The organism is Klebsiella sp. F11, assembly GCF_056712265.1.
In genome coordinates this window covers 1871883-2102568 of sequence record NZ_CM160060.1, presented here as the reverse complement: position 1 = coordinate 2102568, position 230686 = coordinate 1871883, and the positions used below count along the sequence as shown (strand labels likewise).

The following is a 230686-nucleotide window of genomic DNA, read 5'->3' as shown; positions in this document are numbered from 1 at the left end:
CAGCGGTTTGAAATAGCTCTTCAGCGAGATACGCAGCGCGGGGTTAAAGCCGACGGCTAATACCCACACGATCGCCACCGCCCCGATGTAACGGGCGATGGTCAGCCCCAGCCCTGCGCCGACAAAACCGAGCCCCGGCCACGAAAAGACGCCGTAAATCAGGATACTGCTGATAATAATATTGATGATGTTCATCCCGCCGTTAATCAGTAGCGGAATTTTTGTATTGCCCGCGCCGCGCAGCGCGCCGCTGCCGATCAGCGCAATCGCCGCCGCCGGATAGCTCAGCACCGTCAGCTCCAGGTAGGTTAAGGCCATATCCTTCACCTGGGCCGAGGCGTCGCCGGCGACAATATTGATAATCTCTTTGCCGAAGGCGTGGATCAACGCCGCCAGCAGAATGGAGAACAGCGTCATTATCGCCAGCGATTGCCTTGCCGCCGCCCTCGCGCGTCGCGGATCGCGCTTGCCGAGGCTAAAGGCCACCACCACCGTCGTCCCGAGATCGATGGCGGCAAAGAACGACATGATTACCATATTAAAGCTGTCGGCCAGCCCTACCCCGGCCATCGCCTCTTTTCCCAGCCAGCTCACCAGGAACGTACTGACGACGCCCATCAGCAAAACGCAGCTATTTTCCAGGAAGATAGGTACTGCCAGCGGACTGATTTCACGCCAGTAAAGTACGCGATAACTCTTACGTTTTTTGAACCAGGATGTTCGTTCTACAACCCTGCGTGCTGCGGATGTGACGTTCAAGGGAGACCTTAGTGAGAAAAGTTGAAACTACATTTCAAATGATGATCGAGAAACGCTAATCCTGCAAAGCATTTTTCCTTCTAAATTGTCGGTAATTACAACAAATTGTTGATAGAAGCGGCGGTTGATCGGCAAGAGCAGAATAGATGTTTGACAAAATATTTTTCGCCGCTAAGATACGACCCCACACGATTCCTCTGTAGTTCAGTCGGTAGAACGGCGGACTGTTAATCCGTATGTCACTGGTTCGAGTCCAGTCAGAGGAGCCAATTTATCGCTTTCATACATCCTTGCGAATCCTTATCTGATGTTGATTCAACAGGTTAGTGTGAAAACTCTTCCCGGTGCATTTTGATTTTACCCTCCGCATCGGGAAAAATTGGTGGTCAAATCTGGGGTCAGGTTAGTTCGATAATGGAGTGACCCCCATATGTCCCTTAGCGACGCGAAAATCCGCACTCTCAAGCCCACTGATAAACCCTTTAAAGTCTTCGATTCTCACGGTCTGTATCTGCTGGTCAAACCAGGCGGCTCACGTCACTGGTATCTCAAGTACCGAATTAACGGTAAAGAATCGCGCATTACGCTGGGTGCCTATCCTGCCGTCTCCCTGTCTGATGCACGACAGCAGCGTGAAGGTATCCGTAAGATGCTGGCACTGAATATCAACCCGGCAAAGCAGCGGGCCACTGAACGTGGTTCACGCACACCGGAGACAGTGTTTAAAACCGTGGCACTGGCATGGCATAAAAGCAATAAAAAATGGTCGCAGAACACCGCCGACCGCCTGCTTGCCAGCCTGAACAATCATGTCTTTCCGGTTATCGGGCACCTGTCAGTATCAGAACTTAAACCCCGTCATTTCATTGACCTGCTGAAAAGCATTGAGGGAAAAGGCCTGCTTGAAGTTGCGTCCCGCACGCGGCAGCACCTCAGTAACATCATGCGTCATGCGGTTCACCAGGGGTTAATCGACAGTAACCCAGCGGCAAACCTTGAAGGCGTGACGACACCTCCCGTCAGACGGCATTATCCTGCCCTGCCACTGGAGCGCCTTCCTGAACTGCTTGAACGGATTGACGGTTATCACCAGGGACGGGAACTCACCCGGCTTGCAGTCCTGCTGACGTTGCATGTGTTCATTCGCTCCAGTGAACTGCGCTTTGCCCGCTGGTCAGAGATTGATTTCAGAAACCGGGTCTGGACGATACCCGCCACACGGGAACCCATTGCGGGGGTGCGTTATTCAGGGCGCGGGGCCAAAATGTGCACCCCACATATCGTGCCCCTCTCGGAACAGGCTGTCGCCATTCTGGAACGGATTAAAGAAATATCCGGCGGGTATGAACTGGTGTTTCCCGGCGACCACAATCCGTATAAACCAATGTGCGAAAACACGGTCAACAAGGCACTGCACCTGATGGGATACGACACGAAACAGGATATCTGCGGGCACGGTTTCCGGACAATGGCATGCAGTGCCCTGATGGAATCCGGTTTATGGTCACAGGATGCGGTGGAGCGCCAGATGAGCCATCAGGAGCGCAACACCGTGCGTCTGGCTTACATTCATAAGGCTGAGCATCTTGAAGCCCGCAAGGCGATGATGCAGTGGTGGTCAGATTATCTGGATACGTGCCGTAAATCTTACGTCCCGCCCTATATTCAGGGCCGGGAAAAGCGCGATACCGCCGCCTGACCTGTCAATTACCCGTTCAGAACATTTACTCCGTATCAGTGTAAGCGTTCAGCGAGTGCCGTATTGACGGCTATTTATTGGTGAGATCCACGTTCCAGGGCAGAAGTTCAGCCACTTTGTTGCTGGGCCACTCCGGCAGAACGCTCAGGATATGGCGTAGGTAAGCCTCCGGGTCGATGCCATTCAGCCTGCACGTACCGATCAGACCGTACAGCAGGGCTCCACGCTCACCACCGTGATCGCTCCCGAAGAAGATATAATTTTTCTTGCCAAGGCAGACAGCTCGCAGCGCGCGTTCTGCCACGTTGTTATCAGGCTCTGCCAGGCCATCATCGCAGTAGTAGCACAGCGCATCCCACTGGTTCAGGGCATATGCGAACGCCTCCCCCAACCGGGATTTTTTCGACAGCGTTGCGCTTTTCTCCTCCAACCACACATGCAGGGATGCCAGCAGCGGCTTACTCCGGGACTGCCTGGCTGCCAGCCGCTCAGTTGCCGGGAGGCCGCGTATTTCCTCTTCTACCGCGTACAGTTCACCGATACGTTTCAGGGCTTCCTCTGCTGTGACCGTCTGAGTACTTATATAGACGTCGTGGATTTTTCGGCGCGCGTGGGCCCAGCAGGCTGCTTCTGTTAGCGGGCCGCCGTCACGCTCTGCACTGAACAACCTGTCGTAACCAGCGAAGGCATCGGCCTGCAGAACGCCATGGTAATGGCGAAGATGTTGTTGAGGATGTTTCCCCTGCCGATCCGGCGAGAAGGCGAACCACGCTGCGGGCGGGTCTGACGACCCCGCGTTCCGGTCATTGCGAACGTACGTCCAGATGCGCCCGGTTTTCGTCTTCTTTCTGCCCGGTGCCAGTACCGGCACCGGAGTGTCATCCGTATGCAGTTTGCGGCAGTCCATCACGTAGCGGTAAAGAGCCTCATCCAGCGGGATCATCAACCGGCAACAGGCATCCACCCAGTTGGAGAGCAGAGCCCGGCTCAGATCCACGCCCTGACGGGCAAAGATTTCGCACTGGCGATATAGCGGCAGGTGTTCACAGTATTTGGCCGTTAACACCCGGGCCAGCAGACCCGGACCGGCGATACCCCGATCGATAGGGCGTGATGGCGCAGGCGCTTCAACGATGCAGTCGCATCGGGTGCAGGCCTTTTTCACCCTGACCGTGCGGATCACTTTCAGAGCGCTGGAGACCAGCTCCAGTTGCTCTGCGCTGACTTCTCTGAGGTATGCCATATCGCTGCCGCAGTCCGGACAGCAGGTTTCGGCGGGCTCCAGCCTGTTTATTTCGCGTGGAAGATGGTCAGGCAGAGGACGGCGATGGCGCGACTGTCGAAGCTGACGCGGAACCTGCTGATCGTTATCCCGGCCGTTGTAACGATCGCTTTGCTGCTCCTGCTGTTTCAGCAGGGCTTCGGCGTCTTCAACCTGTCGGCGAAGTTTTTCGGAGCGGGTACCGAACAGCATCCGCCGTAGTTTTTCTATCTGTGCCCGCAGATGCTCTATTTCGCGCTCTTCGTTCTCTATTTTCTCTTCTGCGCGGGCCAGCGCAGAACGCAGGAACGACTCAGTCTCTGCAACGAGGCTGAGCCGACTGTCTTTCTGGCGAAGCGCGTCTTCCAGCGCGGCGATACGGGCGATATAGTCCTGACTCATGACCTCATTTATAATGCGGTCATGCTCTTTTTACAACATTGTCAGTGAGTTAAGTCGGGCTGTTTTTGGCTGACGCCAGTCCAGCTTATCGAGGAGCATGGCGAGTTGTGAGCGGGTGATGGCGATTTTACCCTCGCGTACAGCAGGCCAGATGAACTGGCCTTCCTCCAGCCGTTTGGTAAACAGGCACAGACCGTCAGCATCAGCCCAGAGGATCTTCACGGTGTCACCTTTGCGGCCACGGAAGATAAACAGGTGCCCGGAGAACGGATTTTCATCAAGTGCATGCTGTACCAGCTCGCCCAGTCCATTGAACGATTTACGCATATCCGTGACGCCAGCAACCAGCCAGATACGGGTGCCTGACGGGAGGGATATCATTGGCTTCTCCCGGTCAGCTCGCGGAGCAGCACGGCCAGCAACTCCGGTGACGGGTTCTCAAGCGTCATTTTGCCGTGGCGGAACTCGACGCAACAGGAGGAGGCGTTCAGCGCTGAGAACTGAGCTGGCTCAGTGTTCATCCTGCCAGATGGAGTCGGATCAGGTACAACCTCAACAGGTAGTATCGTTGGTAGTGATGAAGTCACTACGGTAGCCGGAAGGCGGCGCGATATGCGGCCTTCATTCTGCCAGAGCCGCAGCCATTTGAAGATGACGTTATCATTAACGCCGTTTTCACGGGCAATCTGAGCAACGCAGGCGCCGGGACGGGAAGCCAGTTCAACCATACGGAGCTTGAAGTCATTCGAATAATTCTTGCGGGGTTCTTTTCGCCAGTATTGGGATTCCATACTTAGATGTCCGTCTGTAACAAGTGGGCGTCTAAGTTACCAGTACTGGTTTAATGGCTACATACGGCACTGGGTTTACGCTTACGTATCAGTGTGTGCTGATACGGCTTTTCTATTTTGTACAGCAATGCAGAAAGGCCGAGCGCTCCTTTAAACGTTCCGAAGACCTAAATAGGTGATCCTAATACCGCTACACTTTTGTCAGTCCATGTTTTCCACCTGGGAACGGACTGACAGTATCCATAAAGTGACGGACTTTCTTCAACAACTGCCACATTGAGCGGCACTGGTGATTACGGGTAATAGTTTCGTGCAATGCCAGCCACGGATAATCCGACCCGCTACAGATACGTTCGCACGGAATCTTATTTATTCAGTAACGTCGCGGGGAACTCACATTGACAGAACGGCTTTGAACACTTGCGGTGAACCAACCGACTCAGGTTTCAGAGCACGTATTGTGTCAGGCGTTGAAGTACTGACCAGGGTGTTGCCGACAGGTGTCGAAGTATGCTGTGGTCGAATAATCAGGACACTAAACTTACATCCAAAATGGAGGTGTTTAGTGAATCAGAAGCGAAAGTTTACGCCAGAATTTAAGAAGGAAACGGTGGCCCTGGTGCTGACGCAAAATTACTCCATTGCGCGTGCCGCAACTTCTTTGGGGATCAGCGCCAAAACATTGCGCAGTTGGGTCGCCGCCGCGCGCCAGCGCCATGAAAGTCCGCTTAGTGAAGATGAACAAGCTGAACTCCGAAGGCTACGTCTAGAAAACAAAGAGTTACGCATTGAGAAGGAAATATTAAAAAAGGCGAGCGCCTTCTTTGCGAAGCACATGTCGTGAGATACCAGTTTATCCTCGATAACGCAGGTAATTACAGGCTACGGACGCTTTGTCGCGTGATGCGCATTAGCCCGTCCGCATGGTATGCCTGGCGAAAAAAGCCGATAGCCTGCCCGTCGAAAGATACCGCAGTCAGGGTGATGCTCAAGGCGTTATTCTCTGCCAGTCGGGAAAGTGCCGGGAGCCGAACGCTGGTTAAAAAGCTCCGTGAAGAAGGCGTCACCATAAGTCGTTGGCGCGTTAGAAAAATCATGAGCGAAGAGGGACTTCTCTGCCGGCAACGCCGTGCCTGGAAGGTCACAACGAAACCGAAGAAAGGGGCTGATTTTGCACCAAATCTGTTGAATCAGAACTTCAATCCTCCCGGACCGGACCAGATATGGGTGAGTGATATTACGTATCTGAAAACGGGTGAAGGCTGGTTGTACCTGGCTGCGATCATGGATTTATATTCCCGCCGGATCGTCGGTTGGCACATTGACAAGAGAATGACATCGTCGCTGGTTTGCCGGGCTCTCATGCAGGCTTACAACCTGCGCAATCCACCGACAGGGCTGGTCGTCCATACCGATCGTGGAGCGCAGTATACCAGCAAGCGCTTCCAAACGCTGTTAACCAGTTACGGACTCAGAAGCAGCATGGGAGATGTTGGCGCCTGCTGGGATAACGCGGTAATGGAGCGTTTTTGGGGCAGTTTGAAACATGAATGGGTGCTGTTGATCCCGCAGCAGACGCGGGCAGGTATGAAACGTGATGTTGCAGACTATATGCGTTATTACAATCTTGACAGAAACCATGCTTCGAATGGGTATTTATCGCCAGTGCGATATGAACAGATGGCTGAGAAAAAAGTGTCCTGTTTAACTTGACCAGATCAGTACTGACTGCGGTAATGGCAGCAGAGGCGCGCAAGTTCTGACTCCGCCGTAAGGCCCGTGGTTACTGGTCTGTTCCGTTTTTCGCTGTCAGGCTCTCAACTCCCGACATCAGGTGTCGCGGCCCGTGAGTCAGCTTATGACGCGGGTATTGCCATCCGGGCACGTCACTCTGAGAAGGTGAAGCCATTCAACGGTAACAGCTCATGCCGCCGTTCTTCCGGCCAGGACGGCAGACGTTTCAGCACATCCGTTAACCACGCATGTGGCTCCAGACCGTTCATTTTTGCCGTCTCCAGCAGCCCCATGATTTGAGCGGCCCTTTCTCCGGCGGCCAGAGACCCTGCGAACAGCCAGTTTGCGCGTCCCATGGCCACCGGCCTTATGGCGCGTTCGGCACGGTTATTTTCCACGGGAACCCTGCCATCTTCCAGGAAGCGAACCAGTGACGGCCACGTTTTAGCCTTTAGCGGATAATTTATCGCTTTATACAGCGCAGATCCTTTCGGGCAGGCGTCCAGTTGCTCTGTCAGCCAGGCATGCAGTTTATCCAGCAGAGGTTTGATATACCGTCGTCGCCACCGCACCTTATTCTTCGGTGAGCGTGAGCGGATACGCTCCTCCAGGCTGAACATCCGGGCCAGCACTTTCAGAACGAACCCTGCCCGCGGATCACCGCTGGCCTTATATAACTCAGCGAACCGTCTGCGGGCATGGCTCCAGCATCCGACGTTGGTTAGAGCCTATCCCAATAGGATTTTGTTCCAGACAATGATGCCGCAGGCAAAATGCAACATGGCCTCGTAATTTTCGGCCTTCTTTTCCCATCGGGTCAGAACCCGGCGAAAGCGATTCATCCAGCTATGAGTCCTCTCGACAACCCAGCGATGGGCTTTGAAGTCGGTGTTTTTACCTGCATCAGACTCCTCTTTACGGGACTGGATATGCGGCTCGTAGCGGCGGCTCTGTAGATACGTTTTCAGCCAGCCAGCTTCGTAACCTTTGTCCAGGCAGAGTCTGAGTTTTTGCCCCGGACGCCCCGTCTGAAGTGCATCGAGCGTATCTGCAACCAGTTTGATATCGTGCGTGTTCGCTGCTGCAACAACCAGCGACAGAGGAAGCCCGTTGGCGTCTGTCAGCAGGCTACGCTTTACGCCTTGTTTCCCTCTGTCCGTGGGATTACGGCCTGTTTTTTTGTTCCTGACAATGGCGATTTGGTCATACAGCCGTCCATCGACAGCCAGGACCAGTCAATGCCGTCCAGATGTTCGCAGGCAAGCAAACCGTTCTGCCAGAAGCGTTCGAAGACTCCCGCATCGCGCCATTCCTGGAAGCGTCGGTGTGCAGAACTCGATGAACATATCCCGGTGGCGTTCAGGGCGTTCCACTGGCAACCGGTCCTGAGGACGAAGAATATGGCATCCATGGCAGCACGGTTATCAACGCGTCTACGATGAGTCCCCAGTGGGTGGCTGGTTTTATGCTCCGGGATGAGTGGAGCCATTTTTTCCCATAGTTCGTCGCTGATCTGCCACTTGCTACCCGCCATACATTCCCCCTCAGAAATTACCGTAACGTATTATACGATAATTCCTTTTGGGATAGGCTCTTATTCGGCCGTTTTCTTTCGCCACCGACTTGTAGGCATCATAGTCATCGGTGACCAGATACCCGCCGGTCCATTCGGACAGGAACGCCAGCGGATATTTAGCGCCACGACCCGCATGGCATTCGAAGACAACGACAGGATTGCCGGTATGCCCGCCGCTGACGTAGCTCCAGAGGTAACCCTGTCTGGATGTGCCGCCTTTTCGGGTATCCAGGATGCGCATCGGTGTCTCATCGGCATGCACCACGCTGCGGGTCAGCAGCTCACGGTACAGGAGTTCAGCCAGTGGCGTCAGAGCCACGCTGACAGCACCAACCCACCCGGCCATTGTGCTGACCGACAGGTCGACATCAGCCCGGGCAAAGATGTGCTGCTGGCGATAAAGTGGCAGATAGTCCCGGTACTTGCTGACCACCACCTGGGCGGCCAGACAGGCTTCCGCATTCCCTTTCGGGATGATATGCGCGGGCATTTCGCCACTGACCACCCGCTGGCAACAGGTGCAACCATATTGCGGGCGAACATACTGATTAACGACGAAGTGAGCCGGGATATAGTCCAGCTTTTCACTCACTTCGTCGCGGATGTGGCGCAGTGTCCCCGGGCATTCAGGGTCGGGACAGTCTGCCGTTGACGCGGGTTCAATGGTTTTTACGACTCGCGGCAGATGGGCCGGAAGGGGTTTACGAACTGGCCGGGATGCAGGCTGAGTTTCACCGGCATTATCGGGCTGTAACAGCTTTCTCAGCCGGACTTCCGTCGCAGCGATATCCGTGTCCACATCTTCTTCGAAGAGCTGACGCTGTAACCCGGACAATACTTCGCTTTTTCGCCCGAAGCGAAGCTGGCGGGCCAGCATCAGCGCCTCTTCCAGCAGGCGGATGCGTTGTTCTTTTTCAGCATTCTCAGACACCGCTTTTTGCACCATGGCAAGCGCCAGGGTGCGAAGCTGTTCGATGTCATTTGTGGTGCTGAGAAGTGAGATATCCATACCTTTAATACTACCATAATGAGCATGGATATTCATTGTTTTTCACAGGGTTACACCCTGTTTTACAGATGATGTGCAGACGGAAGATTTTCTTTCCGGAAGACCCAGTTCGCCAGGTTATGTCCGTCCATTTGTTGCCAGTCGATGCCGGTTATCAACCATCCGAACTGCTCAGGCGTCAGAGACCATGCGGCATCATTTGCACGCGGCCAGTGAAAGTGGCCTTTATGCAGGCGCCGGGTGCATAACCATACCCCGTGTTTGTCCCAGCGCAGCACTTTGATGCGCGTCCGGGCTTTATTGGCAAACACGAAGGCGGCACCTTCGTGCCATGAAGATTTCAGTGTGTCCTGTACATATTGCGTCAGGGTGTCGATCCCCCGGCGCATGTCCACGGGTTTCACTGCCAGAAAGACGTTTTCAGGCGTCAGCATAGCGAAGCGCCCGGAACACATCAGTTAACTGAGACGGCTGATAACACATACGGATCCCGCCGGGAAGGAATAACGTGACAGGCTCACTGGCGGCGTGCTGCTGAATGTTGCCGGAATTCAACGACTCGGAAGAAACGCTGACGGGGATGACTTCCGGCGCTTTTGTGAGTTTTTCAGCCTTTGCCACATCCTGCGGCCACTGCCGCATTGATTTAAAGGGGATGTCGTAAAGGTCGCAGTATTGTTCACGGGTCAGGCCACTGGTACGCCAGGCGGCGACGTGGTGTTTTTTCTGGTCAAGAGTCCATCGTATTTTTGGCATTGTGTGCCCTCCACAGGAGTTGAACGAATGCCAGTAATGCTAATTGCCTGAAAATTTATGTGAAGATGAGTTCGCCGCAACGTTACTTTATTCAACAAAGCCCCTCCGGTGTTACGATGTTGACCCCGGACAAAATCAGCCTTCGATAATCCAGGGGTGGATTTGTTGCTGCTGGTTTGTCCGGGGACTTGCTTCCTCGATAAACAGGATGTCATTGAGGGAGCAGGATAATAAAATTATACTGGCCGTCAAACCAGTACAGATAACACCTTGTTGCTATGAATATTTTCACCTTTTGATACAGGCCGAATTTGCGGCCTTCTCTATGTGTTTCTGACTTCTATCCTCAGGTAAGGTTTACTGTACCTCCTGATATAAGGTTCAGTATTTTCGGATAAATTTAAAACTCCGCCACGGTACCGTTATATCTATACCTGACTCTGATCGCTGTGACGGGATACTGAATGTATAAGTTTACGTTGTTTGCCCAGTACTTTGACACCAACCAGCGTAATAATCCATGCAATAACTCCCATGACCAGATAGGTATCAGCAAAACCGTGCTTATCATAAAAATATCCGGCAACTGGATTGATCGCAGTGATCCCTAAATAGTTAAAACATCCCAGTACCATATAGATGGTGCCCGTCAGCCTTTTATCGAAATATGAGGCCAGATATTTGAAAATTGAGACCAGCAGCAGCGACATTTCCAGGCCATAAATCGGTTTGATCACAATAATCATCCAGGGCTGCGTCGCAAATGCAGACAACACAAGACGTAATCCGATGATAAAGCCAGCAAGCAGCAAACCATTACGCGCGCCAATACGATTAATAAGGAAGGGTATCGTACACATTAACGCAAACTCACAGGCAGACTGTATGAATCCCATATATCCCAGGGCTGCATTGCCTGTCTGGTGATCGGCAAAAAAGGTGACAAAATAGCGTGGAAACTGCTGTTCTGCACTCTGCATCATCCAGATAATACCACCATAGAAAAGCATCAGTACCCAGAAACCAGCATCACGAAAAAGTAAGCCGAGATCCTGTTTATTAACCTTTTCTTTTTTGGCCGCATTGACGGCTTGCCAGTCAATTCCCTCACCGTGGGTCTTCAGGGAAAGTAAAACCAGAAAGACCAGTACCGTTCCCGCTGACGTCACGATAAAGTTGATGTGCGGATTAATATTAAATAACTGACCGGCAAAAACAGAGGCCACTGCCCAGCCTGCCGATCCCCACATCCGCACCCGGCCAAACTCAAATCCCCAGGCCCGACTGTAGCGGTCAGCATACGATTCAAAAACTAACACACCCGCCAGATAAGCTGTCCCCAGATAAAGTCCGCCAATAAGCATGCCAGCGATCAGATTAGTCTGCAAAAGCGTCTGATAAATAAAAATGAAAAAAGGAGCAGCAAAAATGGAAAATACAGCCACACAGATAAGTAAATTTTTCTTAAGCCCCAGCTTATCCATAATATAACCGAAAACGGGCTTTATAATCAGGGCGAAAAGAGCATTGACGGAAAGGACATATCCTATTTTGACGCTACTAAGCCCTATGCTGTCACCTAACCAGATAGCCAAAAATGACCAGGTTGCAGACCAGGAAAAGTAAAACAAAAATAAGCACAGGCTTATGCGTAAATATGCATTTCTGTTAGACACAGCCATCTTCATAATTTACTCCTGAATGCTGATAAGGCAAAGGGCAGAAGCTGGAATATTTTCCCCTGATGCAATATCCCGCTGAATGGGCAGAGCTTCCCACCTGAGAAAATGAGTCGGTTGAGCCTGATATAACTCCGGCAGAATCTGGACTTCTGCTGAAGGATGAAGGCATTGTTCTGCTACGTAATATTTCCTGGGCAGTGGTGTGACATCACAGTAGCAGGTGTCAATGATGGTAAGATCGTTTTCATCTACCCACCACTCACCGCTGACTCCATTGTACAGGGAAAATGTCACGACAATATGGTGACCATCATATCGTGGTGCAGAAATAATCACATCGGGTGGAATAGATCCCGTCCCTTTGAAATCCCAGCGGAAATTCCAGTCACTTAATTGTTTTATCAGCCATCTGCCGTTTTCCGGACGCGCTATCCAGGCCTGCGAATTGCCATTTCGATCATAGCGATGCCAGGTTATTAATACATTCCCTGCGTTGTCGAAGCCAATATTCTGGCTCATATTGATTAATCCATTTTCCACTGGAGCGGGGTCAATAATATCACCGAGGTCCCATGTGACTGGCAGTGCTATGGGTTTTCCATCATGTGTGAACCAGTGCAACAAATCCGGGCTACGCGCATAGGACAGGTCATGGCATGTCTCACAGTGTGGTGTGTCACGCCACATCCAGACCATATGCCACAGATTATCCGGACCAAATACAGGCAGACGAGAATAAGCATTCATTAACCCCAGTCCACTTAACAGCGGTTGTTCAATGAGTCGTTCCCAGAAATGGCCTGACTCATTCCAGCGGTTATAAATATCATCACCATTACCGCTTTCCCCGTCGCGATAGCGAAACAGTAATTCGCCATTACGCCCGTTAAAAAACAGCGGATAAGTGGTGCTTTCTTCCCGAAAACCTGTCATTGTTTGTTGAACGAGTGTATGAATGTCATGACTCTTTTCTGAACGGAACCATACCAGTTTGTCCTTATGCATGTTCCCCGACAGATGAATATATCCTTCTTTATCCATCGCCAGCGTCAGATAATTATGACTGTCAAATTCTGTCTGGTGCATAAAACGGTTTTTATCCGGGAGCCATTCTCCCTGAGGTTTACTGTGCGTCCATTCACCGCCTTCCTGCTCCCGGCTGGCAACCGTGATAAAATGTTCCGGATCATAGTAAGCGACATAAATTTTATCTTTAACCAGAAGAGCGTACTCCACTGTAAAATCTGAACAACACAGCCCTATTTCTGAATGTGTTATATACTCATTTTTGCTATTCACGTATCTGACTCCTGAGTTTAAATTTTCAAATCATTTCTTGATGAAATTTATTACTCCAGGTACTTTAAAAACCTGTAGCGATATTTACTCTTCACATTTTTTACGAAAAACATATCCTTTGAAACGGCAACCATCATGCTCATATACACGGCTATCGGGACATGAAAATAGTGCATAATCCCACTGTCCATGAACGTTATGGCAAGAACGCCTTCTTCACTGATATAGTCGACAGCCTTGATATGGTTTCTGTCAGGTACGCCAGTTTTCGGTGTAAACATGGCTTACTCCCTCAGTTGGCCGCCGTCGGGATGAAATAAATATGCTCAGCCTGCTCCCTGGTCCCATCGGAGGTCCCGGTCATCATCTCTGCAATGGCAAAAGCGAATTCAAAGGACACTCCCAGTCCTTTACCTGTAATAAGATTACCGTCAATCACAACATTCTCTCCGGTATATATTCCGTCAGTACAGCTTTCCCACAAGCTACCGGAGCAGGTATATTTTCGCCCTTTCAGAAGATGATTCGTACCCAGTACCCGTACCGGCGCAGAACACAATGCACATATCCATCGTCCGAATACGTCATGTTGCCGGATAAAACGAATCACATGCGGGTTCCCTGATATCGATACCGTGGAGTCAGGCCCACCCGGTATAATAACAGCGTCATAAACAAACTCCGTAATCTCTTCAATACGTTTATCCGCATTTACCGACAGAGAAAAATACGCGCTGGTCGTTATCAACCCGGAGCAGGATACGATATCCACATCAATACTCAGCCTTCGCAAAATATCATAAACAATGACCGTTTCGGCCTCTTCAAAACCTGTGTCGATCAGTATAGCGGCTTTCATGTATCCTCCGCAGCAGACGTTACTGCTGTATGATAAATTTCGGCTAATTATTTATTTGTGGGCAATACCTGGAGATACAGCCCACAAGATTCTTTGTAATACATCACATCAAAAATAGTAGCGGATCCCGACGCGGAAACGATACTGCTCTTTATCATATTGAACCGAACGATCTAACCACGAAGCTTCAACATAAGGTTTCCAGTGTTGGTTATATGTATAGACTAATTTATTATTGAGTTCCCAGCTATGATCTTTTCCGTTAGCTCTGTGGTAATCATTAATATTCATAAAATAATCAGGCTCAAACGTATATGCCCAGGTGTCATTGATTTTATAGTTCCAGTACATGACAAGCTGGTGCGTACTGTCTTTGTCATTATTGCCATTGAGGTCTGGCGTTTCATAGTTCTTATGATTGTAACGGTAGCGGAATGTGACATTAAAATCCGGTGTAAATTTGTAATTCATATCAACGTAAGGTGATACCGTGGAGCCATCAGTGTTATCAGTGATAATCAGCGCCGGAGAAACAGTAAATTCCTGCGTGGGTTTAAAAAACGGATACCACCCTTCTATTTCATTATAACTGTGCTTTAGCTCATCATACTTGTTTGTATTATAAGCATTAGTCAGCATAATCCCGGCCCCATTGGCAAAGTTATATGCGCCGCGTAAGACAAACTCATGCTTTTTAGATGCGGTATTATAAGCCTCCCTGACTTCAATCCAGGGACCTGCCGAAAAAGAATGAACAGAATAAAGGGCACTCAGAGATAAAACCACTGCTTTTATGGCTTTCATATTTATACCTTCTAGATTCACGTTTTAGCAGAAAAGGAACTGCATGGCCATATATTTATATGTAACCAGCGCAGTTTCAAAGTTCAGACACAACATTATTTTTATATCAGCGTCTTATGTATCACTCCTCCAGTTGTACAGTAAAAAAGACATAACACAACTACAATCATCCCCGCACCATTATTTTCCGGAAAAGAAACACCGCCCGGAACAGTGAATTTCCTTGTAAAGGATATGCATATATCCCCATTATACATAGGTATTTATTATCAGAATCAGCCCGCGATTTATTTCTGTATGCCCATGCACCCCGTGTATTCATATGTTCCCGGATACGGTTTAACATTCCAGATTAATACAGGGTTGTAGTTTTCATTTATCCAGAAAATGGAGCTTCCTTGCTCCGGGATTTCTGCATGGCTCGTCAATGAAATATCTCATGTACCATGCTGGTCCCCTCATCTTGTGTCACCAGTATGTTTTCCATGACTGGGTCATACGTACCAGGGCCTCGACATAAAAATAATCCCCCCAGCTTGCACACTCATCCACCCCTTTATTACTGGCAAGGTGATAGACAGAATGTTTAAGCAGCCCGTTACAGGGATCATTTTTATCGGCCAGATAGCTCCGGGTCAGAGAAGACATAATCTTTCTGGATGCATTCAGATAATGGCTCCGTTCCGGATCCGTCACCGGTAAATGTTTGCACAGCTCCAGCAGTCCGCAGACCGCAATGGCTGCAGATGACGAGTCGCGAAGGGCGTCCGTCCCCACCAGAGCGAGGTCCCAGTGACAGACATAGTCTTCCGGCAGGCGATTAAGAAAATAATTCGCCAGTCGTTTCGTCAGCTCAAGCAATTCTCTGTCACCGGTATAGAGATAACTGAGTGTGAAACCGTAAATCCCCCACGCCTGTCCCCGCGACCAGCAGGAATCATCCGCATAACCCTGCTGGGTATTACCATACCGGGGCTCTCCGGTCACGATATCCATATAGTAGGTGTGAAATGTCGATGCATCCTCACGGATAAGATAACGTGCAGCCTGGCAGACATGCTCGTACGCGGCCTGCGCAAACCGCAGATCACCGGTCTGTTCACTGGCCCAGTACAACAGCGGGAGGTTCATATTACAGTCAATAATAATCCTGCCAGCCTGCTCAGGATCAGAAAGGTCTCCCCAGGCCTGAATAATGCGGGCTTTCTCATGGAAGCGCTCCAGCAGGGCCTCTGCTGCCAGCAGTGAAAAACCTCGGGCATCCCTGTTCCCTGTCAGCCGCCAGGCCGCCACACATGAGAGAGTGTAGAGAAAGCCGAGGTCATGGGTATTAGTGTCGTGGCGACCGGCAATACGCAGCCCGAAGGAGCGGACATTTTTTTCAGCCATTGAGCGGTATTTCTCATCCCCGCTCATCTCCCAGGCAAGCCATAACTGGCCGGTCCAGAAACTCGTTGTCCATTCCATGTTATCTGTCAGCGGATAATAGCCACCAACGCAGGTCTCTGCGGGAAAGCGCTCACCGAAATCCGTTAAATTACGGCTGATCAGTTCAAGAACCAGCAGACGTGCCTGAGTTAACTCATCATAAAACTGACGGTCTTCCGGCGATTCATCCGTCATGTCACGTAACGGCTCTTTCACGACATTATTTAACATATTTCGATTCCTTAACGGCCAGGTTGCATTTAACCTGTTTATTGATGGATTTTTTCGGGTGTATTCGGGTTGCTGACACTGGCCGGACGGTCTCTGTTGCTCCGGCAGGCAGAGAGTGTCAGGGACGAAATCAGCGTGAAGGCGAGTGCAATGCATCCCATGATGATGTAAGTCTTTTCAAAGCCGATTTTGTCATAGAGCTGACCGGCAGGTGCCGATACTACAACGTTCCCCACATACAGCATGGCCTGATAGCCCAGCAGGTACATGGTTGCATTCACACGTTTGTCAAAATGTTCGGCAATGTATTTGAAAATGGACACCAGCAACAGGCAGATTTCCAGCCCGTAAAGAGGCTTGAGTACGGAAATCAACAGATGCGAATCGCACATACCTGAGATAATGAGACGTGCACCCACCACCAGGCCGACAATCAGCAGACCCTTTTTAGCCCCGACATAATTCACAAAGGCCGGAATAATCATATACATGATAAATTCCATACCTGACTGCACGGTGCCCAGGTAACCAAATACCGCATTCCCCTGATGCACGTCGTCAAAGAAGGTCACAAAATAACGGGAGAATTGCTGTTCCGCGATGAACATCATCCAGGCCACACCGGCGATATACATGCAGAACGCCCAGAATTTACCGCTTTTCAGCAACGCGTACACATCAGCCGGAACAATTTTTTCCTTCGAAAGCACCTCACTGGCATGCGAGGTATGTGTGTTGACTTTCAGACTGAACAGGACAAACAGCATGATGACGGAGGTAACGCTGCCAAGGATAAAGTTGTAAGCCGGAGAAAGATTAAAGAGAATACCGGAAAAAGAGGAGGCCACGGCCCAGCCCAGTGAGCCCCACATCCTTATCTGTCCGAATTCCATCCCGTTAAGGCGGCTGTAGCGGTCCGTATAGGATTCACAGGCAGCCACACCGGCATACCAGGCAAAGCTCAGGTACACTGCGCCGACAATAATTCCCAGCATTGTACTGGAAATAAGCAGGGGCTGGTAAACATAAATAAAGAACGGTGCCATCAGGGCTGACATGGCAACCACAAAATAAAGCAGGTATTTATTCATTCCCAGCTTATCGAGAATATACCCGTAGATGGGCTTCAGGATAACGGAAAAAATACCATTTACGGCAAAGACAGTACCGATGACAGTACCGCTGAGGTTTGTTTTTTGCCCCAGCCAGATAGCCAGCAAACCAATACTTGCAGACCAGGTAAAGAAATACATGAAAATAAAGGAGCTGATTTTATAATATTCAGACCGGTTTGCTGATGTTATATTTTTCATAAACGCCTCGTTAAAATGCAGCCATTCATTGCGGGGTTAGAGACTGACAGAGATATTTTTTTCTGTACCGGCATGTCGGATACACAGGGTATTATCACGAATACTCAGTTGAGGTCTGGTAGTGTATTTTCTGTTTACCTCACCTTCAGCAGCAACAGCGCTGACAAGCCAGCTGACTCCCTGCGGAACCAGCCCCGACAAGGTGGGAATTGCTGCGCACTCAGCAAACATAATGCTGCTGTTGGGCGGGGTGATAACATAACCCGGTACCCGGCGGGTATAAGGCGATAAGTCACGGATAACGCTGGTACCGTTTCCTGCGCAAAGCCGACTTTCCCGGTCATCATCAGGCGTGAATATGTCAGTACCGTTCATCACAGCGAAACCGCCTTCCACCGATTTCAGGTTTCGAGCACTGTCAACACGGTGAACACGGACATGCCATTCCCCGCAGGGGATAAGCCAGGTGTCTGTATGGACATCGTGCCATGGTGACCATCGGGACCAGATATAGTCATCATGAACAGAAACGAGCTCACAGTCCCTTCTTCCACGCCAGTAATCATCATTTTCACTCAGAAGCAGCATGGAATCACAGGCGGCATGTTTAATGCCGTAACGTCCCCGTTCAATGGTAAACCCGAACAGACTGGAATAAGCAAATTTAGTGTATTTGGCTTCGGTATTGACGTAATTGTTCAGTTCCAGTTGTCCGGATGTCAGCATATAAACGTGTTCACTGTCTGCCGGATGTAGAATTAACTGTGAAGCCTGTGGAATGGCATGTTTCTCTTTCAGAGTCGGTAGCGGCTGTTCAGCAGACAACCAGAATTCATCATCCTCTGGTATTGCCAGGATCAGGAAGTTTTTCAATGACCAGTAGGGTGAACCCGGTGAATTATAATCTTCACAGAATGCCAGGTTGGGATAGGCATAACCGAGCGTCATAATACCGTCCCGATCAAGGAAAGGTTTATTCTGCCACCATCGTAAATTGCGTAGAATAATCCCCTTCACCTGTCCAGGGCTGAGAACGTCCAGCCTGGAGAAAGCCACGGCACACCAGAACGCGACGGTGGCAAACCGGTAGGTCAGGCTCCGGCCGAAAGGAATGGAAGAACCATCTGATGCGGACATATAGACAAAGTCATTTGCAAAGAGGCGTGCCCGGTGACGCAACTCTTCAGCCCGTAGCGGATCGTCGTCTTCATTCAGCGTGGCATAAATCAGCCCATAAAAGTGGAATGCCATGGAAATGTAATAATCACGCGGACGGCCATTACCGTCTGAATACCATCCGGCCCCCAGATAATAGGCTTCCATCATTTCGAAACGCTGATTAATGACGTCATTATCCCAGGGTAACCCAGCCCGTTTAAAGCCCAGCTGAACCATAATGGCAAAATAATTCCAGTTACTGTCCGGCATAAGGGATGTCGAGATCTGGTTCAGCCAGTGATATAAATTCGACAGTTCTTTTTCAGAGAATTGCTCTGTCAGTCTGTCCTGTAACAGTGCCAGCCCCAGACCATAGACAGCCATTTCAACAAGACGCTGGTCGTACGGACCGGTGTCTCCCCAATACACGCGCGACAGCGGATCTGTTCCGGCTTTCATCGCCTCAATGTAGTGCTTGCTGAAATGCTCTTCCTCCCCGGAGGCCATGAGGGGAAATACTCCCCACAGGGCCCGTGAAAGTCCTTCCATTCGGGCGACTTCCGGTCCGTAGTGTGCGCAGGTATCCCCGAGCGAAAACCCGGCATCGTCCGGAGAAAAATGGTTATTCAGCGGCTCAAGAAGTGTGGAAAGAAACTGAATGACCTCCAATCTGGAGGACAAGGGATTTGATTTGATTTTCCCGCAACTCATGGTGTTACCTCTGGGGTCTGGTCTCTTTTTCCGTCTGCGCCAGTAAGGAAATATCCGTTCTGAACGCAGATTCGGTGGATGCACAGAGGATAGGGAGGACTTATTGCTCAAAATGTTATGAATATCACATATCGAACACGGTTATGACACGCCGTTATTGAAAATTTAAAAATATGTTTTATTAATGGAGGTATCTGTCCAAAAACTTGAAAAAATTGCACTGTGCATACGACTCCCATTGCCGACAGGCTTGAACATATCCCTCTCAGGGACAGTATCATTTCTTTCAGCCGACTGAATGCAAATCCGGTCCGATACCATCACTGGCATCAGTGCCTTGAAGTCCTGTATGTGGAGGAAGGGTATGGGGTCGTCATTGCTGATAACCGGCATTATACTTTACGTCCGGGAAGACTTTTTATATTCCCGCCCTTCACCTTGCATAAAATTATGGTGGAGGAAAGCGCAGCCAGGATTTATCGCCGGACAATAATCCATGTTGACCAGAGTGCAGTGTTTCATTACTTTGACGCTTTTCCACATTATCAACAGAAGTTCTGCCAGTTGTCCGCACGAGGGAGTGAGGCATTTGTTGCGGACCTGACAGATTTGCACGTCTGGCTTAATACACTGTTCACACATTACAGTATGCTGGCGGAAGAGCATGAACTGGACAGAGAAAATGTTGCCACTTTACTTCTTTCCTTATTCAGTATGCTTCCGGCACCAGGACGATGCCTTCAGGTGGATGAATACCGGCTTTCTGCTCAGGTGATGTTGTGGGTAGAGGAAAATTATATGAAAAAAATTAGTCTGGATAATATGACTTCAGATTTGAAAAAGTCAAAAAGCTATATCTCCCGACGATTTCATGCTGAAACAGGAGAGAAATTAAGTGAATATATTACCACCTACAGATTAAGAAAGGCTTGCGAATTTCTGTTACGAAGCCAGAAAAGCATCAATGATATAGGAAATATGGTTGGATATTCAGATACAACATATTTTATCACTGCCTTTAAAAAAGGGATAGGGGAATCACCTCTACAATACCGTAAACATCACCAGAAATGAGTGTAGGTTAACTATTATCGACCCGATACTTACTGTAATGAACCGGTATTCGGGGAATCGGAGATCGATTCAGGCACCACTTTTCCCCCCGCATCGAAATAACTGCCATCACCTTGATTTCAAAGGCGAATAAATGCGTAAACTGGTGCAAATCGATCAGGCCGAGTTAAAAACTAAAGTAAGAAATAACCAGCGAGAGAAGCATGATCGAAATCGCCGTAATCTCTGAACGGAATAATCGGAATATGCAGTATGTACGGAAAAATGATGGGTAAGCGTTCAGCGAGTGCCGTATTGACGGCTATTTATTGGTGAGATCCACGTTCCAGGGCAGAAGTTCAGCCACTTTGTTGCTGGGCCACTCCGGCAGAACGCTCAGGATATGGCGTAGGTAAGCCTCCGGGTCGATGCCATTCAGCCTGCACGTACCGATCAGACCGTACAGCAGGGCTCCACGCTCACCACCGTGATCGCTCCCGAAGAAGATATAATTTTTCTTGCCAAGGCAGACAGCTCGCAGCGCGCGTTCTGCCACCTTGTTATCAGGCTCTGCCAGGCCATCATCGCAGTAGTAGCACAGCGCATCCCACTGGTTCAGGGCATATGCGAACGCCTCCCCCAGCCGGGATTTTTTCGACAGCGTTGCGCTTTTCTCCTCCAACCACACATGCAGGGATGCCAGCAGCGGCTTACTCCGGGACTGCCTGGCTGCCAGCCGCTCAGTTGCCGGGAGGCCGCGTATTTCCTCTTCTACCGCGTACAGTTCACCGATACGTTTCAGGGCTTCCTCTGCTGTGACCGTCTGAGTACTTATATAGACGTCGTGGATTTTTCGGCGCGCGTGAGCCCAGCAGGCTGCTTCTGTTAGCGGGCCGCCGTCACGCTCTGCACTGAACAACCTGTCGTAACCAGCGAAGGCATCGGCCTGCAGAACGCTATGGTAATGGCGAAGATGTTGTTGAGGATGTTTCCCCTGCCGATCCGGCGAGAAGGCGAACCACGCTGCGGGCGGGTCTGACGACCCCGCGTTCCGGTCATTGCGAACGTACGTCCAGATGCGCCCGGTTTTCGTCTTCTTTCTGCCCGGTGCCAGTACCGGCACCGGAGTGTCATCCGTATGCAGTTTGCGGCAGTCCATCACGTAGCGGTAAAGAGCCTCATCCAGCGGGACCATCAACCGGCAACAGGCATCCACCCAGTTGGAGAGCAGAGCCCGGCTCAGATCCACGCCCTGACGGGCAAAGATTTCGCACTGGCGATATAGCGGCAGGTGTTCACAGTATTTGGCCGTTAACACCCGGGCCAGCAGACCCGGACCGGCGATACCCCGATCGATAGGGCGTGATGGCGCAGGCGCTTCAACGATGCAGTCGCATCGGGTGCAGGCCTTTTTCACCCTGACCGTGCGGATCACTTTCAGAGCGCTGGAGACCAGCTCCAGTTGCTCTGCGCTGACTTCTCTGAGGTATGCCATATCGCTGCCGCAGTCCGGACAGCAGGTTTCGGCGGGCTCCAGCCTGTTTATTTCGCGTGGAAGATGGTCAGGCAGAGGACGGCGATGGCGCGACTGTCGAAGCTGACGCGGAACCTGCTGATCGTTATCCCGGCCGTTGTAACGATCGCTTTGCTGCTCCTGCTGTTTCAGCAGGGCTTCGGCGTCTTCAACCTGTCGGCGAAGTTTTTCGGAGCGGGTACCGAACAGCATCCGCCGTAGTTTTTCTATCTGTGCCCGCAGATGCTCTATTTCGCGCTCTTCGTTCTCTATTTTCTCTTCTGCGCGGGCCAGCGCAGAACGCAGGAACAACTCAGTCTCTGCAACGAGGCTGAGCCGACTGTCTTTCTGGCGAAGCGCGTCTTCCAGCGCGGCGATACGGGCGATATAGTCCTGACTCATGACCTCATTTATAATGCGGTCATGCTCTTTTTACAACATTGTCAGTGAGTTAAGTCGGGCTGTTTTTGGCTGACGCCAGTCCAGCTTATCGAGGAGCATGGCGAGTTGTGAGCGGGTGATGGCGATTTTACCCTCGCGTACAGCAGGCCAGATGAACTGGCCTTCCTCCAGCCGTTTGGTAAACAGGCACAGACCGTCAGCATCAGCCCAGAGGATCTTCACGGTGTCACCTTTGCGGCCACGGAAGATAAACAGGTGCCCGGAGAACGGATTTTCATCAAGTGCATGCTGTACCAGCTCGCCCAGTCCATTGAACGATTTACGCATATCCGTGACGCCAGCAACCAGCCAGATACGGGTGCCTGACGGGAGGGATATCATTGGCTTCTCCCGGTCAGCTCGCGGAGCAGCACGGCCAGCAACTCCGGTGACGGGTTCTCAAGCGTCATTTTGCCGTGGCGGAACTCGACGCAACAGGAGGAGGCGTTCAGCGCTGAGAACTGAGCTGGCTCAGTGTTCATCCTGCCAGATGGAGTCGGATCAGGTACAACCTCAACAGGTAGTATCGTTGGTAGTGATGAAGTCACTACGGTAGCCGGAAGGCGGCGCGATATGCGGCCTTCATTCTGCCAGAGCCGCAGCCATTTGAAGATGACGTTATCATTAACGCCGTTTTCACGGGCAATCTGAGCAACGCAGGCGCCGGGACGGGAAGCCAGTTCAACCATACGGAGCTTGAAGTCATTCGAATAATTCTTGCGGGGTTCTTTTCGCCAGTATTGGAATTCCATACTTAGATGTCCGTCTGTAACAGGTGGGCGTCTAAGTTACCAGTACTGGTTTAATGGCTACATACGGCACTGGGTTTACGCTTACAATGATGGGGGGCAACGGAGGGAGTGAATCAAATTCTGTCCATATTTCCCTGGGGCACATTGATTTATTTCGACATCATTTTTCACGCTCAATGATCCGGATGCAGGTAAACCCAGGTGATATGTGCAAGCCAGAGAGCTAAAGGTGATGATAAAATATACCGTGAGTCATTAAACTGAACGGGAATGCCGAACTGAAGTATTTCGAGAGCAAATGTAAACCACAGACAATGAAAATGTATCGTACACCGGCACAGACCGACAGACAACAGGGTTTCAGGCTTGCTTATTTTGTGGTTCAATTTCGAAGAAATTGTTAAGCTTTAAAATAAACAAGTGGAGCGCGGACAGAAAATTCAATTCCGGAGGAATTGTTAATTTTCAGGCACCGCGCCTCACCTGCAAACAGCCGAGCCCACGCGGATTTTGCAGGCCGGGGGGAGCCAAATAAATTTCGCCGCCCCAGCGAGCGAAAAGCTGTCGCCCACGACAGCGGTTTATTTGGGGGGCTTGCCCCGCACACCGTCAAGCCAGGTCATATTGTCCGCCCCAGCGGGGAATATGGCCGATCAGGCGCGACCAACCCCTTTAAAGCAGCGTTCCCGTTTTTTCGCTCCGAGCTCGCGAGGAAAAGAAAAAACAGGCGAAACGCGCGTCTTAAAGGGGTTGGTCGCGCGTAGCGCGTGACGGTGTGCCGCCTTTGACCCTGGGGGTTTTGACGCAGCGTTCAGCGGAGTCATTACCCCCATGTGACAGGCAGTAAGGGCGTCCAGACCGAACGTCATGGCACACGCCGTTGCCTGTGATTCGGGCGTTTCAGGTGTCAGACGACCACTGGTAGGCTGTCATCAGAAAGCGCGGATAACGGGCATGCCCGCAGAATGCGGGCAACCGGTTTATGGACGTCATCTGTGGGCGTCTCCGGTGGGCGTGGGGTCTGACGTCCATCCGTGACGCCCATAGCCAGCGCCTGTGTCAGCATGAAAACAGGTATCCGTGGCGTGTCCATTTTCATGGAAAAAACACCACCGGGATTTTATACGGTCGCTCCGTCCATTCGCCCCATATCATGGCCCGAATGAGCGGGGCAATGTCATGGGGCGAACGGCCACGGGAGAGATTTACGGGATGCGCGGGCTCTTTACCGCCCGCGCCCGCAGACTGTGAATTTATCCGGGTATAAGATGCCAGGATAAATTCACAGGGAAATAAATATATCCTGGAATATCTCTCATCCTGTCAGCCCCGATTTAAGGCTAAAGCTGCATTCCCTTGCGACACCTTATTTTACACTCATTGCTTATCCATCAGATAACGGTGCGCTTTTGAGGCCGCGCTGGCTGCCCTGAAAATATAACGTTTGTCGTTTTTAAGTGCTTTTAGCCACGACGCAATATAGCTTTCGTGCTGAACCTCGCCTTCAATGCCTAAATCGGCCATCAGAAACGCGCTGCCGAGTTCCGCGCACAGTTCCTCGAAAGCGTAACTTTCACTGCCAAATTTGCCTTTCATTTCACGGTTAAGGCGGGCTTTTGCCCCGGTCCAGTGAACCAGCTCATGCAGGCCGGTGGCATAGAAGTTCGCCGCATCGTTAAACAGATGGCGCTCAGGCAGCCATATTTCATCCGTAGCGGGCATGAAGAATGCATTCTGCCCTTTCTCGATGATTTTCGCACCGCTGCGGCTGAAAAGTGCTTCCGCCTGCGGTAGCGGGTCAAACGTGGCTGCCGGTGCTTCTGCACCAGTTTCGTCCGTCGCAGGCAGACCGTCAATCTGTGATCTGGTCAAGTTAAACAGGACACTTTTTTCTCAGCCATCTGTTCATATCGCACTGGCGATAAATACCCATTCGAAGCATGGTTTCTGTCAAGATTGTAATAACGCATATAGTCTGCAACATCACGTTTCATACCTGCCCGCGTCTGCTGCGGGATCAACAGCACCCATTCATGTTTCAAACTGCCCCAAAAACGCTCCATTACCGCGTTATCCCAGCAGGCGCCAACATCTCCCATGCTGCTTCTGAGTCCGTAACTGGTTAACAGCGTTTGGAAGCGCTTGCTGGTATACTGCGCTCCACGATCGGTATGGACGACCAGCCCTGTCGGTGGATTGCGCAGGTTGTAAGCCTGCATGAGAGCCCGGCAAACCAGCGACGATGTCATTCTCTTGTCAATGTGCCAACCGACGATCCGGCGGGAATATAAATCCATGATCGCAGCCAGGTACAACCAGCCTTCACCCGTTTTCAGATACGTAATATCACTCACCCATATCTGGTCCGGTCCGGGAGGATTGAAGTTCTGATTCAACAGATTTGGTGCAAAATCAGCCCCTTTCTTCGGTTTCGTTGTGACCTTCCAGGCGCGGCGTTGCCGGCAGAGAAGTCCCTCTTCGCTCATGATTTTTCTAACGCGCCAACGACTTATGGTGACGCCTTCTTCACGGAGCTTTTTAACCAGCGTTCGGCTCCCGGCACTTTCCCGACTGGCAGAGAATAACGCCTTGAGCATCACCCTGACTGCGGTATCTTTCGGCGGGCAGGCTATCGGCTTTTTTCGCCAGGCATACCATGCGGACGGGCTAATGCGCATCACGCGACAAAGCGTCCGTAGCCTGTAATTACCTGCGTTATCGAGGATAAACTGGTATCTCACGACATGTGCTTCGCAAAGAAGGCGCTCGCCTTTTTTAATATTTCCTTCTCAATGCGTAACTCTTTGTTTTCTAGACGTAGCCTTCGGAGTTCAGCTTGTTCATCTTCACTAAGCGGACTTTCATGGCGCTGGCGCGCGGCGGCGACCCAACTGCGCAATGTTTTGGCGCTGATCCCCAAAGAAGTTGCGGCACGCGCAATGGAGTAATTTTGCGTCAGCACCAGGGCCACCGTTTCCTTCTTAAATTCTGGCGTAAATTTTCGCTTCTGATTCACTAAACACCTCCATTTTGGATGTAAGTTTAGTGTCCTGATTATTCGACCACAGCACGTCGCGCTGGGCGGCTCCTGGGGTTAACGAGCGCATATATCCCGCGGTACCGCCGTGCTTTTCGGGAGAAAAAAAACGGGCAAATAAAATGGCCTGGCGGGCCATATTTTCATCATATTTTTTGCCGAGAATAACCTTTTGCGCGATTTAGCGAGAGAGCGATGACGAAGCTACCTGTTGACGAAAATGCACCGCCTGTTTTGATCGTGGAAGATGAACTAAAACTGGGACAACTCCTCAGCGATTATTTGCTGGAGGCGGGATTTGCCCCTGTGTTGATCCATCGGGGCGATATGGTGCTGCCCTATGTTCTTGCTACTCCCCCTCACCTGATTTTGCTGGACCTGATGTTGCCCGGTATGGACGGTCTGTCGCTTTGTCGGGAAATTCGTCGTATTTCCGAGGTTCCGATCGTCATGGTTACGGCCAGAACTGAGGAAATCGATCGGCTGCTGGGGCTGGGGATCGGCGCAGATGATTACATCAGTAAACCGTACAGCCCGCGAGAGGTGGTCTCGCGAGTCAACGCTATCCTGCGGCGCTGCAAAGCCTCGAGCGAACGACAGACGGCGCCCAATACCAACAGTGCGCTGATCATTGATGAAGAACGTTTTCAGGCATCATGGCAGGATAAACGACTTGATCTGACGGTCGCGGAATTCCGCCTGCTGAAAACGCTCTCTCAAGGAGCAGGAAAAGTCTTTTCACGCGAGCAGCTGTTGAATCATCTTTATGATGATTATCGCGTGGTAACCGATCGTACCATTGATACCCATATCAAAAATCTGCGCCGTAAACTACAGATGCTGGATGCCAGTCGGACATTTATCCGCGCAGTATACGGCGTTGGTTACCGCTGGGAAGCCGATGGTTGCCATCTGGCGTGACGACTAAATCCGAACCATATTCCCACGCCATAAAATAGCTGCACCTGCTTTCGGCTGCGCCCTCTTTGCCGGTATCGGTCACATCCCGCTATGAGTGATAATCGGGCGGCACATCATTCGCGTTTTCCGGCTCGTCCCAGGCATATGCCTGTGGGATCTTATTCCCTTTCGCATACATACACTGTACATAAATGACATTATACTGATCCTGCAATGAGCTGCGGGCACCGCCGCTGTTATTACCGGCAATAGCGCTACCGACCAATAATCCACTGGCCGCGCCAACGGCTACGCCCCCCGCGGCGCCTCGGGGTCCCCCGGCGCTACCAATAAGAGCCCCGGCGGCGGCGCCAATTGCCGTGCCAGCCGCCGCCGTCGCGACACCATTATTATTGACATTATTCGTTTCGCCGTCCACCGCGCGGGAGGCGGCGTTACGGCATATCACATCGTCATGTTGAAAGCTTTCATACGTTTTGCCGCTCCCGGGCAGGACCATTACGGTCGGTACCCGGGGAGGTGAAACACAGCCCGCCAGGGCGATCGCGGATAAAATCGCCATGCTCAATACAACACATTTTTTCATCGCAATACCTTCTAATTCGGTTCGACTACTTTCATCCATCCCTTAGGACACCGCGGTACTTGTGGATAAAATCCCTGCGATTCCAGGCAGTAATACCTAAAGTGATGTTTTTTCTCCACCCAGACCTGCACCTGCGGAGCCGGAACAGCAGGTACAGGCGGTGGGTAAATAACAGGTTCTGGTGAGAGCACAATGACCGGGCCGAACGGTCCTGGCCACCACGGTTCGCCCGGGTGCCAGCCTGGACCCGGCCCAGGACCTGGCCACGCCATAGCCGATGAACAAAAAACTATAGCAACTGCAGCGCCTGCGATAAATGGAGTCCAGCGTCTCATAAGTCTTACCTTCTATTTTCTTTTCACTGAAAGCCCGCAATGATAACGGTAGGCACTAGGCACCTTGGTTCCGGGCGGTCACCAGGACAAAAAAGGTGCTGGAATCATGTTGTTACTTTACCTTCATCTCGCCAGAAGGTTTGCCGTTGCCGGATGGTGGTTGCAGTGGTTGGTAATGCCTCTAATTAGTTGAATGATGTATAATACCCGCTTTTGAGGTTTTCTCATGGCCAGCGTTAACGTTCATTGTCCCCGTTGTCAGTCTGCTCAGGTTTATCGCCATGGTCAGAACCCTAAAGGCCGTGACAGATTTCGCTGTCGTGACTGCCACCGCGTGTTTTTACTCACCTATACCTATGAAGCCCGTAAGCCGGGTGTCAAAGAGAAAATTACCGAAATGGCCTTCAACGGTGCCGGTGTCCGGGATACGGCAAGAACGCTAAAAATCGGCATTAACACCGTCATCCGCACTTTAAAAAACTCGCGCCGAAGCGAATAACATCCTCTCCGGTTGCCCATGCAGATGTGGCTCTTATCTGTGAACTCGATGAGCAATGGGGCTTTGTCGGCAGTAAAGCCCGGCAGCACTGGCTCTGGTATGCCTACAACACCAAAACAGGGGGCGTTCTGGCTTATACGTCCGGCCCCCGTAATGATGAGACATGTCAGGCGCTGCTGGCGTTATTGACCCCCTTCAGCATTGGCATGATAACGAGCGACGATTGGGGAAGCTACGCCAGAGAGGTGCCGAAGGAGATACATCTGACGGGTAAAATTTTCACACAGCGCATTGAGCGAAACAATCTGACGCTGCGAACCCGTATCAAGCGGCTGGCACGCAAAACAATATGTTTTTCACGTTCCATCGAATTGCACGAAAAAGTCATCGGCGCATTCATCGAGAAATACATGTTCTACTAACTGGATGCATTACCCAGTGGTTTTTACAGGCAGACTGGCAATAAAACAGACAATACGGTGACAAGAGGCAGAAATGATTTTGTTCTCTCTTGCTCCGTCGACTTTTCATTGAAAGTAGCGCTAAATAGCAGATTTTTTTTGTATATATTGCGGTTTAAATCGACATGGTTATTTCAATTTATGACATTAATTTTTATGGTAATGCCTTCAATCGATAGAAAACCATGATATGCTACTGGTATTTAGGGCTTTCTATGGCTACCGTTACTGTTCATTGTCCTCGTTGCCATTCCGATTCTGTTTATCGCCATGGGCACAGCTGTTCCGGGCACGAGCGCTTTCGTTGCCGGTCATGTCGCCGCGTTTTTCAGCTGGCTTATACCTATGAAGCCAGAAAACCCGGTGTAAAAGAACAGATAGTTGAACTGGCACACAACGGTGCCGGCGTCCGCGATACCGCCAGAGTTCTTAAGGTCGGTATCAATACCGTCATACGGACATTAAAAAGCTCTCGCCGTCCCGGATAACCGCTTCTCCTGTCGCTCATGCCGATGTGGCACTCATCTGCGAGCTTGATGAGCAGTGGGGCTTTGTTGGCAGTAAAGCCCGGCAGCACTGGCTCTGGTATGCTTACAATACCAAAACGGGTGGCGTACTGGCTTATACTTTCGGCCCACGTACCGATGAGACATGTCGGGAACTGTTGGCCCTGTTGACGCCCTTTAGCATCGGCATGATTACCAGCGATAACTGAGGCAGTTATGCCAGAGAGGTGCCGAAGGAGATACATCTGACTGGTAAAATTTTCACACAGCGCATTGAGCGAAACAATCTGACGCTGCGAACCCGTATCAAGCGGCTGGCACGCAAAACAATATGTTTTTCACGTTCCATCGAATTGCACGAAAAGGTCATCGGTGCCTTCATCGAAAAGTACATGTTCTACTGATTGGAGGCATTACCATTTTTATCTTCGCCAGTCAGGCAAAAATACCTTCCGGCCGGTTTATCGTTAAACGCTTGTCGAGAGATCTATAGATAGCCGCAGGGCGGTAGACCCGGTAAGCACAACACCACCGGGCAAGTTCCCGGCATGCAGCGTAAACGTCTCAGCCGGGCTGTGGGGTTGGTCGCTGCGAACGGGGTCGTTAACGGACGTCAGGGCCACCGCCGCCGGGACCGCCACCACCAGGTCCCTGCACTGGCCCACCTCCGCCGCCAGGTCCCCACCATGGCCATACACAACCGGATAATGTTGATGACGTAAATACTACGATCATCAGGAAAATAATTTTTTTCATCTCTATCTAACTCCCATTCAAATAAAATGTGCTGGTTCATATTCCCAGCTGTAGCCCAGGCCGTAGGTACTCTTAATAAACTGAATATCAGGATCAAAGGCCGATAATTTCGCACGCAAGTTTTTGATATGGCTATCAACCGTCCTTAAAGAGACCCGCTTTTCTTTATACAGGCATAGACACAGCTGTTCGCGTTTAAAAACGCGTCCTGGCCTGGACGAAAGCATGAACAAAATCCGGTATTCACAACGGGTAATGTCCAGCACGATACCTCCGATAGACACTTGCTGAGTATCTTTGTTAATCAGAAAAGCATTCTGCAGGTTTACCAATGCCTTTACTGTCGGACAACGGCGCAGGATTGCTTTTAATCGCCATGCGATTTCTTTTGGATTCAATACCCCAGTGATATAGTCATCGACCCCCGACTCAAAAGCGGCCAGTCGAGTTGTTTCTTTCGACTTTTCCGCAATCATCACGATCGGCAGATCGTAAACACTACGGATTTCCTTGCATAAGCCGACCTCTTTCTGAGAAGTATCTCGGCATTGAATCAAAACAAACGCCGGGGACTTTTTGAGGATGTTTGCAAGCGTACGTTTATTATCACAGAATAGAACACCACAGTTAATATACCGAATAGCTTCGTCGATAAGCGCTTTAAAATCATCGCTAATGTTTACAGCTAATATGGTCGGTAGATTCGCTGCTTTATTCATTAACTCTTCATCCTTTCCTGACCAGTTCAACGCTGAAGCTATTGATTTCATATCTGGTACCATTAACAATAATTATCAGATATACTGGCACAGGATATCAAGACCCTGCCGCAAGAATTCACAATCCCCTCACATTCACATAAGCCAAAAGTGCCATTTACGCTCTTCTTTAGAGCCTATACTCAATAAACTTCAAAATGCAGGTTGCCCCAGAGAGGCTATGTTAAGTCCGGTAGATGAAAATATTTATTCCGGACTCTATTAAGAGCCTATCCCGGTAGGTAACAGATGCTGGTTCCAACCGGTGTTCTGGCTGCGGGCAGATCACTGGATTACATGGGCCGGAGCATTAAAACTTACTGTTTTAAGACCAGTTCTTGGTAAGCGTTAAGTGAGCGCCGTATTGACGACTATTTATTGGTGAGACTACGTTCCATGGCAGAAGTTCTGCCACTTTATTGGAAGGCCACTCCGGTAGTATGCTCAGGATATGGTGAAGGTAAGCCTCCGGACCGATGCCATTCAGCCTGCACGTACCGATCAGACCGTACAGCAGTGCTCCACGCTCACCACCGTGATCGCTCCCGAAGAAGATATAATTAAGTCCGGTAAACCCCCGGCTTTGCCGGGGGACTCCGAAAGGTTTGACCTTTAAGTCAGTCGCGCGAATCCGAAATCTCCGCCAGGAGATGAGGATTCGTGATGAGAGACTATCAGAGCTTAAGCCATACGAAATGGGACTGTAAATATCACGTGGTTTATATCCCCAAACGCCGGAAGCAACGGTTATATGGTGCGCTGCGGCGTGAGTTGGGCAAAATATTCCATGAGCTTGCGAGCCAGAAGGGCTGTCAGATTCTGGAGGGGCATCTGATGCACATGTGTATCAGCATTCCGCCAAAGTACTCAGTATCAACAATTGTCGGCTATCTGAAGGGGAAAAGTGCGATAGCAATAGCCCGGCATTTCGGCAGAGGTAAAAACGTCACCGGCGAGGTGTTCTGGGCCCGGGGATATTTTGTGTCAACCGTTGGTCTGGATGAGGCCATGGCCAGGGCTTACATACGCAATCAGGAACGAGAAGACGAACGATACGACCAGATGAAACTGAACGTATAGCAGCCGCCCTGGGCGGCTCATGGTTTGTCAGCGCCTTTGAGGCGCTCACCCTAAAGCCTCCGGCTCTGTCGGAGGATACTTACTTTATGACATTAATCTTCATAATTCACCCATCAATGTAAATGATAATCATTCACATCGCTGAAACCAAGATTACATAAAGCAAGAGTTAATCAAAACCATGATAAAAAACAAGTATAAAATCTCACTCCTGAGTTCACTAATCGCGGGCTTTCTCGCTATACCTTCAGCCATGGCAGATGAAGTCACGCCAGTTCAGAACCTCAAGTCGTCCCAAGGAGCTGATGCAGTCAGAATAAAATGTGGTTTTACGGCAAACAGAACCGGCATAACCGCAGGGCTGAGAGGTTAGAAGTGGCACGTCTGGTGTTACCCCAAACGAGCCAGTGCTGGGTAATGAAGGAGCTTGCACGCGATCTGTGGCAGCGCCGTTATGACGACCATAGTCGTAAGCTGTGGCAGGAATGGATGGCGATGGCCAAAGACACAGGCATACCGCTGATGGCCAGCGTTGCGCGCATGGTGGCAAAGCGCCTTTACGGCATCCTGAATGCAATGAAAAACCGGTTATCAAATGGGAATGCGGAGTCTCTGAACAGCAAAATACGGCTGCTCAGGATCAAGTCACGAGGCTTCAGAAATAAAGAGCGATTCAAGCTGGGTGTGCTGTTCGACTACGGTAAGTTGGACATGAGCTGGTGACTATCGTTCAAAAAAATAATGAGAGGTTTTAAATGGAAGAAATCAGAATAGATGTATCAGAAAGCATTACAGCAGAACATTTGATGCCAATCGAAGAGGGGCTGAATGAATTTAACGACTACATGACTGGTATCAGCGATCGTAAACCTTTGTCTGTAGTAATCAGGGACATTAACAGTGGGAAAGTCCTCGGAGGAATGTTGGGTCGTTCATCTCTGGGATTATTGTTCATAGATCTTCTTTATCTGCCCCCTGAACTCAGATCAATGGGACTCGGGAATGAGCTTTTAGAACGATTTGAAGAGGAAGGACGGCAAAGAAGCTGTGTAGCAGCATTCCTTTATACAATCAGTTTTCAATCCCCAGATGATGTAGCCCCCTGAAACACCGGACAGTAGCTGTATCTCCAGATAAGAGATAGGCTTAAATATATGTCTAACAACCATGTTAATTTTGAGATGACCGGGATCCTGTTAGGGCAAGAAGCCCGTAAGCGTAAGACTCCGCAAGAGAAAATTGCCATCATCCAGCAAACAATGGAGCCGGGTATGAATGTCTCCCACGTTGCTCGTCTGCACGGTATTCAGCCCAGTCTGCTGTTTAAATGGAAGAAGCAATATCAGGAAGGTAGCCTCACCGCCGTTGCGGCCGGAGAGGAAGTGGTTCCGGCTTCGGAGCTGGCGACTGCACTCAAACAGGTCCGGGAACTACAGCGTCTCCTGGGTAAGAAGACGATGGAAGTTGAGATCCTCAAAGAAGCGGTGGAGTACGGCCAGTCGCGAAAATGGATAGCGCACGCGCCCTTGTTGCCAAAGGACGGGGAATAGCTCTGGTTAGTCGCACCATGAGCGTGTCGCGTGCGCAGTTATCACTGCGGGTGAGCCGCTCTGCCGACTGGCAGGACAGGCGCAGCAACCGGCGTAATGACGAAGCTGATGCAGAGATACTGTCGGAGATCCTCGGCATCATCAGCGACATGCCCAGCTACGGTTACCGGCGGGTGTGGGGTATCCTGCGTAAGCAACGCCGTGTAGAGGGACTTCCACCGGTGAACGCCAAACGGCTTTACAGGATAATGAGCGAACATAATCTGCTGTTGTTGCGTGATAAACCAGAGCGTCCGAAGCGGGAGCATAAAGGCAAAATCGCGGTAGCGGAAAGCGATATGCGCTGGTGTTCAGACGGCTTCGAGTTCGGTTGTGACAACGGCGAGAAGCTTCGGGTGACGTTCGCACTGGACTGTTGCGACCGGGAGGCCATAGACTGGGCAGCGAGCACGGGAGGCTACGACAGTTCAACGGTACAGGATGTGATGCTGAGGTCAGTGGAAAGGCGCTTCGGTAGCACGCTGCCGGGTAAACCAGTGCAGTGGCTGACAGATAACGGTTCAGCGTACACCGCGCATGAAACGAAGAAGTTCGCGCGAGAACTGAATCTGGAGCCGTGTACAACAGCGGTGAGCAGCCCACAAAGTAACGGCATGGCCGAACGGTTCGTGAAAACGATGAAGGAAGATTACATCGCGTTCATGCCAAAACCAGATGTGGGAACAGCGCTACAGAACCTTGCAGCGGCGTTCAATCACTACAATGAAAATCACCCGCACAGTGCGCTGGGATATCACTCTCCGAGAGAGTACCGGCGGCAGCGGGCATCGTTAACTTAAGATACAAAAGCTGTCCGGAGATGGCGGGTCAAGATCAGTTTTCAATCCCCAGATTTTTACAGGAAAAATGGTTGGGAGGAATTCGGAAGGATTGATTGTTAACCTGATGGAACCAGCCGCATATTCATGAAGAAAACACTCTGAGTCATACAGTAATTTACTGTTAAGTGGGATGCTGTTCTGAACTGTGAGGGTAGAGTCCACGGACGTGGTGTAAATTCGGCAGGATGGTGAGCGCCATCGGCTTATCCGGTAAGGTAATGGTTATGAAGACAATTATCTTAAAAGGAACAACCCGATGGCTGACAACAGCATGACATTCAGCAATACCCTGATGCAACCCGGCGGTGAGGACTTTCTGCGTGAACTCACCGAATTTATGCTCAACCGCATCATGGAAGCCGATGTCACCCAGCGTATCAACGCGGAACCTCATGAGCGAACTGATGAGCGTGAGACTTACCGTAACGGCTACCGCGACCGTCAGTACAACACCCGCCTCGGCACGCTGGACCTGCGTATCCCGAAGTTGCGGGAAGGCTCATACTTCCCGTCCTTCCTCGAGGCCCGCAGGCTGTCGGAGAAGGCGCTCAACGCCGTTATCCAGGAGGCGTGGATAAACGGCGTCTCAACCCGCAAGGTCGACGCCCTGGTGCAGTCGATGGGAATGACCGGCATCTCCCGCAGCCAGGTGTCGTCCATCTGCCGCGGCATCGATGAGCGTGTGCAGGCATTCCTGCAGCGACCGCTGGAAGGCGAATGGCCTTACCTGTGGCTGGATGCGACATACGTGAAGGTGCGCAAGAACGGCCGGGTGGTCAGCGTGGCGGTCATAATCGCCTGCGCGGTTAACCTGGACGGTCGCCGGGAAATCATCGGGATGGGCATCGGCGAGTCAGAAGCGAAAGCGTTCTGGCTGGCCTTCCTGTTGGGTCTGAAAGAGCGCGGCCTTGAGGGCGTGATCTGGTCAAGTTAAACAGGACACTTTTTTCTCAGCCATCTGTTCATATCGCACTGGCGATAAATACCCATTCGAAGCATGGTTTCTGTCAAGATTGTAATAACGCATATAGTCTGCAACATCACGTTTCATACCTGCCCGCGTCTGCTGCGGGATCAACAGCACCCATTCATGTTTCAAACTGCCCCAAAAACGCTCCATTACCGCGTTATCCCAGCAGGCGCCAACATCTCCCATGCTGCTTCTGAGTCCGTAACTGGTTAACTGCGTTTGGAAGCGCTTGCTGGTATACTGCGCTCCACGATCGGTATGGACGACCAGCCCTGTCGGTGGATTGCGCAGGTTGTAAGCCTGCATGAGAGCCCGGCAAACCAGCGACGATGTCATTCTCTTGTCAATGTGCCAACCGACGATCCGGCGGGAATATAAATCCATGATCGCAGCCAGGTACAACCAGCCTTCACCCGTTTTCAGATACGTAATATCACTCACCCATATCTGGTCCGGTCCGGGAGGATTGAAGTTCTGATTCAACAGATTTGGTGCAAAATCAGCCCCTTTCTTCGGTTTCGTTGTGACCTTCCAGGCACGGCGTTGCCGGCAGAGAAGTCCCTCTTCGCTCATGATTTTTCTAACGCGCCAACGACTTATGGTGACGCCTTCTTCACGGAGCTTTTTAACCAGCGTTCGGCTCCCGGCACTTTCCCGACTGGCAGAGAATAACGCCTTGAGCATCACCCTGACTGCGGTATCTTTCGGCGGGCAGGCTATCGGCTTTTTTCGCCAGACATACCATGCGGACGGGCTAATGCGCATCACGCGACAAAGCGTCCGTAGCCTGTAATTACCTGCGTTATCGAGGATAAACTGGTATCTCACGACATGTGCTTCGCAAAGAAGGCGCTCGCCTTTTTTAATATTTCCTTCTCAATGCGTAACTCTTTGTTTTCTAGACGTAGCCTTCGGAGTTCAGCTTGTTCATCTTCACTAAGCGGACTTTCATGGCGCTGGCGCGCGGCGGCGACCCAACTGCGCAATGTTTTGGCGCTGATCCCCAAAGAAGTTGCGGCACGCGCAATGGAGTAATTTTGCGTCAGCACCAGGGCCACCGTTTCCTTCTTAAATTCTGGCGTAAACTTTCGCTTCTGATTCACTAAACACCTCCATTTTGGATGTAAGTTTAGTGTCCTGATTATTCGACCACAGCAGGCGTGAGGTGGCAGGCCAGCTGGAAAAGAGCTTCCCGGCGGTCACGGAGATGATGGACGAGGCGGAAGCAGACGTGCTGGCGTACTTCGCCTTCCCGAAAGCGCACCGGGTGAAAATCCACTCCACGAACACGCTGGAGCGTCTGAACAAAGAGGTGAAACGGCGTGCTGATGTAGTGGGCATCTTCCCCAACGAAGAGAGCATCATGCGGCTGCTGGGTGCGGTGCTGACGGAGCAGAACGAGGAATGGCTGCTGCAGAACCGCTACCTGCCACAACACAGCATGGCGGAGATAGAGCAGACCGCTGAAGAGGACGTAATCGAAGCGCTGCCAGTCAGCGCATAACAGGCCCATTACCGGACCGGAAGGCGGCAACTGAATTTACACCACCTTGACGGACTCGACCTGAAGGTAGCGAAACCGGCTCGCGCAGGCGGGCTTTGAAAGGCCTGAGCCGTATGAGGGGAAACTCTCAAGTACGGTTCTTTGGGGGGATGGGCCAGCAATGGCCTGTTCCTACCCGATGAGCTCGATTTAAACAGCTTGTGCATACGTCACCCTGCCGCGACCTACTTTTTACGCGCCAGCGGGGAAAGCATGAAAGACCTCGGTCTGTATGACGGCAACATTCTGGTGGTGGACCGGGCGGAAACCGCCGTGGACGGCGACGTGGTGATTGCGGAGGTGGACGGCGGATTTACCCTGAAGCGGCTGCGCCTGCCCCCCCCGCCCTGCCCTGGAGCCGATGAATCCCGCTTATCCGACGCTCTGGCCGGAAGAACTCACCCTGTTCGGGGTGGTGATTCACTTCATTCACCGTACCCGGGCCCGCCTGTAAGGAGTGCCAGTATGTTTGCCCTGGCTGACGTGAACAGCTTCTATGCCAGCTGCGCGAACCTGCGCGACAGGCCGGTGATAGTGCTCAGCAACAATGACGGCTGCGTCATCGCACGCAGCAGGGAGTCAAAAATGCTGAAAATCCCGATGGGCGCCCCCTGGTTTAAGGTGAAGGCGCTGGCGGAAAAGCACAACGTGGCGGTGTTCTCCAGCAATTATTCGCTGTACCACAGTATGTCAGAGCGCGTCATGCGTTGCCTTGAGGACCTGTCACCGCGCGTGGAGCAGTACAGTATTGATGAGATGTTCCTCGACATCGCCGGCATCGACAACTGCATCGCCTTTGAGGATTTCGGTCGTCAGCTGCGTGAGCATGTTCTCCGCCATACCGCACTGACCATCGGCGTCGGGATGGGCCCCACGAAAACACTGGCAAAATCGGCTCAGTGGGCGTCAAAAGAATGGCCGCAATTTGGCGGCGTACTGGCATTAACGGCAGGAAATCCCCGCCGGACGGAGAAACTGCTCTCGCTGCAGCCGGTGGAGGAAATCTGGGGCGTCGGACGCCGCATCGGGAAGAAACTGAACACAATGGGTATCACCACAGCGCTGCAGCTGGCGCGCGCGAATCCGGCCTTGATCAGAAAAAACTTTAACGTGGTGCTGGAGAGAACGGTCCGGGAGCTGAACGGAGAGGCCTGTATTTCGCTGGAAGAAGCCCCTCCCCCGAAACAGCAGATTGTCTGCAGCCGGAGTTTTGGTGAACGCATCACGGAATATGACGCGATGCGCCAGGCGGTCTGCCAGTACGCGGAGCGGGCAGCTGAAAAGCTGCGCGGTGAACGGCAGTTCTGCAGGCATATCGCCGTCTTTGTGAAAACGTCACCGTTCGCTGTGAGCGAACCGTATTATGGAAATCTGGCCAGCGAGAAGCGGCAGACCCCTGACCTGCCCCCAGGATTAGATACAACCTTCAGTTAGTAATGTCAGTTGGTTTTTCTTCATATTTCCCGTTTCGCCAGCCCGCTGCAAATTCAGCCGGCGTCAGGTAATTCAGCGATGAATGTGGTCGACACTCGTTATCATCCTGCCGCCAGTCATTAATGATTTCCCGGGCATGTAGAATATCGCTGAACCAGTGTTCATTCAGGCATTCATCCCGAAAGCGGCCATTGAAACTCTCAATAAATCCGTTCTGCGTTGGCTTGCCCGGCTGGATTAAGCGCAACTCAACACCATGTTCAAAGGCCCATTGATCCAGCGCGCGGCAGGTAAATTCCGGGCCCTGATCGGTTCTTATCGTTGCAGGATAGCCACGAAACAGCGCAATGCTGTCCAGAATACGTGTCACCTGAACGCCTGTAATCCCGAATGCCGTGGTGATCGTCAGACACTCCTTCGTAAAATCATCCACGCAGGTCAGACACTTAATCCTGCGGCCGCTGGCAAGTGCATCCATGACAAAATCCATCGACCATGTCAGGTTCGGCGCATCCGGGCGAATAAGCGGAAGCCGCTCAGTCGCCAGCCCCTTGCGGCGTCGCCTGCGCTTTACACTCAGGCCGTTAAGATGATAGATGCGGTATACCCGCTTGTGGTTGACGTGAGGGCCCTCCCGACGCAGTAGTTGCCAGATGCGCCGGTAACCAAAGCGGCGGCGCTCAAGTGCCAGCTCTGTGATGCGTAGAGACAGCTGCGCGTCAGCAGCCGGACGCTGAGCCGAATAACGGCAAGTCGACAGGGACAAACCTGCCAGCCTGCAGGCACGACGTTGCGACAGACCTGCGGCCTCACACATGACTTCCACTGCTTCCCGCTTCTGGTCTGTCGTCAGAACTTTCGGCCCAGAGCCACCTGAAGCGCCTCCTTATCCAGCATGGCTTCAGCGAGCAGCTTCTTGAGGCGGGCGTTCTCCTCTTCAAGCGACTTGAGCCGCTTCACTTCAGGGACTTCCATGCCGCCAAACTTCTTGCGCCAGGTGTAAAACGTGGCATCGGAAATGGCGTGCTTACGGCAGAGCTCACGGGCCGAAACCCCGGCTTCGGCCTCGCGGAGAATACTGATGATCTGTTCGTCGGAAAATCGCTTCTTCATGGGGATGTCCTCATGAGGCTTATGAAGACATTACTAACATCGCGGTGTGTTAATCAACGGGGAGCAGGTCAGAACAGCTGTTTAAGAAAATTATGGTAGGCAGACAGCTGCAAAAATTCGCGAAACATGGACTGGCAAAAGTGTAGCGGTATTAGGCGCAGCTATTTAGTACACCTAATACCCTAAACAAGCTATTCTGTCTACGATACTCCATCAAGATTAAATGGCACGTAAATAGGTTATTCATTAAAAAATCGTCAGAGGAAGTGGCTAATGCGATATTAATGACAACTTGTTGATACAAACCGATGTCCGTCTATGCAAAATACATGTCTAGCATACACTTTCCCAATATGAGGGATAATAAAATCAATAAATTTAGATCATTACCCAATGTCGCACATGAATTTACACAAAAACATCTTTATTATTAATAAATCACACAATAAGCAAAGCGTTGCCAAATATAACAAAATGAAAAAGATTATCATATTTCCCTGATATCACAAAATGCAAAACAAATAATTTCCATAGTGATATTTTTATCCTCGCGGATTACATTCGCTCTTAATTTCAAGAAGGATATATATCATGAAAAAACCGATTATTTATTTTTCACTGACCATTGCCATTTTAACATCTGTTGTAGGCATAGCCAATGCGGATGAAGGCGATACCAGTGCCAATATCAGTTATGCTGAGAGCCACTTCAACCACACTCATGGAAGTGATGCTAAAGGTGTGCAGCTGCAATACCGCTATGAGTTGAACAATGACTGGGGGGTAATGGCCGCTATGACTTACACTGGTAACAACTACAAAGATGGTGGTGATGGCGATCACCATTACTTTTCAACAAAAGTAGGTCCAACCTACCATATTACAGACTGGGCCAGTGTTTATGCCGACATTGGTTATGGTTATGCCAGTTCCAATTTTACCAACCATAACAGTGAAGATCAGAACCACAACGGTTCCCTGTTCATTTATGGTGCCGGACTGCAATTTAACCCTTACCAAAATATTGTGCTGGATACCGGTTATGAATACGGTACCGTAGGTCACACTGAGGTGGGAACTTGGAATGTGGGCGTAGGCTATAAATTCTAATCTCTTCCGGTTTATGCGAGTCAGTCCACTTCAGAGCACAGCGGAAGCCATCATAATTAGCTTCCGCTTTTTGGTAACACCTTCGAGGTGATGCTATCAATTTGTTGATTTGGTTATTCCGAACAGGGCAGCCTGGCGGCAGCAAATTTAAAATCCCGTCATCAGCCGGCCTCTGAGTTGCCATAACCTGATTTGAATATGTATGATCTGACGTCATATTTTCCTCAGGACCATTTCCCATGATGACCCGTAGTAAAAGTATCGATACCATCCTGCTCTCCGCTGGCGCAGATAAGCTCTCTCAGCGTGAACGGGACTGGATGAAAATTCTTAAACCCATGGACCCATCGCCTGTAATGGTCGCAAGTTCCATTCTGGAGCATCGCGGAGATACCGCCGCGCTTGCCCGTCTGCAGACGACTGACGCTTAATCTGCCCCATGCTGTCTGGTTTTACTCCCCGCCCGCTCAAAAAGCTGTTCACGGCTAACCAGTGCTGGACATCCTTCCTGGATGCTGGCGGTCTGCGCGATATCGAAGTGGAAGCCGTCACCAAAATGCTCGCCTACGGTATCCTCAGCATCATCAGCGACATGCCCAGCTACGGTTACCGGCGGGTGTGGGGTATCCGCCGTGTAGAGGGACTTCCACCGGTGAACGCCAAACGGCTTTACAGGATAATGAGCGAACATAATCTGCTGTTGTTGCGTGATAAACCAGAGCGTCCGAAGCGGGAGCATAAAGGCAAAATCGCGGTAGCGGAAAGCGATATGCGCTGGTGTTCAGACGGCTTCGAGTTCGGTTGTGACAACGGCGAGAAGCTTCGGGTGACGTTCGCACTGGACTGTTGCGACCGGGAGGCCATAGACTGGGCAGCGAGCACGGGAGGCTACGACAGTTCAACGGTACAGGATGTGATGCTGAGGTCAGTGGAAAGGCGCTTCGGTAGCACGCTGCCGGGTAAACCAGTGCAGTGGCTGACAGATAACGGTTCAGCGTACACCGCGCATGAAACGAAGAAGTTCGCGCGAGAACTGAATCTGGAGCCGTGTACAACAGCGGTGAGCAGCCCACAAAGTAACGGCATGGCCGAACGGTTCGTGAAAACGATGAAGGAAGATTACATCGCGTTCATGCCAAAACCAGATGTGGGAACAGCGCTACAGAACCTTGCAGCGGCGTTCAATCACTACAATGAAAATCACCCGCACAGTGCGCTGGGATATCACTCTCCGAGAGAGTACCGGCGGCAGCGGGCATCGTTAACTTAAGATACAAAAGCTGTCCGGAGATGGCGGGTCAAGATCACTTCTGTATAAGCGTCAATACGGTCTGGATGTGACGCTTACATCCCAGGGGGAAAAGCGAGTATTTTTAGTCATCCTGTTTACCTCTCTCAAGGAGTTTATTCTCCATGATTCCGGTGATCCTGTTCCACAAGGTTGTTCATATATTTGTTCTGCCTGATAGTGATGCTTTTTTCATCAGACTTGTCGGCATTGAGGATGGCCAACGCTGCCGTACTGGAACCACTTTTATCAATGGCTACCATTTCTGGCTCACCGTGGTGGCGAATGGCCTTACGAAAGAAACGCAGAGCGGCGGCGGCATCACGCTTCGCAGTCAGCAGGAAATCTATAGTCTGACCATCAGTATCGACCGCCCGGTACAGATATTTCCACTGCCCTCTGACCCGGGTATACGTTTCATCCATTCGCCACCGGCGACCCACAGCGCGTTTATGCCTGCGGAATTCCTTATCCAGCAAGGGCACCATGCGGATAACCCAGCGGTGAAGCGTGGAATGGTCAACAGTGATGCCACGCTCTGCCATCATTTCCTCCAGATTACGGAGGCTCAGGGAATACGCCAGATACCAGCGGACACACTGCGCAATAATATCAACGGGATAATGCAGACGTCTGAAGGATTTGCGGATCAAAGACATGGTCAGGCTACATCGTAAAAAATAGCATGTTACCTGACGACGACTTAATGCGACAGAACCGCCATTTTTATCCGAGTAAGAGCAGCGGCTTATTTGCCGTTGGCCAATTCACCGTACACTACCTGGCCGCGAAAACCGCGCCGCACCTGCTGGAACAGCTCGCGGAACGCCGGGTAATCCTGCGCCTGGCACAGCGCTTCCTTGCCGCGAATGGCATTCATCTGCAGGCGGTGATTTACGGTCACCTGCTGCCCGTCGCGCCGCCACTCGACGCGATAGTCGCCCGCCGCATTGCGGAATTGCCGATCTTTCGGAATCGCGATGATCGGCACGTTGGCCGGCAGCTGCAGACGGTAGGTTTCGTCGTAGCGCTGCGCGGTGCAGTAGAACGGGGTTTCGTTGCCCGGCGCCGCCGTGGTGGTATACAGCGTGCGGAACGATTCGCCGCCGGGCGGGTTCGGCAACGTCATGCCGCCCGCCACGCCGAAATCGACGTAGTCGTCCGCCTTAAAGCGGAAGCGATAACCGAACTGCTTTTTGAGATCTAGCGGATCGCTGTTCATCGCCACCTCGCCGTTGCCGTCGATGCCGGAAGCGGACATGATCGTCGCTTCGGCCTGCGCCCGATTCTGACGGTTGATCTGCGAGAAGTAGCCCCGCAGGTCAATTTCTTCCACTTCGCTCAGCCGGCGCTCGGTCTGCCCGCGCAGATTGCCCGCCTGGTCGAACACGAAATCGACGTTCAGCGCGCTCTTGACCCGCTGCTCATCGCTGCCCGGCGTGCGCGCCAGCCTGGCGTCGCGCGTCAGCAGCACCGGCGCGCCCAGATCGCCTTCCGGCAGTTGCCCGAAACGCGCCCAAGGATTGGTGGAATCGAGGTACAGTTTGAATTCCGGCACGTAGGTGATGGCGTGATTGAAGCGGCCAAGCAGCGGCACTTTAGGCAGTATCGGGCCTTCATCCATGCCGATCAGCACCGGTGAGCTTTCAATGCCCTTGGCGGCGAGCAGCGCCTCCAGGATCACCGCGTGATCCTTACAGTCGCCGTAATGGTTATCGAGAATGCTCTGCGCCGAATTCGGTTCCAGCCCGCCGTTGCCCAAGTACACCGCCACATAAAGAATGTTTTGCGCCACCCATCGATAGAGGGCTTCCGCCTGCTCGCGCCGATCGCTGATACCGGTGGTGATATTGTCCGCCAGCTCCTGAATGCCCGGCGTCACCTTCGCCGCCGCGCCGGCTTTCCGCTGATAGGCTTTGGCCAGCTGTTGCCACTCGCGGTAGGTGCTGGCCATAATGGTCGGGCTGAAGGTCCAGCTGTCCGCCGCCCAGTTTTGTGCCTTCATCGGCGCGCTGCGCGAATAATGCCAGCGCCAGTGCGCCTGACCGTCGCGGATCTGCGGTTGGTCCCCGCCCTCGACGCCGCGCGTGAAGACATGCATCGGCAGTTTTTCCGGCGCCTGCAGGGTCACTTCGGCGTCGTCGAACTGTTCGAAAACGCTGAAGGTCTCCCACAGGCCGAAATAGTCAGGGAAATATGGGGTGTTCTGCGTGCGGCGCAGCTGATACACCACGCGTGAGCCCGGCGCCAGATTGGAGAACACGATGACACGCACCTTGCGATCGGCATACAGCGGCGCCGTGGCGCTTGAATAGCTCTCCTGGGTGTAGATGCGGTCGGGCGCCACGTCGTGGCGCTGGCCGTCGGCGGTCAGCGTATAGGCGGCGACCACCTCCAGCGTTTCCATTTTCTCGCTGTAGCTCAGGCTGATCTGGCTGAATTTCTCGATCGCCACCTTGGTTTTCAGCAGCACTTCGTAGCTTTCCGTCTTCACGTTGGTGGCGTTGGCGTTAACGCGATAATCCGCGCGATAGCGCACGAAGCTGAAATCGTTGTTGGCCGTGTCGTTCTGGCCCTGATCCGCCGCGGCGGGCGGTGCAGCGGCTAACACGGTGGCCGCATGCGTCGCCGTCAAACCGGCGAGTAACAGTATGGAAGGAATAGCGATTTTCATCTTCGGTCCTTGAAGGGTGTTAAGCAGCGACACCGGGCCATACGCTCGTCCCGGCGTCAAAACAGGCGGGCACACTAATATAATTGAGAATCATTTTCAATAAACGAACCGTCAACGCCGTGCTAAATAGCTTCGCAAAATAGTAGATCACTTGAAGGGAACTCAGTACGGGTTAAGCGATCTGATCAATCGCCAGACATCCCAAATCACTAACCGGACTGAGCGATGCCGATCATAGCAGCAATCCCTGATGGAGAAAGACAACTGATGTGCAAAGAAGCCCAACAAACTCGTGATAAAAATTATGCCAGACGACTCATTGCCATGCTGATGTTGCATCGGGGAATGACCGTCACCGAGATTGCCAGACTGCTCTGTGCTGCACGTTCATCCGTCGGAAGATGGATACACTGGTTTACTTAACAGGGGGTTGAAGGACTCAGGCGTCTCAGGCCCGGCCGTGCACCTTGCTGGCCGGTCGACGATATCCAGCGCATACTTCCCTTGCTGGTTCAACGTTCTTCGAAGGATTTCGGCTGGCTGCGCTCTCGCTGGAGCACGGAGTTACTGACCCGTATCGTCAACCGGCTTTTTGACGTGAGGCTTCACCGCTCCCCCCTGCACCGATACCTCAAACAGGCCGGTATGGTCTGGCGCAGAGCTGCCCCGACGCTGAAAATCAGGGGCCCGCATTATGATGAAAAGCGGCTTACTATCGGGCAGGCGCTGGCTCAGGAATCAGCGGTTCATCCTGTCTTTTATCAGGATGAAGTTCATATTGACCCAAGATCCTGCTCCATTCAGAAACAGAATTCCGGCATGATGACCACTCCCCTGAGCGGAGGTGGTGCCGATGAAAAAGTCACGATTCACCGAAGAGCAGATTGTCTTTGCCCTGAAACAGGCCGAACAGGGTACGAGCGTGCCCGAAGTCTGCCGTAATCTGGGCATCTCCGATGCCACGTTTTACACCTAGCGAAAAAAATACGGCGGGATTTCCCCTTCTGAGCTGAAGCACATGCGGCAGCTTGAGGAAGAGAATCTCAGGCTGAAGAAGCTGGTTGCCGACCTCAGCCTCGACAAAGCCATGCTGCAGGATGTACTGGCAAAAAAGAACTGACGCTGGCGCACCTGCGCGAATGCTGTGGTCGAATAATCAGGACACTAAACTTACATCCAAAATGGAGGTGTTTAGTGAATCAGAAGCGAAAGTTTACGCCAGAATTTAAGAAGGAAACGGTGGCCCTGGTGCTGACGCAAAATTACTCCATTGCGCGTGCCGCAACTTCTTTGGGGATCAGCGCCAAAACATTGCGCAGTTGGGTCGCCGCCGCGCGCCAGCGCCATGAAAGTCCGCTTAGTGAAGATGAACAAGCTGAACTCCGAAGGCTACGTCTAGAAAACAAAGAGTTACGCATTGAGAAGGAAATATTAAAAAAGGCGAGCGCCTTCTTTGCGAAGCACATGTCGTGAGATACCAGTTTATCCTCGATAACGCAGGTAATTACAGGCTACGGACGCTTTGTCGCGTGATGCGCATTAGCCCGTCCGCATGGTATGCCTGGCGAAAAAAGCCGATAGCCTGCCCGTCGAAAGATACCGCAGTCAGGGTGATGCTCAAGGCGTTATTCTCTGCCAGTCGGGAAAGTGCCGGGAGCCGAACGCTGGTTAAAAAGCTCCGTGAAGAAGGCGTCACCATAAGTCGTTGGCGCGTTAGAAAAATCATGAGCGAAGAGGGACTTCTCTGCCGGCAACGCCGTGCCTGGAAGGTCACAACGAAACCGAAGAAAGGGGCTGATTTTGCACCAAATCTGTTGAATCAGAACTTCAATCCTCCCGGACCGGACCAGATATGGGTGAGTGATATTACGTATCTGAAAACGGGTGAAGGCTGGTTGTACCTGGCTGCGATCATGGATTTATATTCCCGCCGGATCGTCGGTTGGCACATTGACAAGAGAATGACATCGTCGCTGGTTTGCCGGGCTCTCATGCAGGCTTACAACCTGCGCAATCCACCGACAGGGCTGGTCGTCCATACCGATCGTGGAGCGCAGTATACCAGCAAGCGCTTCCAAACGCAGTTAACCAGTTACGGACTCAGAAGCAGCATGGGAGATGTTGGCGCCTGCTGGGATAACGCGGTAATGGAGCGTTTTTGGGGCAGTTTGAAACATGAATGGGTGCTGTTGATCCCGCAGCAGACGCGGGCAGGTATGAAACGTGATGTTGCAGACTATATGCGTTATTACAATCTTGACAGAAACCATGCTTCGAATGGGTATTTATCGCCAGTGCGATATGAACAGATGGCTGAGAAAAAAGTGTCCTGTTTAACTTGACCAGATCAGTTTACTTTGAGTCCGGATAAACGAAAGGACTTCTTCGTCCTCCATCAGGTTTATCTGCCCTGGACCACCCGGGACACAAATTACATCCAGTTCGGGACATGCGTTGAATGTGGTTGTTGGCTGTATAGCTATACCTCGTTCAGAAACCACGAGGTCCAGGTTTTTCCAGATGAGATGAACCTTTGTGTTTGGCGCTCTTACGAAAACTTCATAAGGGCCGGTAAGATCAAGCTGAGTGAGAGCTGGAAACAGGATCAGCCCGATTGATGTGCATGCAGAATCAATCATAAATGCCCTTTTCACTTAAAAGTGATATAATGTCTTTTCCTTCAACAAAGGCAACCTCTTGTTGAACGAATAGATGTGCGCCTACTGAAGACCATGCTTAATCAAGCTGTATTTCAGTAGCATTAAGAATTTTATTACCAGTCCGAACCAAGATGACTAATGGTGAAATGAACCGCCCCGGTTTTCCTCGAGAGTATTTTACCTGTGAACTCAGGCTGACAGATCCCTATTCCCGATGGAAGCATAATATGCCCGTTCCGCTTCTGCTGGCGGGATGTGACCCAGCCTTTCCAGCAAGCCGGCGGTTGTTATACCAAGCCACCCACGTCAGCGTGGCAAGCTCCACCTCTGATCGGGTCTTCCAGCTCTGCCTGTGTATGACCTCCGCTTTATAAAGCCCGTTGATGCTCTCCGCCATCGCATTGTCGTACGAGTCGCCCGTACTGCCCGTCGATGCCAGTAACTCCGCGTCCTTAAGCCGCTGCGTGTACGCCAGTGATACGTACTGAGACCCTTTATCTGAGTGATGGATGGTGCTGCTGGGGCGCCGGGACCACAGCGCCTGCTCCAGTGCGTCCAGCACGAACGTGTTTTCCATTGACGACGATACCTGCCAGCCCACGATGCGGCCTGCGAACACGTCCATAATAAACGCCACGTAAGCGAACCCCTCCAGGTGCTGACACAGGTGAAGTCTGCCACCCACAGCTGGTCGGGACGTTCAGCCACGAACTGGCGGTTTACCCTGTCATGTGCGGCCTCAGCCTTACGGCTGACCGTGGTACGCACTTTTTTACTCCGACGAACACCGGCAAGCCCCATCGCCTTAATCAGCCGAGATACCGTGCATCGGGCCACGTTGATGTTCTCCCGGAGCAACTGACGCCAGACCTTACGGACGCCATATACACTGTGGTTTTCATCGTACACGCGATGTATCTCTCCCTTCAGAAGGTCGTCACGCTGTTCCCGCTGACTGAGTTTTTCCGGGCAGCGCTGGTGCTGCTGTTGCCGGTAATACGTTGACGGGGCGATATCCAGTTCATGGCATACCGGTCCGACCCCGTGTTCACTGCGCAGGGTATCCACCAGGGGCGCTATTTTTTCCACAGGCGGTCGAACTCCGCCTTCGCAAAATACGCTGAGGCCTGGCGCAGGATGTCGTTGCTGCGCCGCAGCTCACGGTTCTCACGCTCCAGCTCTTTCAGGCGCCGGCGTTCAGCGGTGGTGAGTCCGCCGTCACCTGCACCGGCATCGCGCTCATACTGACGCAGCCAGGTACGCAGGGTCTCAGGCGTACAGCCAATCTTCGGGGCAATGGAGCTGAGTGCAGCCCACTGTGAATCGTAACTGGCCAGGCTTTCCAGAACCATGCGGACGGCCCGCTGGCGGACCTCAGGGGAAAAACGTGTATTTTTAGTCATCCTGTTTACCTCTCTCTCAAAGAGTTTAGTCTCCAAGATTCCCGGGGCGGTTCACTATTTCGACCACCGGACACAGCGGCACCGGCAGCAGACGCTGTCGCAGGAAGAGATGATTGGACGCTATATCAGCCACGTGCCGGAAAAGTATTTTAAAATGGTGCGGTATTACGGATTTTTATCCAGCTGTAAACGGGGCACGCTGGTGCTGAAGGTGTATGAGGCCCTGGAGATGGAAGCGAGGAATAAACCGGATAAGCCCGGCTTCGCCGCGCTGATGAAAGCGTTCCTGCGCACGGATCCGTACAAATGCATTCTGTGCGGCGACCGGCTGCGCTTTGTCAGCGCGCAGGCGGGAAGACAGGCACAGGTGTTAGTGACGGAAAGGCTGTATAACATCGACCGGAAACGATGGCTTCTGTCACAGGCTGCAGGATAAGTGCGTCTGAAAAACGCACTTCAGGTTAAAGATCAGTCAAAAGGTGTTTTTTTCATCATTAGTTCCCCCACCGCACGCCATTACTGCTCTCCTGACGACCCTGTTCATGGTCAGAGATGTTTTAAAACGCTTTTCCAAATCGCTAACCATCAAGGAGTAACTCTTTGATTTATTTTCGTAACAGCTTTAGTTCTGCTCGCTCATCATCGCTGAGCACCTCGTTATGCAGCTCCCGAGCCAGCGTGAACCATGTATGCAGGGTTTTAGAGCTAATCCTCAGCGAGGCAGCCGCTCTGCTCCGTCACCAGAGCAACCGCTTCTGCTGTGGTCGAATAATCAGGACACTAAACTTACATCCAAAATGGAGGTGTTTAGTGAATCAGAAGCGAAAGTTTACGCCAGAATTTAAGAAGGAAACGGTGGCCCTGGTGCTGACGCAAAATTACTCCATTGCGCGTGCCGCAACTTCTTTGGGGATCAGCGCCAAAACATTGCGCAGTTGGGTCGCCGCCGCGCGCCAGCGCCATGAAAGTCCGCTTAGTGAAGATGAACAAGCTGAACTCCGAAGGCTACGTCTAGAAAACAAAGAGTTACGCATTGAGAAGGAAATATTAAAAAAGGCGAGCGCCTTCTTTGCGAAGCACATGTCGTGAGATACCAGTTTATCCTCGATAACGCAGGTAATTACAGGCTACGGACGCTTTGTCGCGTGATGCGCATTAGCCCGTCCGCATGGTATGCCTGGCGAAAAAAGCCGATAGCCTGCCCGTCGAAAGATACCGCAGTCAGGGTGATGCTCAAGGCGTTATTCTCTGCCAGTCGGGAAAGTGCCGGGAGCCGAACGCTGGTTAAAAAGCTCCGTGAAGAAGGCGTCACCATAAGTCGTTGGCGCGTTAGAAAAATCATGAGCGAAGAGGGACTTCTCTGCCGGCAACGCCGTGCCTGGAAGGTCACAACGAAACCGAAGAAAGGGGCTGATTTTGCACCAAATCTGTTGAATCAGAACTTCAATCCTCCCGGACCGGACCAGATATGGGTGAGTGATATTACGTATCTGAAAACGGGTGAAGGCTGGTTGTACCTGGCTGCGATCATGGATTTATATTCCCGCCGGATCGTCGGTTGGCACATTGACAAGAGAATGACATCGTCGCTGGTTTGCCGGGCTCTCATGCAGGCTTACAACCTGCGCAATCCACCGACAGGGCTGGTCGTCCATACCGATCGTGGAGCGCAGTATACCAGCAAGCGCTTCCAAACGCAGTTAACCAGTTACGGACTCAGAAGCAGCATGGGAGATGTTGGCGCCTGCTGGGATAACGCGGTAATGGAGCGTTTTTGGGGCAGTTTGAAACATGAATGGGTGCTGTTGATCCCGCAGCAGACGCGGGCAGGTATGAAACGTGATGTTGCAGACTATATGCGTTATTACAATCTTGACAGAAACCATGCTTCGAATGGGTATTTATCGCCAGTGCGATATGAACAGATGGCTGAGAAAAAAGTGTCCTGTTTAACTTGACCAGATCATTCCTTTTTAAACTCAGGGGTAAATCTTCGTTTCTGGTTCAATAAACACCTCCGTTTTGGATGTAAGTTTAGTGTCCTGATTATTCAACCACTACAGTGAAGAAATGCGCGCAGTTCATGCAGGGTTGAGGGACTGAAAACATGCCCCCGTTCGATGAGGTATCGACAGAATTTTACATATGTGAACTATGTGCTATACTTTTGTTGCATTAGGTATTTCCTTATTTAATTGCTGTAATGCTCCTTCGCCCGATTCTCTGATACGGGCTTTTTTTTTGACTATACTTATCACGGTTGTAAAAATACAAGAGTCACTCCTTCCCAAAAAACCCCTTGCCAGCTCAGGCCGACAAGGTTTTTTTTATGCACATTGATTATCGGGAGGAGCACTAAATACCCAAAAAAACATAACCATTCACATTTTATGGTTAATGAATCTTCATGGGTGTAGTTAAATTTATGAGGCTGTTTGTTGTAAAAGCAAAGATTTGTCCAATTTGATTGAGCATTGTTTTAGCCTGCTCATGTAGCAGGCTTTTTTTGTCAAAAAAAGGCCCACCGGAGTGGGCCTTTTGAGTAGCGTGCGTTATGTGCGTGTGTGCCGGGTGCCTCCCGGTGAACACTGCTCAGCAACAGTGTTCCGCTGCGACTGATAATGACTATGTAGGTTTAGAACAAAGTCTGCTGATGCGCCCTCCGCTTAGGGGGATTCACCACACACAAATCATATTAATTTTTGCATTTGTATCAATCAAAATTTGACCAGTTTCTTTAGCACTGAATGCTATTTCAGGCCACTGGCCCGTCTGGGCTAAACATCACTTCGCGGAACCAACTATTGGTTAATAAAAAACCCCCTTCCTTATGGGTTGAAAGGGGGAAAAGATATTGTTAGGAATGATGCTCTCTGGGAAAACCAGGAACATGGGCAATTTACCTATAAAACTTTGGGATAAAATGAAGAAAACTTGAATAAATTATGCAGCGCGATGGAATAAGTAACCACCACAATTGGCATGTCAGCGTGCGTGTTTTCTTCATATTTTCCTAAAATTAATCTAATAGATTTTGATGGGCTTCAAAACTGGCGGGACAGGAAGGATTCGAACCTTCGACCATTCGGTTAACAGCCGAACGCACAACCGCTGTGCTTCTGACCCTGAAATGAAAAAACCCAAGGCTTTAACCTCGGGCTTTGTATTTATTCATTGGATCACTTTCTATGAAGTGAATTGATCTCTAACTCTGAAGCTCTGATGTCTTTGCAATCAACTGGTTTTGTATTGCCAAGATCGCATACTGAACCGCCCCGGGAATCCTGGAGAATAAACTCCTAGAGAGAGGTAAACAGGATGACTAAAAATACTCGCTTTTCCCCTGAGATTCGTCAGCGGGCCGTTCGTATGGTTATTGGGTAATGCCTTCAATCGCTAGAAAACCATGATATGCTACTGGTATTTAGGGTTTTCTATGTCTTCCATTACTGTTCATTGTCCTCGCTGCCATTCCGACTCTGATTATCGCCATGGGCACAGCTGTTCCGGGCACGAGCGCTTTCTTTGCCGCTCGTGTCGCCGCGTTTTCCAGCTGGCTTATACCTATGAAGCCAGAAAACCCGGCGTAAAAGAACAGATAGTTGAACTGGCACACAACGGTGGCGGAGTCCGCGATACCGCCAGAGTTCTTAAGGTCGGTATCAATACCGTCATACGGACATTAAAAAGCTCTCGCCGTCCCGGATAACCGCTTCTCCTGTCGCTTATGCCGATGTGGCACTCATCTGTGAGCTTGATGAGCAGTGGGGGTTTGTTGGCAGTAAAGCCCGCCAGCACTGGCTCTGGTATGCTTACAAAACTAGGCTGTGTCCCTTAATTGCATAACCTTTTGTAAAACAGTCGGATGCATCCCAGTTTCACCCTCGCCAGATAATTCCTCACCGTTTTATCGTAGCGTGTGGCAATGCGACGATATTCTTTCAGGCGACCAAAGCAACGTTCAACTACGTTGCGATTGCGGTAAGCATCACGGTCGAGTTGTGAGCGACCATCCGAGGCCATTTTCTCATTTGATTTGCGGGGGATGACAGTTTTTATACCCTTGCTTTTCAGCTCGTTACGTAACGCATGTCCGGAGTAGCCTTTATCAGCCAGTACGGTATGACCACGTCGCTTCAGGCTGCCGTTCTGCCGCTGAACACCAATGCCATCCAGAAGACGTTGTGCGAACTGGCTTTCATGGGCCTGGCCGGGAATCAGCACGATGTTTAATGGCAGGCCGCTTGCGTCTGTCGCCAGATGGATTTTGGTGCCAAAACCACCGCGAGAGCGACCCAGGCTGTTATCTCCGGTGATATCGGGATGTTTTTTTGTGCGCCGGCGGCACATCTGAGCGCCCGGATATTACTGCCATCCAGCGCCGTCGCTGACCAGTCAACAAGGCCACGAGCGTCAAGAGATGATAGTAACTTTGTTAATTACCCCTGACTTTGACCATCGGTTAAAACGGTTGTAAACGGTCTTCCATGAACCATATCGCTCAGGCAAATCGCGCCAGGATGCGCCTGAACACAGCACCCAGAACATGCCTTTGATGATCATACGATGTTCTGCCCATGGACGTCCGGCCCTTGGTATTGCTGGTTAAGCAGGTAATAGTGGCTGGATGAGAGCCCATGCTTCATCGGGGAGTTCGCAGCGAGCCATAGTTCAATGTGTTGTGGTAACAGACAGTTACTATAGCTCAGGAGATTAAGGGGCACAGCCTAGTCGTTGGAGTCCCGATGATTGATGTTTTAGGCCCAGAGAAGCGCAGACGGCGCAGCGTTCAGGAAAAAATCTCCATCGTTCAGCAGAGCTTTGAACCCGGAATGACCGTGTCGCTGGTCGCCCGTCAGCATGGCGTTGCTGCCAGTCAGCTGTTCCTGTGGCGTAGCAGTATCAGGAAGGCAGCCTCACTGCCGTTGCCGTTGCCGCTGGTGAACAGGTTTTACCCGCGTCGGAGCTGGCCTCTGCGATGAAGCAAATCAAAGAGCTACAGCGCCTGCTGGGCAAGAAGACAATGGAAAATGAGCTGCTGAAAGAAGCCGTTGAATATGGCCGACAAAAAAAGTGGATAGCGCACGTGCCCTTGTTGCCGGAGGATGGCGAATAAGCCTTGTCAGTCGTTGCCTCCAGGTGTCACGTGCGCAACTACATGCCATGGCCCGTCGGTCGAAGGACTGGCAGGATCGTCGAGGCAAGCGCAAGCCTGATGATACTGAAGCGCTGGACCGTATCTATACCGTTCTCAGCGATCTGCCAACGTATGGTTATCGTCGGGTGTGGGCACTGCTGCGCAGACAATCAGAAACTGACGACATGACCGTTATTAACGCCAAACGCGTATACCGCATCATGCGTCAGAATGAGCTGTTGCTTGAGCGTAAACCTGCAATACCGCCCTCGAAACGGGCCCATACAGGTAAGGTAGCCGTCGGGGAAAGTAACCAGCGGTGGTGCTCTGACGGCTTCGAGTTCAACTGTGATAATGGCGAAAAACTGCGGGTAACGTTCGCGCTGGATTGCTGCGATCGTGAAGCCCTGCACTGGGCGGCCAGTACCGGTGGATATGACAGCGAAACGGTTCAGGATGTGATGCTGGGTGCGGTGGAACGCCGCTTCGGTAGCAGTCTGCCTGCATCACCTGTTGAGTGGCTGACGGATAACGGTTCAGCCAACCGGTCTTATCAGACACATAGGTTCGCCAGAATGGTAGGACTTGAGCCTAAACATACGGCAGTACGCAGCCCGGAAAGCAATGGGATGGCAGAGAGCTTCGTCAAAACGATGAAGCGCGACTACATCAGTATCATGCCGAAACCCGATGGGTTAACAGCGGTAAAGAACCTTGCGGAGGCCTTCGAACATTACAACGAATGGCATCCGCATAGTGCACTGGGGTATCGCTCGCCTCGGGAATATCTGCGGCGGCGAACCAGTAATGGGTTAAGTGATAAAAAGTGTATGGAAATATAGGGGCCAAACCACCTGTTGCCGAAGCGCTTTTCCACCGCTCTCAGCATCACATCCTGTACGGTCGAACTGTCGTAGCCCCCACTGCTCATCAAGCTCGCAGATGAGTGCCACATCGGCATGAGCGACAGGTGAAGCGGTTATCCGGGACGGCGAGAGCTTTTTAACGTCCGTATGGCGGTATTGATACCGACCTTCAGAACTCTGGCGGTATCCCGGACTCCGGCACCGTTGTGTGCCAGTTGGGGTCAGTTTGGAGATCGGAAATTTTTGTACTATAAGGGCTTCCCCGGCATGTCAACGCCGGTGTTTACGGTTTCTGTCTGCACTACAGTTAAAAATAAAGGGGAGAGACTGCGGTACTATAAACGGTCATAATGAATCGTTATCGATTCGGACCATGATGAAAGACGCGCGTGAGGTTCTTGTTCGTTAAGCGGATACGTATATCCTGTACAATAGCCAGATAGGCCTCACGGGGTCTAACCCTTTATCATCAACGAATTGCAGAACAGATGGTTATTTTGTTTCGTGCTTTAGCTGGCTGAGTACAGCCTGAAATCATCACCGTAATGCAATGATGCCCAGCACAGCCTTGCGTTTTTGGCGGCGATCGCTACAACGGCACGCCAGTATCCTCTGCGCTCGATCAGTGAACAGACCCAACGACTGAATGAATCAGTCCTTTTCTCCGCCCCGATCAGTACCGAGCGGGCCCCCTGAACCAGAAGTGTTCTCAGATACGAATCGCCAGCTTTCGTTATCCTGCCAAGATTCGACTTTCCGCCGCTGCTGTACTGCGATGGCGTAAGGCCCAGCCAGGCTGCCAGCTGGCGCCCATTCTTAAAATCATGTGCGTTACCGATACTGGCGACCAGCGCACAGGCCGTTGTGGGGCCAACGCCCTTCAATTCCATCAGCCTTTGACTGCGATGATCTGTTTTGGCCATGCGGGACAAAATCCGATCATATTCAGCTATGTTGGCTTCGATGCGAGCAACGTGCTCCAGCAAATCATCAACACATTGCTGAACCTGAAGTGGTAAAGAATCTTTCTGTGCAGAAACCATGTGTCGCAGGGAATCTGTACTTTGTGGCGCGATGACGCCGAATTCAGATATCAATCCTCGCAGGCGATTATACGTTGCTGTTTTCTCTTCGATAAATCCCTGACGGGTGCGGTGTAGGCATTGCATCGCCTGCTGGCTCTCATCCTTCACGGGTACAAACCGCATATGCGGGCGACGAACTGCTTCACAGATAGCCTGTGCATCAGCTGCATCATTTTTGCCTGATTTACCGGCCATGCGGTAAGGAGATACAAATTTAGCAGCCATCAGACGTGGTTCATGACCATATTGCCGGAACAGTCTTGCCCAGTAGTGAGCCCCGGAGCATGCCTCCATCCCGATAACACAGGGAGGTAAACTGGCAATCAGCTCAGGAAGGGCAGCACGCGATACTTTGGGTTTAACCAGAACAGTTTTACCATGCTGGTCAACGCAGTGAACAGCGAACACATTTTTAGCAAGATCAATACCGACAGTCGTGATGGTCATAACGAATCCCTCCGGGGCTGTGTTTACCCCATGATTGCACAAGAGTTAATCAGGTGCATATCCAGGGGAAGTCCCTTCCATTCGTTAAGCCTGTTTTTTGAACAGGCTTACCTATAGCAATAGGGTGTACTCCAGCGCTATACGGCATTTTAAGAGCCTATCCCAATAGGATTTTGTTCCAGACAATGATGCCGCAGGCAAAATGCAACATGGCCTCGTAATTTTCGGCCTTCTTTTCCCATCGGGTCAGAACCCGGCGAAAGCGATTCATCCAGCTATGAGTCCTCTCGACAACCCAGCGATGGGCTTTGAAGTCGGTGTTTTTACCTGCATCAGACTCCTCTTTACGGGACTGGATATGCGGCTCGTAGCGGCGGCTCTGTAGATACGTTTTCAGCCAGCCAGCTTCGTAACCTTTGTCCAGGCAGAGTCTGAGTTTTTGCCCCGGACGCCCCGTCTGAAGTGCATCGAGCGTATCTGCAACCAGTTTGATATCGTGCGTGTTCGCTGCTGCAACAACCAGCGACAGAGGAAGCCCGTTGGCGTCTGTCAGCAGGCTACGCTTTACGCCTTGTTTCCCTCTGTCCGTGGGATTACGGCCTGTTTTTTTGTTCCTGACAATGGCGATTTGGTCATACAGCCGTCCATCGACAGCCAGGACCAGTCAATGCCGTCCAGATGTTCGCAGGCAAGCAAACCGTTCTGCCAGAAGCGTTCGAAGACTCCCGCATCGCGCCATTCCTGGAAGCGTCGGTGTGCAGAACTCGATGAACATATCCCGGTGGCGTTCAGGGCGTTCCACTGGCAACCGGTCCTGAGGACGAAGAATATGGCATCCATGGCAGCACGGTTATCAACGCGTCTACGATGAGTCCCCAGTGGGTGGCTGGTTTTATGCTCCGGGATGAGTGGAGCCATTTTTTCCCATAGTTCGTCGCTGATCTGCCACTTGCTACCCGCCATACATTCCCCCTCAGAAATTACCGTAACGTATTATACGATAATTCCTTTTGGGATAGGCTCTTAGACGCCCACCTGTTACAGACGGACATCTAAGTATGGAATCCCAATACTGGCGAAAAGAACCCCGCAAGAATTATTCGAATGACTTCAAGCTCCGTATGGTTGAACTGGCTTCCCGTCCCGGCGCCTGCGTTGCTCAGATTGCCCGTGAAAACGGCGTTAATGATAACGTCATCTTCAAATGGCTGCGGCTCTGGCAGAATGAAGGCCGCATATCGCGCCGCCTTCCGGCTACCGTAGTGACTTCATCACTACCAACGATACTACCTGTTGAGGTTGTACCTGATCCGACTCCATCTGGCAGGATGAACACTGAGCCAGCTCAGTTCTCAGCGCTGAACGCCTCCTCCTGTTGCGTCGAGTTCCGCCACGGCAAAATGACGCTTGAGAACCCGTCACCGGAGTTGCTGGCCGTGCTGCTCCGCGAGCTGACCGGGAGAAGCCAATGATATCCCTCCCGTCAGGCACCCGTATCTGGCTGGTTGCTGGCGTCACGGATATGCGTAAATCGTTCAATGGACTGGGCGAGCTGGTACAGCATGCACTTGATGAAAATCCGTTCTCCGGGCACCTGTTTATCTTCCGTGGCCGCAAAGGTGACACCGTGAAGATCCTCTGGGCTGATGCTGACGGTCTGTGCCTGTTTACCAAACGGCTGGAGGAAGGCCAGTTCATCTGGCCTGCTGTACGCGAGGGTAAAATCGCCATCACCCGCTCACAACTCGCCATGCTCCTCGATAAGCTGGACTGGCGTCAGCCAAAAACAGCCCGACTTAACTCACTGACAATGTTGTAAAAAGAGCATGACCGCATTATAAATGAGGTCATGAGTCAGGACTATATCGCCCGTATCGCCGCGCTGGAAGACGCGCTTCGCCAGAAAGACAGTCGGCTCAGCCTCGTTGCAGAGACTGAGTCGTTCCTGCGTTCTGCGCTGGCCCGCGCAGAAGAGAAAATAGAGAACGAAGAGCGCGAAATAGAGCATCTGCGGGCACAGATAGAAAAACTACGGCGGATGCTGTTCGGTACCCGCTCCGAAAAACTTCGCCGACAGGTTGAAGACGCCGAAGCCCTGCTGAAACAGCAGGAGCAGCAAAGCGATCGTTACAACGGCCGGGATAACGATCAGCAGGTTCCGCGTCAGCTTCGACAGTCGCGCCATCGCCGTCCTCTGCCTGACCATCTTCCACGCGAAATAAACAGGCTGGAGCCCGCCGAAACCTGCTGTCCGGACTGCGGCAGCGATATGGCATACCTCAGAGAAGTCAGCGCAGAGCAACTGGAGCTGGTCTCCAGCGCTCTGAAAGTGATCCGCACGGTCAGGGTGAAAAAGGCCTGCACCCGATGCGACTGCATCGTTGAAGCGCCTGCGCCATCACGCCCTATCGATCGGGGTATCGCCGGTCCGGGTCTGCTGGCCCGGGTGTTAACGGCCAAATACTGTGAACACCTGCCGCTATATCGCCAGTGCGAAATCTTTGCCCGTCAGGGCGTGGATCTGAGCCGGGCTCTGCTCTCCAACTGGGTGGATGCCTGTTGCCGGTTGATGGTCCCGCTGGATGAGGCTCTTTACCGCTACGTGATGGACTGCCGCAAACTGCATACGGATGACACTCCGGTGCCGGTACTGGCACCGGGCAGAAAGAAGACGAAAACCGGGCGCATCTGGACGTACGTTCGCAATGACCGGAACGCGGGGTCGTCAGACCCGCCCGCAGCGTGGTTCGCCTTCTCGCCGGATCGGCAGGGGAAACATCCTCAACAACATCTTCGCCATTACCATAGCGTTCTGCAGGCCGATGCCTTCGCTGGTTACGACAGGTTGTTCAGTGCAGAGCGTGACGGCGGCCCGCTAACAGAAGCAGCCTGCTGGGCTCACGCGCGCCGAAAAATCCACGACGTCTATATAAGTACTCAGACGGTCACAGCAGAGGAAGCCCTGAAACGTATCGGTGAACTGTACGCGGTAGAAGAGGAAATACGCGGCCTCCCGGCAACTGAGCGGCTGGCAGCCAGGCAGTCCCGGAGTAAGCCGCTGCTGGCATCCCTGCATGTGTGGTTGGAGGAGAAAAGCGCAACGCTGTCGAAAAAATCCCGGCTGGGGGAGGCGTTCGCATATGCCCTGAACCAGTGGGATGCGCTGTGCTACTACTGCGATGATGGCCTGGCAGAGCCTGATAACAAGGTGGCAGAACGCGCGCTGCGAGCTGTCTGCCTTGGCAAGAAAAATTATATCTTCTTCGGGAGCGATCACGGTGGTGAGCGTGGAGCCCTGCTGTACGGTCTGATCGGTACGTGCAGGCTGAATGGCATCGACCCGGAGGCTTACCTACGCCATATCCTGAGCGTTCTGCCGGAGTGGCCCAGCAACAAAGTGGCTGAACTTCTGCCCTGGAACGTGGATCTCACCAATAAATAGCCGTCAATACGGCACTCGCTGAACGCTTACGGATTGGTTAAATAATGCGCTTAACGAATGGAAGGGACTTCCCCTGGATATGCACCTGATTAACTCTTGTGCAATCATGGGGTAAACACAGCCCCGGAGGGATTCGTTATGACCATCACGACTGTCGGTATTGATCTTGCTAAAAATGTGTTCGCTGTTCACTGCGTTGACCAGCATGGTAAAACTGTTCTGGTTAAACCCAAAGTATCGCGTGCTGCCCTTCCTGAGCTGATTGCCAGTTTACCTCCCTGTGTTATCGGGATGGAGGCATGCTCCGGGGCTCACTACTGGGCAAGACTGTTCCGGCAATATGGTCATGAACCACGTCTGATGGCTGCTAAATTTGTATCTCCTTACCGCATGGCCGGTAAATCAGGCAAAAATGATGCAGCTGATGCACAGGCTATCTGTGAAGCAGTTCGTCGCCCGCATATGCGGTTTGTACCCGTGAAGGATGAGAGCCAGCAGGCGATGCAATGCCTACACCGCACCCGTCAGGGATTTATCGAAGAGAAAACAGCAACGTATAATCGCCTGCGAGGATTGATATCTGAATTCGGCGTCATCGCGCCACAAAGTACAGATTCCCTGCGACACATGGTTTCTGCACAGAAAGATTCTTTACCACTTCAGGTTCAGCAATGTGTTGATGATTTGCTGGAGCACGTTGCTCGCATCGAAGCCAACATAGCTGAATATGATCGGATTTTGTCCCGCATGGCCAAAACAGATCATCGCAGTCAAAGGCTGATGGAATTGAAGGGCGTTGGCCCCACAACGGCCTGTGCGCTGGTCGCCAGTATCGGTAACGCACATGATTTTAAGAATGGGCGCCAGCTGGCAGCCTGGCTGGGCCTTACGCCATCGCAGTACAGCAGCGGCGGAAAGTCGAATCTTGGCAGGATAACGAAAGCTGGCGATTCGTATCTGAGAACACTTCTGGTTCAGGGGGCCCGCTCGGTACTGATCGGGGCGGAGAAAAGGACTGATTCATTCAGTCGTTGGGTCTGTTCACTGATCGAGCGCAGAGGATACTGGCGTGCCGTTGTAGCGATCGCCGCCAAAAACGCAAGGCTGTGCTGGGCATCATTGCATTACGGTGATGATTTCAGGCTGTACTCAGCCAGCTAAAGCACGAAACAAAATAACCATCTGTTCTGCAATTCGTTGATGATAAAGGGTTAGACCCCGTGAGGCCTATCTGGCTATTGTACAGGATATACGTATCCGCTTAACGAACAAGAACCTCACGCGCGTCTTTCATCATGGTCCGAATCGATAACGATTCATTATGACCGTTTATAGTACCGCAGTCTCTCCCCTTTATTTTTAACTGTAGTGCAGACAGAAACCGTAAACACCGGCGTTGACATGCCGGGGAAGCCCTTATAGTACAATAATTCTCTATAGCCAAACTGACCCCTTACTGCGTAATCAGCCCGCCACCCAATTGTTCAATCAGCAGGATATTTTGATCCATGATGTCGGCTTTCATTTGTACCACGTTACGATCGGATGCCAGCAACTGAGCCTGTAACGACAGCACATCCAGCCATGGGCGAATGCCTGCTTTAAACTGTGACGACACATTGTACCAGGCACTGTGTACCAGTTTATCCGCCTCTTCAGTCTGCATAATTTGCTGCTCCAGCGACTTAATTCTAATAATCGAGGTGCTGATGTCGCCAATGGAAGAGATCAACAGGCTGTTGTAATGCGCGACAGCCAGATCCCAGTCCGCGTTACTACTGGTCAGATCTGCTCGGCGTTTACCGCCATCAAAAATCGGTAACGAGAGTGTCGGCCCAATATTGAAGAACTGACTCGGTGCGCCGACAAATGCATCACCCAGTAAGTTACGCGTACCGGCTTCCGCTACGAGGTTTATGTTTGGGTAGAATTCGGTTTTTGCCACTTTGATTTGTTTTTCCGCCGCCTCAACACGCCAGCGTGCAGCAACCACATCCGGCCTGCGCCCAACTAGTTCTGCTGGAATAGCGGAAGGCAGCGTATTGTGCGCAGAAACGGTATTTTTACTAGGTTTTAAGTGCCGCCAATAATCAGGTCCTTTACCCACCAGTGTAGATAATTTAATCCCTGCGATGGTGACATTTTCCTGCGTCTGCAATAAGGTGACCTGCCCATCATTATCATTGGCCATCGCTTGTTTATATTGATATTCCGGTGACATCCCTCCATGATAGAGTTGGTGCTGAATATCACTAATTTTTTTTAGACGTTCGGCATTGGTATTTTCGATTTTTTCTAATTTCCACGCGGTATTCAGGCTATTCCATGCACGTGCAATATTTGCCGATAGACTCAGTCCGGCAGCCTGTTTATCCAGTTCGCTGGCTCTCGCATTGCCTAATGCCGCTTCCCAGACCGCTTTTTTTCCTCCCCATAAATCTAACGCATAGCTGGTCCCCAGTGATGTAGTGCGCAGGGTGCTGTAGCGTTTACCTTCAAGCAGCGGATCATCGACCTTTGCCACGCGAGAACGCGTCACGCTGGCATGCATGTTGATGCTCGGCATCTCTGCGGCCCTGGCACTGACCACGGAAGCATTGGCTTTGTCGGCCCGAGCATTGGCTTCCTGCAAGCTCGGGCTGGAGGCCAGACCATCGCGAATGAGTTCATTCAATTGCGGATCGTTAAAACTCTCCCACCAATTACGATGCGGCCATCTGGCCGTGCTAAGCAGCACTTTCGACAACGTCTCTTTTGCCTGCAAAGCATCTGCATTAAGCATTTTGTTTGTGGTATTTAAACCTTCGGACGTTGTACAACTGCTTAATATCAGCGTGGTCAGAATAGAAAAGGTGAGCCTTTTCCCCGGATAATAAATTTTCATTATGTAATTACCTTGCGCTTTGAAAATGTCAGTCGTTTCTATGTATAACTGTAAGTATCCTCCGGCAGAGCCGGAGGCTTTAGGGTGAGCGCCTCAAAGGCGCTGACAAACCATGAGCCGCCTAGGGCGGCTGCTATACGTTCAGTTTCATCTGGTCGTATCGTTCGTCTTCTCGTTCCTGATTGCGTATGTAAGCCCTGGCCATGGCCTCATCCAGACCAACGGTTGACACAAAATATCCCCGGGCCCAGAACACCTCGCCGGTGACGTTTTTACCTCTGCCGAAATGCCGGGCTATTGCTATCGCACTTTTCCCCTTCAGATAGCCGACAATTGTTGATACTGAGTACTATAGGGCAGGATCGTCTACCGGGGTGGGGTCAGTCCAGTTAACATCGCGCCCTTTCACAGTGCAAGCCGATTCGTTAGCCGTCATTCCCCGTCGGCACAGAAGAGTTGCCGGAATAGTTTGCGGTACAAGGCTTCCAGAACTTTTTTCTCCGTCGGCGACAGTACTGACAGCTTACGGCGGAAATCGGCGCCCTCGGTCACGGTCGCTAGTAACTCGATGATCGCCGCGGCTTTCTCTGCCGCGATATGCGGGTGCCTTCTGGCGATTAAGCGCCGCCCCTCCTTTTTAAAAAGATCATCGGCTTCATTCAGCACCGACTGCAGGCGGGGGTTCCGCGACGCCTCGGCTTTGACTTCCATCAGGAAGGTGGTCACACTCAGCATTTGCTCATCAGGATTATCCATTCCGGACAGCAACGCCGCCTTACGGTCGAGGTCATGGTTCTCGGCAACCATGCCGCGCAGACGAATAGTCACAATTTTTCTGACAATGGCTTCAGTAATCTCCTCCTTGCTGGTAAAAACGCGATACAGCTGGCCCACGCTGAGGCCAACTGCCTGCGCAATATCAGCGACAGAGGCGCCATGCAACCCCTTTTCAGCAAAACAGCGTTCCGCCACGCGAATAATCATCGCACGGCGCGCCTGTTGTTTTACCCGGGCTCTGGTTCCACTGCGATACGCCTTTTCGCTCATACCGGGACTACTTCCAGCCGCCGCCCAGCACTTTATAGAGCGTGATTTTCTCCGCCAGTGAAGAGGACAGCGTGGTGACATACTCCTGTTGTGCGGAATACAGCGAGCGTTGCGCCGTCAGGACCTGTAAATAATCGTCTGCGCCGGAGTCATAGCGAAGTTTAGCCAACGCATAATATTTCTCATTGACCGCCGCGTTCTCCTCGCGCAACCTGACCTCGTTCTGATAGGTCTCCACTCCGTTCAGAGCATCCGACGCCTCTTTAAAAGCCTGCTGTATCGCTTTTTCATAGTTGGCGACTTCTATCTGTTGCGAAACTTTCGCCACATCCAGCTCCGCGCTCAGCGCCCCGGCGCTGAAGATAGGGATGCTGATCGAGGGGGCGAAGCTCCACGCCGCCGTCCCGTCTTCAAAAAGATGTCCCAGACTTGAGGACATCGTCCCGCCGGAGGCGGTCAGGCTGATGCTCGGGAAAAAGGCCGCGCGGGCCGCGCCGATACTGGCGTTAGCCGCTTTAAGCGTATGTTCGGCGGCGATAATATCGGGCCGGCGCGTGAGCACCGATGATGGTAGCCCGGAACTGAGCCCCGGGAATACCCAGGCTTTCTTCAGTGTCGCCTGCGCCGGGATCCCGGTCGGCAACGATGCGCCCAGCAACAGCTCCAGCGCGTTAATGTCCTCACGCCGCTGCCGCTCATATTTCGCCGCATCGGCTTCCGCGCTTTTCACCGAAGTTTGCGCCTGCAGCACATCCTGCTCGGTCACTGAGCCGGCGCTGAATTTCACGTGCGTTAGCTGTAGCGATTCGCGCTGACTGGCCGCGGTGGTTTCCGCCAGCCGCTGCAAATCGCTGTCGGCGCATAGCGTGATATAGGCCTGAGCGACTTCAGCAACCAGCGACAGCTGCGTCGACTGCCGAGTCGACTCCTCGGCGAGGAAAGTTTCCAGACCCTTATCGCGTAAATTACGCAGGCGGCCAAAGAAATCCAGCTCCCAAGAGGAGACCGCCAGATTGCCCTCGTACTGCTGATAGGTCACCGGCCCGGTCTCCTGCGTGGAGTAGAGGTTGCCAGGCAGGTGCGCCGCCGTCTTGCTGAAATTAGCGTTTACCGTCGGCAGCAAATCCGCTCTCGAGATGCGGTATTGCGCGCGGGCGGATTCAACGTTCAGCGCCGCCACCTTCAAATCACGGTTATTGTCGATCGCGGTGCGGATCAGTTGTTGTAACGTCGGATCGGTGAAGAAGGTGGCCCAGGTCATTTCAAGGGCCTGAGAGCCCGCTGTCGTCTCTGCATTCCAGCTGGCCGCCACCGGCGCTTTCGGCCGTTCATAATGCGGCGCCAGGTTACAACCGGACAGCATGCCCGCCATCAACGCTGGCAGTGTCGCCAGCGTCAGTATTTTGATTTTAATCATCTTGAGTCGCCTCTGGTACGGCAGTACGTCTGGTCACGCGCTGTGCGAGATTCATTACCAGCACATAGAACATAGGAACAAAAAAGATAGCGAGGAAGGTCGCGGTGAACATGCCTCCGATCACCGCGGTACCGATGGAGTGCTGGCTGCCCGCGCCGGCTCCGCTGGATATAGTCAGCGGCAGTACGCCGAAGATAAACGCCATCGAGGTCATGATGATCGGCCTGATACGCAGTTTTGCCGCGTCCAGCGCCGCGACGACGATATCTTTGCCGTCCCGCTCGTGAATATCTTTGGCGAACTCAACGATAAGAATGGCGTTCTTAGCCGCCAGCCCCACGGTGGTCAACAACCCGACCTGGAAGAAGACATCGTTTTGCAGACCGCGCAGCACCATGGCGCCGACCGTCCCCAGAACCCCCAGCGGGACGACCAGCATGACCGAAAACGGAACCGACCAGCTTTCATACAGCGCCGCCAGACACAGGAAGACCACCAGCACCGACAGCATGTACAGTTTGGTGGTCTGCGAACCCGACATCATCTCCTCATAGGAGAGGCCATGCCATTCCACTTTAAAACCGGCGGGCAGTTTTTTAGCGATCTCTTCCACCGCCTGTACCGCGTCGCCGCTGCTGTAGCCGGAGGCCGGCGAGCCCTGGATATTCACCGCCGAGATGCCGTTGAAACGTTCATAGCGCGGAGAGCCGTATGACCAGTAGCCGTGACCGAATACCGAGAACGGCACCATGCTGCCCTTATCGTTTTTCACATACCATTTATCGAGATCGTCCGGCGTAATGCGCGCGGTCGCCCGCCCCTGCAGATAAACGTCCTTAACGCGGCCGTTATACAGGAACTGATCGACGTAGCTGGCCCCCCAGGCGGTAGAAAGCATGTCATCAATATCGCTGCTGCTGACCCCCAGCGCCTGCGCTTTTTCGTCATCGATAACCAGATGGTATTCCGACTCGTCGGCCATGCCGTTATGCCGCACCATCGACAGCCGTTTATCCTGGTTAGCCAGCTGCAGGAACTGGTTCATGGCGTTCATCAGCGCTTCATGCCCCAGGCTGTTCTGGTCCTCCAGGTACATATCGAACCCGCTGCTGTTCCCCAGCTCCATCACCGCCGGCGGCACCATCGCAATCACGCTGGCGTCTTTCATCTGTGCGAAGTGGGCCATGCTTCTGCCGGCCACCGCATCGACTTTCAGGTTTGCCGACTGACGCTCTCCCCAGCTCTTCAGACGCACGAAGGAAACCGCACTGTTCTGCCCGCGTCCGGCGAAGCTGAAGCCGTTAACCGAGAAGACGGAATCTACGGCGTCTTTTTCATCCTGCAGATAATAATTGGTAATTTCATGCAATACCTGCTGCGTGCGCTCCGCCGAGGCGTTCTGCGGCAGCGTCGCCTGCACCATCAACACCGCCTGATCTTCGTCCGGCAGGAACGTGGAGGGCAGCTTCATAAACAGGTAACCGGTGAAGGCGACAATCACCACATACGCCAGCATAAACAGGCCGCGGCGCTGGATAATACCGCTGACTCCACGTGTATAACGGATGGTTTCGCTGTCGAATTTTCGGTTAAACCAGCCGGCGAATCCTCTGCCTTTTTTCTCGTGATCGACGGGCCTGAGGAGGGTCGCGCACAGCGCCGGGGTAAAGATCAGAGCCATCAGCACCGACAGCACCATCGCCGAGATGATGGTAACAGAGAACTGGCGATAAATAATGCCGGTGGAACCGCCGAAAAAGGCCATCGGCAGCAGCACCGCAGAGAGCACCATCGCGATGCCGAACAGTGCACCCTGCACCTGGCCCATCGACCTGATGGTTGCCTCTTTCGGCGGCAGATGCTCTTCCTCCATCACCCTTTCGACGTTCTCCACCACCACGATGGCGTCATCAACCAGTAGCCCGATAGCCAGCACCATCCCAAACATGGTTAGCGTGTTTATCGTATAACCGCAGGCGTAAAGCACACCGAAAGTCCCGAGCAGCACCACCGGCACCACCATGGTGGTGATAATCGTCGCCCGGAAGTTTTGCAGGAAGAGCAGCATCACGAAGAAGACCAGAACGATCGCTTCAATCAGCGTTTTTACGACTTCATGAATCGAAGCGCTAACCACCGGGGAGGTATCGTACGGCAGGATAACCTCGACATCGTCAGGCAATGAACCTTTGAGTCTGTCCACCGTTGCGCTTACGGCACTCACCGTCTCCAGGATATTGGCTCCGGTGGCAAGACGCAGGGCGATACCGGCCGACGGCTTATTATTAAAGGTGGAAGAAATACTGTAATCCGACGGGCCAAGATCCACCGAGGCGACGTCTTTCAGACGCACCTGGGAGCCGTCCTGATTAACCTTCAGCAGGACGTTCCGGAACTGTTCCGCCGTGGTGAAGCGCGTTTTACCAATAATCGATGCGCTGACCTGGGTTCCGGGTGCGGTCGGCAGACCGCCGACTTTACCGGAGGATACCTGGGTATTCTGGCTCTTGATAGCCGTACTGACGTCACTGGGGAGCAAACCATATTTATACAGTTTGGCCGGGTCCAGCCAGACTCGCATTGCATATTCTGAACCCATAACCATAAAGTCACCGACGCCCTTGGTCCTTGCAACCGGGTCCTGCAGTTTGGAGACCAGCAAATCGCCGAGGTCGGCGTCGGACAGCTTGCCGGATTTCGACACCAGGCCCAGCACCATCATAAAGTTGGTCTGATATTTGGCGACTGTCACCCCCTGCTCGGTCACTTCGTCCGGCAGTGAGGATTCCGCCACCGACACTTTGTTCTGCACCTGCACCTGGGCTATATCCGGGTCGGTACCCTGATCGAAGGTGGCGATGATCGTGGCGCTGCCGTCGCCGTTACTGGTTGATTCCAGGTAACGAAGGTTATCGATGCCGGTAAGTTGCTGTTCGATGACCTGCACCGCCGTTTCCTGCACCGTCGCCGCGCTGGCCCCGGGATAGGTAATGGTTACAGAGACCGCCGGCGGGGCAATATTCGGATACTGGTTAACCGACAGTCCGGAAATGGCCATTACCCCGCCCACCATGATCAGAATGGCGATCACCCATGCAAAAACGGGGCGTTGAATGAAAAATTTCGACATGGCGTCCTCTTACTGTGATGATGCATCCATTGTGGAGAGCGAAATAGCGGGTGTCCGGGCAGATGCCGTCGGTTTTGCTGCTTCAACCGCATTCACCACTACGCCGGGAGCGACTTTCATCTGGCCGTCGACCACCACGCGGTCGTTGGCTTTCAGCCCCCCGATGACGAGCCACTGCCCGTTGCGCATCTCTCCCGTCCTGATGTCCACCTGCTGGATCTTGCTATCGGTGCCGACGGTATAGACATAAGGCGTCCCTTTATTGGTTCTCATGACCGCCGCCTGCGGGATCATCAGCCCATCGGTCGCCAACCCCTGCTGGACGTTGGCATGGACAAACATTCCCGGCAGCAACTCCCCGTGTTGGTTCGGGAACTGCGCGCGCAGCGTCACGGTTCCCGTGCCTTCATCGACCTGAACTTCTGTGAACTCCATCCGCCCCGTCTGCGCGTATTGCGAGCCGTCCTCGAGAGTCAGCGTGACCGCCGCTTCATGCGAACTTGTTTTTTCCAGCTGGCCGCTTTCCAGCGCCCGGCGGAGCTTTAACAGACTGCTGGAAGACTGGCTGACGTCGACATAGATGGGATCGAGCTGAGTAATGGTGGCCATCGCACTGCTTTGCCCATTGCTGACCAGTGCGCCTTCGCTGACGCTGGAACGGCCGATACGCCCGCTAATCGGCGCCCGAACCATGGTGTAATCAAGGTTGATCTTCGCCGTTTTGGCGCTGGCTTTCGCCTGCCCATAATCCGAGACCGCAGAATCATAAGATTCCTTACTGATGGCGCTCGCTTTAATTAAGGTCCGATCCCGGTTGAGCACCTGCTGCGCTTTAAGCAGTTGCGCCTTGGCCTTTTCATAATCGGCCTCATAGGTGGCAGGATCGATCTGATACAGCTGCTGACCGGTCTTCACATTGGTTCCCTCTTTAAACAGCCGTTTAAGGATGATGCCGCCAACCTGCGGACGCACTTCAGCGGTACGGATAGCCGAGGTGCGCCCCGGCAATTGCGCCGACATGATGATGGGTTGCGTTTTTAGCGTCACAACAGAAACCTGAGCGTTTTGTCGCTGGTGTCTCGCATCGCCGGAGCCCGAATTATCGCAACTGGCGAGCAGCAGGCAGGCGCATAAGAGAGAAATTTTGCTTTTCATGGTGAGCCCCATTTTTTTGAGAGTAATCATTCTTATTACTTTGTAAAGAAAAATCAATTTATTTATAGTTCATTACCAATGACATTTACTTTCGGTGCTTAATCTTAACCACGAGAAAATACCATTCCAGTTAATAGTTTTCCTCAGAAATCGCATGCCATCGGCTCTAATAATCCCGCAAGTCTGTTTCAGATACGAACGATAACATTACTTCATATTAACTTCACAAAGTTAAAATAATACTTATATATCGGCAACGCGTTCTCCGTAATAACCATTGATTTACTAATGGGTTAAATTCACGAAAATTATATTGAAAAAAAATTACAACCCCTGAGGATTAAGTTGAACTGGCACACAACGGTGCCGGAGTCCGGGATACCGCCAGAGTTCTTAAGGTTGGTATCAATACCGTCATCCGGACATTAAAAAGCTCTCGCCGTCCCGGATAACCTCTTCCCCTGACGCTCATGCCTATGTGGCACTCATAGCAGTGGAGCTTTGTTGGCAGTAAAGTCCGCTGGCTCTGGTATGCTTAAAACAGCAAAACGGGTGGCGTACTGGCCTGTACCTTCGGCCCACGCACCGATGAGACATGTCGGGAATTGTTGGCCCTGCTGACGCCCTTTAGCATCGGCATGATTACCAGCGATAACTGGGGCAGTTATGCCAGAGTGGTGCCGAAGGAGATACATCTGACTGGTAAAATATTTAATCAGCTCATTCATCGAGAAATACATGTCCTACTAGTTGGAGGCACTAACGCTCACGGATATCTATCGATTGAAGGCATTACCATAAAAGTATATAACACGATTTGTCATTGGGAAATTCGCTTTTGCAGATTAATTCCGTTCCTTTCTTTCGTCAGAAATAAAAACAACAATCTTCACAATGTAACCATATTTATTTCATTATTGATCGATATCATTTTTAGTAGATTTTGGGTCTTGACACAGATTTAGTGGTAGTAATAGGTGATCGACAGGTACCAGCCGATGATCTTATCGTGCATTTCCTCTGGCTTTGAGAAGCAGATAGTCTTACGCGCAAGTCGCTTAAGATGAGTCCGCAAATTGAGGTTATGTCTCTCTATACGCTGGGTATATTTTTCGCTGATAACATGGCTTCCTAAGGCCAGTAAACTCAGGTAAACAGGCCAGGCATCCTTCATCCAGAAGGCAATATTAAACCGGCCCAGCAAAACCAGAAGACGCTTCAGAGTCAGCGCATTACGGGGATCGAATACATGGGCGAGGACCCGCCTGCGGATGCGGTCGTAAGCATAAAATAACCACCGGGGATTGCCTTTACAGCGGACATATGACCACTGTTCATCCGCTTCATAGCAGATAACAACCTCCGCGCCGGGTTCAGTGCACTGTGCTACCTGAAGGGGGGGCAGTTTTTTAGATGACGGAGAACGGTGTTGAGGCTTATCTTCAGCCCCCTTGCTGTATCGCGACATCCGGAGCCATTCATTGCCATATCAATAATGGACTGAAGAGCTTCAGGTTTAGCGCCGTTGTAGCGATAGTTGAGCTGGAAGGTTTTCAGGCATTGATTACAGCGATAGAGTTGCATGCCCGAGCTGGAGTGACCGTTTCGGATGACTCCCTGAGTTTCAGGACAAACTACATCAATCCTTGCCATCATGTACGCAAAAGACGAAGTATACTACAACACTGAATTCGCATCACGGCCCGATTTTGATGTCAATACAGCAGCCGTTTCAGTCATTCCTGCAGACCAAAATATCGAACAATTGATTAAATTAATACAACAGCGGTTATTATAAATAAAATTTGAAAATTATGATGAAACAAAATACGTCCAAATCGGCGGGTTTCCGTTGGTTTAAATGGCTGTTGCTACTCGTTGTTTTACTGATTGCCGCCGGCGTGATATGGCGTTTATTACCGCAGGGCAAAGGTCCGCAAAGCGGCGATTTTCCACCTGGCGGTGGGCCGGGCGGGCATCCCGGCCCAATGGCCGCGATGGGCGGCGCCACCCTGGTACATAGCGGTACCGTCAGCGCGGCGGACGTACCGGTATACCTCAACGCACTGGGCACCGTGATCCCCAATGCCACGGTTACCGTCACCAGCCGGGTGGATGGTCAACTGGATAAAGTGTACTTCACCGAAGGGCAAAAAGTGACTGCGGGCCAACTGCTGGCGCAGATTGACCCTCGTTCCTATCAGGCAACGCTAAAACAGTATCAGGGCGAGCTGAACGAAAATAAAGCGCTACTGCAAAGCGCGGAACTGACGCTCGCACGCTATCGTAAGCTGTATGCCCAGGATTCGCTGGCTCGCCAGGATTTGGATTCGCAAATAGCCACCGTCGGCCAGTATCGCGGCGCGGTAGCCTCCGACGAGGCGCAAATCGCCAGCGCGCAGTTGAACATCGAATATGCGCGGATTGTCGCGCCGGTCAGCGGTCGCGTCGGCCTGCGACTGGTCGACCCGGGCAATATGGTACAGAGCTCCAGCAGCACCGGGCTGGTCACCATCACCCAAATGCAGCCTGCGGCAGTCACGTTCAGCGTTCCGCAAAGCAATATCCCCGAGCTGGTCAAAGCGCTGCATAACGGTCAGACATTGCCCGCCACCGCTTTCGATCAGGACGGCAGCAGCAAGCTTGACGAGGGGGCGGTAAAATTTATCAGCAACCAGATTGATACCAGCACCGGCACCGTCACCCTGAAAGCGGAGTTCCCTAACCAGAATGAGGCGCTATACGCGAACCAGTTCGTTAATTTGCGCCTGCAGCTCCGTCTGCTGAAGCAGGCGACGGTAGCGCCTTCTCAGGCCCTGCAACTGAGCAGCGACGGCAACTTCGTCTACGTGATTAATAAAGACAATACGGTCACCCGGAAAGCGGTTACCCTCGGCCCGGTATATCAGGATAACCAACAGGTCATCTTATCCGGGGTCGCGCCGGGAGACCGGCTGGTCACCGAAGGTATCGACCGCCTGAGTAATGCGAGTAAAGTGTCGGTGGTAGACGACGGGGCAACCTCAAGCAACACGACGGCTAGCGTCAAATGAACCCGTCCAGTCTCTTTATCCAGCGACCGGTCGCCACCATCCTGCTGATGGTGGGCGTCCTGATTAGCGGTATTTTCGCCTACCGCTTTCTGTCAACCTCCGCGCTGCCGCAGGTCGACTATCCGACTATCCAGGTCACCACCCTTTACCCCGGCGCCAGTCCGGACGTGATGGCCTCATCGATCACCTCGCCGCTGGAGCGCCAGCTAGGGCAGATGGCCGGTCTAAGCCAGATGACCTCCACCAGCTCCGGCGGTTCGTCTATCATCACGCTGAAGTTCTCGCTCGATCTATCTCTGGACGTTGCCGAGCAGGAAGTGCAGGCCGCGATCAACGCCGCCGACAGCCTGTTGCCGAGCGACCTGCCGAACCCGCCGACGTATAAAAAGGTCAACCCGGCGGATAGCGCCGTCATCACCCTTGCCGCCAGCTCTGATACGCTGCCGTTGACCGACGTGCAGGATCTGGTCAATACGCGGGTGGCGCTCAAGTTATCGCAAATCTCCGGCGTCGGCATGGTGACCCTGGCGGGCGGCCATCAGCCGGCGATCCGCGTGCAGATGGATCCCAAAGCGCTGGCGGCGCACGGACTGACGCTGGAAGATGTGAACACCCTGATTAGCAACAGCAACGTCAATGGCTCGAAGGGCGGCTTCGACGGCCAGTACCATTCGGTGACTATCGATGCCAATGACCAGCTGCGCACCGCGCAAGAGTATGGCAACTTAATCCTGACGTATCAGGACGGCGCGGCGCTGCGCCTGAAGGATATCGCCCATATTGAGCAGGGACCGGAAAACAGCTTCCAGTCGGCATGGGCCAATAACAGCCCCGCGATTGTGATCAGCGTACAGCGCCAGCCTGGCGCGAACGTTATCCAGGTGGTGGATAATATTAAAGCTCGCCTGCCGCAGCTGCAGGCCGCGTTGCCGGATGGCGTGAAAATGACCATCCTTTCGGACCGCACCCAGACCATTCGCGACTCGATAAGCGATGTACAGTTCGAGCTGATGCTCTCCATCGCGCTGGTGGTGATGGTCACTTTCCTGTTTCTGCGCAGCGTGGCGGCGACGCTGATCCCCAGTATCGCCGTACCGCTGTCGCTGATCGGTACCTTCGGCGTGATGTACCTCGCCGGCTTTAGCCTGAATAACCTGTCGCTGATGGCGCTGACCATCGCCACCGGCTTCGTCATCGACGATGCCATCGTGGTAGTGGAAAATATTTCCCGCCGGCTGGAGGAAGGCGAGCCTCCGATGCAGGCGGCGCTCAAAGGTTCGCAGCAGATCGGCTTTACCATCATCTCGCTGACCTTTTCGCTGATAGCGGTGCTGATTCCGTTGCTGTTTATGGGGGATGTCGTTGGACGGCTGTTCCGCGAATTCGCCATCACCCTGGCGGTGTCGATACTGGTCTCAATGGTGGTATCGCTGACCCTGACGCCGATGCTCTGCGCCTATCTGCTGCACCATATTCCAGCGGAAAAACAGTCCCGCTTCGCCCGCAAAGGGGGCGAGATGTTTGATGCCCTAATCCGCTACTACGATCGTCTGCTGATCCAGGTACTTAACCACCGCCGGCTGACATTGCTGGTGGCGCTGGCGACCTTCGCGCTGACCGCCGTATTGTATATTTTCATCCCCAGGAGCTTTTTCCCGGTGCAGGACACCGGACTGATCCAGGGGGTGACCATCGCCTCGCAGGATGTATCGTTTAACGAAATGGCGAAGCGGCAGCAGGCGCTGGCGAAAGTCATTCTGCAAAACCCATCGGTAGAGAGTCTCTCTTCAACAATCGGCATCGACGGCAGCAACACCAGCCTGAATAGCGGCCGGCTGCAAATCAACCTGAAACCCTTCGACGAGCGCGATGATAAAGCCGCCGCGATCATTAAACAGCTCCAGCAAGCGGCGAAACAGGTGGTCGGCATTCAGCTGTACCTGCAGCCGGCGCAGGATTTAACGGTCAACGACCAGGTGACGCCAAGCCAGTATCAGTTCACCCTTGATGATGCCGACAGCGAGAGCCTGCTCACCTGGACACCACAGCTGGTCAGCGCGCTGCAAAAACGCCCGGAATTTAACGGCGTGGTGAGCAATCTACAATCGCAGGGCCGCGTGGCCTACGTCTCCCTCGATCGCGATAAAGCCGCGCGTTTCGGCATTACCGCGTCCGACGTCGACACGGCGTTGTACAACGCCTTCGGCCAACGTCTTGTCTCCACCGTCTTTACCCAGGCGAATCAGTACCGCGTGGTGCTGGAGGTGAAAACGCAATATCAACAGTCGCCGGCCTCTTTTAACGACGTTTGGCTGCAGCCGTCGACCAGCAGCGACAGTTCATCTTCGTCTTCAAGCTCATCTTCATCAGGCTCCACCAGTTCATCGAGCTCTTCCGGCAGCTCCGACAGCACCAGCGGAATGGTGAAATTAACCGCCATCGCCACCATTCATCAGCGTACCGGTTCGCTGATGCATATGCGCCTGAATCAGTTCCCGGCGGTAATGATCTCGTTCAACCTCAATAATGGCTACTCGCTGGAAGATGGACAGAAAGCGATTAGCGAAGTGAGCGAACAACTGCAGCTGCCGACCAGCATCACGCTACGCTATCAGGGGGAGACCGCCGCCTTCCAGAGCGCCACCGGCAACACCCTGTGGCTAATCCTCGCGGCGTTGCTGACAATGTATGTGGTGCTGGGGATCCTGTACGAAAGCTTTATCCACCCGGTGACTATCCTTTCCACGCTGCCCTCGGCGGCGGTGGGCGGTCTGCTGGCCCTGATGCTGGCCGGTTCCGACTTCAGCCTGATCGCCCTGATTGGGGTGATTCTGCTGATCGGTATCGTCAAAAAGAACGCCATTATGATGATCGACTTTGCGCTGAAGGCGGAATACAAACAGCGGCTCAGCCCGCGGGAGGCGATCCACCAGGCCTGCCTGCTGCGTTTCCGGCCGATCATGATGACCACCATGGCCGCGCTGCTCGGCGCGTTGCCGCTGATGCTGGCCTCCGGTTCGGGCGCCGAGCTGCGTCAGCCGCTGGGGCTGGTGATCGTCGGCGGTCTGGTCGTCAGCCAGTTGCTGACCTTGTTTACCACTCCGGTTATCTACCTGTGGTTCGATGGCATGGCCGCACGCGGCAACCGTTGGGTGAAACGTAAGCAGCAGACACAGGTTAAGTGATGAATATGACCCGGTTGTTTATTTTCCGTCCGGTGGCCACGCTGCTTATCACCCTGGCCATCCTGCTGCTGGGGGGGCTTGGCTATCGGCTGCTGCCCGTGGCGCCGCTGCCGCAGGTCGATTTCCCGACCATTATGGTCAGTGCCAATCTCTCAGGCGCCAGCCCGGCAACCATGGCGGCGACCGTCGCCACGCCGCTGGAGCGCGCTCTCGGGCAAATCGCCGGCATCACCGAGATGACCTCCAGCAGTTCGCAAGGGTCGTCGAGCATTATTTTGCAGTTCGATCTCGATCGCGATATTAACGGCGCCGCCCGTGACGTGCAGGCGGCGATCAATGCCGCCCGCAGCCTGTTGCCGAGCAGCATGGAATCGCTACCGACCTACCGTAAGGCCAACCCGTCCGATGCGCCGATCGTGATGCTGGCGCTGACGTCAGCCTCGCGTTCGCCCGGCGAACTGTACGATCTGGCGGAAAGCAAAATCGAGCAGGCCGTCGGCCAGGTGAAGGGGGTCGGCGAAGTGTCGTTAATGGGCAGCGCCTTGCCAGCGGTGCGCATCGATCTGCAGCCACAGAAGCTGACCCACTACGGTATCTCGCTTGACAGCGTGCGCAGCGCGGTGGCTAATAGCACCACCAATCTGCCGAAGGGGATGCTGCAGGGCGACAGCCAGTCATGGGTAGTGGATGGCAACGGCCAGCTCGACAAGGCCGCCCAGTACCGCAATTTGATTATCTCCTACCAGGACGGCAAGACCTTGCGACTGAGCGATGTTGCTAACGTCTATGACTCCGTTGAGGACAAATATCAGGCCGGCTATCTCAACGGCAAACCTTCGGTGATGATCGGCATTATGCGCCAGGCCGGCGCCAATATGCTGGAAACCATCGATGCGATTAAAGTGCAGCTGCCGGCGCTGGAGAAAAACCTGCCCGCCGATACCCAGCTTAAAGTGGTGGTGGACCGTTCAACTACGGTACGTGAATCGCTGTACGACACCGAAGAGACCCTGCTGATCGCGGTCCTGCTGGTGATCGCGGTGGTTTTCGTGTTCCTGCGCAACTTGCAGGCGGTGGTGATACCGGCGCTGGCATTGCCGGTATCGTTGATCGGCACCTGCGCGGTGATGTACCTCCTCGGCTATAGCCTGGATAACCTGTCGCTGATGGCGCTGATTATTTCCACCGGCTTTGTCGTCGATGACGCCATCGTCGTGCTGGAGAATATCGCCCGTCATATCGAAGAGGGGCTCAGTCCGTTGCGCGCCGCGCTGCGAGGGGCGCGCGAGGTGAGCTTCACCGTCCTGTCGATGACCGTCTCACTGGTGGCGGTGTTTATTCCGATCCTGCTGATGGGGGGTATTGTCGGGCGCCTGTTCCGCGAATTCGCCGTCACGCTTAGCGTGTCGTTATTGATCTCCATGTTTGTCTCCCTGAGCCTGACGCCAATGCTCTGTTCGCGGCTGCTGAAGAAAAAACCGCCGGTCAGCCAGCGACGGCATCCGATTTATCAACGCATCGAGAATCAGCTTAACCACCTGCTGAGCGGCTATTCGCGCGGACTGAACTGGGTGATGGAGCATCAGAAACTGGTGATGCTGGGCCTGATGCTGACCGTGATGCTGAACATTTTTCTCTATAGCGTGGTGCAGAAAGGATTCTTCCCCAATCAGGATACCGGTCTGCTGATGGGGGCGCTGCGCGCCGATCAGAATATCTCCTTCCAGGCGATGGCGCCCAAAGTGCAGGCATTCACCAAAATCATCGAAGCCGATCCGGCGGTGGATAGCGTGATGTCGTCGATGGGCAGCGGCATGTTCGGTTCGCGCAACAGCGCCAACTTCTTCGTCCGGCTGAAGGATCTCAGCGAGCGAAGCGCCACCGCAACCGAAGTCGCCAACCGGCTGAGCATGAAAACCAGCCATTTCCCCGGGGGGCAGATGTTCCTGATGGCGGCGCAGGATCTACACATCGGCGGGCGCAGCGCAAACGCCAGCTACCAGTATAGCCTGCAGGCCGACGATCTCGGTCTGCTGCGCACCTGGACGCCGAAAGTCCAGGCGGCGCTGGCGGCGATTCCGCAGCTCAATAGCGTGGACTCCGATTCGCAAACCGGGGGACAGGAGGTGGTTATCCAGATCGATCGCGACCGCGCCACCCGTCTCGGCGTTAACGTCAACATGCTCGACACCATGCTGAACAACGCTTTCAGCCAACGACAGATCGCCACCCTGTATCACACCCTCAACCAGTACCATGTGGTGATGACCCTTGCGGATAGCTACACCCGCGATCCGGCGATATTGCAGGAGCTGTATGTCGTCAACGACGATGGCGACCGGGTACCGCTTTCGGCATTCTCCAGCTTTGTCGGCGGCAATGCCCCGCTCTCGGTGGCGCACCAGGGGCAGTCGGCCACCAGCACGGTGGCGTTTAACCTTAACGACGGCGTATCGCTGGAGCAGGCGCAGGCGTTGATTAAAAATGCGATGGCCAAAATTGGCCTGCCTTCCTCAGTGCAGGCCGGGTTTCAGGGCACAGCGAAAGCCTATGAGGAGCTGACGGCGACCATGCCGTGGCTGATCGTCGCGGCGCTGGCGGCGATTTATATCGTGTTGGGGGTGCTGTATGAAAGCTATGTCCACCCGCTGACGATCCTGTCGACGCTGCCCTCGGCGGGCGTCGGCGCCCTGTTGCTATTGCTGTTGACCAATACCCAGCTTACGGTGATCGCGCTGATCGGCATTATCCTGCTGATCGGCATCGTCAAGAAAAACGCCATCATGATGATTGATTTCGCCCTTGATGCGGAAAGGCGGCTGGGAATGACGCCGCAGCAAGCGATCGTGCAGGCCTGCCTGATTCGTTTCCGGCCGATCATGATGACCACCCTCGCCGCCTTCTTTGGCGCCTTGCCCCTCGCTTTAGGCAGCGGCGGCGATGCCGATTTACGCAGCCCACTGGGGCTGGCGATCGCCGGCGGTCTGGCCCTCAGCCAGCTGCTCACCCTGTTCACCACGCCGGTAGTTTATCTCTGGCTCGATAGTCTTAGTCGCGCGACCCGCCGTCAGTGGCAGCGCTTGCGCCATGCAGGATCCTGATGAATGAAAATGTCGTTACCTATGACTTCGGTCATCTGTCTATTATTGCTTAGCGGTTGCACCGTAGGCCCGGATTATCAGCGCCCGACGATGACGATGCCGTTGCATTATAAAGAAGCCCGCGGCTGGCGCCAGGCGGCGCCGCAGGATAGCGTCGGCAAAGGCGAGTGGTGGGCGGTCTATCGCGACCCGCAGCTTGACAGCCTGCTGCGCCAGGTCAGCATCTCCAACCAGAACGTGGCCAATTATACCGCCCTGTATCGCCAGGCTCAGGCGCTGGCGGCGGGGTCGCGCGCCGACCTCTTCCCGACGCTCGGTTATGACGCCAGTTCGACCCGTAGCGGCAGCCGCAGCAGCGGGCAACGCACCACCGGCAATACTCACCAGGCAGAGCTGAGCGCCAGCTGGGAACTGGATTTGTGGGGCAAACTGCGCCGCACTCTCGAAGAGAACCGCGCCAGCGCCGAGGCCAGCGCCGCCGAGCTTGCCAACATCACCCTCAGCGCGCAGTCCGAACTGGCGCAGGACTATTTTCAACTGCGGGTGATGGATGAACAGATCGCCCTGTATCAGCGCAGCGTCGCCGCTTATGAAGGCTATCTGCGGGTGATAAACAATAAATATCAGGCGGGCAGCGAATCGCGGGCTACGCTGGCGCAGGCGCAGATGCAGCTGGAGAGCGCGCGCGCCTCCGCCCTGGATTATCAGTGGCAGCGCGCGCAGCTGGAGCATGCCATCGCGCTGCTGATCGGCAAGGCGCCGGCGCAGTTCAGCCTGCCGGCGGCGAAGCTGACCGCGACGCTGCCGGCGATCCCACAGGCGCTGCCGGCCCAGCTACTGCAACGGCGCCCGGACATTGCCGAAGCGGAACGCAATGTGGCAGCGGCAAACGCCGCGGTGGGCGTGGCGATCGCCGGTTACTACCCGGATCTGACCTTAAGCGCCAGCGGCGGCGTCAGCTCCTCGGCGTTGCACAATTTGCTGTCGTTGCCGAATCGCGTCTGGTCCCTCGGTCCGTCACTAAGCGGCACTGTGCTGGACTTCGGCGCCACCTCGGCGGAAGTCGAACAGGCCCGCGCCGCCTATGACGCGAAGGTGGCCAGCTACCGGCAAACGGTGCTGGAAGCATTGCAGGAGGTGGAAAATTACCTTGTCGAGCTGAACACCCTGCAGGGCGAGGTCGCCTCGCAGCAGCGGGCCACCGTCGCCGCGCAGGAGTCGGCGCGGGTCACCCGTAATCAGTATGACGCGGGAATGATTGATTATCTTGATGTCGCCACCACCGAGAACAGCAGACTGAGCGAACAACAAAATTTATTGTCTCTGCAAAGCACTCAATGGGTCGCGAGCGTTAAGCTGATCGTCGCGCTGGGCGGCTCCTGGGGTTAACGAGCGCATATATCCCGCGGTACCGCCCTGCTTTCGGGAGAAACAAACGGGCAAATAAAATGGCCTGGCAGGCCATATTTTCATCATATTTTTTGCTAAGAATAACCTTTTGCGCGATTTAGCGAGAGAGCGATGACGAAGCTACCCGTTGACGAAAATGCACCGCCTGTTTTGATTGTGGAAGATGAACTAAAACTGGGACAACTCCTCAGCGATTATTTGCTGGAGGAGGGATTTGCCCCAGCGTTGATCCATCGGGGCGATATGGTGCTCCCCTATGTTCTTGCTACTCCCCCTCACCTGATTTTGCTGGACCTGATGTTGCCCGGTATGGACGGTCTGTCGCTTTGTCGGGAAATTCGTCGTATTTCCGAGGTTCCGATCGTCATGGCTACGGCCAGAACTGAGGAAATCGATCGGCTGCTGGGGCTGGGGATCGGCGCAGATGATTACATCAGTAAACCATACAGCCCGCGTGAGGTGGTCTCGCGAGTCAACGCTATCCTGCGGCGCTGCAAACCCTCATGCGAACGACAGACGCCTCCCAATACCAACAGTCCGCTGATCATCGATGAAGAACGTTTTCAGGCATCATGGCAGAATAAACAACTGGATCTGACGGCCGCGGAATTCCGCCTGCTGAAAACGCTCTCTCAGGAAGCAGGAAAAGTCTTTTCACGCGAGCAGCTGTTGAATCATCTTTACGATGATTATCGCGTGGTAACCGATCGTACCATTGATAGCCATATCAAAAATCTGCGCCGTAAACTACAGATGCTGGATGCCAGGCGGACATTTATCCGCGCAGTATACGGCGTTGGTTACCGCTGGGAAGCCGATGGTTGCCATCTGGCGTGACGACTAAATCCGAACCATATTCCCACGCCATAAAATAGCGGCGGCTGCGTTCGGCAGCGCCTCTTTACCGGTATCGGTCACATCCCGCTATGAGTGATAATCGGGCGGCACATCATTCGCGTTTTCCTGCTCGTCCCAGGCATATGCCTGCGGGATCTTATTCCCTTTCGCATACATGCACTGTACATAGGTAACATTATACTGATCCTGCAATGAGCTGCGGGCACCGCCGCTGTTATTACCGGCAATAGCGCTACCGACCAATAATCCACTGGCCGCGCCAACGGCTACGCCCCCCGCGGCGCCTCGGGGTCCCCCGGCGCTACCAATAAGAGCCCCGGCGGCGGCGCCAATTGCCGTGCCAGCCGCCGCCGTCGCGACGCCATTATTATTGGCATTATTCGCTTCGCCGCCCACCGCGCGGGAGGCGGCGTTACGGCATATCACATCGTCATGTTGAAAGCTTTCATACGTTTTGCCGCTCCCGGGCAGGACCATTACCGTCGGTGCCCGGGGAGGTGAAACACAGCCCGCCAGGGCGATCGCGGATAAAATCGCCATGCTCAATACAACACATTTTTTCATCGCAATACCTTCTAATTCGGTTCGACTACTTTCATCCATCCCTTAGGACACCGCGGTACTTGTGGATAAAATCCCTGCGATTCCGGGCAGTAGTACCTAAAGTGAGGTTTTTTCTCCACCCAGACCTGCACCTGCGGAGCTGGAACGGCAGGTACAGGCGGTGGGTAAATAACAGGTTCTGGTGAGAGCACAATGACCGGGCCGAACGGTCCTGGCCACCACGGTTCACCCGGGCGCCAGCCTGGACCCGGCCCAGGGCCAGGCCACGCCATAGCCGATGAACAAAAAACTATAGCAACTGCAGCGCCTGCGATAGATGGGGTCCAGCGTCTCATAAGTCTTACCTTCTATTTTCTTTTCACTGAAAGCCAGCAATGATAGCGGTAGGCACCTTGGTTCCGGCCACTCACCAGAACATAAAAGGTGCTGGAATTCATGTTGTTACTTTACCTTCATCTCGCCAGAAGGTTTGCCGTCGCCGGGTGGTGGTTGCAGTGGTTTTTACAGGTAGACTGGCAATAAAACAGACAATACGGTGGCAACAGGCAGAAATGATTTTCGTATCTCTTGCTCCGGCGACTTTTCACTGAAAGTAGCGCTCAACAGCAGATTTTTTGTGTATATATTGCGGTTTAAATCGACATAGTTATTTCAATTTATGACATTAATTTTTATCTTCGCCAGCCAGGCAAAAATACCTTCCGGCCGGTTTATCGGTAATGCATCCAATTAGTAGAACATGTATTTCTCGATGAATGCGCCGATGACTTTTTCGTGCAATTCGATGGAACGTGAAAAACATATTGTTTTGCGTGCCAGCCGCTTGATACGGGTTCGCAGCGTCAGATTGTTTCGCTCAATGCGCTGTGTGAAAATTTTACCCGTCAGATGTATCTCCTTCGGCACCTCTCTGGCGTAGCTTCCCCAATCGTCGCTCGTTATCATGCCAATGCTGAAGGGGGTCAATAACGCCAGCAGCGCCTGACATGTCTCATCATTACGGGGGCCGGACGTATAAGCCAGAACGCCCCCTGTTTTGGTGTTGTAGGCATACCAGAGCCAGTGCTGCCGGGCTTTACTGCCGACAAAGCCCCATTGCTCATCGAGTTCACAGATAAGAGCCACATCTGCATGGGCAACCGGAGAGGATGTTATTCGCTTCGGCGCGAGTTTTTTAAAGTGCGGATGACGGTGTTAATGCCGATTTTTAGCGTTCTTGCCGTATCCCGGACACCGGCACCGTTGAAGGCCATTTCGGTAATTTTCTCTTTGACACCCGGCTTACGGGCTTCATAGGTATAGGTGAGTAAAAACACGCGGTGGCAGTCACGACAGCGAAATCTGTCACGGCCTTTAGGGTTCTGACCATGGCGATAAACCTGAGCAGACTGACAACGGGGACAATGAACGTTAACGCTGGCCATGAGAAAACCTCAAAAGCGGGTATTATACATCATTCAACTAATTAGAGGCATTACCCATCAACAATTCACGGTGTAAAAAAGCTAAATGACGGATTTCCAGGATTCATTGAAACCCTTAAGCGTTTAGGGGCTAACATTCAATGAAAATTGGAAGTATAAATATATTAGGAGAAATTATGAGTAACAGAATTGATAAAACCATAGAGCTAGTCAAGGTCTCTTTCACTTCGCGATTAAAGGGTACTTTAAATTTGCCGTCATCAAAAAGTTCATCAACAAGAGCTTTATTGACATCAGCTGTAACTACCGGAGAAAGCAAAATAGCAAACGTAGCTACTGGTTTTAATACAATCTCCATGAAAAAAAACTGCGAACGCCTTGGAGCAACATATAAAGAAAAAGACGGGATTCTCATAGTGAATGGTATCAACATACATTCAGTGAATAATCCTATTGATTTTGATCCAGGTAACTCTGGAGTAGTCCTGCGACTCTTCATGGGGATAGCAGGGTATCTACCAGAGTCAAGATTTACTACAGAGTACGAAAACTCATTAGGAGTTCGTTCTCAGACAGAAATGGTACATGCCCTACGAATGCTGAATGTGCATTGTGAGTCAATGGGCGAGGATGATCGCCTCCCTATAAAAATCAAATCAAACAGAAAGCTGGCAAACTATACCGAAGTTTCTTGTAGGAAAAGTTCTCAGTTTTTAAGTGGTTTGCTTTATCTTGGCGCAATTGGTAACGAAGACCTTACGATTCGTGTAACCGATAGTATAACAGCACCATCAATGGTCCATACGACCATAAACAACCTTAAGCGGGCTGGTGGTGAAATATCATTCGATACAGACTTCAGAACATTTTTTGTTAACGGCAAAAAGCAACTTACTGCAACTAATTTTGAAGTAGGTTCTGACCCTGCAAGCACTGCCGCAATATTAGCTCTATGTGGATCAATGAACTCCGATGTCATATTGAGTGGTTTTTTCGAGGAAGAGCTTGGAAACGGTGCTGTAATCCAATATTTACTCGACAGTGGCACAGGCATTGAGTTCCTTGCAGATAACAAAATCCGTATTTCCGGTACTCCTGATATCCGCCCTTTGGATTTTGACGGTTCGCTCGCTCCAGATGCTGTGCCAGCATTAGCTGCAAGAGCTGCATTTGCAAATGGTACCAGTACTTTCTACAACATCGAACATATTCGCTACAAGGAATCTGATCGCATTTCCGACTTTAGGCGAGAGCTCTCAAAACTCGGAGTTAAATCTGATGAAAAGCAAGATCAGCTGATCATACATGGGAATCCCGTGGGATATGATGGAGGTGTAACCCTGGACGGCCACTATGATCACGGATTGATAATGGCACTCACGACAATCGGAATGCATTGCAGAGAACCAATACTGATTAAAGAACCCTATCACGTGGGGCAAACCTATCCTGAATATTTCTCAGAGGTCAAATACCTTGGAGCAGAAATCAGTGAACTCGCAAAAAAAAATTCATGAAGATTATATTATTAATTGAAAGGAGTTATACATGTGTGGGATTGCTGCAATATATGGTACCAGCTCAAATTCAATAGTTGATATTGAAGGTCCACTTTTTTCGATGATGGAGAAGATCGCACATCGTGGCGATGCATCAAATTTTAATGAACATTTGGTTAAGAATAATTTTGGACTCGCAACAAATCGTCTGGCGATCGTTGAGAGGGATTGTGCAAGGCAGCCAGTATCAGACAATGAACGCGATATTCATGCTGTTCTTAATGGCCAAATATTTAATTATAAGCAAATTCGCGCAGATTTAGCAGAGATTGGGTATAAATTTGAAGGCGCGGGAGATACGGAAGTTCTGCTTAAAGCATATATAGAGTATGGGCCTTCTTTTGTCGAACGTCTTGATGGTATGTTTGCTTTTGTTATTGTAGATAACGATAAAAATACATTCCTTATTGGCCGAGACCATGTCGGAATCAAGCCCTTATATTATGTGCAAAAAGATAATATCTGGTATGTCGCATCTGAGATGAAGTCATTGCTGAGCCTCGCATCAGATATCAAAACGTGATGTAGCCCCCTGAAACACCGGACAGTAGCTGTATCTCCAGATAAGAGATAGGCTTAAATATATGTCTAACAACCATGTTAATTTTGAGATGACCGGGATCCTGTTAGGGCAAGAAGCCCGTAAGCGTAAGACTCCGCAAGAGAAAATTGCCATCATCCAGCAAACAATGGAGCCGGGTATGAATGTCTCCCACGTTGCTCGTCTGCACGGTATTCAGCCCAGTCTGCTGTTTAAATGGAAGAAGCAATATCAGGAAGGTAGCCTCACCGCCGTTGCGGCCGGAGAGGAAGTGGTTCCGGCTTCGGAGCTGGCGACTGCACTCAAACAGGTCCGGGAACTACAGCGTCTCCTGGGTAAGAAGACGATGGAAGTTGAGATCCTCAAAGAAGCGGTGGAGTACGGCCAGTCGCGAAAATGGATAGCGCACGCGCCCTTGTTGCCAAAGGACGGGGAATAGCTCTGGTTAGTCGCACCATGAGCGTGTCGCGTGCGCAGTTATCACTGCGGGTGAGCCGCTCTGCCGACTGGCAGGACAGGCGCAGCAACCGGCGTAATGACGAAGCTGATGCAGAGATACTGTCGGAGATCCTCGGCATCATCAGCGACATGCCCAGCTACGGTTACCGGCGGGTGTGGGGTATCCTGCGTAAGCAACGCCGTGTAGAGGGACTTCCACCGGTGAACGCCAAACGGCTTTACAGGATAATGAGCGAGCATAACCTGCTGTTGTTGCGTGATAAACCAGAGCGTCCGAAGCGGGAGCATAAAGGCAAAATCGCGGTAGCGGAAAGCGATATGCGCTGGTGTTCAGACGGCTTCGAGTTCGGTTGTGACAACGGCGAGAAGCTTCGGGTGACGTTCGCACTGGACTGTTGCGACCGGGAGGCCATAGACTGGGCAGCGAGCACGGGAGGCTACGACAGTTCAACGGTACAGGATGTGATGCTGAGGTCAGTGGAAAGGCGCTTCGGTAGCACGCTGCCGGGTAAACCAGTGCAGTGGCTGACAGATAACGGTTCAGCGTACACCGCGCATGAAACGAAGAAGTTCGCGCGAGAACTGAATCTGGAGCCGTGTACAACAGCGGTGAGCAGCCCACAAAGTAACGGCATGGCCGAACGGTTCGTGAAAACGATGAAGGAAGATTACATCGCGTTCATGCCAAAACCAGATGTGGGAACAGCGCTACAGAACCTTGCAGCGGCGTTCAATCACTACAATGAAAATCACCCGCACAGTGCGCTGGGATATCACTCTCCGAGAGAGTACCGGCGGCAGCGGGCATCGTTAACTTAAGATACAAAAGCTGTCCGGAGATGGCGGGTCAAGATCACTTGGGGCAAATACCGAGATAAAACCATCAATTAGCGGTATATCAACATAATCGCCTAATTTTTGGACGGCCATTATCAATTGTGCCAATGAAAAAGTGCAGAATCAAATCCGAAGAGAAGATCAATTGACCTTCAATCATTTTTTGCTCATGAGGTTATGTAGAAGCATAGTAACGATCGTTATGTACATCGGAATGCTTAAACAAGATTTATGTAACCCACACCTATTGGTGGTCATTCTGGTGGTCTTGACAGAGAGTGGTTTTAGGTTTAGCTTATTTTTTAGCCAGTTAATGGCTAAGGCGATCCCAGTCAGAGGAGCCATATTTAGAGAAGCCCGCTTAAGGAAACTTAAGCGGGCTTTTTCATGCCTCTTTTTGAATATTTATCTGATGCAGATTCAAAAAGTTAGCGTGAAAGGTCTTCCAGGGGCATCTTCAGTTTACCCTCCGCATCGGGAAAAGTTGGTGCTCAAATCCGGGGTCAGGTTAAATGGTTCGTTCTACCGGGATACTTACACCGTTTTTTGCGTCGATGAATTGACACTGAAACTACGGGTTTCGCTATTTTCGTCAGACATGTTTAGTGATATCCAGCCGATATACCCGCACGGCGTTCTGGTAAAACACCGCATGAGCCTCCTCGTCAGTCAGATCTTCGGTCAGTAGATCAAACGCCTGATAAAGTTCACTTAGTCCACTGTAGAGCTTGTCCACAGGGAAATTACTGGCGAACATCACCCGTCGCGTACCGAAAATCGTCAGAATTTCCTCTACCCATCCACGCACGCTGGCCAGACTCCAGTGCGGGAAGACCATACCGAGGCCGGAGATCTTCACGGTAACGTTCTCGCAGGCTGCCAGCAAACGCAGCCCGGTTTGCCATTCGCGGCGGCCGTCAGCATCTTGCTTAACCGGCATTCCGGCGTGATTGAGGATCAGCGAAATATCAGGGAAGCGTCGGGCCAGAGCCGCAGCCGCCGGTATCTGATGCGGCCAGATCTGTAAATCAAATGAAAGCCCGTAGCGGGCCAGGAGGGCGAATCCTTTCAGCCACTGGCCATCCTCCATCCAGTCGCTGCGCGAGGTAAAACGTTTTCCTGCATCCGGGTGCCAATTAAGGATATGACGCACACCGCGTAGATTCGCAAAAGCGGTTTGCGCTTCCAGCGTGGCCTGAACGTCCGGCTGTTCCAGCGCCGCCCGCGCTACTATCCCATGCGGAAAACCCCGCTTATCCGCCAGCGCCTGGAGCAAACGGGTTTCTCCGACCGGATCGTCGGGAATGTAGCCGCTATCCAGATGCACGCTTTTCACCACGCCAGCGGCACGCACGTCTGCCAGGTAATCATCAATCCAGTAATCACCGGCAATCGGCGCAAGATCAGGGAAGATATCCATCGGCCGGTCGGCGCCGGGCTGTAGCCAGGGATAGGCGTAGTGCGAAGGGAGCCACAGATGATGATGACAGTCAACGCGTTCAATATTGCGCATCAATGGGATCCCTCCCCTGGTTTTTTCGCCACCGCCAGCACGGTAACGATAATCAAGCCGGTAACCAGATAGCGCGTTCCGGGGCTAACCTGCAAAATGTTGAGCATGGTGATCGTCAGCACCAGCAGCATTGCCGCGCACCAAACCCCCAGCGATGTGGCATAGCCACCCGATACCGAGGTGCCGCCGAGGATCACGCAGGCGATCGACATCAGCTGATAGTCCTGCCCGAGATCCAGAGTTGCACCACCAACAAAGGAGGAGAGCAGCAGGCCACAGAGCGCAGCGAACAATGAAGAAGCGATATAGGCGGTAAACAGCGCACGCTTAACCGGCAGCGCCGTCAGCTGCGCCGCACGCATATTCTGTCCGGTCGCCAGCAGCGTGCGTCCTGTACGGTTTCTTTTCAACCATAGAGCAATCCCCACCGCCAGCAGCATAACTGCCACGGCCAGCAGCGGCACGCCAAGCACCCGCATACCCACCGCGTCAGCAAGCATCGACGGCGGCAGCGGGCTTGCCCCACGGGACCAGGCGATCGCCAGCGACTGCGTAACAAAGGCTGAGGCCAGAGTGGCGATCATCGGCGGTATTTTCAGCCCCTGGATCAGCAGCAGATTGAACAGGCCGCAGGCAACGCCCACCCCGACCACCGCCAGCAGCGCCAGCGGAATCGAGGCGTTACTGGCATGAGCAATGCCGAGGCCAACGTAGGCGGCCAGGGTCATCACGCCAGGCACCGAGAGGTCGATATTGCCGCTGCCGCAGGAGATAACCAGCATCTGCCCCAGCGCTACCAGCACGTAGAAGGTCGCGAACTGTAGCGAAATAAGGAGCATGCCCATCGCCCCCTGCCCGCGGGAAAACACCATTGCGACAATCCATACCGCCAGCGATCCCGCGCAGGCCCAGATCCACGGACGGCTTTGGATAAAGTTCAGCGTCTGTGTTGTTGCAGGTTTCATACTCAGCCCCCCCGCCGCGCGGTAAAGGCGCGCAAACTCAGCACCATGATCAGTAATCCCCCCTGCAGGCACAGCTGCCAGTCGGTAGAGACGTTAAGAAAAGAGAGCACAGATCCCGTCAGCAGCATAATGATCGCCCCAACCACAGCGCCAATCGGCGAGATGATCCCGCCGCTGAACTCCGCGCCGCCGATGATCGCTCCGGCAATTGCCAGCAGGGTGTACTGATTACCAACCCAGGGATCGCCGGTGGTGTTGATTCCGGTGAGCACGAGTCCGGCAACAACGCCAAGTACACCCGCCAGGCCATAAAGCAGCGCGCGGATCGTCACCAGCGACCAGCCCGCCCGGGCAATCGCCGCCTGATTACCACCCGCCCCACGCAGGATCGTCCCCATCGCGCTACGCATTAGCAGCCAATGGCCCAGCACCGCCATCACCAGCGCCACCAGCACCGGCAGCGGCACGAAGGGCGGCCGCCAGCTGGTGATCTGTGACAGCCATACCGGAGCCTGCCCGCCCGGGCTGGGTAGCACCAACAGCGCGGCGCCCAGCCAGACAAAAGCGGCACCCAAGGTCATCACTATCGAAGGCAGCTGCCGCCAATGGATCAATATCCCCATCCCGGCATATAGCAGCACGCAGAGCGCCAGCGCCAGCCAGCCCAGCAGCGGGTCTGTCTGCAACAGCGTGGCGGTGATACAGCAGACCAGCGATATAAAGGAGCCAATGCCCAGATCGACATCGCCCAGCGTCAGCACGCAGAGCTGCGCCAGGGTGGCAAAGATCAGCGGCAGGGAAAACTTCAGCAGCAGCGTCCAGCCAAAATAAGACATCACGCGTGGCTGGAGCCACAGGGTTAGCGCCAGCAACAGTACCAGCGCGACCAGCGGGATTGCCGTGCGTAGAGTAGCCAGCGGAATACGGTATGCAGCCGGTGGATTCAGTGGGTTAACGGACATTGACACCCCCCTCACGGAAAGAAGCGCGAATTAAGCGGTCCTCACTGTATTCATGCTGGGCGAAGCAGTCGGTGATCGCGCCGTCCTTAAAGACGTAGATGCGGTCGCAGATAGTCAGTTCGGCATTTTCAGTGGTAAACCAGACAAAGCTACAGCCGCCGCTCAGTCTGCCGCGAACTTCGCGATAGAGTTCATTTTTAGTGTGGACGTCCACGCCGCGCAGCGGGTCATCAAGCAGAACGACATCCGGCTCACAGGCCAACGCCCGCGCCACCAGCACCTTCTGCTGGTTGCCGCCGCTCAGTCCGCTAATAGCATCATCAACCGACGGCACGCGAATGCTGAGCTTCTCGCGCCAGGTCAAGGCCACCTGCCGCTCTGCCGCCAGATCGATCATCCCACCGCGGCTCAGCTTATCCAGCAGGCCAATCGTCAGGTTTTCGCCCACCGACCACAGCGGGAATAGCCCTTCGTTCTGACGATCTCCGGCCACGTATACCGCGCTGCCGGTAACCTGCATCTGCCGGTCTTTACCACGGGCGCCGGAGAGAATGCGCAACAGCAGCTCGCGCTGGCCCTGCCCCGCCAGCCCGGCCAGCCCCACGACTTCACCGGGGCACACGTAAAACGGCATCTCGCTGTTGCGGGTGGTCGCCAGCTCTACGCATCGCTGCCCCTGATCCTGCTGCCGCGGCGGAGGAATACTCTCCAGCACGCCAGCGGTCACCATCCCCATACGATCGATCAGGTCGGCTTCTGATAAGCCTTGCGAAGCCTCCAGTGCCGAAATGTGCCCATCGCGCATGATGACGATATCGTCGCTGTACTCGACGATTTCCCGCAGCTTATGTGAGATAAAAATACAGGCAATACCGTACTGACGAACCTTGCGGGTAAACATTAGTAGTTGCTTCGCCGCCGACGGGTCGAGCGACGAAGTGGGCTCATCGAGAATAATCACCCGCACCGGAGTCGCGGTGACGGTAAAGGCGCGGGCTATCTCCACCATCTGCCGCTGAGAAAGCGTCAGATCGCTGACCAGGCTATTCACATCAATACCGTGGCCAGGGAAGATCAGATCCAGCGCGCCTGCGCTCAGCGCCTTCGCTCGCCGGCGCCAGCCGAACCCGCCCAGATCGCCGTGCAGCACGCGGATATTCTCAAATACCCGTAGGTTCGGGCAGAGAGACAGTTCCTGAAACACGCAGCGGATGCCGCGCTGATAGGCCAGCCGCATGCTGTAGTGCGCCGAAACGTCCTCATTCGCGATAAGAATGCTGCCCGCCGACGGCAGCAGCGTACCGGCCAGAATTTTAATCAGCGTGGATTTTCCTGCCCCGTTATGACCGAGAATACTGACCATACGTCCGGCACGGATAGTCAGATCGGCTTCCGCCAGGGCAGTCACGGCGCCGAAATGCCGTGACACCTTTGCAAGAGTGATAATTTCGTGCTCGGCATGCGGTGGAGCCGGCTCGAAACTGAACATCTCTGCCATTTACTTCTTACCAGCTGGCAGCGGCGATTCAGGCAGCGGGCTGTTAGCCAGGTTGGCTTTAACCAGCTGCTCGGTCCATTCGCGGGTATAGACGGAGGTCGCTACGCTGCCGTCCGGCGTAGCAGCAATCCACTGTTCGATATCTTTCACATTGATTTTCAGCAGCGGCATATGAATAACTTTCGGGACTTCTTTACCTGACAACACCATCTGCGAGATCCAGAATGCGACGGAAGAAACGCCCGGAACGGTGGAGGAGGAAACGCTATCGTAGCCGCCGGACGTTTCATCATTCAGTTTTTTCCACAGCGCGAGCTCTTCGCTGCGACCACCAAGAGTAATCAACGGAATTTTACGTCCGGCAGATTTAAAGGCTTGATAGATCCCGTAGCTGTCGCCGCCCTGGCCCAGCACCGCGTCAACCTGTACCAGGGAAGGCAGAATGGCCGACACCTCTTTCTGCGCTACGCTTTCCGTCCAGTTGCCGTTGACCATGCCGACGACCTTGATACCCGGATAACGCTTAAACACGCTCTGTGCCCCGGCCCACTCATCGGCATCGATTGAGGTTCCCGCCAGTCCGCGCACCACCAGGACGTTACCCTTACCGTTCAGCTTGTCGACAATAAACTGCGCCGGGATCTCCCCGACTTTTTTATAGTCGTACACCACGTTGTAGGCACAGGGCGCGGTAACCTGCGCATCAAACGCCACCACCACCACGCCCTGATTACAGGCTTCCTGGATCGACCCATTCAGCGCGGTGGGCGATGCCGCATCAATCGCTACCGCCTTCCATCCTTCAAGGATCAGGTTTTCCAGCTGGCTGGCCTGCTGCGGCGCGGAGTTATCGGCGTTGACCACTTTGGTTTTTGCCACTAACCCCTGCTTGATGCCGTCTTCCGCTGCCTGGTTCCAGATAGTAATCATCTGCTGGCGCCAGGTATTTCCGGCAAACGAGTTGCTGAGAGCGATCGTGGTATCCGCCGGGCTGGTGCCCGCGAAGGCAGAAGCAGAGAGAGTAGAAAAGAGTGACAACGCTGCGATATAACGGTTTTTACGGTTCATTAGATGACCTTTTTTAATGTTATGTAGGGTACGCGTTCACTGGTGCAGGCATAGCCCACACCGGTTTTCACCGGTGTGGCATGCCCGTTACTTCAGAGTTTCTGGGTTGATAACGTAAGGTTTCAGGGCGTCTTTCTCTCCTTTCAGGTAATTAAGGATGTTGTTGATGCAACGCTCGGTGACCAGCCTTTCGGCCATGCGGTCCATACCGGAAACGTGTGGTGAAAGCAGAACATTGTCGAACTGGCGCAGCGGTGAGCTGGCCGGCAACGGTTCCACTTCGTAGACGTCCAGCCCCGCGCCGCCCAGATGGCCGCTTTTGAGCGCCTCAACCAGTGCTTCTTCATTAATCAGCGGGCCGCGAGAGGTATTCACCAGGATCGCACCGGGTTTCATCATCGCCAGGGTATCGGCGTTAATGGTATGGCGGCTTTCCGGGGTGGACGGCGCATGCACCGATACCAGATCCGCGTTACGCAGCAGGGTTTCCAAATCGACCCTCTCGGCGTTCAGACTGGCCAGCAGTTCGTCGCTGGCCCATGGATCGCACACCAGGATGCGCATCTCCGCCGCATGGCAGCGGCGCGCCATGGCATAGCCGATGCGGCCCAGGCCGATCACGCCCGCGGTACGCCCCCAAAGACCTGGGTGGAAGCCGTCAAAGAACCACTCGCCGCGCTTGACCATCGCATCACGCTGCGGCAGACGACAGGCCAGAGTCAGCGCCATCGCATAGGCGAATTCAGCCACGCTTTCATGGTTGGCGCCAAACGCCATCGCAATCGGCACTCCGGCAGCGGTAGCCGCCGGTACGTTTACCTTGTCGTAGCCAACACCCCAGCGGGCAACGATTTTCAGATTAGCGGCCTGAGCGAAGACGTTTTCGGTATAGGGTTCGCCCCCGGCAATGGTCGCCACCACGTTCTGCTGAAGTTTGCTAATCAGTTCCTGCTCGTTGGGCAGCCTGAAGGTTTCATTTACCTCAACGTCATAGCCGGCCTGACGCAGCGGATCGAAGATAGGATCGCTGTTTTTAAACTGCTCGGTTAACACTAAGATTTTTTCAGGCGTTGTTGCGTTCATAATTCTTTCCTTTGATTTCTGATGTTTTTTTCTCTGCTGAAGGCAGTAAAACGAACAGGACGACGGCAATCACGGCGGCAATCGCCAGCGCGTAGAGACCGGCAGCCGGCGTCTGGAAGTAGATTTCGGCCCAGGTACGCAGGTTCGGCGCAACGAAGCCCCCTACCGCGCCGCAGCTGTTGATCAGGGCGAAGCTTGCCGCCGCCGCCGCACCGCCGTAGTAGCGGGTAGGCCAGGTCCAGAAGATGGGCTGGGCGGTCATAATCCCCATCGTAACGAAGCTGAGTGCTGCAATGGCTAACAGCGGTGAAGCATGGGCGGAGACGACCAGACCAAACGCAATGCAGCACAGCGAGATGGCTCCAAACAGGCGGGCCCGCCCCAGACGGGCGGCCAGCCCCGGCCAGGTGGCTCCGGCAACCAACGCGCACAGCCAAGGAATCGCGGTAACCAGGCCGACCATCAGACCAATGTTTACGCCCAGCAGCGCGGCAACCTGGGTAGGCAGATAAAACGCGACGCCCAGCCCGGTGATTTGGATCAGGAAGTAGATAGCGGCAAAGTGCAGCAGTATCGGACTTTTAATCGCGTCGATGAAGCGGGTATGTCCGGCGCGAGCCTTGTCGGCTTTCTCTTCGTCGAGCGCGGCGGTCAGCGCCTGTTTCTCTTCCGCAGTCAGCCAGCTTACCTCCTGCGGCGAGTTATGCAGGAAGAACCACAGAACCACGCCCAACACAGTAGCCGCCAGACCTTCTACCGCAAACATAATCTGCCAGCCTTCCCAGCCGCCAAAGCCGTGCAGATCCAGCAACAGACCGGAAATCGGACCGCCAATAATCAGCGCAATCGGAGAACCAAAATAGAAGATTCCCATAATGTGTGCCCTAAAACGGGAAGGGAACCACTGGGCAATAAAATAGATCGCCGTAGGGAAGAATCCGGCTTCAACAATACCCAGCAGCACGCGCAGAAAATAAAAGGTCTGCTCGTTCCAGGCAAAGGACATTGCCGCGGAAACCAGTCCCCAGGTGACCATAATCCTTACCAGCCAGGCGCGGGGGCCGACGCGGTGCATCAGCAGGTTGCTGGGTAATTCAAACAGCGCGTAGGAGAGGAAGAAGATCCCGGCACCAAAGGCAAAGGCCGCATCGGAAATACCGGTAGACGCCTGATAGGCCGATTTGGCAAAGCTGACGTTCACCCGGTCAAGGTATGACATCAGGTACATCACTATCAGGCAGGGAATAATCCGCCATTTTGCTTTATTTACCGCACGGACTAATACGCTATCGTTTATGGCTTGCTTACTCATTGAATGCACCTTCATTTTTGGGCGCCAGAGAGATGCATAGCCTCTGGTGCTGGTACAGGGTAGATAAATCAGCTAATTTTATTGTTATAGAATTCTGTTCCGCTGCGGATCTGGTCGAGAATCACCCCCAGCCCCCAAAATTTTTCCAGCACATTTTCTTTATTTACCCGGCAGGCTTCGCTCTCGAAGGTGCCCAGGCGCTGATGGTAGATTTTGGCATTCTTCGGATAACCCAGAGTTTCCGACACGGCAGCAAGAGAAAGGAACGTCGCCAGCTCATTGGCCAGAGCCGGATCTTTCCCGTGGTGGTGATAAAGCCAGACGTACAGCTCAGGATGGAAATTGGTAAATACCCCGCTGAAACCTTTTGAACCGGCCTGCATGGCGGGCCAGGCAATAGCGGCGTTGGCGTTAATGATATTCAGCCGCGTCCCTTCGGCCAGCGCCACGCGGCGTTTTACCGTGTCCAGATCGCAGCTTACGTCCTTCAGCACCACGAAACGTCCGCTACGGGCGCACCATGAGAACTCATCATCCGTCAGAAGGCGGCGATAAGGCGCCGGGCACTCGTAGAGCCCCAGCGGCAGGCTTTCCGGCAGCGCGTCCAGCAGGGTTTGCAGAGTGGCGTAGAACACCTCGCTGCCTTGGTTCTTCGGATCGAGATGGTTGGTAACCAGCACTAATGCATCGGCACCGGTATCGGCCATCGCCAGCAGCTCTTCGCGCTGATCGTCTATATCATCACTGATATGCCCGGAAACAATCACCGGCACGCGACCTGCGGTTTTCTCCACGACGAAACGTCCCAGCTGTACGCGTTCTTCCAGAGCTAAAAACTGCATTTCGCTGGACTGACATACTGCGAACAGAGCGTCAACGCCCTTCTGCAGGTACCACTCAATCAGGCGCTCCAGGCCAGGCCAGTCGATATCGTTCTGCGCGTTAAATGGGGTCAGCATGACTGGTACAACACCGTTAATCTCTTTCATTTTTTCTCCTTACGGCCACAGAGTGGCCAGAAAACGATTAAATTTTGCTTTTCAGCCTGTTAAGCGCCTGCTGGCGCTCCGGCATATTCGATGCGCCTTCGCGTTCAACGGCCAGCGAGGCAAAGGCAGAGGCAAAGGTCGCCGCCTGCACCAGCGGCTGACCGTCGGCAATTGAGGCAGCCAGCGCGCCGTTAAAGGCATCTCCTGCACCTGTGGTATCAATACTCACTGCGGGGAAAGCGGGAATGTGCTGGAACTGCTGATTCTCATACAGCAGCGCGCCGCGGGAACCCATAGTGATAATGATGCAACGAGCCCCCAGTTCGGCGATGGCAGTGGCAGCACGACGGGCGCTCTCCAGATTGGTCACCTCAATTCCGGAAAGCAGCGACGCTTCCGTTTCATTAGGCGTAATAACATCCATATATTCCAGCGCTGGGATAATATCAGCGGAATAAGGGGCCGGGTTCATAATGACTTTGACTCCCAGCGCTTTTGCCAGCTTCATGGCATTCAGCGTGGCGAAAAAATTATTTTCCAGTTGTAGTAACAGAACGCTGGCATCTTCCAGCTCTTCTTTCAGTTCCGCGATTTCTTTTTCACTAATTGTTTTATTTGCACCGGAATAGATGGCGATCATGTTTTCGCCATTCTCCTGTGAAACATAAATAATCGCACTGCCCGTTGGCTCTTCTTCTGACTGATAAAGTTTAAAAGAATAAATATCAGAGGAAGAGAGATGGTCCATAGCAAACTGGCTGAACTGATCTTTCCCTACTTTAGAAACAAAATGTACTTTCGCCCCAGCACGGCTGGCTGCCTGCGCCTGGTTTGCGCCCTTCCCGCCCGGCCCAAGAGAGCTACCCAGCGCCATCAGCGACTCTCCCCCTTTCGGAAATCGTGCCACTTTCGCCACGATATCGACGTTAAAAGAGCCGAGAATACAGACTTTATTTTTCATATTATCCACTGAACCTTTCTCATATTTCCCCTGTTTGATATGTTTCAACAAAACTTCAAAATCATTGTCAGTCTCGGCAATTAATTTTGACTGCAGGCTTTTACGAATAATAATGCCCCCGCCATGACAGCGTTGAATATATCCCTGCTGTGCCAGTATTCGCAGATCGCTGCGTATGGTTTCTTTGGTTACGTTAAAATACTGAGCCAGATGCTTTACCGTTGCACTATTATGTTTATCCAGAAAATTAAGGACATTGCTCCTCCTCTCGTCCATAAACATATTCACCCCCTGTTGCTGACTGAAGCATAGGGTAGCAGCATCGGCTAAAAAGTGATGAATATCTTGTAACAATCAAAAAAACAAAAACAAACAAAAACCAAACAATAAAGAAACAATGTAACTATCGGTTAGTTATAGAGTTAATCCTGAATAGCTGCGCGGAATGGGAGAACGCTCTAAGGGAAATCAGTCCAAATTTTGTGGTCTGATCAATCGCCAACTATCCCATGTCAACACCCGGACTGAGCTATGCCAATCACAGCGCCTATCCCCCGCCTGATGCAGAAAACCATTCACAAAACGCGAGACAAGAACCTTGCCCCATGCTCAATGCCATGAACGGGTTTGACAATGTTAGTTGTGTCATCAAAAACGCTCGTTCATCTGTCTGACACTGGATTAACCGGTGTCCCTAAGATAGCCATAGTTTAATGTAGGATATGATTGAAGCATTTTATTGCCCATAATACTGAACTGTAATTATATGAATATATTGCCTTATTTATACCCCTACCTTTTCGAACTATTCATATCCCCATAGTTAATTCTGGTGGTATTGACAGAAAGAGCATTCAGATTTAGCTTACATATTAGCTAGTTACTGGCAAAGGCGATCCCAGTCAGAGGAGCCAAATTAAGAGAAGCCCGCTCAGGGAAACCTGAGCGGGCTTTTTTCGATAAAAACTTAGTTCAACTCTTATACAGAGGCAAATTGCTTCTGTACCGCGGCGGCTGTGCGACGAAATGCTACGCCCTTATCATCAAACAGATGCGCATGATTTGCTGGGATCGCTAACCCGACCTCATCACCCAGCCCCAGATCCTGCTCTTCGGAATGTCTTACCAGCAGAGGATCAAATCCATCAACGGACACATAGAAGTAAGCGGCTTCACCGAGGTGTTCGATATGCTGAATCTTTCCAACCAGATGCGCTTCCAGCTTATCGACGAGGCGTAAGTGCTCGGGGCGAATGCCCACTTTTACCCGTTCGCCTGAACGCGTGGCGGCCGTATTGACCTGCACTTCAATTTCTTTTCCGCCCCCACCCAGGCGTACTCTGGCGCTCTGGCCCGTTCCCTTAACCAGTTCCCCCGGCAGGAAATTCATTTTCGGTGAACCAATGAATCCGGCTACAAATTCATTCACCGGATGGTGATATAACTCCAGCGGATGACCGACCTGCGCGATCGAGCCCTCATTTAGCATTGCTGCCCCGCTGTTCAGTAACACAATCTTATCCGCCAGCGTCATCGCTTCAACCTGATCGTGAGTCACATAGATCATGGTGTTGCCAAGCTGATGATGCAGTTTGGCAATTTCCACCCGCGTTGCGACGCGCAGTGAAGCATCGAGGTTAGACAACGGTTCATCAAACAGGAAAACATCGGGCGCGCGAACGATAGCCCGCCCGATGGCAACACGCTGGCGCTGACCACCGGAAAGCGCCTTTGGCAGACGTTGTAGCAGCGGCTCAAGTTGCAAAATTTTCGCCGCATTCATAACGCGGCGTTCAATTTCAGCCGGTTCGGTTTTCGCTAGCTTCAGATTAAACGCCATGTTGTCATAAATAGTCATGTGCGGATAAAGCGCATAGCTCTGAAATACCATCGCCACACCACGATCGGCCGGAGCCAGACGATTTACCACCTTATTACCAATCGAGATCTCTCCAGAAGTAATGGTTTCCAGCCCGGCAATCATGCGTAACAGCGTCGATTTCCCACATCCCGATGGCCCGATAAACACACAAAACTCACCATTTTTGATTTCGAGATCGACCTGATTAATCACCTGCGTGTCATGGAAGCGCTTAAATACATTGCTCAGACGTATACCAGACATAATTTACAACTCCTCTCTTCTGAGCTACTTAACGCCGCCCATGGTTAAACCGCGTACCAAATGTTTTTGTACCATCAGACCGAGTACCAGCATCGGCAACATCACCAGCGTTCCTGCTGCCGTCAGAGGCCCCCACTCCGTCCCCTGGAAGGTCAGGAATGAAGTGATCGCGACGGGTAACGTCTGCGTAGAGTCACCAGAGAGCGTCAGGACAATCTGGAATTCATTCCAGATAAAGAACAGCGTCAGTACGCCCGATGCCGCCAGCCCGGTACGCGCCAGCGGCAGCATAACGCTAAGGAACACGCGCCACTCGCTGGCGCCGTCAACGCGGGCAGCCTCGCGGATCTCAGGCGGAATATCTTCAAAAAAGGTGGTGATCATCAGGATGGTGAAAGGCACATTCGCCACGGTGTACACCAGAATCAGCACCAGATAGCTGTCGGTCATGCCCAGCCTGGTTATCAGGTAATAGACCGGTATGACCAGCATGATCGCTGGCGCGTAACGTAAACTCATAATGAACTGCTTAGCCTGACCCTTTCGCTCGATGAAGAACACCAGACCGTAGGCAAACAGTGCGCCAAGCACCAGACACAGAAACGTCGACGCCAGCGAGATCAGCAGGCTGTTGCCAAACGCCCGGACAAAGTCGCCGTTGCTCAATACCTGTCTGTAGTTATCAAGAATCGGCGTAAACCACAGCTTTGGCGGCATGGCAAAGGCGTCGATATAGGTTTTAAACGACATCGTCACCAGCCAGTAAATCGGCAACAGGAAGAACGCCAGAATCACGGCCAGCACGAGGTAAAATCCGGCTCTCCGGCAGATAAACTTCAAGGAATCACTCATCTTTCATCACCTTTTTACTGGCAAATGACAGGACCGCGATCACCAGCAGCGTATTGATAATGGCAATCACCACCGCCGCGCTAATACGGAAATCCTGGAATCCGGTGAGATAGGCATACATGTTGGTCGTTTCCGTTGCGAGCGCCGGGCCGCCACGGGTCATCACGTAGATAAGGTCGAAAGATTTGAAGGCGTCGATCATGCGCAGGAATAGCGCCATCAGGACGATCGGCTTCATCATCGGCAGCTTAATAAACGCCAGCAGACGCCAGCCGCGAGCGCCATCCAGCTCTGCCGCCTCCAGAGGCTCATTCGGCAGCGCATCCAGACCTGCGGAGACCAGCAAAATAATGAACGGCGTCCACTGCCAGATATCTGCGAGAATCAGCGATGCCATTGCGGTACTTGTGTTGCCTAGCCAGTCAATCGGGGCGATGCCGAAAAAACCGGCCAGCCAGTTGAACAAACCGGCGTTGGGATCATAAAAAATACGCCAGATGAGTCCGGCTACGATGGGCGTGACAATCATCGGCAACAGTAACAGCGCTCGTACCAGCCTACGGCCAACAAAGTCACGGCTGATGAACAGCGCAATGGCGCTGCCAAGTACCAGCTCTGCTACCGTGGAGCCCACGACGTACACCAGCGTGTGCCACAGAGAGAGCCACATGCGTGGTTCTTTCAGCACCTCGATAAAGTTCGCCAGGCCGATAAAATCAAACGGCGGCGGCGACATCAAATCGATGTCGTAGACTGACAAGTAGATGGCGTAACCCAGCGTGTAGAACGAAACCAGCAGCAATACAACCAGTAACGGCAGTGTAAACGCCTGCTGCGTGAGTTTTGCTTTCATAGTTTTACCTGGACCTGCGTAAGGAATTCACTTCAGCCGGTGCGCACAAACGCACCGGCTGAAAATGGTTAACGGGACAGCGCTTTATCGTTACGGGTGTTCGCTGCCTTCAGCGCGCTTTCAACTGACTGCGTACCGGCCAGCGCTTCGGACAGGGCGATGCCTGTAATGTTGATGATCTGCGTGGACTGCGGAACGGTCGGCAGGTACTTCGCATTACCATTCTTCAGCGCCGCCAGCATGCCATCCTTGAAAGCGCCGTAGCGTTGGGTGAAAGCATCACTGTTAATGGCGCTGAGTGAGCTCACGCCTGCGTTCGGGTTCAGCTCCACCGACTTCACCTGCGTCTGCTTGTTGGTCGCCCAGCTGATAAACTTCCAGGCGGCATCCTGGTTCTTGCTGTCGCTGGAGATATACAGACCATGAACCTGAAGCGCGCCGCTGTTGCCCGGACGATCGCCAGGCTGGGCAGGTACCGGCGCGTAGCCAACCTTGCCGACGACAGAGGACTGTTTCGGATCTTCGTTAAAACCGCCGTTGACGGTTGAGTCGATAGTCATGGCCGCTTTGCCCTGCTGGAATACCAGACGATTTTCCTGCCAGCCAAAGTTAGCCGCGCCGATCGGGCCGTAATTTTTCAGGACATTGACAAAAGCTTTCGTCGCCTCAATCGCCTGCGGCGATGAGATGGCAGATTTGCCATTACTGTCGATCCACTGGCCGCCGTAGCCCCACAGGAATGCAGCCCACGCAAAGGTATTCTGAATCCCCTGCGCTCCGCGCAGCGTGATACCGGCAACCTGACCGTTGGTTTTCTCTTTGATGGTCTTCGCCGCAGCCGTCAGCTCATCAAAGGTTTTCGGTACCGCAATACCGTACTGCGCAAAGAGATCTTTGCGGTACATCAGGAAGGTGCTTTCGCCGTAAACCGGCAGCCCGTAGTAACCCTCTTTATAACCGCAGCGTCCCGGCATAGCTCGGAACGAAATCCGTACTGTCATAAAATGCGCTATCGCTCTTCATCCACTTATCGACGGGGACAATATAGCCTGCCGAGGCATAACCGACCGCGTGGACCCAGTCGTCCATGACGACGTCATAACGTCCGCTGTGCGAGGAGAAGGCCAGCAGGGCTTTGGAAGTCAGATCGCTGTAGGGCACAATCTCAGCCTGGACCTTAATACCGGTCTCTTTTTCAAACTCCGGTAATAATGCTTTTATGGAATCGCTGGTACTGTGGCCTTCCAGCAGGACACGAATGGTTTCCTGCGCGCTGGCGTTACCCGCCAGCAGCAACGTGCTGATAATACCTGCGATCGTGATTTTCTTTATGCTCATCTCATCACCTGGTTATTCAGTCAAAATGTCAGACCCGGACAATTTCTCCGGTACGGGCAGAGTCCATAATGGCAAGGGTAATGCGCAGGGCTTCGTTAGCCTCTTCGCCGGTTGCCACGCTGGTTGAACCGCTGCGAACATCGGCCAGGAATGCCATCAGTTCCTCGCGCAGATCGCCTTTGATTTCTCCCTGACTCAGCGGCCAGTGCTGGGTGTCGATATAGCGGTTCATGTTTTCAGAAGCGTGATACAGGCCGGACTCCCCACATTCAATTTCAATCAGGCCCCTGGTCGCAAGAATCGTCATTTTGGCGTCAAGCAGAGTGCGTGAACCCGCCGGCAGCGCCCACGAGCTTTCCAGATTCACCACGGTTCCATCGTCAAAGCGGATGATGGCGAAAACTGAATCTTCGGTACCCAGGTGACCCAGCAGTTTGTTGGTGGTCTGCGCATAAACGCTTACCGGACTGGCGTGCTTCAGCAGCCAGAGGATCATATCAACGTCGTGAACGGTGACGTGCAGCGGCAACGGCAGGCTACCGCCGTAACGGGCCGGGCCTTCAATCGCAGGGCTGTTGCGACGGGCGGTGATATGGCTCACTTCTCCTGCACTGCCGGTCGCCAGGATTTCCTGAGCACGGGAGTAGCGTGGATCGAAGCGCAGCAAGAAGCCAATCCCCAGCTTCACATTGGCGTCACGCGCTGCCCGGATTATGGCTTCGCCATCTTCCATTGTGGCTGCGATCGGTTTTTCGAGAAAAATATGCGCCCCCACTTTAGCCGCCGCGAGCGCGGGAGCAAGATGGAAGTCATCTTTGGTGCAGATACTTACGATGGCTGGTTTTTCCTGCTCCAGCATCTGGTTGAAATCTTCATAGCAGTTCAGCTGCGGGATCCACTCCTTCAGCGCTTCGCTGCGGGATAAGTCCGGATCGGCCACGCCAACCACCTCTACGCCGTACATCTGCTGCCAGATTCTGGCATGCATTGCGCCCATGAAACCTGCGCCGATGACGCACACTTTAATCACGCTGTCTGTCATTTCACTTTCCTCAGTACCGGGTTTGAAAAATTGAGTAACGCTTCCTGCAACCTGTTCGGTAATTCAATTAACATGCCAGAAAAATGCCAGATTAATACCAATAAGTCAAAATCCTTTAAAATCAAAGCAATTAACATTTTAAGGCACATTATATCAACATATTTAACCTGTTATACTGCCTGCTTTTTCGTGTTGTCCAGCACATTTATGGTGCTTTTGATCAAATTTAGAGCACCATCACGAAGCGTCAGGTATTAAATAAAAATACCAATTTACATATCTGGTATTATTGTGATTATCTATTTGGCAATGACAAAACCAACAGGAGTGAAAAAATGGCGATTGACATAAATCGACTCAAAAATCGGCTGGTTGTATCTTGCCAGCCGGTAACCGATGGACCGATGGACCGCACAGATATCGTGGTCGCGATGGCGCGCAGTGCGGAACGGGCCGGAGCCGGCGCGGTGCGCATTGAAGGAGTGGATAATGTCCGTCAGGTTTCCAGACACCTGGATATTCCCGTTATCGGGATTGTTAAGCGCGATCTGGACGATTCGCCGGTGCGCATCACTCCCTTCCTGAACGATGTATCAGCCCTGATTGCTGCCGGGGCCAGTATCATTGCGATTGACGCCACGGCGCGTCCCCGTCCGGTAGCCGTGGCGGAACTTTACCGGCTTGCCCGTCAGTCCGGCGTGCTGGTAATGGCCGATTGCTCAACGTTAGCAGAGGGTATCGCAGCCGCAGAGCTGGGATTCGATCTGATTGGCACGACGCTCTCCGGTTACACCGCCGAAACCTCGGATCAGCCGATGGAACACCCGGATCTCGAACTTATTGCCCAACTGGCCGGGCGTGGCTATCGTGTTATGGCTGAAGGCCGCACCCGAACTCCCGCTCATGCGGCGGCTGCGCTTCAGGCCGGAGCCTTTGCGGTAACGGTGGGTTCGGCTATCACGCGTGTTGAACATATTACTGAGTGGTACAACAGCGCCCTCGCCGCGGTTGTTAACGGGAGAACGTCAGCATGATCCTGGCTCTGGATATTGGTGGCACCAAGCTTTCTGCAGCCTGGTTCGAGGGTCAACGCTGCATTGACCGTCGGCAGGTCGCTATGCGCTATGATGAAGCGGGGTTTCTTACCGCGCTTCGTGAAGTCACGCAGTCGGATTATCCGATCGAACGCGTCGCGGTAGCGGCGACGGGCTACCTGCGGGAAGGTCGGGTCTGGTCGGTGAACCAGAACACAATCCCATTCTGGAAAGGCTTTCCTCTCGGGATGGCGTTAGAGCAGCAGTTTAACTGTCCGGTTATCATGCTGAATGACGCCCAGGCCGCGGCGTGGGGAGAGTTTCTGCCGCGCCGCGAGCAACGCGCTAACCTGCTATTTATCACGCTTTCTACCGGCGTTGGCGGAGGGCTGATTTGTGACGGGAAGCTGCGTATTGGTCCACACGGACTCGCCGGGCATATCGGCCATGCGACGGTGAACATCGCACCAATGGACCCGGAGTCAGGCACCTGCGGCTGCGGCCGTACCGGTTGTCTGGAGCACGTTGCCTCCGGCACCGCGCTGGCGCGACAGGCCACGGCACTCTTCGGACGCCCTTTCAACAGCCGCCAGCTTTTTGCGCTGGCAGGTACAAACCCGCAGGCCGACGCCATTATTGATAACGCCGCCAGAGCGGTCGCCCAGGCGATAGCCGATACGCTGATGGTTGTCGATATTGAAGAGGTGGTGATTGGGGGAAGCGTGGGTCTGGCGGATGGCATGCTTGCCCGGGTGCAAAAGGCGCTGCAGGAACTTTCAGAGCTGTTTAAGCTGCCAGTGACTCACGCGCTGGGCGGCGGCGATGCAGGATTACTGGGTGTTGCTGACTGGGCACAACACCAGTAGCGATCGTTACATACCAGACGAGATATCGCGCTGGAGCTCAACAAGAAAATCGTAGCTGTCGCCCCGATACCAGGTATGGGTATATTCAATCGGGCGACCATCCTCGAGGTAGCAGTGACGCTCAACGTGCAGCGCCGGACTATGTACAGGCATATCCAGCAACTGGCTGTGATCGCGATTCAGCGGCTCAGCCCGAATGCGCTGTAACGCGCGTGCCGGCATGAAACCGTGCAGCTGGAGCACGGCATACAATGAATCGCTCAGTTCATCCATATCAGGAATAAATATCTGCGGCACCACCGCAATTTCCACTGCCATCGGCCGGTCGTCGACGGTACGCAGGCGCTTAAGCCGCCATACCATCGCTCCGGGAGAGAGGTTCAGGGCAATAATCTCGGAGGGAGATGCGTACGTCAGTTCCTTCTCCAGCCAGCGGCCACCGGGCTGATAACCGCGTGAAATCATATCTTCACTAAAGCTGGTCAGCGATGAGAGTGGTTTTTCTACTCTTCCGGCCACGGTGCTGCGCGCCCCACGTCGCTGTACGATGACCTGTGCGTTTGCCAGCTCACTTAATGCGCGCCGAACCGTGACTCTGGATAGGCTCAACTGTTCTGAAAGTTCACGTTCACTGGGAATGGCATAACCCGGCTTTAGCTCACCACGGCCGATCATGTCACGAAAACCTCTCTCCAGGCGCAGATAAAGCGGTCCGGCCCCGCGATTCGCATCGTCGCAATACGTTTTCAGTGTCTCAATGAATTTTCGTTCCACGCCTTCACCATCCATTCCCCGGACATACTTGAAGATTACCTGATGTTACCAATCCGGCATAGCGCTGATGATACCATTTTGTCCAACTGGTATCGTCGATGTCCCCGTTATCGCGGAAGGCAACGTTGAGACCCCCGAGATGGCCGTACACTGTCTGAGACCAGGCGTTCATGCGGTTGTGAATCGCCACGTATAATTTAGATACTTCCAGGCCGTATTCATAGACCAGGTTGTTGATGATAACTATTTCACCAATGCACCAAGATTAGCCACAATATTACTGCATTGCTACTTTATCCAGAGGTGGTCATTCTGGTGGTCTTAACAGAACGGCAATTCAAGTTTAGCTTACATATTAGCCAGTTACTGGCAAAGGCGCTCCCGGTCAGAGGAACCATATTTAGAGAAGCCCGCTTAAGGAAACTTAAGCGGGCTTTTTGCTATTTGGGATTATTGCATTGGACTGATCCCACCCCAGTAGACGATCCTGCTCTATAGTTTGACGGAGTCAGATTTTGTTGAGGCGACACAAATCTGAGGCTCATACAGAGGTGAAGAGTCGCGTGCAAAACCGATAGCTATGGGCATCCAGCCATTCTGTAGATCTCAGAAATCACCTGCATCGTTGCGTCTTCGATCGCGCCTTCATTACGGCTTAAAAACCAGCCGTGATTTGCAATTTCTCGTTCGAACGCGTGGGTGCAAGCAACGAGCTCTTCCAGCTTGTGAATCACCGTACTACTTAGCCCACGCGCTCGGCCTGCGGCCCTCGCCCATGAGATATCAGGCGCAGTAACAACCCCGACGTGCAGGTCTGGCGTGCGCACGTTTCGTTCCATATTAAGCTGTAAAATCTCGGCAAATGGCACCATCCGACGAAACGCGGCATCCGAGGGATACCAGCGATCCATCAGGATAATGCTGTCCGCTGGTTGCTTAGTCAGCACCTGCCGGGAACTCCATGCACGGCTATCAGCAAAGCGCTCGCAAACCTCCCATTCCAAATCCAGGGCGGGGTTTCTGGCGAGTTTGTTAACAAGGGCCATTGTTTCCCCCCTGTAGAGATCGCTTTTTTTCTCGCAAAGTCGGATGACCTTCTTGTTGTCTGCCCTTAGTACTTTCGTAATGGCTTCCAACAGCGTGGTTTTACCGGCTCCCTTGGGCCCATCCAGAGCAACAAACAGCTGACGACTCATTCATTCTGCAAATGACGATTGATACAGGTTTTTTGTAAAGCTTAAATCTGGCAAAAGCATCTGACTTCCTTTGTATGAATAGCTGCCCTCCCTCTTCGTTCGTCGGGGCACCTGGCGCATCAGCGCGAATCGGATAGAGGGATCTTATAAACAGAGACTGATGAACATTCTGGCAGAGGTGCTAACACCCTGGATTACAGTCGTTCATGGTCACGATCCCTATGTCATGACCTGCGCGATGCAGTTTAAGGGATCCGCGTAGAAAACGGAAAATACCCGACGCTAAACCTACTTTTGAAGCAGACAGGCATTGACGGGCAGCTTTGAGCGAGGAGCAGACGTTAGCTGTACAAACGACTCCTCGCTGCGGGTTCCTTTTATCAGAATTGATAAGCTACGTTAACTGAGAAATTACGCGGCTCACCGTAGACGTAGCCACTCATATATGTGTAGTACGTCCGGTCAAACAGGTTATTCACGTTAGCCTGCACGGAGACCTGATTATTAATCTGATAGTGAGCAAACAGGCTCGTCAGGGGATAACTGCCCTGGTAAACACGCTGTGTGCTACCATCGGGTGCTGTAACATCTTCAAACACACGGTTTTGCCAGTTTATTCCCCCACCAATGGTTAGTGCCTGGAGCATCGGCAGGCGATAACGGGTAAACAATTTCAGGTCGGTCTGCGGCTGGTCCGGGTTATAACGGCCATCCGAATCACGTGCTACATAGCGGGTTGCACCAAAGGTCATTTGCAGGTTATCGGTGAGTGCGCCGTTCAGCTCAAACTCGGCTCCTTTACTGCGTGCACCTTTGGTTGGAGAATAAGCCTGCTCGCTGCTGTTATTGACAAAACTGCCATCAACGGCCTGACCGACATTGTTTTGTTCTATGCGGAAGACAGCCATGGTTGCGGTGAGGCGTCCATCAAACCAAGCGGATTTCAGACCCGTTTCATAGCTTTTTCCCGTGACGGGGGCCAGATATTTTCCACTGCTGTCGCGGTAGGTCTGCGGTTGGAAGATAGAGGTATAGCTGGCATATGCAGACCAAGTATCGTTGATGTCATACACTACACCAGCGTAGGGGGTAATGTTGTTTTTTTCCATATTGCCGCTTGTACCATCGGTGCTGTACTGCGTATAACGTGCACCGACAATGAGCGACAGCGGGTCAGTCAGTGAAAAACGCGCTGCGGTGTAGGCCGACTTCTGGCGCACGACGTCATCCGCGTTTTGATACCAGTCGCCCCATGTAGGCTCGGCGATATGGCCATTCCAGTGATTGTTGAAGATACCGATATCGCTGGCGGTGATATCTCCGGCATCATCATCCGTGAGCCCATTGCTACTGTTGGTCATATTATGCTGACGGCTATAGTTCATACCGGCCATCAGCTGATGTTCGCGCCCGAAGAGCATAAAAGGTCCGCTGACGTAACCATCCACGGAGGTCAGCTCACGCTTGCCCCGGTCCATGCTGCCAAAACCATCAGCACCTTCGCCGGTATCCTGATCCGGATATGACATATATCCCACATAAAGAAGCTTATCGCTGAAGGTGTTTTCAGCATGCGTGCCGTTCAGGCGGAACGTCCAGCCGTTATCAAAGTTATGTACCAGGTCGGCATACACTTTGCGTGCGGTTGTATGATAGTAGGTCCAGTCGGCGGCAGAGTTCAGGCTGCGCGAGTAATGGGTCAGGGCACCATTGCTGTAGAACACCGGGTTGCCGCCCCAGGTGGGATCGTTGGTATCGGCATCCTGATAATCGTACCCAAGCGATAACGTGGTATTATCGGTAACATCCGCATCCACCACGCCATAGAAGAATTTAGTGTTTTTGCTATAACGATCCAGCCAGCTGTCCTGATTCTGGTAACCAGCAATGATGCGGCCACGCAACGATCCTGATGCATTTAATGGGGTGGAGACATCGGCGACATAACGCTGTTTATTCCAGCTACCATAACTGGCGTTAAATGTGCCGGTAAACTCTTTGCTGTCAGCATGCTTACGCACCATATTGACGGAGGCTGCAGGGCTACCTGCTCCGGTCATCAGGCCCGTTGCGCCACGAACCACCTCGATACGATCATAAATTGCCGTATCTGAAGCAGCATCGCCATAGTTCCAGGCATCACCAACCGAGGTAGGAATACCGTCAAAGGTAAAGTTGCTCAGTTGAAATCCACGCGAGAAGTAGTAGGTTCGCTCACTGTCAATCAAATTACTGGTGATGCCCGTGGTGTTATTGAGAACGTCATTGACCGTCTGCAGTTGCTGATCCTGCATACGTTGCTGAGTGATCACGCTGACGGACTGCGGTACGTCGCGCGGTGTCAGCAGCAGTTTTGTCCCTGCCCGTGTGGTTTTAACCTGGTAATCGGTCTTGTCCTGAGCTGCCGTGGCGTCGCTAACAGCATTAGCATTCACGACCATGACTTCCTGAGTTTGCGTATTTTCTGCCGCCAGGGCCGGGTTAAGAAAGACGTGTACCGCCATTGCCAGAAATGAGATGGTGAATGTTTTACGGATGTGCGGCTCGATCGAACCCGCACAGATTTCCCTGTGTTTTAAAAACATAGTATTCCTCGCAAAAAAGAGTGTTGTTGTGTTCATTCTTATTTTTAATTGCAGCGCTATGCGTTCTCGTATAGCCAAACCATTGAACTCGTCACCGGATGCCAGCTTCGTCGCGACGCGATTTCTCACGCAGGTTTTGTGCGGTGATGTCACTGCGTCGGAATGTGCTTAAACATTTTCGTATGATGCGCAACACGGTGGCATTTAATGCTAAGAACAGTAGTTACTGCGAAGGCTAATGATAATTATTTGCTTTAATAAAGCTAAAAAGGTTTCATTTGATTGTGTAACCAGTTGTGTAAATTATTGTAAATCAATGTATAGCGAAGAAATCACATTGTTGATTGCTGATGTTTACACTTTTATCGTCGTCAATTTATTGCCAAATTTGGTCGTTTTCAGGTTAAAAATCGCGATTGCACCGAGAATTGCCATGTCACAGCAAGCGGTGGTTGACCGTACATTTGCGTCATTTTAGTAAATACGTATTATTCTCATTCTTTCTTCGATCCTCCGGTTAAGGCAGCGACCTACGGTGATCCCTTTATCCATCAATGGAGTTAAGAATGAAATTGTCTTTCATCCCGCGTCAGGTTCCGCTTGCCGCTGCAATTATCGCCACCATAAGCCTGACGGCTTGCCAGGCACCGGCCAAAAAAGCAGAAGTGCCAGCCGCCGCGGTGAAGCCACTTAATACGCAACTGACTCAGCGTGTGCTGGGGGATGGTCTGTATGAACTGGCATATTCTCCTACGGAGAAGGCGTTGTATGTAGCCAGTGCTCAGGGCTTTAAAAACGTAAATGGCGGTATGATTTATCGCCTTGATCCGCTGACGCTGGAAACTCAGGGTGAAACCCACACCGATCTGAAAAACTTTGGCATGGCGATGGAAGACGAAGGGCGCGTCTTCTACACCACCAATTCGCTTGACGGTGGTGTGTCGAAAGTTGACGCGCAGAGCGGCAAAGTGCTGAAACGCCTGATGCTGGGTGGCAAGAAAGACAAAGATGGCGATGTGCCAGGTGCACGTGAAATGCTGCTCCAGGGAGACGAGCTATACGTAGGGCGCGTAGCCGATCCTGGATTTATCTCGGTGGTGGATACCAAAACGTTCACTTTGAAAACGACCATCAAGAATGCCGGTAAGTGGGTAACGGGCATAATTTATTCCCCAGTAACCGAGCACGTTTATGCCGCTAACGGTGCGGGTGAAATTTTGGTCATTAACCCACGAACCCACAAAATTGAACAGCGCTGGACAGCGGGTGATGGAAAAGAATATCTGTTCCTGAATATGGCGAATGATCCGTCAACAGGTCGCCTTTTCGTCACCGACGATTCTAAAGGCAAAGTCACTCTGGTCTTCGACGAACGCACTGGCAAAGTAATCAAACGTCTTCCGGGTGATGCGCTGGGTATTAAATTCAACAGTAAGCATAATGAGATCTATATCTCTCAGCGTGAGTCGAAGAAAGTACTGCAGCTTGATGCTACCACCTATGCTGTGAAAAACAGCTGGTCATTCGACACCAACCCGAACAGCTTGCTGGTCTCTGCGGATGGCAATACCCTGTATGTCTCGCTGAAGCAGGCATTTAATGACGATAGCTCCACTCAGGGCAAGGATAGCGTGGCGCGTATTGCGCTTAAGTAAGAGCTAATGAGCGTAGCAGCGTAATGCATTGCTACGCTTACATTAGCAACGTCCGCTTTTGGCACGCTACGGACTTTACTTACATATCCTGATGCGTCAGGCTGCTAGTCACAAAAGTTTCTTGCTACTTCCTGGTGGTGCTACCGTCTGGGAGGGTGAATCATGACTACTATTCTGAGATCTTTTCCCGGTTTCCCTTTTTCATACCGCCATTCATTCTTCATTTTACTGATGACTTTATGCTCAAGCTCCGGAGTAGTTGTCGATTCAAGGATCTGTGTATTCTGAACTCTTCCGTCTGCATCAACATCAAACTGTATCCGCAGGGCATTCGGCAGTAACTTTCCGTTCTTATCATGAGTGGTAATTGCTGTATTTGCAGAGGAAGTGCTACCAGATGGCGTGCTGGCGCAGCCAGCCAGAAGCAGTGGCAGGATGAAGGTGAGTAGTCCGATAGATTTCATGAAGCGTCCGTGTTTTAAAATTAACCATATGGCTGTTACTACAGTAACCCATGTCACACAAGCTAACAGCCAAATTTTCATGGATAGAAACCGCTCAATGACTAGATAAATGGAGCCTGTTATCAGGCGGCATCCCACTGAGGGCTTTGCAACATCATCATGCCGCTTTGAGCAAGGAGCAGAAGACTGCTTTAAAGCATGCATGAACTCTTTAAAAGTAAATCGTTTTTGGCAGGACACCGGGACCAGAGCCGCTGTTACTTTTCGGGAAAATGTGAATTGTGGATCAGGAAATGCTCAATCGCGCTGATTAAACCGGGAGCTAAGGGGAGCGCTGGTTCAGAGTATGAAGCGATATTCGCCCTGCGATCGTCCGAAGTCACCTCTTTCAGAACATGGTTCATATTGGGCAATATAACCAGGGATGCTTGAGGATTCGCGGCCTTAAGCAGTCTTGCATCCGTTTCTTCCACCTGGAGATCGCGTTGCCCTTGCAGCACCAACACGGGTTTGGAAATACTCGAAATGAGATGACCCGGATTATATGAAAACGCATTGATTAAAAACCCCTGAACCGCAGGATTAAAGAGATTTTGCAATGCCGGATGCATATTCGTCATATCGACCCGCCGCCGATGCTCCAGAGCATCAATTATCGGCAGTGCCTGCTTTAATAGCATTTCGTTATCCGGATTAGCCTTAAGTTGCCCCCTCAGCACCTCGCCCATCGGCCTCCCGGGCGTTGCGATAAGAACCACGCCGCACACCTCCTCTTCCTGAGCCGAGGCAAGTGCAACCACGCCGCCTTCGCTGTGTCCTAACACCCAAATACAGGGAGTGTGCATCTGACGTCTAAGCACTGCTACCCAGGATCGAACGTCGTCAACATAGTCGGCAATCGTCACCGCATTGGCATCCTCTACGGCCAGTGCGCTAGCGAACATTCCACGTTTGTCGATACGAAGCGTGGCAAAGCCTTTTGCCGCCAGGCCTTCAGCAAGAAGTCGGTAAGGCGATGCATTCACCCCAAGCGGGTTGTTCCCATCCCGATCGGTCGGACCGGAGCCAGGAACGATAAGAACAACGGCGGTTGGTTTGGAATTTGGGGTGAGTAACGTACCTTTCAAAGGCCCTTTTGGCCCAGCGGCCTCCAGGACAGTTTCGGAAAAGGTCATCGGCACTGCAGCCAGACTCACAAATGGGCAAGCGCTCAAAAGGGCAATGGAGGCGGTAATATTCATCGGCGATGTTCCTGTAAAACTCAGCGTCCCGGTCAATTTATATTATAAATATGGCCTGCTCTCCATTAGATATCATTCTTCTATCATGCTCACTATCCACCAGACGAGTGTATATCGTCCTCCCGTGCGAAAGCGGTATCGGTTAGCCGACGCCCACCATAACGTGCTTTCTCCCCCCGGCGAATCAGCCGGTCGCCGATAATCACATCGCGCGTTGCCGTGCGACAGTTATAGGGGGTCGGTGAAGTCCAACGCAGTATTTCGTCGAGCGCTGAATTCATTAGCCCCCGCCCTGCCGATCGCCGCCGCCGGCGGAGGTTCACTGTTGATAATCGCTTCAGACATCGTTACCTCCCCGGTTTATTGCAGTCGCCAGCCTTCAGCGCGGTTGCGCGCCTGCCAGAAATCGGCATAGCGACCGCCCGCGGCCAGTAATTGCTGATGGTTGCCCTGCTCGATAATGTGCTGCCGATCCAGCACCAGAATCTGGTCAGCGTTTTGGATGGTCGAGAGCTGATGGGCAATAACCAGCAACGTACAACGATGGTGCAGAGACCGTAATCCGGCGGCGATCGCGGACTGATTCTCCGCATCAAGAGCGCCGGTGGCCTCATCCAGCAGCAATATCGGCGCGTTTTTCAACAAGGCGCGCGCGATGGCGACGCGCTGGCGTTCACCGCCGGAAAGCAGACCCCCGCCCTCGCCAACCTGACTTTGCCAGCCATCCGGCAGACGCTGCAGCAGCTCGTCCAGCCGCGCCAGCCTGACCGCCTGCGCAATCTCCTGCGCATCGGCGTGCGGATTGCCAATCAATACGTTTTCCCGCAGGGTGCCGCTGAACAGATAATTGTCCTGAAAGACTGGCGCGATCAGCGACATGTGCTCGCGACTGCTCAACCGGCGCAGATCGGTGCCCCCCAGCGTAATGCTGCCGCTGTCGGGATCGAAGAAACGCGCGATCAAACGCATAAGGGTGGTTTTACCGGCGCCAGAGAGGCCCACCAGCGCCGTGGTGGTGTTGGCGGGCAGCGTAAGCGACACATTTTTCAGGATCGGCCGCTCGGGTTGATAGCCAAAGGTCACGTTATGCAGCTGAATACTGGCCTCGCCGCCGTATGGCTGCGGATCGTCGGCCTGCGGCAAGGGTTGCTCGGCCAGTACCCGTTCCACCGCATCCATTTGGGCAGAAGCCATACGGATCCCGGATCCGTAGGCCGCCACTTCGGTAAGGGGATCAATCACCCGGTTAATCAGCACCAGCAGCGCCAGCAGCGTGGTCAGCTGCTGCGGATCGTTATCGGCCAGCCCCAGCCAGGTGACGCTGGCCATCAACGTCAGGAAGCTGAGCTGCGCCAGCCAGGAGTTCGCCAGTAACGGCGGCAGCACCAGCCACAGCTGGCGTTTACTGGCCCGATTTTGTGCCACCAGGGCCGCATCAAAATTGGTATGTCCCTGTTCGCCGCAGCCGTGAGTGCGCAGCACCATTTGGTTCTGCGCAAACTCAAGCATACGTTCGCTGGCTTCCGCCGTGGCAAGGTGAACGGCTTCGTCTGCGGCGCGGCCCAGCCTGCCCGCCCACCAATAAACCAGCGCCACCAGCGGAAAAATCACCAGCGCGATCAGCGCGATACGCCAGTCGAAGAAAAAGGTAATCACCACCACCACCAGCGGCGTCAAGGTGGCGCGCATGAGCGGGCTTAACTGATGGGCGGGCAGCCCGAGGATTTCCATCACCCCCTGACTGAGCAGCACGCCAAGCTGGCCGGTATTGGCGGGGCTGAACCAGCCCAGCGGCAGAGTCACCACGTGGTCGCCAATGCGGTGACGTAGGGTATTCAGTAGCGCGATGGCCACCCTGAAGCCGCCCAACGAGGCAACGTAGTTAAGATACCAGGCGAGCAACGTAGCCAGCGTGAGCGGCAATAACCACCACATCGCTCGAGTGATATCATCCTGCAATAGCGCCTGGACGATCGGCACGACCATCGCAAAAGCGACCCCCTGCAACAGGCAGAAAAGCACCATCAGGATCAGGTAACGCCGCAGACACCTGGCGTTATCTTTGCCCAGCAGCGACGAGAGACGGGTCAGCAGCATACCTCCTCCTTTGATGGTGAGAACTGGGCCTGCCACAGACGCGCGTATTCGCCCTTGTTAGCCAGCAGCTGGCTATGCGTTCCCTGTTCCACAAACCGTCCCTGCGCCAGCACCACAATATTATCGGCGTTAACCACCGTCGCGAGGCGGTGAGCCACCACCAGCAGCGAGCGGTTGCCCTGTTGAGAAATGAGCCGGGAGAGCGTGTCCTGAATGGCGGCCTCCGACTCGGCGTCAGCCTGCGCCGTGGCTTCATCCAGCACCAGCAGCTGCGGCTCCTTGAGCAGCGCTCTGGCAATACTCAGGCGCTGCGCTTCCCCGCCCGACAGGCGGGCATCTTCGCCATAAACCGACTGATAGCCGCGCGGCAGTTGCAGAATGCGTTGATGGATATTGGCCGCCTGCGCCGCGGCAATCACTTGCCGATCGGTGGCCTGCGGATCACCGAGGGCAATGTTGTCTCTGATGCTGAGCCGCAGCAGTCGCACCTCCTGAAAGACGCAGCCAATCTGGCGATAGAGATGGTCGGTCGCGATATTCGCCAGATCGACGCCCCCCAGCATAATCCGGCCGGAGTCGGGCTCAGCAAAGCGCAGGAGTAGCTTCGCCAGCGTTGATTTGCCCGCCCCGGATGCGCCAACCAGCGCCGTTACCGTACCGGGCTCCAGCGTCAGCGATACGTCATGCAGAATCTGGCGATCGGGCCCGTAGCTAAAGCTGATGCGCTCAAAGCGCACCTGGCTGCCCGCATTGCGCATCACCCGCTCCGGCTCCTTTTGTTGCGGGATCGCCAGTAACCCGGCCAGGCGAGTAAAAGCTCCCTTCGCCATCTGCAGCGACTGTGCGCTGCTGCTTAACGTGCCAATGGGCACCGAGATCCCCAGCCCCAGCACCGCAAACGGCAGCAGTTGCCAGACCTCCATCCAGCCGAGATGAATAAAGGTGACGCCGCCAACCAGCACCAGCAGCAACAAGGTGATCGGCGCGATGATCACCCCAGAGAGGCTTTCCGGCTTGATCAGCGGGCGCACCCAGTCGAGGAAGAAATCGCGAAAGCTGTCTACCGCCCGACGATACGCCTGATGAGCAACGCCATGCTGGCCGAAGGTTTTCACCACCGGTATGCCCTGGACAAACTCTACCACCGAGCGATTGACCTGCTCCAGCTGCTGGCCGTATTCCGCCATTTTGGCCTGGCTGGCACGCATAATCCGGCGATAGAGCAGAAAAAAGAACGGTAGCGGAATCAAGGCAATCAGCGTCATCCGCCAATCGATGAACAGCAGGTAGCCGTAGACGCACAGCAGGGTGGTGGCGGCATTTGCCAGGTTCAGATAGGAGTGCGCCACCAGATGATGAATGGCGGTCACGTCATCCTGCATACCCTGCTTAATTCTGCCGCTGCTGTTGGCGCTGAACCAGCTGAGCGGCGCGTGCGCCATACGACGCGCTAGCTGGCGGCGCAGCCACAGGGAGAACGCGTTGTCAGCGAGGTGAGTTGTGAGATCGGCCAGGCCGCGCAACGCCAATCCTCCTCCCAGGCAGAAAGCGGATATTTTCACGATATGCCAGGCGAGGGCCGCGCGATCTGCCTGCGCGCTCATCAGCACCCGCGCCAGTTCAGTCAGACCAATCAGCGGGGCCAGCACCAGCGCCGATGAACCCACCTGAAGCACTACCGCCAGCGCAATCCAGCCGCGAACCGGCCGCAATAGCCCGGCCTGCTGAGGTTCAGTCTCGCATGTTGAAGTCATCACAAATCTCCTTGTCAAACACCGCGCCTGGATCAGCGTCACCGCCGCTGAGATGCAGACCTGCGGTGCAAATCTGTCTGGCTGCCGGTAAATCATGGGTAATAAAAAGCACTGCCATGCCCTGCGCCAGTAGCTGACTCAGCAGTTGCAGAATCGTGCGGGCGCTGAGCACATCCAGCGCCGAGGTCACTTCATCGCAGATAAGCACGCTGGGCTGACCCGCCAGCGCTCGCGCCAGCGCCACGCGCTGCTGTTCGCCGCCGGAGAGCTCTCGCGGCAGGCGACGGGCGTAATCGCCGGGCAGTCCGACCTGGCGCAGCAGCGCGGCCACGCTGCCTGGGTGGGATAATCGGTACCGATCGAGCGCCTGCTGTAGCTGCCGCCCAACGCTGCGCAGCGGGTGCAGAGAATGGGCCGGGTCCTGAGGCACCAGCGCGATGGCGCGCTGCTGTTCGCGGGAGCGCCGGCGCACATCGCTTGCCAGCGGTCGATCGTCAAGAGCGATAGCGCCCTGATGAGGGGGATTTAGCCCCGCCAGCGAGCGCGCGAGGGTGCTTTTGCCAATGCCGGATGGCCCGGTGACCGCCAGGCACTGCCCCGGATGCAGCGCGAAACTCAGCGCCGGCAACGCGGTCCGTCGCGAATCCCCCGGATGCCAGCGCGCAACCCGCAGCCGCGGCGCTTCCTGAGCGGTGACCGGTTGTGACCACGTCACAGGAGACAACCACGCCTGCAGCAGCGGACTTTTGGGGGTGGCAAAAAGCTGCCGGGTGTCACCATATTCCATCTGCTGCCCGTTGTGCAGTACCAGCATCCGTTGCGCTATTTCCGCCACGGCGTTGAGCTGGTGACCGATCAGCAGCAGAGCAAAGCGATATTGCCGCTGTAGCTGACGCAGTTCCGCCATCATCTGCTCGCGATGTCGCCGATCTAATCCGGCGAAGGGCTCATCGAGAATGAGGAGCTGCGGGCGCTTCAATAACACCCGAGCGAGTGCGACCCGCCGACGCTGCCCGCCGGAAAGCTGGTGGGGGAAACGCTGCAGGAAAGCGTCATCCTGCGGCAATCCGAGCGAAGCCAGCATCTCGCGAATGGCGTTGACGTCACCATGATGAAATTCATTAAGCTGACGCCGCACCGACATACCCGGCGTCAGCTCCTGTGCCGGGTCCTGGCCAAGCCAGGCGGTATACCTGAATCTGAGCTGCCGGAGCTGGCGAGGCGTCGCCTGCAATACCTCGCATCCGCAGCAGATAATCTGCCCGCCGGCGTGGCGCTGCCCGGAGATCAGGTCACCCAGCAGCGCGCGCCCAAGGGTGCTTTTCCCCGCCCCGCTGCCGCCAATCAGCGCCAGCGAACCACCCGCGGCCAGCTCAAAGTTAATGTCCTGCAGCACCGCATCGCCCTGCGAGTTGCGGATCGTCAGGCCGGACACCTGAACCACCCAACGCATCAGCTCCTGCTCCAGCGGTCAGTCTGCAAACTGATGGCCACCACCACCAGCGCGATAGCAAGCGCAGGTAGCAGCGCCGCCCAGGGATTAAGCATCAGTCCGGGTAATCCGTCGCGCACCATTGACGCCCAGTCGATCCCGCCGGGAGTGGCGATACCGAGAAAACTGGCCGAGGCGAGCAGGTAAATCGCCGCGACTAAACGGGTTGTCCCATCGGCCAGGATACCGGGCACAATCACCGGCAGGACTTCGCGCCATAACAGTAACGGCAGCGCATCGCCTGCCGCACGCGCGACCTCGACATAACCGGTATCGAGGACGGGATCCGCCAGCGAACGTACGTAGCGCAGGGTAAAAGGAATATTGAGTAGCGTCATCCCGATCAACAGCGCGACCTGCCCGTTGCCAAAGGCATAGATCACCCCGATCAGTACCAGCAGCGGGGGCATGTACAGCAGCGGATCCAGTAACACCACCAGCCTTCTCCCGCGATCGGGCAAAGCCACCAACAGCAGCGCGCACAGGCTGCCTAAAAATGAGGAACACAGTGCGCACAACAGAGGGAACAGCAGAATATTGCGACCGCCGCTCAGCAGACGGCTCAAAACATCCCGCCCCAGCCCATCGCTGCCCAGCCACAGCGTTTTATCCGGCAGCTGCCAGGCCAGACCGAGACTACGCTGTGGGTTATAGGGGGCCAGCCACGGGCCACAGATAATCACGGCAATCAGCAATAAAGCGACGATTCTCACGAGCGCCTCCGCCAGGGATCGAGCCAGACCGCCAGGATATCCGCCGTGAACCAACACAGGGCGGTAATCAGCGCCAACAGCATCGCTACTCCCTGAAGCAAAATGGCATCACGGGTATTCAGCGCCGTCAGCAGCAGCTCGCCGAGGCCGGGAAAGCCAAATACGCGTTCCACCACCACGGCGCCGCCAATCAGGTAGGGTAAACTGGCGGTAAACAATTGGGCCAGCGGCCCTGCGGCCTGCGGCAGCAAATGGCGGGCCACCAGCGTCAGCCCGCGCACGCCGTTAAGGCGGGCGCTGAGGATATTGGGCGCGGCAGTCAGCCTTATCAGCGAGGCGCGTATCATACGCAGCAAATAACAGCCGCCGATCAGTGCCAAAGTCAGCGCAGGGAGAACCAGAATCGACCACTGGTCGCTGATATTGCCGGAAGCCGGCAGCAGGGAGACCGCCGGGAACCACCCCGCCCCAACCGCCAACAGCAGGATCATCAGCGTGGCAACAATAAATTCCGGGGTGCTTAATCCGCTCATTGCGATAAATGAGAGCAGCCGGTCCTGCCAGCGATCGCGATACATTGCCGCCAGTACGCCGCCGGTGCCTCCCAGCAGCAGCATCCCGCAGGCGGCCAGCAGCGCCAGCAGCCCGCTCCGTCGGGCGGCGGGAGCGATAATATCGGCTACCGGCTGTTGGCTGGTTATAGAGATGCCGGGATCGCCGCGCAGAATATCGCTAAGCCACTGCCAGTACCTTGCGGCGACGGGCCGATCGAGACCGAACTGATGCCGCAGCGTCTGCAACGCCTGCGGGGTGGCGCGTTCACCCAGTGCCTGCTCTGCGGCATCTCCGGGCGCCAGCGCCAGGGTGAAGAAGATCAACATGCTCGCCAGCCACAGCAGCAGCAGAGCGCTGAGCAGACGCCAGAGAACAAATCTGGCCATCATTGGCCGGCCGCCATTCGGGCGCTGCGGAACAGCGGGATCCCCTGGTTGAGCTCAACGCCCTGCAAGGCCGTCACCGCCGCCGAAAGCCCATCGCGATACCCCCAGAGCAAATACGGCCCCTGTTGCCACAGCTGTTGTTGTAACCGGTCGAGCTGCTGCAGTTGGCGCTGCGGATCGAGCGTTTTACGCGCCTGTTCTACCCCTGCCGCAAAATCGTCCGGATACCACCCGCCATAGTTATAGGGGTTATCATTACCGAACAGCATCGGGATCGCCGCCAGGAAGGGGCGATTTAACGCGTACATCGACAGCATCTGCGCCTGATGCAGACGCGAAATATCCCCCAGATAATCGGCCGCGGCCACCGTCTCAACCCTGAGGGTAATGCCCACGTCGGCCAGCTGCTGGCGTAATAGTTCTGCCGCGTCGTTCAGCCCCGGAGTTAGATCGGCGGTCAGCAAGGTCAGCTGCGTGATCCCTTTTTTGCGCAGCAGCGCCTGCGCCTCGGCAGCATCGGTCCGGCGCTGAGGGAGCTGGCTGTCAAAACCGCTGAGCCCCTGGCCGAACACGTCATTCCCGAGATAGCCATAGCCGCCGAGAACCACAGCAAGCAGCTGCTGACGGTTGACCAGCGTTTTCAGCGCCTGCCGGACCTCAACGTCGTCAAACGGTTTGACCCTGGTATTCATGGCAAAGTAATAACCGCTGGCATTCGCCACGCCGCTACGGATGATTTGCCAGCCCTGACGTCCGTCCACGCTGCGGGCGCTGCTAACCGGAATATCAAACGCATAGTCTGCCGCACCGCTCAGCAGGGCGTTTACCCGCGCCGTGGCATCGGCCAGCGGGCGAATTTCAATGCGATCAAACCACGCCGCAGGCTGCCATGCGTAAGGGTTGCGGCTGAGCAGCGCCCCGTTCTGCGCGTTGAAGGAGGCGACCTGATACGGGCCGCTGCATACCGGGATCGCCGCATCGCCCCGCCCCTGCTTCCATACCATGCTGGCGGCGGTCAGCACGGTGGTGACCAGATCGGCACGCGGACGGGTAAGAACCAGCTCCAGCTCTTCGGCATTCACCACGCGGCTGGCCTGCATATCGACATCGCTGAAGAATCCGGCAAAGCCGGGAGAGGCGGCCAGGAAGCGCAGGCTCGCCAGCACATCATCAGCGGTGAGCGGCGATCCATCGGAAAAGCGCACCCCGGAACGCAGTGAGACAGTCCAGCGCGTGGCATCCTGATTGGGGGTAATGGCGCGACTCAGCTGATAGTCGGGACGGCCCTGCCTGTCCGCCACCAGCACATCGCAGACGTTACCGCTCACCACCCAGGGGTAATAGGTTTGCGCGCGCCCGTAATCGAGCGTTTCGCTCTGGCTGCCCAACATCACCACCCGGAGAGTCCGGTCAGCGGCGGCCTGCGCGGCGGGCAGAGCCATTGTCACACCCAGGAACAGCCACCCTGGCAGGCGTAATTTCATCATAGTTGCATCCGGGTAAACTGAATGATGCGCCCGAACACCATCCGGGCGCAGCGGGTAATCAGAATTTAATTTGCGTGCCGACGCCCAACACGCGGCCATGTCCAACGGTGACCGCCTCGCTGCCCGGACCGTAATACAGACCAATGTACTGCGGGCGTTCATCCGTCAGGTTTTGACCGAAGACGTAGACATCGAAGGAGGAGAATTCCAGACCCACTTTGGCGTTGTAGAGCTGGTAGGCATCAAGCTTGAAGTGGCTGCCGACATCCGCTTCACGACTGCCGACGTACTGATGCTGCGCCAGGGCGAAGATATTGGCTTCCGGCAGCCCCAGCCAGGCGGCAGAATCGTAGTATTGCAGCGTCAGGTTGGTGTTGAATTTCGGTACCGCCGGTACCCGGTTGCCATTGCGTGCGCCGGATGAGGCCGCGACATCATCCGAAACATTGCGTAATTCCGTATGGGTGTAACCCGCCCCGCCGCTGACCTTCCAGTGCTCTGCCAGCTGCAGCGAGCCTTCCAGCTCCATGCCGTAGTTACGGGTATCCATCGGCTTCGGCACGAAGGTGAATGAGGCGGAATCCAGCGCGAACAGGTTTTCATCTTTTACGCTGTTATAGAACAACGAGGCGTTCAGCTCGGCACGCCCGTCCAGGAAACGGTTTTTGCTGCCGACCTCGTAGCTCCAGGAGGAGGAGTCCTTATAAGGCTCATCCTTCAAGCCGCTGGGCGCGTTGTTGGTAAAATTAGGGAAACCGCCGCTTTTCGCGCCGCGGGCGACGCTGGTATAGATCGTCGAGTCATCGGTCAGGTCATAACTCAGCGCCGCCCGGCCCGTCACCATGTCGTAATTCAGCACCCCGCTTTGATTGAAGGAGGCCACCGTCCCCGGGAAGCCGTTGGAACGATATAGCGATTCATAGGTTTTACGGTCATGGGTATAGCGACCGCCTAACGTCCCTTTCAGTTTTTCGGAGCCAAACAGCGGCACCGTCACCTCGCCAAAGGCGGCATAGCTGTCGGTGGTGTAATCCCCGTTACGCGTACCGTTGGTGGAAGCGAAGAACGCGGAATCATATTGGGTGGTCAGCTTGTAGCTGTCATGCAGATAGTTGATGCCGCCGACCCAGACAATATCCGCGTCATCGAGGCTACTCAGGCGCAGCTCCTGATACAGGCTGTTCTGGCTTTCGTCATAAGTACTCCAGTCGGTGGCCGGAATAAACGCCGACGTCGGCATACCGAACACTTTGCTATAGGTCAGCGCCTCGGAGTTATTGGTCAGGTTTTTAAAATCGTAATGGTTCACCGCGGAGACGGAGGTGAACTGCATCCGATCAAGCTGACGGCTGGCGGTTAATGACAGACCGGAAATCTCACGATCGACCCAGCCTTTAGGATCCAGCTCTATCGTGGGGAAGTTTGGGCCATTTTTGAGAATGAAGTTTGATGGCGTGTTGTTGTCCTGCTCGTAGTTGCCGGTCAGCACGAAGCGGGTACGATCGTCGGGGGTGAAGACCAGCGAACCGCGGAACACCCCGGTTTCCACCTTGCCCAGCTTGCCGCCCGGCGCGTTGTTATCCACATCGGCGCCCAGGTTGGAATAGGCGGCGGAGAAGCGCCCGCCCAGACGGTCCTCAATCAGTGGTCCGGAAACCGTCAGCTGGCCCACGTTCTCGGATTCACTGTTCAGGCCCGCTTCCGCACGCAAGGTGCCTTCAAAGGTATCGCCAGGCTGGCGCGTGGTGATGTTAATCGCCCCCGCCTGAGCGTTGCGTCCAAACACCGTGCCCTGCGGGCCGCGCAGGACTTCAATCCGTTCAACATCCAGGAAACGCAGATCCGCACCGAAGGCCGGTTGCGGCACGCCGTCGATATAGGTCACGACCGACGTATCATCAAAGCCGAGCGGCTGGGCCATCGGTCCGACCCCACGGATCGACATATAGGTTGAGCGCATATCCCCCAGCGAGCTGAAGCTGATGTTTGGCACGTCACGGATTAAATGCTCCACATCATCAACGCGGCGATCGCCCAGCGTCTGGCGATCGAACAAGGTCATGCTGACCGGGACTTTCAACGGATCCTCTTTCACCTTTCGGGCCGTCACCACCAGGGTTTCTTCTTTTTTACTATCGGTGGTTTGTTCCGCGGTAAAAGCCGGGGCTGAAATCGCCAGGCCGCACAGCAGGCAGAGCGGTTTAATGGTGCCAGGTAGATTTTGTTTTAAGCGAAGCTGGTGTGAACTGGTGCGCATGACCATCCCCATGGTGCTGAAACAGAAACAAAAAAATCGTTTTATATCTGTCGCAATTATATGGGGGAGGTCATACGACGCCCTAGTTAACTCAGCTATTAGCAAAGCCAAATGAGTTATGTTTTCAGCCAGTCAGAGGCTGAGAGAGTCGCGCGGGGGCATACCAAATTTGCGCCGATAGGCCGTCGAGAAGTTACTGGGATGCTGATAACCCACATAGTAGGCGGCCTGCTTGACCGTCCACCCTTCCGACTCTAATCCCTGACGGGCCCGGGTCAGACGCTGGTCGCGCAGGAAGGCGAAAACCGACTGCCCCATGACCGCCTGGAACTTGCTTTTCAGCGCGCTGACGCTAATGCCAACATCGCGCGCCAGGTCGCACAGGCAGTGGTTGCAGTCCAGTTCGGTGACCAGCTTATCCCGCACTTTTAGCATCCGCGCCACATCGCGATGCGGCGCCATCACCCCCACCTGGGGCACATCCTGATTCGCCGCGCGCAGCGCCTGGGCCATCAGATCCAATACGCAGCTATGGGTCTGTAGCCGATCAATCACGCCGTTATCGCAAAAGCCAAACAGCTCATTGGCCCGATCGATGGTGTACTGCGGGACGATTAAGCTGAAAATATGGTTACGCTGTAAAATACGTTCGACCTGATCCGCCAGCTCTTTATCGCTGATACGATCGGGGGCGGCCTGAATCACCAGGCTGCGGCAGTGATGTCCGCGCGGATTGCGGCACCACAGGCGCATACGATCTTTGGTGGCAATCACCTTCGCCATGCCCCTTTCTGCCGGCAGCGGACTACCGTCATCGAGGTGATAATTGGGTTCATCGCCGCCGAGGGTCAGTAAAATCGTCAAACAATGTTGAAGCGTGCCGCTACGATGGTCATCGCCGTTGGCGGTCAGCTCATTGAGGCAGAGGTTGACGCCATAGGGCAGCGTGACCGTTTTGATTGTCCCTTCAAACTCGCCAGACTGGCGTACCGAGCGATTGGCATTTGCCAGCTCGTAGTCGTAGCCCCATTGCTGCGCCATATCGGTTAACTGCTGCAGAGAATGTAACTGGTGAGTGGATTGCATAAAAAAACCCTCTTTTGTAAGTACCCGGCTGGCGAAGTCGCCGGGTGCTTAGTTCCCGAAACGAAACTCAGGGAATCATCATACTGGGGTTTATAGATATGTAAATAATAATCATTATCAATTAATGACGCATTCCTGACGCTCTCCCCATGCAACAAACAAACGGGGGCAGACTCGATGATAGCCACATTACGGAAGCGCCCTTCTCAGCCAGGAGGGCGCTTCCGCAACAGGTCAATGAGCCAAAACATCAGCAGTTCTCGCGCCGGTTGAGTCAGGCATCATCCCTCATTTCGCCGGCGAAACCACCAGGTAAGGCGCCACGCTGGAAAGCTTCTCGCTGGTCTCCTGGCTCGCCGGCAGCGAGTCAGGATATATGACCGGCTCAAGCCTGACCATTGACGGCGGGTTAACCGCCTGAGCAGGCAGAAGGTAAAAATAGCGCTCAGGAGAGATCGTGGAGCGCTTTATCCAGCGCGTCGGTGAGCTGAAAGTCCTCGAATTTGACCATCAGCCCGCCGCGCTCCGGCGTGCAGCACATGACGCCCACCGCGCATTTTTGCGCCGCAGGGAAATGAGCAAGGCGCAATAGCGGCCAGCACTTACCATCGGCAGAATACTGCAGGCGCAGGCTATCTCCCCTGCGGGTCAGCCGCATCCAGAAAACGTCGGCGCGCCCCGGAAACAGGCCGGTAGCCCAGTCTGAGTGCTCAAGCGTCAGGACGCTGCCGATAGCCGGCTTGCCGTCATTAAATTCGATGCCCGCCTTTAGCCAGTGCGCCTTATCGGCCACCAGCATTATCCCGGCCTGATCGTAAAGCGCGCTAAAGTCGGCCTTTATCTTCACCTGAAAGGTGAAGTCGCCGGCAACGTCGCGGCCGTAAAAATGCCCCGAGAACCGTTCGAACCCGTACCAGGTTTTACTCCAGAAATCGGTGTGCTCGTCGGTCGTTACGGCGAGCCCCTCTCCTTCCTGATGCCAGACTTTCGGTTCATTCACCCAGTAAAAATGGCTGTTCATAACGTTTTCCTCGCCTCTTCTGCCCAATAGTTTGCCAGCGGCGCGGCCGCATTCGATTTATAACATTGCCAATTGGGCGACCATTTTGTGTACCTCCTCGCGGGTTACCGGGATCACCGAGCGATGTAGCATCACCCCTTCAATCAGTGCATCGAGCGCCACGGCCGCCAGCGGCGAGAAGTGCAATTCCAGCGCCTGGCGGCTGTTGCGCATCCACTCCGCCATCACCGATTTCATCACCGGCGTGCGGCATGAAAAGCTGTATAGCTCGTAGCTCAGTTGGCTGGTTTTTTCCCCGGAAGTGACGGCGCCAAAAATAATCTCCACGATGGCGTGACGCGCCTCTTGCTGATTTCCGGCGCTGCGCAGGGCTGCGGTGAAGTGTGCCGAAACCTCACGCGCCAGGCTGCTGAACGCCTCCAGCAGCAGTTCCTGCATACTGGAGAAGTGGTAGGTCAGCGAACCCAATGGGATTCCTGAAATTTCAGCAATTAATGAGATGGTCACTCCCTCTTCCTGAGCACTATGCTGAAAACAGGTTTAATTCGGAGAAGCATCATGGAAAACATTGCACTTATTGGTATCGACCTGGGTAAAAATTCCTTTCATATTCATTGTCAGGATCAGCACGGTAAAGCGATTTATCGAAAAAAATTTACCAGGCAAAAACTGTATGAATTTCTTGCAACATGCCCGGCGACAACCGTCGTAATGGAAGCCTGCGGTGGAGCTCATTTCATGGTGCGTAAACTATCCGAACTGGGGCATACACCAAAGCTGATATCCCCTCAGTTTGTTCGCCCATTTGTTAAAACGAACAAAAATGACTTTGTTGATGCAGAAGCCATCTGCGAAGCAGCATCACGACCATCCATGCGATTTGTCAGGCCCCGCACAGAATCTCAGCAGGCTATGCATGCCTTGCACCGGGTCAGAGAATCTCTGGTCAGCGACAGGGTCAAAACCACAAACCAGATACAGGCATTTTTACTGGAATTTGGTGTGAGCGCACCAAAAGGTCCGGCGCTGATAAAGCGACTCGCAGAAATCATGGAGACAAACAATCTTCCGCCTTACATAACCGGCTTGCTGGAAAAACTGCGCAAACATTACGATTATCTTGTTGAGCAAATTAAAGATCTGGAGATTCAACTGCAAATATCGCTCGGCGAAGACGATGCCGGCCAGCACTTACTCTCCATCCCTTGTGTCGGCCCTTTAACTGCAAGCCTGCTTTCTACTCAACTGGGAGATGGTAAACAGTATGGCAGCAGCCGGGATTTTGCTGCCTCAACAGGTCTGGTGCCCCGGCAGTACAGCACGGGAGGACGGACTACCCTGACGGGCATCAGTAAACGGGGAAATAAAAGGCTGCGGGCATTGCTGGTTCAGTGTTCCCGGGTCTATCTGCGGACGCTGGAGAGCCGGACAGGGAAGCTTGCCGACTGGGTCAGGGGATTATTGCTGCGGAAAAATAATTTTGTCGTGACCTGTGCTCTGGCAAACAAACTGGCCAGGATTGCCTGGGCGATGACGACCCGAAAGCAGTGTTTTGAGGCGTAATTATCGGATGTATTTACATGTCTGAACAGTGACTCACCTGGTTTTGCGAATACTGATTATTGATGATATTAACGGCTAACCGGCCCGACGAAAAACCTGTGTATAGGAATGGCTGATTAAGGTCGCTCAATTTATAAGGTTCGTCAGGCGCGGAACTCATCGGGGCGCGGGCATACACAACCCATTCAGACGCCGGATAGATTCATGCAAGCCAACAATATTTTCAGTATCGGTATTGCAAAAACGGGAGTGACCATAGATTCTATACGTGGTTCCGGCAACGCCGTTTAAGGCAATGGAATCCAGCGTCGCCCGCAAGATATGCGCCTTACGGTGCGGATCCTGCTGCCAGGTTTTGCGGTTCTCGTTTGTCATTCCGCCCTCCTTTGCGGTTGACGGTAGCACAACCCACAAAACCGTACAAACGTATTAATTCGTTGACCTTGCCGTTTAGCTTACTTATTAGCCAGCTACTGGCAAAGGCGTTCCCGGTCAGAGGAGCCAGATTGCTGCGCTAACAAAACCGACATTGTTGACTCAAATAATTAGTATATTTTTCAAACCATTATCACTATATGTCCGTTAATGATGGATGTATGTCCTTTCGGATATTCTGATGTTGATGCACTATCGTCAGGCGGATGAGAAAATGAAAGCGGCTGCCGCGTTTGCGGATCCAGACGGCGCCGTTTTCATGCCCGGGCGCCGGACTGGAAAATCACGGCATAACTTCCGACAGCGCTGTGGTAATGGCCTGCAGGGACACGGAGCTCAGGCGGTTACCTGGCCCATGCAACTATGTTGAATACTGCTATGAAAGAAAAACTGAAGGGTGCGGTTATCAAACGTGACATCGCTTTTGTGGTCTTTCCCGGATTCCAGATCCAGGATTTAAGCGGTCCGCTCGCCGCTTTTGAAACGGCGGGCAACCTGGCTGGCGCAGGCTCCTACCACCTGCACGTCGTCTCGTTAACCGGAGGAGCGATAGCCAGCTCCGCGGGCCTCGAGGTCGTGACCAAACGGCTGCGCCCCGGGAAATATGACACGCTGATTGTCGTAGGCGGCGACGTTTTAGCCGACCTCACCGATCTATTTGATGTTTCTCAGCAATTAAAGTCCGTACTGGCCGGTGAAATCAGACGTATTGCGAGCGTGTGTACCGGCGCATTCATCCTCGCCGCCGACGGGCTGCTGGACGGGCGTCAGGCGACAACGCACTGGAAATACGCTTCCCGGCTGCAGCAGCTCTTTCCGCGGATTAAGGTTAACGGCAACCATATTTTTACCAAAGATGGCCATATATGGACCTCTGCGGGTATCAGCGCCGGGATCGATATGACCCTCGCCATGATTGAAGAGGATATGGGAGCCGCCATCTCGCGCGCGACGGCGCGGATGCTGGTTGTTTACCACCGGCGGCCGGGCGGCCAGTCGCAGTTTTCCGCGCTTGCCGATATGGCGCCGCAATCGGACAGAATCCGCAGCATTCTGGGCTATATGCGCAGCAATATTGCGGACGATCTGTCGGTTGAAAAGCTGGCGACAATCGCCTGCCTGAGCCCGCGCCAGTTTGGGCGAATTTTCAGAGCTGAAACCGGATATACCCCAGCAAAAGCCGTAGAAAAGCTGCGTACGGAGGTGGCAAAACAGCATCTTGAGGAGGGAATTGAACCCGTTGAGGTTATCGCCCGGCGGGTGGGATACGCCGATCCTGAACGAATGAGAAGAGCGTTTATTCGGGTTACAGGCATGCCCCCGCAGAGTATTCGAAGAATGGCGACGGCGGAGAGCCATTCCGGCGATTTATCTCTCTGACCGAAACGGCGGACGCCGTTAACTACCCAGGTATATTTTTTTAAACAACCAACAGAGGGAAATATGGATTACCGCTGGTTCGGCGCCATTCATCTGATTGCGGCCGTGGTCTGGGTTAGCGGACTGCTGCTGCTCGCCATCACGGCTTATATTTATTCCGAGAATCAACGCGGCAACGCGGTTGATCAATCGTGGTTCAGACATATTTTAAGGTGGAACCGAAAGGTTATCACTCCGGCTATGCTTGTGCTTTGGGGATGCGGCATTGTATTAATTTCTAAAGCCGGCCTGTTTCACTCATGGATTTTAATGAAGCTGGCGATCCTTATTTTTCTGTCGGCTCTGCACGGCACGCTCTCGAAATCGATACGCATGCTGGCAAACGGTGAACATATTAACGCAAGGCTTATGATTCGCCGCGGCGCATCGATTATTATCCTGGCGATTTCCGTAATAATTTTCCTGGCTAAGTTTAAACCGGTACTATTTTAATCGCCACGCGCCTAAAGCGCAAAGAGCCACGCCAAAATACGCGGCAGCGGAATAGCACAAAAATAGCAGCAATAGATTAGCCCACTCGCGGGGCAAGACAGACTTTTTGCCGAATAAATTTGGCAGGTTAAAAAGTAGGTATAATGAGGGCATTATGTTTGGACTAGACGCTTTTCACCTGGCCAGAATTCAATTTGCATTCACGGTTTCATTCCATATTATTTTCCCGGCGATAACCATCGGTATCGCCTGTTTCCTCGCCGTGCTGGAAGGATTGTGGCTAAAGACGCGCAACGAAACGTATCGCGACCTCTACTATTTTTGGTCAAAAATATTCGCCGTCAACTTTGGTATGGGAGTCGTTTCTGGCTTAGTCATGGCTTACCAGTTTGGAACTAACTGGAGCGGCTTTTCTCAGTTTGCGGGCAGCATCACGGGCCCCTTGCTCACCTATGAGGTGCTCACCGCATTCTTCCTTGAGGCGGGGTTCCTTGGGGTGATGCTGTTTGGCTGGAACCGGGTTGGCCCTGCCCTTCATCTCTTCGCTACCTTTATGGTCGCGTTAGGCACGCTATTCTCCACGTTCTGGATACTGGCTTCCAACAGCTGGATGCATACCCCGCAAGGCTATATCATCCAGAATGATATCGTGGTGCCAATCGACTGGCTTAAGGTTATTTTTAACCCCTCTTTTCCGTATCGCCTGGCGCATATGACAACGGCGGCTTTTCTCTCCAGCGCACTATTTGTTGGGGCCTCCGCCGCCTGGCATTTATTACGCGGAAACAATAGCCCGGCGATCCGTAAGATGTTTTCAATGGCTTTATGGATGGTACTGGTGGTCTCGCCCGTCCAGGCCTTGATCGGCGATGCGCATGGTCTGAATACGCTTAAATATCAACCGGCAAAAATAGCGGCAATCGAGGGGCACTGGGAAAACGTGGGCGCTGAACCGACGCCTCTAATCCTGTTTGGCCTGCCCGATATGGCTCAAGAGAAGACAAAATATACGTTATCCATTCCTTACCTGGGTAGTTTGATTTTAACCCATAGCCTTGATAAGCAAATCCCGGCGTTGAAAAGTTTTCCTAAGCGAGACAGGCCTAACTCATCCATTATTTTCTGGTCATTTCGCATTATGGTTGCCCTGGGATTGCTAATGGTCACCATGGGCATCGCGAGCCTATGGATGCGTTACCGGGGAAGGTTATACCATTCGCGGCCTTTTCTCTGGTTCGCTCTATTAATGGGGCCATCCGGATTACTGGCGATTCTTGCCGGTTGGTTTACTACCGAGATTGGGCGCCAGCCGTGGGTTGTGTATGGCGTTCAGAGAACCATTAATGCGGTTTCCGCACATGGCGCTCTGCAGATGAGCATTAGCTTATTGGTATTTATCTCAGTCTACAGCGCGGTCTTCGGAGCCGGTTATTACTATATGATGCGCCTGATTAAAAAAGGGCCAGCAGCTGGCGAAGGGAAAACGGTAGTAGCCGGTGGCCCAGGGCAAAACAGAACACCGGCCCGCCCGCTTTCTGCGGCAGACCGATACGATGACCAGCCGTAATTCTCGAGGCGGCTATTTCTCTTATTATTATCCCCGGTAAGATAAAGGGCGCGTACATTTGCCGATAACTCACTATCGGCACGCGCGTCTTATTCTACGGACGAGAAAGGACAGTAATTAAATGAGCGACTTTTCCATTATCTGGTTTTCCATCATCATTTTCGCGACGCTGATGTACATCGTTATGGATGGATTTGACCTGGGTATTGGCATTATATTTCTCTTTATTAAAGACAGCGCCGAACGCGATGTGATGGTAAATACCGTTGCGCCGATATGGGATGGTAATGAAACCTGGCTCGTTTTAGGCGGCGCGGCGTTATTTGGCGCCTTTCCGCTGGCATATGCCGTCATTGCCGATGCGCTATCTATACCCTTAACGATGATGCTCATCGGATTAATATTCCGCGGCGTCGCCTTTGAGTTTCGCTTCAAAGCCACCGAAGCCCACCGCCCGTTCTGGGACGGCGCGTTTATCGCGGGCTCAATTCTGGCGACTTTCTGTCAAGGGATTGCCGTCGGTGCGCTGCTGGGCGGGCTACCGGTTTTGAACCGTACTTTTACCGGCTCATCGATGGGCTGGCTATCACCTTTTCCACTGTTTTGCGGCGCCGGATTGATTATTGCCTACGCCCTGCTGGGCTGCACATGGCTTATCATGAAAACCGAGCACCGGATCCATCAGAGGATGCAGGCGGTGGCACGCCCCATCCTGTACGCGCTGCTTGGGGTTATATTTTTGATCAGCATCTGGACGCCGCTGGCTCACGAAAATATTGCGCAGCGGTGGTTTACGCTGCCCAATCTATTTTGGTTTATGCCCGTTCCCGTATTGGTGTTAATTTTTGCGTGGGGAATAATCCGCAGTGTCAAAAGCGATGCCCATTACCTCCCTTTCCTGCTGACGCTCGGGCTGATATTTTTGGGATTCTCAGGCCTGGGCATTAGCATCTGGCCAAATATCATCCCGCCATCGCTCTCCATATGGGACGCCGCGGCCCCGCGAAGCAGTCAGGTATTTATGCTGACTGGCAGCCTTTTTATTATACCCGTCATCCTGGTTTATACCTTTTGGAGTTATTACGTTTTCCGCGGCAAGACGAAAGCGGATGAAGGATATCACTGATGCTTAACGTGCGTATTTCCCCGAAAGGGACATCTTTCCTGAAGCGATTATTTTGGCTGATAGCGATTTGGTCATTGAGCGTTTTGGCGCTGGGCGTAGTTTCGCTTATTCTCAGAACGATGCTGACCGCGGCCGGAATGAAGACATAAATACAGCGGGTATTAGGCTGGAACAGGGGTCAGTTTTAACTGACCCCTGCAAAATAGCGGTTCGTGATTCACCCGGGGCGCCAACAGAGCGCTACGATCGGCAAGAAGCCACCTTTGACGTCTGCGCCAGGCGTTTCATATGTTCCCTGGCAACCCTGACGGCTTCATCGGTTCGCCCCCACAGCCCCTTTATCTGTGCAACGATTTCTGGCCGTGCGGTACGTGGATTCCCTGAATTCATTGTCGGCTGCGGGTCATATTCGAGCACCAGCTGCGTGAATTCCGCCGCCTCCTGCCCTTTGATTTCGGCGATAACCCGGAGCGCAAAATCGATACCCGCCGTGACGCCGCCGCCGGTGATGCGGTTCCCGTCGACGCAGACGCGTTCGTAGCTGGGCTCAATGCCCAACGCGATCAGCGGCTCGTAAAATGGCCAATAGGTGGCGGCGCGATAGCCTTCCAGCAGCCCGGCCATGGCAAGCAGCACGGAGCCCGTGCATGCGGCGGTGATATAGGTCGCCGTGGCTCCCGCGCGGGAGATGAAATCCAGGAACTGCCGATCCTTCATAATCTCGGGAGTGCCTGCGCCGCCCGCAACAAACAGCACGTCGAGGTTGTCTGGAACCTCATTAATCGTGATGGTAGGATTCACGGTAACGCCCATGTCCGTTGGCACAGGATCCATGGTTTTCCATATGATATGCGTTTTGGCATGAAGGCCAAAGGCCGTCTGCGGCCCTGCTAAATCCTGCAGAGTAAACCCCGGGAAAATCACCATGCCAATCTGTAATTCTCGACCTTCAACAGCGTTACCCAATTCGTCGGACATTATGTTCCCCTTTGCGTTAAATTCGACTCAATAGTAATTCCGCCTGCAGGGCTGCGTGAGTCGCAAGGACGACAAAAATAGACCGTTTTCTGCCAACTGGGTGGTATTTTCAAATTCTCCAGCGGAGTTCAATGACATGCGTAAGGTTGCGGTTCTGGCTATTAATGATGTGGTACCGCTGGATTTTGGCATCGCCTGGCAGGCTTTCACCCTCGCTCGTCTGGCCGATGGAAGCAGAGCTTACGAGGTGGAAGTGTGCGGCCCTGAGCCGACAATTCGGATCGCCGGCGCTGAGATGCAGGTACGCTACGGCCTTGAGCGTCTTGCGCTAGCTCACACTATCGTTATTCCGGGGAGTGAAGACCCTCTCGGGGAGGTTTCAGCGACGGTCAGCATCGCGCTTCGGCAGGCCCATGCGCGCGGGGCCAGGCTGGCATCAATTTGCTCCGGGGCCTTTATCCTTGCCGCCAGCGGCCTGCTTAACGGAAAGCGTGCCGTCACTCATTGGCGCCTGGCCGACGACCTCGCCAGGCTTTACCCGCAAATAAACGTCGAACCTAACGTTCTGTTCGTCGATGAAGCGAGCATCGTAACGTCTGCTGGCGCATCCGCGGGAACGGATATGTGCCTGCACCTTGTGCAGCAAGATTATGGCCAGACGGTTGCCGCAAACACGGCTCGTCTGATGGTCGCCCCATTGCACCGGGACGGCGGCCAGGCGCAATTTATTCGCCAGAGAATCCCCGGCTCGCCAACGAGTTTGAATCCCTTAGTCGAATGGATACGCGACAATTTGCAAGCTGCGCATACGGTCGATAGCCTTGCGGCCCGTGCCAATATGAGCCCGCGAACCTTTGCGCGTCGATTTCAGGAGCAGATCGGCACAACCCCTTTACAGTGGCTTCTTGCCGCTCGTATTGAACGAGCACGCGAATTACTTGAGCAGAGCCAGCTGCCAATAGACCAAATCGCATTTCTTACCGGATTCGGTTCTGCGGTGGCCTTCCGCGCACGATTTCGGCGGGTTGTCGCGCTCACCCCGACGGATTATCGCCGCCGTTTTGGCTGCATCAGCAAAAACAGCATCTAACCTGACGCCATCAAACGTGACGGAACTCCGCAAACTGCCTCTGTCTATAGCAGCGCTATAGACACTCACTATAGCACTGCTATACTCCGACAATGAAAACACGAGATATCCTGCTTGATGCCGCACTCAAAGTGCTCGAAACGGAAGGCGAGGCGCATTTTTCGACACGTAGCGTCTGCGCGCTCGCGAACGTCACCGCCCCCACGCTCTACCATCACTATGGCAGCGCCGATGGGCTATTGAGCGCCGCCATAGCCGAAGCCTTTTCGCAGTTCCTCGAAAGCAAAAGGTCTGCGCTTCCCCCCACCGACCCGGTGATGGCGCTACGCGACGGCTGGGACGATTACGTGCGCTTCGCGGCGGCTCGTCCCCGACTCTATGCCGCGATGATGAGCCGCGTTCTTGATGGCGCGGAAATCCCGGCCGCCACGCAGGCCTTCGCGAACCTGATCGAGCGCATTGAGGCTATTGCGGCCAGGGGGCAACTTCGCCGTTCCATCGAAGCGGCCGCCGATCTTATGTGGGCATCGGCGCACGCCGCATCCTTTCTTTACGTCACGGCCCAGCTGCGCAAGGTCGCCCCGCCCGCGCCTGCCGTCCTTGAGCAAATCCGCGACAGCGCCATGCAGTCTATTTTGAACCCTGAACCGAAAGGAGGATCGTCATGAGAATTCTTGTCACGGGCGGGACCGGACTGCTTGGCAGCCGCCTGATCCCAAAACTTGCGGACGCGGGTCACCAGATCTTCGCTCTCACCCGCGCGACATCCTCCCACTCCAGGCTAAAGAGCATGGGCGCGCTGCCGATTGACGCCGATCTGGAAAGCGACGCTCCCCTGATTTTGCCGGCGATCGACGCGGTGGTGCATGCTGCCGCCATGTTCCGCTTTTCAGGCCCTCGCGATCCCTTCTTCCGCACCAATGTCGATGGCACCGCCGCGCTGTTGCAGGCAGCCGGCAGCGCCGGAGCGCAAACTTTTATCTACATCAGCGCGGCGGGCATCATACAGGACGAAGCCGGCACGCCGATCCGCAACGCCAATGAAAGCGCCCTTACCTACCCGCACCATTTTTCGGCCTATCTGGCCAGCAAAGCGCGGGCCGAATCGCTGGTACTGGCCGCCAACAGGCCCGACTTTACTACGATCGCCCTGCGCCCGCCGGCGATCTGGGGGCCAGGCGATCCCTTCAGCCGCCAGCTTCCCGCCGCGATAAAGTCCGGGCAGTTCGCCTTCATCGATCGCGGTAACTATGCCTTTTCGACCTGCCACGTTGACAATGTGGTGGAAGCGATTGAATGCGCGCTTGAACGTAGCGCTGGCGGTCGCGCCTTCTTCATCACGGATCGGGAAAAGTGGACGTTCCGCGAATTTATCGCGTCTATTGCAGGCACGCAGGGGCTCTCTATCGAGGAGCTGCGCTCGATGCCCTACTGGCTCGCCTCAGCCGCTGGCCGGGTGATGGATGCCGTCTGGAGCATTACGCGAAAAAAAGACGATCCGCCGATTTCCCGCTCGATGATGCGCATGATCGGGCGAGAGTTTAACCTCGACGACTCCGCCGCGCGCCGCGATTTGGGCTATGTCGGGAAGACTTCGCATGCGGCTGGCCTGCAAGCCTACGGCACGCCTTCCTCGCAGAAAAGGTTTTCCGCCGTTAATGAAGAGCTCAGAAAATAGGCCATTGGTATGCTTTCCCGAGCCAAAAATAAGAGGACATTGAGACACAACCTAACGGCCGAAGAATATATTTGCTGTAAATAAAAGCATGTCTTTAAACACAGTATTGACAGTGCTTTTAAAAGCGTTAAATTGAGTTTAACAGCACTGAAATGGTAGTTCGCTGTTAATACGTTGAAAGCGTAAGAAGTAATTTGCGATAAAGGCCACGTATTTTGTTGTATGGGATTACGGGTGTTAAGAAGATTATTTTTTACATCAGTAATGTTTTAAGGTCATGTAGTTAGCGTAGTTAATCGCAAATCTGGGGAAGTAGCGCGACGATGTAAGGCTATGTTTTAAGAATTATTGTTTGCGATTGGTCCATGAACTTGAGTTAAGTTAAATCATCGCAACGGAAGTCAAGCCACGCATCAAAGAGTATATGTCGCGAGGGGATGTACTTGTTTAAAGTGCCATTTTTTAGCGTTATAAAAATGGCGGGGTAAAGTAACGAGAAAATAGCGGGAGGTTTTAGTTAGTATCAGCACCCAATATTATCTGTGATAAACGTGTACATTTAAAGCAGTATCATGAGCAGTATCCATATTAAGTCCATGAATGTTAAATCTTAAATCAGTAGTTCCTTAAAAGCCCTGGCTGCAATGGTCAGGGCTTTTTTGTATCCGCGCGTCTGGATGCCGGTGAAAGGCGCTACAGCGCCACAACGCGATAGTTGGCGGTTCTTAACTCCGCTATCTGCTGCATATCGATATGGGACAAGCTGAAATCAAGGATCGCAAAGTTCTCGGCCATTCTCTCCGGATTGGATGACATGGTGTTTGACTGAATGCCCGACTGTAAAATCCAGCGCAGAATAATTTGTGCCGACGTCCTGGCATAATCGTCCGCCAGCCGCTGAATAAGCGGATATTTAAGTACTTCTCCCCGGGCTATCGAACAGTACGATGATAGCGGGATCTGCGTCGCTACCGCTGCCTGCAGCATATCCACCTGTTCAACGTTAAGCGCCGCCAGGCTGTGCGCAACCGAGGCCATAAACAGATCTTTGTGATAATTCGCCGGCAAGCCCCTTGCCGCCGCCGGTCTGAGCATCCAGCCGCCCCTCGCCGGTAATGACCAGATCGGCATCGCGCACCTGCGCATCGAAACGCAGCGCGTTAAGCACAATATCGCTCCCGCTGGCCATCCTGGCGTTCAATCAAGCAAGAACGGCAAAACAAGGAAGTCTGGCGGGACAATATCTAAGGGCAAATGATGCAAGGTGGGATAACGGTCCGGGGAGAAAGGCAGGCATCGAGGAGGCCTGCCTGATTTATCGACGCCGCGGCTACCAGCCGCAGACGTTGGTCTCTTCATCCGATTCATAGCCGCGGACGATATTAACCAGATCCTTCACCGCATCGGCGGCAATAAGCGGGTCCTGTAATTCGACGAGGGTAGCAAATTCTTTATCTACCGCTATGCCGTTATTATTATTGGTCACCGACAGAACAAAGCCTTTGCCCTGCTGATTATCCACCGCCAGTGAGCCGATAAGTTCTGCTACGGCCTGTACCGCAATATCGGGAACATAAAGCGCCATCGGTTTAAGATAGACTTTTTCTTGTTTTTGACCGTTATTGCTGTTAACCACGGTTAATGCATAGCCTTTATTTTCACTATTCATAAGTTCAGCTTTATCCCTCTATCAGAATTTTAGGATCGACATAGAAATCCACGTTAAAGACGGTATCTTCCGTCAACGCTTCAATCCGATGCCATTTTTCCGCCGGGAAGACGCCGAACTGGCCGGCCTCTATCGTCATCGTTTCGACAGGTTCAGGCGCGGTTTCATCCGTATAACCATAATAGCGTATAGCGCCCTGCATGACCGCCAGGCGCGGGTAAACGCCCTGCCTTGTACCGGCATCAAGATGCCGCTGCCAGATTGACGCCGGCGCCGTTTCTTTGGTCCAGAGCGGGGTGGTACGGGTATGCACATAGTGGGTAGGAATAACGATACGCTGCATGATTCGGCCTCTCTTTCCGCACCATTGAGCACGGTCGGGAACGGGGAAATATATTGCATATGATATACCCCTTTTAATCTCTGAGGGTATTATTTTTTAAGAAATTTCACCCTAGCCTATTTGTACCCAACAAGGATTATATTTATTGAATAAACGATAAGACGTATCGGAATTAATCGTTCTGCGGTAAATAAAGCCTTCACAACTATTTATTACTGGCGGTATTCAGCGGCCCCGGTTTACCAATCAGGTAGCCCTGAACGAGGTCGCAGCCTAATTGCTGGAGAGATTTTAACTGTTCATCCGTCTCGACGCCTTCCGCCACGATACGCATATGCAAACTTTTACCCATGCTGATAATCAGCCGGACAATATCGAGATCGTCTTTCTGCGCGGGGATATTAATAACAAATGAGCGATCGATTTTAATTTTATCGAATGGGAAATAGCTTAGTCGTGACAGGGAGGAATATCCGGTACCAAAATCATCAATAGAAATTTGGATCCCCAGCTCGCGCAGCTGGCTGAGGATCTCTAAAGAGCGCGTGTTTTCATTAAACACATCGGATTCCGTAATTTCGAGATCGAGGCGGTGCGGATCCAGCCCCGTCTGCTTCAGCACCGAGATCACGGTATCGGTCAACGAACTGCTGATCAGCTGCACGGGCGATACGTTGACCGAAACTTTAAGCGGTGATGACCAGCTCGCCGCCTCCTCGCAGGCGGTTTTAAGCACCCACTCTCCGAGCGGGTTAATCATGCCAATTTTTTCGGCGACGGGAATAAATATAGTCGGCGGCACCATGCCGCGCAGCGGATGGAACCAGCGTACCAGCGCTTCATAGCCATAAATCTCGCCGCTCATCGTATCGGCAATCGGCTGGTAGTAAACGCGGAATTCACCGTTATCGAGCGCCTGCAGCAGATCGTCCTCAAAAGACTTATTCTCCTGCAGGCGCTGCAGCATCCCGGGGCGGAAAATTTGGACGGTCCCCGATCCCTCTTTTTTCGCCTCATAAAGCGCCAGATCGGCGCATTTATACAGATAATCGGTACGGGTTTCCCGGTCAGAGATAACAACCCCGATGCAGGCGTCAATATTAATCAGCGAATCATAAACCTGATACGGCTGGCTGATCTTTTCGCGGATCACCGTCGCCCGCTCCAGAGCCTGCTCTTCGCTTAAATCACAGGAGACCAGCGCAAACTCATCGCCTCCGAGCCGGTAGAGGGTTTCGGAGGTTTTGCGGAAAAAGGAGAGACGGCTGGCCAGATCCTGCAGCAGCTTATCCCCGGAATCGTGGCCCAGCGTATCGTTAACATCCTTAAAATTGTCCAGATCGAACAGCATAACCACCGCCGAGCCGTTGTACGGCCGAACCTGGTTGACGATCTCCTGCAGCTTTTGCCAGAAGGAGAGTCGGTTCGGCATACCGGTCAGGGAGTCATGGTAAGCGTCGTATTGCAAACGCCGGTTTTGCACCTGGAGCTTCTCTTTTGACGCCTGCAGATCGTTCGCCAGCAGCTTCATGCGGACGTGAGCGCGGCGCAGGTTGTTATTTTGCCGCAGCATCAACAGCCCTAAAGAAATACACATGGTGATCAGCAGAACGGAAATTATCGAATAGATAAAATACAGGTTCTGTATTTTATCGTGCGTCAGGTTAACAATATTAATATCCTGCGCCAGCGACATTGACGCCAGCCCGGTCATCGGGCCGTCGAGTTCGCCCATCTTATGCAAAATCGGTTTTATCCGCTGCGGGGTGATGGTATCCAACTGCTCATCAAGCTGATACAGAATAGCGATCAGGCTCTCAATAGTCGCCCGGCGCCCCGCGTCCTTACGAATAAACTCACTCGGCTCCCCCTGCTGCAGCGGTTTGATCTGGCCCATCATGATCTCCAGACGCAGCCGGACGTCATCCCGATCGACCCCTTCGACGCCCAGGGCATAGGAGCCCAGATGCGCCTCCAGCCGCATATACTCAGAGACTATCTGCGCGATTGACCACGAGTCGGTGTAGCGGGTCAACTTTTGCAGCTCGCTCTGCCGCTCGTGCACCAGGTAGGTAATGTACCCGGTGATGATAAAAAGCGACAAAATAATGGCCGTGAGTATTCGATTCAAGATCAAACCCTTAGAGCCTATCCCATTAGGCTATTTTATTTATCAGTTTGCTCCTGGGCCGAGCCCTAAAACCCGGCGTACGCCGTGATTCCTGAGCCCTGCCGGCGTCCAAACCCTGTGCAACAATTACGCCTGGCGGGCCAGGCTATTACTCAATAATAATTTTCGAGACCTGCCACGCCGAGCGGGAATAATAGATCTGGTTTTGTAAATCAGGGCTGCTGTCATAGGGATAAACAATAAACAGAGGGCCCTTATCGCGGACGCGCATATATTCACCATTCATTTTTAAAGCCAAAATAACGGGGAACTGGTGAAAATCATCAATGGGCACAACCGTCGTATAGTCATTCAGGGCGATAACCCGCGCCGACTTCCCCTTTGCCGCGACTAAGTCCATGAGCTTGCTGAGGGAAATACCGTCAAAGCGCACCTTTCCGGAGAACCACGGAGTGGTGGTTATCACCGTCTGCATGCCGAGCTTTTCCAGCGCCGCGAGGTCAAACACCGCGGTATCGCCTTCATTTGTATTTCCAATAAGACCGGAAATGGTTAAAACGGGCTTGCCGACAGGCGCGGGCAGTTTTTCTGCAAATGCATTTGGTAAAATCATGACACAAAATAAAGCGGCGAAAAGTAAACGCATTTAACTCACCCTTTCCGACATTGGAGACTCGTTAATTGTAAACCATTTACGGTAATTCTTAAAAGATGTCATAGAAAGGTTGTGAGCTATTCAATTAAAAAATAATCCCGAATTTCAGAACCTTCCGATCGCCGGCTTATGGCTGGTCGTAGAATGCACTTTTTTTGCCGTTAATGCATGACGACAGGTAAAGATCTTTTCTCGCGCCCGGCGGCGCGGTAGTCTCTTTGATGACGCCATTAAGAGCGCGTCTCATTCCAATAACGATAACGTAGCAACAGCTCAGATTGACAGGACAGGTATGGACTCAACGCTTACATCCCCTCGCCCCACCGGTGACGCCCACTCACTTCATCGCGCACGAAAAGCGGCGTGGGGCAGCTTTGCCGGCGCCGTGGTCGACTGGTACGACTTTTTGCTTTACGGCATCACCGCCGCGCTGGTTTTTAACAAAGAGTTTTTCCCACAGATCGGCCCGGCAATGGGCACCCTGGCGGCCTTTGCCACTTTTGGCGTCGGTTTTCTTTTTCGCCCGCTGGGCGGCATTATCTTCGGCCATTTTGGCGACCGCCTCGGGCGCAAGCGGATGCTGATGATGACCGTCTGGATGATGGGGATCGCCACCGCCTGCATTGGCCTGCTGCCCTCGTTCAGCCAAATCGGCTGGTGGGCGCCGGTGCTGCTGGTGCTGCTGCGCGCGATCCAGGGCTTTGCCGTGGGCGGCGAATGGGGCGGTGCGGCGCTGCTCGCCGTAGAGAGCGCACCGAAGCATAAAAAGGCCTTCTACAGCAGCGGCGTCCAGATTGGCTATGGCGTCGGCCTGCTGCTCGCAACCGGCCTGGTGTCGCTTATCAGCGCCAATACCAGCGACGAACAGTTTTTGAGCTGGGGCTGGCGTCTCCCCTTCCTCTTCAGCGTGGTGCTGGTGCTGGCGGCGCTGTGGATCCGCAACGGCATGAGCGAATCGGCAGAGTTTGAGCATCAGCAGCAGAAAAACATGCCCACCGCGACGAAAAAGCGCCTGCCGGTAGTCGAAGCGTTATTCCGCCATCCCGGCGCCTTTTTGCTGATTATCGCCCTGCGCCTGTGCGAACTGCTGACGATGTATATCGTGACCGCCTTCGCCCTCAACTACTCCACGCAAAATCTCGGCCTGCCGCGCGAGCTGTTCCTCAACATCGGCCTGCTTGTCGGCGGGATCAGCTGCCTGACCATTCCGTGCTTCGCGTGGCTGGCGGACCGCTTTGGCCGTCGGCGCATCTATATTACCGGCGCGCTGATCGGCACCCTGAGCGGCTTCCCGTTCTTTATGGCCCTCGAAAGCCAGTCCTATTTCTGGATCCTGTTCTTCGCGCTGATGCTGGCCAATATCGCCCACGATATGGTGGTTTGCGTACAGCAGCCGATGTTCACCGAAATGTTCGGCGCCAGCTACCGCTACAGCGGCGCCGGCGTGGGTTACCAGGTCGCCAGCGTCGTCGGAGGTGGCTTTACGCCCTTCATCGCCGCCGCGCTGGTGACCTTCTCCGGCGGCTCCTGGCACAGCGTCGCTATCTATCTGACCGCCGGCTGCCTGCTTTCGGCCGTCACCGCCATGCTGATGAAAAAGCCCCAGCACGGCTGACAGCGCCGGGACGGCGGGAGACCGCCGTCCATTAAGGAGACTCCATGAACCAGGACAACAGAGCGGCATGCTGGCCGCCGCGCTTCATTCATCAACGGCTGCCGCTGCAGTCCCACGCTGACCCAACGCTTGCCGAGCTGCCGCTGTTTGAGCGCGCCCGCGGCGGCGAAGCGCTGGCCCAGCTGTGGCAGGCCCCGCAGGGATTCGTCGTCCCCGGCAGCTATCGCAAATTTAGCCAGCTCGCCGCCGTCAGCGAACGTTTTGCTCAGCGCGGCTGGCCGGTGTGGCTGCGCCGCTCCGGCGGCGGCCTGGTGCCGCAGGGGCCGGGGATCGTTAACCTCAGCCTCGCCTGGCCGGTCTATCAGCCGCTGGGCGAGGCCGCTGAGCCTATCTATCTGCTGCTGTGCGGTCTGCTGCAGCGCGCGCTGGCGACCTTTGGCGTCGATGCCTGTTTTCAGGCGGTGAGCGGCTCGTTTTGCGATGGACGCTACAACCTCGCCTGCGGCCAGGGGGAACAGGCGCGTAAAATTGCCGGAACCGCGCAGTACTGGCGGCCGATGGCGGAGGGCCGCGGTCACGTGGTCCTCGCCCATGCGGTGATCCTGATCGACGCCGATCCGATCGCCGCGCATCAGGCAGCCAATGATTTTGAGTCACAGCTGGGCAGCGGCCGGGTTTATCATGCGGATAAAACCATTACCCTCGCCCAGCGCCTGCCGGGCGAAAAAGATCTGCTTCCCCGCTTTCGCCAGGCGCTGGCGAGCGAGCTGCAAAATCTCAGCTGAAGGTGCTTTTCAGATAGCGGCTGAAGATCTCTACCGCCCGCGATACGCGCGGCGCGTAGGGGCGGATAACGAACAGGCTCCCGGCAAAAACGTCCACCGGCCGCCAGCCGGGCAGCAGCTCCTGCACCTCTCCGCGCCCGATCGCCTCCCGGGCGCTAAAATCGGGCAATAGCGCAATCCCCAGCCCCGACAGCACCGCATCGCGCAGCGATTCGCTATTTTTCGTGGCAAAAGGGCCGCGCACCGGCACGCTCACGCGCCCGGCGCGATCGTCCTCAGACTCAAACGCCCATCGCGGACTTTGCGAGCCGCGCGGGTAGGTCAGACACTGGTGATGGCGTAACGCCTCGGGGGAGTCCGGGGCGCCAAAGCGGCGGATATACTCTGGCGAGGCAACAATTAGCGTCGCGGTTTGGCACAGCGTCCACGCGACATGGGTGTCCGGCAGCGCCTCGCGTCGGCAGTGACGAATCGCGAGATCGAATCCCTCGCTGGCAAGGGATATCAGCCGGTCGGTGACCTCCAGCTGCAGCTGGAGCTGCGGGTGCTGATGCAGAAAGGGCGTCATCGCCGGGACCAGCTGCTGGCGGGAAAAGGCGACCGGGGCGGTCACCCGCAGCGTACCGCGCAGCGGCCCCTCCTCATCGCGGGTGCCGTTAAAGATATCGCGCAGCTGGCCGAAGGGCGCATTCAGCTCCGCCACCAGCCTGAGCCCGTCTTCGCTCAGCGTCACGCTGCGGGTGGTCCGGTGCACCAGCGTCTTGCCGGTGACCCGCTCGAGCTCGCTGATTTTCTGGCTGATCGCCGATTTACTCACCGCCAGCTTTTCCGCCGCGCGGGTGTAGCTCTTCTGCTCTTCCAGCACCGTAAGCCAGTACAAATGGGTCCAGAAAACGTCGGGGCGCGGATCGCTCATGTCGATTGTTCACCTGAAAAAACAATGAATTCAAATATAGCGGTTTTTGCCCGTCGTGACATTGGGTAGCATCGGTTTTGCCCACTCATCTCGTACGCAAGATAATTAAGGATGGCCTGCTATGCCGCTACTGACGTTTGATCTCATTGAGGGCCGCAGCGAAGCTGAAATAAAAACGCTGCTCGATGCCGCCCACCGCGTCGTACTGCACGCCTTTAAGGTGCCGGAGCGCGATCGCTACCAGATTGTTCATGAAAACAAGCCTCACCATATGGTGATCGAGGATACCGGTTTAGGCCTGACGCGAAGTCAAAAGATGGTGGTGATCAGGGTGTTTACCAGCCCGCGCAGCGAAGAACAAAAACAGCTGTTTTACGCGACGCTGCTCGCCGAACTGCAGGAGCATTGCGGGCTGAGCCCCGACGATTTAATGGTTTCGGTGATAAGCAATCAAAAAGGCGACTGGAGCTTTGGCCGCGGCGTGGCGCAGTATATGACCGGCGAGCTTTAGCCGCTCACCGCCGGCCTTCGCTGGCGGCGGCGTTAGGCCTTCGGCGCAGCGGCCATGCGGCTGCGCGCTTTTTGTTCAATATTTTCCAGCAGCTCCTGAACGTCATCTTCATCAATATCCAGGAACTGGCCGTCGAGCAGCGCGGCGTGAATGTCCTCGCGGGTCACCGCAAGCCCCAGCGGCACGACTTTGCTTTTCACCTCTTCCGCCGCCAGCGGGTGCGGATAACGGCGCCCAACGAGGTTATTAAAAACGATCGCCAGCAGGGCCAGCATGGCGGAGTTCAGCAGTACCGGGGTCAGCACGAAGTGATAGCCTTCGCTGTGTATGCCGGCGCCGCCGAGGATGGCCGTCAGGGCAACGGCGCCGCCCGGCGGATGCAGGCAGCGCAGGAAATACATGCCCGCAATCGCCAGTCCGGCTGCCAGGCATTGACCCCCGGCTATGTGATTTCAGCGTACTACGCTAGAATCTCCCCGTTCAGTATTTCACCCACTCTACGGATTGAAGGCATAATACGTTGAATAATAATATTAATTTAGAGAAAGAAGTGGCATGGGCCAGCCAGAACATGCCGCGTACCCTGCGCCAGGTGGCCGCGCTTCCCGACCTGAGCCAGGTTCGACTGGCCTGCTGTATGCATCTGGATATGAAAATGATCCCGCTGGTGCAGGGCCTTCTGGAGAAGGGCGCGCAGGTCTTTTTAACCACCTGCAACCCAACCACCGTACAGGACGAAGTCGTCAGCTGGCTGGTGGCACGCGGAGCCGAGGCCAGCGCCTGGCGCGATATGAGCGACGCCGACTGGCAGCGGTCGTGGGAAAAGGCCATCGCCTGGGGGCCGACGCACCTGTGTGAAATGGGGGCCGATATCACCACCCTGCTCCACCGGCGCGGCGAATTTGGCAATATCGTGGCCGGGCTGGAAGCGACCGGTTCCGGCGTCAGCCGGCTGGGCGATATTCGCCCGGGGTATCCGATTTTTAACTGGGACGATCTGCCGGTTAAAGAGGGCCTGCATAACCGCCACATGGTCGGTCTGACCGCCTGGCATACCTTCTTCCAGACCACCCATCTCACGCTGCATGAGAAAAAGGTGCTGGTGATCGGCTATGGCCTGGTGGGCCAGGGCGTTGCCGCCGCCGCAAAAGCCTTCGGGGGCCAGGTGATGGTCGCCGAAATCGACCCCGCCCGTCGCCTGCAGGCGGCTTACGACGGCTGGCACGTCGTCGAACTGCAGGAGGCTATGGCTGCCGCTGACGTCGTCGCTACGGCAACCGGCGCGAAAAAGGTAGTTAACAGCAGCGCGCTGGATAGAGCGAAAGACGGGGTATTTATCCTTAACGTCGGCCACGTTGCGGAAGAGATTGACTGCGGCTACCTGCGCCAGTTCAGCCATGAAGTGGTGATGCCGTATATCAACGCCTATCAAATGCATGGTAAAACCGTTTACCTGATGGCCAACGGTTCGATGCTCAACCTGACCGCCGGTTTTGGCGATAGCCTGAACGCGTTTGACGTGACCCTGGCGGTAATGGCCAGCGGCATCCACCATATCGTGACCGACGGCATGAAGGCCGAAGCCGAAGTCTATCTGCTGCCGCAGAGCGTGTGGCAAAAAGCGCTGTAGGCCGGATGGCAACAGGGCGCCTGGCGGCGCCCTGCTCGGCGGTTAACGGCTCTCCGGCAGGACGATATTGCTCTCCGCCAGGGTCCCCATTTCGTTAAACACCCGACAGGCGGCCTCTACCAGGTGCATAGCCAGCGCCGCGCCGCTCCCCTCGCCCAGACGCATCCCCATATCCAGATACGGCTCAAGCTGCAGATGCTCAAGCGCAATGCGCGCCCCCTTTTCCGCCGACAGATGCGAGGGGATCAGATAGGGATGAACGGCAGGCGCAATACGGCAGGCCGCCAGCGCCGCCGCGCAGGAGAGATATCCGTCCAGCACCACCGGCAGCCCGCAGGATGCCGCCCCGAGCATGACGCCGGTCATACCAACCAGATCGAAACCGCCAACCTTTGCCAGCACGTCGAGTCCATCCTCAGCCCGCGGCTGATTGACGGCAATGGCCCGACGCACCACCTCCGCCTTATGCGCCAGCTGCGACACCGGCAGATTGGCGCCGATGCCGACGGTATCCTGCGCATCGCGCCCGGTGAGCACGCTCACCACCGCCGCCGCCGGCGTGGTGTTCGCCATACCCAGTTCGCCGACGCCGAACAGCGTCACGCTCTGAGACGCCAGCTCGCGGGTATAGCGGATGCTCGCCAGCAGCAGCGCCGTCGCCTGCTCGCGGCTCATGGCCGCCGTTTGCGCAATATTGCCGCTGCCTCGTGCCGCTTTTAAGTCGACAAGGCCGGGGATCGGCTCCGCGTCGATCCCGGCGTCAACCACCCGGACTTTTGCCCCCGCCTGCGCTGCCAGAACGCAAACGCCGGTATTTTGCCGGGTCATATTTATCGCCTGAATCGCGGTAACCGCCCGGGGTGAGATAGTCACGCCCTCATGCCAGACGCCGTGATCGGCGCACATCACCACGATGGCTTTTTCTGCCAGCCGCAGCTGACCTTTCAGCCCCGGCATACCCGCCAGCTGTACGGCCAGCGCCTCCAGGCGGCCGAGACTACCGGGCGGTTTTAATAAACCGTCAAGATGCCGCTGCGCCCGGGCCATCGCCGGGCGATCCGGCGGCGGAATGTCGGCAATGAGGGCCGAAAGTGTATCCATGATGTTCCTCGTAGCGCTTTAGGGGGCGGACCGTTGCGCGCGTATTTTCTACGCTCGGGCCGGCAACCCGCGTTATACGGCGGTTCGCCATACGGAAGAAAGGAGTCGTACAGAGGGAGTACCGGGGATAACTCCCGGCGGCGAGAACCGACGCCGGGCAGGATCGAGGAGATTACTCTTCGACCTTCGCTTCGCCGATAACTTTCAGCTTTTTGGAGATGTCGCGGCGCTCTTTAGAGAGTTCAGCATTTTTGATGATGTAATCATCAACGCGATCTTCGTAATCGCTCTTCATGCTGGCAATGATGCCCTGGATAGCTTCAACGCTCATGCCCGGTTTGATGTAGTCGCTGAGGTTGTCCAGCAGCAGCACGCGCTTCTGGTTATCGCGGATCTTTTTCTCAACGTCCTGAATTTCACGCTGCAGCTTGTTCTTACGACGATAGAGACGAACAAACTCCAGTACGTCCTGGAAAGAAGGCTTAGTTGTTTCCATTTTTATACCCCTAATATTTGAGATTCGGATTCGCTAAAGCGACTGCAATATAGGGCTAACATAACTGTTAGCAGTCGCTGATGACAATGTTTTTTCCTTTAGGGTTATCATAACCCTAAATGCTGCTGAATCGAAGCAACCTGTGGTCGTTCTCGCGCATCTGGCTTTTATTTACGCAACGCCCGACAGATCAAATTCGACAGCAGCTCAAGCTGGCGCGCCAGCTCTATCGTCAGCCAGACGTAGCCGTGGATCGGCGTTTCCGCGAGGTTTTCGCCCGGGTGCTCTTTGATAAGCTGCCGCAGTTCGGCGATGATCTCATTGAGCTTTTCAGTATTGGCGCGGATCGGCTGCGGGTTGCCTTCATAGAGGGCATGGGCGATGGTCAGCAGGGTTTGCTGGGTCATCTGCTGCGTTTCGCGCAGCGTGCGGGAATTTAGCATCACAAAGTGCCCCGGCCGCGAGCCCCAGTAAGCGTTGACCTGCAGCTCGAGCATACAGACCAGGTTACGGCTGACGGTCTGAATCGCCTCAAAAATAGCCTTCTGGATATGGGTCTCTTTGCTTGCCGGCGTAATCAGGCCGCGCATTTTCACCACGTCGCTGAGGACCTTTTGCAGGTGTTTTTCCAGCCTGGGACGCTCGACCAGGTTTGGCGAGATCCCGGCCTGATACAGGCGATTAAGGGCGGTGACGTAGTTTGCCATCTGGATACGCCAGTGCAGAAACGCCCGCTGCGGCCAGATGCCGGTAAACAGCATCGCCAGCAGGGAGCCGAAGATAACGTCGCCGCTTCGCCACAGCGCGGTGTTCATATCTCCCGGCGGAGCCCCTACCACCACCGCCAGCGTAATGCCGATCAGCAGCGCCTGATAGGGCCTTCTCCCTAAGGCCAGCCAGCCGCAGAGGAACATCGCCACCGCGCACCACAGCACCATCACGGGTAAGGAGATAAGCTCCAGCTTGAGCGCCACCAGCCCAAGCGCGGAGCCGAGGATGGTGCCGCCGATACGCTCAAAGGCCCGCGGCACCACGTTGCCCCAGAACGATATCGGCCCCATCACCACCACCAGCGTAATCAGCGGCCAGGTGCCTTCCGGTACATTCAGCAGGCGTACCAGTAGAAATGTGAGAACAAAAGCCAGCGCGATGCGTACGCCATGTACGATTCGGTAATGCCGATACAGGCGAATTTCAAAAGGCTTGAGTGATTTATCAGCGCGCACGACCCTCTCCGCTAAAAACAAAAGGCCGATTGTAGCCGCTTTTTCATCGCAAGCCTCACGCTAATGTAAGAAAACCTTTCTCACTATAGGGACAAGCGCCTACCCGCCGATACGTTCAACCGCCACGTACATTTCGATATCCCAGTGGCCGTCGCGGTTGCCGTCATTAAGATAGAGCTCAAAGCAGGGTTTTGCCGCCAGCTGGTACTCTTCGCTTTGCAGCAAGTCCTCAAAGAACTGCAGCCAGGGCGTGGAGAAATCATGATTGACCACCCGCGCGCGGGCAACCGCATACTCTCCACCGGCGATCTCGCTCAGGTTCACCCCTTCGCTATTGGCCGGAATGACGAAATCGTCGTCCACCGTGACCACGGTGTCGCAGCGCAGCTTTTCTGCCGCAACCTGCTCCGGGTTGTCGTAATAGACGGCGATCCACTCCCGGGCCGGGATCTGGCGGGTGTTGACCCATACCGCCAGCTGTTCAAAACCCTGCTTAACGGTCTGTTCCCAGGGCCCCACCATATGAAAACCGGCGATTTTACGCGCGCCAACGGACTTAACGCTGTAGTTCATATTGCCTCCGCGATTGATAAAATACTGTATAAATATACATATAATGTAGCAGGCAGTTAACACACAGTATGTGCGCGGATTCACAGAGTCGCCATTGGCCGGCGCGGAAAAATGATTCAGGAAGCCGGCACGCAGAACGGATACTTCAACCGCGCCTCAATACCGCTTCTGGATAAATTGTTTTCGCCGCGCGGATTATTGATAATCGTTATGTAAATAAAAACATAACGAATGGGGATAACGATGCACGGAAAAATGAAGTTTACGCTGGCAGCCGTGCTGGCACTGCAGTTTGCTCATGCGGCGATGGCGCAGGATATTCGCGTCACCTATGCCGGTTCGATGGGTAAGGTGATGGATCAGGGGCTAGGGCCGGCGTTTGCCAAAGCGCAAAACGGCGATTATCAGGGACAAGGCCAGGGCGCCTACGGCATGGCGCGCCTGCTGGCCAGCCACAAGCTGACCGCCGACGTTTTCGTCTCCATCACTCCGGGGCCGATGCAAATCCTCAAAGACGCCGGGCTGATCGATGAGGCGATACCGGTCGCCAGCACCAGCATGGTGGTCGCGTACAGCCCCAAAGGGAAATACGCCGCGCGGTTCGCCGCCGCCAATAAAAGCCAGGACGCCTCGTGGCTAAACCTGCTGGCGCAGAAAGACATCAGTTTTGGCCGTACCGACCCGTACGTCGATCCTAAGGGCCAGAATATCGTCTTTACCCTGATGCTGGCCGAGAAGTATTACCACCAGCCGGGCATCAGTAACAAAATCCTCGGCGAGCTGCAAAACCCGGCGCAGACCCATCAGGAGGGCGGCCTGCTGAGCCGTCTGGAGAGCGGCCAGGTTGACGCCGCCGCGGGCTACGAGAGCGAAGTGCTCTCCGCTCATCTGCCCTACGTCGCCCTGCCCGATGAGATTAACCTCAGCAACCCGGCGATGGCGAAGCAGTGGTACGACACCGTTAGCTTCACTATTAAGGACAGCGCCGGTAAGGACCAGACGCTGCACACTCAGCCGCTGGTCTTCTACGCCGCGGTGCTGAAAAATGCGCCGAACGGCGTGGAACAGGGGGAGAAATTCGTCCAGTTCATGCAAAGCGCGCAGGGGCAGCAGCTGTTTAAACAGTACGGCTACGCCGCGGCGAAAGGGGAAAACCTATACGCCAGATAAAGCGCGCCGGGCGCATTGCCGGCTGGCTCGCGCTAGCGGCTCTGCTGCTCAGCGTCCCCTTTATTACCCTAATTAGCGTCACGCCGTGGCAGCATCTGCGGCTGGCCTGGCGCGACGACGATGCGATCCTCGTGTCGATGGGGCTGGGGTGCCTGGCGCTGGTGACGATCGTGGCGATAGGCCTGCCGACCGCCTGGTGGCTGTCGCAGGCCAGCGGTCGTCGGCGTCTGCTGGCGGAACTGCTGCTGATGATCCCGCTGCTAACGCCGCCGCTGGCGATGGGCATTTTACTGGTCTCGGCCTACGGCCCCTACGGGCTGGCCGGGCAGTGGCTGACGCGGATAGGCGTCACGCTGGTGAATAATCCCGCCGCCTTCGTCCTCGCCCAGGTCTACGGCGCGCTGCCCTACTTTATCGTGGTCGCCCGTTCCGCCTTCGCCACGGTGCCGAAAGCAATCCTCGAGGCCGGACAAACGCTGGGGGCTACGGGCTGGAATCGCTTTCGCTTTCTCGCCCTGCCGATGGCGCTGCCGGGGCTGGCCTCGGCGGTGGCGCTGGCGTGGGTGCGCGCCGTCGGCGAGTTCGGCATCGTGATGATCTTTGCCTATTTCCCCCAGGGGATCCCGGTCAAACTCTATACCAACCTGCAAAACGACGGCGTTGACGCGGTCTATACCCTGCTGTGGATGCTGCTGATCGTTACCCTGCCTCTGCCGCTGGCCTGCTTTGCGCTGGGAAGAGGCGCGACGTGGCGGCGAAAAGCGCCGCCGGCGGCTACAGGCTAAAGGGGAGTTCAATCCCGATACTGGCGCCCAGATCGTCGCTGTCGCTGTGGTTGGCATCGGTGTACCACAGGGAGGTGCTGAGGCGTACGGTAGGCGTCATGTCGCCGCTCCAGCCGAGCTGTACGCCTTTTAGGGTATCGGCATGCGGGAACGCCTTATTAATCCGCTGATTTTCCGGATTCACCTCGGCGTAGACCAGCCGCGCGCTCCAGCGCTGATTCTCTTCCGTCACCAGCTCGACCTTGCCGGCGTACAGACGCCCGTCGCCGCCCATCGCGTCGCCTGATGGATAGCCCTGCTGGTAGTAGCCATCTTTATAGATAAAGTGGTTATAGATGTAGTTGGTGCGCCCCATATTCGAGCGGGTATCGTGCGCCTCCAGATACCAGTTAATCGCGTTGCTGTTCCACTGGTGATGCCCTTCCACCCCGCCGAGGTAGAGATGGGCGGACGGCAGATATCCGGCCTCATCCTCGCCAATCATCTGCCCGTAGACGCTCACCGGCCAGCCCGTCGTCGGCGCCAGCTTCAGTTTAAAATCAAAGCCCGCCAGCTGATTGCCGGGATCGTCCACCGAATCGCCGGTGTTATCGCGGCCGGTGAGCCCCTCCCAGAAGCTGCCAAAGGAGGAGGGCCGGCCCTCGCCGCCCCACTGCATAATGCGCGAGGCGCCCAGCTCCAGCGAGGTAAAGGGCGAGACCGTCAGGCGGCCGCCAAAGATTTTAGTATGCGGTACCGCCGCGTACTGGCTCATCTGGCTGGCGGAAAGCTGGTACTGCCAGGGGCCAATCCAGCTCAGCCAGGCGCTCTCCGGAGCCCGCTGTTCGGCGCGCTACAGCAAAAAGCCGGTCATCGGCCGCGCGGCGTCGGAACGGATCAGGCTCCCCTCATAGCCGGGCCCCCACCACTGTGGAATTTGGCCAAACGCCAGCCACTGGTTCCACAATTTCACCGCCCCGTAGGCGCCGTTGGCGTTAACGCTGGAGCCATTGCCGATGCGCTTGTCGCCTTCAACATTGCCCTGCAGGTGCAGGTCCCACCATTCGCCGCTGTTATTCAGCGCGACGGAGAGCGAGTGGTCGGCAGGCCGGAACTCGGCAAAGCCCTGCGGCGTTCCCGGCCTGTCGGTTGCGCTGTAGCCGGTGACGCGCAGATCGGCTTTTAGCGCCCTCAGACGCTGATTCACCCGCCCCAACACCGTCCGCTCTGCGGATGTGGTCGGATGGGCGTTGGCCAGCGCGCGGCCGATCTCCTCTTCGCTCAGGGGCCAGGTCGACAGGCTCAGCGAGAGAGTACCGCGATCGGTCAGCCACGCTAAATCATTGCGCAGATCGTCATCGGCCAGGACCAGGCCGGAGGCAAAGGCCGCGGGACTCAAAGCGGCAAAAAGTGCCAAAGAAAGCGCGCTGCGCGCAAAAAGTTTCATCTTCCCAGCTCCATTTCAGGCGCACAGGCGCCGGCGTATTTCCCTAAGGGTGAGCAGGTAAGGTAATGGAGTGAAACTAAACGAATCGCCAACCGGCGCTACAACGGCGTGGGGAGAGAAAGGATGCCGCTCTGCAGGAGAGCGGCGGTACGACTACAGCTTGTGGTGCAGATAATCGCTCATGCGCGAGAATACGCCTCCCTTGCCGACGCTTTCCAGAGTCACTAGCGGCCAGTGGGCCACCACTTTATCACCGTCGTAGAGCGAAATCTCGCCGACCCGCTGATTGGCGGCGATCGGCGCTTCCAGATCTTTCTTATCCAGCACATATTTGGCCTTAATCCGCGAAACCTCCGACTTCGGCAGCGCCAGCCAGAAGTCCTGGTCGGTGCCAAGCTGGATCTGCTCCTTATCACCGTACCAGATAGGCTCGCTGCCCACTTTTTTGCCTTTTTGCAGGACCTGGACGGTATCGAAGTTTTGCTGGCCCCAGTGCAGCAGCTTGGCCGCCTGCTGCTCGCGCCCTTTCGGACTCTCGGCCCCCATCACCACCGCAATCAGGCGACGCTGGCCGTCGACGGCGGAGGCAATCAGGTTAAAACCGGCGCCGGAGGTGTGGCCGGTCTTCAGGCCATCGACGTTCATGGTTTTATCCCACAGCAGGCCGTTGCGGTTCTGCTGGGTAATCCCGTTCCACGTCAGGCTTTTCTGACTGTACATATGGTACACGTCGGGCTCGCCGTGAATAATCGCCCGCGACAGCACCGCCAGATCGTAGGCCGAGCTGTGCTGCCCCGGCGCGTCCAGCCCGTGGACGGTTTCAAAGTGGGTATCCTGCAGGTGCAGCTTTTGTACGTATTCGTTCATCATGGCGACGAACTGCGGCTGGCCGCCGGCAACGTAGTCGGCCAGCGCCACGCAGGCGTCGTTGCCCGAGTCGACGATAAGCCCGCGGCTTAAATCGCGCACGCTCAGCCGATCGCCGGGCTTAAGGAACATCAGCGATGAACCATCGAATACCGGGTTGCCCTTCGCCCACGCATCTTTGCCGACGGTGACCATATCGTCAAAGGTAATGCGATGGCTGTCGATGGCGCGATCGACCACATAGCCGGTCATGAGTTTCGTCAGGCTGGCGGGGTTACGCTGCTGGTGTTCATTACCGGCGGTCAGGATCTGACCGGTGGTATAGTCCATCAGCACCCAGGAGCCTGCCTGAATGGAAGGCGGCGTCACGGTGACGGGAAAATCGTTTGCGGCAAAAGCGCAGGAAACGCTCGAAGCGAGCAAAGTTACGGCAATAAAAAAACGGCCTTTCAACGGCATATCCTCAAGATTTACAGATCCGCCGTCCTTTTTACGGAAGTTCTCCTTTCATATCATGGTTTAATTGCAAGAAAATATGACACGATAAGCGCGCCGGGCGGCCGACGCCCTTCTGATGGCCGGGCAAATCGTTTACCATAGCCCGTCATACTTCAAGCTGCACGTGCGCTGGCTTTGTGGCTCACCCCGAACGATTTAGCGTATGGATGCCAACCACCACGGAAAATAGACAGACTATGCAAGATAGCGCCAATCAGCCCGGATTTTTGTTCCACGACTACGAAACCTTCGGCACCCGCCCCTCCCTCGACCGGCCGGCGCAGTTTGCCGCCATCCGCACCGATGCGGATCTTAACGTCATCGGCGAGCCCGAGGTGTTCTACTGTAAGCCGGCCGACGACTATCTGCCGCAGCCGCAGGCGGTGATGATTACCGGCATCACGCCGCAGGAAGCAATCGCCAAAGGCGACAACGAAGCCGCCTTTGCCCGCCGCATTCACGATCTGTTCACGGTGCCGAAGACCTGCATTGTGGGCTACAACAACGTGCGTTTCGATGACGAAGTCAGCCGCAACATTTTCTACCGCAACTTCTACGATCCCTACGCCTGGAGCTGGCAGCACGATAACTCGCGCTGGGATCTGCTGGACGTGATGCGCGCCTGCTACGCGCTGCGCCCGGAAGGCATCAACTGGCCGGAAAACGATGACGGCCTGCCCAGTTTCCGCCTTGAACATCTGACGGTGGCCAACGGCATCGAGCACAGCAACGCCCACGATGCGATGGCCGACGTTTACGCCACGATCGCTATGGCGAAGCTGGTCAAAACCCGGCAGCCGCGCCTGTTCGACTACCTTTATACCTTCCGCAATAAGCGCAAGCTGGCGACGCTGATTGACGTGCCGCAGATGACGCCGCTGGTGCACGTCTCCGGGATGTTCGGCGCCGCGCGCGGCAACACCAGCTGGGTCGCTCCGCTGGCGTGGCATCCGGAGAATCGCAATGCGGTGATTATGGTTGACCTTGCCGGCGATATGTCGCCGCTGCTGGAGCTGGACGCCGACGCCCTGCGCGAACGGCTGTATACCGCCAAAGCCGATCTCGGCGACCTGGCGGCGGTACCGGTCAAGCTGGTCCACCTCAACAAATGCCCGGTGCTGGCCAAGGCCAATACGCTGCGCCCGGAAGACGCAGAGCGTCTGGGCATCAACCGTCAGCGCTGCCTCGATAACCTGCAGCTGCTGCGCGGCCAGCCGCAGGTACGGGAAAAAGTGGTGGCAATTTTTGCCGAGACGGAGCCGTTCGTGCCTTCCGATAACGTCGATACTCAGCTCTATAACGGCTTCTTCAGCGATGCCGACCGCGCGGCGATGAAGATTGTGCTGGAGACCGAGCCGCGCAACCTGCCGGCGCTGGACATTACCTTTGCCGACCCGCGCATCGCGCGCCTGCTGTTTAACTATCGCGCGCGAAACTTCCCGGGCAGCCTCGATGAAGCCGAGCAGCAGCGCTGGTTAGCGCATCGTCGGGAAGTGTTTACGCCGGAGTTTTTACAGGCCTACGCCGATGAGCTGCAGACCTTGCAGCAGCAGTATGCGGACGCTAATGAAAAGCTGACGCTGGTGAAAGCGCTGTGGCAGTACGCGCAGGAAATTGTGTAGGCTAAAAAAATTCCCGGCCTGCGCGACGCAGGGCCGGGAACGATTATTTACCCTTTCGCGCGGCTGGCGATAATCGCCTCCGCCACGTTACGCGGGGCCTCCGCGTAGTGATGGAACTCCATGCTGTAGGTCGCCCGCCCCTGGGACATCGAGCGCAGGGTCGTGGAATAGCCGAACATTTCGGCCAGCGGCACGTCGGCGCGAATGATCTGGCTGCCGAAGCGCTCTTCCATCCCCTGCACCATGCCGCGGCGGGAGGAGAGATCGCCCATAATATTGCCGGCGTACTCCTCCGGGGTTTCCACCTCCACGTGCATCACCGGTTCGAGGATTACCGGATCGGCTCTGCGCGCGCCCTCCTTGAAGCCAAAAATGGCCGCCATGCGGAAGGCCATTTCCGAGGAGTCGACGTCGTGGTACGAACCAAAAGTCAGGGTCGCCTTGACGTCCACTACCGGATAGCCCGCCAGCACGCCGGTGCCCATCGCTTCACGCAGGCCTTTTTCCACCGAAGGAATGTACTCCCGCGGCACCACCCCGCCCTTGGTGGCGTCTTCAAAGACGAAGCCGCTGCCGGGCTCCAGCGGTTCGAGAGTCAGCACCACGTGGCCGTACTGCCCCTTGCCGCCGGACTGGCGGACAAACTTGCCCTCCACCTCTTTCACCGTTTTGCGGATCGTCTCGCGGTAGGTGACCTGCGGCCGGCCGATATTCGCCTCGACGCCAAATTCGCGTCGCATCCGGTCGACGATAATTTCCAGGTGCAGCTCGCCCATCCCGGAAATAATCGTCTGCCCCGACTCCTCGTCGGTATGCAGGCGGAACGACGGATCTTCCGCCGCCAGGCGCTGCAGCGCAATGCCCATTTTCTCCTGATCCGCTTTGGTTTTCGGCTCGATAGCCAGCGAAATCACCGGCTCCGGAAACTCCATGCGTTCGAGGGTGACGATCGCGTTCGGATCGCACAGCGTGTCGCCGGTGGTGACGTCTTTCAGGCCGACGCAGGCGGCGATATCGCCGGCGTGCAGCTCGTCCACCTCGTGGCGATCGTTGGCGTGCATCAGCACGATGCGGCCAATACGCTCTTTTTTACCTTTAACCGGGTTATAGACCGCATCCCCTTTCTTCAGGGTACCGGAATAGACGCGGATAAAGGTCAGCTGGCCCACGTAGGGGTCGGTCATCAGCTTGAACGCCAGCGCCGACAACGGTTCATTGTCGTCAGGATGACGCTCCGCCGGCCGGCCCTGCTCGTCAACGCCCTGAATCGCCGGGATATCCAGCGGGGACGGCATCAGTTCGACGACCGCGTCGAGCATCCGCTGGACGCCTTTATTCTTAAAGGCGCTGCCGCACAGCACCGGCTGGATCTCGCCGGCAACGGTGCGCTTACGCAGCCCGGCCACGATCTCAGCCTCGCTCAGATCGCCGGTTTCGAGATATTTGTCCATCAGCTCATCGCTGGCTTCCGCCGCCGCGGAGACCATTGTCTCCCGCCACTGGCGGGCGGTTGCCATCAGCGAATCCGGTACCGGCGCATAGCTGAAGGTCATCCCCTGGGTCGCGTCGTCCCACAAAATGGCGCGCATTTTGATAAGGTCCACAACCCCGACGAAATGCTCCTCGGCGCCGACGGGAATCACCACCGGCACCGGGTTGGCCTTCAGGCGGTCGATCATCATCTGCACCACGCGGAAGAAATCGGCACCCGGGCGGTCCATTTTGTTGACGAAGGCCAGCCGCGGGACGTGGTACTTATTCGCCTGCCGCCAGACGGTTTCCGACTGAGGCTGCACACCGCCAACGGAGTCGTAGACCATCACCGCGCCGTCCAGCACCCGCATGGAGCGCTCGACTTCAATGGTAAAATCGACGTGCCCGGGGGTGTCGATGATATTAATCCGGTGCGGCTCAAAGCTGCGGTCCATGCCGGGCCAGAAGCAGCTTACCGCGGCGGAGGTAATGGTGATCCCACGCTCTTGCTCCTGCGCCATCCAGTCGGTTGTTGCCGCGCCATCGTGTACTTCACCCAGCTTATGGCTCATTCCGGTATAAAACAGAATGCGCTCGGTGGTGGTGGTTTTACCGGCATCGATATGCGCGGAGATACCGATGTTGCGATAACGTTCGAGGGGGATGGGTCGGGGCATGATGCGTCCTTAGTCATTTTTGACTGTCAGTGAGCGGCGAAATGGCCGCGGTTCGTTTAACGCCCTCTATCATAGTACAACTGTACGAGTATATTCGAACTATTTTTGCTATCGTTACTATTGCTGAAGCTGCGGGCAGCGCGCGTGGCTTTAGGGATTGAGTTTGGTATATTACCGGCCAGCCGCCGATACGGGGCGCCGTTCCGCGGAGCAGCGCCCCGCCGACACAGGAATATTATGATCGCCAATCACCCCGAACGTGAACAAATCCGCCTTGAAAACGTGCTTTTTGCCCTTGGAAACCCGCTGCGGCTGGAGATTATTCGCATCCTCGCCGACGGCAGCGAGCAGAGCTGCAACGCCCTGCGCCATGAGGACGTCGCCAAGTCAACCATGACCCACCACTGGCGCGTGCTGCGCGATAGCGGCGTGATCTGGCAGCGTCCGCAGGGACGGGAGAATATGATTTCGCTGCGCAGGGAGGATCTGGAGGCGCGTTTTCCGGGGCTGCTGGATACGCTGCTCCGCGTGATGCGCCAGGAAACGCGGGCGTGACGGAAACAAAAAAGCCGGAGGTCTCCCCCCGGCTTTTTTTATCCTGACGCGCAATCAGGCAATATCTTCGTACTGCGGAACCGGGTTGCGGAAACGACGGGTTACGCAGGCCAGGTAGACCAGGCCGATGGTGCCCCAGATCAGGCCCAGAACCATAGAGCTCTGTTCCAGGTTGACCCACAGGGCGCCTACGGTCAGCGCGCCGCAGGTTGGCAGCACCAGGTAGTTGAGGTGGTCTTTCAGAGTCTTGTTACGCTTCTCGCGGATCCAGAACTGCGAAATCACCGACAGGTTAACGAAGGTAAAGGCCACCAGCGCGCCAAAGTTAATCAGCGCCGTGGCGGTCACCAGGTCGAATTTAATCGCCAGCAGCGCAATCGCGCCCACCAGCAGGACGTTAAACGCCGGGGTACGCCATTTCGGGTGAACGTAGCCGAAGAAGCTGGTCGGGAAGACGCCGTCGCGGCCCATCACGTACATCAGACGGGAAACGCCCGCGTGCGCGGCCATGCCGGAAGCCAGAACGGTGACGCTGGAGAAGATCAGCACGCCCCACTGGAAGGTTTTGCCCGCCACGTACAGCATGATTTCAGGCTGCGACGCCTCCGGATCTTTAAAGCGAGAGATATCCGGGAAGTACAGCTGCAGGAAATAAGAGGCACAGATAAAGATCATCCCGCCGATCAGCGCGGTCAGGAAGATAGCCCGCGGGATCACGCGCTCTGCGTCTTTGGTCTCTTCAGACAGAGAAGAGATGCCGTCAAAGCCGAGGAACGAGAAGCACAGAATGGTCGCGCCGGTAATCATCGGCACCACGTGGGCACCTTCGGACCAGAACGGACGGGTGCTGGTTAGCGTACCGCTGCCTTCACCGTGCATGATGCCGTAGATGATCAGGCCGACGATAACCGCCACGATGCCCATCTGCAGAACCACAATCAGGGTATTGAAGTTCGCCACGGCCTTGATGCTGCGCAGGTTAGAGACGGTCATAAAGCCGACCAGCGCGACGACGAAGATCCACGACGGAATAGAAGGCATCAGCGCTTCAAAGTAAATCTTCGCCAACAGGATGTTGATCATCGGCATAAACAGATAGTCGAGCAGCGATGACCAGCCAACCATAAAACCAACGGCCGGGCTGATAGATTTCTGCGCGTAGGTGTAGGCGGAGCCTGCCGACGGGAAACGGCGAACCAGTTTACCGTAGCTCAGCGCCGTGAAAAGAATCGCGACCAGCGCGAAGGCGTAGGCCGTCGCAACGTGACCGTCGGTCAATCCAGAGACGATACCAAACGTATCGAACAGCGTCATTGGCTGCATATAGGCCAGGCCCATCATGACAACCGGAATCAGCGTAAGCGTTTTACGTAATTCCACGCGAGAGGTTTTTGGAGTAGCGTTATGCGACATTGTGGTCATCCCCTTTTACGGCGAAAGCCATCGCGTAAGCAAAAAATTGCCCCATTTCTGTGTATTCCTCAGCGACAACAACTGTCGGTTTTTAGTAAATATCTATCCGGTACGAAGCCCGGCCTCTTGGTATTGAATGATGTGTCTTTAAAGCAAAAAAATAACCGACGCTTTAAAAAGCGTCGGCTAGTTTCTGTTTTTCAGGCCGCGTATTTTGCAACATTTACTGGCCGGATGACAAGCCGTTGAAGAGTCAAAAAATTGTAGGAGTCATTTAACAGACTAATATTCATACGATTTTAGTATTGTATATCCGGCGAATAGCATTATTTGCTAAAACCGCATTCTGCCACCATCCGCTGGCGAGGCCGCAAGCGTCCTCATGCCAGCCAATCCACGCCCGATGTATCGGCTGATGGGCGGCGACCTCTTTCATTATCAGCTCGCCGCGGTCAAGCGGGCCCTCGACCAGGTAGCGCGGCAGGTAGCCCCAGCCGAGACCGGCGCAAACCAGCGCCAGCTGGCCAGGGTAATCAAATGCCGCCAGATGCTCCCGATCGTCGGCGGACGGCCAGCCGCCGCCGCAGATAATGGCGCGATGGCGCTTCATCCCCCTCCAGCTCAGCGGGTCCGCCATCTGCGCCAGCGGATGCTGCGGCGCGACGACGAAAACATGCTCCAGCTCGCCCAGCAGGCTGAAACCGTAGCCGCTGAGCGCCGGCGGATCGCTTAACGCCCCCAGCACGATATCCGCCCGCCCTTCGACCAGCGCCTCCCAGCGGTCGGGAGGCGTCTCGCGACAAAAGCGCAGCTGGGCCAGATTGTGCTGCTGGTAGAACTGGCCCACCAGCGGCGCCAGCAAAGAGAAGGGAAAGGTGGCGTCCACGGCAATGACCAGCGCGTTTTCCCAGCCCTGGTGCAGCTTAATCGCCTGTTTTTCCAGCTCGCGGGCGGTGTGCAGCACTTCACGCCCCTTTTCCAGCAGCAGCTGCCCGACGGGGGTAAAGCGCGCGCGGTGTCCGCTGCGGTCAAGGAGCTGAATATTAAGATCGCTTTCCAGCTTGTGAATGGTGTAGCTCAGCGCGGAGGGCGTTTTATAAAGCTTTGCCGACGCCGCGGCAAAGCTCCCCTCTTTTTCCAGCGCATCGAGAATAACGAGGACATCCAGCAGTGGTTTCATCGCCGCCCCCTTACGGTTCGCGATCTCCCGCTGACTGATTACTCCATCGGCATCACCAGCGGGTCCGGGTACTGATACTCAAACCCCAGCTCGTGGCAGATGCGATTGCCGTCGATAATTTTGCCGGTATCGCCGTCCGGATTATCGGCAAACACCGGTTCCGGGAGGCCAAGTTCGCGGGCCATCTGCGGATAGAAGACGCCGCGGGCGGGATGCTTTGGCGCACATATATTATAGATGTGTCCACCCTTCGGGGCCTGCAGCAGCAGCTCAATCGCGGCGATAACGTCCTGCAGATGGACCAGATTAACCCCCTGCTGCCCGTCCGGCGCCGACTTGCCGGCAAAGAAGCGTCCCGGGTGGCGCGACGGCCCCACCAGCCCGGCGAGGCGTAAAATATCCACCGAAGTGCCCGGAAGGTTATGCAGCCAGTCCTCCAGCTCTTTAAGCACCCTGCCGCTGGCGGTTTGCGGATTGCGAGGGGCGCTCTCTTTTAAGATACCGCTGGCGTTGCCGTACACCGAGGTCGAGCTGGTAAAAATGATTCGCGGAACGTGGTGGGCTAACGCCGTATCCACAATTTCCTGCACCGCCTGCAGGTAGAACTCCTCCCCCGGCCCGGTGCGGCGAGCCGGTAAGGTGATCACCAGCGCATCGACGTTCATCAATGCATCCAGATCTTCCGTGTCGCAAACCAGCTGGGGCTCAAGGCGCAGCGGATAGCCGTCAATGCCGCACATCCGCGCCGCCTCCACGCCATCCTGCGTCGTCTTACTGCCGGTGACCTCCCACCCGCGCGCCATCAACGACAGCGCAAGGGGCATACCTAACCATCCTAATCCGACAATCGCGACCTTTTTCATATCCTGGCTCCTGGCTCTTTCGCTGCGCTGACTTAAGGCTACGCCAGCCGGCGGCGGCTGACAATTTCTTCGGTGAATATGAAATGAATTAATGATAGTAAAAAGCCCTTGCTTTATGTCGCTGAACTGGTTTAGGTTAAAAGGCATCAAATGCATAGTCATTCAAAGAGAATTTTATGAACTGCGTTCAATCTAAAAACCACCATCATCACCATCATCCTGACTAGTCTTTCAGGCGATGTGTGCTGGAAGACGTTTGGATCTTCCAGTGGTGCATGAACGCAAAGAGAGCCCCCGGAAGATTTACTTCCGGGGGCTTTTTTTTGAATTAAATTCGGACAGATTCAGACAGGTATAAAGAGGAAAACAAGAATGTTAGACAACAGCCGTTTACGCATAGCTATTCAAAAATCAGGCCGCCTGAGCGAAGATTCACGCGAATTATTGAGCCGCTGCGGCATCAAAGTGAATCTGCACACCCAGCGCCTGATTGCGCTGGCGGAAAATATGCCGATCGATATTTTGCGCGTGCGTGATGACGATATCCCGGGCCTGATTATGGACGGCGTGGTCGACCTGGGGATTATCGGCGAAAACGTGCTGGAAGAAGAGCTGCTGAGCCGCCGCGCTCAGGGCGAAGACCCGCGCTACTTCACCCTGCGCCGTCTTGATTTCGGCGGCTGCCGCCTGTCGCTGGCCACGCCGGCGGACGAGCGCTGGGACGGCCCGGCGGCGCTGGACGGCAAGCGTATCGCCACCTCCTACCCGCACCTGCTGAAGCGCTACCTCGACCAGAAAGGGATTTCCTTTAAGTCCTGCCTGCTGAACGGCTCCGTTGAAGTCGCCCCGCGCGCCGGCCTCGCCGACGCGATTTGCGACCTGGTCTCTACCGGCGCCACCCTCGAAGCCAACGGCCTGCGTGAAGTGGAAGTGATGTTCCGCTCCAAAGCCTGTCTGATCCAGCGCGACGGCGACATGGCCGACGGCAAACAGCAGCTGATTGACCGCCTGCTGACCCGTATTCAGGGCGTGATCCAGGCCCGGGAATCGAAATACATCATGATGCACGCGCCGACCGAGCGCCTGGAAGAAGTGGTGGCCCTGCTGCCCGGCGCCGAGCGGCCGACGATTCTGCCGCTGGCCGGTGATAAGCAGCGCGTCGCGATGCACATGGTCAGCAGCGAAACCCTGTTCTGGGAAACCATGGAAAAACTGAAAGCGCTCGGCGCCAGCTCGATCCTGGTGCTGCCGATTGAGAAGATGATGGAGTAATCCAGCCAGCACGGGCCCCGCCGGGCCTGTCTCAGAGATTAAACAGGGGAAACAACCATGAGCTTCAACACAATCATCGACTGGAACAGCCGCAGCGCCGAACAACAGCAACAACTATTAATGCGCCCGGCGATTTCCGCATCCGACAGCATCACGCGCACCGTTGCTGAGATCCTCGATAACGTCAAACAAAACGGCGACGCGGCGCTGCGCGAGTACGGCGCAAAGTTCGATAAGACCGAGGTCAAGGCGCTGAGAGTCAGCGACGAGGAGATCGACGCCGCCGGCGAGCGCTTGAGCGACGAGCTTAAACAGGCGATGGCGGTTGCGGTACGCAATATCGAAACCTTCCACAACGCCCAGCGCCTTGCGGGGGTGGACGTTGAAACGCTGCCGGGCGTGCGCTGCCAGCAGGTCACCCGACCGATTGCCTCCGTCGGCCTCTATATTCCCGGCGGCTCGGCGCCGCTGTTCTCGACCGTCTTAATGCTGGCGACGCCGGCGCGCATCGCCGGCTGTCAGCAGGTGGTGCTGTGCTCCCCGCCGCCCATCGCCGATGAAATTCTCTATGCCGCCCGGCTGTGCGGCGTGCGGAATATCTTCAACGTCGGCGGCGCCCAGGCGATTGCGGCGCTGGCCTTTGGCAGCGAATCGATTGCCAAAGTTGACAAAATCTTTGGCCCGGGTAACGCCTTCGTGACCGAGGCTAAACGCCAGGTCAGCCAGCGTCTCGACGGCGCGGCAATCGATATGCCCGCCGGCCCGTCCGAAGTGCTGGTGATTGCCGACAGCGGCGCGACGCCGGACTTCGTAGCGTCGGACCTGCTGTCGCAGGCCGAGCACGGCCCGGATTCGCAGGTGATTCTGCTGACCCCGGACGCCGAAATGGGCCGCCGCGTCGCCGAGGCCGTTGAGCGCCAGCTGGCCGATCTGCCGCGGGCGGAAACCGCGCGCGAGGCGCTCTCCGCCAGCCGCATCATCGTGGCGCGCGACCTCGCGCAGTGCGTGGAGATCTCCAACCAGTACGGTCCGGAGCACCTGATTATTCAAACCCGCAATGCCCGTGAGCTGGTCGACAGCATCACCAGCGCCGGGTCGGTGTTCCTCGGCGACTGGTCGCCCGAGTCGGCGGGCGATTACGCCTCCGGCACCAACCACGTGCTGCCGACCTACGGCTATACCGCCACCTGTTCCAGCCTCGGCCTGGCGGATTTCCAGAAGCGCATGACGGTGCAGGAGCTGTCGCGCGAAGGTTTTTCCGCCCTGGCGTCAACGATTGAAATTCTCGCCGCCGCCGAGCGCCTGACCGCCCACAAAAATGCCGTGACGCTGCGCGTTGCAGCCCTAAAGGAGCAAGCATGAGCATCGAAGATTTAGCCCGCGCTAACGTGCGCGACCTGACGCCATACCAGTCTGCTCGTCGCCTGGGCGGCAAAGGCGACGTCTGGCTCAACGCCAACGAATTCCCGACCGCGGTTGAGTTTCAGCTCACTCAGCAAACGCTGAACCGCTACCCGGAAGGCCAGCCGAAAGCGGTGATTGAGAACTACGCCCGCTATGCCGGAGTGAAGCCAGAGCAGGTTCTGGTGAGCCGCGGCGCCGATGAAGGCATCGAGCTGGTGATCCGTGCCTTCTGCGAGCCGGGCCAGGACGCGGTGCTCTACTGCCCGCCAACCTACGGGATGTACGGCGTCAGTACCGAAACCTTCGGCGTGGACCGCCGGACGGTGCCAAGCCTGAGCGACTGGCAGCTCGATCTTCCCGGCATCGCCGCCAATCTCGACGGCGTGAAGGTGGTCTTTGTCTGCAGCCCCAACAACCCGACCGGGCAGGTGATTAACCCCGACGATATGCGCGCGCTGCTGGAGATGACCCGCGGCAAGGCGATTGTCATCGCCGACGAAGCCTATATCGAGTTCTGCCCGCAGGCGACGCTGGCCGGCTGGCTGAGCGACTATCCGCACCTGGTGGTGCTGCGCACGCTGTCGAAGGCCTTTGCCCTCGCCGGCCTGCGCTGCGGCTTTACCCTGGCCAGCGCCGAGGTAATTAACCTGCTGATGAAGGTTATCGCCCCCTACCCGCTCTCAACGCCGGTCGCCGATATCGCCGCCCAGGCCCTCAACGCCGAGGGGATTGCCGCCATGCGCGCCCGCGTGGCGCAGATCGTGGAGGAGCGCGAGTACCTGATTGGCCAGCTGCGCGGTATCGCCTGCATTGAGCAGGTTTTCGATTCCGAGACCAACTACATCCTCGCGCGCATTAAAGCCTCCAGCGCGGTGTTTAAATCATTGTGGGATCAGGGCATTATCTTACGAGACCAGAATAAACAACCCTCATTAAGCGGCTGTTTGCGTATCACTGTCGGTACCCGTGCAGAGAGCCAGCGCGTAATTGATGCCTTGACTGCGGAGAGTGTATGACCCAGAAGTTTCTCTTTATTGACCGTGACGGTACGCTGATTTCCGAGCCACCGGTTGATTTTCAGGTAGATCGCTTTGAAAAGCTGGCCTTTGAGCCGCAGGTGATCCCCGCCCTGCTGAAGCTGCAGCAGGAAGGCTACCGGCTGGTGATGATCACCAATCAGGATGGTCTGGGCACCGAGAGCCTGCCGCAGGCGGAGTTCGACGGCCCGCACAACCTGATGATGCAGGTGTTTGCTTCCCAGGGCGTGAACTTTGAAGAGGTGCTGATTTGTCCGCACCTGCCGGCGGAAGGCTGCGACTGCCGCAAGCCGAAAACCCAGCTGGTGCTGCCGTGGCTGGAAGAAGGCGTGCTGGATAAAGCCCACAGCTACGTCATCGGCGATCGCGCCACCGACATTGAGCTGGCGGACAATATGGGCATTATCGGCCTGCGCTACGACCGCGAGACCCTCGACTGGCCGACCATTTGCGAGCAGCTTACCCGCCGCGACCGCTACGCCCACGTTGAGCGCAATACCAAAGAGACCCAGGTCGATGTGAAGGTCTGGCTGGATCGCGAAGGCGGCAGCAAAATCCACACCGGCGTCGGCTTCTTCGATCATATGCTCGATCAGATCGCCACCCACGGCGGCTTCCGCCTCGAGATTAACGTCGGTGGCGACCTCTATATTGACGATCACCACACGGTGGAAGATACCGGCCTCGCGCTGGGCGAAGCGCTGAAGCTGGCGCTGGGCGATAAGCGCGGCATCAATCGCTTCGGCTTTGTGCTGCCGATGGACGAGTGCCTGGCCCGCTGCGCGCTGGATATCTCCGGGCGTCCGCACCTCGAATATAAGGCAGAGTTTGCCTATCAGCGCGTCGGCGACCTAAGCACCGAGATGGTGGAGCACTTCTTCCGTTCGCTCTCCTACACCATGGCGGTAACCCTGCACCTGAAAACCAAGGGCAAGAACGACCACCACCGCGTCGAGAGCCTGTTTAAGGCCTTTGGCCGCACGCTGCGCCAGGCAATCCGCGTGCAGGGCGACACGCTGCCATCTTCGAAAGGGGTGCTGTAATGAACGTGGTGATCCTCGATACCGGGTGCGCCAACCTCAATTCGGTGAAGTCGGCGATTCTCCGCCACGGCTATCAGCCGGCGGTGAGCCGCGATCCGGACGTGGTGCTGCGCGCCGATAAGCTGTTTTTACCCGGCGTGGGCACCGCCCAGGCGGCGATGGACCAGCTGCGCGACCGCGAGCTGATTGAGCTGGTGAAGGCCTGCACCCAGCCGGTGCTGGGGATCTGCCTCGGCATGCAGCTGCTTGGCCGGCGCAGCGAAGAGAGCAACGGCGTCGATCTGCTGGGCATTATTGATGAAGACGTGCCGAAGATGACCGACCACGGGCTGCCGCTACCGCATATGGGCTGGAACCGCGTGTATCCGAAAGCGGGGAATCGCCTGTTCAGCGGTATCGAGGACGGCGCCTATTTCTATTTCGTCCACAGCTACGCGATGCCGGTCAATCCGCACACCATCGCGCAGTGCAACTACGGCGAGCCGTTCACCGCCGCGGTACAGCAAGATAACTTTTTTGGCGTGCAGTTTCACCCGGAGCGCTCGGGCAGCGCCGGCGCCCGGCTGCTGAAAAACTTCCTGGAGATGTGATGATAATTCCGGCTTTAGATTTAATTGACGGCACGGTTGTCCGTCTCCATCAGGGCGATTACGGCCAGCAGCGCGACTACGGTAACGATCCGCTGCCGCGCCTGCAGTCCTACGCCGCCCAGGGCGCAGAAGTGCTGCATCTGGTCGATCTCACCGGCGCGAAAGATCCTGCAAAGCGGCAGATTGCGCTGCTCAAGACCCTGGTAGCCGGCGTTAACGTGCCGGTGCAGGTCGGCGGCGGCGTGCGTACGGAAGAGGATGTCGCGGCCCTGCTGGATGCCGGCGTCGCCCGCGTGGTGGTAGGCTCTACGGCGGTAAAATCGCCGGAGACGGTGAAGGGCTGGTTCAAACGTTTCGGCCCGCAGCACCTGGTGCTGGCGCTCGACGTGCGTATCGACGCCGCAGGGAATAAGCAGGTGGCGGTCAGCGGCTGGCAGGAAAACTCCGGGATAACCCTCGAGGAGCTGGTGGAAAGCTATCTGCCGGTTGGCCTGCAGCACGTACTGTGCACCGACATCTCCCGCGACGGCACCCTGGCCGGTTCCAACGTCTCTTTATATGAAGAGGTGTGCGCCCGCTATCCGCAGGTCGCGTTCCAGTCCTCCGGCGGCATCGGCGATCTTAACGATATCGCCGCGCTGCGCGGAACCGGCGTGCGCGGCGTGATTGTCGGCCGCGCGCTGCTGGAAGGTAAATTCAACGTAACGGAGGCCATTCAATGCTGGCAAAACGGATAATCCCCTGCCTCGACGTTCGCGATGGCCAGGTAGTGAAAGGCGTGCAGTTCCGTAATCATGAAATCATCGGCGACATCGTCCCGCTGGCGAAACGCTACGCCGATGAAGGCGCCGATGAGCTGGTGTTCTACGATATTACCGCCTCCAGCGACGGCCGGGTGGTCGATAAAAGCTGGGTTTCCCGGGTGGCGGAAGTTATCGATATTCCGTTCTGCGTCGCTGGCGGGATTAAATCGCTGGAAGACGCGGCGCAGATCCTCTCTTTTGGCGCAGACAAGATTTCGATTAACTCCCCTGCCCTCGCCGACCCAACGCTGATTACCCGCCTCGCCGATCGTTTCGGCGTGCAGTGCATCGTGGTGGGCATCGATACCTGGTTCGACGCCGATAGCGGCAAGTATCACGTGAATCAGTACACCGGCGACGAAGCCCGCACGCGGGTGACCCAGTGGGAAACCCTCGCCTGGGTAGAGGAAGTGCAGAAGCGCGGCGCCGGAGAGATCGTGCTGAATATGATGAACCAGGACGGCGTGCGTAACGGCTACGATCTTGCGCAGCTGAGCAAAGTCCGCGCCGTGTGCCACGTGCCGCTGATCGCCTCAGGCGGCGCCGGCACCATGGAGCACTTCCTTGAAGCCTTCCGCGACGCCAACGTCGACGGCGCGTTGGCCGCATCGGTGTTCCACAAACAGATTATTAATATTGGCGAACTGAAAGCGTACCTGGCAGCACGGGGCGTGGAGATTAGGGTATGTTAACTGAACAGCTGGACTGGCAAAAAACCGACGGCATGATGCCGGTCATCGTACAGCACGCTATTTCCGGCGAAGTCCTGATGCTGGGCTATATGAATCAGGAAGCGCTGGCGAAGACCGAAGAGAGCGGTAAAGTGACCTTCTGGTCGCGCACCAAACAGCGCCTGTGGACCAAGGGCGAAACCTCCGGCAATTTCCTCAACGTGGTGAGCATCACTCCGGACTGCGATAACGACACCCTGCTGGTGCTGGTTAATCCGATTGGCCCAACCTGCCATAAAGGCACGTCCAGCTGCTTCGGCGAAGCGGGACACCAGTGGCTGTTCCTCTATCAGTTGGAGCAGCTGCTGGCCGAGCGGAAGCACGCCGACCCGGAGAGCTCCTATACCGCGAAGCTGTACGCCAGCGGCACCAAGCGCATTGCGCAGAAGGTCGGGGAAGAAGGCGTGGAGACCGCGCTGGCCGCCACGGTACACGACCAGTTTGAGCTGAAGAACGAGGCGTCGGACCTGGTGTATCACCTGCTGGTGCTGCTGCAGGATCAGGGGCTGGATTTGACTGATGTGATTAATAATCTGAAGAGTCGTCACTGATCCCTTTCGCCCCCGCACTCGCGGGGGCTATTCGCTGAAGATCAGGCTTTCTTCTCCAGTAAGGTGCTGTAGAGATTAACATATGCATCAATCATATGTTCTGCAGTAAACATCTCCTCAAAGCGGCGACGAGAATTTGCCCCATAGCGCGCAGCCGTTTCATCACTGTTCCACAGTTCGTTCATCGCCTCGACTAACGCCGCGCTGTTATCCGGTGGGATCACGCAACCATTGACCTTATCCTGGTTGATAAACGAGGTTCCGGTGCCAATCTCACAGGAGATCAGCGGCCGGGCGAATCGCGCCCCTTCCAGTAAGGTAATACCAAACGCTTCTGAACGCAGGTGGGAGGGAAAAACGACCGCGCGACAAAGATGGAAGAGAATATATTTATCCTCATCATTCAACATGCCGGTAAATACAACGTTGCTCAGACCTCGCTGCTCCGCCTCCCGGCGAATTTCCGCTTCCAGCGGTCCGCCGCCGACAATGACGATCGGCAATCGACTACGTTCCGCAGCCTCAAGCAGAATATGCAGCCCCTTGTAGTAACGAAAGGCGCCGACGAAAAGGAAAAACTTATCCCCTACTTTGTCGCGCCAGTGTGCTACCCGCAGGGGATCGTGCTGCACATCATGCTGCTCAAGTCCGAAGGGAATAATTACCGTTTTGTCCTGATATTTCTCTAATGTCTCGCTTGAAGCCACATAGTTGGGCGATGAAGCGACGATGCAATCGACACTGGACAAAAAGCAATCCTGTAACGGCTGATATAACTTCATTAACCGTTTTTGTTTCACAATATCAGAATGATAGGTGACAACCGTTTTCGCTTCAGGTTGCGCCATAAGGTGCAGCATATCCATAAATGGAAACGGAAAATGATAATTAATGATATCGTAGTTATCTTTAATCTTATTAAATCGCTTTAGCGCACTCAGAGAAAACGGCGTGGAGGCGATTTCAATCAATTGCTTATTATAGATAACCTGATGTTCTTCATAAGCGACAGGCCCAGTATTTTTATCCGGACAAAAGGTAAATACGTCGGCTGCGATTCCCCGGCGAGCGCAGCCCTGACACAACTGATAAATGACCTGTTCAATACCACCGTAGGTATTCGGATAATAGGTCTTATAGACGTGTAAAACTCTCAACGTACACCCTTAAAGTAATTTATAGGCATTGATGGTCTGCGCCGTACAATTTTCCCACGAAAACCGTTGTGCCTGGACAAAGCCCCGCGTAATTGATATTTCACGCCAGTATTCATCCTGCAGACTTTGCAAAATATGAGCGCTTATCGCATCGACATCATTGGGATCGGATAATAATCCTGCGTCTCCGACGACTTCAGGCAATGAAGTCACATTGGAACATACTACCGGAATACCGCAAGACATTGCTTCAAGAATAGGTAAACCGAATCCTTCATAAAACGAAGGATAAACAAAGGTTCTGGCAGCCGCATACAAATATGGGAGATCGTCATCCGACACATAGCCTAAATAGCGAATCCAACCTTCCCTGGTGCCGCGCTCAACAATTTGCCATAGCGTTTCATCTTCCCAACCACGATAACCGCTGAGGATCAGCGGGTAGCGCATACGCGTTTCCACAGGCAATTGCTGATAGGCCAGGAGCAAACCACGAATATTTTTACGCGGCTCCATCGTACCAATATACAAGGCGTAACGTTGCCATTTTAACTGATACTTCTGCAACACTGGCTGGCATTCCGCCAGACTGCGCGGTACGTAATCACCACTACACGCCAGCCTGGTCGTGACTATGCGGTCAGCAGGGTAGTTGAACAAGCGAATAATCTCGCTGCGCGAAAAATCGGATACGGTCAGAATCAGCTTTGCCGACGCCATGCTTTCACGTATCGACTTCTCCATATAACGCACCCGATCTTTTGGATGGTACTGCGGGCAGGTAAATATCGAAATATCATGAAACGTGGTAACGGCGCGATCTAAATTGTGTGGCAGATAAAAATTAGGCCCGTGATAAATGTATTCTTTATAATCCCGCAACGCCCATGCCTGACGGCGCGGATGCAGAATCCTGTAGGCTTCAATGAATAATGAGCGCCGACGCATAAAAGCCGACAAGCGACCATGATTGCTCGCTTTATTATTAGATTTATGTTCAACATGGGGGATGGCATCAATAAATTTAGAACCATGAAATAGCTTAAGCTCTTCAATCTCACTGGATGCTGCCAGCCGTTTAACCAGTTCAAGAGAATAACGACCGATACCGGTTAATGGATATTTAATTGGCTCAGTTGCAAAAATAATTTTCATGACGAACTCATAGCCGAGGTGGTGATACCACCCCGATTCTTAGATTATTTATTCATGCCAAATTTCATAACCGGAAGATTTTCCAGCAAAAATTCAGCACTTTGCTTCCACGTTAACCACCCGATACTTTCGGAACGTGGATGAGCATCGTAATGATAAAGTTCCAACCACTCTTCAATAGCTCTTGAAATATCTTCAGGAGCTTCACCAGAAAAGTAAAAAGCATGCTCCTGAGCAATTTCCCTGAACACTGGAATATCACGAATAATAACCGGCAATTTTTTCTGTGCGGCCTCAATTAAAGGTAAACCAAAACCTTCACCCAATGAAGCGAAAATTAATGCCCGCGATTTAGCATACAATAAGGATAAAAACTCATCACTGATATTCTGAAGCCAGAAGAGTTTTTTGTTCAGCTGCGGATGATGACGTAGGCGTTCACAGAGATTATCCACATTCCAGCCCTGCTTACCGATGATAAACAGATTATAATCTTTACCTTGTCGCCACAACTCTTCAAATGCGGCGAGAGTTTGGGTATGCCCCTTACGAGGCTCCATGGTTCCTACCATAATGAACGAAGGTTCAACTTCCATTTTCGCCAGCAGTGCATCGGCATCATCAGGCAGACCGGTAGACGGTACACTCGCATCAAGATCGGCACCAAGATGGAAATTGCTGATCTTGAGCAACGGATTGGCTCTTACCCACTGAGAGTTTTCAGCAATCCATGCTTTTACATCTTCAGCTACGCTTGCCGAAACGCAGACCAGCCTGTCAGCGTGTTGCGCCAGGCAAGAAAGCCAGATGGGAAATTCGCGCTGAACGCCCTCAATACTCCATTCAGGTCTTCTGAGCGGCAGAATATCATGAACCACAAAACAAGCAGCGACGCCCGCAGTGCGCATGCTATCGATCTGGGTCACAACTTCCGGGAACAAATGAGCGGTCAGGTCGGTCGCAATCAGAATATCGCCTTTGCTGAACAGTACCGGTTCATCCGCGCCAAATTCGCCATCAAAATGAGACGATAAATATTCATTAGCGTAACGATAACACTCGCCAGGCGTGTAATACACGGCGCTCACCTGATAACCTTCGACGCCGGCCTTCAGCAGTTCGCTCAGAATACTGCGCGATACGCGCTGAATACCCGTTTTCGCATCATGCTTCACGAGGACGGAAATATCCACCAGAAGCTTGCGGGTATGACTTTGAAAACTATTACGCGCAACCGCCCACGCCAGACCAAGACGGTCCACTTCGTTCAACATCTCAATTTTACGCATCGAATTAATCCGCGATGCATAGAGATTTTCGAGAGATAAGGTCGCTGGATCGACAGGCTCGTCAAGCAGATGCACAAAACCTTCGATGGCCAGTTCCGCGGTGTTCGCCCAGGAAAACTTCGCCGACTGCGTCAGCGCGTGCTGTTTAAGAGCGGCAAAGAATTCGGTATCAGTTAATGCTCTTTCCATTACACGACGAATATCCTGCACGTCGCGCGGATCGAACATCGCCTCGTCCCAGCCAATCACTTCCGGCAGACTGGTGACATTAGAACCCAATGTCGCCGCCCCGCAGCGCATCGCTTCAAGCGGAGGTAATCCAAACCCTTCATGCAGAGACGGGAAAACAAAAAGCTTACAAAGGTTATATAGCGCAATCAAATCGCTATCGGCTAAAAAGCCGGTGAAAATCAACTGACTACGCGACAACCCATAACTTTCTGCTAACCGAAGGATGCGTTCCAGATCGTCTGGATGCACCTTATAAGCGAGCACCATTGGATAACTCTGTTGCAATTCTTTCGGCAACTGACTATAGGCATGAATCAGTGATTCAATATTCTTCCGGGGCTCGATCATAGCCAGAGTTAAAATAAACTCATCCGGTAGATTATATTTATTCCGTAATGTCTGAAGGGTATCATCTGAATACGTCAGAACAGAAAACTCTTCGCCTACCGCGGAAGAAATATTAAAGACCCGGGTCGCCGGAATATCAGTGTATTCAATAACCTCTTGCGCCGCAGATTGCGAAATAGCGAAAATTGCGTCCGCACGTTCATATTCCGCCAGCTTATTCATATAGAATTCGCGGAAATTAGGATCGCCAAGATAACGTTCTTTATTCAGCAAGGGGATCAGATCGTGGCAGACACAAACGGTCTTCCACGGTACTTTATCAGCTGGAATTGATACCGTATAGCTATCGCCATGCCCTTCAAAGAAGCTAATAACATAGACAATATCAGGGTTAATGTTCGTAATTGCGATATCCCGCGCGGCCTGCGCCGCCCGGCTACGACCGTGGTTATCTATATTACAATAAGCCGTCGGGGCCACAGCAGAAAAAATAAACATTTCTTCTTCGGGAAGAATATCCTGATAGGCTGCTTTAACATCATTAATATTGTCAACAGGGTACATCCCATTGATCAAAATACTGACACGATGCTTACCGGAATTCTGGATAATCGCCCGACTCATGGCCAAAGTGCTTCGTCCAATACCGCGGAATTTACTTTCCGATTGATATCCCTGGACATCGATCAAAATATGCAAGCGAATCTCCTTATTTATTTTTAGTTAGTTTGAGATATATTTCATGTACCGCAGGCGGCAATAACTCCGGATGCATCACTTGCATTTCGGTCTGTGAAAGTATTGTAGCTTCCGCTTGATACTGACTATGCGGTAATGGGTTCATACGACGATACAGACGGTACGCCGGTTGATAGAGCCCAAGTTTATGCAACAGATTAACCGCACTGTTTTTTATTTTCGGATGCTTGCGCAATATTGAAAATATCCCACGCAACATGCGCTTAATCAAATGCTTACATCTTTGTATAAATCCATACTGTCGCAGCAGGTGGATTTGCAGACCGGCATAACGATACCACTTCGTCATTCTCCATGAACGACTACGATGAATCTTATCAATTTCATGCCTCAGCTGGTGATTCTCATTACTTAAATGATGAATTTCCCGGTTCGCAGCGGCTAGCTGCTGCTGCAGTTCCACAATTTCAGGAGGTTGCTGTGGTTCCGGCGCCTCTTTTTCCTTTTGCTGCGCGGCCTGCTGCAACAAACCATTCAACCGATCGACGTGTTCGGCTAACCAGCGAAGTTCTTCATCATGTACTGAAAAAGCGGCCGTCGTATCGTTCAATACGCTCAGGTCATGCTGCAATTGCGACGTCTCAAGCTCCAGCGCGTCAATCTGCGCACTCAGCTTCGTGCTATGTTCGTTTTCGATACGCAGGCGGGTTTGAGCTTCCAGCAGCACCGTCTCCTGGGCCGCGATCCATTGCTCCACTGCACTCATATTTTGTCCCACATCGGGAAGTTTATCTTTCTCTTTGAACAGCTTCAGCAGTAGAACAAAATTCCACGATGCTACTGGCGTCTGCCATACGGCATACAGCCAGTTAGACCATGGCTTTGGCAAATTAAACGGGTGCGCTGGCGCGGATCGCCACAAACCATTCCAGGTACGGTTTTCTCCAAATAGTTCATTAACGAAAATAAAGAATGACTGAATGATATTAACCGGCCAGCTACAATCCTGAGGAGCGCTGACGATCGAGCCGAAATCGATCAGCAGGGCCTGCCGGTCTTGATCAACCATGACATTCCATAAACGGATGTCGTCATGCCAGAGCCCCTGCTTCTCCATCTTCGCCAGCGCTTCTAGTAAGGAGAGCAAAATCTGTTCCCGGTCAACCGTTTCGCCGGCTGCCAGAATATCACTCAATAACCGACCAGGCAGTTTTTCCATCACCAGCCAACCTGACTGGTCATCCGTGCCGTGCGCCAACAGCTTTGGCGTCTTAAGGCCACGTGGAGGATGCGCTAATAAAGTCGCTTCGTTGTGAAGCTCCTCTTTATTCCTCTGGCTCTCCTCTTCGGTGAGCAAACCTGCCGGCATGTCGTAATAGAATAATTTACAGACAAAATCATCACCGAAATAGTAGCGGCGGCTCCTTTTATGAGCGAAGCCCGCTCCGGCATAAGGCTGATCCTGCCAGCTCTGGAAAGGCTGATTAAAGTCCCCCAACATTACCCGCTGGTTACTTATGACATACATCGGACGGGGCACTGGCGAGAGATGGGTATCGAACTGACCAATTAATCGATAAAACGCACATTGTTCGATTAATTCACGCGGGTCCGCTGGCTGAGAGTTTCCCCAGTATAACGGTTCTTCCTTTACTGCCAGCTCAAGAATTAACGCCTGGGTATGGCTCGCCAGACGTTGCAAAAGACGCTTGACCTCGGGCACACCATGCAGATGAACAATATGATGGAAGACGCTTAAACCAATGGCGAAATCGAACTGATTGTCTTCCAGCGCAGCGATAACTTCTTCAATACGTCCAACCTGAAATTGCGCATCAAATTCTGGATTTTCTTCGGCCAAGGCCCGGCATACGTTGATATTTTCCTGTTGGAAATCAATACCCAGAACGCTCGCACCTTTACTGGCGAGGCTAAGGCTGAAAAATCCCTGCGCACACCCAAGGTCCAGAATCCGTAACGGGCGTCCCAATTCACGAGATAAGTTATCATACTGCTCGCCGATCAACAAAAGGCGCTCATTGCAATCCCGTGCAGCATCGCCATCCCATTCGGGATGGCCGAAAATCGTCTGATATATTTCAGGTAATTCGCTAACTAGTTTATTTAAGTTAGTAGTCATGGAATAATTTTTCTCAACTTCATTGGTAGCTGTTGAACGTTGACTTAAGATCGATGACACCCCAAAAATCCATGCTCTTAGTCACATGTAGAATAATGGAGTCGTAGCGACGGTCAAGCGGCGTCATATCAGTCTGCGGACTACCGGCCGAAATGCCAAACGAAAGCAAATAATCGCCACTGTTTAAATCTACGGGTAAACTGAATTTGAATACACGCACATCACCACGAGAGACAGAAATATTCTCCCGACCTTCAGAGGCCAGAAAAGAATTGGTGCCATAAAGGAAAAGACCGTCCAGAGTTTTAATTAGAATCCCCGGTACCACGCAGTCAAAATCGTATTCGAAGACGACCTTCATTAAAAAATCGGTTTGCTGGTTACCGGTAAGAGATGGCGGAAAATCGACACCTGCGCTCTGAATATGGTAATCAATGATTTTTGCCCCTCCCTGCCCCCAGCGGTACTCTTCTGGACGGTAGCCCGGACGGGTGTGGTAAGTGTCAGCAATCTCATCCAGCGACATCCCCGTCTCACTCGCACTACGCTGCGATTGCTTATCGCTCTTAGCCGCAGCGTTTTTACCCGGCTTACCGAACAGTTCGTCCAGATATCGATTAGTGACATCTCTGGCGGTACCATCCATGCAAATATCGCCATCTTTTAGGAAGATTGCGCGATCGCAATGTTTGACAATATCTCCGGCACTATGAGAAACCAGAAGCAGCGTTGTTCCCTGCTTTTTAAACTCGGCTATGCGCGCATAGCATTTTGCCTGAAATCGGGAGTCCCCCACTGATAATGCTTCATCAACAATCAGAATATCCGGGCGAGAAGCGGTCGCAACGGCAAAGGCCAGGCGCATTTGCATCCCGCTGGAATAAATACGTACCGGTTCATCAATATAGTCGCCAATATCGGCAAAAGCCTCGATCTCTGGCATTAAACGCTCAATTTCTTCGCGATTCAGCCCCATCATCAACGCGGACATAAACACGTTTTGCCGACCGGTGAAATCAGGATGGAAACCCATTCCTAACTCCAGTAACGCGGCAACCCGGCCTTCGATATGGATCTCACCTTTTGTCGGCTGCGTGGTCCCCGTGAGAAGCTTCAGCAATGTACTTTTGCCCGCGCCGTTAACCCCCACGATCCCTACCGATTCCCCAGGTTCCACGGAAAAGCTAATATCTTTCAGGACCCATTTTTTACTATGCCGGGGTTTATCCCCCGGCAGAAGCTTTTCAATTACCCGATTCCATTTTGAAGAATAGGATTTATACGCCTTGCCGACGTTCTGAACTTTTATGCTCATTCTTAAATCTCGTCCACGATATCAGCTGCATGTTTTTTAAACAGACGCCAGGCGAATAAAAATAAAAGGAGGGAGACGATAGCCACCGGCAGAAGCGCCATCCAGTTAGGGCTTTCGTGGTACAGCATGACATTCTGGTAAGCACCAATGATCGTTGCCATCGGATTGTAAGCTAACAGCCCAGAAACCCATTCCGGTAGCGTTTTTGATACATAAACAATCGGAGTAAACCAGAACCAAAATTGTAGAAGAATATTAACAAACTGCCCTACGTCACGCACAAAGACATTTAATACTCCGAGAATAATCCCCAAACCCAGTGTAAAAAGCATTTGTATCATCAACACCGGAATTATTTCGAAAAATATCCAGCCGGGGAAGTTATTGGTAATAACCAGGAAAACAACAAACAAACCAAAAATAATAAGAAAATTAATGAAAGCAGAAGCAGTAATGATAATCGGTAAGCAAATACGTGGAAAACTGAGTTTCTTAAGTATATTGGCGTTGGTTAAAAACACATTCACCAGATTATTCAGCGTCTCAGTAAATAGCCCCCAGGTCAACACTCCTGAGCAGAGATAAATACTATAAGCGAAAGGCCCATCCATCCCAGCCAGACGGGCACGCATCAGCTCAGAAAAAATTAATGTATAAACAGAAATCATGGCAACAGGTTGTAGGATCAACCATGCTGCACCTAAGAAACTCGTTTGATAACGGGACTGAAAGTCCCGTTTTACGCTGTCAATAATAAAGCCACGGTAGCGATAAATCGCAGATAACATCGGACTCAAAGCGATTCCTCTTTCAGCAAGCTCAGCAGCTCAGTTGTTTTCTCTTTCATCAGCGCAGGGTCGCCTTTTGACTCCACGTTCAGACGAACCACCGGCTCGGTATTCGAGCTGCGCAGATTAAAACGCCACTCAGGATATTCAATACTGATGCCGTCCGTTGTATCGACAACTGCGGCCGCTGGCTCATAACGTTCGCGTATGCGCGCAATCGCCTCCGCCGCATGGTTCAGCTTGCGGTTAATCTCTCCCGATGCCGGGAACGCCGCCTGACGATCCGCCACCAGCGCTTTCAGCGACGTGTTTTTTAGGCACAGCAGTTCGGCCACCAGCAGCCACGGGATCATCCCGCTGTCGCAGTAGGCAAAATCACGGAAGTAGTGGTGTGCGCTCATCTCCCCACCATAGATCGCATCTTCCTGGCGCATCCGCTCTTTAATAAAGGCATGCCCGGTTTTGGACATGACTGGCGTACCGCCGCTGCGGGTGACAATATCCACCGTGTTCCACGTCAGGCGCGGGTCATGGATGATTTTGGCGCCCGGCTGTTTCTGCAGGAACGCCTCCGCCAGCAGACCGACGATGTAATATCCCTCGATAAACTCCGCTTCATCATCGAACATAAAGCAGCGGTCAAAGTCGCCGTCAAACGCGATGCCCATATCGGCCTGATGCTGACGAACGGCATCCGCGGTGTCCTGACGGCACTCCGGCAACAGCGGGTTCGGAATACCGTTCGGGAAATTACCGTCAGGCTGGTGATGCACCTTGATGAGGCTCACCGGCGCGCCTGCCGCGATAAAGCGTTTTTCGATTTCATCAATGACGTGACCCGCCGCCCCGTTACCGGAGTTCACCACTAGCTTCAGAGGACGGACAAAATTCGCCAGGCTGACGTAGCCCATCAGGTGGTCCACATATTCCTGCAGGACGGACACCTGACGCAGCGTCCCACGCCGGTCGGCATCCACGGGCGGGAACTGATTTTCTTCCGCCAGGCGCTGGATATCCCGCAGGCCGGTGTCACCGCTGATGGGCTTCGCGTTCTCGCGGACCAGCTTCATGCCGTTATAGTTCATCGGATTATGGCTGGCCGTGACCTCAATTCCCCCGTCAACGCTCAGATGGAAGGTGGCAAAATAAATCTCTTCCGTCCCGCTCAGGCCGATATCCAGCACATCCGTCCCCGCATCCATAAGGCCCCGGGCCAGCGCCAGCTTCAGGGATTCGCTGGTCAGGCGAACATCGCCGCCCACCACAATCCGTTCTGGCTTCAGGAATTCCCCATAAGCGCGCCCGATACGGTAGGCAATATCTTCGTTCAGCTCTTCGCCCAGTTCGCCACGAATATCGTAGGATTTAAAACATTTAAGCAGTGTCATTCTGAATCTATGTCCTGAAAAATTAGCAACGACCGTACTGGTCCTTAATACGGATAATATCGTCTTCACCCAGATAAGAGCCGGACTGAATCTCCAGCACTTCCAGCGGAATGCGCCCGGGGTTCTCCAGACAGTGCTCGGCGCCAATTGGGATGAAGGTGGACTGATTTTCCGTCAACAGGAACTGTTTTCCGTTGACGGTCACCTGACCTGTACCGGAAAGGATAACCCAGTGTTCAGCCCGGTGGTGGTGCATCTGCATGGAAAACGCGCCTCCAGGCTTAACCGTAATCCGGTTCACATTGAAACGCGGCGTTTGTACCACCACGTCACAGCGCCCCCAGGGACGGTAGATTTCACGGTGACGCTTGTATTCGCTGCGCTGATTTTGTTTCAGAAACTCCACCACTTTCTTCACGTCCTGTGAGTGGTCCTTATTCATGACCAGCACGGCATCTTTGGTACTGACGATAACCAGGTTCTCAACACCTATTGCCGCCACCAGTTTTTCGTCACTGTTGATATAGCAGTTTTGGCTGTTATGTATCCATGCATCCCCACTCAGGACGTTACCCTGCTCATCCTTGGGACTCACCTCCCACAATGCGGACCAGGAGCCGACATCGCTCCAGTCGGCATCCAAGCCCACGACCACCGCATCAGCCGTTTTTTCCATGACCGCATAATCGACAGATTCGTCCGGACAGCTGCTGAAAATGTCGTGTGGAATGCTGACAAAATCGTTGCCGTCGTCCGCATTGCGGACCGCTTCGGTACATGCCGCAAGGATATCCGGACGGAATTTTTCTAACTCAGAAAGATACTTTTTAGCCCGGAACATAAACATGCCGCTGTTCCAGTAATATTCACCGGAGGCAAGGTATGCCTCTGCGCGCTCACGATCGGGTTTTTCAACAAACCGCGCCACCTGATAAGGCGTGTGCTCGTCTTCGGTCAACGCCTCACCGCGCTGAATATACCCATACCCCGTTTCCGGCGTGCTCGGCACGATCCCGAATGTGACAAGATGATCGGCCAGCGCATATTGTTCAGCGATGCCAATGGCTTTATGGAAAATTGCCTGATTATTAATAATGTGATCGGCAGCAAGAACCAGCATCAGCGGGTCATCACCATTTTGCGTCGCCTGTAGTGCCGCAAGAGCAATAGCCGGCGCCGTATTGCGGCCAACCGGCTCAAGGATGATATTTTTCGACAGCTTGTCCAGCTGTCGCAGCTGCTCAGCCACCAGAAAACGGTGCTCTTCGTTACAAATAACCATGGGCTCATAGGTGTCCAGCCCTGAGAGGCGAGAGATAGTTTCCTGCAACATAGAGTGCTGCCCGTACAGCCGCAAAAACTGCTTTGGATACAGCTCGCGGGACATCGGCCACAGTCTGCTACCTGTGCCGCCAGCCATAATTACAGGAAGTAACATATTAAAATCCTTAAATAAATAATCACTTTATGTGCAATCAAATAACCAACTACTACCACTGACATTTCACCGTTTGATGGACACGCTACCGCCCTTGGCTATCGCAACCAAAGCGCGTAACGCTGCCGTGTTGTATCCATGAGTCTTAGTGTCGCCACCAGCAGCATATAGCCATCATCTAATGCTCGATCATCGCCAACAGAAAGCTCACACAACCTAAAGCAGCCAAGTTGGCCCTATGCAAAAAACTAAAAACAAAGGTATATCATCAGACATAGCTCTGTTTTCAAACGAGCGGCCAACGGAGCAAACGGACGGCACAAGGTCGCTACTTTCCCCTTTTTACCACCCCCTATCCATAAGGACTTTCTCATTTACCCTGCCTGTTACATCGCGGTAAGCGTTGAGTCTGAAGGTGTTTAACAGGATGTTGCCACGCCGACAGTCTTTCAGGATAAGAGTGATACATCAAAGGTCATAGAGCAGATGGACAGCAATAAAAAACCTTCAAAACCTACCTTCTGCTATAGCGGATTAAGCGGTCTCTTTTTAACACAACTCGCTTAATCATTTTACGCCCTCATCAATTGCCTCTTCACAATAATACATCAATGCCATACATGAATTAGCTATGTATTATAGCTCTGGTCGGTGAGAATAAAAATGAAAAAACATGATAACTCTGTCATGGCAAAATTACACATGACTAGATATTATTTGAGCAATCAAAGAAAAACCCGCAACTGGTTGATAACAAAGAATTAATCACAATGTTCATTGAAAAACAATATAGTATTTATGAATAATCTTTAGGAAATGTTCGGAAAAAACATAATCAGAAACAATACTGGCAAGAGCCTTCTCTCCCCTTAATTGGCTACTTCCTGAGCCATCATCATCTTAATCCTCATAGACACCATCACAGACTATTATTGTGCTAACAATTCACAGTTGATAATGATTATTATTTACGCAGGGTTAGAAACAATTACGTTCATTAATAGTATGATCTCTGAACGCTAAAAAGCATTTCCCCTCACCTTGGTGCTGTACAACGGTAAAGCAGATGACCCCTACGGCAAGCCAGTGTAAAATCAACCATTATATACAGCGGGAAACAACAAACCCGGAGGATGAACATGAAGTTTTTAGTCACTGGAGCCGCAGGGTTTATCGGTTTCCATACCTGCAGGCGCCTTCTGGAGGCGGGTCATCAAGTTGTTGGTATCGACAACATGAATGATTACTATGACGTCAATCTTAAGCAGGCGCGCCTGGATTTACTGCAATCCCCTCTGTTCAGCTTTCACAAAATCGATCTGGCCGATCGTGAAAGCATGGCTCAGCTCTTCGCGAGTGAAAAGTTTGCTCGCGTGATCCACCTAGCTGCCCAGGCCGGCGTGCGTTATTCGCTGGAAAATCCGCATGCATATGCCGATGCCAACGTGATTGGTTATCTGAATATTCTGGAAGGTTGCCGCCATCATAAGGTACAGCACCTGCTGTATGCCTCTTCCAGTTCAGTCTATGGTCTGAACCGCAAAATGCCTTTCTCAACGGACGATTCGGTCGACCATCCGGTCTCCCTGTATGCGGCAACCAAAAAAGCTAACGAACTGATGGCGCATACCTATTCCCATCTTTATGGCATCCCGACCACCGGGTTACGCTTCTTCACCGTATATGGTCCGTGGGGACGCCCGGACATGGCGCTATTTAAATTTACCAAAGCGATGCTGGAAGGTAAGAGCATTGATGTCTACAACTACGGAAAAATGAAGCGTGATTTCACCTACGTTGACGATATTGTGGAAGCCATTGTACGCGTCCAGGACGTTATCCCGCAGCCGAACCCAGAGTGGAGCGTCGAGAATGGCTCTCCGGCAGACAGCTCGGCTCCATATCGGGTTTACAATATCGGTAACAGCTCTCCGGTTGAGCTGATGGATTACATCACCGCCCTGGAAGAGGCGTTGGGAATGATCGCTGAGAAAAACATGATGCCTATCCAGCCGGGGGATGTGCTTGAAACCAGCGCGGATACGAAGCCGCTGTACGAGCTGGTAGGCTTCAAGCCGCAGACTACCGTCAAAGAAGGCGTGCAGAATTTTGTCGACTGGTATAAAGCCTACTACAAGGCATAATCGCGCAATCAGTTTCTCAACCGCAGCGGCATAAGCTGCGGTTCTCTTGTCGAGTATCGCTCCTCCCCTCTGGCACCTAACCTTGTTCACTGATGCGAAAAGTTCATATCTCATCAACCACAGAGACCTTACTCCTCTTCGAAGAGAAGTGCGCTTGCTTCTTTATGGCAGACTAAGAGCCTATCCCAAAAGGAATTATCGTATAATACGTTACGGTAATTTCTGAGGGGGAATGTATGGCGGGTAGCAAGTGGCAGATCAGCGACGAACTATGGGAAAAAATGGCTCCACTCATCCCGGAGCATAAAACCAGCCACCCACTGGGGACTCATCGTAGACGCGTTGATAACCGTGCTGCCATGGATGCCATATTCTTCGTCCTCAGGACCGGTTGCCAGTGGAACGCCCTGAACGCCACCGGGATATGTTCATCGAGTTCTGCACACCGACGCTTCCAGGAATGGCGCGATGCGGGAGTCTTCGAACGCTTCTGGCAGAACGGTTTGCTTGCCTGCGAACATCTGGACGGCATTGACTGGTCCTGGCTGTCGATGGACGGCTGTATGACCAAATCGCCATTGTCAGGAACAAAAAAACAGGCCGTAATCCCACGGACAGAGGGAAACAAGGCGTAAAGCGTAGCCTGCTGACAGACGCCAACGGGCTTCCTCTGTCGCTGGTTGTTGCAGCAGCGAACACGCACGATATCAAACTGGTTGCAGATACGCTCGATGCACTTCAGACGGGGCGTCCGGGGCAAAAACTCAGACTCTGCCTGGACAAAGGTTACGAAGCTGGCTGGCTGAAAACGTATCTACAGAGCCGCCGCTACGAGCCGCATATCCAGTCCCGTAAAGAGGAGTCTGATGCAGGTAAAAACACCGACTTCAAAGCCCATCGCTGGGTTGTCGAGAGGACTCATAGCTGGATGAATCGCTTTCGCCGGGTTCTGACCCGATGGGAAAAGAAGGCCGAAAATTACGAGGCCATGTTGCATTTTGCCTGCGGCATCATTGTCTGGAACAAAATCCTATTGGGATAGGCTCTAAAATTGTAACTTTCACCTAAAAAGCCAAAGCTTAAGCCAATTTTCTTTTGAACGTATAGTTTCTTATTCTCCATAAAAAACACAATTACCGCATAGGAATTTCCCTTGAAAAAGCTATGTTATTACGATAAAGATAGTTTCTATCAGTCTTTTAATTTCAAGCTAATAATTTACTTCCGTTACTTTCGCTCTGGTAGATCTTATGGAAAACCTGCTTTTCTTGGTCGTTGCTGCCATACTGCTCGCTGTTTCTGTTTATTCTTTAATTTCTTATTTAAAGGATAGAAAAAGAACGAGGTTAACGTTTAATAAACGTCAATAGCACTCACAATGTCAGTAAAATGATAACCGAACTAAAATTTAAAAAAGTAACCGTGCCGTTTTGTTTTCGGTATGGGCTCTATGGCTAATTAATCTAAAAACTCAGTCAGTAATATACCAAACTCATCAGGCTACAAAAATAACAAAAGCCTGCATTGCAGGCTTCGTTTTACCTTCCGGCGCTTATCTCCAGCATCTACATCACAGTGACGGTAGCTCTTCACAAGGTAGATACAACATATCCGACCTGTTCGGACGGTGCAATGGATGGAGTACTAGATTACGGGCTACATCACAATTTTATTTGTGGTAGGGACAGTAGAGGAAGAGACAAGAAGGGTTTAAGAGAGATAGTTAAAACAGACCGGCGGCAGGTACCGCCAGTCATTGTCAGCGAAATGCTAGTCGTTGCCGAACAAATCGCGGGTATAAACCTTATCAGCAACGTCAGCAAGTTCTTCTGCCATACGGTTAGACACGATGACATCAGCTTCATGCTTGAAAGCTTCCAGATCGCGAACTACTCGAGAGTTAAAGAACTCATCTTCCTGCATGACGGGTTCGTAAATAATAACCGGAATACCTTTGGCTTTAATACGCTTCATAATGCCCTGGATAGAGGACGCACGGAAGTTGTCTGAGCCACTCTTCATTATCAGACGGTAAATGCCAACCACCTTCGGCTTACGCGCAAGAATAGAATCTGCAATAAAGTCTTTACGGGTGCGGTTAGCATCAACGATAGCGCCAATGATGTTGTTCGGTACCGATTCATAGTTTGCAAGCAACTGTTTGGTATCTTTTGGCAAGCAGTAGCCGCCATAGCCAAACGAAGGATTGTTATAGTGGTTCCCAATGCGCGGATCCAGGCACACACCTTCAATGATCTGCTTGCTGTTAAGACCCTGGCTCTCAGCATAGCTGTCCAACTCATTAAAATAGGCAACGCGAAGCGCAAGATAGGTGTTAGCAAACAGTTTAATCGCTTCGGCTTCAGTTGAATCAGTAAACAGCGTTGGGATGTCCTGTTTAATCGCTCCTTCTTTTAGGAGATTGGCAAATCGTTCAGCACGTCCGGAACGCTCACCAATAACGATACGGGACGGGTGCAGGTTGTCATACAACGCACGGCCTTCGCGCAGGAACTCTGGAGAGAAAATAACGTTATCAATCCCGAGACGCTCTTTAACATCACGGATAAAACCAACAGGAACGGTCGATTTAACAATCATAACCGCAGCAGGGTTAATCTCTGCGACATCACGAATGACGGCTTCAACGGTAGATGTATTGAAATAGTTCGTTTTTGGATCGTAGTCAGTCGGGGTAGCGATAATGACATAGTCAGCATTACGATAAGCGTCCTGCTTGTCAGTTGTCGCACGAAAATTCAACGGCTTTTCGGCCAGATATTCCTGGATTTCTTTGTCGACAATCGGAGAAATCTTCTGGTTAAGCATATCTACTTTGGACTGAACGATATCAAGCGCGACCACTTCGTGGTTTTGCGCAATCAGGATGCCGTTCGATAAACCAACATAACCGGTACCGGAAATAGTAATTTTCATTCGATCACACTTTAATCAGTTAACTGGACAATGGCAATTTGCCACCCTGGTAATCAACACTTGTGGCGGTTTTACTCTCCGACTGACTGTATGTCAAGACAGACATTTTTTGAGAGCAAACAGAATAGCGTTAAGGAGGAAACGGATAATCACAATAAGAGTGTTCGGGTTGAAAGAAGTTTATAGAAAAACCCCGGCTATTAATTAACCGGGGTTTGATTAGTCTAATAAACTGTGATTATTCCATCCACTCGGTATGGAATACGCCGTCTTTATCGGTACGCTTATAAGTATGTGCACCAAAATAATCACGTTGAGCCTGAATCAGGTTAGCCGGCAGAACTGCAGAGCGATAGCTGTCGTAATATGCGATAGCAGCAGAGAAAGTTGGTACCGGAATACCATTCTGCACCGCATAAGCAACTACATCTCGCAACGCCTGCTGGTATTCATCCGCAATCTGTTTGAAGTACGGTGCCAGTAACAGGTTAGCAATCCCTGCATTTTCTTCGTAACCATCAGTAATTTTCTGCAGGAACTGTGCACGAATAATGCAACCCGCACGGAAGATTTTAGCAATCTCACCGTAGTTCAGGTCCCAGCTGTATTCATTAGATGCAGCACGCAGTTGAGAGAAGCCCTGCGCGTAGGAAACAATTTTACCCAGATAAAGAGCACGACGCACTTTCTCGATAAATTCTGCTTTATCACTAGCCGGTTGCGCCTGAGGACCAGTCAACACTTTAGAAGCGGCAACACGCTGATCTTTCAGAGAAGAGATGTAGCGAGCGAATACTGACTCAGTGATCAGGGACAGAGGTTCACCCAGATCCAGAGAACTCTGGCTAGTCCATTTACCGGTACCTTTGTTAGCCGCTTCATCAAGAATCACGTCAACCAGGTATTTACCTTCGTCATCTTTTTTAGTGAAGATGTCTTTAGTGATATCTATCAGGTAGCTGCTTAACTCACCTTTATTCCACTCAGTGAAGGTTGTAGCCAGTTCTTCATTCGACAGCGCAAGGCCGCCTTTCAGCAAAGCGTACGCTTCTGCAATGAGCTGCATATCACCGTATTCAATGCCGTTATGAACCATTTTCACATAGTGGCCCGCACCATCAGCACCAATATAGGCTACACAAGGTTCGCCGTCTTCCGCTCGGGCGGCGATCTGCTCAAGGATTGGCGCTACCAGCTCATAGGCCTCTTTCTGACCGCCGGGCATAATAGATGGCCCCTTAAGTGCGCCCTCTTCTCCACCAGAAACACCTGTACCAATGAAGTTAAAACCATCAGCAGACAGTTCACGATTGCGGCGGATGGTGTCCTGGAAGAAAGTGTTACCACCATCAATGATGATGTCGCCTTTATCCAGATACGGCTTGAGAGAGTCTATCGCACTATCCGTACCAGCACCCGCTTTCACCATTAACAGAATGCGGCGCGGAGTTTCGAGGGATTCAACAAACTCTTTAACGGTATAATGTGGGACCAGTTTCTTGCCAGGGTTCTCGGCAATTACTTCCTCAGTCTTTTCACGGGAGCGGTTGAAAACGGAGACGGTATAACCACGGCTTTCGATGTTGAGCGCAAGGTTGCGCCCCATCACTGCCATACCGACAACCCCGATCTGTTGCTTGGACATTACATACTCCTGTCTGGTGTGGTCACTGCGACACGTTCGCAGTCTAAATGTGATGATTATGTTAGCTCAAAGCCTACTAAGGCGCATAGCGTAAATCTGCATGTGTGAAAGTTCATTAATCTTCAACAGAAAATCGCCGCAACGGCTTACCACATAAAAAATTAAATTTCAACAAATAAAATCACAAAATCAAAGGGCGTTTAGTATATTCTTAACAGCCAGTTTCCAGTCAGATGCCTTGATACCTATACTTTCAATTTTAGACGTATCTAAACTTGAATATGCTGGCCGCTTTGCAGGTGTTGGATATTGGGATGTTGCTATCGATTTTAATTCTGGAACTTTAGGTATTCGATCTTGAGCCAAGGCTTCGTTAAGAATAAATTCAGCAAATTCGAACCAAGAAACCTCTGTATCACCACAAAAATGATAAAGCCCTCCATTTGCATCAAACTTAATTAGTTCGACTATAGCGGAGGCGATATCACCAGCGTATGTAGGGCAGCCTCTTTGATCACCAACAATTCCTAGGCTCTCGCGTTCAGTTGCTAACCTTAACATAGTTTTCAGGAAATTATTACCAAACTCACTAAAAACCCAAGCGGTACGGATAATTAGAGCTTCCGGTAAAATTGTAGAAACCGCGACCTCTCCATCAAGCTTAGATTTACCATAGACACCTAATGGATTTGTGGGTGAGGTCTCTTTGTAGCGGGTTGTAGCATTACCATCAAACACATAGTCAGTTGAAACATGAATAAAGCGGCAATTATTCACTGCAGCCGCATATGCAAGATTTTCTGGCCCGGTTTTGTTAACAAGGATAGCTAATTCAACATCCACCTCTGCTTTATCTACAGCAGTATAAGCAGCTGCGTTAACGATTACATCTGGTTTAAATGACGAGACTACTTCTAACACTTGACTTTTTTTAGTAATATCAAGGCTATCCGAATCAGTAACATGCAAGGTCCATTCTTTAGGTACTACATTCTGGAAACTTGAACCTAATTGCCCCTTACCGCCAACAAGCATTACTTTCATAAACACCTCTACTCCACCATTATATGTTAATGTTTAGTTTGTATATTTTTCAATAAAATCGGAAAATGCTTTTTTAAGTTTTACTTGGTTTTCAAAAAAAACATCATCACGACTCAAATAGCTAGGAGAGGCAAGAGATTTCTCTATTTTTCCTTTTGCCGACATAATTAACTTCTCATCTAAGCGCCTAACCAACCTAGAGCCTAAAATGGAAACTAAAAGCATTGGTATTTTATAAAACAAAAACTTTGAAATTTTAAAGTAATAAGGCCATAAAAAGTTAGACTTAACAAATCGATGTAGCTTGAAATTATCTATTGCAGCGTCTTCTGTTAATTTTGGAACAAAATACTTTTCTCCGTATAAGAAAAGAAGTTTATCACGAATCAATTCCTTAATAGAACTAGAACCTAATACAATTGGTTTATAAGGGAGATTAACAGTCTTAAGCCAATCCAGCCACTTAAATGTGTTAATTTGGCCTGAGGTAACAAGAGGAACCCAAGGAACTCTCATTGCATCTGAGATAATTGCCGCATGCATTGCGTCAGCCAATACAAGCTTCGCATGCCTAATCTTTTGGATAACAGTCTTAGAGTCTAATGTTGGATTAACAAACTCAATCCCTGCGCGACCACAGACCGCCTCCCAGTTCCCGGTTTCTAGAGCATTATGATGTGGAATGAAAATTACGCCATTGCGTTCTTCTTCAGGCAAAGGCCTGAACTCAGATAGCGTCGAAAGCAATGCTGCACCATCGGTAATGTATTTATTTTCTTCCAACCCTAAAATAGATGCACTCAGTGGTCCTCGAACACAAATGATATCCCATCCTTCATCACCAAAACCTTTTGGTGCATACCCATAACCTATACCACTGCTAAAAACAATCCATCTCTTCGCAGTTGGCATACCTTTATTAATTATTGTACCAATGGAAGAAAATCTTATTTTGGGATCATCATCAAAAAAATCACTTTTCAATTCATCCCATAACCATTTATTAATATCATCACCAAAATTACCCGTTTTTGACTCATAATAATATAGTTTCACCTACACCCCCTTTTACTTACTCTTTAAAATTGAATAGGCTTTTCTGATAACTGAATAACAAAATTGTTTTTCTTGTGCAGAAAAAGCAAACAGCCATAATAAAAACAAAGTGACAAAAGAAGATAAAACTGAAAAACCAACCGTGTATAAAACACCATCAATTGAAAGAAAACTCTTCACATAGAACAAAATCAAAAAAGACACTAAAACAGAAAGAGCACAAGGAATAACAACATCACCATAATATTTTTTATAAGAAAAAACCCCCTTAGATACCAAAAAGAAAACTCTCAAATTAAGATTAATAACTGAGGTTAGCACTAAAGGGAATGCAATAAATTGCGGTGAAAAACCATTTTTCAATAGCATATAACTGGCTGGTAAATTGATAAAAATAACCGTACCAACGAGCAACTGATAGGCTTTAATTCTCCCTGTAGCTTGAATGCCAGCCATAATGCTAAAAGATAAACTATCTATTAAAGCCATTATAACAATGATTCTAACAAACACTACTCCATATTCAGGTATATCCTTTAACCACACCCTTAATATTTCATCAGCATTAATGATTATAGGCAATGAAATTATTGATAAAAAAACAAATGTAAATTTGGAACCTAAAAGAATTAACATGCAATAACGTTTAACATCCGATGCTGCATAAGATTTATATATTTGAGGTCTAATCGCAGTTACTAAGGATTGTGTAAGTAAATTAATAGCATTTAAAACGGTATTAGATATTGCAAATGCAGCATTAACGACAGTCGAAAAATAAATATTAAGTAGTATATTTATACCTTGAATTCTTGATACTGATGCGAACCCACCCAACACATTCCAGAACGAAAAGGAATATATTTCGATAATAATATTTCTATTAATTCGACCACCAAACAAAGAAGATCTAAAATTAACAAAACAAAACAAAACATATAAAATAAAACCAACAAATGACGAAATTAAAAGCAACAAAGAGTATAGAGTCACTTTATCAGTAGCGGCTATATGAGAAATTGCAAATGCCAAAATCAATTTTGAGCATGCATCGTATATTGACATGTAAGCATAAAACGACATTTTTTCATAAGATAGTACAAGCGCGTTAAATGGAGTTTGAATTACTAAAATAAAAATTGACAGACACGCCAAAAAATATATCCCACTAGCAGTCTTCATCGAACTCGTATCAATACTTAGGATGTTTTGCAAAGCAAAATTTTTAATGGATAACAAGCAACAAATTAATGCAAGCCCAAAAAAACAATAAATTAAAATGCTATTTTTAAAAACATCTCTTGTCCCTTGAATATCATCACTCCCAATTTTCATCGACAAGAAGCGCTGAACCGAATCATTCATAGCAAGAACTATAAAAACAAAAAAACCTACAGTGCCATAGATAACGCTGAATAATCCATACCCAGAAGCTCCCATCTCTTCTAATATTACTCTAGTCGTATATAATGAAACCAAAAGAGACAATATTGTCCTGAAAGCCAAAAAAAAACTATTTTTAAAAATAAGAGTATTCTTATTCATATGTTCACCAATGGTGCACTCATTCAATAATATAAACAAAACCGGCACCAAACAAATATTAATGCCAAGTATTCACTTTAATAAAGGTTTTCGTTCCTAATAAATCTTTTAAAAAAAGTCTCCTTACCTGAAACATCGAACTCGTTGTATTTCAATTTATTAGATAGTTTATAAACTGGAACTTGATTATTTTTTAACTTTTCAGAATCTGATTTATTGTAAGGCTTATTCATAATATCATTAAGCAAAAATCTTTTTTTGCCGAGCAAAGGATTAGCATCCGTGTCTTGTTTAAAGGATTTGTTATTAAAATAAACAAACTTAAATATATAATCCACTAGAAAATAATCAACCTGCACATCAAAACACTTCCAATAAGTAAGCAGGTAAAAACTTATATCATCAAGACCTTCAGAATGACCATCTGAATATAGAAAATAAACGGGAAAGGCGCCCATGAGATTTCCGTTGTCCAAATCTCTATGTGACCGCAGTGAGACATATTTTTTATCTTTTATCAAAAACGAAACGTCCCTATCAACAAAAATTGTTGCATCAAGCCATAAACCACCATACTCAGCTAATAAACTAATTCTGATTATTTCTGAAAAAGCAGTGTAAGAAATAAGTCCTTCATTAAATTTCTCAATAATTAAAGCTGGCAATTGTATGTAGTCACCATAATTATATTTATCTATAATTATAATTTTCCGATTATTAATCTTAGTAAAGCTATCTATGCATTTATAAATTAAAGGAGGGAGATTTTCACAGCCCTGAAACCAAGCCGTCCAAATAACATCACGTGCATTAATCTCTTTTCTTTTAAATGTAAGTGATGCGCCTTCCCCTTTTTGGGTTTTTAAACTCTGCAACACATCGAATACTAAATTCTCTTTTTTTAGCTTAAAATAGTCATCAATTTTTTTTGTAAGAATAAATGGCACTCTATTTTTAAGAGGAGTACTAAGTTTCAGAAAAAGATTTATAGTATCAATTTGTTTCTTTTTATTATTTATGAAATTATCGTTCATTCCGGCCTCTGATAGCGTCACTTTATCCATAAATACCTACTGTAAGACCAATTGATTAATTGACATCCGATAATAGTGATATATGTGTGTTATTACAATTAACAATACTTTGCTTGTTCAAAGCAAAATTTCTATATATGGACTTATCCAAAGAAATATTTATGTTATTACAATTGGATATATTGATTAACCGAGAAAAATCTTTTACCTCCAAAATCATAAATTTACCATTAATCAACGATGGGTTTATTTTATCATCATTATAAATTACTAAAGTATCCTCTTTTATTTTATCACCTTTTATTTTAAGGTTAATATTATTACATATAGCATTATTTTTAGAGACTATCAGTACTGCATTCGTACAATTGGATGCGTACACATCACCAAAAATATTTTGTGAGCCTGAACTTATTCTAATCCCTGCGCCTTTATCGCTGCCTGAAAGATTTACATTGACTTTAATATTTTTACTAAATTGATGTACAATACAGCCATGCATATAACAGTCCGTTGCGGTTATAGTAACATCGCCAGTGTCACAGTATGGCTCAATCTCGAGCCCACAATATGCAGAATGACTTGCTTTGATATTTACTTTAAATGAATTTGATTTGGCTATTTTTACACAAGACCCCAACTGCAAATCTTTACCTATTACAGGGTAAACTTGACCAGAGTTACTATACTCTCCATTAATATCTAAGTTCTTTGATTTATTTATATATAAAGGAAATATAGCATTATTGCACTTTAGTTCAGGCGATAGGTATAGACCATCAACATTCTCAATAAATAATGCATGTGAACTTGAAAAACCTCTTATGAAACGTTCCTTTGAAACAGAAAAATTAAATCTATTCATTAAGAGAGCCTTATCTTCACCTCCGGAAATAGTTAGCTTGCCGATAATCTTAGCGTTGTTACCGGTTATCTTCAAAGTAGCCAAATTGCCTACGTCTTTACTTTTTGTTTCAAAGCTAGTACTTCTTCTAAATATTCGAGCGCTGTTGCCAATTATTTTAATATCGTTGTTTTTTATAATAAAACGCGCATCCTTGGTAGGCACTGCATTGTAATATGAAGCATTTTTACGAAGAACAATTGTATCACCGTCATTAAGTGAACCTAACAATTTGTTAAAAGCCAAGGAATCATCAGTCACTCCATCACCGATGCAACCAAACCATTCGGGCTCAATAAGACGTGTACTTGCATCAGTTCTATACCATGATAAGTCTGATTCAGTATTAAAAATCATACCATGGTCAGTATTATTTTTAATTTTTTTGGCTATAAATCGCCCACCTCCTAAACTGGAATGAGGATAATATGCTTTTAGGATTACTACCTCCCCGTCATAACGAGGAGGTGTCATGCTTAAATCTTCTGCAGAGTCAATCTCTCTTGTTAAAGAAGCTCGGGTAGTACATGGAAATGAAAGTAAATTAATAGTGGAAAATAAAGCCTGAACAAATAGTCTACGTTTCATCTCGCGCCTTCTTTATTTTATTTCCGATAATACTTTTTGAAGTTGAGTTGCCCATGTTAGATTTTCAATAGCGTACTGCCTTTCTCTTTGGGAGAATCCAATGCTAAGGCACTTTCTCCAAGTGATTACCTCTTCTATATTTATCTCATTATCCGTTGGTTCAACATCCAAAATAAATTCGTTATTTGAAAAGGCATCATCAACATGGCTTTTTATAAATGGCAAACCGCGAGCTGTGTACTCCTTAGACTTTATCGAACTGTTATAATCATTACCACTCCTATGCCGTCCAACGGCATCTATGCACAAATGAGCCTGATAATACTCATTTTCAAGCTGTTTACCCGATAGTCTCCCACAAAACTGAACCTGCTGCTCTATATCTAAATTAAGGACTATTTTTCTCAATCTAGATAGTTCCGGTTCAGTATCTCCAACAATTTTAAAAATGACATTGTAGAGACCTTTATAATGAGCCAATCCATATAACACTCGATCATAACCATGCCAAAAAGACAAATTAGCGACACCAATAAGAACAAAATCATTTTTAATGCTTTTCTCTGGAATTAAAGTAACTGTATTTATATCTATTCCATTTGATATCCTCACACATTTCACACCCCAAATATTATTTACTGGAGACCCAAAATAACAAATGATATCGATGTGTCTTTTGAAAAAAGCACAACTAAAATCAAACACAAGGTCCAAAATTTTTTCTTTAAATGTTTTTAGTTCAGATTTATAAGGATAAGTTGGTATTTCCATAATTACCTTCCCTCCTCTTTTTTTAAGATAGCCCAATAAGGATGAAAGATACAAACAAAATAATCCTCCATGGGGTTTTCTTACATAACAAAAATCATGCGGAGGAAAATCAGAACATATTATTTTATTAACGATTTTATAAAATAAATACTTGCGAGTAGCCTTTACCGGATAAGTCCTAACGTTAATACCATCATCGCAGACGATGAATCCTTTACGGGCAAAGAAAAAATCAACAAAATAGCCTAGTTCTCTGAAGGCTTTTACCTGAAAAGTTATTTTCTTCCAAATCCCATCAGAATCATCTTCATTATTATGGGTGATAAATAATATTCGTTTCAAACCCAACCTCATATGCTTTAATTTATTTCACGGGACCCATCTTGTGGATAATGGAATGCACTAAGCCTTTTGTCATGAAGTAAACTTTTTTTAGTTTAGATCTTTCATACAAAATAACGCATAAAAACTCATGTATTATCCTTAAGATGTTAAGGTAAAAGTACGAGGGATACATTTGAAGATATTTAAAACCCAAAACCGTTCCATTTCTGACTATATAATACTTTCTTATTTCATTGTGATTGTTTGGTTTCAATGTGACGCCAAAAAATTTCTTGACAACTCTATTACCAATTTCATGATTCAAGCACACATTATAGTTTACATATATAGGTATGTGTTTAGCATGTGCTTCTAAGCAAAATTTAGTATCTACATGATCAATAATATACGACTCATCAAAATGACTTAATGTATCCCAAACTTTTTTAGAGAATCCCATCCCTGAGCTTATTGCAAATGCAGTTGTTTCGGGTTTATCCACTACTGCATATTTCCATTTTGACAAATCAACAAAAGCAGCATATGTTTTGGAATTTATATCATAGAAATTTGGGCATACGATCTCTGCATTTTTCTTATTAATAAAACTCCGCATTGATACAAAAAAATCCTCTGGGACTTCAGAATCCTGATCAAATGTAAAGATAAAGTCACAGCTTTGTTTAATTAATGCATCAACACCAATATTTAGTGCACCAGCAATCCCGCCCACATTGCCATTATAATGATATTTTTCGCTTGAAAATACAGAACTATTCAACGTCGCTGAAGGTGAATTGTCTACAAAATAAAGCTTGATATCTGAAAAAATAAATTCATACTTATTAAGTTTAGAAACAATTTCACTATTTGGATTATACAAAACAAAAACCGCGCCGAAATTCATAACACCCTCTTCTTAAACCATGAGTTCATATAGACTGCAATAGTGCCGATGCTCCATAGAACATGTTTTTAAAACCAACCAATATGTATAAGAGACATATCCCTTTAATAAATATTGACCGATTGAAAGTTTTAGATAGTAAAATGATATTAAAAAACATAGTTAACTCAAATAATCTGAATGCAAACACTGGAACTTTATAAAATGAATAGAATATGAAAACACCAGCTAATGAAAAGCAAAATTCAAATGTCCATTTATGCTTAGATAGTTGTTTTGAGAAAAATATTATTATAACACTTAACGCCTGAAGTATTGGTTGGGTTGCAAAAACATTAATTTGATAATACTGATCTTTACTTGCTGCAAGTGCAACATATGTATCTATTCTTGCATTAGGTATAACCCCAGAGAAAGCTACAAATGGTAGCAGGAAAGATGAAATGATAGCTAAAACCAGCACTTTCTTAGAACAATACAAATATATTAAGTAAAATATTATTACTAATAAAACAGACAAATGAATTAATGCTGCAATAAGAAATAAAAATAGACTTCTTTTAGTATTATTGGACAGATATATAGCCCATGCACATATTGCAATTGCAAGTGATACCCGGATCTGTATATAATCATGTAAACATAAAAGGAAAGAGAAATATAGTATCAAAAGAACAAAGAAATTATTTGTGCTATTCTGTAACGCTCTAATTTTTACCAACAGCGTCACACTAGCTATACAAAACAAGAAATATTCAAAACCATCATTAATTAATGTAAATGGCTTGTTTATTAATTGGAAAAAAGGATCTTTCCCAGCAAGTAAAATATCCGTGACACTATTCGCCGCAGACATTTCAAAGTATTTAATATAGGTTGGATAATCCATCCACACATTGTTATTCTTCACTCCGACCACGTATATTAAAACTGGTGTCAAAATGAAATATATTAGATAGTTTATAAAAATGCTTTCTCTCGTATAGAATTTATCTTTCCTCCTCTCTACGCTATTATTCATAACCATAATTCTAGCCCTATGTAGATATATTTTCTCTATATAATCAATAAAAAGAGGCCAAGCAGCATTATTACTTGGCCAAAATAATCAGTTACTCTTGCTTAATATTTGCGATATCTCTTGAAGACTCAAACCTTTTGCATCTTTATCTGACAGTATTGGCAAAAAATCAATTGGCCAACTTATATTCACCTCACTGTCATTCCAAGCCAAACAACCTTCATAGCCGGGAGTGTAATAATCAGTACATTTATATTCAAAATCTGCAATATCTGACAGGACAACAAAACCATGAGCCAGTCCAGGAGGAATCCAGAATTGAGTTTTATTTTCTTCAGATAAAATTACACCTTCCCATTGACCGAAAGTAGGAGATTGAGGTCTAATATCTACGGCTACATCGAAAACCTCACCACGGACGACACGTACTAATTTACCTTGAGCATGTTGTGTTTGAAAATGAAGTCCACGTAATACACCTTTTGACGATCTGGAGTGATTATCTTGAACGAAATCAAAGCTGATGTTTAACATTTCCTGATAACGTTTTTTCTCAAAGGTTTCTAGGAAAAAACCTCTGGCATCACCAAATATTTTTGGTTGGACAATTTTCACATCAGCAATCTTGGTATCAATAACCTGCATGTTTATTTCTCCTCCACAAGTGTTTGGAGATATTCACCATATTGAGTTTTTGAAAGGATTTTAGCCTGAGATAACACTTCCTCTTTCGTGAGCCAACCTTTACGGTAAGCAATCTCTTCCAGGCATGCAACCTTGAAACCCTGACGCTGTTCTATTGTATGAATAAACTGAGAAGCTTCTAGTAAACTCTCATGAGTGCCGGTATCTAACCATGCAAATCCGCGACCTAGTTTTTCGACATGCAAATTGCCAAGTTCAAGATACATTTCATTTAACGTTGTAATCTCTAACTCACCACGAGCAGAAGGTTTTACTTTCTTTGCCATCTGCACAACATTCTTATCGTAGAAATATAGTCCTGTTACCGCCCAATTAGATTTAGGCTCGGATGGTTTTTCTTCAAGCGATACTGCGCGATTGCTTTCATCAAACTCGACGACACCGAAACGTTCAGGATCCATAACCTGGTAGCCAAATACAGTCGCACCGTCAGTACGTTGCACGACAGCTTCTAACTTACGTCCAAAACTTTCGCCAAAGTAAATATTATCCCCTAGAACTAGTGCACAACTGTCCCCGTCTATAAACTCTTCACCAATAAGGAAGGCCTGAGCAAGGCCATCAGGACTTGGTTGAATTGCATAGCTAAATTTTACACCAAACTGACTTCCATCCCCAAGCAAGCGTTTGAACCCAGGCATGTCATCTGGAGTCGAAATAATTAATATGTCACGAATACCAGCAAGCATCAGAACAGAGATTGGATAATAAACCATTGGTTTGTCATAAATTGGCAAAAGCTGCTTTGAAGTCCCCTTAGTAATAGGATAAAGACGAGTGCCAGAACCACCTGCAAGAACAATACCTTTCATTTTATTTTCCTGGAATAATTAACGAGATAGACCTAAACGTTCACCAGCGTATGAACCATCTTTTACACGGCTCCACCATACATCGTTAGCGAGATACCATTCAACAGTCTTACGAATTCCACTCTCGAAGGTTTCCTGTGGTTTCCATCCTAACTCTTTGTAGATTTTGTCGGCATCAATTGCATAGCGCATATCATGGCCAGGACGATCGGTCACATATGTGATAAGATCAGAGTAATGTGAAACTCCAGCAGGTTTAGCAGGAACAAGTTCCTCAAGTAGCTGACATATAGTCTTCACAACATCAATATTTTTACGTTCGTTGTGCCCACCAATATTGTATGTTTCACCAACCACCCCTTCCGTGACAACTTTATATAATGCACGCGCATGGTCTTCTACATATAACCAATCACGAATCTGCCCACCATCACCGTATACTGGAAGGTTTTTTCCATCTAGCGCATTTAATATAATCAGCGGTATAAGTTTTTCTGGGAAATGATACGGTCCGTAGTTGTTAGAACAGTTTGTTACAATTGTTGGGAATCCATAGGTTCTCAACCATGCCCGGACTAAATGATCGCTAGAAGCCTTAGATGCAGAATACGGGCTACTTGGGGCATAGGGAGTCGTTTCAGTGAATAGATCATCTGTTCCGTGAAGATCTCCATAAACTTCATCAGTCGAGATATGGTGAAAGCGAAAGCTTTGTTTCTTTTCCTCATTTAACTGATTCCAATAAGATCGACCCACCTCAAGCATCGTATAGGTACCGATAATATTAGTTTCAATAAACGCAGCAGGGCCGTCAATCGAGCGATCAACATGACTTTCTGCAGCCAGATGCATTACGGCATCTGGTTGCTGTTCATTGAAAACACGGTCAAGTTCTTTTCTGTCACAGATATTCACCTGTTCGAATTTGAAACGCGGACTACTATTGACTTCCTTCAATGACTCAAGATTACCTGCATAGGTTAAACTATCAACAACTACAACCTCGTCTTTAGTATCGTTAATTATATGACGTACTACTGCAGACCCAATAAACCCAGCACCACCAGTGACAATTATCTTCATGTTGCCCTCTTATATCAAAATTATTCAATGTAAAAACGTTACTGTACAAAAATTGTAAATTAACTATAAAATTAAAAACCCCAATAGCGTTTGTGCATACTAAATGATTTTATTATTTTTTTAGGTAGGTTTTTATATCTGCGCCCTAACTTATATCCTAATATTTTCATAAAATTATTTATGCATGCAAGAGGTATCCAATGAGGAGCATATTTTAGTAAGAATTTAATTTCAGATAATAAATATTTCTTCCCTTCTCCTCCAGCACCTCCAATGCTTTGCCGAATCCAAGGTTCATCTTTGTGAAAAACACCAATATCAAAATAGCGCTTGAACTCCTCAGATGGCGTATAATTATGCGAATGTTGTACTTCTGCTTCCGCAACATAGGCTACCTTATAACCAGCCAGTACAGCTTTTGCTGTAAAAAACATGTCTTCACAAAGTATTGTATTTGACGGGAAACCACCCAATTCTTTAAAAGTTGATAATCTATAGGCAGAAAAAGAATTTGACATAAAAACAGTTTTCAGTCCCATTTCTGGGATATTTTCTTTGCCACAAATATATCCTTTCCCCGGATAGCTAAAACTCCTAGCATGTCTTGCAAGTGGATTTGCATCCGTATGTGGTAACTGACGACCGTAAGCACATGCGATTCTATCATCAGAAAAGACTGATATTATTTTCTCAATAAAGTTTGGTTGAGGGATAGCATCTTGAGTCAAAAAAATAACCACATCATAGTGATTAATATATTTCTCAACTGCTTGATTTCTGGTCCCTCCATGATTGAAATCACTTCCAGCGATCGTAACTACATCGAAACCAGCCTTTTCGGCGACTGAAACTGTATTATCTTTGCTGGTGGAGTCAATAACATGTATAAACAAATCCGCAGGAGCATATTTCTGTATATTTTCTACAGCAGATTCCCATATCTCTCCACCGTTATAAGTGGGTATTGCAATATAGTATTTCATATTAAAACTCTTTATGTAATAACTTTAAGGATATGCTTAATACGCACCATCCTTCTTCAATACTACACCAATAGTCTTAAAGAGAATGGCAATATCATTCCACATTGACCAGTTTTTAACATACCATGCATCCAGATATACCCTTGTTTCATAATCTACGTCACTACGTCCGCTCACTTGCCATAAACCAGTCATTCCTGGTTTGCTTAGGAGATAGTAATCGACTTCTTCATTATAGCGCTCCAACTCTGCAGTGATAATTGGTCGGGGGCCAACCAAACTCATTTCTCCCCTTAGTACATTAAATAATTGAGGTAATTCATCAAGACTGGTTCTTCGAAGAAATCCACCGATTTTAGTAATTCGTGGATCGTTTTTTAATTTAAATGTAGCATCCCACTCATCTTTAGCTGCAGGATCATTTTCTAGTAACTCAGCCAGAACCTCTTTTGAATTAATAACCATAGAACGAAATTTGAGGCATTTGAAGGAACGACCACCTTTCCCAATTCGCTCATGCCCATAGATTGCTGGGCCACCATCCTTTTTTACTTTGCGACTAATATAGATTAATGCAGGGGAAAGCATGATAATAATTGTTAATGAACCAGCAATATCAAAGAGACGTTTCAGAACCCTCGATGACCATTTCGCAAGGTTTTGCTGAACACGGAAGATCATAACTTCATGGCTGAAAATAAAAGACATATCTGTGCTATCAAGTGGCATTCCGCGTAATGTTGGAATGACTGAGACATAACGATACCCCTTAATCATAAAGTTTCTGAGCCATGTATTTCTTATTTCACTTTGATGCGATTCTACTGCAACAATGAACTGTGTTTTTTTATCTTTTGTTGTCAACCAGTTCAAATTATTTTCTAATACAGGTAGACCATCAATTTTCTCACCCGCTGGGGTTCCTCCGTCACTATGAATAAATCCAACAATGATTAATCCCAGGTTCCTCTCGCTATTAATTGCCTTATAAGCTTCATTTGCGTTTATCCCACTACCAACAATCCAGGTATCACGCCGCCAAAGATTGAAGGCATCTAATACGCGTTTGGTTAACATGCGAGATACAGGGACCAAGAATAGCACAAACACCCAAGTTAGAACCCATAGATAACGAGAAAAAGACCAAGTTGTGAATGCCATAACGGCAATTTCAATAATGGCAAAAATGACTAATGTACGAAGAATTTCCTTTAATTCAAACCAAAATGTTTTGCGATAAAAATAGTGACGCAAGCGCATGGAGTACCATGCAACACAACAAACAGCCAATAGTAAGTGTAATGCAACCCATCCATCTGTTTGACTTGCTGGAACTATTTTATCGTAATCACTTAAAGATATAGATAATAATCCCATAGCCAGATATATAGAAACAGTAAAACTAATAAAATCAGACAGTGCTAGCGCCACGCTGACCAAAACATTTCTACCGAGGAGCGTCATGATTCCCTCTCAATGTTTATAACGCATATTTTGAGAAACTATTAATATTAATTGAATAATAGTGATTAGAGAGAACTGAAATAAGCCGGACCTTCGATGGCCCGGCTATAATTAGTGAGATTACTTATCGTCGGTATACGAATACCCATAGTGGCTATAGCCATAACCGTAATAGCTACTAGCCTTCTTCACAACCCCATTAAGAATACAACCTTTTACAATTACTCCACTTTGCTCAAATCTTTTGAAACTGACCTCTAGTTCTTTAGCTGTATTCTGTTCAAAACGGGCTATCAGAAGCGTGGTTCCAGCATAATGGCCAATAATCGCAGCATCAGTTACTGCTAGGATCGGGGGAGTATCAAGTATAACGATGTCATAATTTTGGCTTGCCCATGTTATCAACTCTCCAAATCTACGATGCATGAGGAGTTCCGCTGGATTTGGTGGCGCGATTCCTCGAGAAATAAAATCAAAGCCCACTTGAGAAACGCTTTTAACTGTCTTAGACAATTCAACTTTTCCAGACAGGAAATCAGACAGGCCATTGTCATTTGATACACTAAATAACTTATGGGTATAACCTTTCCTCATATCTGTATCAACAAGGAGAACTTTTTTACCTGTTTGCGCAATAACAGCGGCCAGATTAGTACTGACAAAGGTTTTACCGGCATTAGGACTTGCCCCCGAAATCATTAATACATTATTACGGGCTTCCATCATCGCAAAATGCAAACTAGTACGTAATCCCCGAATCGCTTCGATCGCTAAATCAGCCGGATTTTCGACAGCAAGGAATCCTTGAAATTCGCTATGCCCTCTTTTTCTCCAACTAGGAGCCTGGACCATTTTCTTTGCAAAAGCTTCTGATACAGGAATACTAGCATACACATTAATACCTAATTCTTCGAGCTGTTCTGGGCTTTCAATTCCCCTACGCAGAAATACACGAACAAGTACTATCCCAAATGAGGCGATAAGACCCAATACTATACCAGCTAGGAGGATAAGTACTTTCTTTGGTTTTACCGGTTTTGGTTGCGCTACAGCATTGTCGATGATTCTTACGTTACCGATAGCGCTGGATTTTGCAATGCTTAATTCCTGCTGGCGATTTAGAAGCTGCATATATACCGCTTGGCCTGAATCCACATCTCTACTAAGGCGTAAAATATCCTGTTGCGTTTTAGGCATCGCAGAAACGCGCTCGTTAAGCTTTCCTTTTTCATCTTGCAACGTTTTCCGCTTTTCCATCAATGCCTTATATGTAGGATGTTCCTTAGTATATAGTTGAGATATTTCTGACTCACGGAATGTTAATTCATTTAGCTGATTATCAACATTTACAATCTGCTCAAGCACCGATTTGGCTTCTAATGATAAGTCGACCGAATCTTTCTGCCGACGATATTGATTAAGTTTATCTTCGGCAATATCGAGATCAGCTCTTACTTTGGGCAACTGGAGATTAAGGAAATCTAAACTTTTAGCATCTTGCGCGGCCTGGCGAGCAATATTCTGAGCCAAGTAGTTATTACTGATGCTATCGATGACTTTCACAATTAAATCTGAATTATCACCTGTAAGGGAAAGTGAGAGCATTCCCGTATCTTTGCCTTCATCAACAACTGTAAACACTTTTTGTAAATCAGTAATAGCTTTAAGTTTAGTTACGTAAGAAATGATAAACTCAGTTCCTGGCTCGGCTTCAATTGAATCAACCTTCAGCGAGAGATTATTCCCCTCTAATAGCTCTCCGACTTTTCCCTCTAGTTGCCTGTCATTGTAATTAACTACATAATGTAACTTATCTTTAACGATGAATTCTAATTCAGGGGTTTCATTTCCATCTTCTGCCATATATAATCTCGAAATATATATACGACCAGGTTTTTCCCCCATCAATCGTGCCCATCCTTTTCCAAACACCGGGAAATAATTCTGAACACCTCGTGCCTGAAGATTGAGATCACTGACTGTTTTACCTAGAATCATTCGAGACTGTAGTAACGTTATTTCAGGTGCTGAACTTGGTTGGCTATCCGGTAGCATCTGACTTAAATTGCTCAGAATAGCATTTCCTTGCTTCTGTTCAACCTGAATCAAGGCATCTGCTTGATATATCGGTGTTGCGAAAAGCGCATATATCAGCGCAATTAGGGTGAACAATGCAGTGACAGAAATAATGAGTTTTCTATGATCTATAAGCTCACCAACTAAGCGACCTAAATCGATCTCATCTGCATCTTTCGCGACAGATTTGTTTGTAACTGGAGACATGCAATAATCCCTGATAGTTATGCGCCTAATTTCTCAACCCAAAGCAAACCTGCCTGCTCTATCAGTTGATATACTGAAGCAAATGCTTCTTCACTTTTGCGGTATGGATCAGGGATCTCTCTATGCCCCATCCACTGGCCAAAAAGCATGGTTTTCCCTCTTGCTTCCGGCGCTATTCGACCAATTTGTTCAATATGTAATTTTTCCATAACCAGGATCAAATCGTACTGCCGTGCTAGTGAAGGAGTAAACTGTTGCCCTTTATGCCCCTCTAATGAAAGGCCATTTTGAGCAGCAATCTTAATCGCACTACTATCAGCATCATGATCCACAAGAGCACCTGTACCCGCCGAGTCTATTCTTTTATTCGGGAGCGCCCGTCGTAAAAATCGTTCCCCTATAGGAGAACGACAAATATTACCTGTACACACAACTAGAATAGAATCAAACATTAATTAGGCCATCTCTTAATATAACGAACTGTTTCAGTCATATCGTGAACACCGGTGATCGTTGGGACAAGCTGAGAAATAACACGGTTCCAGCGAACCAGAGGAGCGGTAGTAACATACACAATATCATATGGTTGTAACTGGAACTCCGTTCCCAAAACCATAGCTGACGCATCCTGTGCATTTAATTGATAAATATTTGCAATCTTACCTTGTTTATCGCCTTTCAACTGGCGAACAACAAAAATTCCTGTTGCATCACTCATTGACTGAGAGATACCTTCGGCATTACCCAAAGCTTCAGCAAGCGTCATACCGCTGCGATCCATCTTCATGGTGCTCTGCTTGCCTACTTCTCCCATAACGAACACTTTCAGATCGTCATTACGGGGGACAAACAGAATATCGCCAGGGTACAGTAAATGGTTCTGTGTTAAATCTCCTTTCTGCATTAAGGCATACAAGGAAATGTTGGTATCTTTACCATTATGCGTTAGCACTACATTTCGCCAGTCTGCATCGGCAGCCAATCCACCCGCGGCATTAATCGCATCCATAACGGTTAGCGGAATATTAGTTATCGCCTGCTTGCCTGAAGTCGCCACTTCACCGGTAACATAAACTTTTTGTGAGCGAAATGCGGCAATACTCACATCTACCTGTGGGCTTTCAATATAGGTGGTAAGACGGCTCGAAATCTCCTGGCGTACCTGGCTCAACGTTTTACCCGCCACCTGAACCTTACCGATGTAGGGATAGAAAATCGTGCCGTCGGCGTTAACCCAGTTCCCTGTATCGCTGGCGCTACGGTACTGGCCCGCTGGCGTCGTTAACTCCGGGTGGTCCCATACGGTCACCATCAATACGTCACCCACCCCGATGCGATACTCATAGCTCTTCAGCAGGTTATCAAGCTGGGGATTGGGCCGAGCCATAACCGTATTCGGACGCAGTTGCTCAAGCAGGCCAGGCGTCATTGGGTAAACGTTAACCAGCTTATTGATATCATAGTCACTGTCTGTCGGCTTAATGACATCTTTATTCCAGGTACCTAAACCTTGGCCTGGAACGACCGTACAACCGCTTAACAGGCCAAGCGCCAATGCCAGCCCGCTTATTTTCAAGAATCGTCTTTCCATGATACATCTACCATCAATTATTCTAATTTAATGCTTTGACCGACGTGCCGCGGACAAAGACAAAGATTCATTAACCCGCACAAGGTGCGTCATAATGCCCCAAAACACTCACATCTGAATTAGTTTCTCAGCGCCCTGGCTCTACTGCAATTCAAGCAACCCATTGCATACACCTACTTTTAAAGGTTTAAGAGCTGTTTTACAAACAGGTACATCGGTATTAAGGAGCAATCGGCTTATCCCTGTCCGAGGTCATATCATAAAGCTGATACTGCCGGCCCAACATCTGACCACCGTCACGCGTTAACGGCGTCCAGCTGATAGTTGGCCGACTACGGGTTGGCTGGGTGCTCATCAGGTCAAGCGGAATAGAGATGTAGAACCCTTTGGTAAAGGAACCTTCGCCATACTCTTCTTTAGAAACGTCAGTCTGCGTGGCATACGCGCCAATCACTACCCCGCTATCAAAGCGCTTGGAGATATCCAGGGTCGCGCCCTTATCCTTCGCCAAGTACTGCCCCACGCTCAGTTTTAACAATATATCGTCCGCGAACCACGGCCGCCAGTACCCCGTTAAATGGCCGGTGGCGACTTTATAATTCGTGAACTGCATCATGTTGTCCCAGTCACGCTGTTTCACGTAGTTGCCATCGATCCCCACGGCCCAGTTGGCATCCAACGGGCGGTACAGCAGTTCAGCCCCTACGCCGCCATACATCATTTCCAGGTAGCCGCCGTATATCTGGCCGTAGAAATCATTGCCTAATGCCTGCACATAGTTTGTTTGCAGTGACTGGACATAGACATCATTCTCTACATAGTCACGAATATGGGTACGGACGCGTGGTAAGGTAGAATCTGAAGGTGTACCGTCATAATTGAATTTATTGTAGTTATTCGTGACGTTGGCAAAGACACTCCCTTCAACCAGCCAATTGTTGGTCAGCCAGTAGCTGGCATCGCCAACCACACCAATTTGGTACATGTAGAAACTTTCAGGCCCCCCGACTGACTGACGTAAAACCGGGCTGAGGCTATAATCTAAACGGTTCTTATCCTTATAGAAGCCCTGACCTTGAGTGGTGTCAGGTTCGATTCGCTGCTGGCGTAGCGGTTGCTCCTGGCCAAGAGGATAACCTTCCTGCTGTTGCCGCAGACTGGCAATATCCGTACGCGTAGTGACCAGCGGCATGCCAAAGCGGGACTGAGTGACTTCAAGGGTTTTCACGTTAGCAGGAAGATCGTTCACCATGATCAGATTGGCGCGATCCACCCCGTTTTGCGTGTTCAGGTATTTATCCTGTTCCCCGCTGGCTTTCAATTTATCCCCCGTAATCTCCACGCGAGGCCCGCTCAACCCGGCAGTGTCTTCCAGCTCATTCAGCTGATTAGCCGCTACGCTATATTGAACGACGTGTGGAGCCTGCTCTTCAGGTTGGTAAGCTGGTTTCGGATCCTGGTAGAATGGGTGCAAATCATTGGCGTTCATACGCAAGGTAAAGCCAAACATGAACGTATTGCCACGCTCATAGCTGGCGTTCACATCCATCCAGTCAGTGAGTCGGTACACCATTCCCCAGTTCCACTTGCTACTTTGAGGTAACTGTCCGGCAAAATCATCGCGATAATTATTGCCATCATATTCTAATTTCAGCCGCAGCGGTTGCCATGGTGTCTGCCATGAAACGCCGCCAAATACGCCTGCTGGACCTTTAAATGTATCGCTAAAATTGAAATCACCGGTAGAATGGCTGCTAGAACGTTCACAGTATCTATCACTATATGAACAGAATGGATTGGTAATATTACCGCTGTTTCCGATATACCCCCAGCCAATCCCCAGAGAGAAGTCTAAAGGCCCCACCGCTTTGTTGGCGACAAAATATTCGCTGTCAAATAAGCCGGTCCCGCCGATATCCCGCATTCCATAAGCCACCTGTGGAAGGTAGTGGCTCTCTTCCCATAAACGCAGTTTGATATCAAACGATTTATCTTTATAACTTTGGCTGCCGCTGAAACTAGGATCGTTGCTGTAAAGGCGATCTCGCACGTCGGTATAGCGCAGCGTCGTCTCCAGCCACGGGAACATCGCAATTGAGATGGAGTAAAAACGATATTGGTCATTATTACGATAGTTGGCGCTAATTTCCCCTTCCTGAGGAACGCGCGCGGTGGGCGTTTGCATCAAACCCGCACCGCCAAAATCCGATTGAGAGGGCCCCAAAGGGAGCGGATAAGTTTCAGCTTCCTCAGCGTGGCAGGCAAACGCAACGGAAACGGTAAGTAAGCTAAGGAGGAAGTCTCTTTTCATTAATTTGGCATCCGATGCGTCAGAACTGAGATGATTTTCTGATTCAGGTCTTCATTATCCGCAGGCAAAGCGCTTGAGGCAAACGACACCACAATAATACTCCCCGGTTGGGGCTCGACATGCCGTCGGTTCCAGTAATCGACTGGCGCAACACGAACAGCACCATCGGGATCAATCACCGTCACCTGACTGAGCTCAGCCCCGGACAAATAATCATGGCCATCGAGATATTCACTGACCTGGCGCCCCGGCTGCCACACCAACGTTCCGGCCCTACTGACGGGACCAAACAGAGTAACAGAACCAGTTTCCGAAGCCTGATACAGGCTGTAATCACCGCTCAAAGTCCGGTTAGCTTTATCATTATTGTTCACTAATGCCGGATCGAGAGAGGTAAATTGCCTGCCTGTAACTTTTATATCCTTGAGCTGAGCGATCACCTGATTAATTGCCGCTGCACGGTCACCCTCTTCACGATTTGCCCAGCTCCGTAACTGGGTAAGCGTCTGCTGGAATTCCTGGTTTGCCAGGCGCGTCGCAGTTGGAGTCGCAATCACCATCCCCGGCTGGTATTGGCCGAACGCCGGGTCGGCGACCAGCTGGCGCAAATCCTTCACCTGATTGACGGTCTGGCTATGTCCTCCGCCAGGAGGATAAATCACGACTCGCCCATCTGCCAGGGCTGCAGCCGAGGTAAACGCCAGCATTCCGCAAAATCCAAATATGCTTGTTTTTATTTTCATTATGGCATCGTCGCTTTTAGAAGGCTGATTTCAACAGGTAGTACAGCGCCAAGATGCTGCTTGCTCTGACGAACCTGTCCAGTGGCGGTATCAACCCAGAATATATTTTGCCAGCTGCTGCCGGTAGCCTGAAGTGAAACATCTTCTTGCCAAATCTGGCAAGGTATCGACTTCCCGGCCAGATTGAGCACTTCACTGCCCTGCAAGCTAAAATGGGATGTCAGTACGGAAGAAAGAGGGTTTCCCTTCTCCGTCCAGCGGACGGTGCGGGTCCAGCTTGTCCCATCACGCAGCGCCTTCGCCCTCAGCAGCGGATCCTGCTGCAGGTTGGAAACCGATAGTAAATTATCCCGATAGCCCAAGGACTTAACCAGACGCCCATTTTGGGTTACAAAAACCACCTGATCGCTGGTCACCCAATAATCCAGGCCATCTTGATGATAACCGGCTACATATAGGCGCGGCACCTGAGGAAGGCGGAGGTAAATACTACCATAAGGGGCTGGCAGGCTGGCGATCCTGGCATCAGGGATGGTGATATCATCCTGACCAAGCAGCGCCTGTTTAAAGGTGTCCCCAACGCTACGTTGGGACGGAGTACAAGCTTGTAAACACAGCAGGCAAAGCAGCAACGTTAAATAGCGCACGAGAAATACCCTGCACAGAAGGATAATGAAAAATAACCACACTTTCGTGTGGTTATAAATTATATTTTTTGGGCTTAGCGGGTTGTTGCTGTTGTGGTCGTGGTACTAGTATTACTGTTAGAGTTGCCATCGTTATTAGCCATAGCAACTGCGATCCCCGCAGCAACGGCCACACCAACCCCAACGCCAATCATAGTAGTGTCGCCACTACTCATTGTTGAAGGATTAGCTGGAGCGGCTGAGGCACCCATAGACGCGCCTGCCAGCATCAGCACCGCCAATACGCTCATAGTTTTCTTCATAATGACTCCTTATCATCGGATGAAAAAACGACTTACATGAGCTAACACAATAGCTCAATAAACTTCATAAATAAAACACAAAAAGCACAACAATACTGTCTGCTTATAACAGCAATTTTTACACAAAAAAGGAAAAACAATGATTTAATAATAATTATTATTTATTTATTTATTTAAAATCAGTTAGTTATGATAAAAGATGAAGTAACCATGGCATCATTCCGCTATGCCACAAATTCCTTATCAAGATACGCCAGCTACCCGTTCAGAGTATGCTAACAAAATGGTAGCCGTCAGAAATTTTTCTTAACAAACTGAAATTTAAGTTTTCTTTAACCAGGAAAACCACTCAATGGCTCAGGCTATCCTTCGAACACACAGCGTATAACATATTCCGCCGGCATAAGGAAATTCTGAAAAATCGTCAATATACACCAGAGAGCATTTATCTACAATGCCCTGTTAACACTCCTGACAACCACCATTAGGCGTTTCTGGCACGCATACCTGTGACTTGAGTCATATGCCCAGGTACCAGGTCATCCATATTCTGTAAGACTGTTTCAAAAATGACCATATGAAGGTGTATTCACGCTACAGATACCGACTCAAAGGCGCGAGTCTGGACATTTGGTAGTATCAAGGGGAGTCAAAAATCCTGCCGCTCCCGTGATTCTTGACCATTTAAAGACGCTACCGCCCTTGGCTTAACAGCTACCAATGCACTGTACTTCCTTTTTAAGCCAATTGACCGACTTCATGTCCGTCGAATAGTTAATCACTAACAATAATTTTAGCGGCACCAAGTTTACGAGATTCTGCCGCTAAATGGGAGAGTAAATGAAAATTATTCACTCATTAAAAACCATCTTTGCCGACGCTAAAAAACAAACACGCAACCAGCATTGAGCTTATTAAGCAACGTTACAAAGTTTGTTACCTTAACACCCTTACCATCAGAAAAATCACACACCCGATTGTTTTTAAAGGGTTTTTATAAAAAAGATTCGAAGGAATTCATTCGATTTGCTCCCTGGTCAACTACAAAATTTAATAGATTTCGTTTGGTTATTATACTTGACAAACTTAATTTAAAATCAGACGGCAATCTTATCGCTCTATTTAGGAATCATCTCACAAGTATTATAAAAATCAGGGATATCGCTCGCGATGTAGTAACAGTTTTATATTTCATGAATATGAATCCGCTTCCACCTGTTTAATCAATCTGCAGCCATCCTGACGCTAGCGCTATGCCTGAGATAATGAGCGATACCCGTTAGTTCAACGCCATCTCTTTGACGCAATCAATAAAAATGCTTATGCAGATCCGCGCGGGTAAATGGCTTATCCAGAGGGCCAATCTTCACCGCAATCTCACCCAGTAATGACTGGGTTGGCGCTTTTACGCCGGTATTAAGCAGCAATACGGGGATCATAATTACGCTGAATAACCCGCTCCACGAAAGCTGTACATTGCCTGCACGCGCTGTCCGCGATTGCAGCAGGAGGAATAACGCGCTGCCGCTCGCCCCCAGCAGCAGGCCAGCGACCACTTCCGAGGTGGAGTGAGCGTGAATCATTAATCTGGAGTAACCCACCAGCGCCGCCAGAGCATAGCCAAGCACGATGGCAGCACAACGCACTCCCGTCGTGGCGCGAGATAAGAGGAGCCACAGGAAAATCGGCCAAAATGCCGCTGATAGCGCGGTATGCCCGCTAAAGCCGGTGAAATCGATTTCACGAATACCGATACCCCAGCCCATAAAGGCCAGTTTTGATGCGCTAACGATAGCGCCAGTGATACCGAACAAGAGTGCCCACTGACAGGCCACCTGCCGGGAGGGTGCACGCAGGAATAACACAATCAACAGTACCGCCGCGCTGGGTAACAGCACGGTGCTATCGCCAAAAAAAGAGACAAATTGCCAGCTCATTTACTTTTCATCCTTTGACGATTTCTCCTGTTCATAGCGTTTTTCCACGATATTTATGTGGGAATGCATACCCATAAACTTCACATTTTTATGCATTCATAACCGTTGTTTAATGCGTAAGTATGATCTCAGTCAAGTTTTATTTTTTTATGACCGCCGGAACAACGTATCTTTTTTGAGAATAATCTTACCAAGCTACTCTTCATTAAGATTAAATTCTGCTCATCTGACCATTGCGCGATTTTGCCGTTATCTCCGCAGATCGTCTTACACTCCGTATATTTCAGGATAATTTATTGAAACGCTCATCTAAAAACAACAACCATTTGATTTATCTTAATTTTTTAGATAAGTATTTCTTACTGACTTAACGGAAACGCACCGGCTACGAAAGCATCAAGGGCTTACTATCATAATGATGCTTCCGTATACCGATATTTTTACGCTGTCGCCGTCATATCATCAGGCAAGTAGTTTCTTGATGCTCTCGCGGAATTTGTTGCCTTCTTTATGGTTACGCAGCCCGTAATTAACAAATGCCTGCATATAGCCCATTTTCTTGCCACAATCGTAGCTCTCGCCAGTCATCAGCATCGCATCGACGGACTGCTTTTTCGCCAGCTCGGCGATGGCGTCCGTAAGCTGAATACGACCCCACGCGCCGGGTACCGTGCGCTCCAGCTCGCTCCACACGTCGGCGGACAACACGTAACGCCCTACGGCCATCAGGTCGGAGTCGAGGGTCTGTGGTTCATCCGGTTTCTCAATAAACTCCACGATGCGGCCAATCTGCCCTTCTGTTTCCAGCGGTTCAAGGGTCTGAATGACCGAATACTCTGACAGATCGCCGGACATTCTCTTCGCCAGAACCTGGCTGCGGCCCGTTTCGTTAAAGCGGGCAACCATCGCCGCGAGGTTGTAGCGCAGCGGATCGGCGCTGACATCGTCTAGTACGATATCCGGCAGCACGACGACAAACGGGTTATCGCCTACAACCGGGCGAGCGCAAAGGATAGAGTGGCCTAAGCCCAGCTGCTGTCCCTGACGCACGTTCATAATAGTGACGCCCGGCGGGCAAATAGCCTGCACTTCGGCCAGCAGCTGACGTTTTACGCGCTGTTCGAGCAGCGCTTCCAGCTCGTAGGAGGTATCAAAATGGTTTTCAACTGCGTTCTTGGATGAATGGGTAACCAGCACAATTTCCTTGATGCCGGCGGCAACAATTTCGTCAACGATGTACTGAACCATTGGTTTATCAACGATCGGCAGCATCTCTTTGGGGATCGCCTTAGTTGCCGGTAACATATGCATACCTAACCCTGCTACCGGAATAACCGCTTTCAAACTCGCCATTCTCTTATCCATCCGTAAGTTATACATCTTTCTATGCCTGTCAGACCGCATGTATCAACGGCATTTATTCCCGATAATACAGGTTTGCGACCAACCCGACTTTCCGTCAAATTCTGAATTTACGCGTTTAACCAGAGAATACACTTAAAGTATGACGATCGACAGGTTGATTTAAGAAAATTCTTATGCCATTTATTTCACAGGATCGCAACACCTAATCATCATGCCTTACCCGACTCATCTGTCCATTCTCGCTTATAAGGCGAAGCGATGTGTTTATGTACGGAAAACTTACCCAACAAATTGATATACATCAAGATTAGCACATCGCCGGGCCGCAAAACTGCTAAACGGATAGCGCTCAAAGCGTGGTCAAAAAGAGCGTTCAGCTGTGATATATCGGCATATTATCCATATACCGGAGCAGACCATGCGCCTGCTGCTACCATATAAATCTGGCGATACCATCATATATAAACGGATATTTCACAAGCCACGCGATTAGGTAGTAGGAAAAACTATACTCAATAAACTTCAAAGTGCAGATTGTTTCAGGGAGCCACATTAAGTCCTGCAGATGAAAATATTTATTTTTGACTTTATTGAGTATTTTAACCTTGGTCTTTATTATCAGCAGCCATTAACTCCAGCAGATTTCCATCAGGATCCCGAAAGAAAACAGATTGTGATGGCTGACCTGAACTCGTTTCACGGGGCACCGGGCCATGCATTATTTCGATATCGTTTTTCTCAAGTAGCTCTAACACGCTGAGAATTGTCCCTCCCCACCGGAAGCATAAATCAGCACTCCCTGGCATTGGCCTTTTAGCTACAAGTTCCACGCCATTCTCAACCTGATGTAAACTCAGGACAATATCACCCAGCGATACCTGCCTTACAAGCAGTTTCCCAAAGGGGGCGTACTCTGCATGAATTTTTGCACCAAACAATTTATCGTAAAAACAGTAAGATACTTCAAGGTCGGCAACAGTTATTGCAACATGATCAATGAGAGTTATTTTGTTCACAGGTGAACACCTTACGCTATACGTCGTTATGTCTCTGACACGGAACTGAGCACCTGAAAATTGTCGTTGATACGACAGCCCAGTTTCTGCCCCAGTTCCGGCAGGGTTCGTTCAAAAAATCCTCTTATCGCGTCCCTGAAGGCTTTCGCTGACGCAAAATACCGGTTATTCCGCACATGCTCATTCATCACCTTCCACAACCGTTCTGTCGGGTTCAGGTTCGGGCTGTACGGCGGCAGATAATGCAGTTCAATATTCATCACGAAGGCCCAGTCCTTAACCAGCGATGCCCGGTGATAAGGCGCACCGTCCAGTATCAGATGCACTTTCTGCGACACCGGATAAGTCTGGCGAACTGCAATAAAAAAACGGCAGATAGCATCCGCATTAATCTGCGGATAATCACGGGTCACCGTCCGGGCCAGGTCGTTCACGCTGAGGGCGCTGATGATGTTCAGGCGGGTCCGGCTCCCGGTGGTTTTCACCGCTTTCAGTTCCCCCTTTCTTATCCAGCCACAGCTCAGCTTCGTTGACTGCGTCGGATGTACCGCATCCATAAACAGAATGGGTTCGCTGTCACCGGCAGCCTGCTTCAGCGCTTCATAATGCGTCATGAACTGCTGCTGTTGTGCCGGGCAGAACTTATGGGGAATACCTGACGGTTTTTTCCAGGTGAACCCGTTGCGGTGAAGCCACTTATTCATACCCGGAATGCTGTAGCGCACACCGAAGCGGTCACGGACAAGCGACACGATACTGGCCGTCGTGATGTGAACAGTGTCAGTCAGAAGCTGACGAAGTTCGGCAGACTCCCCGGGAGTCAGATGCTCCTGCGAACCGCCGTTTCAGAGGTGAGCTTACCGTCGCTGAGATAATCCGATAGATGACGCAGAACCGTGGTCTCATGAATGAGCTGAGACTGCGCAATCATGGCAGGAGACCAGCCCTGAGCAGAAAGCAGCACGCAGCGTATCCGGTCGCAGACACGGCGGTCACGACTCTGCCGGTGCTGAGCCTCAAGGGCGGCAATCTGTGCGGAGGTCAGTTTTACGTTCATGGCCTGAGCATGATCCTCAGCACCGACGAAATCAAGCAGTTTCAATGATCACGGGTATAGCCAGCAGCCTGCAAAAGAAAATAGCGTTGACTCAGCGCGCCGCTGGCCCGACCTTCTTCCTCTGCCTGCGATAGCGAGAAATACTCCCGGATATAACGCCTTGCGCGTTCAGGATAACAATAACCTATCTTCCACCGGCGATACGAATTTCAATAACTTATAACCAGGATAATTCGCGCAAATATAAGCTATAGCGTTTATATTTTATCCGGTAAAATATTCATCACGATGACGTCTGTTGGTATCAAACCTCAGCGATGGCGGGGCCTGAGGGGCAGTAAACGAAATAATTCGAGTTGCAATTTAGCGGTCGCTTATCCATGATCGACGGATGGCACGCTTATGTTGGAAAGGTTTTAACGAATGATGGAATGGATTGCCGACCCCTCAATCTGGGCCGGTCTGGTAACGCTTGTCGTTATTGAACTGGTGCTCGGGATTGATAACCTGGTGTTTATCGCGATTCTTGCCGAAAAGCTTCCCCCAGCCCAGCGCGACCGCGCCCGGGTCGTTGGTCTGATGATGGCCATGCTGATGCGCCTGCTGCTGCTGGCATCGATATCCTGGTTGGTCACCCTGACAAAACCGCTGTTCACCTTTCACGATCTCAGCTTCAGCGCCCGCGACCTGATCATGCTGTTCGGCGGGTTGTTTCTGCTGTTTAAAGCCACCGTCGAGCTTAACGAGCGCCTCGAAGGCAAGGACAGCGATAACCCGGTGCAACGCAGAGGAGCGCGGTTCTGGGGCGTGGTGGCGCAGATTGTGGTGCTGGACGCCATCTTCTCGCTCGACTCGGTGATTACCGCGGTCGGCATGGTTGATCACCTGGCGGTGATGATGGCGGCGGTGGTTATCGCCATGAGCCTGATGCTGCTTGCCAGCAAAGCGTTAACCCGCTTTGTTAACAGCCACCCGACTATCGTTATCCTATGCCTCAGCTTCCTGTTAATGATCGGCTTTAGCCTGATCGCCGAAGGATTCGGCTTCCCCATCCCGAAAGGCTATCTGTACGCGGCAATCGGCTTCTCGGTGATCATTGAGTCGCTAAACCAGCTGGCGCTGTTCAACCGCCGTCGCTTTCTCTCGGCCAATCTGACGCTGCGTCAGCGCACCACGGAAGCGGTAATGAGCCTGCTGAGCGGTCACAAAGAAAATGCCGAGCTGAATACCGATACCGCGGCGCTCATCGTCAATCAGGAAGACGGCCCGCTGTTCAACCCGCAGGAGCGGCGGATGATTGAGCGGGTGCTTAATCTCAACCAGCGTACCGTCAGCAGCATCATGACCTCGCGCCACGATATCGAGCATATCGATTTGAGCGCGCCGGAAGCCGAGATCCGCGCGCTGCTGGAGAAAAACCAGCATACCCGGCTGGTGGTCACCGGCGGGAAAAATGACGAAGACCTGCTGGGCGTGGTGCACGTTATCGACCTGCTGCAGCAGTCGCTGCGCCACGAACCGCTCGACCTGCACGTTCTGCTGCGCCAGCCGCTGGTGTTCCCCGAAACTCTGCCGCTGCTGCCGGCACTCGAGCAGTTTCGTCACGCCCGCACCCACTTTGCCTTCGTGGTCGATGAATTCGGCTCCGTTGAGGGGCTGGTGACGCTGAGCGACGTGATGGAAACGATTGCCGGTAATTTGCCGAATGAGGCGGAAGAGATTGACGCCCGCCACGATATAACCAAAGACCCTGACGGCAGCTGGACGGTCAACGGCCATATGCCGCTCGAAGATTTAGTCCAGTACGTTCCCCTGGCGCTCGACGATAAGCGTGAGTATCACACCGTCGCCGGCCTGCTGATGGAATATCTCCAGCACGTGCCTGAAGCCGGAGAAGAGGTTAAGATTGGCGATTATATTCTGCGTACCCTGCAGGTCGAAAGCCACCGGGTGCAGAAGGTGCGGATTATCCCCCCGCCGGTGCATGACGACGAGCTGAATTACGAAGTGTAGAATTGTGAACTCCCCGGCAGCGCAGCGCTCGCCGGGTCTACTCATTAGCGCAGGGCCTGAAGACGCTCCCGGATAAGCGTCGCGCCATCCGGGCTCTGCCGCGGTCAAAGCTTATCGAGCAGCTTCTTCACGTCTTTGCCATCCTGGCTGTTCTTATTACGTTCCACCCAGTCGTTCAGGCGCTGCTTCGCCTCATCCTGCAGCTGTTTACGCAGAGCCTGGTCAACCTGCAGGCTGTAGCTCAGCGCCTGCCATTTACCGTAGATTCGCAGCGGAATCTCCGTCTGTTTGAGCCTGTCAACCAGCTTGCCCTCGCCTTTCCAGCCGCCAAGCACGCGGACGTTAAAGCGCATGTCGCAATCTTCTTTCAGCAGATTCAAGCCGCCCTGCCCGGTTAGCGCCATCAGCTCAGACTGCCCCTGCAAGCTCTTAAGCGTTACCTCGCCGTTATCCAGCAGCAGGTCGCTGCTCATGGAATCGAGGCGGGTCGCGTTATCGTAGTTCTGCTGCGCCTGCACGTTGGTGCTACGCGCAACGGCCTGCTGTACCAGCTGCTGGAAATTGAGCCCTTCGGTGCGGGTATCGTTCATTTGCAGATGCGCCTGCCCCTGCCAGTTACGGCGGAAGTCGTCGGCATCAATGCTCTGGCCGGAAAAATCGCCGGCCAGCGAGAGCTTGCCGGTAAGATTTAACGAGTAGTTAAAGGCCTTAAGGATGGTGGCAATCTCGACGTTATCGAGTTTTGGCTGGAACGACGCCTCGGGGGTATCCCTGCGCGCATCCAGCGTGCCGGGCAGAGAGATAAGCCCGCCGTCGAGCTCGCCCTGCAGCTGGTTAATCGTCAGCAGCCCCTGCTGGTTGCTGATATCGCTCTTCACCTGAGTAAAATTCATGCCCCGCCACTGCAGGCGATCCGCGGTCAACGCCATATGCGCGCTGAAGCCGCGCAGGCTAGCGTAATCCTGCTGAATGTCGCTATCGGCAATCACCGGGCGCATCTGCCGCGGCTGGCTTTGCCCCTGCTGGATCGCCGCGCTATCGCCGGCGGTTTCGGTATGGGTCAGCAGGCTATCGAGATTCAGCGTACCGGCGTGGAGATTAAGCTTCCAGTCGGCCTGCTCGCCAAGCACCACGCTGGCATTGCCGGAAATCGCGCTGCCGTTAGCCGTCAGATTCAGCTTATCAAAGCTGAGCTTTTTCTGATCCTCAAGCCAGCTTGCCTGCAGGCTGCCCTGGCCGCTGATGCCGTTAACCGGCAGCTCGGCGCCGCGCAGCTGCCAGTTAAGCTGAGAAATGTCGGCCTGCAGGGAGTGCGGATAATCGCCGCCCTGCACCTCGGCGGAGAAAGAGAGCGCCAGATCGCGCTGATCGCGATTGACCCGCCCGGAGAAATCGAGCGTCGCGTGATGATTTTGATCCTGTTCCATCTGCAGACGAATATCGCGCACCGTCACCTGCTCGCCGCTATCATGCTGGAAGAACAGCACGCTATCGACAACCTTCAGCTGACGCACGTCATAGGACCAGCCGCTATCTTCCGACACCTGCGGCAGCGTGTTGTCATGCGGAACCACCGGCGCATTCAGATCGCGCACCGCTTCCGTTTTTGGCGTCAGCTGGATAACCGCGCCTTTGAGCAGCACCTGCTTAACCTGCAGCTGGTGGGAAATCAGCGGCAGCAGCGCCACGTCGAGGCGCATATTGTCCGCGCGCACCACCGGTTCGTCCGCGCCGGGCGCCGTCAGCGTCATGCGCCCGGAGAGGATGCTCAGCTGCGGCCAGACGTGCCAGCGCAGCGGGCCATCGAGTTTGAGCTGATAACCGCTACGCTCCGCTACCTTATGCACCATATAGGCGCGAAAATCATTGGGATTGACCAGCAATACCAATGCGGTAAGCCCGGCGACAACTACCGCCAGTAAGATCATCAGCGTCGTCAGAATTCGTCTCATGGCATCCTCAGCAAGCCGCTTACGTTATCAATCCTTGTCGATTCGACTCGCCACCGCGCCCTGCTGGTCGCGATATTTGGCGTCTTCACGGCGGTTATAGGGACGGGCCGCCGGGCCGGACAGCGGTTCAAAACTCAATGCGCCGATCGGCATCCCCGGACGCAGCGCCAGCGGCAGCTTGCCGGAGTTATAGAACTCGAGCACGATGCAGCCAGACCAGCCCGGATCGATGCGGTGCGCGGTGACGTGGACCATCAGCCCCAGACGCGCCAGCGACGAACGCCCGTCCAGCCAGCCCACCAGATCCGCAGGCAGGGTCACCGACTCAAAGGTAACCGCTAGCGCCAGCTCGCCCGGATGCAGATAGAACGCCTCGCCTTCCGGCAGGACGATCTCTTCGCTCATCACGCGATCCAGCGCCGCGGCCACTTCCGCCTTCGGCCCGCTCAGGTCGATAAACGGCGCCGTATGGCCGCGAAAGGTGCGGAACTTATTGCCCAGGCGGACGTCGACGGTCGCGCCATTAATGCGCTCAACGGGCGGACGCGGGCTGATGGATAGCCGCCCCTCATCCAACCAGGCTTCTATATCTCGGTCGCACAGACGCATGAGCTTTCTCCTTTAAGGCATCGCGCCCTTACACCTTCCGGGGATAAGGGCGATAGGGGTTATCTTTGCACGTTACACAATTCGTTAGTGTTATTCAAAGAACTGGCTGATCTTGGCCTTCAGAATATCAATCGCAATGCGGTTCTTACCGCCGCGCGGCACGATGATGTCGGCATACTGCTTGGAGGGGTCAATAAACTGCAGGAACATCGGACGGACGGTTTTCTGATACTGCGCCATCACCGAATCCATCGAGCGGCCGCGTTCGTTAACGTCACGCTTAATACGGCGCATCAGGCAGATATCCAGCGGCGTATCGACGAAAATGGAAAAGTTTAATTCATTGCGTAGACGCACGTCGGTCAGGAGCAAAATCCCCTCGAGGATAATCACTTTCTTCGGCTCGATGTGGATCGTTTCCGGCATACGCGTGTGCTCAACGTAGCTGTAAACCGGTAGTTCAATCGGCTGGCCGCTTTTCAGCATCTGCAGGTGCTGGAACAGCAGGCTATGGTCCATCGAGCTGGGATGGTCATAGTTCGTTTTTACCCGCTCTTCCATCGACAAATGACCTTGATCTTTGTAGTAGCTGTCTTCCGGAATAACGCCGATGTGCTCGTCGCCAACCTGCTCGCGCAGTTCGCGATAAAGCGTGCTGGCAATAAGACTTTTTCCCGAAGCCGATGCGCCGGCGATGCCTATAATGACGCACTGATGAGACGTATCAGTCATAAATTTTGCGACCTGATTAACCTGGATGTATATGGAAGGGTGACGTTTTAGCGTCAAACGCGGCAATTATAGGGGCTTCAGCGCGGCGATACCAGCGCTATGCGCCCCGTTAGGCTATTCCGCCGCCGGGGTCCACCCTTCGGTATACCAGATGTGCAGCAGCGCATAGGATCGCCACGGCTGCCAGCGGCTGGCATAGCGAGCGATGCGCGCCGGGGTCATGTCGGGGAAGCGCTGCTTAATCAGGTAATCATCGGCGAGGAAAATATCCTGCGCCTGCCAGCCGCGCAGGGCGAAATAGCTCGCGGTCCAGCGGCCAATGCCCGGCAGGGTTTCCAGCTGCTTCATCCCCGCCGCGATATCGCCCGGCGCCGTCAGGGGCAGGTCGCCGCTGATGGCCGCCTGCGCCAGATGAATCAGCGCTTCGGCGCGGCGCAGAGGCATGCCCAGCGCCTTCAGCGCCAGCGGATCGGCCTGCGCCAGCCGCTGCGGCGACGGAAAAAGAACATATCCCGGCGCCAGCGCCAGCGGCTCGCCGAAGGCCGCCGCCACCTTCGCCGTCAGCCTGGCCGCCATCGCCACGCTCACCAGCTGTCCCAGCACCGCCCGCACCGCCTGCTCGAAGGCGTCGAGGCAGCCGGGCAGACGCAGGCCCGGGCGCGCCAGCGCCAGCGGGCCCAGCGCGTGCATAATCTGCTGCGGGTCGCAGGCGAGGTCAAACATACGCGCCACCCGCCGCAGACATTCGTCCGCCACCGGCAGCAGCCCCTCGGAGAGCGTCACCCTCAGCCCCTGCGCGGCGTAGTCCGGGGCGATGGTTATCAGCCCGCCGTGCCCCGCCAGGGAGAAACTGCGGGTATAGCGCCCTTCGCTAAAGGTTTCGACTCCCTGAACCGCACGGGCGCCGAGAAATCCGAGTATCCACTCCCCGTCGTAGGGCGGGTGCCAGGGTAATAGCGTCATAGTTTCTCCTGATGAATTGCCTCAATGATAGCCGCTCCGCGGATGCCGTACCTTGCTTTTAAATTCCAGTTGTCGCCGTGGCGGCAATCCGCTAAAGTCGCCCCCCTTCTTCACTGGCATGGGGATTTTCAGGTCATGTTTATTGGTTTTGACTACGGAACCGCCAACTGTTCGGTTGCCGTCATGCGCGATAATACGCCGCAGCTGTTAACGCTGGAAAACGGCAGCAAGCTGCTGCCTTCAATGCTCTCTGCGCCGACCCGCGAAGCGGTCAGCGAGTGGCTCTACCGGCATCATAGCGTCCCCACCAACGGCGATGAAAATCAGGCGCTGCTGCGTCGCGCGATGAACTTTAACCGCGAGGAGGATATTGAGGTTCTCAATAGCAGCGTGCAGTTTGGTCTCGCCTCCCTGCACCAGTACGTCGATGACCCGGAGGAAGTGTACTTCGTTAAATCGCCGAAATCCTTCCTCGGCGCCAGCGGCCTGAAGCCGCAGCAGGTCGCGCTGTTTGAAGATCTGGTCTGCGCCATGATGGTCCATATTAAGCAGCAGGCGCAAACCCAGCTGTCGGAGAGCATCGACCAGGCGGTCATCGGCCGGCCGATTAACTTCCAGGGACTCGGCGGCGACGAGGCTAACGCCCAGGCGCAGGGGATCCTCGAGCGCGCGGCGCAGCGTGCCGGATTCCGCGAGGTGGTGTTTCAGTTTGAGCCGGTGGCGGCGGGGCTCGATTTCGAAGCCACGCTCGGCGCGGAAAAGCGCGTGCTGGTTGTCGATATCGGCGGCGGTACCACCGACTGCTCGCTGCTGCTGATGGGCCCGGAGTGGCGTCAGAAGGCCGATCGCCAGCAAAGCCTGCTGGGGCACAGCGGCTGTCGCGTCGGCGGGAACGATCTTGATATCTCCCTCGCCTTTAAGTGCCTGATGCCGCTGCTCGGCATGGGCGGCGAAACCGAAAAGGGCATCGCCCTGCCGGTTCTGCCGTGGTGGAACGCGGTGGCGATTAACGACGTCCCGGCGCAGACGGATTTCTACAGCAGCGCCAACGGCAGGCTGCTCAACGATTTAGTCCGCGATGCCCGCGACGGCGAGAAGGTCGCGCTGCTGGCCAAGGTATGGCGCCAGCGCCTCGGCTATCGCCTGGTACGCGGTGCCGAAGAGAGCAAAATTGCCCTCTCCGCGCAGGATAGCGTCACCGCCGGACTGCCGTTTATCAGCGCCGACCTGGCAACCGCCATCAGCCAGCAGGGGCTGGAAGCCGCGCTGAACCAGCCGCTGGCGCGCATTATGGAGCAGGTTCAGCTCGCGCTGGACAGCAGCAGCGAAACGCCGGACGTCATCTATCTGACCGGCGGTAGCGCCCGCTCGCCGCTGATTAAGAAAGCGCTGGCGGCCCATCTGCCGGGAATTCCCGTTGCCGGCGGCGACGACTTTGGCTCGGTCACCGCCGGCCTCGCCCGCTGGGCGCAGGTGGTCTTTAGCTAACCCCGCTACGGGCGGCCGCTCCTTCGGCTGCCCCGTCGTCTGTCGCTGCGTCAGTGTCGCTATTTGGCAATATCACCAAATAAAATAGAGATTCTCAGCCCGCCCCGGGTGCCTGCTATCACAAAATGCTCTCTCCCGTCCTCTTTCATTCGTGATATACCCTATGGCGCGATCCCGCCCGCGGCGCTGTCGCAAGGCTTTGGCCCGTCATAACAAAGAGAAATGGCGAACTGAAATAAAGCTGGAATATTCTCCGTCGGGTCAGCAAAATGCTTTCGCGTCTGAACCTCTGCATTTTTCCCCGGAATACCGGCGGATTGACGCTGCCGGTTATTCACTGTCGCGCTATTTAAAATACCGTTATCAATACCGCAAGGGGGCGTGATTGGATCGCGTGTGCGCTATTTTTGCTACGGCTAAGCCGGTAGCCTGCTTCAGGTGCCTTTTTTTAGTCTGCTGCGGCGTATTGATCTCCCTCCAGAGCGTGGCGCCGGCGCATGCTGAATCCCGCCAGCTGGGGAGCGATATTCCCCTTTACTGGTTCGTCGACGCCGACGGCGGGATGACGGTGGATGCTTTCGCCTCGCTGCCCGTCAGCGACCTGCAGCCGCTGAGCAAAATCCCCTCTTTTGGCTACTCGCGCAAAGCCTGGTGGCTTAAGGCCACCTTACCGGCCTCTTACTTCGCCGGCCAGCCGCGCTGGCTGAAGGTTGGCCCCTCCTTTATCGATAACCTGACGGTATTCTACCGCCCGGCCGGCAGCGCTGCTCCCTGGGTTCGCAAGGCGTTCGGCGACCGCGCTCCGGCCAGGGAGAGCGATATCGACTATCGCGAAAGCGTACTGATTCTTCCGCCGCCGGGCCCGGCGGGATACGAGGTGGTTTTCCATCTTCAGAGCAGCAGCACCCTGATCCTGCTGGCGACCCTCTCTTCCGCCGAGGAGTTCGTCCAGGCCGCCACCGCCGATACCGCCTTCTGGAGCTTCTATTTCGGTCTGGCCATTATTGCTAGCGGCATTGCCCTGTGGCTGGCCATTGTGCTGCGCCGCCGCCTGCTGTGGGGGATCTGCCTCTTCTCCCTCAACTACCCGCTGGTTGCGGCGCTGCACGGCTACCCGGAGTGGCTATTCGGCCAGGCGGTGCTGCCCGTTCAGGACTACATGATCAGCTGCCTGTCGCTGCTCAGCTACGCCACCGCCCTGTGGCTGCATGGCGAAGTGTTCGACCTGAAGAGGAATATGCCCGGGCTCTATCGGCTGCTGCTGGTGGCGGTGGGTTTGAACGTCGCGCTCCAGCTGAGCATTCCGCTGGGCTTTTACGGGCTGGCGATGCAGATTGAGGCCGGGATCTTTTTTATTGCCTCGCCGGTGCTGCTGACAACCTCGTGGATGCTGTGGCGGCGCAAAGCGATCGATCTCAATACGTTGCTCCTTGGCCTGCTGCCGCCGCTCTACGTCGCCTCGGCGGTGCTGGTGCTGCTGTCGATAAACGGCATCATTCCCTATCATCAGGCGGTCTACTCCGCCTGGCAGTACGCGCTGATCGTCCATATCATCACCGTGCTGATCATCGCCGTACGGCGGGTTCGCGCGGAAAACCGCCGGCTGCTGCAGAAACAGCAGCTGGCGCGGGAGCTGCGCATCGAGCGTGAAGCCAGCTTTCATCAGCGCCAGTTTATGGGGATGGTGGCGCACGAGTTCAGAACGCCGCTGGCGATTATCCAGGCCGCGCTGGAAAACCTGCGGCTGTACGCCGCAACTGAGGAGCAGCAGCCCCGGCTGGATCGGATGCAGCGGGCGACTACCCGCCTCGTGCAGCTCACCGATAACTGTCTGGCCGATGCCCGGCTCTCCTCCGAGGCGTTTTCCGTCGATAAACAGGACGCGGCGCTGCTGCCGGTGATTCAGATGGCGGCGACGGTGGTGGACCTCTCGCTAAAACACAATCTCAAGGTCAGGCTGGAAGAGCGTCTCGTGACGCCCGATGCCCCCTCGCCGGTGCTGTTTATCGATAGCGGCCTGCTGTGCGTGGCGCTGGCCAACCTGCTCGACAATGCGGTGAAGTATGCCTCCTCCGGCGAAATCGTCATCGATATCGCGCAAAAGGAGCGGCACGTCGAGATCAGGATCCGCGACATGGGCCCGGGCATTGCCGCCGCAGAAAGCGAGCTTATTTTTGAGCGCTACCGACGCGGCGAAACGCGCGGCGCATCACCGGCCGGCAGCGGCCTCGGGCTGTACGTTGCCAGACAGATTGTCCAGGCCCACGGCGGTGATTTATGGCTGGCAGCGAATACGCCGGCCGGCTGCGAATTTGCGTTAACGATTCCCCAGACAAAACAACAGAAGGCCAGGTTATGACATTACGCGTGGCTATTATTGAAGATAGCGCTGATTTACTCGATGAACTGCAGGCCTTCCTCCGCCACCGCGGGTTTGCGGCCTGGGGCGTACGCAGCGCCGAGGCGTTCTGGCGGCAGCTGCACGCCAACCCGGTAGATATTGTATTAATTGATATCGGCTTACCGGGCGAAGACGGCTTCAGCGTGCTGGAGTATCTGCATCAGCTTGGCCAGTTTGGGCTGATCGTCATTACCGCCAGAGGCCACCAGCAGGACAAGCTGCAGGCGTTAAACCTCGGCGCGGACTTCTACCTGATTAAACCGGTTAACTTTTCCGACCTCGCGGAGACCATCCACGGGCTGGGCGTCCGGCTGAAGGGGCAGCAGACGGTGACGTCCGCAACGCCGGCGCGATTAGCCGAACCGGCATCCCTCGCTCCGTGGACGCTGCAGGCTGAGCGGCTGATCGCGCCGTCGGGGCTGACCCTTCCGCTGACGCAGCAGGAGTACCGGCTGATGGAGATCCTGATGCGCAACCGCAATGAAGTGTGCAGCAAGGTCGATCTGCACGCCTGGCTCTTCACCGACGAAGGCGAACCCGAGCTGCACCGCATCGACGTGGTCATCAGCCGGCTGCGGCACAAGGCGCGGCTGCACGGCATCAGCCTGCCCATCCGCGCCATTTTCGGCAAAGGGCTGGCGTTTCTTTCCTGACGCGCAATGGGCCGGAACTCCCTTTCCGCGCCGTCGCTATTGCCGGGACATTATTCATTTTTCTGCGGTTATTAATTTTTTCTCACTTTTTGAGAGAAATGAGAGAAATGAGACTGACGCCTGAATTAGGAATTTTCTTACACTGATTTGGCGCCGAAAAGCGCGGGCTGCTGGCGTATCCGATTTACCGAACCGTCTGCTGAGCACGGTTCCTTGATACCTGCCCGGCCACTTTAACGATTTAGCCGCCCGGCCTGATGCTGCCGGCGGATTAGCCGCGGCGCAGCGTGCAGCGCCGCGCAATATTCATGCTTAGCGATTTTTAACGCCATACACCGTTTAGATCCTGTTCCGGCAGGCACTTAGAGAAAGGATATTTATCATGAACATGCAAACGGGGTTCGCCCTGCTGCTGTGCGTATTTTGTCTTGGTATTTCGGTATACAGCCTGGTGTCATATTTGAAGGACCGTAAAAAACAAAAGATGCCGTTTACCTACGGGCGTAAAAAATAACGCCCGCCGGGCTTTCGGCAATAATAAAAATAGCGCACCCAATAATAATCGGCAGCGCTAATAAGCCGATGCGGACGATTATCGACCGGGCGCTGAAGATCGGTGAGAATCCGCCGATTAAGCTATTCAAGGATCCCGGGCTAATCTGCAGCCGCTGCCCGCACCAAACGCTATCGCGTTCGCAGGTCGCGGTAGCCCACGGTCTTATTCACGGGTTTGATATCAGTAAAATATCCGCTATCAATAAGGTCAGTATCAAAACAACCTCCTACCATAAAAGTAAGATCATGGAAAAATACCGTCTTAATAATAACCACGACTTTTTTCAGTTTATGAATTTACTCCGCGAAAGAGGGTAAACCGCATCGTCGCCGGGGAATATTTGCGCGCGAATAATTAAAATTTAGGAATTTATGGGGTTGTGCAGGGATGCTATTCCTAAAAAAACCGCGGCGCGGAAAAATAGCTTCTCATGCCCGACAAACAGCGGATAACATCAGCGCATCCCCGGTATAAAGACGCGTCAATGCGCGGTTATACAACCATAACAACGTATTTAGCGGGGAATTATTACTTCGTCACATCGCCCCTTGCGTGCCTGTTAGGGGCATCTTTTTATATCGTCGCGCTCTCACGGCACAAGAAAATACGCGCCCCGGCAGGAGCGCGTATGCCGCCGTCAGGCCTGAACCCCCTGAGGCTCCGCCTCCGGCACCTCTTCCTCCAGCTGCCCCTCATTTTTCGACAGCATCGCCGTGGCAATACCGTTGCCCAGCACGTTGATAGCGGAACGTCCCATATCGAGGAAATGGTCGATACCCATCAGCAGCAAAATCCCGGCGACCGGAATGTTGAAGCTAGGGATCGTCGCGGCCAGCACCACCAGCGCCGAACGCGGTACCCCGGCAATCCCTTTCGACGCCAGCATAAGGGTCAGCATCATCACCGTAATTTCGCTGAAGCTGAGGTGGATGTTATAGGCCTGGGCAATAAACATAGAGGCGAAGGAGCAGTAGACCATCGAACCGACCAGGTTAAAGGAGTAGCCGATGGGCAAAACGAAGGAAACGATATTGCGCGAGCAGCCGAAGCTCACCAGCCGCTCCAGCGTCTTCGGATAGGCCGCTTCCGAGCTGCTGGTGGTAAAGGCGACCAGCACCGGATCTTTCAGCATATTGAGCAGGCGGAAGACCTCTTTTTTCAGCACCATGTAGCCCACCGCCACCAGCACCGCGCTGGTGAGCAGCACCGCCACGTAGTAGCCGCCGATGAATGAGGCGTAGTTCAGCAGAATGCCCAGCCCCTGGGAGGCGATAACCGAGGAGATCGCGGCAAAAATCGCCAGCGGGGCCACGTACATCACGTACCCGGTCACCTTGAGCATAATGTGGGAGACCACGTTCAGCGCCGCCACCAGAGGGGCGTTAAACTTCTCCCCCAGCGATGCCCCGGCGATGCCAAAGAACATCGAGAAGACCACGATCTGCAGAATTTCGTTATTGGCCATCGCTTCGGTAATGCTGGTCGGAATGGTATGCGACAGGAAGCCTTTCAGGCTCATCCCGCTGACCGCCAGGCCGGTGTCCACGGACTCTTTGGGGATCGCCAGATTCAGGCCGTTGCCCGGATGCCAGAGCGTGACGATCACTAATCCCACCAGAATGGAGAGGATCGAGGAGGTAACAAACCATACCATCGCCTTACCGCCTACGCGGCCGATGGTGGCGGTTTCACCCAGCCGCATAATGCCGACGGTCAGGGTACTGAAGACCAACGGTGCAATCACCATCTTGATCAGGCGTAAAAACATATCGGTGAAAAGCGTGATGTTCTCCGACCATGCCGCAATGGCGGGCTGGGAAGCGTAGGCGTGAATCGCCGCGCCGGAAAGTATCCCCATCAGCATGAAGATAACGATGAAGAGCGTGAGTTTGTTTGCACTGGCCACTAAAATTACCCCTGATTGATAAACCGTCGCGTTCAGTGCGCATATATTTTTATTATCGAAGCACACCAAAACATTCGGCGTATAAATTGAATAAAAGCCGCGTCAGTTACAACTCTTTTTTATTTTTTAAACTAAAAGTCGACAGGATGCTTGATGTGCGTCAAGCGCTTAAGCATGCGCCTTTGCTGCATCTTCTCCGCCCGGGGCGCGAAAGTAATGCCCCCGGCCAACGGGAAGCTCAGGAGGGACGCCGTCGATCGGCGCCCGGCCGCGGACTCAGGAAGGAAAACGCCCGCACGTCGCGCCAATAAGTGGCGTCTATCCAGACATATCTCAACAGTCTTTTCATAATTCCTCCATTTTTACGAGGCGTTCCATCACTAAACTAGTATCATTTCGCGAAACGTTTCAGGATGAGATAGCAAACTAATGAAAGGCAGTCACACAGTTCGTTGGGCAACCGCCCTGGCGGTCGTTATCGTTGCCGGCGCCGCATACTGGTTTTGGCAGGGTCGGGATACCGCTGGTGAAGCGGCTCCGGGGGCGGCCAGACAAGGTGCGTCTGCTCCGGGCGGCGAGCGTCACGGCCGCTTCGGCGCGACCCTGGCGCCGGTCCAGGCCGCAACGGCAACCAGCGAATCGGTGCCGCGCTATCTCAGCGGCCTCGGCACGGTCACCGCGGCCAATACGGTCACCGTGCGCAGCCGCGTCGACGGCCAGCTGCTGGCAATCCATTTCCAGGAAGGCCAGCAGGTTAAAGCCGGCGACCTGCTGGCTGAAATCGACCCCAGCCAGTTCAAAGTGGCGCTGGCCCAGGCGCAGGGACAGTTAGCCAAAGATCAGGCCACTCTGGCCAACGCCAGGCGCGACCTCGCCCGCTATCAGCAGCTGGTCAAAACCAACCTCGTTTCGCGCCAGGAGCTGGATACCCAGCAATCGCTGGTCAGCGAAACCAACGGCACGATTAAAGCCGACGAAGCCGCGGTGGCCAGCGCCCAGCTGCAGCTCAACTGGAGCCGGATCGTCGCGCCCATCGACGGACGCGTCGGCTTAAAACAGGTGGATATCGGCAACCAGATCTCCAGCGGAGATACCACCGGTATCGTGGTATTAACGCAAACCCAGCCCATCGATTTAGTCTTCACGCTGCCGGAAAACGACATCGCGGCGGTGGTTCAGGCGCAGAAGGCGGGTAAAGCCCTGGCGGTGGAGGCCTGGGACCGCACCAACAAGCAGAAAATCACCAGCGGCACGCTGCTCAGCCTTGATAACCAGATTGACGCCACCACCGGCACCATCAAGCTGAAGGCCCGCTTCAGCAACCAGGACGATGCGCTGTTCCCCAACCAGTTCGTCAACGCCCGCATGCTGGTGGATACCCAGCAGAACGCGGTGGTGATCCCTGCCGCCGCCCTGCAGATGGGCAATGAGGGCCACTTCGTGTGGGTGCTGAACGCCGACAATAAGGTCAGCAAGCATACGGTTACGCCGGGTATCCAGGATAGCCTGAAGGTGGTTATTAACGCCGGGCTTTCCGCCGGCGATCGCGTGGTCACCGACGGCATCGACCGCCTGACCGAAGGGGCGAAGGTTGAAGTCGTCGAGCCGCATAGCGCCTCCGCCGCGGCGCCGGAAAAAGCCACCAGCCGCGAATACGGTAAAAAAGGAGCGCGCTCCTGATGCAAGTCCTACCGCCGAGCAGTAC

185 protein-coding genes, 2 tRNA genes, 29 pseudogenes and 2 other annotated features (2 of these 218 only partly in view) are annotated in these 230686 nt (G+C 52.6%); of the genes and pseudogenes, 81 read left to right on the top strand and 135 right to left on the bottom strand.

What is annotated here, in order from left to right; genetic code table 11:
* Positions 1-759 carry the 5' portion of an EmmdR/YeeO family multidrug/toxin efflux MATE transporter gene (locus AC1M2H_RS10370; RefSeq protein ID WP_480151290.1) on the bottom strand. 678 nt of this gene lie to the left of the window's left edge, so only the first 759 of its 1437 coding nucleotides appear in the window; the start codon lies at positions 757-759; its stop codon lies beyond the left edge, outside the window.
* A gap of 95 nt (positions 760-854) precedes the next feature.
* The gene (locus tag AC1M2H_RS10365; RefSeq protein ID WP_426814233.1) at positions 855-947 is read right to left on the bottom strand and encodes a DUF5951 family protein; all 93 of its coding nucleotides are present in this window, start codon (positions 945-947) and stop codon (positions 855-857) included.
* 5 nt (positions 948-952) lie between these two features.
* Between AC1M2H_RS10365 and AC1M2H_RS10360 the strand changes: the two genes are divergently transcribed.
* A tRNA-Asn gene (locus tag AC1M2H_RS10360) sits at positions 953-1028 on the top strand.
* A gap of 161 nt (positions 1029-1189) precedes the next feature.
* Complete coding sequence (locus tag AC1M2H_RS10355) at positions 1190-2458, top strand: tyrosine-type recombinase/integrase (protein WP_480151289.1); 1269 nt, start codon at positions 1190-1192, stop codon at positions 2456-2458.
* A gap of 70 nt (positions 2459-2528) precedes the next feature.
* Here AC1M2H_RS10355 and tnpC (AC1M2H_RS10350) read toward each other — a convergent pair whose 3' ends face one another.
* The 4 genes and pseudogenes from tnpC (AC1M2H_RS10350) to AC1M2H_RS10335 form a co-directional block, all read right to left on the bottom strand.
* Complete coding sequence (gene tnpC, locus AC1M2H_RS10350; protein ID WP_480148900.1) at positions 2529-4121, bottom strand: IS66 family transposase; 1593 nt, start codon at positions 4119-4121, stop codon at positions 2529-2531.
* Positions 4122-4151: 30 nt separating this feature from the next.
* Positions 4152-4502: an IS66 family insertion sequence element accessory protein TnpB gene (gene tnpB / locus AC1M2H_RS10345; RefSeq protein ID WP_191939720.1), complete on the bottom strand. Its 351-nt coding sequence runs from the start codon at positions 4500-4502 to the stop codon at positions 4152-4154.
* Positions 4499-4912, bottom strand: a complete 414-nt coding sequence (gene tnpA / locus AC1M2H_RS10340) for an IS66-like element accessory protein TnpA (protein ID WP_480148419.1) — start codon at positions 4910-4912, stop codon at positions 4499-4501. The genes tnpB (AC1M2H_RS10345) and tnpA (AC1M2H_RS10340) overlap by 4 nt, the downstream gene beginning before the upstream one ends.
* Before the next feature lie 190 nt (positions 4913-5102).
* A pseudogene (locus AC1M2H_RS10335) lies at positions 5103-5237 on the bottom strand (IS630 family transposase); the annotation flags it as partial.
* Between the two features lie 201 nt (positions 5238-5438).
* Between AC1M2H_RS10335 and AC1M2H_RS10330 the strand changes: the two are divergent.
* A protein-coding gene (locus tag AC1M2H_RS10330; protein ID WP_480151902.1) for an IS3 family transposase occupies positions 5439-6625 on the top strand; the annotation gives its coding sequence in 2 pieces (ribosomal slippage) (positions 5439-5715 and positions 5715-6625; 1188 coding nt in all).
* A 173-nt stretch (positions 6626-6798) separates the two neighbouring features.
* On the opposite strand, the pseudogene AC1M2H_RS10325 reads toward AC1M2H_RS10330, so the two are convergent.
* From AC1M2H_RS10325 to AC1M2H_RS10265, 13 genes and pseudogenes are all read right to left on the bottom strand, one after another.
* Positions 6799-7371: pseudogene (locus AC1M2H_RS10325) on the bottom strand (IS66 family transposase); the annotation flags it as partial.
* Between the two features lie 3 nt (positions 7372-7374).
* A protein-coding gene (locus AC1M2H_RS10320) for an IS5 family transposase (protein WP_480147878.1) occupies positions 7375-8180 on the bottom strand; the annotation gives its coding sequence in 2 pieces (ribosomal slippage) (positions 7375-7827 and positions 7830-8180; 804 coding nt in all).
* 73 nt (positions 8181-8253) lie between these two features.
* Positions 8254-9231: pseudogene (gene tnpC, locus AC1M2H_RS10315) on the bottom strand (IS66 family transposase); the annotation flags it as partial.
* 62 nt (positions 9232-9293) lie between these two features.
* Positions 9294-9665: an IS66 family insertion sequence element accessory protein TnpB gene (gene tnpB, locus AC1M2H_RS10310; RefSeq protein WP_480151288.1), complete on the bottom strand. Its 372-nt coding sequence runs from the start codon at positions 9663-9665 to the stop codon at positions 9294-9296.
* Positions 9652-9987 carry an IS66 family insertion sequence element accessory protein TnpA gene (tnpA, locus tag AC1M2H_RS10305; protein WP_480151287.1) on the bottom strand — a complete coding sequence of 112 codons (336 nt, stop codon included), beginning with the start codon at positions 9985-9987 and terminating at the stop codon, positions 9652-9654. The genes tnpB (AC1M2H_RS10310) and tnpA (AC1M2H_RS10305) overlap by 14 nt, the downstream gene beginning before the upstream one ends.
* A gap of 428 nt (positions 9988-10415) precedes the next feature.
* Positions 10416-11675, bottom strand: a complete 1260-nt coding sequence (locus tag AC1M2H_RS10300) for an oligosaccharide MFS transporter (protein WP_480151286.1) — start codon at positions 11673-11675, stop codon at positions 10416-10418.
* A 3-nt stretch (positions 11676-11678) separates the two neighbouring features.
* The gene (locus tag AC1M2H_RS10295; protein WP_480151285.1) at positions 11679-12968 is read right to left on the bottom strand and encodes a BNR repeat-containing protein; all 1290 of its coding nucleotides are present in this window, start codon (positions 12966-12968) and stop codon (positions 11679-11681) included.
* Between the two features lie 50 nt (positions 12969-13018).
* Positions 13019-13249 carry a KTSC domain-containing protein gene (locus tag AC1M2H_RS10290; protein WP_480151284.1) on the bottom strand — a complete coding sequence of 77 codons (231 nt, stop codon included), beginning with the start codon at positions 13247-13249 and terminating at the stop codon, positions 13019-13021.
* Positions 13250-13260: 11 nt separating this feature from the next.
* A complete protein-coding gene (locus tag AC1M2H_RS10285) occupies positions 13261-13827 on the bottom strand; it encodes a DJ-1/PfpI family protein (protein ID WP_480151283.1) in 567 nt (188 codons plus the stop codon).
* Positions 13828-13935: 108 nt separating this feature from the next.
* Positions 13936-14631 (bottom strand): porin OmpL, encoded by a 696-nt coding sequence (ompL, locus tag AC1M2H_RS10280; protein ID WP_480151282.1) that lies wholly within the window; start codon positions 14629-14631, stop codon positions 13936-13938.
* Positions 14632-15099: 468 nt separating this feature from the next.
* Positions 15100-16290 carry a glycoside hydrolase family 88 protein gene (locus AC1M2H_RS10275; RefSeq protein WP_480151281.1) on the bottom strand — a complete coding sequence of 397 codons (1191 nt, stop codon included), beginning with the start codon at positions 16288-16290 and terminating at the stop codon, positions 15100-15102.
* Between the two features lie 38 nt (positions 16291-16328).
* Positions 16329-17603, bottom strand: coding sequence for an oligosaccharide MFS transporter (locus AC1M2H_RS10270; RefSeq protein ID WP_194386963.1), 1275 nt, complete (start codon positions 17601-17603; stop codon positions 16329-16331).
* 36 nt (positions 17604-17639) lie between these two features.
* Positions 17640-19472: a DUF2264 domain-containing protein gene (locus AC1M2H_RS10265; RefSeq protein ID WP_480151280.1), complete on the bottom strand. Its 1833-nt coding sequence runs from the start codon at positions 19470-19472 to the stop codon at positions 17640-17642.
* Positions 19473-19694: 222 nt separating this feature from the next.
* Between AC1M2H_RS10265 and AC1M2H_RS10260 the strand changes: the two genes are divergently transcribed.
* Positions 19695-20546 (top strand): helix-turn-helix transcriptional regulator, encoded by an 852-nt coding sequence (locus AC1M2H_RS10260; protein WP_480151279.1) that lies wholly within the window; start codon positions 19695-19697, stop codon positions 20544-20546.
* A 301-nt stretch (positions 20547-20847) separates the two neighbouring features.
* Here the strand turns inward: AC1M2H_RS10260 and tnpC (AC1M2H_RS10255) are convergent, their stop codons facing one another.
* From tnpC (AC1M2H_RS10255) to AC1M2H_RS10235, 5 genes and pseudogenes are all read right to left on the bottom strand, one after another.
* Positions 20848-22440 carry an IS66 family transposase gene (gene tnpC / locus AC1M2H_RS10255; RefSeq protein ID WP_480151278.1) on the bottom strand — a complete coding sequence of 531 codons (1593 nt, stop codon included), beginning with the start codon at positions 22438-22440 and terminating at the stop codon, positions 20848-20850.
* Positions 22441-22470: 30 nt separating this feature from the next.
* Complete coding sequence (gene tnpB, locus AC1M2H_RS10250; RefSeq protein ID WP_191939720.1) at positions 22471-22821, bottom strand: IS66 family insertion sequence element accessory protein TnpB; 351 nt, start codon at positions 22819-22821, stop codon at positions 22471-22473.
* Positions 22818-23231, bottom strand: coding sequence for an IS66-like element accessory protein TnpA (tnpA, locus tag AC1M2H_RS10245; RefSeq protein WP_480151277.1), 414 nt, complete (start codon positions 23229-23231; stop codon positions 22818-22820). The genes tnpB (AC1M2H_RS10250) and tnpA (AC1M2H_RS10245) overlap by 4 nt, the downstream gene beginning before the upstream one ends.
* A 1377-nt stretch (positions 23232-24608) precedes the next feature.
* Positions 24609-25094, bottom strand: a pseudogene (locus AC1M2H_RS10240) (ArdC family protein); the annotation flags it as partial.
* Between the two features lie 5 nt (positions 25095-25099).
* A protein-coding gene (locus tag AC1M2H_RS10235; RefSeq protein WP_480151901.1) for an IS3 family transposase occupies positions 25100-26286 on the bottom strand; the annotation gives its coding sequence in 2 pieces (ribosomal slippage) (positions 25100-26010 and positions 26010-26286; 1188 coding nt in all).
* A 177-nt stretch (positions 26287-26463) separates the two neighbouring features.
* Here AC1M2H_RS10235 and baeR (AC1M2H_RS10230) point away from each other — a divergent pair.
* On the top strand, positions 26464-27189 hold the full coding sequence (gene baeR / locus AC1M2H_RS10230; RefSeq protein ID WP_480151276.1) for an envelope stress response regulator BaeR: 726 nt from the start codon (positions 26464-26466) through the stop codon (positions 27187-27189).
* 88 nt (positions 27190-27277) lie between these two features.
* Here baeR (AC1M2H_RS10230) and AC1M2H_RS10225 read toward each other — a convergent pair whose 3' ends face one another.
* Positions 27278-27814 (bottom strand): glycine zipper family protein, encoded by a 537-nt coding sequence (locus AC1M2H_RS10225; protein ID WP_480151275.1) that lies wholly within the window; start codon positions 27812-27814, stop codon positions 27278-27280.
* A gap of 522 nt (positions 27815-28336) precedes the next feature.
* Between AC1M2H_RS10225 and AC1M2H_RS10220 the strand changes: the two genes are divergently transcribed.
* Positions 28337-29031, top strand: a protein-coding gene (locus AC1M2H_RS10220; protein WP_480151256.1) for an IS1 family transposase whose coding sequence is annotated in 2 segments (ribosomal slippage) — positions 28337-28583 and positions 28583-29031 — 696 coding nt in all. Because the reading frame shifts where the segments join, the coding sequence is not laid out codon by codon here.
* A 254-nt stretch (positions 29032-29285) separates the two neighbouring features.
* Positions 29286-29980, top strand: a pseudogene (locus AC1M2H_RS10215) (IS1 family transposase).
* 369 nt (positions 29981-30349) lie between these two features.
* Here the strand turns inward: AC1M2H_RS10215 and AC1M2H_RS10210 are convergent.
* Both AC1M2H_RS10210 and AC1M2H_RS10205 read right to left on the bottom strand, forming a co-directional pair.
* Positions 30350-31102 carry a winged helix-turn-helix domain-containing protein gene (locus AC1M2H_RS10210; RefSeq protein WP_480151274.1) on the bottom strand — a complete coding sequence of 251 codons (753 nt, stop codon included), beginning with the start codon at positions 31100-31102 and terminating at the stop codon, positions 30350-30352.
* Between the two features lie 313 nt (positions 31103-31415).
* Positions 31416-31652: pseudogene (locus AC1M2H_RS10205) on the bottom strand (transposase domain-containing protein); the annotation flags it as partial.
* Positions 31653-31753: 101 nt separating this feature from the next.
* Between AC1M2H_RS10205 and tnpA (AC1M2H_RS10200) the strand changes: the two are divergent.
* From tnpA (AC1M2H_RS10200) to AC1M2H_RS10175, 6 genes and pseudogenes are all read left to right on the top strand, one after another.
* Complete coding sequence (gene tnpA / locus AC1M2H_RS10200) at positions 31754-32170, top strand: IS200/IS605 family transposase (RefSeq protein ID WP_480151273.1); 417 nt, start codon at positions 31754-31756, stop codon at positions 32168-32170.
* Positions 32171-32491: 321 nt separating this feature from the next.
* Positions 32492-32893 (top strand): annotated as a pseudogene (locus AC1M2H_RS10195) (transposase); the annotation flags it as partial.
* Positions 32894-32925: 32 nt separating this feature from the next.
* A complete protein-coding gene (locus AC1M2H_RS10190) occupies positions 32926-33276 on the top strand; it encodes a GNAT family N-acetyltransferase (protein WP_480151272.1) in 351 nt (116 codons plus the stop codon).
* A gap of 75 nt (positions 33277-33351) precedes the next feature.
* Positions 33352-34559 (top strand): IS3 family transposase gene (locus AC1M2H_RS10185; protein WP_480151850.1). Its coding sequence is split into 2 segments (ribosomal slippage): positions 33352-33673 and positions 33673-34559, totalling 1209 coding nucleotides; the frame shifts between segments, so codons are not numbered across the junction.
* 33 nt (positions 34560-34592) lie between these two features.
* Positions 34593-34661: pseudogene (locus tag AC1M2H_RS10180) on the top strand (GNAT family N-acetyltransferase); the annotation flags it as partial.
* A 196-nt stretch (positions 34662-34857) separates the two neighbouring features.
* Positions 34858-35520: pseudogene (locus AC1M2H_RS10175) on the top strand (IS256 family transposase); the annotation flags it as partial.
* Positions 35521-35526: 6 nt separating this feature from the next.
* Here the strand turns inward: AC1M2H_RS10175 and AC1M2H_RS10170 are convergent.
* A protein-coding gene (locus AC1M2H_RS10170; RefSeq protein ID WP_480151900.1) for an IS3 family transposase occupies positions 35527-36713 on the bottom strand; the annotation gives its coding sequence in 2 pieces (ribosomal slippage) (positions 35527-36437 and positions 36437-36713; 1188 coding nt in all).
* A gap of 17 nt (positions 36714-36730) precedes the next feature.
* On the opposite strand from AC1M2H_RS10170, the pseudogene AC1M2H_RS10165 reads away from it, so the two are divergent.
* From AC1M2H_RS10165 to umuC, 3 pseudogenes are all read left to right on the top strand, one after another.
* Positions 36731-37075: pseudogene (locus tag AC1M2H_RS10165) on the top strand (transposase); the annotation flags it as partial.
* Between the two features lie 168 nt (positions 37076-37243).
* Positions 37244-37568 (top strand): annotated as a pseudogene (locus AC1M2H_RS10160) (S24 family peptidase); the annotation flags it as partial.
* Between the two features lie 11 nt (positions 37569-37579).
* Positions 37580-38512 (top strand): annotated as a pseudogene (gene umuC, locus AC1M2H_RS10155) (translesion error-prone DNA polymerase V subunit UmuC); the annotation flags it as partial.
* A gap of 28 nt (positions 38513-38540) precedes the next feature.
* Here umuC and AC1M2H_RS10150 read toward each other — a convergent pair.
* Positions 38541-39661, bottom strand: a protein-coding gene (locus AC1M2H_RS10150) for an IS3 family transposase (protein ID WP_480151271.1) whose coding sequence is annotated in 2 segments (ribosomal slippage) — positions 38541-39403 and positions 39403-39661 — 1122 coding nt in all. Because the reading frame shifts where the segments join, the coding sequence is not laid out codon by codon here.
* Between the two features lie 591 nt (positions 39662-40252).
* On the opposite strand from AC1M2H_RS10150, the gene AC1M2H_RS10145 reads away from it, so the two are divergent.
* From AC1M2H_RS10145 to AC1M2H_RS10135, 3 genes and pseudogenes are all read left to right on the top strand, one after another.
* Entirely contained in the window at positions 40253-40771 is a 519-nt protein-coding gene (locus AC1M2H_RS10145) for an Ail/Lom family outer membrane beta-barrel protein (protein ID WP_480151270.1), read from the top strand.
* Positions 40772-41010: 239 nt separating this feature from the next.
* Positions 41011-41202: a hypothetical protein gene (locus tag AC1M2H_RS10140; RefSeq protein WP_480151269.1), complete on the top strand. Its 192-nt coding sequence runs from the start codon at positions 41011-41013 to the stop codon at positions 41200-41202.
* Positions 41203-41342: 140 nt separating this feature from the next.
* A pseudogene (locus tag AC1M2H_RS10135) lies at positions 41343-42041 on the top strand (IS3 family transposase); the annotation flags it as partial.
* A 146-nt stretch (positions 42042-42187) separates the two neighbouring features.
* Here the strand turns inward: AC1M2H_RS10135 and AC1M2H_RS10130 are convergent.
* Together AC1M2H_RS10130 and AC1M2H_RS10125 are read right to left on the bottom strand one after the other, a co-directional pair.
* A pseudogene (locus AC1M2H_RS10130) lies at positions 42188-42718 on the bottom strand (IS6 family transposase); the annotation flags it as partial.
* Positions 42719-42807: 89 nt separating this feature from the next.
* Positions 42808-44733, bottom strand: a complete 1926-nt coding sequence (locus AC1M2H_RS10125; protein WP_480151268.1) for a DUF3857 domain-containing protein — start codon at positions 44731-44733, stop codon at positions 42808-42810.
* Positions 44734-44958: 225 nt separating this feature from the next.
* On the opposite strand from AC1M2H_RS10125, the pseudogene AC1M2H_RS10120 reads away from it, so the two are divergent.
* The 3 genes and pseudogenes from AC1M2H_RS10120 to AC1M2H_RS10110 all read left to right on the top strand — a co-directional run.
* Positions 44959-45520, top strand: a pseudogene (locus AC1M2H_RS10120) (helix-turn-helix domain-containing protein); the annotation flags it as partial.
* A 66-nt stretch (positions 45521-45586) separates the two neighbouring features.
* Positions 45587-45847, top strand: a pseudogene (locus AC1M2H_RS10115) (transposase); the annotation flags it as partial.
* Positions 45848-45888: 41 nt separating this feature from the next.
* Positions 45889-47075 (top strand): IS3 family transposase gene (locus AC1M2H_RS10110; RefSeq protein ID WP_480151852.1). Its coding sequence is split into 2 segments (ribosomal slippage): positions 45889-46165 and positions 46165-47075, totalling 1188 coding nucleotides; the frame shifts between segments, so codons are not numbered across the junction.
* Between the two features lie 9 nt (positions 47076-47084).
* On the opposite strand, the pseudogene AC1M2H_RS10105 reads toward AC1M2H_RS10110, so the two are convergent.
* Positions 47085-47372: pseudogene (locus AC1M2H_RS10105) on the bottom strand (DJ-1/PfpI family protein); the annotation flags it as partial.
* Between the two features lie 210 nt (positions 47373-47582).
* A pseudogene (locus tag AC1M2H_RS10100) lies at positions 47583-48796 on the bottom strand (IS3 family transposase).
* Positions 48399-48515: a sequence feature (AL1L pseudoknot), on the bottom strand. It overlaps the preceding pseudogene by 117 nt.
* Before the next feature lie 43 nt (positions 48797-48839).
* Here AC1M2H_RS10100 and AC1M2H_RS10095 point away from each other — a divergent pair.
* Together AC1M2H_RS10095 and AC1M2H_RS10090 are read left to right on the top strand one after the other, a co-directional pair.
* Positions 48840-49232, top strand: a pseudogene (locus tag AC1M2H_RS10095) (transposase); the annotation flags it as partial.
* Between the two features lie 335 nt (positions 49233-49567).
* Positions 49568-50754, top strand: a protein-coding gene (locus AC1M2H_RS10090) for an IS3 family transposase (RefSeq protein ID WP_480151852.1) whose coding sequence is annotated in 2 segments (ribosomal slippage) — positions 49568-49844 and positions 49844-50754 — 1188 coding nt in all. Because the reading frame shifts where the segments join, the coding sequence is not laid out codon by codon here.
* Positions 50755-51847: 1093 nt separating this feature from the next.
* Here the strand turns inward: AC1M2H_RS10090 and AC1M2H_RS10085 are convergent.
* Positions 51848-51922 (bottom strand) — tRNA-Asn (locus AC1M2H_RS10085).
* Between the two features lie 310 nt (positions 51923-52232).
* Between AC1M2H_RS10085 and AC1M2H_RS10080 the strand changes: the two are divergent.
* Positions 52233-52639, top strand: a pseudogene (locus tag AC1M2H_RS10080) (IS1 family transposase); the annotation flags it as partial.
* Here the strand turns inward: AC1M2H_RS10080 and AC1M2H_RS10075 are convergent.
* Positions 52631-53464, bottom strand: a pseudogene (locus AC1M2H_RS10075) (IS5 family transposase). The pseudogenes AC1M2H_RS10080 and AC1M2H_RS10075 overlap by 9 nt on opposite strands.
* Before the next feature lie 77 nt (positions 53465-53541).
* On the opposite strand from AC1M2H_RS10075, the pseudogene AC1M2H_RS10070 reads away from it, so the two are divergent.
* A pseudogene (locus AC1M2H_RS10070) lies at positions 53542-54775 on the top strand (IS3 family transposase).
* A gap of 137 nt (positions 54776-54912) precedes the next feature.
* On the opposite strand, the gene AC1M2H_RS10065 reads toward AC1M2H_RS10070, so the two are convergent.
* The 3 genes from AC1M2H_RS10065 to AC1M2H_RS10055 all read right to left on the bottom strand — a co-directional run bounded on the left by AC1M2H_RS10065 (position 54913) and on the right by AC1M2H_RS10055 (position 57294).
* Complete coding sequence (locus AC1M2H_RS10065) at positions 54913-54972, bottom strand: IS1-like element transposase (RefSeq protein WP_480151899.1); 60 nt, start codon at positions 54970-54972, stop codon at positions 54913-54915.
* A 336-nt stretch (positions 54973-55308) separates the two neighbouring features.
* Positions 55309-56331 carry an IS110 family RNA-guided transposase gene (locus AC1M2H_RS10060; protein ID WP_480151266.1) on the bottom strand — a complete coding sequence of 341 codons (1023 nt, stop codon included), beginning with the start codon at positions 56329-56331 and terminating at the stop codon, positions 55309-55311.
* 157 nt (positions 56332-56488) lie between these two features.
* Positions 56489-57294 (bottom strand): IS5 family transposase gene (locus tag AC1M2H_RS10055; RefSeq protein ID WP_480147878.1). Its coding sequence is split into 2 segments (ribosomal slippage): positions 56489-56941 and positions 56944-57294, totalling 804 coding nucleotides; the frame shifts between segments, so codons are not numbered across the junction.
* A 95-nt stretch (positions 57295-57389) separates the two neighbouring features.
* Between AC1M2H_RS10055 and tnpA (AC1M2H_RS10050) the strand changes: the two genes are divergently transcribed.
* The 4 genes from tnpA (AC1M2H_RS10050) to AC1M2H_RS10035 all read left to right on the top strand — a co-directional run bounded on the left by tnpA (AC1M2H_RS10050) (position 57390) and on the right by AC1M2H_RS10035 (position 60934).
* On the top strand, positions 57390-57803 hold the full coding sequence (tnpA, locus tag AC1M2H_RS10050) for an IS66-like element accessory protein TnpA (protein WP_480148419.1): 414 nt from the start codon (positions 57390-57392) through the stop codon (positions 57801-57803).
* Positions 57800-58150 (top strand): IS66 family insertion sequence element accessory protein TnpB, encoded by a 351-nt coding sequence (gene tnpB, locus AC1M2H_RS10045; protein WP_191939720.1) that lies wholly within the window; start codon positions 57800-57802, stop codon positions 58148-58150. Before tnpA (AC1M2H_RS10050) ends, tnpB (AC1M2H_RS10045) begins: the two co-directional genes overlap by 4 nt.
* A 30-nt stretch (positions 58151-58180) precedes the next feature.
* The gene (gene tnpC / locus AC1M2H_RS10040; protein ID WP_480151267.1) at positions 58181-59773 is read left to right on the top strand and encodes an IS66 family transposase; all 1593 of its coding nucleotides are present in this window, start codon (positions 58181-58183) and stop codon (positions 59771-59773) included.
* A 138-nt stretch (positions 59774-59911) separates the two neighbouring features.
* Entirely contained in the window at positions 59912-60934 is a 1023-nt protein-coding gene (locus tag AC1M2H_RS10035; protein WP_480151266.1) for an IS110 family RNA-guided transposase, read from the top strand.
* A gap of 292 nt (positions 60935-61226) precedes the next feature.
* Here AC1M2H_RS10035 and AC1M2H_RS10030 read toward each other — a convergent pair whose 3' ends face one another.
* The 6 genes and pseudogenes from AC1M2H_RS10030 to AC1M2H_RS10005 all read right to left on the bottom strand — a co-directional run bounded on the left by AC1M2H_RS10030 (position 61227) and on the right by AC1M2H_RS10005 (position 69436).
* Positions 61227-62657: an efflux transporter outer membrane subunit gene (locus AC1M2H_RS10030; RefSeq protein ID WP_480151265.1), complete on the bottom strand. Its 1431-nt coding sequence runs from the start codon at positions 62655-62657 to the stop codon at positions 61227-61229.
* Between the two features lie 133 nt (positions 62658-62790).
* Positions 62791-63006, bottom strand: a pseudogene (locus AC1M2H_RS10025) (transposase); the annotation flags it as partial.
* A gap of 83 nt (positions 63007-63089) precedes the next feature.
* Positions 63090-63704, bottom strand: coding sequence for a TetR/AcrR family transcriptional regulator (locus AC1M2H_RS10020; protein ID WP_480151264.1), 615 nt, complete (start codon positions 63702-63704; stop codon positions 63090-63092).
* 7 nt (positions 63705-63711) lie between these two features.
* Positions 63712-65121: an efflux transporter outer membrane subunit gene (locus tag AC1M2H_RS10015; protein ID WP_480151263.1), complete on the bottom strand. Its 1410-nt coding sequence runs from the start codon at positions 65119-65121 to the stop codon at positions 63712-63714.
* A complete protein-coding gene (locus AC1M2H_RS10010) occupies positions 65114-68251 on the bottom strand; it encodes an efflux RND transporter permease subunit (protein ID WP_480151262.1) in 3138 nt (1045 codons plus the stop codon). The genes AC1M2H_RS10015 and AC1M2H_RS10010 overlap by 8 nt, the downstream gene beginning before the upstream one ends.
* Positions 68252-68260: 9 nt before the next feature.
* The gene (locus tag AC1M2H_RS10005) at positions 68261-69436 is read right to left on the bottom strand and encodes an efflux RND transporter periplasmic adaptor subunit (RefSeq protein WP_480152316.1); all 1176 of its coding nucleotides are present in this window, start codon (positions 69434-69436) and stop codon (positions 68261-68263) included.
* A gap of 317 nt (positions 69437-69753) precedes the next feature.
* Here AC1M2H_RS10005 and AC1M2H_RS10000 point away from each other — a divergent pair.
* A pseudogene (locus AC1M2H_RS10000) lies at positions 69754-70137 on the top strand (IS1 family transposase); the annotation flags it as partial.
* 230 nt (positions 70138-70367) lie between these two features.
* Here the strand turns inward: AC1M2H_RS10000 and AC1M2H_RS09995 are convergent.
* A protein-coding gene (locus AC1M2H_RS09995) for an IS1 family transposase (RefSeq protein WP_480151898.1) occupies positions 70368-71059 on the bottom strand; the annotation gives its coding sequence in 2 pieces (ribosomal slippage) (positions 70368-70810 and positions 70810-71059; 693 coding nt in all).
* Positions 71060-71223: 164 nt separating this feature from the next.
* Here AC1M2H_RS09995 and AC1M2H_RS09990 point away from each other — a divergent pair.
* The 5 genes from AC1M2H_RS09990 to baeR (AC1M2H_RS09970) all read left to right on the top strand — a co-directional run bounded on the left by AC1M2H_RS09990 (position 71224) and on the right by baeR (AC1M2H_RS09970) (position 80992).
* Entirely contained in the window at positions 71224-72459 is a 1236-nt protein-coding gene (locus AC1M2H_RS09990) for an efflux RND transporter periplasmic adaptor subunit (protein WP_480151897.1), read from the top strand.
* On the top strand, positions 72456-75644 hold the full coding sequence (locus AC1M2H_RS09985) for an efflux RND transporter permease subunit (protein WP_480151260.1): 3189 nt from the start codon (positions 72456-72458) through the stop codon (positions 75642-75644). The genes AC1M2H_RS09990 and AC1M2H_RS09985 overlap by 4 nt, the downstream gene beginning before the upstream one ends.
* Positions 75644-78745: a multidrug efflux RND transporter permease subunit gene (locus AC1M2H_RS09980; protein ID WP_480151896.1), complete on the top strand. Its 3102-nt coding sequence runs from the start codon at positions 75644-75646 to the stop codon at positions 78743-78745. The genes AC1M2H_RS09985 and AC1M2H_RS09980 overlap by 1 nt, the downstream gene beginning before the upstream one ends.
* Before the next feature lie 3 nt (positions 78746-78748).
* Entirely contained in the window at positions 78749-80134 is a 1386-nt protein-coding gene (locus AC1M2H_RS09975) for an efflux transporter outer membrane subunit (protein ID WP_480151259.1), read from the top strand.
* A 132-nt stretch (positions 80135-80266) separates the two neighbouring features.
* Positions 80267-80992, top strand: a complete 726-nt coding sequence (baeR, locus tag AC1M2H_RS09970; RefSeq protein WP_480151258.1) for an envelope stress response regulator BaeR — start codon at positions 80267-80269, stop codon at positions 80990-80992.
* A gap of 87 nt (positions 80993-81079) precedes the next feature.
* Here baeR (AC1M2H_RS09970) and AC1M2H_RS09965 read toward each other — a convergent pair whose 3' ends face one another.
* Positions 81080-81553: a glycine zipper family protein gene (locus tag AC1M2H_RS09965; protein ID WP_480151257.1), complete on the bottom strand. Its 474-nt coding sequence runs from the start codon at positions 81551-81553 to the stop codon at positions 81080-81082.
* A gap of 753 nt (positions 81554-82306) precedes the next feature.
* Positions 82307-83001, bottom strand: a protein-coding gene (locus tag AC1M2H_RS09960; RefSeq protein ID WP_480151256.1) for an IS1 family transposase whose coding sequence is annotated in 2 segments (ribosomal slippage) — positions 82307-82755 and positions 82755-83001 — 696 coding nt in all. Because the reading frame shifts where the segments join, the coding sequence is not laid out codon by codon here.
* A 140-nt stretch (positions 83002-83141) separates the two neighbouring features.
* On the opposite strand from AC1M2H_RS09960, the gene aroA reads away from it, so the two are divergent.
* From aroA to AC1M2H_RS09945, 3 genes are all read left to right on the top strand, one after another.
* The gene (aroA, locus tag AC1M2H_RS09955) at positions 83142-84518 is read left to right on the top strand and encodes a 3-phosphoshikimate 1-carboxyvinyltransferase (protein ID WP_480151255.1); all 1377 of its coding nucleotides are present in this window, start codon (positions 83142-83144) and stop codon (positions 84516-84518) included.
* Positions 84519-84549: 31 nt separating this feature from the next.
* Entirely contained in the window at positions 84550-85083 is a 534-nt protein-coding gene (locus AC1M2H_RS09950) for a carbapenam-3-carboxylate synthase domain-containing protein (protein ID WP_480151254.1), read from the top strand.
* An 88-nt stretch (positions 85084-85171) separates the two neighbouring features.
* Positions 85172-86379 (top strand): IS3 family transposase gene (locus tag AC1M2H_RS09945; RefSeq protein WP_480151850.1). Its coding sequence is split into 2 segments (ribosomal slippage): positions 85172-85493 and positions 85493-86379, totalling 1209 coding nucleotides; the frame shifts between segments, so codons are not numbered across the junction.
* A 610-nt stretch (positions 86380-86989) separates the two neighbouring features.
* On the opposite strand, the gene AC1M2H_RS09940 is transcribed toward AC1M2H_RS09945, so the two are convergent.
* The 14 genes and pseudogenes from AC1M2H_RS09940 to AC1M2H_RS09875 all read right to left on the bottom strand — a co-directional run bounded on the left by AC1M2H_RS09940 (position 86990) and on the right by AC1M2H_RS09875 (position 102958).
* Entirely contained in the window at positions 86990-87910 is a 921-nt protein-coding gene (locus AC1M2H_RS09940; RefSeq protein ID WP_480151253.1) for an amidohydrolase family protein, read from the bottom strand.
* Positions 87910-88875, bottom strand: coding sequence for an ABC transporter permease (locus AC1M2H_RS09935; protein WP_480151252.1), 966 nt, complete (start codon positions 88873-88875; stop codon positions 87910-87912). The genes AC1M2H_RS09940 and AC1M2H_RS09935 overlap by 1 nt, the downstream gene beginning before the upstream one ends.
* 2 nt (positions 88876-88877) lie before the next feature.
* Positions 88878-89837 carry an ABC transporter permease gene (locus AC1M2H_RS09930; protein WP_480151251.1) on the bottom strand — a complete coding sequence of 320 codons (960 nt, stop codon included), beginning with the start codon at positions 89835-89837 and terminating at the stop codon, positions 88878-88880.
* Entirely contained in the window at positions 89827-91326 is a 1500-nt protein-coding gene (locus AC1M2H_RS09925; protein WP_480152315.1) for a sugar ABC transporter ATP-binding protein, read from the bottom strand. The genes AC1M2H_RS09930 and AC1M2H_RS09925 overlap by 11 nt, the downstream gene beginning before the upstream one ends.
* Before the next feature lie 9 nt (positions 91327-91335).
* A complete protein-coding gene (locus AC1M2H_RS09920) occupies positions 91336-92403 on the bottom strand; it encodes a substrate-binding domain-containing protein (protein WP_480151249.1) in 1068 nt (355 codons plus the stop codon).
* 87 nt (positions 92404-92490) lie between these two features.
* Positions 92491-93486, bottom strand: a complete 996-nt coding sequence (locus tag AC1M2H_RS09915) for a phosphoglycerate dehydrogenase (protein ID WP_480151248.1) — start codon at positions 93484-93486, stop codon at positions 92491-92493.
* Positions 93467-94798, bottom strand: a complete 1332-nt coding sequence (locus AC1M2H_RS09910) for an MFS transporter (RefSeq protein WP_480151247.1) — start codon at positions 94796-94798, stop codon at positions 93467-93469. Before AC1M2H_RS09910 ends, AC1M2H_RS09915 begins: the two co-directional genes overlap by 20 nt.
* A 68-nt stretch (positions 94799-94866) precedes the next feature.
* A complete protein-coding gene (locus tag AC1M2H_RS09905) occupies positions 94867-95787 on the bottom strand; it encodes a dihydrodipicolinate synthase family protein (protein ID WP_480151246.1) in 921 nt (306 codons plus the stop codon).
* Between the two features lie 37 nt (positions 95788-95824).
* Positions 95825-97030, bottom strand: a complete 1206-nt coding sequence (rbsK, locus tag AC1M2H_RS09900; protein WP_480151245.1) for a ribokinase — start codon at positions 97028-97030, stop codon at positions 95825-95827.
* A 697-nt stretch (positions 97031-97727) separates the two neighbouring features.
* The gene (locus AC1M2H_RS09895) at positions 97728-98873 is read right to left on the bottom strand and encodes an ABC transporter ATP-binding protein (protein WP_480151244.1); all 1146 of its coding nucleotides are present in this window, start codon (positions 98871-98873) and stop codon (positions 97728-97730) included.
* Between the two features lie 24 nt (positions 98874-98897).
* Positions 98898-99725 carry a carbohydrate ABC transporter permease gene (locus AC1M2H_RS09890; RefSeq protein WP_480151243.1) on the bottom strand — a complete coding sequence of 276 codons (828 nt, stop codon included), beginning with the start codon at positions 99723-99725 and terminating at the stop codon, positions 98898-98900.
* The gene (locus tag AC1M2H_RS09885) at positions 99718-100578 is read right to left on the bottom strand and encodes a carbohydrate ABC transporter permease (protein WP_480151242.1); all 861 of its coding nucleotides are present in this window, start codon (positions 100576-100578) and stop codon (positions 99718-99720) included. The genes AC1M2H_RS09890 and AC1M2H_RS09885 overlap by 8 nt, the downstream gene beginning before the upstream one ends.
* A 68-nt stretch (positions 100579-100646) precedes the next feature.
* Positions 100647-101916: pseudogene (locus tag AC1M2H_RS09880) on the bottom strand (ABC transporter substrate-binding protein).
* Positions 101917-101944: 28 nt separating this feature from the next.
* Positions 101945-102958, bottom strand: a complete 1014-nt coding sequence (locus AC1M2H_RS09875) for a Gfo/Idh/MocA family protein (RefSeq protein WP_480151241.1) — start codon at positions 102956-102958, stop codon at positions 101945-101947.
* 335 nt (positions 102959-103293) lie between these two features.
* Here AC1M2H_RS09875 and AC1M2H_RS09870 point away from each other — a divergent pair, with 335 nt between their 5' ends.
* Together AC1M2H_RS09870 and AC1M2H_RS09865 are read left to right on the top strand one after the other, a co-directional pair.
* Positions 103294-103992, top strand: a complete 699-nt coding sequence (locus AC1M2H_RS09870) for an N-acetylmannosamine-6-phosphate 2-epimerase (protein ID WP_480151240.1) — start codon at positions 103294-103296, stop codon at positions 103990-103992.
* The gene (locus tag AC1M2H_RS09865; RefSeq protein ID WP_480151239.1) at positions 103989-104858 is read left to right on the top strand and encodes an N-acetylmannosamine kinase; all 870 of its coding nucleotides are present in this window, start codon (positions 103989-103991) and stop codon (positions 104856-104858) included. Before AC1M2H_RS09870 ends, AC1M2H_RS09865 begins: the two co-directional genes overlap by 4 nt.
* A gap of 6 nt (positions 104859-104864) precedes the next feature.
* On the opposite strand, the gene AC1M2H_RS09860 is transcribed toward AC1M2H_RS09865, so the two are convergent.
* A complete protein-coding gene (locus tag AC1M2H_RS09860) occupies positions 104865-105647 on the bottom strand; it encodes a GntR family transcriptional regulator (protein WP_480151238.1) in 783 nt (260 codons plus the stop codon).
* A 249-nt stretch (positions 105648-105896) separates the two neighbouring features.
* Between AC1M2H_RS09860 and AC1M2H_RS09855 the strand changes: the two genes are divergently transcribed.
* Positions 105897-106130, top strand: coding sequence for a hypothetical protein (locus AC1M2H_RS09855; protein ID WP_480151895.1), 234 nt, complete (start codon positions 105897-105899; stop codon positions 106128-106130).
* An 80-nt stretch (positions 106131-106210) separates the two neighbouring features.
* Here the strand turns inward: AC1M2H_RS09855 and AC1M2H_RS09850 are convergent, their stop codons facing one another.
* On the bottom strand, positions 106211-106828 hold the full coding sequence (locus tag AC1M2H_RS09850) for a dTMP kinase (RefSeq protein ID WP_480151237.1): 618 nt from the start codon (positions 106826-106828) through the stop codon (positions 106211-106213).
* 380 nt (positions 106829-107208) lie between these two features.
* Complete coding sequence (gene fhuE, locus AC1M2H_RS09845) at positions 107209-109413, bottom strand: ferric-rhodotorulic acid/ferric-coprogen receptor FhuE (protein ID WP_480151894.1); 2205 nt, start codon at positions 109411-109413, stop codon at positions 107209-107211.
* 566 nt (positions 109414-109979) lie between these two features.
* Here fhuE and AC1M2H_RS09840 point away from each other — a divergent pair.
* Positions 109980-111068, top strand: coding sequence for a YncE family protein (locus AC1M2H_RS09840; RefSeq protein ID WP_480151236.1), 1089 nt, complete (start codon positions 109980-109982; stop codon positions 111066-111068).
* A 140-nt stretch (positions 111069-111208) separates the two neighbouring features.
* Here the strand turns inward: AC1M2H_RS09840 and AC1M2H_RS09835 are convergent, their stop codons facing one another.
* The 12 genes from AC1M2H_RS09835 to AC1M2H_RS09780 form a co-directional block, all read right to left on the bottom strand.
* Positions 111209-111532 carry a TonB family protein gene (locus tag AC1M2H_RS09835; RefSeq protein WP_480151893.1) on the bottom strand — a complete coding sequence of 108 codons (324 nt, stop codon included), beginning with the start codon at positions 111530-111532 and terminating at the stop codon, positions 111209-111211.
* Between the two features lie 257 nt (positions 111533-111789).
* A complete protein-coding gene (locus AC1M2H_RS09830) occupies positions 111790-112773 on the bottom strand; it encodes an alpha/beta hydrolase (RefSeq protein WP_480151235.1) in 984 nt (327 codons plus the stop codon).
* A 360-nt stretch (positions 112774-113133) separates the two neighbouring features.
* Entirely contained in the window at positions 113134-114870 is a 1737-nt protein-coding gene (locus AC1M2H_RS09825) for an ABC transporter ATP-binding protein (RefSeq protein ID WP_480151234.1), read from the bottom strand.
* Positions 114861-116624: an ABC transporter ATP-binding protein gene (locus tag AC1M2H_RS09820; protein ID WP_480151233.1), complete on the bottom strand. Its 1764-nt coding sequence runs from the start codon at positions 116622-116624 to the stop codon at positions 114861-114863. Before AC1M2H_RS09820 ends, AC1M2H_RS09825 begins: the two co-directional genes overlap by 10 nt.
* Positions 116602-118077: an ABC transporter ATP-binding protein gene (locus AC1M2H_RS09815; protein ID WP_480151232.1), complete on the bottom strand. Its 1476-nt coding sequence runs from the start codon at positions 118075-118077 to the stop codon at positions 116602-116604. Before AC1M2H_RS09815 ends, AC1M2H_RS09820 begins: the two co-directional genes overlap by 23 nt.
* Complete coding sequence (locus tag AC1M2H_RS09810; RefSeq protein ID WP_480151231.1) at positions 118077-118829, bottom strand: ABC transporter permease; 753 nt, start codon at positions 118827-118829, stop codon at positions 118077-118079. Before AC1M2H_RS09810 ends, AC1M2H_RS09815 begins: the two co-directional genes overlap by 1 nt.
* Positions 118826-119773, bottom strand: a complete 948-nt coding sequence (locus AC1M2H_RS09805) for an ABC transporter permease (RefSeq protein ID WP_480151230.1) — start codon at positions 119771-119773, stop codon at positions 118826-118828. Before AC1M2H_RS09805 ends, AC1M2H_RS09810 begins: the two co-directional genes overlap by 4 nt.
* Positions 119770-121257 (bottom strand): ABC transporter substrate-binding protein, encoded by a 1488-nt coding sequence (locus AC1M2H_RS09800; protein WP_480151229.1) that lies wholly within the window; start codon positions 121255-121257, stop codon positions 119770-119772. Before AC1M2H_RS09800 ends, AC1M2H_RS09805 begins: the two co-directional genes overlap by 4 nt.
* A 58-nt stretch (positions 121258-121315) precedes the next feature.
* A complete protein-coding gene (locus AC1M2H_RS09795) occupies positions 121316-123514 on the bottom strand; it encodes a TonB-dependent receptor (RefSeq protein ID WP_480151228.1) in 2199 nt (732 codons plus the stop codon).
* A gap of 132 nt (positions 123515-123646) precedes the next feature.
* Positions 123647-124600 (bottom strand): helix-turn-helix transcriptional regulator, encoded by a 954-nt coding sequence (locus AC1M2H_RS09790; protein WP_480151227.1) that lies wholly within the window; start codon positions 124598-124600, stop codon positions 123647-123649.
* A 445-nt stretch (positions 124601-125045) separates the two neighbouring features.
* On the bottom strand, positions 125046-125621 hold the full coding sequence (locus tag AC1M2H_RS09785; protein WP_480151226.1) for a DUF1349 domain-containing protein: 576 nt from the start codon (positions 125619-125621) through the stop codon (positions 125046-125048).
* 57 nt (positions 125622-125678) lie between these two features.
* The gene (locus tag AC1M2H_RS09780) at positions 125679-126128 is read right to left on the bottom strand and encodes a TetR/AcrR family transcriptional regulator (RefSeq protein ID WP_480151225.1); all 450 of its coding nucleotides are present in this window, start codon (positions 126126-126128) and stop codon (positions 125679-125681) included.
* A gap of 51 nt (positions 126129-126179) precedes the next feature.
* Between AC1M2H_RS09780 and AC1M2H_RS09775 the strand changes: the two genes are divergently transcribed.
* Positions 126180-127184: an IS110 family RNA-guided transposase gene (locus AC1M2H_RS09775; protein ID WP_480151224.1), complete on the top strand. Its 1005-nt coding sequence runs from the start codon at positions 126180-126182 to the stop codon at positions 127182-127184.
* 156 nt (positions 127185-127340) lie between these two features.
* Here AC1M2H_RS09775 and AC1M2H_RS09770 read toward each other — a convergent pair whose 3' ends face one another.
* Positions 127341-127559 (bottom strand): hypothetical protein, encoded by a 219-nt coding sequence (locus AC1M2H_RS09770; RefSeq protein ID WP_480151223.1) that lies wholly within the window; start codon positions 127557-127559, stop codon positions 127341-127343.
* A 438-nt stretch (positions 127560-127997) separates the two neighbouring features.
* On the opposite strand from AC1M2H_RS09770, the gene AC1M2H_RS09765 reads away from it, so the two are divergent.
* The 5 genes from AC1M2H_RS09765 (at position 127998) to AC1M2H_RS09745 (ending at position 132333) form a co-directional block, all read left to right on the top strand.
* On the top strand, positions 127998-128999 hold the full coding sequence (locus AC1M2H_RS09765) for a GlxA family transcriptional regulator (protein ID WP_480151222.1): 1002 nt from the start codon (positions 127998-128000) through the stop codon (positions 128997-128999).
* Between the two features lie 63 nt (positions 129000-129062).
* Positions 129063-129491 (top strand): CopD family protein, encoded by a 429-nt coding sequence (locus AC1M2H_RS09760; protein WP_480151221.1) that lies wholly within the window; start codon positions 129063-129065, stop codon positions 129489-129491.
* A gap of 154 nt (positions 129492-129645) precedes the next feature.
* Positions 129646-131058: a cytochrome ubiquinol oxidase subunit I gene (locus tag AC1M2H_RS09755; RefSeq protein ID WP_480151220.1), complete on the top strand. Its 1413-nt coding sequence runs from the start codon at positions 129646-129648 to the stop codon at positions 131056-131058.
* Positions 131059-131179: 121 nt separating this feature from the next.
* A complete protein-coding gene (gene cydB / locus AC1M2H_RS09750) occupies positions 131180-132184 on the top strand; it encodes a cytochrome d ubiquinol oxidase subunit II (RefSeq protein WP_480151219.1) in 1005 nt (334 codons plus the stop codon).
* Positions 132184-132333 carry a DUF2474 domain-containing protein gene (locus AC1M2H_RS09745; protein ID WP_480151218.1) on the top strand — a complete coding sequence of 50 codons (150 nt, stop codon included), beginning with the start codon at positions 132184-132186 and terminating at the stop codon, positions 132331-132333. The genes cydB and AC1M2H_RS09745 overlap by 1 nt, the downstream gene beginning before the upstream one ends.
* A 91-nt stretch (positions 132334-132424) precedes the next feature.
* Here the strand turns inward: AC1M2H_RS09745 and AC1M2H_RS09740 are convergent, their stop codons facing one another.
* Positions 132425-133162: a DJ-1/PfpI family protein gene (locus AC1M2H_RS09740; RefSeq protein WP_480151217.1), complete on the bottom strand. Its 738-nt coding sequence runs from the start codon at positions 133160-133162 to the stop codon at positions 132425-132427.
* Between the two features lie 136 nt (positions 133163-133298).
* On the opposite strand from AC1M2H_RS09740, the gene AC1M2H_RS09735 reads away from it, so the two are divergent.
* From AC1M2H_RS09735 to AC1M2H_RS09725, 3 genes are all read left to right on the top strand, one after another.
* Positions 133299-134252, top strand: coding sequence for a GlxA family transcriptional regulator (locus tag AC1M2H_RS09735; RefSeq protein WP_480151216.1), 954 nt, complete (start codon positions 133299-133301; stop codon positions 134250-134252).
* A gap of 92 nt (positions 134253-134344) precedes the next feature.
* Complete coding sequence (locus AC1M2H_RS09730; protein WP_480151215.1) at positions 134345-134920, top strand: TetR/AcrR family transcriptional regulator; 576 nt, start codon at positions 134345-134347, stop codon at positions 134918-134920.
* Positions 134917-135930 (top strand): NAD-dependent epimerase/dehydratase family protein, encoded by a 1014-nt coding sequence (locus AC1M2H_RS09725; protein ID WP_480151214.1) that lies wholly within the window; start codon positions 134917-134919, stop codon positions 135928-135930. The genes AC1M2H_RS09730 and AC1M2H_RS09725 overlap by 4 nt, the downstream gene beginning before the upstream one ends.
* Before the next feature lie 693 nt (positions 135931-136623).
* Here the strand turns inward: AC1M2H_RS09725 and AC1M2H_RS09720 are convergent.
* From AC1M2H_RS09720 to AC1M2H_RS09695, 6 genes are all read right to left on the bottom strand, one after another.
* On the bottom strand, positions 136624-136968 hold the full coding sequence (locus AC1M2H_RS09720) for an aldo/keto reductase (RefSeq protein ID WP_480151213.1): 345 nt from the start codon (positions 136966-136968) through the stop codon (positions 136624-136626).
* Positions 136934-137098, bottom strand: a complete 165-nt coding sequence (locus tag AC1M2H_RS09715) for a glycerate kinase (protein WP_480151212.1) — start codon at positions 137096-137098, stop codon at positions 136934-136936. Before AC1M2H_RS09715 ends, AC1M2H_RS09720 begins: the two co-directional genes overlap by 35 nt.
* A 162-nt stretch (positions 137099-137260) precedes the next feature.
* Positions 137261-137599, bottom strand: a complete 339-nt coding sequence (locus AC1M2H_RS09710) for a DUF1869 domain-containing protein (protein ID WP_480151211.1) — start codon at positions 137597-137599, stop codon at positions 137261-137263.
* A gap of 10 nt (positions 137600-137609) precedes the next feature.
* Complete coding sequence (locus tag AC1M2H_RS09705; protein ID WP_041146340.1) at positions 137610-137942, bottom strand: TehB family protein; 333 nt, start codon at positions 137940-137942, stop codon at positions 137610-137612.
* Between the two features lie 205 nt (positions 137943-138147).
* Positions 138148-140073 carry a putative bifunctional diguanylate cyclase/phosphodiesterase gene (locus AC1M2H_RS09700; protein ID WP_480151210.1) on the bottom strand — a complete coding sequence of 642 codons (1926 nt, stop codon included), beginning with the start codon at positions 140071-140073 and terminating at the stop codon, positions 138148-138150.
* Positions 140074-140221: 148 nt separating this feature from the next.
* Positions 140222-140719 carry a putative pterin-binding protein gene (locus AC1M2H_RS09695; RefSeq protein ID WP_480151209.1) on the bottom strand — a complete coding sequence of 166 codons (498 nt, stop codon included), beginning with the start codon at positions 140717-140719 and terminating at the stop codon, positions 140222-140224.
* A 301-nt stretch (positions 140720-141020) separates the two neighbouring features.
* Between AC1M2H_RS09695 and shiA the strand changes: the two genes are divergently transcribed.
* On the top strand, positions 141021-142343 hold the full coding sequence (shiA, locus tag AC1M2H_RS09690; RefSeq protein ID WP_480151208.1) for a shikimate transporter: 1323 nt from the start codon (positions 141021-141023) through the stop codon (positions 142341-142343).
* Positions 142344-142387: 44 nt separating this feature from the next.
* On the top strand, positions 142388-143128 hold the full coding sequence (locus tag AC1M2H_RS09685; protein ID WP_480151207.1) for a lipoyl protein ligase domain-containing protein: 741 nt from the start codon (positions 142388-142390) through the stop codon (positions 143126-143128).
* On the opposite strand, the gene AC1M2H_RS09680 is transcribed toward AC1M2H_RS09685, so the two are convergent.
* Positions 143121-144044: a LysR family transcriptional regulator gene (locus tag AC1M2H_RS09680; RefSeq protein WP_480151206.1), complete on the bottom strand. Its 924-nt coding sequence runs from the start codon at positions 144042-144044 to the stop codon at positions 143121-143123. The two genes, AC1M2H_RS09685 and AC1M2H_RS09680, sit on opposite strands and share 8 nt — an antisense overlap.
* A gap of 121 nt (positions 144045-144165) precedes the next feature.
* Here AC1M2H_RS09680 and AC1M2H_RS09675 point away from each other — a divergent pair, with 121 nt between their 5' ends.
* Positions 144166-144555 (top strand): tautomerase family protein, encoded by a 390-nt coding sequence (locus AC1M2H_RS09675; protein WP_480151205.1) that lies wholly within the window; start codon positions 144166-144168, stop codon positions 144553-144555.
* A 32-nt stretch (positions 144556-144587) separates the two neighbouring features.
* Here AC1M2H_RS09675 and AC1M2H_RS09670 read toward each other — a convergent pair.
* Positions 144588-144983 (bottom strand): annotated as a pseudogene (locus tag AC1M2H_RS09670) (HPP family protein); the annotation flags it as partial.
* Positions 144984-145075: 92 nt separating this feature from the next.
* Between AC1M2H_RS09670 and AC1M2H_RS09665 the strand changes: the two are divergent.
* Positions 145076-146185, top strand: a complete 1110-nt coding sequence (locus tag AC1M2H_RS09665) for an adenosylhomocysteinase (protein ID WP_480151204.1) — start codon at positions 145076-145078, stop codon at positions 146183-146185.
* Between the two features lie 42 nt (positions 146186-146227).
* On the opposite strand, the gene cobT is transcribed toward AC1M2H_RS09665, so the two are convergent.
* The 4 genes from cobT to sbmC all read right to left on the bottom strand — a co-directional run bounded on the left by cobT (position 146228) and on the right by sbmC (position 149581).
* Complete coding sequence (gene cobT, locus AC1M2H_RS09660) at positions 146228-147286, bottom strand: nicotinate-nucleotide--dimethylbenzimidazole phosphoribosyltransferase (RefSeq protein WP_480151203.1); 1059 nt, start codon at positions 147284-147286, stop codon at positions 146228-146230.
* 172 nt (positions 147287-147458) lie between these two features.
* Positions 147459-147782: a DUF496 family protein gene (locus tag AC1M2H_RS09655; RefSeq protein ID WP_041146350.1), complete on the bottom strand. Its 324-nt coding sequence runs from the start codon at positions 147780-147782 to the stop codon at positions 147459-147461.
* Between the two features lie 167 nt (positions 147783-147949).
* Positions 147950-149008 carry an FUSC family protein gene (locus tag AC1M2H_RS09650; RefSeq protein WP_480151202.1) on the bottom strand — a complete coding sequence of 353 codons (1059 nt, stop codon included), beginning with the start codon at positions 149006-149008 and terminating at the stop codon, positions 147950-147952.
* A gap of 99 nt (positions 149009-149107) precedes the next feature.
* Positions 149108-149581 carry a DNA gyrase inhibitor SbmC gene (gene sbmC / locus AC1M2H_RS09645; protein WP_480151201.1) on the bottom strand — a complete coding sequence of 158 codons (474 nt, stop codon included), beginning with the start codon at positions 149579-149581 and terminating at the stop codon, positions 149108-149110.
* 255 nt (positions 149582-149836) lie between these two features.
* Between sbmC and AC1M2H_RS09640 the strand changes: the two genes are divergently transcribed.
* Together AC1M2H_RS09640 and AC1M2H_RS09635 are read left to right on the top strand one after the other, a co-directional pair.
* Positions 149837-150751, top strand: a complete 915-nt coding sequence (locus AC1M2H_RS09640; protein WP_480151892.1) for an extracellular solute-binding protein — start codon at positions 149837-149839, stop codon at positions 150749-150751.
* 14 nt (positions 150752-150765) lie between these two features.
* Positions 150766-151536 carry a molybdate ABC transporter permease subunit gene (locus AC1M2H_RS09635; protein WP_480151891.1) on the top strand — a complete coding sequence of 257 codons (771 nt, stop codon included), beginning with the start codon at positions 150766-150768 and terminating at the stop codon, positions 151534-151536.
* Here the strand turns inward: AC1M2H_RS09635 and AC1M2H_RS09630 are convergent.
* Positions 151526-152962, bottom strand: a pseudogene (locus tag AC1M2H_RS09630) (capsule assembly Wzi family protein). The gene AC1M2H_RS09635 and the pseudogene AC1M2H_RS09630 sit on opposite strands and share 11 nt — an antisense overlap.
* 153 nt (positions 152963-153115) lie before the next feature.
* Entirely contained in the window at positions 153116-154252 is a 1137-nt protein-coding gene (dacD, locus tag AC1M2H_RS09625; protein ID WP_480151890.1) for a serine-type D-Ala-D-Ala carboxypeptidase DacD, read from the bottom strand.
* Between dacD and AC1M2H_RS09620 the strand changes: the two genes are divergently transcribed.
* Together AC1M2H_RS09620 and sbcB are read left to right on the top strand one after the other, a co-directional pair.
* Complete coding sequence (locus AC1M2H_RS09620) at positions 154182-154352, top strand: hypothetical protein (protein ID WP_480152070.1); 171 nt, start codon at positions 154182-154184, stop codon at positions 154350-154352. The two genes, dacD and AC1M2H_RS09620, sit on opposite strands and share 71 nt — an antisense overlap.
* Positions 154353-154524: 172 nt before the next feature.
* Positions 154525-155949 carry an exodeoxyribonuclease I gene (gene sbcB / locus AC1M2H_RS09615; RefSeq protein ID WP_480151200.1) on the top strand — a complete coding sequence of 475 codons (1425 nt, stop codon included), beginning with the start codon at positions 154525-154527 and terminating at the stop codon, positions 155947-155949.
* A gap of 47 nt (positions 155950-155996) precedes the next feature.
* On the opposite strand, the gene fusA is transcribed toward sbcB, so the two are convergent.
* Positions 155997-158099, bottom strand: a complete 2103-nt coding sequence (fusA, locus tag AC1M2H_RS09610; RefSeq protein ID WP_480151199.1) for an elongation factor G — start codon at positions 158097-158099, stop codon at positions 155997-155999.
* Positions 158100-158336: 237 nt separating this feature from the next.
* On the opposite strand from fusA, the gene AC1M2H_RS09605 reads away from it, so the two are divergent.
* Entirely contained in the window at positions 158337-158654 is a 318-nt protein-coding gene (locus AC1M2H_RS09605; protein ID WP_480151198.1) for an ArsR/SmtB family transcription factor, read from the top strand.
* A gap of 54 nt (positions 158655-158708) precedes the next feature.
* On the opposite strand, the gene AC1M2H_RS09600 is transcribed toward AC1M2H_RS09605, so the two are convergent.
* The 3 genes from AC1M2H_RS09600 to AC1M2H_RS09590 form a co-directional block, all read right to left on the bottom strand.
* Complete coding sequence (locus tag AC1M2H_RS09600) at positions 158709-160067, bottom strand: APC family permease (RefSeq protein ID WP_480151197.1); 1359 nt, start codon at positions 160065-160067, stop codon at positions 158709-158711.
* Between the two features lie 289 nt (positions 160068-160356).
* A complete protein-coding gene (locus AC1M2H_RS09595; RefSeq protein ID WP_480151196.1) occupies positions 160357-161247 on the bottom strand; it encodes a LysR family transcriptional regulator in 891 nt (296 codons plus the stop codon).
* Between the two features lie 38 nt (positions 161248-161285).
* Entirely contained in the window at positions 161286-162110 is an 825-nt protein-coding gene (locus AC1M2H_RS09590) for an SDR family oxidoreductase (protein WP_480151195.1), read from the bottom strand.
* 176 nt (positions 162111-162286) lie between these two features.
* On the opposite strand from AC1M2H_RS09590, the gene hisL reads away from it, so the two are divergent.
* The 9 genes from hisL to hisIE all read left to right on the top strand — a co-directional run bounded on the left by hisL (position 162287) and on the right by hisIE (position 169541).
* Positions 162287-162337, top strand: a complete 51-nt coding sequence (gene hisL / locus AC1M2H_RS09585; RefSeq protein WP_115193915.1) for a his operon leader peptide — start codon at positions 162287-162289, stop codon at positions 162335-162337.
* Positions 162313-162435, top strand: a sequence feature (His leader region). It overlaps the preceding gene by 25 nt.
* Before the next feature lie 47 nt (positions 162436-162482).
* Positions 162483-163382: an ATP phosphoribosyltransferase gene (hisG, locus tag AC1M2H_RS09580; RefSeq protein ID WP_480151194.1), complete on the top strand. Its 900-nt coding sequence runs from the start codon at positions 162483-162485 to the stop codon at positions 163380-163382.
* 57 nt (positions 163383-163439) lie between these two features.
* Positions 163440-164744: a histidinol dehydrogenase gene (hisD, locus tag AC1M2H_RS09575; protein ID WP_480151193.1), complete on the top strand. Its 1305-nt coding sequence runs from the start codon at positions 163440-163442 to the stop codon at positions 164742-164744.
* Positions 164741-165802: a histidinol-phosphate transaminase gene (gene hisC / locus AC1M2H_RS09570; protein ID WP_480151192.1), complete on the top strand. Its 1062-nt coding sequence runs from the start codon at positions 164741-164743 to the stop codon at positions 165800-165802. The genes hisD and hisC overlap by 4 nt, the downstream gene beginning before the upstream one ends.
* Positions 165799-166866: a bifunctional histidinol-phosphatase/imidazoleglycerol-phosphate dehydratase HisB gene (gene hisB / locus AC1M2H_RS09565; protein WP_479463686.1), complete on the top strand. Its 1068-nt coding sequence runs from the start codon at positions 165799-165801 to the stop codon at positions 166864-166866. Before hisC ends, hisB begins: the two co-directional genes overlap by 4 nt.
* On the top strand, positions 166866-167456 hold the full coding sequence (hisH, locus tag AC1M2H_RS09560) for an imidazole glycerol phosphate synthase subunit HisH (protein ID WP_480151191.1): 591 nt from the start codon (positions 166866-166868) through the stop codon (positions 167454-167456). The genes hisB and hisH overlap by 1 nt, the downstream gene beginning before the upstream one ends.
* Positions 167456-168193 (top strand): 1-(5-phosphoribosyl)-5-[(5-phosphoribosylamino)methylideneamino]imidazole-4-carboxamide isomerase, encoded by a 738-nt coding sequence (gene hisA, locus AC1M2H_RS09555; RefSeq protein WP_480151190.1) that lies wholly within the window; start codon positions 167456-167458, stop codon positions 168191-168193. Before hisH ends, hisA begins: the two co-directional genes overlap by 1 nt.
* Positions 168175-168951, top strand: a complete 777-nt coding sequence (hisF, locus tag AC1M2H_RS09550) for an imidazole glycerol phosphate synthase subunit HisF (protein WP_480151189.1) — start codon at positions 168175-168177, stop codon at positions 168949-168951. The genes hisA and hisF overlap by 19 nt, the downstream gene beginning before the upstream one ends.
* The gene (hisIE, locus tag AC1M2H_RS09545; RefSeq protein WP_480151188.1) at positions 168945-169541 is read left to right on the top strand and encodes a bifunctional phosphoribosyl-AMP cyclohydrolase/phosphoribosyl-ATP diphosphatase HisIE; all 597 of its coding nucleotides are present in this window, start codon (positions 168945-168947) and stop codon (positions 169539-169541) included. Before hisF ends, hisIE begins: the two co-directional genes overlap by 7 nt.
* Positions 169542-169582: 41 nt before the next feature.
* On the opposite strand, the gene AC1M2H_RS09540 is transcribed toward hisIE, so the two are convergent.
* The 8 genes from AC1M2H_RS09540 to AC1M2H_RS09505 are packed head-to-tail and all read right to left on the bottom strand — an operon-like array spanning position 169583 to position 181489.
* Positions 169583-170698 (bottom strand): glycosyltransferase family 4 protein, encoded by a 1116-nt coding sequence (locus tag AC1M2H_RS09540; RefSeq protein WP_480151187.1) that lies wholly within the window; start codon positions 170696-170698, stop codon positions 169583-169585.
* A gap of 9 nt (positions 170699-170707) precedes the next feature.
* Entirely contained in the window at positions 170708-171853 is a 1146-nt protein-coding gene (locus AC1M2H_RS09535; RefSeq protein ID WP_480151186.1) for a glycosyltransferase family 4 protein, read from the bottom strand.
* A gap of 44 nt (positions 171854-171897) precedes the next feature.
* Positions 171898-174420 (bottom strand): glycosyltransferase family 4 protein, encoded by a 2523-nt coding sequence (locus AC1M2H_RS09530; protein WP_480151185.1) that lies wholly within the window; start codon positions 174418-174420, stop codon positions 171898-171900.
* Positions 174421-174430: 10 nt separating this feature from the next.
* Positions 174431-176560: a class I SAM-dependent methyltransferase gene (locus AC1M2H_RS09525; protein ID WP_480151889.1), complete on the bottom strand. Its 2130-nt coding sequence runs from the start codon at positions 176558-176560 to the stop codon at positions 174431-174433.
* A 19-nt stretch (positions 176561-176579) separates the two neighbouring features.
* Positions 176580-177875, bottom strand: coding sequence for an ABC transporter ATP-binding protein (locus tag AC1M2H_RS09520; protein WP_480151184.1), 1296 nt, complete (start codon positions 177873-177875; stop codon positions 176580-176582).
* A gap of 2 nt (positions 177876-177877) precedes the next feature.
* Positions 177878-178663: an ABC transporter permease gene (locus AC1M2H_RS09515; RefSeq protein ID WP_480151183.1), complete on the bottom strand. Its 786-nt coding sequence runs from the start codon at positions 178661-178663 to the stop codon at positions 177878-177880.
* Between the two features lie 5 nt (positions 178664-178668).
* The gene (gene rfbK, locus AC1M2H_RS09510; protein WP_480151182.1) at positions 178669-180051 is read right to left on the bottom strand and encodes an O9 family phosphomannomutase RfbK; all 1383 of its coding nucleotides are present in this window, start codon (positions 180049-180051) and stop codon (positions 178669-178671) included.
* Between the two features lie 22 nt (positions 180052-180073).
* The gene (locus AC1M2H_RS09505) at positions 180074-181489 is read right to left on the bottom strand and encodes a mannose-1-phosphate guanylyltransferase/mannose-6-phosphate isomerase (protein WP_480151181.1); all 1416 of its coding nucleotides are present in this window, start codon (positions 181487-181489) and stop codon (positions 180074-180076) included.
* 1139 nt (positions 181490-182628) lie between these two features.
* On the opposite strand from AC1M2H_RS09505, the gene AC1M2H_RS09500 reads away from it, so the two are divergent.
* The 3 genes from AC1M2H_RS09500 to AC1M2H_RS09490 all read left to right on the top strand — a co-directional run bounded on the left by AC1M2H_RS09500 (position 182629) and on the right by AC1M2H_RS09490 (position 185003).
* The gene (locus AC1M2H_RS09500) at positions 182629-183633 is read left to right on the top strand and encodes an NAD-dependent epimerase (RefSeq protein WP_480151888.1); all 1005 of its coding nucleotides are present in this window, start codon (positions 182629-182631) and stop codon (positions 183631-183633) included.
* A 236-nt stretch (positions 183634-183869) separates the two neighbouring features.
* A protein-coding gene (locus tag AC1M2H_RS09495) for an IS5 family transposase (protein ID WP_480147878.1) occupies positions 183870-184675 on the top strand; the annotation gives its coding sequence in 2 pieces (ribosomal slippage) (positions 183870-184220 and positions 184223-184675; 804 coding nt in all).
* A gap of 208 nt (positions 184676-184883) precedes the next feature.
* Positions 184884-185003, top strand: coding sequence for a small membrane protein (locus AC1M2H_RS09490; RefSeq protein WP_480151180.1), 120 nt, complete (start codon positions 184884-184886; stop codon positions 185001-185003).
* A 400-nt stretch (positions 185004-185403) separates the two neighbouring features.
* Here AC1M2H_RS09490 and ugd read toward each other — a convergent pair whose 3' ends face one another.
* The 26 genes and pseudogenes from ugd to AC1M2H_RS09360 form a co-directional block, all read right to left on the bottom strand.
* Positions 185404-186570, bottom strand: coding sequence for a UDP-glucose 6-dehydrogenase (gene ugd, locus AC1M2H_RS09485; protein WP_480151179.1), 1167 nt, complete (start codon positions 186568-186570; stop codon positions 185404-185406).
* A gap of 238 nt (positions 186571-186808) precedes the next feature.
* Positions 186809-188215 (bottom strand): NADP-dependent phosphogluconate dehydrogenase, encoded by a 1407-nt coding sequence (gene gndA / locus AC1M2H_RS09480; protein WP_480151178.1) that lies wholly within the window; start codon positions 188213-188215, stop codon positions 186809-186811.
* A 189-nt stretch (positions 188216-188404) separates the two neighbouring features.
* A complete protein-coding gene (gene rfbD, locus AC1M2H_RS09475; protein ID WP_480151177.1) occupies positions 188405-189259 on the bottom strand; it encodes a dTDP-4-dehydrorhamnose reductase in 855 nt (284 codons plus the stop codon).
* Between the two features lie 33 nt (positions 189260-189292).
* Positions 189293-190315 carry a polysaccharide pyruvyl transferase family protein gene (locus tag AC1M2H_RS09470; RefSeq protein ID WP_480151176.1) on the bottom strand — a complete coding sequence of 341 codons (1023 nt, stop codon included), beginning with the start codon at positions 190313-190315 and terminating at the stop codon, positions 189293-189295.
* Between the two features lie 12 nt (positions 190316-190327).
* Positions 190328-191860, bottom strand: a complete 1533-nt coding sequence (locus AC1M2H_RS09465) for a lipopolysaccharide biosynthesis protein (protein WP_480151175.1) — start codon at positions 191858-191860, stop codon at positions 190328-190330.
* Positions 191861-191937: 77 nt separating this feature from the next.
* A complete protein-coding gene (locus AC1M2H_RS09460; protein WP_480151174.1) occupies positions 191938-192924 on the bottom strand; it encodes a capsular polysaccharide synthesis protein in 987 nt (328 codons plus the stop codon).
* A 25-nt stretch (positions 192925-192949) separates the two neighbouring features.
* Entirely contained in the window at positions 192950-194386 is a 1437-nt protein-coding gene (locus AC1M2H_RS09455) for a hypothetical protein (protein WP_480151173.1), read from the bottom strand.
* A gap of 12 nt (positions 194387-194398) precedes the next feature.
* Positions 194399-195499: a glycosyltransferase gene (locus AC1M2H_RS09450; RefSeq protein ID WP_480151172.1), complete on the bottom strand. Its 1101-nt coding sequence runs from the start codon at positions 195497-195499 to the stop codon at positions 194399-194401.
* 22 nt (positions 195500-195521) lie between these two features.
* Complete coding sequence (locus AC1M2H_RS09445; RefSeq protein ID WP_480151171.1) at positions 195522-196388, bottom strand: glycosyltransferase; 867 nt, start codon at positions 196386-196388, stop codon at positions 195522-195524.
* A 25-nt stretch (positions 196389-196413) separates the two neighbouring features.
* The gene (locus AC1M2H_RS09440; protein WP_480151170.1) at positions 196414-197409 is read right to left on the bottom strand and encodes an EpsG family protein; all 996 of its coding nucleotides are present in this window, start codon (positions 197407-197409) and stop codon (positions 196414-196416) included.
* Positions 197410-197496: 87 nt separating this feature from the next.
* Positions 197497-198054: a dTDP-4-dehydrorhamnose 3,5-epimerase gene (gene rfbC / locus AC1M2H_RS09435; protein WP_480151169.1), complete on the bottom strand. Its 558-nt coding sequence runs from the start codon at positions 198052-198054 to the stop codon at positions 197497-197499.
* Between the two features lie 2 nt (positions 198055-198056).
* On the bottom strand, positions 198057-198926 hold the full coding sequence (gene rfbA, locus AC1M2H_RS09430) for a glucose-1-phosphate thymidylyltransferase RfbA (protein ID WP_480151168.1): 870 nt from the start codon (positions 198924-198926) through the stop codon (positions 198057-198059).
* An 18-nt stretch (positions 198927-198944) separates the two neighbouring features.
* Positions 198945-200009: a dTDP-glucose 4,6-dehydratase gene (gene rffG / locus AC1M2H_RS09425; RefSeq protein WP_480151167.1), complete on the bottom strand. Its 1065-nt coding sequence runs from the start codon at positions 200007-200009 to the stop codon at positions 198945-198947.
* Positions 200010-200080: 71 nt separating this feature from the next.
* A complete protein-coding gene (locus tag AC1M2H_RS09420) occupies positions 200081-200992 on the bottom strand; it encodes a glycosyltransferase family 2 protein (RefSeq protein WP_480151166.1) in 912 nt (303 codons plus the stop codon).
* A gap of 36 nt (positions 200993-201028) precedes the next feature.
* On the bottom strand, positions 201029-202456 hold the full coding sequence (wbaP, locus tag AC1M2H_RS09415) for an undecaprenyl-phosphate galactose phosphotransferase WbaP (protein WP_480151165.1): 1428 nt from the start codon (positions 202454-202456) through the stop codon (positions 201029-201031).
* A 120-nt stretch (positions 202457-202576) separates the two neighbouring features.
* Positions 202577-204739, bottom strand: coding sequence for a polysaccharide biosynthesis tyrosine autokinase (locus tag AC1M2H_RS09410; protein ID WP_480151164.1), 2163 nt, complete (start codon positions 204737-204739; stop codon positions 202577-202579).
* Between the two features lie 17 nt (positions 204740-204756).
* Positions 204757-205191 (bottom strand): arsenate reductase/protein-tyrosine-phosphatase family protein, encoded by a 435-nt coding sequence (locus AC1M2H_RS09405; RefSeq protein WP_480151163.1) that lies wholly within the window; start codon positions 205189-205191, stop codon positions 204757-204759.
* The gene (locus AC1M2H_RS09400; protein ID WP_480151162.1) at positions 205191-206330 is read right to left on the bottom strand and encodes a polysaccharide export protein; all 1140 of its coding nucleotides are present in this window, start codon (positions 206328-206330) and stop codon (positions 205191-205193) included. The genes AC1M2H_RS09405 and AC1M2H_RS09400 overlap by 1 nt, the downstream gene beginning before the upstream one ends.
* 220 nt (positions 206331-206550) lie before the next feature.
* Entirely contained in the window at positions 206551-208641 is a 2091-nt protein-coding gene (locus AC1M2H_RS09395; protein WP_480151161.1) for a YjbH domain-containing protein, read from the bottom strand.
* Positions 208641-209384: a capsule biosynthesis GfcC family protein gene (locus tag AC1M2H_RS09390; RefSeq protein WP_480151160.1), complete on the bottom strand. Its 744-nt coding sequence runs from the start codon at positions 209382-209384 to the stop codon at positions 208641-208643. Before AC1M2H_RS09390 ends, AC1M2H_RS09395 begins: the two co-directional genes overlap by 1 nt.
* Positions 209384-210031 carry a YjbF family lipoprotein gene (locus AC1M2H_RS09385; RefSeq protein WP_480151159.1) on the bottom strand — a complete coding sequence of 216 codons (648 nt, stop codon included), beginning with the start codon at positions 210029-210031 and terminating at the stop codon, positions 209384-209386. Before AC1M2H_RS09385 ends, AC1M2H_RS09390 begins: the two co-directional genes overlap by 1 nt.
* 74 nt (positions 210032-210105) lie before the next feature.
* Positions 210106-210333, bottom strand: a complete 228-nt coding sequence (locus AC1M2H_RS09380; RefSeq protein ID WP_480151158.1) for a hypothetical protein — start codon at positions 210331-210333, stop codon at positions 210106-210108.
* A gap of 1307 nt (positions 210334-211640) precedes the next feature.
* Positions 211641-212270, bottom strand: a complete 630-nt coding sequence (locus tag AC1M2H_RS09375) for a phosphatase PAP2 family protein (protein WP_480151157.1) — start codon at positions 212268-212270, stop codon at positions 211641-211643.
* Positions 212271-212732: 462 nt separating this feature from the next.
* Positions 212733-213623: a UTP--glucose-1-phosphate uridylyltransferase GalF gene (gene galF / locus AC1M2H_RS09370; protein ID WP_480151156.1), complete on the bottom strand. Its 891-nt coding sequence runs from the start codon at positions 213621-213623 to the stop codon at positions 212733-212735.
* A 611-nt stretch (positions 213624-214234) separates the two neighbouring features.
* Positions 214235-214651, bottom strand: a complete 417-nt coding sequence (locus AC1M2H_RS09365; protein WP_480151155.1) for a VOC family protein — start codon at positions 214649-214651, stop codon at positions 214235-214237.
* Positions 214652-214677: 26 nt separating this feature from the next.
* Positions 214678-215708: pseudogene (locus AC1M2H_RS09360) on the bottom strand (IS630 family transposase).
* Between the two features lie 426 nt (positions 215709-216134).
* Here AC1M2H_RS09360 and AC1M2H_RS09355 point away from each other — a divergent pair.
* Positions 216135-217721: a TerC family protein gene (locus tag AC1M2H_RS09355; RefSeq protein ID WP_480151887.1), complete on the top strand. Its 1587-nt coding sequence runs from the start codon at positions 216135-216137 to the stop codon at positions 217719-217721.
* 104 nt (positions 217722-217825) lie between these two features.
* On the opposite strand, the gene asmA is transcribed toward AC1M2H_RS09355, so the two are convergent.
* From asmA to alkA, 4 genes are all read right to left on the bottom strand, one after another.
* On the bottom strand, positions 217826-219673 hold the full coding sequence (gene asmA / locus AC1M2H_RS09350; protein WP_480151154.1) for an outer membrane assembly protein AsmA: 1848 nt from the start codon (positions 219671-219673) through the stop codon (positions 217826-217828).
* A 27-nt stretch (positions 219674-219700) separates the two neighbouring features.
* Positions 219701-220282: a dCTP deaminase gene (gene dcd / locus AC1M2H_RS09345; RefSeq protein ID WP_102004703.1), complete on the bottom strand. Its 582-nt coding sequence runs from the start codon at positions 220280-220282 to the stop codon at positions 219701-219703.
* A gap of 90 nt (positions 220283-220372) precedes the next feature.
* Complete coding sequence (udk, locus tag AC1M2H_RS09340; RefSeq protein ID WP_041146397.1) at positions 220373-221014, bottom strand: uridine kinase; 642 nt, start codon at positions 221012-221014, stop codon at positions 220373-220375.
* Between the two features lie 114 nt (positions 221015-221128).
* Complete coding sequence (gene alkA / locus AC1M2H_RS09335) at positions 221129-221977, bottom strand: DNA-3-methyladenine glycosylase 2 (RefSeq protein ID WP_480151153.1); 849 nt, start codon at positions 221975-221977, stop codon at positions 221129-221131.
* 135 nt (positions 221978-222112) lie between these two features.
* Between alkA and yegD the strand changes: the two genes are divergently transcribed.
* The 5 genes and pseudogenes from yegD to AC1M2H_RS09310 all read left to right on the top strand — a co-directional run.
* On the top strand, positions 222113-223465 hold the full coding sequence (gene yegD, locus AC1M2H_RS09330) for a molecular chaperone (protein ID WP_480151152.1): 1353 nt from the start codon (positions 222113-222115) through the stop codon (positions 223463-223465).
* A 394-nt stretch (positions 223466-223859) separates the two neighbouring features.
* Positions 223860-225824: a sensor histidine kinase gene (locus AC1M2H_RS09325; RefSeq protein ID WP_480151886.1), complete on the top strand. Its 1965-nt coding sequence runs from the start codon at positions 223860-223862 to the stop codon at positions 225822-225824.
* On the top strand, positions 225821-226519 hold the full coding sequence (locus AC1M2H_RS09320) for a response regulator transcription factor (protein ID WP_480151151.1): 699 nt from the start codon (positions 225821-225823) through the stop codon (positions 226517-226519). The genes AC1M2H_RS09325 and AC1M2H_RS09320 overlap by 4 nt, the downstream gene beginning before the upstream one ends.
* Before the next feature lie 382 nt (positions 226520-226901).
* Positions 226902-227033 carry a small membrane protein gene (locus tag AC1M2H_RS09315; protein WP_139339397.1) on the top strand — a complete coding sequence of 44 codons (132 nt, stop codon included), beginning with the start codon at positions 226902-226904 and terminating at the stop codon, positions 227031-227033.
* A 140-nt stretch (positions 227034-227173) separates the two neighbouring features.
* A pseudogene (locus AC1M2H_RS09310) lies at positions 227174-227392 on the top strand (LuxR C-terminal-related transcriptional regulator); the annotation flags it as partial.
* A 320-nt stretch (positions 227393-227712) separates the two neighbouring features.
* Here the strand turns inward: AC1M2H_RS09310 and AC1M2H_RS09305 are convergent.
* The gene (locus tag AC1M2H_RS09305; RefSeq protein WP_480152314.1) at positions 227713-228981 is read right to left on the bottom strand and encodes a dicarboxylate/amino acid:cation symporter; all 1269 of its coding nucleotides are present in this window, start codon (positions 228979-228981) and stop codon (positions 227713-227715) included.
* Between the two features lie 429 nt (positions 228982-229410).
* Here AC1M2H_RS09305 and AC1M2H_RS09300 point away from each other — a divergent pair, with 429 nt between their 5' ends.
* Entirely contained in the window at positions 229411-230661 is a 1251-nt protein-coding gene (locus AC1M2H_RS09300) for an MdtA/MuxA family multidrug efflux RND transporter periplasmic adaptor subunit (RefSeq protein WP_480151150.1), read from the top strand.
* Positions 230661-230686 carry the 5' end (the start) of an MdtB/MuxB family multidrug efflux RND transporter permease subunit gene (locus AC1M2H_RS09295; RefSeq protein ID WP_480151149.1) on the top strand. The gene runs 3097 nt beyond the window's last position, so the window shows 26 of its 3123 coding nt (coding positions 1-26); the start codon lies at positions 230661-230663; the stop codon falls past the right edge of the window. Before AC1M2H_RS09300 ends, AC1M2H_RS09295 begins: the two co-directional genes overlap by 1 nt.

Coding starts and splice junctions, on each gene's coding strand:
- AC1M2H_RS09925 (WP_480152315.1), bottom strand. CDS start 91,326: ATGTTCAGTTTCGAGCCGGCTCCACCGCATGCCGAGCACGAAATTATC.
- AC1M2H_RS09835 (WP_480151893.1), bottom strand. CDS start 111,532: ATGAAATCTATCGGACTACTCACCTTCATCCTGCCACTGCTTCTGGCT.
- AC1M2H_RS09395 (WP_480151161.1), bottom strand. CDS start 208,641: ATGAAAAGAGACTTCCTCCTTAGCTTACTTACCGTTTCCGTTGCGTTT.
- udk (WP_041146397.1), bottom strand. CDS start 221,014: ATGACTGATACGTCTCATCAGTGCGTCATTATAGGCATCGCCGGCGCA.
- wbaP (WP_480151165.1), bottom strand. CDS start 202,456: ATGACGCTCCTCGGTAGAAATGTTTTGGTCAGCGTGGCGCTAGCACTG.
- AC1M2H_RS09770 (WP_480151223.1), bottom strand. CDS start 127,559: ATGACAAACGAGAACCGCAAAACCTGGCAGCAGGATCCGCACCGTAAG.
- AC1M2H_RS10015 (WP_480151263.1), bottom strand. CDS start 65,121: ATGATTAAAATCAAAATACTGACGCTGGCGACACTGCCAGCGTTGATG.
- AC1M2H_RS09865 (WP_480151239.1), top strand. CDS start 103,989: ATGATCCTGGCTCTGGATATTGGTGGCACCAAGCTTTCTGCAGCCTGG.
- sbmC (WP_480151201.1), bottom strand. CDS start 149,581: ATGAACTACAGCGTTAAGTCCGTTGGCGCGCGTAAAATCGCCGGTTTT.
- AC1M2H_RS09950 (WP_480151254.1), top strand. CDS start 84,550: ATGTGTGGGATTGCTGCAATATATGGTACCAGCTCAAATTCAATAGTT.
- AC1M2H_RS09720 (WP_480151213.1), bottom strand. CDS start 136,968: ATGGCCTCGGTTGCGCACAGCCTGGCGGCGCTTAACGTTGAACAGGTG.
- AC1M2H_RS09755 (WP_480151220.1), top strand. CDS start 129,646: ATGTTTGGACTAGACGCTTTTCACCTGGCCAGAATTCAATTTGCATTC.
- AC1M2H_RS09590 (WP_480151195.1), bottom strand. CDS start 162,110: ATGAAAAAGGTCGCGATTGTCGGATTAGGATGGTTAGGTATGCCCCTT.
- hisA (WP_480151190.1), top strand. CDS start 167,456: ATGATAATTCCGGCTTTAGATTTAATTGACGGCACGGTTGTCCGTCTC.
- AC1M2H_RS09760 (WP_480151221.1), top strand. CDS start 129,063: ATGGATTACCGCTGGTTCGGCGCCATTCATCTGATTGCGGCCGTGGTC.
- AC1M2H_RS09915 (WP_480151248.1), bottom strand. CDS start 93,486: ATGAACGCAACAACGCCTGAAAAAATCTTAGTGTTAACCGAGCAGTTT.
- AC1M2H_RS09620 (WP_480152070.1), top strand. CDS start 154,182: ATGGAAGGCGGCGTCACGGTGACGGGAAAATCGTTTGCGGCAAAAGCG.
- AC1M2H_RS10030 (WP_480151265.1), bottom strand. CDS start 62,657: ATGAAAATTTATTATCCGGGGAAAAGGCTCACCTTTTCTATTCTGACC.
- AC1M2H_RS09445 (WP_480151171.1), bottom strand. CDS start 196,388: ATGAATTTCGGCGCGGTTTTTGTTTTGTATAATCCAAATAGTGAAATT.
- tnpC (WP_480148900.1), bottom strand. CDS start 4,121: ATGAGTCAGGACTATATCGCCCGTATCGCCGCGCTGGAAGACGCGCTT.
- AC1M2H_RS09505 (WP_480151181.1), bottom strand. CDS start 181,489: ATGTTACTTCCTGTAATTATGGCTGGCGGCACAGGTAGCAGACTGTGG.
- galF (WP_480151156.1), bottom strand. CDS start 213,623: ATGGCGAGTTTGAAAGCGGTTATTCCGGTAGCAGGGTTAGGTATGCAT.
- AC1M2H_RS09730 (WP_480151215.1), top strand. CDS start 134,345: ATGAAAACACGAGATATCCTGCTTGATGCCGCACTCAAAGTGCTCGAA.
- hisD (WP_480151193.1), top strand. CDS start 163,440: ATGAGCTTCAACACAATCATCGACTGGAACAGCCGCAGCGCCGAACAA.
- AC1M2H_RS09800 (WP_480151229.1), bottom strand. CDS start 121,257: ATGATGAAATTACGCCTGCCAGGGTGGCTGTTCCTGGGTGTGACAATG.
- AC1M2H_RS10190 (WP_480151272.1), top strand. CDS start 32,926: ATGGAAGAAATCAGAATAGATGTATCAGAAAGCATTACAGCAGAACAT.
- AC1M2H_RS10140 (WP_480151269.1), top strand. CDS start 41,011: ATGATGACCCGTAGTAAAAGTATCGATACCATCCTGCTCTCCGCTGGC.
- tnpA (WP_480151277.1), bottom strand. CDS start 23,231: ATGGAATTCCAATACTGGCGAAAAGAACCCCGCAAGAATTATTCGAAT.
- rfbD (WP_480151177.1), bottom strand. CDS start 189,259: ATGAAAGTAATGCTTGTTGGCGGTAAGGGGCAATTAGGTTCAAGTTTC.
- AC1M2H_RS10125 (WP_480151268.1), bottom strand. CDS start 44,733: ATGAAAATCGCTATTCCTTCCATACTGTTACTCGCCGGTTTGACGGCG.
- AC1M2H_RS09980 (WP_480151896.1), top strand. CDS start 75,644: ATGAATATGACCCGGTTGTTTATTTTCCGTCCGGTGGCCACGCTGCTT.
- AC1M2H_RS09460 (WP_480151174.1), bottom strand. CDS start 192,924: ATGGATAAAGTGACGCTATCAGAGGCCGGAATGAACGATAATTTCATA.
- AC1M2H_RS09740 (WP_480151217.1), bottom strand. CDS start 133,162: ATGTCCGACGAATTGGGTAACGCTGTTGAAGGTCGAGAATTACAGATT.
- shiA (WP_480151208.1), top strand. CDS start 141,021: ATGGACTCAACGCTTACATCCCCTCGCCCCACCGGTGACGCCCACTCA.
- AC1M2H_RS09535 (WP_480151186.1), bottom strand. CDS start 171,853: ATGAAAATTATTTTTGCAACTGAGCCAATTAAATATCCATTAACCGGT.
- AC1M2H_RS09745 (WP_480151218.1), top strand. CDS start 132,184: ATGCTTAACGTGCGTATTTCCCCGAAAGGGACATCTTTCCTGAAGCGA.
- fusA (WP_480151199.1), bottom strand. CDS start 158,099: ATGCCCCGACCCATCCCCCTCGAACGTTATCGCAACATCGGTATCTCC.
- tnpB (WP_191939720.1), top strand. CDS start 57,800: ATGATATCCCTCCCGTCAGGCACCCGTATCTGGCTGGTTGCTGGCGTC.
- fhuE (WP_480151894.1), bottom strand. CDS start 109,413: ATGTTTTTAAAACACAGGGAAATCTGTGCGGGTTCGATCGAGCCGCAC.
- AC1M2H_RS09440 (WP_480151170.1), bottom strand. CDS start 197,409: ATGAATAATAGCGTAGAGAGGAGGAAAGATAAATTCTATACGAGAGAA.
- hisC (WP_480151192.1), top strand. CDS start 164,741: ATGAGCATCGAAGATTTAGCCCGCGCTAACGTGCGCGACCTGACGCCA.
- tnpB (WP_191939720.1), bottom strand. CDS start 4,502: ATGATATCCCTCCCGTCAGGCACCCGTATCTGGCTGGTTGCTGGCGTC.
- AC1M2H_RS10035 (WP_480151266.1), top strand. CDS start 59,912: ATGACCATCACGACTGTCGGTATTGATCTTGCTAAAAATGTGTTCGCT.
- hisB (WP_479463686.1), top strand. CDS start 165,799: ATGACCCAGAAGTTTCTCTTTATTGACCGTGACGGTACGCTGATTTCC.
- AC1M2H_RS09595 (WP_480151196.1), bottom strand. CDS start 161,247: ATGAAACCACTGCTGGATGTCCTCGTTATTCTCGATGCGCTGGAAAAA.
- AC1M2H_RS09910 (WP_480151247.1), bottom strand. CDS start 94,798: ATGAGTAAGCAAGCCATAAACGATAGCGTATTAGTCCGTGCGGTAAAT.
- tnpC (WP_480151267.1), top strand. CDS start 58,181: ATGAGTCAGGACTATATCGCCCGTATCGCCGCGCTGGAAGACGCGCTT.
- cobT (WP_480151203.1), bottom strand. CDS start 147,286: ATGGATACACTTTCGGCCCTCATTGCCGACATTCCGCCGCCGGATCGC.
- AC1M2H_RS09320 (WP_480151151.1), top strand. CDS start 225,821: ATGACATTACGCGTGGCTATTATTGAAGATAGCGCTGATTTACTCGAT.
- AC1M2H_RS10210 (WP_480151274.1), bottom strand. CDS start 31,102: ATGAAATCAATAGCTTCAGCGTTGAACTGGTCAGGAAAGGATGAAGAG.
- AC1M2H_RS09410 (WP_480151164.1), bottom strand. CDS start 204,739: ATGTCTCCAGTTACAAACAAATCTGTCGCGAAAGATGCAGATGAGATC.
- AC1M2H_RS09710 (WP_480151211.1), bottom strand. CDS start 137,599: ATGAATAGTGAAAATAAAGGCTATGCATTAACCGTGGTTAACAGCAAT.
- AC1M2H_RS10275 (WP_480151281.1), bottom strand. CDS start 16,290: ATGTTAAATAATGTCGTGAAAGAGCCGTTACGTGACATGACGGATGAA.
- AC1M2H_RS09515 (WP_480151183.1), bottom strand. CDS start 178,663: ATGTTATCTGCGATTTATCGCTACCGTGGCTTTATTATTGACAGCGTA.
- AC1M2H_RS09465 (WP_480151175.1), bottom strand. CDS start 191,860: ATGAATAAGAATACTCTTATTTTTAAAAATAGTTTTTTTTTGGCTTTC.
- AC1M2H_RS09400 (WP_480151162.1), bottom strand. CDS start 206,330: ATGGAAAGACGATTCTTGAAAATAAGCGGGCTGGCATTGGCGCTTGGC.
- AC1M2H_RS09790 (WP_480151227.1), bottom strand. CDS start 124,600: ATGCAATCCACTCACCAGTTACATTCTCTGCAGCAGTTAACCGATATG.
- AC1M2H_RS09355 (WP_480151887.1), top strand. CDS start 216,135: ATGGAATGGATTGCCGACCCCTCAATCTGGGCCGGTCTGGTAACGCTT.
- AC1M2H_RS09680 (WP_480151206.1), bottom strand. CDS start 144,044: ATGAGCGATCCGCGCCCCGACGTTTTCTGGACCCATTTGTACTGGCTT.
- AC1M2H_RS09830 (WP_480151235.1), bottom strand. CDS start 112,773: ATGAATATTACCGCCTCCATTGCCCTTTTGAGCGCTTGCCCATTTGTG.
- AC1M2H_RS09675 (WP_480151205.1), top strand. CDS start 144,166: ATGCCGCTACTGACGTTTGATCTCATTGAGGGCCGCAGCGAAGCTGAA.
- AC1M2H_RS09920 (WP_480151249.1), bottom strand. CDS start 92,403: ATGAACCGTAAAAACCGTTATATCGCAGCGTTGTCACTCTTTTCTACT.
- dcd (WP_102004703.1), bottom strand. CDS start 220,282: ATGCGTCTGTGCGACCGAGATATAGAAGCCTGGTTGGATGAGGGGCGG.
- AC1M2H_RS09655 (WP_041146350.1), bottom strand. CDS start 147,782: ATGGAAACAACTAAGCCTTCTTTCCAGGACGTACTGGAGTTTGTTCGT.
- aroA (WP_480151255.1), top strand. CDS start 83,142: ATGAAAATTGGAAGTATAAATATATTAGGAGAAATTATGAGTAACAGA.
- AC1M2H_RS09940 (WP_480151253.1), bottom strand. CDS start 87,910: ATGCGCAATATTGAACGCGTTGACTGTCATCATCATCTGTGGCTCCCT.
- AC1M2H_RS09775 (WP_480151224.1), top strand. CDS start 126,180: ATGGAAAACATTGCACTTATTGGTATCGACCTGGGTAAAAATTCCTTT.
- tnpA (WP_480148419.1), top strand. CDS start 57,390: ATGGAATCCCAATACTGGCGAAAAGAACCCCGCAAGAATTATTCGAAT.
- baeR (WP_480151276.1), top strand. CDS start 26,464: ATGACGAAGCTACCTGTTGACGAAAATGCACCGCCTGTTTTGATCGTG.
- AC1M2H_RS09875 (WP_480151241.1), bottom strand. CDS start 102,958: ATGACAGACAGCGTGATTAAAGTGTGCGTCATCGGCGCAGGTTTCATG.
- ompL (WP_480151282.1), bottom strand. CDS start 14,631: ATGAAAGCCATAAAAGCAGTGGTTTTATCTCTGAGTGCCCTTTATTCT.
- AC1M2H_RS09935 (WP_480151252.1), bottom strand. CDS start 88,875: ATGAAACCTGCAACAACACAGACGCTGAACTTTATCCAAAGCCGTCCG.
- tnpA (WP_480151273.1), top strand. CDS start 31,754: ATGAGAGACTATCAGAGCTTAAGCCATACGAAATGGGACTGTAAATAT.
- rfbA (WP_480151168.1), bottom strand. CDS start 198,926: ATGAAAGGTATTGTTCTTGCAGGTGGTTCTGGCACTCGTCTTTATCCT.
- AC1M2H_RS10225 (WP_480151275.1), bottom strand. CDS start 27,814: ATGGATGAAAGTAGTCGAACCGAATTAGAAGGTATTGCGATGAAAAAA.
- AC1M2H_RS10020 (WP_480151264.1), bottom strand. CDS start 63,704: ATGAGCGAAAAGGCGTATCGCAGTGGAACCAGAGCCCGGGTAAAACAA.
- AC1M2H_RS09870 (WP_480151240.1), top strand. CDS start 103,294: ATGGCGATTGACATAAATCGACTCAAAAATCGGCTGGTTGTATCTTGC.
- AC1M2H_RS09520 (WP_480151184.1), bottom strand. CDS start 177,875: ATGAGCATAAAAGTTCAGAACGTCGGCAAGGCGTATAAATCCTATTCT.
- AC1M2H_RS09965 (WP_480151257.1), bottom strand. CDS start 81,553: ATGGCGATTTTATCCGCGATCGCCCTGGCGGGCTGTGTTTCACCTCCC.
- AC1M2H_RS10060 (WP_480151266.1), bottom strand. CDS start 56,331: ATGACCATCACGACTGTCGGTATTGATCTTGCTAAAAATGTGTTCGCT.
- AC1M2H_RS09300 (WP_480151150.1), top strand. CDS start 229,411: ATGAAAGGCAGTCACACAGTTCGTTGGGCAACCGCCCTGGCGGTCGTT.
- AC1M2H_RS09890 (WP_480151243.1), bottom strand. CDS start 99,725: ATGAGTGATTCCTTGAAGTTTATCTGCCGGAGAGCCGGATTTTACCTC.
- AC1M2H_RS09860 (WP_480151238.1), bottom strand. CDS start 105,647: ATGGATGGTGAAGGCGTGGAACGAAAATTCATTGAGACACTGAAAACG.
- AC1M2H_RS09795 (WP_480151228.1), bottom strand. CDS start 123,514: ATGCGCACCAGTTCACACCAGCTTCGCTTAAAACAAAATCTACCTGGC.
- AC1M2H_RS10285 (WP_480151283.1), bottom strand. CDS start 13,827: ATGAAAGCCGCTATACTGATCGACACAGGTTTTGAAGAGGCCGAAACG.
- AC1M2H_RS09490 (WP_480151180.1), top strand. CDS start 184,884: ATGGAAAACCTGCTTTTCTTGGTCGTTGCTGCCATACTGCTCGCTGTT.
- AC1M2H_RS09885 (WP_480151242.1), bottom strand. CDS start 100,578: ATGAAAGCAAAACTCACGCAGCAGGCGTTTACACTGCCGTTACTGGTT.
- AC1M2H_RS09815 (WP_480151232.1), bottom strand. CDS start 118,077: ATGCGTTGGGTGGTTCAGGTGTCCGGCCTGACGATCCGCAACTCGCAG.
- AC1M2H_RS09390 (WP_480151160.1), bottom strand. CDS start 209,384: ATGAAAATAAAAACAAGCATATTTGGATTTTGCGGAATGCTGGCGTTT.
- AC1M2H_RS09850 (WP_480151237.1), bottom strand. CDS start 106,828: ATGAGTCGTCAGCTGTTTGTTGCTCTGGATGGGCCCAAGGGAGCCGGT.
- tnpB (WP_480151288.1), bottom strand. CDS start 9,665: ATGCTGACGCCTGAAAACGTCTTTCTGGCAGTGAAACCCGTGGACATG.
- AC1M2H_RS09500 (WP_480151888.1), top strand. CDS start 182,629: ATGAAGTTTTTAGTCACTGGAGCCGCAGGGTTTATCGGTTTCCATACC.
- AC1M2H_RS09805 (WP_480151230.1), bottom strand. CDS start 119,773: ATGATGGCCAGATTTGTTCTCTGGCGTCTGCTCAGCGCTCTGCTGCTG.
- AC1M2H_RS09640 (WP_480151892.1), top strand. CDS start 149,837: ATGAAGTTTACGCTGGCAGCCGTGCTGGCACTGCAGTTTGCTCATGCG.
- hisF (WP_480151189.1), top strand. CDS start 168,175: ATGCTGGCAAAACGGATAATCCCCTGCCTCGACGTTCGCGATGGCCAG.
- AC1M2H_RS09525 (WP_480151889.1), bottom strand. CDS start 176,560: ATGACTACTAACTTAAATAAACTAGTTAGCGAATTACCTGAAATATAT.
- AC1M2H_RS09765 (WP_480151222.1), top strand. CDS start 127,998: ATGAAAGAAAAACTGAAGGGTGCGGTTATCAAACGTGACATCGCTTTT.
- AC1M2H_RS09605 (WP_480151198.1), top strand. CDS start 158,337: ATGATCGCCAATCACCCCGAACGTGAACAAATCCGCCTTGAAAACGTG.
- AC1M2H_RS10270 (WP_194386963.1), bottom strand. CDS start 17,603: ATGAAAAATATAACATCAGCAAACCGGTCTGAATATTATAAAATCAGC.
- AC1M2H_RS09705 (WP_041146340.1), bottom strand. CDS start 137,942: ATGCAGCGTATCGTTATTCCTACCCACTATGTGCATACCCGTACCACC.
- AC1M2H_RS09375 (WP_480151157.1), bottom strand. CDS start 212,270: ATGAGCTGGCAATTTGTCTCTTTTTTTGGCGATAGCACCGTGCTGTTA.
- asmA (WP_480151154.1), bottom strand. CDS start 219,673: ATGAGACGAATTCTGACGACGCTGATGATCTTACTGGCGGTAGTTGTC.
- tnpA (WP_480148419.1), bottom strand. CDS start 4,912: ATGGAATCCCAATACTGGCGAAAAGAACCCCGCAAGAATTATTCGAAT.
- hisIE (WP_480151188.1), top strand. CDS start 168,945: ATGTTAACTGAACAGCTGGACTGGCAAAAAACCGACGGCATGATGCCG.
- AC1M2H_RS09725 (WP_480151214.1), top strand. CDS start 134,917: ATGAGAATTCTTGTCACGGGCGGGACCGGACTGCTTGGCAGCCGCCTG.
- yegD (WP_480151152.1), top strand. CDS start 222,113: ATGTTTATTGGTTTTGACTACGGAACCGCCAACTGTTCGGTTGCCGTC.
- AC1M2H_RS09420 (WP_480151166.1), bottom strand. CDS start 200,992: ATGAAATACTATATTGCAATACCCACTTATAACGGTGGAGAGATATGG.
- AC1M2H_RS09930 (WP_480151251.1), bottom strand. CDS start 89,837: ATGTCCGTTAACCCACTGAATCCACCGGCTGCATACCGTATTCCGCTG.
- AC1M2H_RS09840 (WP_480151236.1), top strand. CDS start 109,980: ATGAAATTGTCTTTCATCCCGCGTCAGGTTCCGCTTGCCGCTGCAATT.
- AC1M2H_RS10005 (WP_480152316.1), bottom strand. CDS start 69,436: ATGATTACTCTCAAAAAAATGGGGCTCACCATGAAAAGCAAAATTTCT.
- hisG (WP_480151194.1), top strand. CDS start 162,483: ATGTTAGACAACAGCCGTTTACGCATAGCTATTCAAAAATCAGGCCGC.
- AC1M2H_RS09820 (WP_480151233.1), bottom strand. CDS start 116,624: ATGACTTCAACATGCGAGACTGAACCTCAGCAGGCCGGGCTATTGCGG.
- AC1M2H_RS09455 (WP_480151173.1), bottom strand. CDS start 194,386: ATGAAACGTAGACTATTTGTTCAGGCTTTATTTTCCACTATTAATTTA.
- hisH (WP_480151191.1), top strand. CDS start 166,866: ATGAACGTGGTGATCCTCGATACCGGGTGCGCCAACCTCAATTCGGTG.
- rfbC (WP_480151169.1), bottom strand. CDS start 198,054: ATGCAGGTTATTGATACCAAGATTGCTGATGTGAAAATTGTCCAACCA.
- rbsK (WP_480151245.1), bottom strand. CDS start 97,030: ATGTTTATGGACGAGAGGAGGAGCAATGTCCTTAATTTTCTGGATAAA.
- gndA (WP_480151178.1), bottom strand. CDS start 188,215: ATGTCCAAGCAACAGATCGGGGTTGTCGGTATGGCAGTGATGGGGCGC.
- tnpA (WP_480151287.1), bottom strand. CDS start 9,987: ATGCCAAAAATACGATGGACTCTTGACCAGAAAAAACACCACGTCGCC.
- cydB (WP_480151219.1), top strand. CDS start 131,180: ATGAGCGACTTTTCCATTATCTGGTTTTCCATCATCATTTTCGCGACG.
- AC1M2H_RS09600 (WP_480151197.1), bottom strand. CDS start 160,067: ATGTCGCATAACGCTACTCCAAAAACCTCTCGCGTGGAATTACGTAAA.
- AC1M2H_RS09905 (WP_480151246.1), bottom strand. CDS start 95,787: ATGAAAGAGATTAACGGTGTTGTACCAGTCATGCTGACCCCATTTAAC.
- tnpC (WP_480151278.1), bottom strand. CDS start 22,440: ATGAGTCAGGACTATATCGCCCGTATCGCCGCGCTGGAAGACGCGCTT.
- AC1M2H_RS09985 (WP_480151260.1), top strand. CDS start 72,456: ATGAACCCGTCCAGTCTCTTTATCCAGCGACCGGTCGCCACCATCCTG.
- AC1M2H_RS10290 (WP_480151284.1), bottom strand. CDS start 13,249: ATGTTTACACCGAAAACTGGCGTACCTGACAGAAACCATATCAAGGCT.
- sbcB (WP_480151200.1), top strand. CDS start 154,525: ATGCAAGATAGCGCCAATCAGCCCGGATTTTTGTTCCACGACTACGAA.
- AC1M2H_RS09405 (WP_480151163.1), bottom strand. CDS start 205,191: ATGTTTGATTCTATTCTAGTTGTGTGTACAGGTAATATTTGTCGTTCT.
- AC1M2H_RS10265 (WP_480151280.1), bottom strand. CDS start 19,472: ATGAGTTGCGGGAAAATCAAATCAAATCCCTTGTCCTCCAGATTGGAG.
- ugd (WP_480151179.1), bottom strand. CDS start 186,570: ATGAAAATTACTATTTCCGGTACCGGTTATGTTGGTTTATCGAACGGC.
- AC1M2H_RS09735 (WP_480151216.1), top strand. CDS start 133,299: ATGCGTAAGGTTGCGGTTCTGGCTATTAATGATGTGGTACCGCTGGAT.
- AC1M2H_RS09895 (WP_480151244.1), bottom strand. CDS start 98,873: ATGTCTGGTATACGTCTGAGCAATGTATTTAAGCGCTTCCATGACACG.
- AC1M2H_RS09825 (WP_480151234.1), bottom strand. CDS start 114,870: ATGCTGCTGACCCGTCTCTCGTCGCTGCTGGGCAAAGATAACGCCAGG.
- alkA (WP_480151153.1), bottom strand. CDS start 221,977: ATGACGCTATTACCCTGGCACCCGCCCTACGACGGGGAGTGGATACTC.
- rfbK (WP_480151182.1), bottom strand. CDS start 180,051: ATGACACTGCTTAAATGTTTTAAATCCTACGATATTCGTGGCGAACTG.
- AC1M2H_RS09695 (WP_480151209.1), bottom strand. CDS start 140,719: ATGCGTTTACTTTTCGCCGCTTTATTTTGTGTCATGATTTTACCAAAT.
- AC1M2H_RS10355 (WP_480151289.1), top strand. CDS start 1,190: ATGTCCCTTAGCGACGCGAAAATCCGCACTCTCAAGCCCACTGATAAA.
- AC1M2H_RS09975 (WP_480151259.1), top strand. CDS start 78,749: ATGAAAATGTCGTTACCTATGACTTCGGTCATCTGTCTATTATTGCTT.
- AC1M2H_RS09380 (WP_480151158.1), bottom strand. CDS start 210,333: ATGAAGAAAACTATGAGCGTATTGGCGGTGCTGATGCTGGCAGGCGCG.
- AC1M2H_RS09785 (WP_480151226.1), bottom strand. CDS start 125,621: ATGAACAGCCATTTTTACTGGGTGAATGAACCGAAAGTCTGGCATCAG.
- tnpB (WP_191939720.1), bottom strand. CDS start 22,821: ATGATATCCCTCCCGTCAGGCACCCGTATCTGGCTGGTTGCTGGCGTC.
- AC1M2H_RS10145 (WP_480151270.1), top strand. CDS start 40,253: ATGAAAAAACCGATTATTTATTTTTCACTGACCATTGCCATTTTAACA.
- AC1M2H_RS09990 (WP_480151897.1), top strand. CDS start 71,224: ATGAAACAAAATACGTCCAAATCGGCGGGTTTCCGTTGGTTTAAATGG.
- AC1M2H_RS09315 (WP_139339397.1), top strand. CDS start 226,902: ATGAACATGCAAACGGGGTTCGCCCTGCTGCTGTGCGTATTTTGTCTT.
- baeR (WP_480151258.1), top strand. CDS start 80,267: ATGACGAAGCTACCCGTTGACGAAAATGCACCGCCTGTTTTGATTGTG.
- AC1M2H_RS10010 (WP_480151262.1), bottom strand. CDS start 68,251: ATGTCGAAATTTTTCATTCAACGCCCCGTTTTTGCATGGGTGATCGCC.
- AC1M2H_RS09685 (WP_480151207.1), top strand. CDS start 142,388: ATGAACCAGGACAACAGAGCGGCATGCTGGCCGCCGCGCTTCATTCAT.
- rffG (WP_480151167.1), bottom strand. CDS start 200,009: ATGAAGATAATTGTCACTGGTGGTGCTGGGTTTATTGGGTCTGCAGTA.
- AC1M2H_RS10300 (WP_480151286.1), bottom strand. CDS start 11,675: ATGAAGATGGCTGTGTCTAACAGAAATGCATATTTACGCATAAGCCTG.